The following is a 230,686-nucleotide window of genomic DNA, read 5'->3' on the forward strand; positions in this document are numbered from 1 at the left end:
CGCAGGAAATCACCGTCGTTGAATTTGGTCAGGTTGAACGGATGCGCGTGCTTCGCCTGCCACAGTCGCAGCGGCTGCGCCACGCCGTTACGGTAGCCGAGCACCGGCAGATCCCAGGCTTCGCCGGTGAGGGTGAACGCCGGCTCCCAGAGGCCCTGCTTCGTGACTTTACCGCCAATCCCTACCTGCACGTCCAGCTGCGCGTTGTGGCGGAACCACGGATAGGTATTGCGGTGCCAGTCGTCCGGCGCTTCCATCTGGTGACCGTCGGCAAACGACTGACGGAACAGGCCATACTGATAGTTCAGGCCATAGCCAATGGCGGACTGGCCCACCGTAGCCATGGAGTCCAGGAAACAGGCTGCCAGACGTCCCAGACCACCGTTGCCCAGCGCCGGATCAGTCTCTTCTTCGAGCAGATCGGTCAAATTAATGTCGTGTTCTTTCAGCACATCACCGACGTCCTGATACCAGCCAAGGTTCAGCAGGTTATTGCCCGTCAGGCGACCAATCAGGAACTCCATCGAGATGTAGTTGACGTGGCGCTGGCCTTTAACGGGCTTCGCCACGGGCTGAGCATCCAGCTGCTCTGCGAGCGCCCCGCTCACCGCCTGCCACCACTGGTGCGGCGTCATCTCGCTTGCAGCTTGAAGGCCAAAACGCTGCCACTGACGCGTCAGGGCAGCCTGAAATTGAGCTTTGTTGAAAGTAGGCTGTGACATAGGGAATCGGCATCCTGTAGAGAGAAAACACATTTGGCGCTAGTGTGCCTGGCTCATTGCGCCTCTTCCTCCTCCTGTCGGGGATTAGGCAGGGAGGAGTAGCGGGGATGAGCATAAAAGTGTGATCGAGGCCACTCTGTGAGTGTGCTTTGCGGGAAAAAAGATATCCCGGAAGCGTGTCAAAAAAATGAAATGCGGTTTCGGGGGAAATTAATCCTCCCTGAAATGATTACTTACCTGGAATAATATTTTCGGACGCGGAGGATATTTAAGTACCGCGATGAAGTCCCTGAAACGTTACCCTGACTTTATTAACTTTTCCGTCATTATCTCTTTCTGAAACCAGTTTCAGCGAAGCCTTTCTCCACGCATTCAAACCAGCAGCGGCGCGGCATCCAGCCCTGAATGAGAAAGTTCCAACATTCCGGATAATGTTTTGTGACACAGTGCAAATTCACGGGTACAAAACCCAGACATAACTTGCAATAGTTCCTTTATTGGCCGAACTTATAGGCATTAATTACGAAGCGCAAAAAAAATAATTTCTCTCGTTCCCCACAGTGAAGTGAAAACTATGTTGATTCCGTCCAAATTAAGTCGCCCGGTTCGTCTTGACCATACTGTGGTCCGCGAGCGCCTGCTGGCTAAACTTTCCGGCGCGCATAATTTCCGACTGGCGCTGGTTACGAGTCCTGCAGGTTATGGAAAGACAACGCTCATTTCACAATGGGCGGCAGGCAAGAGCGATCTCGGCTGGTACTCCCTTGACGAAGGGGATAACCAGCAGGAGCGTTTTGCCAGCTATTTAATTGCCGCTATTCAGCAGGCAACCAACGGACACTGCGTCACCAGCGAAGTGATGGTGCAAAAGCGCCAGTACGCCAGCCTGTCCTCCCTTTTCTCGCAGCTGTTTATCGAGCTGGCCGAATGGCACCGTCCGCTGTACGTGGTGATTGATGATTACCATCTGATAACTAACCCGGTTATTCACGAGTCGATGCGTTTCTTCCTGCGCCACCAGCCGGAAAATCTGACGCTGGTCGTGCTGTCGCGTAACCTGCCGCAGCTGGGCATTGCCAACCTGCGCGTGCGCGATCAGCTGCTCGAAATCGGCAGCCAGCAGCTGGCTTTTACCCATCAGGAAGCGAAGCAGTTCTTTGACTGCCGTCTGACCTCTCCGATTGAAGCGTCTGAAAGCAGCCGCCTGTGTGATGATGTTGCTGGCTGGGCCACGGCGCTTCAGCTGATTGCCCTGTCCGCCCGGCAAAACAACAGCCCGACGCACCAGTCCGCGCGTCGCCTGGCGGGAATCAACGCCAGCCACCTGTCGGATTATCTGGTTGACGAGGTACTCGACAGCGTCGATCTCACTACCCGCCACTTCCTCCTGAAAAGCTCCCTGCTGCGCTCCATGAACGATGCGCTGATTGTGCGCGTCACCGGCATTGAAAACGGCCAGCTTCAGCTTGAAGAGATTGAACGTCAGGGTCTGTTCCTGACGCGGATGGACGATCCCGGCGAATGGTTTAGCTACCATCCGCTGTTTGGCAGCTTCCTGCGCCAGCGCTGCCAGTGGGAGCTGGCCGCTGAGCTGCCTGAAATACACCGCGCCGCCGCCGAAAGCTGGATGGCGCAAGGTTTTCCGAGCGAGGCTATCCACCACGCGCTGGCTGCCGGTGATGCCGGTATGCTGCGCGATATTCTGCTCAACCACGCGTGGGGGCTGTTCAACCACAGCGAGCTGACGCTGCTGGAAGAGTCGCTAAAAGCGCTGCCGTGGGAGAGCCTGCTGGAAAACCCGCGCCTGGTGCTGCTCCAGGCCTGGCTGATGCAGAGCCAGCATCGCTACAGCGAAGTGAACACCCTGCTGGCGCGCGCCGAGCAGGAGATGGAAAGCGAGATGGATGCCACCCTGCACGGCGAATTTAACGCCCTGCGTGCGCAGGTGGCGATTAATGACGGCGATCCGGACGAAGCTGAACGGCTCGCCATGGTCGCCCTGGATGAGCTGCCGCTGGCGAATTTCTACAGCCGCATTGTGGCCACCTCGGTGCACGGCGAAGTCCTGCACTGTAAAGGCGACCTCACGCGTTCGCTTTCACTGATGCAGCAAACCGAACAGATGGCGCGCCGCCACGATGTCTGGCACTACGCGCTGTGGAGCCTGATCCAGCAGAGCGAGATTTTGTTTGCTCAGGGGTTCCTGCAGGCCGCCTGGGAAAACCAGGAAAAAGCGTTCCAGCTAATCCGCGACCAGCATCTTGAGCAGCTGCCGATGCATGAGTTCCTGCTGCGCATTCGCGCCCAGCTGCTGTGGGCGTGGTCGCGGCTGGATGAAGCAGAAAGCTGCGCCCGTCAGGGTGTGAACGTGCTTTCCAGCTTCCAGCCGCAGCAGCAATTGCAGTGCCTGGCCCTGCTGGTGCAGTGCTCGCTGGCGCGCGGCGATCTGGATAATGCCCGTAACCATCTTAACCGCCTTGAAAACCTGCTCGGCAACGGTCAGTACCATAGCGACTGGGTATCCAACGCCGATAAGGTCCGGGTGATTTACTGGCAGATGACCGGCGATAAAAAATCCGCCGCAAACTGGCTGCGTCAGACGCCAAAACCGGCGTTTGCCAATAACCACTTCCTGCAAAGCCAGTGGCGCAATATCGCCCGCGTGCAGATCCTGCTTGGCGACTTTGAGCCTGCCGAGATCGTGCTGGAAGAGTTAAATGAAAACGCCCGCAGCCTGCGCCTGATGAGTGATTTGAACCGTAACCTGCTGCTGTTAAACCAGCTTTACTGGCAGGCGGGACGTAAAAGCGACGCCCAGCGCGTGCTGCTGGAAGCGTTGCAGCTGGCGAACCGCACCGGGTTTATCAGCCACTTTGTGATTGAGGGTGAAGTGATGGCGCAGCAGCTGCGCCAGCTGATTCAGCTCAACACGCTGCCGGAACTCGACCAGCATCGCGCCCAGCGCATTCTGCGCGAGATCAACCAGCACCACCGCCACAAGTTTGCGCATTTCGATGAGAACTTTGTTGAACGACTGCTGAACCATCCGGAAGTACCGGAGCTTATCCGCACCAGCCCGCTCACCCAGCGTGAATGGCAGGTGCTGGGGCTAATCTATTCCGGCTACAGCAACGAGCAGATTGCCGGCGAGCTGGCGGTGGCGGCGACCACCATCAAAACGCACATTCGCAATCTGTATCAGAAGCTGGGCGTGGCGCACCGTCAGGACGCCGTGCAGCATGCGCAGCAGCTGCTGAAGATGATGGGGTACGGGGTCTGATGCCCTCACCCCGGCCCTCTCCCTTCGGGAGAGGGAGAATGGCTTCTCAACATAACTCTAACTGCACATTATTATCCTTAATTACCTGCAGTACCCCCGCTGGCGGCATCACGTCGGTGTAAACCGCGTTGACCATGCTGATGCTGCCCATGTTCACCATCGCGTTACGGCCAAACTTGGAATGGTCCACCACCAGCATCACGTGGCGCGAGTTATCTATAATCGCGCGCTTGGTGCGCACCTCGTGATAATCGAACTCCAGCAGCGAGCCGTCGGTGTCGATGCCGCTGATTCCCAGAATGCCAAAATCGAGACGAAACTGAGAAATAAAATCGAGGGTCGCCTCGCCGATAATGCCACCGTCGCGGCTGCGCAGTTCGCCCCCCGCGAGAATGATGCGGAAATCATCTTTCTGCATCAGGGTGTTGGCCACGTTCAGGTTGTTGGTGACCACGCGCAGGTTCTCGTGGTTGAGCAGCGCGTGGGCGACCGCTTCCGGCGTGGTGCCGATATCAATAAACAGCGTTGCGCCGTTCGGGATCTGGCTCGCCACTTTGCGGGCAATACGCTCTTTCTCTGCCGTTTGCGTGGCCTTACGGTCGTGCCACGAGGTATTCACCGAGCTGGACGGCAGCGCGGCGCCGCCGTGGTGTCGCAGGATACGGTTCTGATCGGCAAGGTCGTTCAGGTCACGACGGATGGTTTGCGGGCTGACGGCAAACTGCTCCACCAGCTCTTCGGTGCTGACGTATCCCTGTTTTTTTACCAATTCGATAATGGCGTCATGACGTTGTGTTTGTTTCATGAAATATCCCTGGGAATTATGTTCGTTTTCGCGCATGGAGCGTGTCGGCAAGCGCCATCGCCAGCCCGACCGCCAGCCCGGTAACGTGCGCACCGTTGGCGATAGACATACCAAACAGATCGAACCATCCGGCAATAAGCCATATTAACGCAAAGGTTATTAAGCCGCGTTGTAAATAGATGCCGCTATCCGGGTCGCGCTCGCCTCTGAGCCAGGCGTAACCCATCAGGGCGTACACCACACCGGATAACCCGCCAAACCACGGGCCGCTGAATTTGTGCTGCACGTAGCCGCTCAGCAGGGCGCTAATGATGGTGATTACAATCAGCTTGCCGCTTCCGAGCCGCTTCTCTACCGCGCCGCCGAGATACCACCACCACAGCAGGTTAAAGAGAATATGCATTACCGAGAAGTGCATTAGCGCATGGGAGACGTAGCGCCAGACGTCAAACTCCAGAGAGGGATCGTACGGCCACGCCAGGGCCAGCATCACGCTCTGGTCGCCCACCACGTTCATAATAATGAAAACGAGGATACAGGCCGCCATCAGCAGCAGGGTAAACGGGCCTGCGCGCTCGCGGATCGTGGCAAGGAACGGAAAACGCTGATAATGCAGTCCGCTGCCGGTATGGCCGGATTGCCAGCTTGCCGCCAGATAGCGAGGATCGCCAGGATTTTCCAGGAAGCGCGCCAGCTCGGCGTTAACGCGATCGGCCTGGCTTTCATCCGCCAGCCAGACGTCCGTTTGCGTATGCTGCTGAATAGTCAGGATAATGCCCTGCGTCGCCATATAGTCGACAAACGCCTGGGCGACGCGCGGGTTGCTAAAAGAGGTGATCATCAACATGGGCAGCGGTCGCTTATTTCCACACAAAAGGGGACAGTATAGCGGGATCAGCGCTCGAACGCGTATTCAACTTCTGCCGGGAAATGACGATGCCAGGCGTCGAAGCCGCCGTCGACGCTGTAGACCGCATCGTAGCCCTGCTGGATCAGATACTGGGCCGCGCCTTTACTGCTGTTGCCGTGGTAGCACATGACCATCACCGGGGTTTCGAAGTCGTTATCGCGCATAAACGCCCCCAGCGTGTCGTTGGTCAGATGGAACGCGCCCGGGGTGTGGCCCATCGCAAAGCTCTGCGGATCGCGGATATCCACCAGCACCGCTGTTCCCTGGTGCATCTTCTGGTGGGCTTCTTCTACGTTAATACATTCAAACTGATCCATGGTGTTCTCTTTCTGTTGTTCAGGTTGGGTGCGCTCTGATGCCCTCACCCCAGCCCTCTCCCACGGGGAGAGGGAGAAAAGTTAGTCGCACTATTTTACCCCGTAGTGTACGTCCTGGCGGCGGGTAAACGCCATTATGTTATCCATATCACTCTAAATTGTTTTTTTGATGTTACCAAAAGCGCGTTCCTTTGCTATTATGAGCGATATCGAACATTTCTGAGCTTTAACGAAAGTGCATGAGGGTGTTATGGAAACCAAAGATCTGATTGTGATAGGCGGTGGCATCAACGGTGCCGGTATTGCGGTCGACGCCGCAGGACGCGGATTATCCGTGCTGATGCTGGAAGCTAACGATCTCGCCTGCGCGACGTCGTCCGCCAGCTCCAAGCTGATCCACGGTGGCCTGCGCTACCTGGAACACTACGAATTCCGCCTGGTCAGCGAAGCGCTGGCCGAACGTGAAGTGCTGCTGAAGATGGCGCCGCATCTGGCAATCCCGATGCGCTTCCGCCTGCCCCACCGTCCGCACCTGCGTCCGGCGTGGATGATCCGCATTGGCCTGTTTATGTACGATCATCTCGGCAAACGCACCAGCCTGCCGGGTTCGAACGGTTTGCGTTTTGGCTCAGAATCGGTCCTTAAGCCTGAAATCGTGCGCGGTTTCGAATATTCCGACTGCTGGGTTGACGATGCGCGTCTGGTTCTGGCTAACGCGCAGATGGTGGAGAAGAAAGGCGGCGAGGTGAAAACCCGCACCCGCGCGACCGCCGCGCGTCGTGAAAACGGCCTGTGGATCGTGGAAGCGGAAGACGTGGATACCGGCGAGAAGTTCAGCTGGAAAGCGCGCGGCCTGGTGAACGCCACCGGCCCGTGGGTGAAACAGTTCTTCGACGACGGCATGCACCTGCCTTCACCGTACGGCATCCGCCTGATTAAGGGCAGCCACATCGTGGTGCCGCGCGTGCATACCCAGAAGCAGGCTTATATCCTGCAAAACGAAGACAAGCGCATCGTGTTTGTGATCCCGTGGATGGACGAGTTCTCCATCATCGGCACCACCGACGTGGAGTACAAGGGCGATCCGAAAAACGTGGAGATCGACGAGAGCGAGGTCAGCTACCTGCTGAAGGTGTATAACGCGCACTTTAAAAAGCAGCTTGCGCGCGATGACGTGGTCTGGACTTACTCCGGCGTGCGTCCGCTGTGCGATGACGAGTCTGATTCACCGCAGGCGATCACCCGCGACTACACGCTCGATATCCACGACGAAGGCGGTCAGGCGCCGCTGCTGTCAGTCTTTGGCGGCAAACTGACCACCTACCGCAAGCTGGCCGAGCACGCGCTGGAAAAACTGGCGCCGTACTATAAAGGCATTGGCCCGGCGTGGACCAAAGAGGCGGTGCTGCCTGGCGGTGATATCGGCGGAAACCGCGACGATTACGCCGCGAAGCTGCGCCGTCGCTACCCGTTCATCACCGAAGGTATGGCGCGCCACTATGCCCGCACCTACGGCAGCAATACCGAGCTGTTCCTGGGAGACGCGAAAGCGCTTGCCGATCTGGGCGAGCATTTCGGCCACGAGCTGTACGAAGCGGAGCTGCGCTACCTGGTTGAACACGAGTGGGTTCGTCGCCTGGAAGATGCCATCTGGCGCCGTACTAAAGAAGGGATGTGGCTCAACGCCGAGCAGCAGTCTCGCGTGGCGCAGTGGCTGGCGCAGCATGCGGGAAAGCGTGAGCTGTCGTTGGCGTCTTGATGCGATAGGTGCGGGCTGTCCCCCTCACCCTGACCCTCTCCCACAGGGGAGAGGTAACAAACGCTAAAAGCGGCAACCCGGGTTGCCGCTTTGCTTTTATAACCGCACCGGATCGATATGCCAGATATTCTCGGCATACTCCTTGATGGTTCTGTCCGACGAGAAGTAACCCATGTTGGCGATGTTATGCATCGCGGCGCTGGTCCACTTCTCCTGATGCCGGTACAGCTCGTCCACCCTATCCTGACAATCCACGTAGCTGCGGTAATCCGCCAGCACCTGATAGTGGTCGCCAAAGTTAATCAGCGAATCCACCAGGTCACGGTAGCGGCCGGGCTCCTCAGGATTAAATACCCCGGTAGCGATTTGCGTCAGCACCTGGCGTAACTCCTCATCCTCTTCGTAATACTCGCGCGGCGAGTAGCCCTTCTTGCGAAGCGCCTCCACCTCTTCCGCCGTATTGCCGAAGATAAAGATATTCTCCGCCCCCACGTGGTCCAGCATCTCGACGTTGGCGCCGTCCAGCGTGCCGATGGTCAGCGCGCCGTTCAGGGCAAACTTCATGTTGCTGGTGCCGGACGCTTCCGTTCCCGCCGTGGAAATCTGCTCAGAGAGATCCGCCGCCGGAATAATCAGCTGCGCCAGGCTCACGCTGTAGTTCGGGATAAACACCACCTTCAGCCTGTCGCCAATGTCCGGATCCTGGTTGACCACCTTCGCCACATCGTTGATGAGGTGAATGATGTGCTTCGCCATGTAGTAGGCGGACGCCGCCTTGCCGGCAAAGATTTTCACGCGCGGCACCCACTCCGCCGTCGGATCGGCCTTGATGCGGTTGTAGTGGGTAATAACGTGCAGCACGTTCATCAGCTGACGCTTGTACTCGTGGATACGCTTGATCTGCACGTCAAACAGCGCTTTCGGGTTTGCCACCACGTTGAGGTGCATCGCCAGCCAGACTGCCAGACGCTTTTTGTTCAGCAGCTTGGCTTCGCGCACGGCTTTGTTTACCGTCGGGAAATCAATGTGCTGCTCAAGCTCGCTCAGCTGGCTCAAATCGGTACGCCAGGTGCGGCCAATGTTCTCATCCAGCACGTCGGAGAGCGGCTGGTTCGCCAGCGCCAGCCAGCGGCGCGGCGTAACGCCGTTGGTCACGTTGCAGAAACGCGTCGGGAAGATCTTCGCGAAGTCCGCGAACAGCGACTGCACCATCAGGTTCGAGTGCAGCTCTGAAACCCCGTTCACCTTGTGGCTGATCACCACCGCCAGCCAGGCCATGCGTACGCGACGGCCATTGGATTCATCAATGATCGAGGCGCGGCTCAGCAGGCCGGTATCGTTCGGGTACTGCTCCTGCAGGGTCTTGAGGAAGTAGTCGTTGATCTCGAAGATGATCTGCAGGTGGCGCGGCAGAATTTTGCCGAGCATGTCCACCGGCCACGTCTCCAGCGCTTCGCTCATCAGCGTGTGGTTGGTGTACGAGAACACCTGACAGGTCACTTCAAACGCGTCATCCCAGCTGAACTTATGCTCGTCAATCAGCAGGCGCATCAGCTCGGGGATCGACAGCACCGGATGGGTATCGTTGAGGTGAATAGCGGTTTTCTCTGCCAGATTCGCGTAGGTTTTGTGCAGCTGATAGTGACGGCTAAGGATATCCTGAATCGTTGCCGAGACGAGGAAATACTCCTGACGCAGGCGCAGCTCGCGGCCCGAGTAGGTCGAGTCATCCGGGTAGAGCACGCGGGAGACGTTCTCGGAGTGGTTTTTATCTTCCACCGCCGCGAAGTAGTCGCCCTGGTTAAATTTACCCAGGTTGATCTCGCTACTGGCCTGCGCGTTCCACAGACGCAGCGTATTGGTCGCGTCGGTGTCGTAGCCGGGGATGATCTGGTCATAGGCAACGGCGAGGATCTCTTCGGTTTCCACCCAGCGGGATTTTTTCCCTTCCTGCTGAATGCGCCCGCCAAAGCGCACCTTATAGCGCGTATTGTGGCGCTTGAACTCCCACGGGTTACCGTATTCCAGCCAGTAGTCCGGCGACTCTTTCTGACGGCCATCGACGATGTTCTGCTTGAACATGCCGTAGTCGTAGCGAATACCGTACCCGCGTCCCGGCAGCGCCAGCGTCGCCAGCGAATCAAGGAAGCAGGCGGCAAGACGCCCGAGTCCGCCGTTACCCAGCCCCGGGTCGTTCTCTTCGTCAATCAGCTCTTCTAAGTCCAGCCCCATCTCTTCCAGCGCGTTTTTAACGTCGTCGTAAATACCGAGCGACAGCAGCGCGTTGGAGAGGGTGCGGCCAATCAGAAATTCCATCGACAGGTAGTACACCTGTCGCGTCTCCTGCGAAAGCTGGGCGCGGTTGGAGCGCAGCCAGCGTTCGACCATACGGTCCCGCACCGCAAACAGCGTGGCGTTCAGCCATTCGTGCTTGTTGGCAATAACGGGATCTTTCCCGATGGTAAACATCAGCTTATAGGCGATGGAGTGCTTTAACGCCTCAACGCTGAGCGTGGGTGAAGAGTAGCTAAATGGAGCATTCATATCAGTAACTTCGCCTCGTTACATCAAGCGTTGATAAAGGTCGCGGTAGGACTGCGCCGCAACGTGCCAGCCAAAGTCCATGGACATCGCCTGACGCTGCACGTAACGCCAGAGGGATGGACGGGACCACAAGACGAAAGCGCGCCGAATCGCGCGAAGCAGCGACCAGGCATTACTGTCCTCAAAGACGAACCCGCTGGCGATACCGTCCGCCAGGTTCTCCAGAGAACTATCCGACACCGTATCCGCCAGCCCGCCCGTGCGCCGCACCAGCGGCAGCGTGCCGTATTTCAGGCCATAGAGCTGCGTCAGGCCGCAGGGTTCGAATCGGCTCGGTACCAGAATGACGTCCGCGCCGCCCATGATGCGGTGGGAAAACGCTTCGTGATAGCCAATCTGTACGCCCACCTGCCCCGGATGTTCCGCCGCGGCCGCCAGGAAGCCTTCCTGCAACACCGGGTCGCCCGCGCCGAGCAGCGCCAGCTGGCCGCCCTGCTCCAGTAGCCCCGGCAGCGCCTCCAGCACCAGATCCAGCCCTTTCTGGCTGGTGAGGCGGCTGACCACCGCAAACAGCGGCACCTTGTCGTTGACCTTAAGCCCCATCGCAATCTGCAGCTGACGCTTGTTTTCCGCTTTTTCTTCCACCGAGTCGCGCCCGTAGCGCGCCGCCAGCAGAAGATCGGTTTCCGGGTTCCAGATCTGCTCATCCACGCCGTTCAGGATCCCCGACAGGCGACCTTCACGATGGCGCTGCTGCAGCAGGCCTTCCATGCCGTAGCCAAACTCCGGCTGGGTGATTTCTCGCGCATAGGTGGGGCTAACCGCCGTAATATGGTCGGCGTAGTACAGCCCCGCCTTCAGGAACGAAATCTGCCCGTTAAACTCCAGCCCGTGCATGTTAAAGAACGACCATGGCAGATCGATGTCATTCATATGATGGGCGTAATACATGCCCTGATACGCCAGGTTGTGCACCGTAAACACCGATTTGGCCGGATGGCCTTTCGCCGCCAGATACGCGGGCGCAAGCCCGGCATGCCAGTCGTGCGCGTGTACCACGTCAGGACGCCAGAACGGATCCAGCCCGACCGCCATCTCTGCGCCCACCCAGCCGAGCAGCGCAAAGCGCAGCACGTTGTCGGTATAGGCGAACAGGTTGGTATCGTGATACGGGCTGCCCGGTCGGTTGTATAAATGCGGCGCATCAATCAGGTAAATCCCTACGCCATTGTAGTGTCCAAACAGCAGGGTGATACGTCCCGCGAAGGTTTCACGGCGGCTAACAACCTTTGCATCAGGAATACCGCGTCGGATATCCGGAAAAGCGGGCAACAACACGCGGGTATCTACCCCTCCGGCAATTTGCGCCGCCGGTAGTGCCCCAAGAACATCCGCCAGTCCGCCCGTTTTTAACAACGGGAACATCTCAGAACATACGTGTAAAACCTGCATCATCGCTCCTGTTTGATTTGCAGCTTCCGCAACATTTCCCGTGTTACTAACACGATCCCCTCTTCCGAACGGTAGAAACGACGCGCATCTTCTTCCGCGTTTTCGCCAATCACCATCCCCTCAGGAATGACGCAGGCACGGTCGATTACGCAACGACGCAGACGACACGAGCGTCCTACCCAGACATCCGGCAGCAGAACGGCCGAATCGATATTACAGAATGAGTTTATACGCACGCGCGGGAACAGCACGGACTGCACCACCACCGAACCGGAAATAATGCACCCGCCAGAAACCAGCGAGTTCAGCGTCATGCCGTGGCTGCCGGAACGGTCCTGCACGAACTTCGCGGGCGGCAGCGATTCCATATGGGTGCGAATCGGCCAGTTCTGGTCGTACATGTCCAGCTCGGGCGTTACGGACGCCAGATCGAGGTTGGCTTTCCAGTACGCTTCCAGGGTTCCCACGTCGCGCCAGTAAGGTTCCGCATTAGGATCGGACTGCACGCAGGACAGCGGGAAGGGGTGTGCATACGCCATGCCAGCTTTGGTGATTTTCGGGATAATGTCTTTGCCGAAATCGTGGCTGGAGTTTTCGTCTTTGTCGTCTTCTTCCAGCAGCTCATAAAGATAATCTGCATCAAAGACATAGATCCCCATGCTGGCGAGCGATTTGGTGTCGTCCCCCGGCATGGTTGGCGGGTTCGACGGCTTTTCGACAAAGTCGATAATCTTGTCGTCCGCATCCACGTGCATCACGCCAAAGGCGGTTGCTTCAGCAACGGGCACGGGCAAACACGCTACGGTGCATCGCGCCCCTTTTTCCACATGGTCGATCAGCATGTGGGAGTAATCCTGCTTGTAGATGTGGTCACCCGCGAGGATCACGATGTATTCCGCGTTGTAGCGGCGAATGATGTCGAGGTTTTGGGTTACGGCATCCGCCGTGCCGCGGTACCAGTTTTCCCCGTGAACGCGCTGCTGAGCGGGAAGCAGATCGACAAACTCGTTCATCTCTTCGCTGAAAAATGACCAGCCGCGCTGAATGTGCTGCACCAGCGTGTGCGACTGGTACTGCGTAATGACGCCAATGCGGCGAATGCCTGAGTTCAGGCAGTTGGAGAGTGCAAAATCGATAATACGAAACTTACCACCAAAGTGAACCGCCGGCTTGGCGCGCTTGATGGTCAAATCTTTCAGACGGGTACCGCGCCCGCCCGCGAGTATCAGGGCAACTGTTTTTAATGGTAGCTGGCGTGCCAACATTAACGGATCGTTCTTCTCTAATCTAACCATGACTAACTCCTTTTTTATCATCTTTGGAATACGCACACTCCGTGCGCAGGCCCGTGCCAGACAGCCATAACTACCGGATTATCCGCTCCGGCAAAGGGAGGAACGGCTCGCCATTCCCCGTCAGGTAAAACAATCTCTGCGACGTCATCCGTCGCGTTGAGCGTAACCAGCCAGCGATCCGAAAGCAGGATCTGCAGGCGCGGTACGCCGTGTTGCCACTCTTGCGCGCTTAACGGTTGCGCGTCTTGATTCAGCCAGCGAACGTTGCCGTCGCCCTCTTCCCACCAGCTGTCGGCGGTAAGCGCGGGAATGTGCTGGCGAAGATGGATCAGCGCCGCGGTGAAATGGATCAACCCGCTGTTCGCTTCTCCCCAGTCGAGCCAGGTCAGGGTATTGTCCTGGCAATAGGCGTTATTGTTGCCGTGCTGGCTATGGCCGTGCTCATCGCCCGCCAGCAGCATCGGCGTGCCCTGCGACAGCAAAAGCGTCGTCAGCAGCGCATGAACGCTGGCGCGTCGCCGCTCGATCACGTCCAGACTTCCGCCTAACCCTTCTATACCATGATTGAAGCTATGGTTATTGTTAGTGCCATCGCGATTCTCCTCGCCGTTTGCCTCATTGTGTTTCTGATTGAAACAAACGCAGTCGCGCAGCGTAAAACCGTCGTGCGCCGTCACCAGATTGACGGTGGCCGACGGACGTTTTCCGTCGCGCTTAAAGAGATCGCTGGAGCCGGCAAAGCGGCTGGCGAACTCTCCCAGCGACAGATCGCGCGCCAGCCAGAAGCGGCGGACGGCGTCGCGGAAGTGGTCGTTCCACTCGGCAAACAGCGGCGGGAAGTTCCCCACCTGGTAACCGCCCTCGCCGATATCCCACGGCTCCGCGATGAGCTTCACCTGTGAAAGTACCGGGCAGTTTTTTATCGCCTCAAACAGCGGCGCCTGCTGGCGGAATGCCGGAGTACGCCCCATCACCGGCGCCAGGTCAAAACGAAAGCCGTCCACGTGGAACGTCTCAACCCAGTACTTCAGGCACTCGTACGCGTAATGCGTGACTGCCGGATGGCTAAGGTTGAGGGTGTTACCACAGCCGGTCCAGTTCTCGTAGTCGCCGTCTTCCCTGATCCAATAATAGCTACGGTTATCGATTCCGCGCTGTGAGAGCGTCGGGCCGTCCAGATCGCTTTCCGCGCTGTGGTTTAGCACCACGTCGAGAATGACCTCAATTCCCGCCGCGTGAAGCGCCTTCACCGCGTCGCGAAACTCATCCCGCGCCTTCTCCGGATGCACCGCGTAGCGCGGGTCAAGGGCGAACATCGCCAGCGGGTTGTAGCCCCAGTAGTTGCTTAACCCAAGACGCTGAAGGCGCGGCTCGCTGGCGAAATGCGCCACCGGCAGCAGCTCCAGCGCGGTAATGCCCAGCTGCTTCAGGTAGGCGACCATCGTCGGATGCCCAAGCGCCTTATAGGTGCCGCGCATCTCTTTCGGGATCGACGGGTGCAGATACGTCAGCCCTTTGACGTGAGCTTCATAAATGACGGTATTGCCCCACGGCGTGCGCGGTGAGGCATCGTCTTCCCAGTCGTAGAGATCGTGCACCACCACGCTTTTGGGCGCGACGGACGCACTGTCGCGGTGGTCGGGTTCACCGTAGCCGACGTGGAACAGCGGGTCGTCTTTAAACTCGCCGTCCACGCGGTGGGCACACGGGTCAATCAGCAGCTTCGCCGGGTTAAACCAGTGCCCCTGAGAAGGCGCCCAGGGGCCGTGAACGCGAAAACCGTAGTGCATCCCCGGCCGTCCTCCGGCCAGGTAGCCATGCCAGGTATCTCCCGTGCGCGCCGGTAAATCGTAACGATGCTCGTTACCTTCCCCGTCAAACACGCAGAGTTCCACCCGCTCCGCGTGAGCAGAAAAGAGCGTGAAGTTCACCCCCTTTCCGTCAAAACTCGCCCCGAGCGGTTCGGGTTTACCTGCCGTAAGCTGCGTCATTCTCCCTCCCGCACCAGCCAGATGGTGCTAAGCGGCGGCAGCGTCAGGCTGAGGGAGTTCGGACGACCGTGGCTTTCGATGGCGTCGCTCTGCACCAGGCCACCGTTACCGGCGTTGCTGCCGTGGTAGTGCATGGAGTCGGTATTGAGAATTTCGCGCCATTTGCCCGGCTGGTTAATGCCGAAGCGGTAGTGCTCACGCGGCACCGGCGTGAAGTTGCTGGCAACGACGATCTCGTTACCCGCTTTGTCACGACGCACAAAGACAAACACCGAGCGCGCGTGGTCGTCCACCACCAGCCACTCAAAGCCATACGGATCGAAGTCCAGCTCGTGCAGCGCTTTGTGATGGCGATAGGTCAGGTTCAGATCGCGGACCAGACGCTGCACGCCGTGGTGCCAGTTGTCAGCGCCTTCCAGCAGATGCCAGTCGAGGCTGGAGTCGTGGTTCCACTCGCGCCCCTGGGCAAACTCGTTGCCCATAAACAGCAGCTTTTTGCCCGGGAAGGCAAACATCCAGCCGTAGTAGGCGCGCAGGTTGGCAAACTTCTGCCACGCGTCGCCCGGCATGCGGTCGAGAATGGATTTTTTGCCGTGCACCACTTCATCGTGCGACAGCGGCAGCATGAAGTTTTCGGTGTAGTTGTAGAGCAGCCCGAAGGTGAGCTTGTCGTGATGATACTGACGATAAACCGGGTCGAGCTTCATGTAGTCGAGCGTGTCGTGCATCCAGCCAAGGTTCCACTTGTACCAGAAGCCCAGGCCGCCCGTTGACGGCGGACGCGAAACGCCCGGGAAGTCGGTGGACTCTTCCGCCATGGTCACGGCACCGTCGACCTGCTCGCCGATAATGCGGTTGGTGTTGCGCAGAAACTCAATCGCTTCCAGGTTCTCGCGACCGCCATACTCGTTCGGGATCCACTCGCCCTCTTTGCGGCTATAGTCGCGATAGATCATCGACGCCACCGCATCCACGCGCAGGGCATCAATGCCGAAGCGCTCGATCCAGTAGAGCGCGTTCCCGACCAGGTAGTTCGCTACCTCACGCCGCCCGTAGTTGTAGATCAGCGTATTCCAGTCCTGGTGATAGCCTTCGCGCGGGTCGCTGTGCTCGTACAACTTCGTGCCGTCGAACTCGGCCAGCGCAAAATCATCCGACGGGAAGTGGCCCGGCACCCAGTCGAGAATGACGTTCAGGCCAGCGGCGTGCGCGGCATCAACGAAATAGCGGAAGTCATCGCGCGTGCCGAAGCGGCGGGTAGGCGCGTACATTCCGGTGGGCTGATAGCCCCAGCTTCCGTCGAAGGGGTGTTCGTTGATCGGCAGCAGCTCCAGATGGGTAAAGCCCATCCATTTGGCGTACGGTACCAGCTGGTCAGCCAGCTCGCGATAGCTCAGCCAGAAGTTGTCATCGGTGTGGCGGCGCCAGGAGCCGAGATGCACCTCATAAACGGAGATCGGCGCGTCGAAGCGGTTAGCCTGCTTGCGCTCCTCCGTCTGGACCACCTTCTCCGGCAGGCCGCAAATAAGAGAGGCGGTATTCGGGCGCAGCTCCGCTTCAAAGGCGTACGGGTCAGATTTAATACGCAGCTTGCCGTTGGCATCGATCATCTCGAACTTGTAGAGCTGACCGTTATGCGCCCCGGGGATGAACAGCTCCCAGATGCCGGTTTCCCGGCGCAGGCGCATGGGGTGTCGGCGGCCGTCCCAGTAGTTGAACTGCCCGACAACGGAGACGCGCCGGGCGTTTGGCGCCCATACGGCAAACCGCGTGCCGGTAATACCATCCATGGTATCCGCATGGGCACCCAGCGTTTCGTAAGGCCGCAGATGGGTGCCTTCGGACAGCAGCCAGGCATCCATCTCTTTTAAGAGCGGACCAAAGCTATAGGGGTCGTCAATCAGGTTCTGCTGACCGTGCCAGATGACGGCAAGCTGATAACGAAAGGGATTTTTACGACGGGGCATGACGCCCGAGAAGAAGCCACGCGAGTCGAGGCATTCAAGATTACCCACCTTGCGGCCGGTTTTGGGTTCGATAACCCATACTTCTGTGGCATCCGGTAACAGCGCGCGAACTTCCAGCCCGGCCTCTGTACGGTGCATCCCTAGCACAGAAAAGGGGTCGGCAAAATGACCCGCAATAAGCGCATTAATCACGTCTCTCGAAATACGATCGGACATGGTATTCATCCTGTTTTTTTATGTCGCCCTTTTTACTCGCTCCGGGACGACTTTTAATGTGACCTAAACGGTGCAGCTCATCCTCTCTGCTCCGTCCTACCCTCAGGTGAGAAATAAATCTTCCTTAAAGCATAGCCAACGACGAGGTTCCTCCTGATAAAAAATAAGACATCTGCGTTTTACTCCATGTAGTACGCACAAAAAGGGGGGCGATAATCACCCCCCGTGTTTAACAAAGTATTACGCCAGCTGGCGCAGCATGCGGCGCAGCGGCTCTGCGGCACCCCACAGCAGCTGGTCGCCAACGGTGAACGCGGAGAGGTACTCCGGGCCCATGTTCAGCTTACGCAGACGGCCAACCGGCGTGGTCAGCGTGCCGGTGACGGCTGCCGGAGTCAGCTCGCGCATGGTGATATCACGATCGTTTGGCACCACTTTCGCCCACGGGTTGTGTGCGGCGAGCAGCTCTTCCACGGTCGGAATAGACACATCTTTTTTCAGTTTAATGGTGAAGGCCTGGCTGTGGCAGCGCAGCGCGCCGATACGCACGCACAGGCCGTCAACCGGAATGGTGTTCGCGGTAGCGAGGATTTTGTTGGTCTCAGCCTGGCCCTTCCACTCTTCGCGGGTCTGGCCGTTATCCAGCTGTTTGTCGATCCACGGGATCAGACCGCCGGCCAGCGGTACGCCAAAGTTATCGACCGGCAGCTCGCCGCTGCGGGTCAGCTGGGTGACTTTGCGCTCGATGTCCAGAATCGCGGAAGCCGGGTTTGCCAGCTCGGTCGCGACGCTCTGGTGCAGCTGGCCCATCTGCGTCAGCAGCTCGCGCATATGGCGCGCGCCGCCGCCGGATGCCGCCTGGTAGGTCGCCACGGATACCCACTCCACCAGATCCTGGGCGAACAGGCCGCCGAGGGACATCAGCATCAGGCTGACGGTGCAGTTACCGCCGACAAAGGTTTTCACGCCGTTGTTCAGGCCGTCGGTGATGACGTCCTGGTTAACCGGGTCGAGAATGATGATGGCATCGTCTTTCATGCGAAGCGAAGAGGCCGCGTCAATCCAGTAGCCCTGCCAGCCGCTTTCACGCAGCTTCGGATAAATATCGTTGGTATAATCGCCGCCCTGGCAGGTCACAATAATGTCGAGTGCCTTCAGCGCTTCCAGATCGTAAGCATCCTGCAACGTGCCTGTGGTACCACCAAAGGACGGTGCAGCCTGGCCGAGCTGTGAAGTAGAGAAGAAGACCGGGCGGATGGCGTCGAAATCGCGCTCTTCAACCATGCGTTGCATGAGTACAGAGCCGACCATACCGCGCCAGCCGATAAAACCAACGTTTTTCATAGCATTTTTTTCCTGCAAGGGGTGTGTGCTGATTGTGCAAGCCAGTATTGAACTGGGATATGCTTCACATTACAAAATGCTGCCAAAGTCGCAAGCGAAATTAATCGATGATTGCCCGGCTATCAGAAAAAGTGCTAATCATCGGAATAACACTACTAAGACTCAGGGATAATTTAAAGATGAGTGAAATCATTTCCGCCGCGGTTTTATTGATCCTGATTATGGATCCACTCGGAAACCTGCCGATCTTCATGTCGGTGCTGAAACACACCGAGCCGAAGCGCCGCCGGGCGATCATGATCCGCGAGCTGCTCATCGCCCTGGTGGTGATGTTCATCTTCCTGTTCGCCGGTGAAAAAATCCTCGCGTTCCTGAACCTGCGCGCTGAAACGGTTTCGATTTCCGGCGGGATTATTCTGTTTTTGATTGCCATTAAGATGATTTTCCCGAGCGCGGAAGGCAGCAGCAGCGGCCTGCCTGCGGGTGAAGAGCCGTTTATCGTGCCGCTGGCTATTCCCCTGGTTGCCGGGCCAACGATTCTGGCGACGCTGATGCTGCTGTCGCATCAGTACCCGAACCAGATGAGCCACCTGGTCATTGCCCTGCTGATCGCCTGGGGCGGAACGTTCATTATTCTGCTGCAGTCATCGCTTTTCCTGCGCCTGCTGGGCGAGAAAGGGGTGAACGCGCTGGAGCGTCTGATGGGGCTGATTCTGGTGATGATGGCGACGCAGATGTTCCTGGACGGGATACGGGCGTGGATGAAGGGCTAGGTAAAAGCAAAACGGCAATCTAAGATTGCCGTTTTTAGTGGTTGCTCCCTCTCCCTCAGGGAGAGGGAGAAAGCCAGGGTTAGCTCAGCAGCGTAAACGCAATCATCCCGACAATCGCACCCGTCGTGCCGAGGATGGTTTCCATCAGCGTCCAGGTTTTCAGGGTTTGCGCTTCGGTCGCGCCGGTAAATTTACCGAACAGCCAGAAGCCTGCGTCGTTCACGTGCGATACCACAATCGAACCGCCCGCGATGCAGATAGACAGCGCCGCCATCTGCGCACCGGAGTAGTTCAGCTGTTCAATCACCGGCATCACCAGGCCTACGGCCGTTAAGCAGGCAACGGTTGCGGAGCCCTGAATGATACGTACCGCCGCGGCCAGCACGAAGCAGGTCACCGCAATCGGCAGGCCCATTCCGGTCAGCGCTTCACCCAGAGCAGGACCCACGCCGGAATCAACCAGCACCTGCTTGAACACGCCACCGGCACCGATCACCAGCAGAATGATACCCGCAGGCTGGAGCGCAGCACCGCAGATCTCCATCACGCGGTCTTTCGGCATGCCCTGACGCATCGCCAGGCCGTAAATTGCCACCAGACACGCCACCAGGATCGCGGTAAACGGATGACCGATAAACTCAAACCATTCATAGGCGGTAGAGCCTTCAGGCACAAAGCGGGCGGCAATGGTTTTCAGCCCCACCAGCACCAGCGGGAGCAGAATCAGCGACAGGCTGAAGCCGAAGGACGGCATTTTGCCCTCGCCCAGGTGCGGCTCGGTGATGTCGTCAGGTATGTGCAGCTCGACGTAGCGGCTGATGAAGTTGCCCCACAGCGGACCGGCGATAATCATCCCCGGGATTGCCGCGCACAGGCCAATCAGGATCATCCAGCCAAAGTCGGCGTGCATCTGGGAAGCCAGCAGCATCGGCGCAGGCCCCGGCAGCAGAAACGCCGCGGCTGCCGCCACGCCCGCAAACAGCGGAATGACCAGCTTCACAAGGTTAGTGCCGGTATGGCGCGCCATGGAGAACGCTACGCTAATCAGCAGCACCACGGCCACCTCAAAGAACAGCGGCAGCGCGCAAATCAGGCCAGCGAGGCCAATCGCGTAGTGCGCGCGGCTGTGGCCGAAGGATTTCAGCATCTTGACGGCAATCTGGTCGACCGCGCCCGTCTCGTGCAGGATCTTGCCAAACATCGCGCCCAGCGCGACCACAATGGCCAGGAAGCCCAGCGTGCCGCCCATCCCTTTTTCCATCGTCGCGGCGATCTTGTCGAGCGGCATGCCGGAAAAGAGACCTGCACCAATAGAAACCACCATCAAAGCAACGAAAGCGTGCATACGCGCCTTCATCACTAAAAACAGCAGCAGTAAAACGGAACCCACTGCTGTCAAAACAAGCGTTAATGTACTCAAAACTTATTGCCTTTTATTGATAACCTCGATGGTGCTGGCTACAACACCTTCCAGCGGCTGATCGATATCAACCACCAGGACATCCTGCTCGTCAGCACCCGGCTCCTGCAGCGCTTCGAACTGCGTCACCAGCATCTGGGTTTTGAAGAAGTGGCCCTTACGCGCCTTCAGACGGCTTTCAATTACCTCGAAATTACCCTTCAGATAGATGAAGGAGAGGTTCGGGTTGCCGTCGCGCAGCAGGTCGCGATAGGTTTTTTTCAGCGCGGAGCAGACGATCAGGGAAACTTTGTTGGTACGCTGCATCGCGAACGCGGCGTCATTCAGCGCCTGCAGCCACGGTTTGCGGTCGTCGTCGTTCAGCGGCTCGCCGGCAGCCATTTTGGTGATGTTGCTGCGCGGATGGAGGAAGTCGCCATCAAGAAACGCAGCCTGGAGTTGATGCGCCACTTCGCTCGCCACGGCAGATTTACCGCTACCGGACACGCCCATCAGGACGTAAACGTGGTGATCGTGATTAGTCGTGCTCAAAGGGTGTCCCTCAGTCAATTGTTACGGGTAACAGTTATCGGTAACATTGTCCTGCCGGGGCAAAAGAGAAGCAATATCCAAACGTGCGCGAAGTGAATAAGTGTGAGCTACTTCAAATTTGTCGGATTAAATAGATCCACCCGGTGACAAGGTGAAACCTAAATCTAACATTTTAGGGGTAACTGCCTCACCACGAATGCGCGCCAGCAGGCGTTCTGCACCGATGCGGCCCATGCGTTCACGCGGGGTCAGGACGCTCGCCAGGCGCGGCTCCATCACCTGACCAATGTCGTGGCCGTGGAAGCCGGCAATCGCCATATCGTCAGGGATCTTCAGCCCCAGACGCTGGCACTCAAACGCCGCGCCGACCGCAAGGTCATCGTTGGTACAGAAAATACCGTCCAGTTGCGGATACTCGCGTCGCGCCTGGCGCATCAGCTCAATACCCGAGGTGTAGGATGAGGATTGCTCCACCATCACGCTGTACGGGATCAAACCGGCGTCGAGCATCGCCTGCTCGTATCCTTTCTGTTTGATGATAGTACGTTCATCCAGACGTGCACCCAGATAAGCGATGTGCCGGTGGCCGCGGGCGATAATGGCCGCGGTCATCTGCCGCGCCGCTTCGAAGTTATCGAACCCAACGGCAATGTCGAGGCACGGCGACTGGCTGTCCATCAGCTCCACCACCGGAATGCCCGCCACTTCGATCATTTTCAGCGTGCGGGCAGTGTGGGTACGTTCCGTTAAAATCAGGCCATCGATGTTCCAGGAGAGCATCGATTCAAGACGTTCTTCCTCCAGTTCCGGCTTGTACCCATAGTGCGCGAGCATGGTCTGATAACCAAACGCATCGGTGACGCTTTCGATGCCACGCAGCACTTCGGCGAAAACCTGGTTAGTTAAGGAAGGAAGCAGGACGCCCACCGCACGGCTGGTCGCATTGGAGAGAATATCGGGTGCGCGGTTGGGGATATAACCCAGTTCATCAAGGGCTGCGGCAATCTTGCCACGCAACGCGACGGAAACCTGTTCCGGGTTACGTAAAAAGCGGCTGACCGTCATTTTGGTCACACCGACGCGATCGGCGACATCCTGAAGTACGGGGCGTTTCTTTTTCATCGTCCTGAGAAATCTTGAAGTGAGAGATTTGCTCAGTTTATCACGGACAAAGCTCAACCTTCCCCGTTTAAAGGGAAGGTTGAGAAATTATTTAGACCGGCGGCAGGTCAAACAGCAGGATTTCGCTTTCGCTGTCGGCATGCACGGAGAGCGCCTGCTCGTCCCAGATAGCCAGACCATCTGCGGTTGTGGCTTTGGTGCCGTTAATGGTCACTTCGCCCTTCACCACCTGGATCCACACGCGGCGGTTGGCGGCAATCTGGTGTACGGACTGTTCGTCTTTCGCCAGCGCCCAGCGGTACAACTCCATATCCTGATGCACCTTCAGGGAACCTTCACGCGCATCCGGAGAGAGCACCAGCTGTTTGCCCTGCTTCGCGTCGAAGCGGCGCTGCTCGTAGCGCGGCGTGATGCCGGTTTCTTCCGGAATGATCCAGATCTGATACAGGTGCAGTTTTTCCGTTTTGCTCGGGTTGTACTCGGAGTGACGCACCCCGGTGCCCGCGCTCATAATCTGGAACTCGCCCGCCGGAACCTGCTCTTTATTGCCCATGCTGTCCTGGTGCTCAACCGCCCCTTCCAGCACGTAGGTCAAAATTTCCATATCCTTGTGCGGGTGGGTACCGAAGCCCTGGCCTGCATCAATCACGTCATCGTTAATGACGCGCAGCGCGGAGAAGCCCATGAAGTTCGGGTCATAATAGTCGGCAAACGAGAATGAATGCCATGAGTCCAGCCAGCCATGATTTGCGTGACCACGTTCGTTTGCTTTGCGTAAGTAGATCATTGTTTTCACCCTCAGTTCGTTTCGATGGAGTAAGTGTGGACGCAAACCGTCTGGGATCATAGAGGGTGAAAATTGACTCCTCTGTTCAAAATTTGTGAACAAGTTCAGAGGAGCCGTTATTGCTTACCTGGCAAGGGTTATCGTGGCAGGAGAAGCCTGTTCGAAGGCGCGTTCAAGGATTTCCAGGTTGGTGAGAACGTCAGATTCCTTGACGTAATTCGGCGCGCCGTTGGTGAGGGTTTCATACAGCGCATCATAGACGCGGCCATAGTCACCGGCTTCGGGCTTCAGCTCTTCTCTGACCGTTACGCCCTCATCGTTCACATACTCGAGCACGCCTGCGGAATCGTCCGCGGCAAAACCCGGTTCGCCGGGCATGATATTGGCCTTCAGGCTGGTCTCCTGCTGGTCGATGCCGTACCTGATAAACGAGCCTCTGGTGCCGTGAACAATGAATTTCGGGTAGTCGATTTTCACAAGATGGCTGGTTTTGACGATGGCTTTCAGGTCACCGTAGAACAGCTGCGCCTCGAAGGTGTCGTCCGGGTTGGCTTTATTGCGCAGGCTGCGAATGTCGTACGCCACGTGGTCCGGTCGGCCAAACAGGGAAATGATCTGATCCATGGTGTGCACGCCAAGACCGTAGAAGGAACCGTCCTGCGGCAGGCCGGGTTTGGTTTCCGCCACCGGGCGGTAGTAATCGAAGTGGCTTTCGATTTCCACGATGTCGCCGAGCTTGCCGCTCTCTATCGCCTTTTTTGCCGTCAGGAAGCAGCTGTCAAAGCGGCGGTTCTGATACGGCGTGACGGTCAGCCCCTTGCTCTTCGCCAGCGCGAACAGTTCCTTCGCTTCGGCGATGGTCGGGGTGAACGGTTTTTCCACCAGCACGTTTTTGCCCGCCTCGAGCGCACGTTTCGCATAGTCGAAGTGGCTGTCGGCATGGGTGCAGACGATGACCAGTTTAACCTGCGGGTCGCCCAGTACCTCATCGAGATCGCTGGTGAAATGAATATGGGAATACTGCGGAGACTGCTCTTCCGGCTTCGCGCTGCGGCGGTAGATATGGGCAACGTGCCAGCTGTCTTTACGGTTGAGAACATACGGAAGGTGATAGCGGGTAGTGCTTTTACCAAATCCAATAAATGCGCAATGTAGAGTCATGGCTCAGTCCTTTTGGAAGGTTACTGGGTTTTACCATAGCGCATGTTTTGCCCTCACCCCAGCCCTCTCCCACGGGGAGAGGGAGAAAAAGGGCAAAAAAAAGCCAGCTAGAAGCTGGCTAAAGTAATACTGGAAGCAATGTGAGCAATGTCGTGCTTTCAGGTTACCGCAGAGGTCTTCCTGAACGCAGAGCAATAATAATCATTCTCATTCGCATTTGTCCAACACTTTTTGCAAAAAATAGCGATTGACTCGAAATTTAAAGTCATTGATGTTGGAAGGGACTTTTAACTGACCGAGGATGAAGGAATGAGTGAGATAGTGATACGCCACGCTGAACCGAAAGATTATGACGCCATTCGTCAGATCCACGCCCAGCCGGAGGTGTATCACAACACGCTACAGGTTCCTCATCCCTCAGAGCAGATGTGGCAGGAGCGGCTCGCCGACCAGCCGGGCATTAAACAGCTGGTCGCCTGTATCGACGGCACCGTTGCCGGACACCTGTGCCTTGCGGTTGCACCACGTCCGCGCCGCAGCCACGTTGCCGATTTTGGCATCAGCGTGGGCGCGCAGTGGCAAAACCGTGGCGTCGCCAGCGCCCTGATGCGCACCATGATCGATATGTGCGACAACTGGCTGCGCGTCGATCGCATTGAGCTGACGGTGTTTGTTGATAACGAACCGGCAATCGCGGTGTACAAAAAGCACGGTTTTGAGATTGAGGGGACCGGAAAGCGCTTTGCGCTGCGCAACGGTGAGTATGTGGACGCATATTATATGGCGCGGATGAAGTAACCCCTCTCCCCAAAGGGGCGAGGGAGAAAAGACCGCACCGTGCAATCCCCTCTCCCCTATGGGGAGAGGGTTAGGGTGAGGGGAGCCCTCAATATCCCGCCGTTAAATCATCCACCGAACGCGGGTCCGACGCACCAAACAGCGCCCCGTCCGGCCCGACCATAATGCTCTGGGTGCTGCCCATCGCCTCCTTCACCGCCACCTTCTGTCCGCGCTGCTCCAGCAGCTTCAGGGTATCCGGGCTAAAGCCCTTCTCCACGCGCAGTTCGTCCGGCAGCCACTGGTGGTGGAAGCGCGGCGCATTGGTCGCTTCCGCTACGTTCATGCCAAAATCAATGCTGTTTACCACCATTTGCAGCACGGTGGTGATAATACGGCTGCCGCCAGGACTGCCGGTTACCAGCCAGGTTTTCCTGTCTTTCACCACGATGGTGGGCGACATGGACGACAGCGGACGCTTCTTCGGCCCCACGGCGTTAGCGTCTCCGCCCACCAGTCCGTACACGTTCGGCACGCCCGGCTTGGCGGAGAAGTCATCCATCTCGTTATTCAGCAGAATACCGCTGTTGCCCGCCACAATCCCGGTCCCGAACGTGGTGTTGAGCGTATAGGTCACCGCTACCGCGTTACCGTCTTTATCCACCACCGAGAAGTGCGTGGTCTGGTTGCTTTCATACGGTGCCAGCTTGCCGGGGCGGATCTCGCTCGACGGCTTCGCCTTGTTGATGTCGATCCCATCGGCAATCGATTTGGCATAGGCTTTGTTGGTTAGCGCCTGCCAGGGCACCTTCACGAAGTCCGGGTCACCAAGGTATTCCGAGCGGTCCGCGTAGGCGCGTTTTTCCGCCTCGGCCATCACCTGCATGGCGTCCGCGCTGCCGAAGCCGAACTTGTGCATATCGAAGTTTTCAAGAATGTTGAGGATCTGCACGATGTGAATACCGCCGGACGACGGCGGCGGCATGGAGAACACCTCATACCCGCGATAGGTGCCGCTAATCGGCTCGCGCTCCACCGCCCTGTATTCCGCCAGATCCGCTTTGGTAATCAGCCCGCCGTTCTTTTGCATTTCACTGGCAATCTGGTCGGCTATCGCCCCTTTATAGAAGGCATCCGGGCCGTGCTCCGCAATGCGCTCCAGGCTGGTTGCCAGGTTCTTCTGCACCAGCCTGTCGCCCTTCTTCAGCGGCTCGCCGTCTTTCCAGAAAATAGCTTTGCTGTTTTCATGGTTCGGAATGACTTCGCTGCCGTAGGTTTTGAGATCGTCCGCCAGCGCGTCGTTGACCACGAAGCCGTCGCGCGCCAGCTTAATGGCAGGCTGGACCACCTTGTTCAGCGGCATGGTGCCGTATTTTTCCAGCGCCAGCGAGAAGCCCGCAACGGTGCCCGGCGTGCCGGACGCAAGGTGCGAGGTCAGGGATTTTTTGCTGTCAGGGTTGCCCTGTTCGTCGAGGAACATATCGCGCGTGGCCTGGCCGGGCGCCATTTCGCGGAAGTCGATGGCCGTGGTTTTGCCGTCTTTCGTGCGCAGCAGCATAAACCCGCCGCCGCCCAGATTCCCCGCCTGCGGGTGCGTTACGGCCAGCGCGTACCCTACCGCGACCGCCGCATCCACCGCGTTGCCCCCCTGCTTAAGAATATCAACGCCCACCTGCGTCGCCAGCGCGTCAACCGAGGCCACCATGCCGTGCGTCGCCCGCACGGGGTGGAAAACGTCCTCCTCCACGCCGTACGACACCGGAGGCGCGGCGGGCGGATTGGCCGCCACGGTAAATGTACCCCCTGCCATCAGCGCAGCGATGGCGACCCAGCGCAAAAAGGTTGGTTTCATCATTATTGTTCTCCAGGTGAAGGGGCCCATATTCCCCGCTTAAGCCTGGTTCACAACTCCTAAAAAATCATCGTTATGGTGGAATCGGAGTACACTTAAGAGAAGCCTCAAAGGAGGAGATAACCATGAAACGATTACCGATCCTGATCGCGCTGCTCCCGTTCGCCGCGCTCGCACAGCCGCTCAACACGCTGAACAACCCGAACCAGCCGGGCTACGTGATCCCGAGCCAGCAGCGCATGCAGACGGAGATGATGAGCCAGCAACAGCAGCAGAAAGGAATGCTCAATCAGCAGTTAAAAACGCAGACGCAGGTGCAGCAGCAGCACCTGCAAAGCCAGATGAACGCCAACACCCAGCGCGTCCAGCAGGGTCAGATGCGCGAGCAGCCGCTGCCCAATTCAAACGGCGGGATGTTAGGAGGCGGGATGTCGCAAAGCGGCGGTCAGCAGCATATGCTGCCGACCCAGCAGAACGGCAGCATGCTTAATAAGTAAAGTTCGGCCCGATCCGATCAATCGCATCGGTGCAGATGCTGTCCACGCCCCAGCGCAGCAGTTCGGCCGCGCGCTGGGGTTTGTTGACGGTATACACCAGAATGCGCAGACCGGCCGCCTTCAGCGCCGTCACGCGCGCCTCATCCAGCAGCTTGTGGTTGAGGTGGATCGACACGCAGCCTAAGCGGGTCGTCAGCTCGCGCCAGTCTTCGCGCCACTCGTCCAGCAGCAGCCCGCGGGGCAGCTCCGGCGCCGCTTCCTGTGCCGCTGCCAGCGCGTCAACGTCAAACGATGACAGCAGCGGCGCGGTCATCCCTTCCCACAGCTCGCGCGCGGCCAGCGCGATGACTTTGCCCGTCAGCGGCCCGGTGCCGGTGGTCGGTTTGATTTCGATATTGGCCATCATGCCGTGCTGACGACAGCGGTCCGCCACTTCCGCCAGCAGCGGCAGCGGCTCTCCCTTAAATTCGCTGCTGTACCAGCTTCCGGCGTCCACCTTCAGCAGATCGCGCCACGGCAGTTCACCCGCCACGCCCCACCCGTTGCTGGTGCGTTCAAGGTTGTCGTCATGCAGCAAAAATATTTCGCCGTCTTTCGACAGCTTGGCGTCAAACTCGATCATCGTGTGGCCGAAGCGTGCGCCAGCATCAATTGCCGCCAGGGTGTTTTCCGGCGCCAGCTTACCGCCGCCACGGTGGGCGACGATGCGGGGATAAGGCCAGTTGCTCATACTCGTTGTCCTGTTTCACCATCAAATAAGTGCAGGTGATTTTCCGGCATATGCAGCCACAGCGTGCTGCCTGCTTTCGGGCGCTCCTGATGCGGCAGACGCACCACCAGCTTTTGCTCGCCCCAGCGTCCGTGCGCCAGGTTGTCCGCGCCCAGCATCTCCAGCGTGTCCATCACCAGCGGCACGCCGCCCTCCGCCTGAGAGGTTAAACCAATATGCTCCGGGCGGATACCGAGCGTCATCTTACGCCCGGCGTAGCCACGATAGTACCAGTTGACGGGCAATGCCATCCCGCTTTCCAGTTCAAAGTGGGTTCCCGCACTATTGATTCGCCCGTCCAGCAGGTTCATCGCCGGGCTGCCGATAAAGCTCGCCACGAAGCGGCTGGCCGGCTTTTCGTAAACTTCTACCGGGGTGCCAATCTGTTCGGCAATGCCTTTGTTCATCACCATCACCCGCTGGGCAAGGGTCATGGCTTCAACCTGATCGTGGGTTACGTACAGGGAGGTGGTTTTCAGACGGCGGTGCAGCTGCTGCAGCTCCAGGCGCATCTGCACGCGCAGCTTGGCATCGAGGTTCGAGAGCGGTTCGTCGAACAGGAACACCGCCGGATCGCGCACGATGGCGCGCCCCATCGCCACGCGCTGGCGCTGGCCGCCGGAGAGCTCGCGCGGGCGGCGCTTGAGCAGGCCGTCCAGCTCCAGAATGCGCGCCGCCTCTTTCACCCGTGCCTCAATATGGCCTTTGCCCATCCCGCGAATTTTCAGCCCCCACGCCATGTTCTCCTCCACGCTCATGTGCGGATAGAGAGCGTAGTTCTGGAACACCATCGCGATGCCGCGATCTTTTGGCTCCATCTCGGTGACGCGCTGGCGGTCGATCCAGATATCGCCAGAAGTAACGCGTTCAAGCCCCGCCACCATGCGCAGCAGCGTCGATTTGCCGCAGCCGGACGGGCCGACCATCACGATAAATTCCCCGTCCGCCACGTCGAGGGTGAGCGGCTGAATGACCTGGGTTTTACCATCCCAGCTTTTGGTAACTGCCTGAAGTTTTAAACCTGCCATCTTATTTCTCACTGTCCACTAAACCACGCACAAACGCACGCTGCATGGCTAAAACGATAACGACCGGGGGGATAAGGGTGAGCAGCATCGCCGCCATCACCTGGTTCCAGAGGGTGGTGCCTTCGCCGGTGGCGATCATGCCCTTGATGCCCGCCACGGCGGTGCCGAGGTTGACGTCCTGAATAATCAGCAGCGGCCACAGGTACTGGTTCCAGCCGTAGATAAAGGTGATCACAAACAGCGCCGCGAGGTTGGTTTTCGACAGCGGCAGCACGATGTCGCGGAAAAAGCGCATCGGCGAGGCGCCGTCAATGCGCGCGGCCTCAATCAGCTCGTCCGGCAGGGTCATAAAGAACTGGCGGAACAGGAAGGTGGCGGTCGCGGAGGCCATCAGCGGCAGGGTTAAGCCCGCGTAGCTGTCGAGCATCTTCAGGTTGGCGATTACCTCTACCGTGGGAAAGATACGTACCTCCACCGGCAGCATCAGGGTGATAAAAATCATCCAGAAGAACAGGTTACGCAGCGGAAAGCGGAACCAGACGATGGCGAAGGCCGAGAGCATCGACACGGTAATTTTGCCCACCGTAATGCCGAACGCCATGATGAAGCTGTTGAGCATCATCAGCCAGAACGGCGCGCTGTTGGCGCCCACGCCCTGGGTCCAGATGGTCTTCATGTTCTCGAATAGGTGCGTGCCCGGAATCAGCGTCATCGGCGTGTCGAACACCGCCCTGGTGTCCAGCGTGGCGGCGACAAACGCCACGTACAGCGGGAACAGGATGACGAGAATGCCCAGAATCAGCATGGTATGGCTGAAAATCGTCAGCCCGCGACGGTTCTCAATCATTGGTAGCGCACCTTACTTTCAACATAGCGGAACTGCACCACCGTCAGGATGATGACGAGGAACATCAGCACCACCGACTGGGCGGCAGAAGCGGAGAGGTCAAGTCCGGCAAACCCTTCGCGGTAGATCTTATAGATAAGCGTCGTCGTCGCCTGTACCGGGCCGCCCGCGGTGGCCGCGTCGATCACCGGGAAGGTGTCGAAGAAGGCGTACACGAGGTTGACCACCAGCAGGAAGAAACTCACCGGGGCAATCAGCGGCAGCGACAGCCTGAAGAAGCGGCGGATCGGGCCTGCGCCGTCAATGGCGGCGGCCTCCACCAGCGAGCGCGGGATGGACTGCAGCGCGGCAAAGAAGAACAGGAAGTTATAGCTAATCTGCTTCCACACCGAGGCAAACACCACCAGGAACATCGCCTGACCGCTGTGCTGGGCGTGGTTCCAGTCGTAGCCCAGCTCTGCCAGAAAATGGGTGATCAACCCGCGGCCGGGGTTAAACAGGAAGATCCACAGCACGGCAGCCACGGCGGGGGCGACGGCATAAGGCAGCAGCATCAGCGTCTGGTACAGGCGGCTGCCGCGCACCACGTAATCCACCAGCGCGGCGAAAAACAGCGAGACGACAAGGCCGCTCACGGTGACCAGCGCGCTGAATTCGATCGTCGTCCAGAAGGAGTCAAGGTAGTAGCTGTCATGAAAAAGCGCGGTGAAGTTATCCAGCCCGACAAACTGGCTGGAAAGCCCGAACGGATCGACGCTTTGCACCGAGTACCACAGCGCTTCGCCCGCAGGCCAGATAAAGAAGATAACGGTGATGACCAGCTGCGGCGCGACCAGCAGGTACGGCAGCCAGCGGGAACGGAACACCGGACGGGATGATGACATAGGTTAGCTCAAGTAGGTTTTCGCCCCTCACCCCGGCCCTCTCCCCATAGGGGCGAGGGAGAAAAGACGGCTCCGTGCAGTCCCCTCTCCCCTATGGGGAGAGGGTTAGGGTGAGGGGTAAGGTTTTAATTAAGACTTCGTCGACTGCTCAAAGCGGCGCAGCAGCTGATTCCCGCGCTCTACCGCGGAATCCAGCGCCTGCTGTGGCGTTTTCTTCCCGGTCCACACGCTTTCCAGCTCTTCATCAACGATGGTGCGGATCTGCGGCATGTTGCCCAGACGCAGGCCCTTGGTGAACGGCAGCGGCGGCTTGTTCAGCATCTGGCGCGTCGCAATGTCCGCCCCCGGATTCTTGCTGTAGAAGCCCTGCTCGCGGGTCAGGTCATAGGCGGCTTTGGTGATCGGCAGATAGCCGGTTTTCTGGTGCCATTCGGCGGCGTTTTCCGGCTTCGCCAGGAAGTCGAGGAACTCGGCCACGCCCTTGTAGGTGCCGGCGTCTTTACCCTGCATCACCCACAGGCTTGCCCCGCCGATGATGGCGTTCTGCGGCGCGCCCTTCACGTCGGCGTCGTACGGCATCATGCCCACGCCGTAGTTGAATTTGGCGTAGTGACGGATATCGGCCAGCGAGCCGGAAGACGCGGTAGTAATCGCGCAGTCGCCGTTGTAGAACTTCTCGGTGGATTCATCCTTGCGCCCGAAGTAGCTGAAATCGCCCTTCTTGTTCAGGGCTTCAAGCAGCGCGATGTGCTTCACCTGCTCCGGCTTGTTGAACTCCAGTACCGCGTCGGTACCGTCGAAACCGTTGTTTTTGGTGGCAACCGGCAGGCCGTGCCAGGCGCTGAAGTTTTCAATCTGGATCCAGCCCTGCCAGCCGCTGGCGTAGCCGCACTTCATCCCCGCCGCTTTCAGCTTCGCGGTGTACTCCACCAGATCCTGCCAGGTTTTTGGCGGCTGCTCCGGATCTAAACCGGCTTTTTTAAAGGCGTCTTTGTTGTAGTACAGCACCGGGGTGGAGCTGTTAAACGGCTGCGACAGCAGGTGACCGGTTTTAGAATCGGTGTAATAGCCCGCCACGGTCGGCACGAACTGGGATTCATCAAAGCTGATACCCGCTTCTTTAAACACTTCGTACACCGGCTTGATGGCTTTGGAGGCCATCATGGTCGCGGTACCCACTTCATACACCTGTAACAACGCAGGTGCGTTACCGGTACGGAAGGCGGCAATGCCCGCGCTCAGGCTCTGCTCGTAGTTGCCTTTGTAGACCGGCACAATTTTGTAATCCGGATGGGTGTCGTTGAAACGCTGCGCCAGAGAATCCACCTCTTTACCCAACTCCCCTTCCATGGAATGCCAGAACGGAATGGTGGTCACAGCCATTGCGTTCGTCGCAAAAGCCAGACCGATTGCCAGACCCAAAGCCGTGTGTCGTAACGATGTCATTGTCATCTCTCTTATTGTGCCGGATGCGCGATATCACGCGTTTTGTGCTCGCGAGGTAACATGACATGCTCGAATGACAGAAAAATAACCGTTTGCTTACAGATAAATGACGGCAAAGCGTCAGGGGGATGATGGTTGTGTGAAGGGGGTTGGGGGGGTGGGGTGCGGTCTGGTGCCCTCACCCCGGCCCTCTCCCACGGGGAGAGGGAGAAAACCGATTAGTTCCCTCTCCCTTGAGGGAGAGGGTTAGGGTGAGGGGGAAACGCCATTATCCGCCTAAATACGCGCTACGCACCGCCTCGTTCGCCAGCAGCGCGTCGCCGGTATCGGAGAGCACCACGCGTCCGTTTTCCAGCACGTAGCCGCGGTCCGCGAGCTTCAGCGCCTGGTTGGCGTTCTGCTCGACGAGGAAAATGGTCATTCCCTCTTTGCGCAGCTGCTCGATGGTGTCGAAAATCTGCTGGATGATGATCGGCGCAAGGCCCAGCGACGGCTCGTCCAGCAGCAGCAGGCGCGGCTGGCTCATCAGCGCGCGGCCAATCGCCAGCATCTGCTGCTCGCCGCCGGACATGGTGCCCGCACGCTGAATGCGGCGCTCCCACAGGCGCGGGAAGAGTTCGTACACCCACTTGATGCGGGTCTGGTATTCATCGCGGTGAGCAAAGAAGCCGCCCATCGCCAGGTTCTCTTCCACCGTCATGCGGGAAAACACGCGACGCCCTTCCGGGACAATCGCCACCGCTTCGCGCATGATTTTGGCGGTCTGCCAGTCGGTAATGTCTTTGCCATCAAACACAATCCGCCCGCTGGTGGCGCGCGGGTCGCCGCACAGGGTGCCGAGCAGCGTGGTTTTACCCGCGCCGTTGGCCCCGATTAGCGTAACGATTTCGCCCTGATTGATGTGCAGGCTGACGTCGTGCAGCGCCTGGATCTTGCCGTAGTGCGCGTTGACCTTGTCGAACGTTAACATCGCTTTTTCCATCTTATGCCTCACCAAGGTATGCGCGGATCACGTCCGGGTTGTTGCGGATCTCTTCCGGCGTGCCGTTCGCCAGCGGTGTCCCCTGGTTCACCACGTAGATACGGTCCGAAATGCCCATCACCAGCTTCATGTCGTGCTCAATCAGCAGGATGGTGGTGTCGTGACGATCGCGCAGCTCGGCAATCAGCTCGTCCAGCTCTTTGGTCTCTTTCGGGTTAAGCCCCGCCGCCGGTTCGTCGAGCATCAGGATTTCCGGCTGCGTCACCATGCAGCGCACAATCTCCAGACGACGCTGATCGCCGTAGGCCAGGTTGCTCGCCTGCCGGTTGGCGTGCTGGAGCAGGCCGATGCGGTCAAGCCAGGTGGCGGCGCGATCCAGCGCTTCCTCCTGCGTGCGGCGAAATGCCGGGGTTTTCAGCAGGCCGGAGAAGAGGCCGGTTTTCAGCTGCTGGTGCTGTGCCACCAGCAGGTTCTCAATGACCGTCATCTCGCGGAACAGGCGCACGTGCTGGAAGGTACGCACCACGCCCATGCGGGCAATCTGCTGGCCCGGCAGCCCTTCAAGGTGCTGGTCGCGCAGCATGATGGTGCCGCCCGTCGGCTTGTAGAAGCCGGTAAGGCAGTTAAAGACCGTGGTTTTTCCCGCGCCGTTCGGGCCAATCAGGGAGACGATCTCTTTCTTGTACAGGTCCAGGTTGACGTTGTTGACCGCCAGCAGGCCGCCAAAACGCATCATCAGACCGTTAACGGATAATAATGGCTGACTCATGCCTGCTCTCCTTTCGCTTCCGCACTCTTAAGCTTCAGCTGTGGACGCGTCATCGGCAGCAGACCCTGCGGACGCCAGATCATCATCAGCACCATCAAACCGCCCAGCATCAGCATGCTGTATTCGTTAAAGTCGCGCATCAGCTCGCGCGAGACCACCAGCAGAATGGCCGCGAGGATAACGGCGAACTGCGAGCCCATCCCGCCGAGCACCACGATCGCCAGCACGAAGGCCGATTCGGCAAAGGTGAACGATTCCGGGCTAACGAAGCCCTGGCGCGCGGCAAATAGCGTCCCGGCAAAACCGGCAAACGCGGCGCTGATGGTGAACGCGGTCAGCTTGATACGGGTCGGGTTCAGGCCCAGAGAGCGGCAGGCGATCTCATCTTCGCGCAGCGCTTCCCACGCGCGGCCCAGCGGCATGCGCAGCAGACGGTTGATCACGAACAGGGTAATGACCACCAGCAGCAGCGCGACCAGATAGAGCCAGATCACGCGGTCGGACGGGTCGTACTTGATGCCAAAGAAGTTGCTGAAGGTATCCCAGCCGCCTTCGCGGGCGGTACGGCTGAACTCCAGGCCGAAGAAGGTCGGTTTCGGGATCTGGCTGATGCCGTTCGGGCCGCCGGTCACTTCGGTGTTGTTGAGCAGCAAGATACGGACGATTTCGCCGAAACCTAAGGTCACAATCGCCAGATAGTCACCGCGCAGGCGCAGTACCGGGAAGCCGAGCAGGAAGCCCGCCGCGGCGGAGACCAGCCCCGCCAGCGGCAGGCAGGTCCAGAAGCCGAGGCCGTAATAGTGGTTCAGCAGCGCAAAGGTGTAGGCGCCGATGGCGTAGAAGCCGCCGTAGCCCAGCACCAGCAGGCCAGACAGCCCCACCACGACGTTCAGACCGAGGCCGAGGATCACGTAAATCATGGTCAGCGTGGCGATGTCCACCGTGCCGCGCGACACCATAAACGGCCACGCCACGGCAGCCACCAGCAGCGCCACGAGGAACAGCTTCTGCTTCACGGTCGTACCGTCGATGGCCGGCAGTACGAACTTCGGCCCGGAGACGTTTTTCAGCGACTTCTGGAACGCCGGGCGCAGCAGCTGGAACAGGAACACCACGGCGGTGCCGATGAACACCCACTGCCAGCGGATGTCGGCGGCGGTATCCACCACCAGCTTAGTGCCCTCAAGCCCGAGCTGGACGCCCATAAAGACGCCCGCCAGCACGAAGAACATGGCGGCAGAGAGCAGCGCCATTGCAAAATGCATCGGTTTCATACTTTCTCTACCTCCGGACGGCCCAGAATACCGGTAGGCATTACCAGCAGAACCAGAATCAGCAGGGCAAACGACACCACGTCTTTATATTCGGTGCTCAGGTACGCCGAGGAGAGCGCTTCAGCCACGCCCAGGATCAGGCCGCCGATCATCGCCCCCGGAATGCTGCCGATACCGCCCAGTACCGCCGCGGTGAAGGCTTTCATGCCGGCCATAAAGCCAATGTACGGGTTAATCACGCCGTAGAACTGGCCGAGCAGTACGCCAGCGACTGCCGCCATCGCCGCGCCGATCACGAAGGTCAGGGCAATCACGCGGTCGGTATTGATCCCGAGCAGGCTCGCCATCTTCAGATCTTCCGCGCAGGCGCGGCAGGCGCGGCCCATGCGGGAGTAGCGGATGAAAATAGTCAGAGCCAGCATTGCCAGGAAGGTTACCACCCAGATAACCAGCTGCATGGTGGTGATAGAGGCAGAGAAGTTCTCGCTGGCCCCCACAATCCACTGGCCGTTAAACAGGCTTGGCAGCGCCACGTCGCGTGAGCCTTCGGTCAGGCTGACGTAGTTTTGCAGGAAGATCGACATACCAATCGCGGAGATCAGCGCAATCAGGCGCTTGGAGCTGCGCACCGGCCGGTAGGCCACCCGTTCGATACTCCAGCCGTAGGCGCTGGCGATCACAATCGCGCCGACAAACCCGGCGGCGACCAGCAGCCAGCTGCTGTCGATGCCCATCATCATCAGCGCGGCGATGATCATAAAGGAGACGTAGCTACCGATCATGTACACCTCGCCGTGGGCGAAGTTGATCATGCCGATAATGCCGTAAACCATCGTATAGCCGATGGCGATCAGGGCGTAGGTGCTTCCCAGCGTGACGCCGTTAAACATCTGCTGCATGAAATAGAGAAACTGCTCGGACATATGCAAACCTTTTTATACCCGCCCGGCGGTCCGGGCGGTGGGATAATTATTTGGCGGCCGAGGACGAACCGTCGGCGTGCCACTTAAAGACACCAAATTCAAATCCCTTCAGATCGCCTTTCTCATCCCAGTTCAGCGGCCCAATCACGGTGTTCGCCCCGTGTGCTTTTAAATCTTTCACCAGATCCAGCGGCTCTTTGCTGCCGGTACGATCCATTGCCGTTGCCAGCGACTGCACGGCGGCATAGGTGATCCAGACGTACGGACCGCTCGGATCTTTCTTCTGCGCCTTGAGCGCGTCCACGATAGCCTTATTCGCCGGATCCTGGTCATAGCGTTTTGGCATCGTGACCAGCATGCCTTCGGCAGAATCCCCCGCGATGTTCGACAGGGAGGCGTTGCCCACGCCCTCTGGCCCCATGAACTGGGTTTTCAGGCCGGTAGCGCGCGCCTGGCGCAGCATCTGGCCCATCTCCGGGTAGTAGCCGCCGTAGTAGACGAAGTCGATATTCTCTTTTTGCAGACGGGCGATCAGCGCGGAGAAGTCTTTCTCACCGGCGGTGATACCGTCGAAGAAGACGATGTTCGCGCCGCCTTTTTTCAGGCCGTCCTGCACGGAGCGCGCCAGGCCTTCACCGTACTGCTGTTTGTCGTGAATAATGGCAATACGCGCTGGCTTGACGGTCTCAAGGATATATTTCGCCGCGGTTGGCCCCTGGGAGGAGTCCAGACCGGCGGTACGCATGATGTGCTGATAGCCGCGCTGGGTCAGCTCCGGGTTGGTGGCGCCAGGAGTGATCATCAGGATGCCTTCGTCTTCATAGATGTCAGACGCAGGCTGGGTGGAGGATGAGCACAGGTGGCCGATGACGTACTGGATGCCGTCGTTAACGATTTTGTTGGCAACCGCGACGGCCTGTTTAGGATCGCACGCGTCGTCATACTCAACGCCCACCAGCTTGTCGCCTTTGATGCCGCCTTTGGCGTTGATGTCTTTAATAGCCTGACGCGCGCCGTTGAACTCCATATCACCCCACTGGGCGACAGGGCCGGACATCGCACCGACCACAGCAACTTTAATCTCTTCCGCCATCGCCGCCTGCGAAATCGACAGTGCAACTATCCCCGCGATTAACGTCTTCGCGTTCCTTTTCATCTCAGAATCCCCATTCGTGAAGTGATGTTTATATTTTGTTTTATTATGGTTAAAAAGCATTCTGTACTTTTAATGCACAACGCTATTTTTACCAGTGCCTTTAATGGTTTAGCGCAGGTTTATATCAAAAACCAGACTAATATCTCTATTTTTCAGGCGATTAAGGAAAGATAATATTCTGAAATCAGGCAGAGATAAACAAATAAAAGCGCCTTTTGCAGCATAAAATAACGGTACAATGCACGGAATAAATCACTGCCTTTCAGGTTAAAATCCTGCTTATTTTTCAATCCATGTGTTTTCGAACTACACAATGCATTGTCAAAAAACTAATCGCCTGGCAAACGGGAATAAAAAGAGAAAGCCCCGGGGCAGGTAAATTGAGTACACTGGCCCCACTTTTATTGATTTGGACAAGCAGCTAATGAAACTGACTATCGTTCGTCTGGTGACCTTTAGCGAACAGGATCATATCGACCTGGGCAAGATCTGGCCGGAATATTCCCCTTCGTCGCTGGCCGTCGACGAGAATCACCGCATTTATGCCGCACGCTTCAACGAGCGCCTGCTGGCTGCCGTTCGCGTGACGCTGAGCGGCACGGAAGGGGCGCTGGACTCGCTGCGGGTGCGCGACGTGACCCGCCGTCGCGGCGTCGGGCAGTACCTGGTTGAGGAAATTATCCGCGACAACCCGAGCGTGACCTCCTGGTGGATGGCCGACGTGGGGGTGGAGGACCGCGGCGTAATGGCGGCGTTTATGCAGGCGTTAGGGTTTACGGCGCAGGTAAACGGGTGGGAGAAGCGCTAGATGTGTGCGGCCTGATTCGTGCGGCCTGATCTGTGCGGCCTGATGCCCTCACCCCAGCCCTCTCCCACGGGGAGAGGGGGCAAACATTAAAAAAGGCAACTTACGTTGCCTTTTTGCTTTTATTTGGCGTCAGTAGCAGTACCGTTCGCATGCCAGTCAAACACGCCGAACTCAAAGCCCTTCAGATCGCCCTTATCATCCCAGGAGAGCGGCCCCATCACGGTTTCCACGGAGTTCGCCTTCAGCCAGGCGGCAATCTCAGCCGGATCGGCCGACTGGTTCAGGCCCGCCTGCAAGGACTGTAGCGCGGCGTAGGTCGTCCAGACGAACGCGCCGCTTGGATCCTGTTTCTTCGCTTTGATGGCATCCACAACAGGTTTGTTCGCAGGCACCTGGTCGTAGTTCTTCGGCTTGGTCACCAGCAGCCCTTCAGCAGATTCACCCGCGATGTTAGACAGAGAAACGTTCGCCACGCCTTCCGGCCCCATGAACTGGGTTTTCAGGCCCGCCGCACGCGCCTGGCGCAGGATCTGCCCCATTTCCGGGTGGTAGCCGCCGTAGTAAACGAAATCGATATTCTCTTTCTTCAGACGCGCCACCAGCGTGGAGAAGTCTTTCTCACCGGCGGTAATGCCGTCGAAGAACACCACGTTAGCGTTCGCTTTTTTCAGGTTGTCCTGCACCGCACGCGCCAGACCTTCACCGTACTGCTGTTTGTCGTGAACAATCGCGATGCGCTGCGGCTTCACTTTTTCCACGATGTATTTCGCGGCGGTTGGCCCCTGATCGGAGTCCAGACCGGTGGTACGCAGGATCAGCTTATAGCCGCGCGCGGTCAGCTCCGGCGCCGTCGCAGCCGGGGTGATCATCAGAATGCCTTCGTCTTCGTAGATGTCAGACGCGGGCTGGGTGGACGAGGAGCACAGGTGGCCGATAACGTATTTGATCCCGTCGTTCACCACTTTGTTCGCCACCGCGACCGCCTGTTTCGGGTCACAGGCATCGTCGTATTTTACGATCTGCAGCTTTTCGCCTTTGATGCCGCCCTTAGCATTAATGTCTGCAACCGCCTGCTCCGCGCCCGTAAATTCCTGGTCGCCGTACTGGGCTACCGGACCGGACATCGCGCCCACCACGGCCACTTTAATATCGGCCTGCGCCATGGTGCTGAATGCCAACGCGATACATCCTGCCAGTAACGCTTTACCCTTCATATTCATCCTGAGATTCCCCATTATTATGGTTATTACGATTGTTGTGATGTTGTTGTGTAGCGCTTTATTTCAGTTATAGGCGTGCTGCTCGCGCTTTTTCAGCATACTCTGCTAAAACATACCCCATTTTTATGATTTTGGAATAGCTAATTTGAAATGAAAATATGATAAGCCCGGCCGTCATTTCGCCGGGCTTTTGGCTTTATCGTGTCAGCGAGGCGGAAATAATATCCAGCGCTTTACGGAACTGCGCTTCGGGGATGGTGAGCGGATAGAGGAAGCGGATAACGTTGCCGTAAACGCCGCAGCTCAGGAGCAGCAGCCCTTCGTTCAGCGCGCGCTGCTGCACCTGACGAGTAAATTCCGGCGACGGCTGTCCGGTTTGCGGATCGGTAAATTCTACCGCCACCATCGAGCCCTGCGCGCGAATGTCGGCGATCCAGGGGCAGTTGTCCTTCGCTTTATGCAGCACTTCCACCAGATGATGGCCGAGATGCGCCGCGCGGGTGCAGAGATCTTCTTCGTCAATCACGTCCAGCACCGCATGGGCCGCAGCAACCGCCAGCGGGTTACCCGCGTAGGTGCCGCCCAGCCCGCCCGGCGCGGGGGCATCCATCACCTCCGCCCGGCCAGACACCGCCGAGAGCGGCATCCCGCCCGCCAGGCTTTTCGCCATGGTGATAAGGTCCGGCTTCACGGTGTGGTTTTCCATAGAGAACAGCTTGCCGGTCCGGGCGAAGCCGGTCTGCACTTCATCGGCAATCAGCAAAATCCCGTGCGCGTCGCACAGGGCGCGAAGCGACTGCATAAAATCAGCGGGCGCGACGTTGAAGCCGCCCTCACCCTGAACCGGTTCAATAATGATTGCCGCCACCTGATCGGGCGCAATATCCGCTTTGAAGATGCGCTCCAGGCTTTTTAGCGCTTCGGCGGTGCTGACCCCGTGCAGATCGTTGGGGAATTGCGCGTGGAACACCGAGCCGGGGAACGGGCCGAAGCCCAGCTTATAGGGGGCCACTTTGCCGGTCAGCGCCATGGTCATGAAGGTGCGCCCGTGGAAGGCGCCGCCGAAGGTGATAAGGCCGGGACGTCTGGTGTACGCGCGGGCAATTTTTACCGCGTTTTCGACGGCTTCCGCCCCCGTCGAGAAAAAGGCCGTTTTTGCCGGGCCGTCTATCGGCACGCGCTGGTTGATGCGCTCGGCAAGCGTCACGTAGCCTTCATAGGGGACAATTTGATAAGCGGTGTGGGTAAAGGCGTGGAGCTGTTTTTCGATGGCGGCGATAACGTCAGGATGGCGATGGCCGGTGTTCAGCACGGCGATCCCGGCGGCAAAATCAATGTACTCGTTGCCCTCCACGTCCCACACCGTGGCGTTTTCGGCTTTATCGGCATAGAAGTTACACATCACGCCGATGCCGCGCGGCGTCGCCTGCACGCGCCGGTCGTTCAGTTCGTTATTTTTCACCCTGTCCCCCTGAGAAAGTCGCCTGCTTAGCGCATCAGTAAGTGTTTGCCAGGGGGGAGAAATTCGCCAGAGCGGGCGCTAAAAAAACAAAACCCCCGAATTTGCATTCGAGGGTTCTCGGTGTACTTCGCAGAAATTACGCTTCGATAGCGGCGCGAAGTTTTTTCATGGCGTTCTTTTCAAGCTGACGCACGCGTTCAGCGGAAACGCCGTAGCGGTCGGCCAGCTCCTGTAGCGTGGACTTGTTGTCTTCGTCCAGCCAGCGGGCGCGGATGATATCCTGGCTACGCTCGTCGAGACCTTCCATCGCGAAGGTCAGCTTGTTCGCCGCCTGGTCTTCCCAGTTATCCTCTTCAATGCCGTCGGCAAAGTTAGAGGTTTTATCCTGCAAATACAGGACCGGGGCCATCGGCTGGCTGTCAGAGGCGTCGTCGTCGGCGGACATATCAAACGTCATGTCCTGCGCGGCCATGCGGGATTCCATCTCGCGGACGTCTTTGCTGGAAACGCCCAGCTCGCGTGCCACCATTTCCACTTCATCCTGGTTGAACCAGCCCAGACGCTGCTTGGTTTTACGCAGGTTGAAGAACAGTTTGCGCTGCGCCTTCGTCGTGGCGACTTTCACAATACGCCAGTTACGCAGCACGTATTCGTGAATTTCTGCTTTGATCCAGTGCACGGCGAAGGAGACCAGTCGAACACCCACTTCCGGGTTGAAGCGACGTACGGCCTTCATCAGGCCAATGTTACCTTCCTGAATCAAGTCCGCCTGCGGCAGGCCGTAGCCCGCGTAATTACGAGCAACGTGAACAACAAAGCGCAGGTGAGACAGGATCAGCGTTTTAGCTGCTTCCAGATCGCCCTGGTAATGCAGCTTTTCAGCAAGCTCCTTTTCTTCCTCGGCCGTTAACATCGGCCAGGTGTTCGCAGCCCGGATGTAAGATTCCAGGTTACCAACAGGGGCTAAAGCTAAAGTTTGCATTTCTTTGGTCATTCATTCCTCTCAATGTTTCTTCTGGTCCAGGTCGTCCCCGTCAGGCAACAACCATGCCAAAGCGTTTGAGCAGCGAGATTAGCATTCACTCTTTTATCAGACAGTGATTTTATCCACAAGTTCCAGGTGCAACCGTGAATAAATTACGCACAAAATGTGACATGAAGATGATTACAGGGGAAGAGACAACAGGGACGCTTTCCCTGCAGAGCGAACATCTCGGTGCAGGGAAAGATTATATCACGCTTTTATTAGTCGGGAGTAAAGTGGCGTAAATGTTGAACCGTCGCCAGCCATGCTGCCACCCAGCCGATCATCGAACAGACCAGCAGCAACAGCAGGCACTCATCGAAACCTAAGCCACTGATATCAAACTTCGTTCCGAAAACCTGTGCCACCTCAGTGACGGCGGACGACAGCCGCATGACCAAAATTTCTGACAAAATCAATGAAAGAAATGCACCAGAAAAACCTAATAACGCGCCGCCATAGAGGAACGGGCGGAGGATAAAGCCATCCGTTGCGCCAATCAGCTTCTGCACGTTGATGGTATCGCGACGGGCAAAAATGCTCAGGCGCACGCTGTTACCGATGACGAGGAACACCGCCGCCACCATCAGCACGCCGATCATCGCCGACACGCGCCCCACCAGCCCGGTCAGCGCGGCAAGGCGGGCAAACCAGCTGTCGTCCATGCGCACTTCATCAATCCCGTTAATGCGGGTGATGCGGTCGCGCAGGGTGTTGAGCGAATCAGTGCCCTGGAAATCGAGCTTCGGGATCACCACCGCCACGGCGGGCAGCGGGTTCTCTTCGAGCATATCCAGCGCCCCGCCAAAGCCGGACCAGTTGCGGAATTCGCCCAGCGCTTCGTCGCGGGAAAGATAGTTGACCTTCTCCACGCCCTGCTCGGCCTGAATCTGCCCGACCACCTGCGCCGCCGCGTTATCGTCGAGCGCCTTATCCAGATAAACGGTGATCTGCGGCGACGGATAATACTGGGACGCCGCCTGGTTCACGTTCTTATAAACCATGTAGCAGACGCTCGGCAGCGTCAGGGAGATGGCGATCACCATCACCGTCAGGAACGTCGCCAGCGGCTTGCTTTTCAGATCCTGCAACGCCCCCTGGAAGGCGTAGCGCACCTGTTCGTTGAAGACGTTGGTTTTGCGGGAGTTCGGTTTCGGTGTCGCCCTGGCGCGCTTTGGCGCATTGCGATTGCCGTCGCCGCCGCCCTGCGGCTTGCGGAAACGGTCAAACCGGTTGCTGAACTGCCGAATCTGGTTCATTGCATCACGCTTGTTCACCGTGGCCTCCGTGCAAGTGCCCGTCGCTCAGGGTCAGCATGCGGTACGAACGACGGGAGATAAGCCCCATGTCGTGCGTCGCCATCAGTACCGTGACCCCCACGCGGTTAAATTCCTCAAACAGACGCAGGATCCCTTCGGACAGGGCATCGTCCAGGTTACCGGTCGGTTCATCCGCCAGCAGCACGGCAGGCTTGTTCACCACCGCACGGGCAATGCCCACGCGCTGCTGCTCACCGCCGGACAGCTGGATAGGAAAGTTCTTCGCTTTGTCCAGCAGCCCGACCTTATCCAGCGCCGCAGAGACGCGACGGCGGATATCATCGTAGCTGGCGCCGGCAATAATCAGCGGGATCGCCACGTTGTCGAAAACCGTGCGATCCATCAGCAGGTGGTGATCCTGGAAAATCATGCCAATCTGACGGCGCAGAAACGGCACTTCACGGTTCTTTAGACGGCTAATTTCATGGCCGCTAAACCAGATTTTCCCGGCGCTTGGCCGTTCGATCCCACAGATAAGCTTGAGCAGGGTACTTTTCCCCGCGCCGGAATGGCCGGTCAGAAATGCCATCTCGCCTGGCTGCAGATGGAATGTCACCCCCTGCAGCGCTTGTCTCCCACCGAGATAGGCCTTGCTGACGTGTTCAAAGCGAATCATTGTTAGTCCTCTCGGGCAAATAATGCCTCAATAAAGTCGTCCGCCTTAAACGGACGCAAATCCTCAATACGCTCGCCCACACCGATGTAGCGGATAGGAATGCCGAACTGGTCGGCCACGGAGAAGATCACCCCGCCTTTCGCGGTGCCGTCCAGCTTGGTCAGCGTGATCCCCGTCAGCCCTACCGCTTCATGGAACAGCTTCGCCTGGCTAATGGCGTTCTGTCCGGTGCTGGCGTCGATAGTCAGCATAATTTCATGCGGTGCTTCTTCGTCCAGCTTCTTCATGACGCGGACGATTTTCTTCAGTTCTTCCATCAGGTGCGATTTGTTCTGCAAACGCCCTGCGGTATCGGCAATCAGCACGTCCACGTTACGCGACTTCGCCGCCTGAATGGCATCGAAAATCACGGAGGCAGAGTCCGCCCCGGTGTGCTGGGCAATCACCGGAATGTTGTTGCGCTGGCCCCACACCTGGAGCTGCTCCACCGCTGCCGCACGGAAGGTATCTCCCGCCGCCAGCATGACCGATTTGCCCTGCTGCTCAAACTGACGCGCCAGCTTGCCGATGGTGGTAGTTTTACCCACGCCGTTGACGCCAACCATCAGAATAACAAATGGCATTTTGCCTTCAATATTAAGCGGTTCGTCAACTTTTGCGAGAATTTCGCCCATCTCGTCTTTCAGCAGGCCGTACAGCGCTTCGGCGTCGCGCAGCTGTTTGCGGCTCGCCCCTTCGGTCAGGTTGGTGATGATCTTACGCGTGGTTTCCACACCCACGTCCGCAATCAACAGCTGCTCTTCCAGCTCCTCGAACAGATCGTCGTCGATCTTCTTGCCGCGGAACAGACTGATAAATCCGGAACCTAAGTTTTCTTTGGTTTTTAACAGGCTGCGCTTCAGGCGGGCGAAGAAACCTTCTTTGGTCGGCTTCTCCTGCTCCTGAGCGACGTCCTCTTCGGCCTGTTCTTCGACCTGCTCTTCTACCGGCACGACGATAACCGCTTCTTCAGCCGCCTGCGCCGCCAGCGCCTGCGCTTCCAGCTCTTCGTCGGTCAGCTCCGGCTCAAGCGCGGCTTCTTCTTCCACCGCCTCAACAATTTCAACGGTTTCCGCTTCGGCCTGCCACTCTTCGGCAGTGGCCTCTTCGGCTTTCACCTCTTCCGGCAGCGGCAGCGCTTCGTGTTCGATAGCGGCCTGCGGCGTTTTGACAACAACCGGCTCGGGCTTCTCGCTCTCCTGAACCTGTTCAGTGATCTCAACCACCTCTTCAGCAAAGGTTTCAATCTCTTCTTTGCTGTGCGCCGTTTCTTCCGCCTCGACAACCGCAGCGGTTTCTACAGGCGTTTCAGGCTGTGACTGCTCTTCTGCAACCTGTTGTTCTTCGGTTTTCTGTTCTGTTTCTTGCTCTTTTTCACCGAAACCCAACCAGGAAAAGAAGCCACGTTTTTTTTGTTTTGCCATCTGCGACTACACTCCTCGCGGCGCTATATACAGGGAAGCTAAAAAAATGATGAAATAGTCTAACACTTTACTTAATTGACATCACCGCCCGCAATCGCAGGGCATTGTTAACAGAGCTTTCCTGAGATGAAGAAACCCACCCGCGCCCCGGCCGGTCAAATACGAATTATCGGCGGTCAGTGGCGAGGCCGGAAATTACCGGTGCCGGATAGCCCCGGTTTACGCCCCACCACGGACCGCGTTCGCGAGACGCTGTTCAACTGGCTTGCCCCCTCAATGGTAGACGCCAGTTGCCTGGACTGCTTCGCCGGGAGCGGTGCGTTAGGGCTGGAGGCGCTGTCGCGCTATGCCGCCAGCGCCACGCTGCTGGAGATGGAGCGCGGCGTCGCGCAGACGTTGCAGCAAAATCTGGCTACGCTGAAAGCGAACAACGCGAAGGTGGTGAACACCAACACGCTGAGCTATCTCGCGCAGCCGGGCACGCCGCATAACGTGGTGTTTGTTGACCCGCCGTTCCGCAAGGGGCTGCTGGAAGAGACGCTACTGTTGCTGGAAAAAAATGGCTGGCTGGCAGACGACGCGCTGATTTACGTTGAAAGCGAGGTGGAGAATGGCCTGCCACCCGTTCCCGTTCACTGGGATCTGCACCGCGAAAAGGTCGCAGGCCAGGTGGCTTATCGTCTGTATCATCGTCAGGCACAAGGAGGCTCCGATGCCAGTACTGATTAACCTGGGACGTTTGCTGATGCTGGGCGTCTGGGCATTTTTGATTTTGAATCTGGTGCACCCGTTCCCGCGTCCGCTTAATATCTTCGTTAACGTGGCGCTGATCTTTACCGCCTTCATGCACGCCCTGCAGATGGTGATGCTGAAAAACGGCCTGCCGAAAGATAGCCCACCGATGACCGGCTGGCAGCAGCTGCGGGTGTTTATTTTCGGCGTGTTCGAGCTGCTGGTGTGGATGAAGAAATTTAAGGCGCAGGTGAAGAAGTAACCCCCTCACCCTAACCCTCTCCCCGAAGGGGAGAGGGGACGCTTACACCCTCTCCCCTTCGGGGAGAGGGCCGGGGTGAGGGGAAAATTACTGCTCCGGTTCAAACCCTTCAAACCGCGATCCTTTGTAGCTCAGCGTCCCTTTCTCTCCCACCGTCAACTGATGGTACTGCTGCGCCTCCAGGCGGAAGGTCATCTCCAGCCCGCCGGTTTCCGGCTTAAAGCTCGCGTCATAGCGCATCGCTGTGCCGGCTGGCGTGACCTGCTGCTGGCGTGAACGGCGATCGTTGAGCGGTTTCTCGCGCTTGTTGGTCACCACCACGCGCTTTTGCACCAGCGGCGCGGCATCGTTGTCCGCCTTCTCGCGGCGCTGCTGCACGAAGCGAAACGAGGCGGCAATAACGATAATCGCCACCACGATAATGAAAAAAAGCGGCATCTTGCTCATACAAACGTCCCATCAGATTATGCGGAATTCAGGATACCTCGCCTGCCCCGGCATTGCCAAACGGCCGCTCGCGTCACTACACTGGATCAGAAACTGATTATTCAGCCTCAACAGTTACAGGGAGTTAATATGCTTTGGTCATTTATCGCTGTCTGTTTTTCCGCATGGCTTTACGTCGATGCGTCCTATCGCGGTCCAGCCTGGCAGCGCTGGTTGTTTAAACCCGTCACGCTGCTGTTGCTTCTGCTGCTGGCCTGGCAGGCGCCGATGTTTAACGCCATCAGCTACCTGGTTCTCGCCGGGCTGTGCGCCTCCCTGATTGGCGATGCCTTAACCCTGCTGCCGCGTCAGCGCCTGCTGTACGCCGTTGGGGCATTCTTCCTCTCCCATCTGCTCTATACCATCTACTTTGCCAGCCAGATGACGCTCTCCATCTTCTGGCCGCTGCCGCTGGTGCTGCTGGTGATTGGCGCGCTGCTGATTGCGGTGATCTGGTCGCGCCTGGAAGAGATGCGCCTGCCGGTGTGTACCTTTATCGCCATGACGCTGGTGATGGTGTGGCTGGCCGGTGAGCTGTGGTTCTTCCGCCCGACCTCACAGGCCATGTCCGCCTTCTTCGGCGCGGCGCTGCTGTTGCTCGGTAATATCGTCTGGCTGGGCAGCCACTATCGCCGCCGCTTCCGCGCGGATAACGCTATTTCCGCCGCCTGTTACTTTGCCGGACACTTTCTGATTGTGCGTTCGCTGTACATCTAAATAACGCTTGACTCTGGAGTCGACTCCAGAGTGTATGCTGCGGTTAATGAGAAAATTATCATTACCGGAGACTGCCATGTCGACTCCAGAAGCACCAAAAAAAGTCCCACAATTCTCGGCGCTTAAGCTCAGCCCGGTTCCGCCGAAAGACGACTGCTGCTGCGAGGGAGCATGCGAAACGCAGGCTGACGTCCTGCCGGAAAGCGGTAGCCGCTACAGCTGGCTCGTCAACGGTATGGACTGCGCCGCCTGCGCCCGTAAGGTTGAAAACGCGGTAAGGCAGGTGCCGGGCGTGAACCACGTTCAGGTCCTGTTCGCCACCGAAAAGCTGCTGGTCAGCGCCGATAGCAACGTCAGCAAACAGGTAGAAGCCGCGGTCAGCAAGGCGGGCTATACCCTGCGCAGCGAAACGACGCCTGTTGAAAAGACCTCCTCCCTGAAGGAAAACCTGCCGCTCGTGACCCTCATCATCATGATGGCCCTGAGCTGGGGGCTGGAGCAGGTTAACCATCCGCTCGGCAACCTGGCGTTTATCGCCACCACGCTGGTCGGCCTGTTCCCGATTGCCCGCCAGGCGCTGCGCCTTATGCGAAGCGGCAGCTGGTTTGCCATCGAAACGCTGATGAGCGTGGCGGCCATCGGGGCGCTGTTTATTGGCGCGACGGCGGAAGCGGCCATGGTCCTGCTGCTGTTTCTGATCGGCGAACGGCTTGAAGGCTGGGCGGCGAGCCGGGCGCGTAAGGGGGTAAGCGCGCTGATGGCCCTGAAGCCTGAAACCGCCACGCGGGTTCTGAACGATAAGCGCGAAACGGTGGCCATCAGCACCCTGCGCCCGGGCGACGTGATTGAAGTGCCCGCAGGCGGGCGCCTGCCTGCCGACGGCGCGCTGCTTACCGCCACCGCAGGCTTTGACGAAAGCGCCCTTACCGGCGAATCCATTCCGGTTGAACGCGCGGCAGGAGAGAAAGTGCCCGCCGGCGCCACCAGCGTTGACCGCCTCGTGCAGCTTAGGGTGCTGTCCGAACCGGGAGACAGCGCCATCGACCGCATCCTGAAGCTGATTGAAGAGGCCGAAGAGCGACGCGCGCCGGTCGAACGCTTTATCGATCGCTTCAGCCGGATTTACACCCCCGCCATCATGCTGGTTGCCCTGCTGGTGACCGTCGTTCCTCCGCTGTTTTTCGGCGCGCCGTGGGAGGGCTGGATTTATAAAGGGCTGACGCTGCTGCTGATTGGCTGCCCGTGCGCGCTGGTGATCTCCACGCCGGCGGCCATTACCTCCGGGCTGGCGGCGGCGGCACGTCGCGGAGCGCTGATTAAGGGCGGCGCGGCGCTGGAGCAGCTGAGCCAGATCCGGCACGTCGCCTTCGACAAAACTGGAACGCTCACCGTCGGCAAACCGCAGGTGACCGGCGTGTATCCGCAGGATGTCAGTGAAGACGATCTGCTGACGCTGGCCGCTGCCGTGGAGCAAGGCTCTACCCATCCGCTGGCGCAGGCGATAGTGCGCGAAGCGCAGGCGCGCGGGTTAACGATCCCGGCGGCAACGGCGCAGCGCGCGCTGGTCGGGTCTGGGATTGAAGCGGTGGTCGACGGAAAAAAAGTGCTGATCGCCGCGGCGAGCCACTCCCCTTCCGCCCGGGTTCAGGCGCTGGAGCAGGCCGGGCAAACGGTGGTGACGGTAATGCAGGACGATGTGCCGATGGGCTTGCTGGCGCTGCGCGATACCCTGCGTACTGATGCGAAAGAGGCCGTCGACGCACTGCACAAATCAGGCATACAGGGCGTAATCCTGACCGGCGATAACCCGCGCGCGGCGGCAGCGATCGCCGACGAGCTGGGGCTGGCGTTTAAGGCCGGATTGCTGCCAGCCGATAAGGTCAGCGCCGTCACCGAACTGAACCGCCACGCCCCGCTGGCGATGGTCGGCGACGGCATTAACGATGCCCCGGCAATGAAGGCGGCGACCATTGGCATTGCCATGGGCAGCGGCACCGACGTGGCGCTGGAGACCGCCGACGCGGCGCTAACCCACAACCGCCTGACCGGGCTGGCGCAGATGATTAGCCTCGCGCGGGCCACGCGCGCCAACATCCGTCAGAACATCGGCATTGCGCTGGGCCTGAAGGGAATATTCCTCGTGACCACGCTGCTCGGCATGACCGGGCTGTGGCTGGCGGTGCTGGCCGACACCGGGGCGACGGTGCTGGTGACGGCGAACGCGCTGCGGCTGTTGCGTCAAAGGTAAAAGTGAAACGGCAACCGGGTTGCCGTTTCTCGTGTTTGCCCCCTCTCCCCGCGGGAGAGGGCCGGGGTGAGGGCATCAGGCCGCACGCGTCACTGCATCCCTAACACCCCCGGCAGCCAAAGGGAAATCGCAGGGATGTAGGTCACCATCCCCAGCACCACCAGCAGGATGCCGTAAAACGGCAGCATTGCGCGCACCACGGTTTCGATCTTCTGCTTACTCACCGCGCTCGCCACGAACAGCACCGACCCGACCGGCGGGGTGATGAGCCCGATCCCCAGGTTGACCATCATGATCATGCCAAAATGCACCGGGTCGATCCCCAGGGCGTTGGTCACCGGCAGCAGCACCGGCGTCAGGATCAGGATGATCGGCGCCATGTCCATCAGCGTGCCTATCAGCAGCAGCATGATGTTGAGGTACATGAGGATCACGTACTTGTTATCGGAGAGCGAGGTGAAGAACTCGGTGATGCGCATCGGCAGCTGCATGTAGGTCATTACCGCGCCAAACGCTGCCGCAAAGCCGATCAAAATCATCACGATGGTGACGGTTTTAACCGTGCGGCACATCAGCTTCGGCAGTTCGCTCCACCTGTAGTCGCGGTAGATGAACATGGTGACGAAAAACGCCCATAGGCAGGCCACGGCGGCGGATTCCGTGGCGGTAAAGATTCCGGACAAGATCCCGCCGAGGATAATCACCACCGTCATCAGCCCCCACAGGGCGTCGAGCATAATTTTCAGCGCCTGCCTGAACGGGATTTTATCCCCCTTCGGATAGCCGCGCTTACGGGCGAAGCACAGGCAAAGCACCATCAGGCTTACGCCAAGCAGCAGGCCCGGCAATACCCCTGCGATAAACAGCGTGGCGATAGAGACCGTTCCCCCCGCCGCCAGGGAGTAAATCACCGAGTTGTGGCTGGGCGGGATCAGGATCGCCTGCACCGACCCGCTCGCCGTCACCGCCGCGGCGTATTCGCGCGGATAGCCCTTCTTCTCCATTTCCGGAATCATCACGCTGCCGATGGACGCCGTATCCGCCACCGACGAGCCGGAAATCGCGCCGAAGAACGTCGAGGCGACAATGTTCACCAGCGACAGTCCGCCGCGAATAAAGCCGACAAACACGTAGGCGAAATTCACCAGACGCCGGGCAATGCCGCCTTCCGCCATGATCGCCCCGGCGAGGATGAAGAACGGGATCGCCAGCAGGGTGAATTTATTGACCCCGCTGGTTATCTGGATCATCAGCGCCTCCAGCGGCAGGTCGATCCACAGCGCGCCCGCCACGGCGCTTAGGCCAACGGCGAAGGCCACCGGCATACCCAGCGCCAGCAAAATGGCGAGGGTGAATAACAAAATAAAAGCATCCATCGTTCACCCCTTAACTGTGATTGCCGATCAGCACGACCGGACGGTTTTCCTGTGAGCCAAACAGCAGGCGCTCAAGCACAAACAGGATCAAAATGGCCGACCCGACAGGCAGCGGCAGATAGCTTTCGCCGGAGGTCAGGAGCGGAAACTCTGCCACCGGCTGATCCCATAGCTCGACGCACAGCCAGTAGCTGTACCAGCACATCAGGCCGGCGATCAGCAGCATCAGCAGGTCCACCACCCGCGCGCACAGCCGTTGCAGCGACGCGGGCAGGCGGTCGGTAAGCATGTTGACCGCAATATGCGATCCGGCGCGGTAGCTCACCGCCGCGCCGATGAAGGTAAACGTCACCATGCAGATGATGGCGACAGGCTCGGGCCAGGATTCCCCGCGATTGAGCACGTAGCGTGAGAAGATGCCAATGGGGATCACAATCGTCATCACCAGCAGCGAGACGCCCGCCACCGTCATGGCGAGCAGGTACAGACGGTCCATCCACTTCAGGTAGAGTTCGGACATACGTACTCCGGCTTACTGAACGTCAGCGATGGCTTTCATCAGATCCTGATGCTTGTCGCCATACTGCGCGCGCACCGGCTCCGTCGCCTTGATAAACACCGCTTTATCGATCTCGTGGAACTGCACGCCGCCGGCCTTCATTTTCTTAAGCGCCTGGTCGTTATACGCGTTCCACAGCTTGCGTTGCTCTAACTGCGCCTCACGGGCCAGCGTCAGGATTTTTTGCTGCTCGTCAGCGCTCAGCTTGTCCCATTTCACTTTTGAGTAGAGCAGCATTTCCGGGGTGATAAAGTGGCCGCTCAGGGTGTAGTTTTTTGCAACCGGCATGTAGTTATGGGCGATAAAGGTTGGCGGATTGTTCTCCGCACCGTCGATTACGCCGGTCTGCATGCCGCTGTAAACCTCACTGACGCCCATCGCGATCGAGTTGGCTCCCATCGCTTTCAGCGTGGCCAGCGCCACCGGGCTCCCCTGCACGCGGATTTTCTTCCCTTTCAGATCGTCCGGCTTCACGATCGGCGCTTTGGTGATCAGGTTGCGGGTGCCGGAGTCCATCCAGCCGAGGAAGACCAGCCGCGATTTCGGGTTGCCGGTGAGCTTGTCGCCGATCTGCTTGCCGATGTCCCCGTCGATCACCTTGTGCATGTGGTCTTCATCGCGGAACACGTAGGGCAGCGTAAACACTTCAATATCCGGCAGGATCGCGGCAACCGGCGCCATAGAGACGCGGATCATATCAATCGCTCCCATCTGCGCCTGCTCAATCATCTGCTTTTCATCGCCCAGCACGCCGCCCGGGAAGACCTTAATCTCCAGCTTGCCGTCGGTTTGTTGTTTGAGTTTTTCACCCATCTGCTGAACGGCCACCACGTTCGGATAGCCTTCCGGGTGCACGTCGGCGGCTTTAATGGTTTGGGCGGAGACGGTGCAGGCAAAAGCAGACAGGCACAGAGCGGCCAGTAACGGCTTGAGGGTCGTTTTCATTAAGTAGCTCCAGGGTAGTGAGATAAGCGTTAAAACGGTGTTTTAGTTTTAGACGTTTAAAAATTAGACTACGGCTGGAAAAGGGAGGGTGAAGCGCCTCACAAAAGCGCTAAATTTTGAAACGATGGTTTAGAAAGATGTTCTCCCTCTCCCCGCGGGAGAGGGTCGGGTGAGGACATCAGGCCGCACTCAGCCCTTACGAATCATATACCGGTACGGCAAGGCTTCCGTTTCCTGCGCCACCAGCTCGTGTTCCATGAAGGTACAAAAACCGGGAATATCGCGGGTGGTGGCCGGGTCATCAGCGATAATCAGCAGCGTTTCGCCGCTCTGCATGTTGCGCACGGTTTTGCGCACCATCATTACCGGCTCCGGGCAGCGGAGGCCCAGGGCATCAAGCGTGTGGTCAGGGCTGGAAAAGAGGTCGGTCATTTTCTTCTCGTTCAGGTAAAAACGGCTGTAGTTTACGCCCCGCCGCCGTCAATGCAAACCAGGTTAACGATTGCGTGAAAATTAGCCATTGCAAAGCGTCGTCAAAGCAGTATCATGCGGCGGCTTTATTGGGTTCCCTCACCCCAAATATTAATCAAAAAGGTACAATATGAACTCCTTTACACAATCGCAGCGCGTTAAGGCGTTGTTCTGGCTTTCGCTATTTCATCTGCTGGTGATCATCTCCAGCAACTACCTGGTGCAGCTCCCGATCTCCATTTTTGGTTTCCATACCACCTGGGGCGCGTTCAGTTTTCCGTTTATTTTCCTCGCAACCGATTTGACCGTACGCATTTTCGGCGCACCGCTGGCGCGGCGGATTATTTTTGCGGTGATGATCCCGGCGCTGTTTGTCTCCTACGCCATCTCCTCCCTGTTTTATATGGGAAGCTGGCAGGGCTTCGAGGCGCTGACGCATTTCAACCTGTTCGTTGCGCGTATTGCCGCCGCCAGCTTTATGGCCTATGCCCTGGGGCAGATCCTCGATGTTCACGTCTTTAACCGCCTGCGTCAGAACCATCGCTGGTGGATGGCGCCAACGGCCTCCACGCTGTTCGGAAACGTGAGCGATACGCTGGCCTTCTTCTTCATCGCCTTCTGGCGCAGCCCGGACGCCTTCATGGCAGAGCACTGGATGGAAATCGCCCTGGTAGACTACGCCTTCAAGGTGCTTATCAGCCTGGTATTCTTCCTGCCGATGTACGGCGTGCTGTTGAATATGCTGCTGAAAAGGCTGGCAGATAAATCTGAAATCTCCGCATTGCAGGCAGGTTAAGGGTTCGCTTTATCAGTTGTGATAAGATGAACGAATGAGCCGCTATGGCCGTTTATCGAAAGGAAGAAGTCAATGCGCAATCTGGTTAAATATGTCGGGATTGGCCTGCTGGTAGTTGGCCTTGCAGCCTGTGATAACAGCGACACCAAAACGCCTGCTCAGGGCGCGTCAGCAGAAAGCAACGCCACCGGTCAGCCGGTGAGCCTGATGGATGGCAAACTCAGTTTCTCTCTGCCCGCAGACATGACCGACCAGAGCGGTAAGCTGGGCACCCAGGCAAACAACATGCACGTCTATTCCGATGCCACCGGCCAAAAAGCGGTGATCGTGATTGTCGGTGACGATACCAGCGAAGATCTGGGCGTGCTGTCCAAACGTCTTGAAGATCAGCAGCGCAGCCGCGACCCGCAGCTCCAGGTGGTAACCAACAAGTCCGTTGAACTGAAAGGCCACACGCTGCAGCAGCTGGACAGCATTATCTCTGCCAAAGGCCAGACCGCGTACTCCTCCGTCGTGCTTGGCAAGGTCGATAATAAACTGCTGACCATGCAGATCACCCTGCCGGCAGACGATCAGCAGAAAGCGCAGACCACCGCTGAAAACATCATTAACACCCTCGTGATCCAGTAACGCTTCACCAGGATGACGTGGCCTCCGTCGCTTGCGCCGGGGGCCATTTTTTTGCCGCGACTTTCAGACTAACGCTCCAGACGAAGCAACTCCGGCGCACTACAATTAGCAGGCCCCCCCGGAAAAAGGAATTCTTATGACTGCCAGCCCGCCCGATAAAGCCGGACTCCATATTTTATTAAAACTCGCCTGCCTGGTGGTTATCCTTGCGGGTATCCACGCGGCGGCGGATATCATTGTCCAGCTGCTGCTGGCGCTGTTTTTCGCTATCGTCCTCAACCCGCTGGTGACATGGTTTTTACGCCGCGGCATCAGCCGCCCGGTCGCTATCACCATCGTGGTGATGGTGATGCTGGTTGTCCTGACGGCGCTGTTCGGCGTGCTCGCCGCCTCGCTGAGCGAATTTTCCACCATGCTGCCGCAATACAATAAAGAGCTGACGCGCAAGCTGGTCGATCTCCAGCGAATGTTGCCGTTCGTAAACCTGCATATTTCACCGGAACGGATGCTGCGCCGGATGGATTCCGAGAAGGTGATGACCTACGCCACGACCCTGATGACGGGGCTTTCCGGGGCGATGGCCAGCATTCTGCTGCTGGTGATGACGGTGGTGTTTATGCTGTTCGAAGTGCGCCACGTGCCGTATAAGCTGCGTTTTGCCCTGAACAATCCGCAGATCCATATTGCCGGTTTACACCGCGCGCTGAAGGGCGTCTCTAAATATCTGGCGCTGAAAACCCTGCTTAGCCTGTGGACCGGCGTAATTGTCTGGCTGGGGCTGGTATTGCTGGACGTGCAGTTCGCGCTGATGTGGGGCGTACTGGCGTTTTTACTGAACTACGTGCCCAATATCGGCGCGGTGCTCTCCGCCGTCCCGCCGATGATCCAGGCGTTCCTGTTTAACGGATTTTATGAGTGCATGCTGGTGGGGGCGCTGTTCCTCGTCGTGCATATGGTGCTGGGCAACATTCTCGAACCGCGCATGATGGGCCACCGCCTGGGCATGTCAACGATGGTGGTGTTCTTATCGTTGCTGATCTGGGGATGGCTGCTGGGGCCGGTGGGCATGCTGCTCTCCGTGCCGCTTACCAGCGTCTGTAAAATCTGGATGGAAACCACCAAAGGAGGCAGTAAACTCGCCATTCTGCTGGGGCCGGGTCGGCCAAAAAGCCGTTTGCCGGGATAACCGGGTGCAAAGGGTTAAAAGTGACGTTTATTCGCCAGCGCGCCGACAACATTGTAGGATGTGCGCAGCAAATCGCGCTGGCGAACAAAAAGACAACGAAACAGGTTTATCGCGGACGCGCGCAGATGAAATTTACACTCACCATTATCGACTGGCAGGCACGAGCGCCGGGACTCAGCGATGCCGACGCATGGCAGGCGTGGTCACGCCGGTCTGACGCCATCGATCCCGCTGCGCCGCTGGCGAAACTGACCGATCTGCCGATGATGACCGCCCGCCGCCTTAACCCGGGCAGCAGGCAGGCCGTCGATCTTGGCCTGGCCATGCTTCGCAAACACCGCATCGACGCCGTCGTCTACGCCAGCCGTCATGGCGAACTGGAACGCAATTACCGCATTCTGGAAGCGCTGGCGGCAGAGGAGCCCGTTTCACCTACCGATTTTGCGATGTCGGTCCACAACTCGGCGGTTGGCAATTTGACCATCGCTGCCCGCCAGCCGATCGTCTCGTCGTCGGTGTCCGCCGGTATGGATACTTTTCAGCAGAGCTTATACGAGGTGCTGAGCCTGCTGCATGCGGGCTACTCCCGCGTGCTGCTGGTGGATTTCGACGGCCTGCTGCCCGCGTTTTACCACGCCGGGCTGCCGCCCCAGATGCCCGTCTGGCCCTACGCGCTGGCGCTGGTGATTGAAGCCGGAGAGGCGCTCAGCTGTGAAACGCACGGTAAAAGCGCAGGTGAAGAGCCCGCGCTGCCGCAAAGCCTTCAGTTCCTGCGCCATTATCTGAGCGACGACCAACGCTTCACGCTGCCCGGCGAGCGCCTTGAGTGGCAATGGACGCGCCGGTGAGCGGGCTGCTTACTCGCCTCGAACGGCTATGGCGCGTGCTGATGACCGGATTCTGCTTCGCGCTGTTCGGCTTCGGCGGGCTGATGCTGTCGCTGGTGTGGTTTAACCTGCTGCTGATTTTCCAGCGCGACCGCACGAGGCGCCGCCGTCTGGCACGCCGCAGCATCTCCGCCAGCTTTCGCCTGTTCCTCGCGGTGGTACGCGGGGTGGGGGTGCTGGATTACCGCTTCACGAACCTGGACGCGCTGCGCGCCGAGCGCGGCTGCCTGGTGATTGCGAATCACCCTTCGCTGCTGGACTACGTCCTGCTGGCTTCGGTGATGAACGAAACCGACTGTCTGGTGAAAAGCGCATTGCGGCGTAACCCGTTCGTCAGCGGCGCGATCCGCGCGGCCGATTATCTGATTAACAGCGAAGCAGACGCGCTGCTTTCCGCCAGCCAGCAGCGTCTGGCCCAGGGCGACACGCTGCTCATCTTCCCGGAAGGCACCCGCACCCGGGTGGGAGAAGGGATTACCCTGCAACGCGGGGCGGCGAATATCGCCGTTCGCTGCAACAGCGCCGTGCGCGTGGTTATTATCCACTGTAGCGAACGAATGCTGGATAAACAGAGCAGCTGGTATAACGTTCCGCCCAACAAACCTGTTTTCACCGTGGATGTTCGCGAACGCATCAACATTCATGATTTTTATGATGCGAGCCAGCACGAGCCCGCGCTGGCGGCAAGGCAGTTAAACCGGCATATGCAGCATCAGTTAACAACCGGTCTTCAATCTTTGTCAGGAACGAAAGATGCAAGCGCTCTATCTTGAAATTAAGAATCTCATTATCTCTACGCTGAATCTGGAAGAACTTACCCCAGAGGATATTGATACAGACGCCGCGCTGTTTGGCGACGGGCTGGGTCTGGACTCAATCGACGCCCTTGAGCTGGGGCTGGCGGTGAAAAATCAGTACGGCGTAGTGCTTTCTGCCGAAAGCGACGAGATGCGTCAGCACTTCTATTCCGTTGCCACGCTCGCTGCTTTTATCCATCAACAACGCGCCTGAGAATGACCCGCTATGACAGAACAAAAAACGATTTATCAGGAAGTCTCTGCGCTTCTTATTACGCTGTTTGAAGTCGCGCCGGAGGATATTACGCCAGAGGCACGGCTTTACGAAGATCTGGATCTCGACAGCATCGATGCCGTTGATATGGTGGTGCACCTGCAAAAGAAAACGGGCCATAAAATCAAGCCTGAAACCTTCAAAGCGGTGCGCACGGTGCAGGACGTCGTGGACGTTGTGGAACAGCTTCAGCGCGACGCGTAACGTGCGTTCGATTCCGGTACTTCCCGTCCTGACGGGGCTGATGCTGCTGGCATGGCCGTTTTTGATCGGCTTCGGTCTGGCGAATAATAGTCTGCACGGCATCCTGCCCGTGATGGCGCTGGTGCTGCTGTTGCGCGTCTGCCAGGCCCGCCGGCAGGACGGTCCCCTGCGCTATACCCTCGTGAGCGTAGCGCTCGTGGGCATCGTGCTTTGCGCCGCGAGCTATGTCCTGCACGCGCATCGGTGGGTACTGTATTATCCGGTGGCGGTGAATCTGGTCATGCTGGCGGCGTTTGGCGGCTCGCTGTGGACGTCAATGCCTGTCGTCGAACGGCTGGCGCGCCTGCGTGAACCGGATCTCTCCCCCGCCGGGGTACGTTACACGCGCCGGGTGACTCAGGTTTGGTGCGGCTTTTTTATTATCAACGGGGCGATTGCGCTGTTTACCGTGCTGCACGGCGATATCCGCCTGTGGACGCTGTGGAACGGGATGATTGCGTATCTCCTGATGGGCACGCTGGCGATCTGCGAGTGGCTGGTGCGGCAACGGGTGATGAAAAACGATGATTAATCCTCTTCCGCTGGGCCAGTGGCTCAACGCGCCTCGTCCTGACGATACGCCCGTTGCCTGGCGCGGGGAGCGCCGCTGGACGCTCGGCGACCTGCGCCACGACGTCACGCACCTGGTCGACGCGCTGCGTCATGAAGGCGGCGATCGCTGGGCGCTGTGCGTTGAGGACGGCTATCTGTTTATTGTCGCGCTGCTGGCGACGCTGCACGCGGGCAAAACGCCCGTTCTTCCCGGCCACGCCCGCGGCGCGCAGCTTGATGAGCAGCGGGCGCTGTTCAGCGGCATCCTGAGCGATACCGCGCTTGACGTTCAGGGGCGACAGCTGCGGGTGACTTGGGCAACGCGGACGGACCGCGCCTTTTCACCGCTGCCCGATATCGACGAAACGCGCGTGATTGAGCTTTACACCTCCGGCTCGACCGGCACGCCGCAGCGGGTGAGTAAGCCGGTGGTCAGCCTGGATCGCGAAGCCCGCCTGCTGGCGAACCATTTTGGCGATCGCCTGGCGGGCCGTCACGTCGTGGCTTCCGTGGTTCTGCACCACCTCTACGGCCTGACGTTTCGGGTCGTCCTGCCGATGGCGCTCGGCCTGCCGCTGCACGCCAGCCTGCTCAGCTATGCCGAACAGCTCTCTGCCCTGCCCGACGATAAACGCTATCTTTTCATCAGCAGCCCGGCGTTCCTCAGGCGGCTTGACCCGTCGCTGACGCCGCCGCCCGTCGACCTGCTTCTCTCCGCCGGCGGCGTGCTGCCCTGGCGGGATATTGCCGCGGTTCACGGCTGGCTCAGCGTCTGGCCGGACGAGATTTACGGCAGCACGGAAACGGGGGTTATGGCCTGGCGCTACCGTCAGGAGGAAAGCACGCTCTGGGAGCCTTTCCCCGGCGTGACGTTTCACGGCGACCGCGTTTTGTCGCCGCTGATCCACGAGCCGGAGGGGATCGCGCTGGATGATATCCTGCAGTTCACGGCTTACGGGCGGTTCAGCCTCGCCGGGCGTCGGGGGCGGGTGGTGAAAATTGAAGATAAGCGTATTTCGCTCGAGGAAGTCGAGCGCCGCCTGCTGGCGCTGGACGGCATCCGCGAGGCCGCCGCGCTGGCGGTCACGCGCGGCGGGCGTCAGGGCATTGGCGCGCTGCTGGTGCTCAGCGACGAGGCGCGTCTGCACAGAGAAAGAGTGGGTAAAAATGTTCAGGAATCTGCCTGGCGTCGCGCCCTTCGTCCCTGGCTTGAACCGGTTGCCGTACCGCGCTGCTGGCGCATCGTTGATGAAATTCCGGTCAACAGCATGAACAAGCGCGTGACCGCGCAGCTACAGGAGCTATTTCATGAAGATACATGAGATCGAACGCCGCCAGCCCGAGCCCGGGCATCTGGAGATAACGCTCTATCTCGACCCCGGCCTGGTCTGGTTCAGGGGGCATTTCGCCGTACAGCCGCTGCTTCCCGGCGTGGCGCAGCTCGACTGGGTGATGCACTACGCCGCCGCGCTGGCGCCGGGCTATCGCTTTCACAGTATTCAGAACGTGAAGTTCGCGGCCCCGCTGCTGCCTGAGAATACGGTGTCGCTGCTCCTGGCCTGGCAGCCCGAACGCCAGATGCTCACCTTCAGCTATCAGCGCCATGCGGGCGGCGAGCGCCTTACCGCCAGCAGCGGGAAAATTCGCTTATGCCAGTAGCCTTCCGCCCCTGCGTGCTGATCCCGTGCTACAACCACGGCGCGACGATGCCCTCGGTGCTGGCGCGCCTCGCGCCGTTCGATCTGCCCTGCCTGGTGGTGGACGACGGCAGCGATGACTCCACCCGCCGCACGCTTGAAGCGCTGGCGGCGGAGCGACCTCAGGTGACGCTGCTGCGTCTGCCAGAAAACCGCGGTAAGGGCGCGGCGGTGATGCAGGGTCTGGAAGCCTGCGCAGCGCGCGGCTTCACCCACGCCGTTCAGGTGGACGCTGACGGCCAGCACGCTATCGAAGACATCCCCAAACTGCTGGCGCTGGCCGAACGCCACCCGGAGGCGTTAATTTCCGGGCAGCCCGTTTACGATGATTCGATTCCCCGCTCGCGCCTGTACGGACGCTGGATCACGCACGTCTGGGTCTGGATCGAGACCCTCTCCCTGCAGCTGAAAGACAGCATGTGCGGTTTTCGCGTTTACCCTGTCGCACCGGTACTGCGCCTTGCGGCAGAGGTGCCGCTCGGTAAGCGGATGGATTTTGACACCGAGGTGATGGTGCGACTCTACTGGCAGGGCAACGCCAGCTATTTTCTGCCTACCCGCGTGACCTACCCGCCGGACGGGATATCCCATTTCGATGCCCTGAGAGACAACGCGCGCATCTCGCTGATGCATACCCGCCTGTTCCTCGGCATGCTGCCGCGCATGCCCGCGCTGCTGATGCGTCGCCGCGCGCAGCACTGGGCGCGGCAGCAGGAGGTGAAAGGGTTGTGGGGCATGCGCCTGATGCTGCGCGTCTGGCAGCTGCTGGGGCGAAAGGCGTTTACCGTCCTGCTGTGGCCGGTGACCGCCGTCTACTGGCTCACCGCCCGCTCTGCGCGTCAGGCGTCCCGGCAGTGGCTGGCGCGCGTCAGGCGGGTGATGGCGCAGCGGCAAATGCCGCAACCCGCGCGGCTTAACAGCTTTTCCCACTTCCTGCGCTTCGGTCATGCCATGCTCAACAAGGTGGCCAGCTGGCGCGGCGAAATGAAGCTGCATCGCGATCTGGTCTTTGCGCCGGGAACGCAGGAGGCGCTTGGTCTCGACGATCCTCAGGGTAAACTGCTGCTGGCATCGCACCTTGGCGACGTGGAAGCCTGCCGGGCGCTGGCGCAGCGTGAAGGCGCAAAAACCATCAACGCGCTGGTCTTTAGCGATAACGCCAGACGGTTTAAGCAGGTGATGGAGGAGATGGCCCCGCAGGCGGGCATTCACCTGATGCCGGTCACCGACATTGGCCCGGATACCGCCATCCTCATTAAAGAGAAGCTCGATCGCGGCGAATGGGTGGCGATCGTGGGCGATCGCATCGCCGTTACCCCGCAGCGCGGCGGCAGCTGGCGGGTGATCTGGAGCGAGTTCCTGGGCCAGCCCGCGCCGTTCCCGCAGGGGCCGTTTATCCTGGCGTCCATCTTACGCTGCCCGGTGGTGCTCATTTTTGCCCTCTGCCAGCAGGGAAAACTGACCCTGCACTGCGAGCGCTTCGCCGACCCGCTGCTGCTGCCGCGCGGCGAACGCCAGCAGGCGCTACAGCAGACCGTCGACCGCTATGCGCAGCGGCTGGAGCACTACGCGCTCATGTCGCCGCTCGACTGGTTTAATTTTTTCGATTTCTGGCGGCTGCCAGAGGTCAACGAGAAGGAGTAAAGGGTGCTGACCGATCCCCGCTTTACGGCTGAAGTTGAAATCACCGTCCCCTTCCACGACGTCGATATGATGGGCGTGGTGTGGCACGGCAACTACTTCCGTTACTTTGAGATTGCCCGCGAAGCGCTGCTCAACCAGTTTGACTACGGCTATCGCCAGATGAAAGCCTCGGGCTACGTCTGGCCCGTGGTGGATACCCGCGTGAAGTACCGCGACGCGGTGACCTTCGAGCAGCGCATCCGCGTTCGCGCCCGGATTGAAGAGTATGAAAACCGCCTGCGCATCGCCTATCAAATCGTTGACGCGCAAACCGGGAAGCGCACCACCACCGGCTACACCATTCAGGTGGCGGTGGATGAAGCAAGCCGGGAGATGTGCTTTGTCAGCCCGCCCATTCTGTTCGAACGCATGGGGATCGCGCCATGAAATGGATACCTCTTATCGCCCTGCTGCTTAGCCCGCTGGTCAGCGCGGTGACGCTGGATGAACTGCAGCAGCGGTTTGCGGAGCAGCCGGTCGTGCGCGCGCACTTTGAACAGACCCGCACCATCAAGGGCATGCCCCAGCCGCTGCGCTCGCGGGGGGAGATGCTGATCGCCCGTGACGACGGCCTGCTGTGGGATCAACAGGCGCCGTTCCCGATGACGCTGCTGCTGGATGACAAACGGATGGTGCAGGCGATCGGCGGCCAGCCGCCGCAGACCATCACCGCCGACAATAACCCGCAGATGTTCCAGTTCAACCATCTGCTGCGGGCGCTGTTCCAGGCCGACCGTAAGGTACTGGAAGAGAACTTCCGCATCGATTTTCAGGATCGGGGGGAAGGCCGCTGGTCGCTGGTGCTGACGCCAGTCACCACACCGCTGGACAAGATTTTCGCCACCCTTGATTTGCAGGGTGCCCTCTATCTGGAGTCTATTCGCCTGAACGACAGGCAGGGCGACACGACGGATATCGCCCTTTCCCGCCACCAGCTTACGCCCGCTCGCCTGACCGATGCAGAACGCCAACGCTTTGCCGCACCGTAACCCTCTGCGCCCGGCGCTGCTGTGGGCTGGGTTATGCCTGATCCTGCTCGTCGTGCTGCTGTCGCTGCTGCCCGGCGCGCGGCTGAACAGCAGCGTGCTCGCCATGCTGCCGAAACAGACGCTCGGGGCCGTTCCTCCGGCCCTCAACGACGGGTTTATGCAGCGCCTGGACCGCCAGCTCGTCTGGCTGGTCAGCCCCGGCAAACGGCCGGACCCGCGCGTGGCGCAGCAGTGGTTAACTCTGCTGCAACGCAGCCAGGCGCTCAGCGAGGTAAAAGGCCCGCTGGACGCCGCCGGGCAACGGGCGTGGGGGGATTTTTTCTGGCAGCACCGCAATGGTCTGATCGATCCGGCCACCCGCGCCCGCCTGCAAAACGGCGGAGAGGCGCAGGCCCGGTGGATCCTGTCGCAGCTTTACTCCGCCTTTTCCGGCGTGAGCGGCAGGGAGCTGCAAAACGATCCGCTGATGCTGACGCGCGGCGCGCAGCTCGCGCTGGCGAAGAACAGCCAGAAGATGCAGCTGATGGACGGCTGGCTGGTGACGAAAGATGAGGCCGGAAACTACTGGTATCTGCTGCACGGCGAGCTGGCGGGCTCCTCGTTTGATATGCAGCAAACCCACCGGCTGGTGACCACCCTTAACGCGTTGCAGCAGACGCTGAAAGCCCGGTATCCACAGGCGCAGCTGCTTTCGCGCGGAACGGTGTTCTACAGCGATTACGCCAGCCAGCAGGCCAAACGGGATATTTCCACGCTCGGCGTCGCCACGGTGCTCGGCGCGATCCTGCTGATTGTGTCGGTGTTCCGCTCCGTGCGCCCGCTGCTGCTGAGCCTGCTCTCAATTGCCATCGGCGCGCTGGCGGGCACGGTCGCGACGCTCCTGCTGTTCGGCGAGCTGCATCTGATGACGCTGGTGATGAGCATGAGCATCATCGGTATCTCGGCGGACTATACGATTTACTACCTCACGGAGCGGATGGTGCACGGCGCGATACAGACGCCCTGGCAGAGCCTGGAGAAAGTGCGTAACGCGCTGCTGCTGGCGCTGCTGACCACCGTCGTGGCGTATCTTTTCATGATGCTGGCCCCCTTCCCAGGCATTCGGCAGATGGCGGTGTTCGCCGCCGCAGGGCTGAGCGCCTCGTGCCTGACGGTGATTTTCTGGCATCCGTGGCTGTGCCGGGGAATGCCGGTTCGCCCGGTTCCCCTGAGCGGGGTGATGCAGCGCTGGCTGAACGCCTGGCGCAACGGTAAAGCCCTCTCCGTCGGGCTGCCGGTGGCGCTGGCGCTGCTCTCCGCCATCGGGATCGCCAGCCTGCAGGTTGATGACGATATCGCCCAGCTTCAGGCGCTGCCGCAGGACATACTGGCCCAGGAAAAAGCCATCACCGTCCTGACCGGGCAGAACGTCGATCAGAAGTGGTTTGTGGTGTACGGCGCGTCGGCTCAGCAAACGCTGGAGCGGCTGGAGGCGTTTACCCCGGCGCTGGCGCAGGCGCAAAAAGCCGGCGAGTTTTCCCGCTGGCGCACCCTGCCGCTGAACTCGCTGACGCGCCAGGAGAGCGATCTGCATCTGCTGCGCGGCGCCGCGCCGACGGTAACGAACATGCTGCAAAGCGCGGGGATGAACGCCGTGAAACCGAATCTGAACGCCATGCCCGTCAGCGTGGAGGCGTGGCTCGCGAGCCCCGCCAGCGAGGGCTGGCGACTGCTGTGGCTGACGCTGCCGGACGGTAAAAGCGGCGTGCTGGTTCCGGTCGACGGCGTCAGAGACAGCGCCGCACTCGGCGAGCTGGCCGCCCGCCATGCAGGGGTCGTCTGGGTCGACCGTAAGGCCAGCTTCGACAGCCTGTTTGCGCTCTACCGCGCGCTGCTGACGGGGCTGCTGTGCGTGGCGCTGGCGGTGATTGCCTGCGGCGCGGTGGTGCGTCTCGGCTGGCGAAAAGGGCTGGTGGCCCTGGTGCCGTCCGTGCTGTCGCTGGGCGGCGGGCTGGCGGCGCTGGCCGTGGCTGGCCACCCGGTGAACCTGTTTTCCCTGCTGGCGCTGGTGCTGGTTCTGGGCATTGGCATCAACTACACGCTGTTTTTCAGCAACCCGCGCGGTACGCCGCTGACCTCCATGCTGGCAATTACCCTTGCCATGATGACTACCCTGCTGACGCTGGGGATGCTGGTGTTCAGCACCACCCAGGCCATCAGCAGTTTTGGCATTGTGCTGGTGAGCGGTATCTTTACCGCGTTCCTGCTCGCTCCGCTGGCGATGCCCGCTAACAAAGAGAACACACCATGACCCGTTTTATTCGCCTGGCGACGGTCGTGATGGCCCTGCTGCTGGCGGGATGTAGCCATACGACGAACCGCGATGACGCGCGCCCTCAGGCCTGGCTACAGCCGGGCACCCGCGTCACGCTACCGCCGCCGGGCATCACCCCGGCGATTCGTTCGCAGCAGCTTCTGACCGGCAGCTTTAAGGGTCAAACCCAGTCGCTGCTGGTAATGCTGAACGCAGACGAACATAAAGTAACGCTTGCCGGCCTCTCCTCCGTCGGGATCCGCCTGTTCCTCGCCACCTACGACGAGACCGGGATCCACACCGAGCAGTCGGTTGTGATGCCGCAGCTGCCGCCAGCCAGCCAGGTACTGGCCGATGTGATGCTTAGCCACTGGCCGCTCCGCGCCTGGCAGCCGCAGTTGCCGAAAGGCTGGACGCTGAACGATACTGACGCCAGACGCGAACTGCGCAACCCCGACGGCAAACTGGTTACGGAGATTGTTTACCTGAACCGCAGCGGCAAACGCGAGCCGGTCAGCATTGTGCAGCACGTTTTTAACTACCACATCACCATTCAATATCTGGGTGACTGAGATGATTTACCTTTCTGCGGTTGGCATGGTCAACGCCCTGGGCAACTCGGCTGATGAAATAGCGGCAAACCTGAACGCAGGCGTGGCGCCCGGGATGCGTCCGCGCGCGGGCTGGCTACAGGGCTTACCGGAGGCCGTGCTGGGAGGCGTTGAGGGTGAACTTCCGCTGATACCCGAGCGTTTTTCCGCCCATCGCAGCCGCAACAACCAGCTGCTGCTGGCGGCGCTGGCGCAAATCCGGCCCGCGGTTGAGGCGGCCATTAACCGCGCAGGACGCGACCGCGTGGCGGTGGTGCTGGGCACCAGCACCTCCGGGCTGGACGAGGGCGATGAAAACGTGCGCCTCTCCCGGAGCGGCGAGCGCAGCCCGCAGTGGCAATATCCGCAGCAGGAGCTCGGCGATCCGTCGCGCTTTCTCGCCAGCTGGCTTGAGCTGGACGGCCCGGCGTATACCATCTCGACGGCCTGCTCCTCCAGCGCGCGGGCGATTATCAGCGGGCGTCGCCTGATCGACGCCGGGCTGGTGGACGTCGCCATCGTCGGCGGGGCAGACAGCCTGAGCCGCATGCCGGTTAACGGCTTCAACAGCCTGGAGTCACTTTCGCCGACCCTGTGCGAGCCGTTTGGCCGCGACCGTCGGGGGATCACCATTGGTGAAGCGGCGGCGCTCATGGTGCTGACCCGCGAGCCGGGAGAAATTGCGCTTCTGGGCGCGGGAGAATCCAGCGATGCGTACCATATTTCCGCCCCGCATCCGCAGGGTGAAGGGGCGATCCGCGCCATCAACCAGGCGCTGAACGAGGCGGGCATCACGGCGGAGGACGTAGGCTATATCAACCTGCACGGCACCGCCACGCCGCTGAACGATCGGATCGAGGCGCAGGCGATCCACGACCTCTTTGGCGAACGCGTGCCGTGCAGCTCGACGAAACACCTAACCGGCCACACGCTGGGCGCCGCCGGGGTCACGGAGGCCGCCCTGAGCTGGCTGATCCTGACCCGCGGCCTGCCGCTGCCGCCGCAGGATTTTTCCCGCTACGCGCCGGACGACACGCTCCCCGCCTGCGGCTTGCTGCACCACAGCGCGCCGCTGAAAAAGCCGACGATCCTGTCGAACTCGTTCGCGTTTGGCGGCAATAACGCCAGCCTTCTGCTGGGGAGAGTGTGATGCGCTATTTACCGCCAGGCGATTATCTTCCTCACGACGCGCCGATGATGCTGCTCGAAACCGTTGAAAGCGTCACCGACGACAGCGCCGTCTGCCGCGTGACGGTAAACGGGCAGGGCGTCCTTGCGCCCTTTCTGAACGCTAATGGCGACCTGCCCGGCTGGTTTGCGCTGGAGCTGATGGCCCAGACCGTGGGCGTCTGGTCTGAGTGGCACCGGATGCAAAAAGGGCTGCCGCACTGTGCGCTGGGTATGGTGCTGGGCGCGCGCGAGCTGGCGTGCGGCGCGGGGCATTTTGCCGCAGGCAGCACGCTGAACGTCACCATCGAACGCCTGATGCAGGATGAACGCTTCGGCAGCTTCGAGTGCGCCGTTCAGTGCGACGGCGTGCCCCTCGCCACGGGCCGCGTGAATACCTTCCAGCCGAGCGAGGATGAATTAACCACACTTTTCAACCAGGGAACACCATCATGAGTCTGAGTCGATCCGTACTGGTCACCGGGGCCAGCAAAGGCATTGGCCGCGCCATCGCCCTTCAGCTTGCGGCGGACGGTTTTACCGTCGGCGTGCACTACCATCGTGATGAGGCGGGCGCGCAGGAGACGCTGGATGCGATTGTCCGGGCGGGCGGCGCGGGCCGTTTACTCACGTTCGACGTGGGCAACCGCGAGCAGTGCCGCACGGTGCTGGAGCAGGAGATCGCCGATCGCGGCGCGTTTTATGGCGTGGTAAGTAACGCCGGCATTACCCGCGACGGCGCGTTTCCGACGCTCAGCGAGGATGACTGGGACCGCGTGATCCACACCAATCTCGACAGTTTTTATAACGTCATCCACCCCTGCATTATGCCGATGATTGGCACTCGCAGGGGCGGGCGGATCGTCACCCTGTCGTCGGTGTCAGGCATTATGGGCAACCGTGGGCAGGTGAACTACAGCGCGGCCAAAGCCGGGATTATCGGGGCCACCAAAGCGCTCGCCACCGAGCTGGCGAAACGCAAAATCACCGTCAACTGCATCGCGCCGGGGCTGATTGATACCGGCATGATCGAGATGGACGAGGCCGCGCTGAACGCGGCGATGTCGATGATACCCATGCAGCGCATGGGCCAGGCCGAGGAGGTGGCCGGGCTGGCGAGCTACCTGATGTCGGATAAGGCAGGCTACGTGACGCGCCAGGTGATTTCGATTAACGGAGGCATGCTATGACCCGCCGGGTAGTGATTACGGGCACGGGCGGCGTTACCGCGTTTGGCGAGGACTGGCCGACCATTTCGCGCCGCCTGCGCGGGTATGAAAATGCGGTGCGCACCATGACGGAGTGGCAGGCGTATGACGGCCTGCAAACCCTGCTCGCCGCGCCGATTGAAGGCTTCACCCTCCCCGCTCACTACACCCGCAAGCGCATTCGCGCCATGGGCCGCGTGTCGCTGCTTTCAACCCGCGCCACCGAACTGGCGCTGGAGCAGGCGGGCCTGATCGACGACGCGGTGCTCACCAACGGTCAGACCGGGATCGCCTACGGCTCGTCGACGGGCAGCACCGGGCCGGTCAGCGAGTTTGCCTCCATGCTCACGGAAAAGCACACCCATAACATCACCGGCACCACCTACGTGCAGATGATGCCGCACACCACTGCGGTCAACACCGGGCTGTTCTTTGGCCTGCGCGGACGGGTGATCCCAACGTCGAGCGCCTGCACCTCCGGCAGCCAGGCGATTGGCTACGCCTGGGAAGCGATTCGTCACGGATACCAGACGGTGATGGTGGCGGGCGGCGCGGAAGAGCTGTGCCCCTCGGAAGCGGCGGTTTTCGATACCCTGTTTGCCACCAGCCAGCGTAACGACGCGCCGAAAACCACGCCGTCGCCGTTTGACGTTCAGCGCGACGGCCTGGTGATTGGCGAAGGGGCTGGCACCTTAATTCTGGAAGAGCTGGAGCACGCCACCGCGCGCGGGGCGACAATTTATGGCGAGATCGTGGGCTTTGCCACCAACTGCGATGCGGCGCACATCACTCAGCCCCAGCGTGAAACCATGCAGGTGTGTATGGAGCAGTCGCTGGCGATGGCCGGTCTACAGCCTCAGGACATCGGCTACATTTCTGCCCACGGCACGGCGACCGACCGCGGGGATATCGCCGAGAGCCAGGCGACCGCCGCCATTTTCGGCGACGGGGTGCCCATTTCATCCTTAAAGAGCTACTTCGGCCATACTCTGGGCGCCTGCGGAGCGCTGGAAGCCCTGCTGAGCCTGCACATGATGCGGGAGGGCTGGTTCACGCCGACGCTCAATTTAAGACAACCGGATGAGCAATGTGGCGCTTTAGATTATATTATGGGGGAAGCCCGCCCGATTGACTGCGAATTTATACAGAGCAATAACTTTGCCTTTGGCGGCATCAATACCTCGATAATCATCAAACGCTGGGCGTAACTATGTACCAGTTTGTACTGGGAAAGATCTCCACCCTTAGCGCGGACCCGCTGGCGTCAACGCTCGCAGACAGGGCACCTCAGGGTGCACGACGCGCTTCCTGGCTTGCAGGCCGGACGCTGCTCGCCAGAACCTTATCCCCCTCGCCTCTCCCCGAGATAATCTACGGCGAGCAGGGAAAACCGGCCTTCGCTAGCGGCCATCCGCTGTGGTTTAACCTGAGCCACAGCGGGGACGACATTGCCCTGCTGCTGAGCGACGAAGGCGAAGTTGGCTGCGATATTGAAGCGATCCGCCCGCGCGAGAACTGGCAGGCGCTGGCGAATGCCGTCTTCAGCCTTACCGAACATGCCGAGCTGGAGCGTGAAGCGCCGGAAGAGCAGCTTTCCGCCTTCTGGCGCATCTGGACGCGCAAAGAGGCCATCGTCAAACAGCGCGGCGGCAGCGCGTGGCAGATTGTCAGCATTGACAGCACCGCGCAGCCGCTGCCGGTCAGCCAGCTACGCGTCGGCTCGCTGAGCCTTGCGGTCTGCACGCCCACGCCCTTCACCCTGACGGCGGAATTAATCGCTTATTCCGGTACCTCTGCGGCATAAAAAAACGGCCATTCCGGTAAAACCGCAATGGCCGATGTGCATTTAACGCGTTGCGAAGCTTATTTTAAATTTTCAGGGAAGTTTGCCGGCAGCTCGCTGGCGGCACACGCAATAACGCTGTCATCGTTGGCGCCGCAGTCGCGTACAAAGGTAATCGTCGCAAATTCATCAATCACCTCCGTCGGATAGGCCGGACCGGCATCACGGTAGCTGTTCATCAGCGGAATGTGATCGTTCTGGAAGCAGACGGTTTTTTCCGGATTGTTCATGACCCAGCGCGGGAAGAAGATGGTGCCGTGAAACAGGCTGTCGCCCAGGTTCACAATCAGGCTTACGTCGGTACCGGTTGGCTCCGTCCAGGAAATTTTATAGATGCTCTCCCCGACGCGAACGATGTACGCCTGCTGATCTTTCACCCAACGGTTGCCCACCAGACCGCTGTGAATACGGTAGTCGAGGGTATTCTCGTTTTTGACGTAAATTTCGTAGTTCCAGCCATTATCGTAGGTATAAACCAGATGTTTGCCGACGAAGCCGCTTAAGTCATGTTTGTCGAAGGTGCTCATAAGATGTCTCCTTTGTTTTGATGAGGCTATCGTACCCCTTCAAAAAATGAATGAATAACGCTATGTTTGAATCAAATTCATCCAAAATTTAGATTGATCATGCATAAGACGACGCTGGAACAATGGGCCCTGCTGGAGAGAGTAGTTGAGGCTGGCAGCTTTGCCAGAGCTGCGGAGGAGACGCACCGCAGCCAGTCCTCGGTCAGCTATAACCTGTCGCTTTTGCAGGAGCGGCTTGGCGTGGCGCTGTTAATGACTGAAGGCAGGCGGGCGGTGCTGACCCCGGCGGGAGAACTGTTGCTGAATCAGGTGAAGCCGCTGCTGAAAGCCTTCGCCTACGTTGAGACGCGCGCCGCCACCCTGCGCAGCGGTATGCGAACCCGTATCGATCTGATGGTAGACAGTATTTTTCCGCGCGGCCGGCTGTTTGCGATTTTGCGCCAGTTCCAGCAGCGGTATCCGCAAACGCAGGTGCGGCTCACCGAGGTGCTGGAAAACAGCCGGGAGGATGCGCTCAATGATGAAGCCGACGTGATGGTCTTAACCCGCCGCCAGGACATTACCGGGCTGGGTGAATGGCTAATGAACATTGATTTTATCGCCGTCGCGCATCATGCGCACCCGCTTTTTGCGCTGGACACGCCGCTAAATGACGAGACGCTGCGGCCGTGGCCACGCATTCAGATCGCAGACAGCCAGCCCGCCGTTCGCCCGGGCGGCGAGTCGTGGACCTTTTCCACCATAGATGCCGCGATCGAGGCGGTGATGTATCAGGTTGGGTACGGCTGGCTACCGGAAGAACGCATTCAGCCCCAGCTTCAGCAAGGCATACTCAAAACCCTGCCCCTCAGCCACGGCGTTCGACGCGCCACGCCGCTTCACCTCATCGTTAAGCGCTCCCTTAGCCCGCTGGACGAGCAGGTTGAGACGTTGTTGCGCCTTTTTAAGCAGGAGCCGTCATCGTCAACTGCTACGCTTTAAGGTCTGAAGGTTAAGACAACAAGGAGCGAACGATGAAAATCGATTTAACGGGGAAAGCGGCGCTGGTGACCGCATCAACCGGCGGGATTGGCTTCGCCATCGCCCGCGGGCTGGCGGAAAGCGGTGCGGAAGTGATTGTGAACGGGCGCAGCATCGACTCGGTAAATAAGGGCATTCAGGCGCTGCAGCAGGTGGTGCCAGGCGTACAGGTTCGTGCCGCCGTCGCCGATCTCAGCTCGCCGGAAGGCGTAGACGAATTGCTCAGGGTCGCCTCGCAGGTCGATATTCTGGTCAATAACGCCGGGATTTATGGTCAGCAGGATTTTTACTCCACCGACGACGATACCTGGGAACGCTACTGGCAAACCAACGTGATGTCCGGCGTGCGGCTCTCCCGCGCCCTGCTGCCGGGCATGGTGCAAAAAGGCTGGGGCCGCGTGGTGTTCATCTCGTCAGAATCGGCCTGCAATATTCCTGCGGACATGATCCATTATGGCGTAACGAAGACCGCGCAGCTCTCCCTGGCGCGCGGGCTGGCGAAGTTCGTGGCCGGCAGCGGCGTTACCGTGAACAGCGTGCTGCCCGGGCCGACAATGTCGGACGGCTTCGCCGCGATGATGAAAGACGAGATGGAGAGAACCGGTAAATCGCTGGAACAGCTGGCGAACGCGTTTGTGATGGCGAACCGCCCCAGCTCGGTTATTCAGCGCGCCGCGACGGTTGAAGAAGTGGCCAATATGGTGGTGTATGTCTGTTCAGTGCAGGCCTCCGCTACCTCCGGCGCGGCGCTGCGCGTCGACGGTGGCGTAGTGGATGACATAGTTTGACCCGTCAGTCACAGGTTAGAGAAAAAATGAGGACTGATATAAGGACTGTGAAGATAAAGCAGGTAAACTAGTGAACAGAATGTGTATTTAAGCTAAGACGTATTTATGACCAATATGATTGCCGACGAAGCCGTGGCCAGATCCAGCGTGCTCTCTGTCTTTGACTTTGATGGTACGTTGACGCACCACGACAGCTTTATTCCCTTCCTGCGCTTTGCCTTTGGCAAGCGCTACTTTGCGGGCCGCCTGGTGCGGATGGCCCTGCCCACGCTGCACTGCGTGCGCCGCAAGCTGACGCGTGATGAGCTGAAAGAGGTGCTGATTAAAACCTTCCTGACGGGGGTGGATGAGCACTGGTTACGCCAGCAGGCAGAGGCCTTTTGTGAAAAATACTGGAGCAAGCTGATGCGCCCGGAAGGCGTTATGGCCGTGGCTAACGAAGTCAACTCCGGTGCGGAAGTGACGATTTGCTCCGCCTCCCCGGCGCTGGTATTACAGCCGTGGGCCGACAGGCTCGGCATTAAGCTGATTGGCACGCAGCTGGAGGTGAAAGACGGCAAGCTGACCGGGCGGATCACCGGCAACAACTGCCGCTGCGCGCAGAAAGTGGCGAGGCTGGAGAAGGTGTATGGCGACCTGAACGCGTATCACCTGCGCGCCTGGGGCGACACGCGAGGCGACCACGAGTTGCTGGCGGCGGCGCAGGATCCGCACTGGCGGCACTTCCATCATCCGCGCAAGCGCCGGAACTCACCGATTAAGGGGTAAGCGCGGTCTTTTACCCTCACCCCGGCCCTCTCCCACAGGGAGAGGGAGAAAACCAAATCGTAGGCCCGGTAAGCGAAGCGCCACCGGGCGGTACATCAGGCTTCACGTTTCGCCGGGAACATCACGCTCGCAATAATCCCCAGCGCCAGCACGCCTAATACCACGAACAGGCTGGCCGTTGCGCCAATGCTGTAACCGTGATGCCAGAAGTGGTCGGTGGCATTTAGCCCCAGCTTGAACGCCACGAAGAACAGCAGCAGCACTACCGCTTTCTCCAGATGCACCAGATACTGCTTAAGCGCCTCCAGCACGAAGTAGAGGGTACGCAGGCCGAGGATCGCGAACATCATTGCGCTGTAGATAATCAGCGGCTCGCGGCTGACGGCAATGATCGCGGGGACGGAGTCAAACGCGAACATGACGTCGGACAGCTCCACCACCGCGACGCAGAGCAGCAGCGGCGTCGCGTAGCGCTTCGCCTTCTTCACGCGGCCTACCATCACATCCTTGTTTTCAGGCTTCTCCAGTTCGGCATCCACCTCTTTCTGGGTCAGGATAAACGCATGGCTGCTGATTTTTGGCCAGACCGGATAGAAGCGTTTTACCAGGCGGTACGCCAGGTGACCGGAGTAATCTTCCACCTCGTCGCTCTCTTCATTGCGCCTCAGCATCATCACCGCCGTCCAGCCAACGACCAGCGCAAAAATGACCTCAACGTATGGCCCCAGGCTCAGCAGGCTGGTGCCGATAGCAACAAAAATACCGCGGAACACGATCGCCCCCAGCACGCCCCAGTAGAGCACGCGGTGGCGATACTTATCCGGCACGCCGAACCAGGCGAAGATCGCCATCATCACGAACAGGTTGTCGACGGAGAGAACCTCTTCCAGCGCATAGCCGGTGAGGAACAGGCTCGCCATCTCCGCGCCGTGGTGCACGTATAAGAAGCCGGCAAACGCCATGGCCATCATGACCCAGAAGATGGACCACATGGCCGCGCTTTTCAGCGAGATCGGTTTATCGTGACGGTGCATGAAGAGGTCGATAAACATCGCCCCAACGGCCATCACCACAAAGACAACAACGGTTTCCGTCGGGAAACCGAGATGAGCAGCAGACATAGACAACCCTTTTTTAGATACAAACACCATGCAGACAATAAAAAAAGCGTGGAACCGCCAGCAACGCGGCACGCTAAAAATAAATATTAACCTTTCTTTTCAGCGAGTGCCTGCGCGCATGCCCAGGCACTGGCCCACGCCCACTGGAAGTTATACCCGCCGAGCCAGCCGGTTACGTCCATCACTTCGCCAATAAAATAGAGGCCCGGCACGTTGCGGGCTTCCATCGTGCGCGAGGAAAGCTCATTCGTGTCAACGCCGCCCAGCGTTACTTCCGCCGTGCGGTAGCCCTCGGTGCCGTTTGGCTGCACGCGCCAGTTCGTCAGCGTTTCCACCAGCGTTTCCTGCTCGCGGCTGTTCAGCTGCTTAAGCGACACGTCCGGGATCTGCCCTAACGCCTGCAGACACTCCACAAGACGCTTCGGCAGCTGCATCGCCAGGGTATTTTTCAGGCTCTGATTCGGGTGCGCGGCGCGCTGTTCGTTAAAGAACGCGTCCAGATCGCAATCCGGTATCAGGTTCACGGTGACGAACTCTCCCGGCTGCCAGTAGCTGGAGATCTGCAACACCGCCGGCCCCGAGAGGCCGCGATGGGTAAAGAGCAGGTTTTCGCGGAATACCGTACCGTCTTCGGCAGTGATGACCGACGGAACCGACACGCCGGAAAGCGTCTGAAGCTGCTCAAGCAGCGGCTTATGCAGCGTGAACGGCACTAGCCCGGCGCGGGTTGGCAGCACCTTCAGGCCAAACTGCTCGGCGATTTTGTAGCCAAACGGCGAGGCGCCGAGCCCCGGCATCGAGAGGCCGCCGCTGGCGATCACCAGATTATCGGCGCTGACGGTTTCGCCGTTGAGCTGCAGCGTGTACCCCTGCTCGTCGCGCGCGACCCCGAGCACTTCCGTGCGCAGGCGCATGACCACCCCGCCTTTCTCGCACTCGGCCACCAGCATATCGACAATCTGCTGGGCGGAGTCATCGCAGAACAGCTGTCCCAGCGTCTTCTCATGCCAGGCGATGCCGTGTTTACCCACCAGTTCAATGAAATCCCACTGGGTGTATCGCGCCAGCGCAGATTTACAAAAATGGCGGTTCTGGCTCAGATAGGCCGCCGGCTCGACATAAAGGTTGGTGAAGTTACACCGCCCGCCGCCGGACATGACGATCTTACGGCCAGGCTTTTTTCCGTTATCCAGCAGCAGCACGCGACGACCCGCCTGTCCGGCCATTGCCGCACAAAACATACCCGCCGCACCGGCGCCAATTACTACGGCATCAAACCTTTCCACGTCAAAATCCTCTTCGTTAACTGCCGCGGATTGTAAAGTTTCCTCAGTGGTCGCACCAGCGTAAAAAGATATTACAAAGCCATTCCATTGATATTTAAAGATTATCCTTTCAGGCACATTTCTCAAATCAGGTGGTATGTCAAAAAAAGTCTATATTTCACTTTGCCCGTTGCGCATTTGTCCTGGATAATGCGCCGCGTTCATGTCCTCAAAATGGCGTAACGTCCTATGCTACATTTGTTTGCCGGCCTGGATTTACATACCGGGCTTTTATTATTGCTTGCTCTGGTTTTTGTGTTGTTTTACGAAGCGATCAACGGCTTCCACGACACCGCAAACGCAGTCGCAACGGTTATCTACACTCGCGCAATGCGATCGCAGCTTGCGGTTGTTATGGCGGCGGTATTTAACTTTTTTGGTGTCCTCCTGGGCGGACTGAGCGTTGCGTATGCGATCGTGCATATGCTGCCAACGGATCTGCTGCTTAACGTTAGTTCTGGTCATGGCCTTGCCATGGTGTTCTCAATGCTGCTTGCCGCCATTATCTGGAACCTCGGTACCTGGTATTTCGGCCTGCCTGCATCCAGTTCTCACACCCTTATCGGCGCGATTATCGGTATCGGGTTAACCAACGCCCTGATGACCGGCACATCGGTTGTTGATGCGCTGAACCTGCCTAAAGTGCTGGGCATTTTTGGCTCTCTCATCATCTCCCCTATCGTGGGTCTGGTCGTTGCGGGTGGATTAATTTTCATTCTGCGCCGCTACTGGAGCAACACGAAGAAACGCGCGCGCATCCACCTCACGCCAGCAGAGCGTGAAAAGAAAGACGGCAAGAAAAAGCCGCCGTTCTGGACGCGTATCGCTCTGATCGTTTCCGCCATCGGCGTTGCCTTCTCTCACGGTGCTAACGACGGTCAGAAAGGGATTGGTCTGGTGATGCTGGTTCTGATTGGCGTCGCACCGGCGGGATTCGTGGTTAACATGAATGCCTCTGGCTACGAGATCACCCGTACCCGTGATGCGGTGAACAACGTTGAAACGTACTTCCAGCAGCACCCGGATCTGCTGAAGAAAGCAACCGGCGTAGACCAGCTTATCCCTTCTCCTGACTCTGGCGCACTGACTGCACCGGGCGAGTTCCATTGCCACCCGGCAAACGCGATTAACGCGCTGGAACGTGCGAAGGGCATGCTGGCCGATATCGAAAGCTACGACAAACTGGCTGTTGAACAGCGCGGACAGCTGCGTCGCATCATGCTCTGCATCTCCGACGTGACCGATAAAGTCGCGAAGCTGCCAGAGGTGACTGCTGACGACAAACGTCTGCTGAAGAAACTGAAAGGCGATATGCTCAACACCATTGAGTACGCGCCAATCTGGATCATCATGGCCGTCGCGCTGGCGCTGGGTATCGGTACGATGATTGGCTGGCGTCGTGTGGCGACCACCATCGGCGAGAAGATCGGTAAGAAAGGCATGACCTATGCGCAGGGTATGTCCGCGCAGATGACGGCGGCGGTTTCTATCGGTCTGGCAAGCTACACCGGTATGCCGGTATCAACAACCCACGTACTCTCCTCTTCCGTGGCAGGTACCATGATTGTTGACGGCGGCGGTTTGCAGCGTAAAACCGTGACCAACATTCTGATGGCCTGGGTGTTTACCCTCCCGGCGTCCATCCTGCTGTCTGGCGGTCTGTACTGGATTTCGCTGAAGCTGATTTAATCGGTTGAAGGCGACAAAAAAGCGGGTCAGGAAACTGACCCGCTTTTTTTATGCTCAGTGCCAAATCATCAGTGCAATCATACTCACCAGCACCAGGCCACAGAGGGCGCTGGTCAAAATGAACTGACGACGCAGGCGCTCGCAGCGACGGATAAACTCTTCATCGTGGTGATCGCGGTAGCGCTGGTAGTAGATATACCCCACCAGACGCATCTGCTTGCTGGGCTGCCCGTGCGAGGTGAAGAACCCTCCACCGTCCACATACTGATAAAGCAACGGATCGCAACCACGAAGTACCACTAACAGCGCACGTAACGATGAGAAGTAGCGCGCCATATTCACTATGCAAACCACGCATAACGCCCAAAACAATGCGACGGTGCTAATCATACATCCTCCCCGGCGTCCGCCCACGAAGCGAGGCTCCTGAGCTACCGCACACCAATGCCCTGACAGACAGTTCAGTGAAAGAATGACTAAAAGTCGATCCGGTTCGCGTTTTGATATCCGAACGGCTCATTGAATAGTGTAGGAGATCCGTTAATTTTTTTGCCACAAGGTTAATCGTTATCAACACCAAAGCTTGAAAAATATGTTTAACTGGGCCGTAATGAAAGCATCAGACGACGCTTTCCCATTTAGTCATCGATAACTTAAGGAAGGAGTAACACTATGGCTTACAAACACATTCTTATCGCGGTAGACCTCTCCCCGGAGAGCAAAGTGCTGGTTGATAAAGCAGTCTCTATGGCACGTCCCTACAACGCGAAAGTTTCGCTGATTCACGTTGATGTGAATTACTCCGACCTTTACACCGGTCTGATCGACGTGAATCTTGGCGATATGCAGAAGCGCATCTCCGAAGAGACTCACCACGCGCTGAGCGAGCTTTCCACCAACGCGGGCTATCCGATCACCGAAACCTTAAGCGGTAGCGGCGACCTGGGCCAGGTGCTGGTTGATGCGATTAAAAAATACGATATGGACCTGGTGGTATGCGGTCATCATCAGGACTTCTGGAGCAAGCTGATGTCTTCAGCGCGCCAGCTGATTAACACCGTGCATGTGGATATGCTGATTGTTCCTCTGCGCGACGAAGAAGACGAGTAAGTGCATTAAATTCCCCTCACCCTAACCCTCTCCCACAGGGAGAGGGAACGATCGAGCCCCTCGCCCCTATGGGGAGAGGGGTTGGGGTGAGGGGATATAAATATCAAACCGGTGTCCTTTGGTGGTCACCGCATTGGTCGTGGCAACGTCCGCCAGCGGCGGCGCGTAGTCAGGCCGTTTCACCACCACCCGCTTCGTTGCAAGCTGGCGGGCAGGCTCCAGCAGGCCGTCCGCATCTAAATCCGGCCCCACCAGCGACTGAAACACCCGCATCTCTTTCTTCACCAGCGCGCTTTTTTGCTTGTGCGGGAACATGGGGTCGAGGTAAACCACCTGCGGGCGCGGCGCAATGTCCGTCAGGGCCGTCAGGCTTGACGCGTGGATCAGCTGCAAACGCTCCTGCAACCACGGGCCGATTTCCGGGTCCGCGTAACCTCGCGCCAGCCCGTCGTCGAGCAACGCGGCGACAACCGGGTTACGCTCCAGCATCCGCACGCGGCAGCCCACCGAGGCCAGCACAAACGCGTCGCGCCCTAGCCCCGCCGTGGCGTCAACCACGTCCGGCAGATAGCTCCCTTTAATGCCGACCGCTTTGGCCACCGCTTCGCCCCGGCCGCCGCCGAACTTGCGCCGGTGCGCCATCGCTCCGCCGACAAAATCGACAAAAATCCCGCCGAGCTTCGGTTCGTCGCGCTTGCGCAGCTCGAGATGTTCCGGCGTCATCACCAGCGCCATCAGGTTGTCTTCATCGTGCTCCAGCCCCCAGCGGGCCGCCAGAACAGATAAGGCGCCGTCTCCGGCGCCCGTTTCATCTACTAAGCAGATCTTCACGTAGCAATCAGCCTTTGATCCCGTAATGCTCCAGCATCGCATCCAGCTGCGGCTCGCGGCCACGGAAGCGTTTGAACAGCTCCATCGGCTCTTCTGAACCACCGCGGGTCAGAATGTTGTCGAGGAACGACTGCCCGGTTTCGCGGTTGAAGATCCCCTCCTCTTCGAAGCGAGAGAAGGCATCTGCCGCCAGCACGTCGGCCCACAGGTAGCTGTAGTAGCCCGCCGCGTAGCCGCCTGCAAAGATATGGCTGAACGCGTGCGGGAAGCGTCCCCAGGCAGGCCCTGGAATAACCGCGACCTGCTTTTTAATCTCGGCCAGGGTCTCGAGGATTTTTGCACCCTGCTCCGGGCTGAACTCGGCGTGCAGGCGGAAGTCGAACAGGCCGAACTCCAGCTGGCGCAGGATAAACATCGCCGCCTGGTAGTTTTTCGCCGCCAGCATTTTATCCAGCAGCGCTTTCGGCAGCGGTTCGCCGGTCTCGTAGTGGCCGGAAATAAACGCCAGCGCGTCCGGCTCCCAGCACCAGTTTTCCATAAACTGGCTTGGCAGCTCGACCGCATCCCACGGCACGCCGCTGATACCGGCGACGCCTGCGGTTTCGATGCGGGTCAGCATGTGGTGCAAACCGTGACCAAACTCGTGGAACAGGGTGATCACTTCATCGTGGGTGAACAGCGCCGGCTTGCCGCTGACCGGACGGTTGAAGTTACAGGTCAGGTAGGCGACCGGTTTTTGCAGGGTTCCGTCCGCTTTACGCATCTGGCCCACGCAGTCGTCCATCCACGCCCCGCCGCGCTTGTTCTCACGCGCGTAGAGATCGAGGTAGAAGCTGCCGCGCAGCTCGTTTTTCTCGTCATACAGCTCGAAGAAACGCACGTCCGGATGCCAGACGTCGATATCGGTACGCTCTTTGGCGGTGATGCCGTAGATGCGTTTTACCACTTCGAACAGGCCGTTTACGGCTTTGTTTTCCGGGAAGTACGGGCGCAGCTGCTCGTCGCTGATGCTGTAGAGGTGCTGCTTCTGCTTTTCGCTGTAGTACGCGATATCCCACGGCTGAAGTTCATCCACGCCAAACTCCGCTTTGGCGAAGGCGCGCAGCTGAGCCAGTTCTTTTTCACCCTGCGGACGGGCGCGTTTCGCCAGATCGGTGAGGAAGTCGAGCACCTGCTGCGGGTTCTCGGCCATTTTGGTGGCGAGAGATTTATCCGCGTAGCTGTCGAAGCCCAGCAGCTGTGCCAGCTCGTGACGCAGGGCGAGGATTTCCGCCATCACCGGGCTGTTGTCCCATTTGCCCGCGTTCGGCCCCTGATCGGAGGCGCGGGTGCTGTAGGCGCGGTACATCTCTTCACGCAGCGCCTGGTTGTCGCAGTAGGTCATCACCGGCAGGTAGCTCGGGATATCCAGCGTTAACAGGAAGCCCTCCTGCTCTTTCGCTTCCGCCTGGGCTTTCGCCGCCGCCAGCGCGCTTTCCGGCATACCCGCCAGCTCGGCTTCGTCGGTAATCAGCTTCGTCCAGCCCATGGTGGCGTCGAGGACGTTGTTACTGTACTGGTTGCCAAGCTCGGACAGGCGCGCCGCGATTTCGCCGTAGCGAACCTGCTTCTCTTTTGGCAGGCCAATCCCGGACAGTTCGAAATCGCGCAGGGCGTTATCGACCGATTTTTTCTGCGCGGTGTTGAGCCCTGCATAGTGGTCGCCGTCGCGCAGGTCGCGGTAGGCTTTGTACAGCCCTTCGTGCTGGCCGACCCAGGTGCTGTACTCGGAGAGCAGTGGCAGGGTCTGTTCGTAGGCTTCACGCAGCTCCGGGCTGTTTTTCACCGAGTTTAGGTGGCTCACCGGGGAGAAAATGCGCCCCAGCACGTCGTCCACTTCGGCCAGCGGCTGACACAGATTTTCCCAGGTGTACGGCGCGCCCTGCGCGACCACGTTTTCTACCGCCGCGCGGCAGTTTTCCAGCGACTGCGTAACGGCTGGAACCACATGCTCGGGGAGGATTTTAGAAAACGGTGGCAACGAAAAAGGCGTCAGTAATGGATTGGTCATAAACGCTGTCCTGTTGAAATAGGTGAATGTAGCGCGCATCCGGCGCTGTGCATATGGTTCAGTAATGGGGTTAAGTGTAGAGGATTTCAATAGCCGCGCTTACCGCGCCTGCGGGTAATCTGAACCGTTCTGCTGTAAACTGTGGCAAATCGTCATTTCAGCGGAATTTCATTACCCATGCTTAGTTATCGCCACAGCTTCCACGCTGGCAACCACGCCGACGTTCTCAAACATACCGTTCAGAGCCTCATTATCGAATCGCTTAAAGAGAAGGATAAACCGTTTCTCTATCTGGACACCCACGCGGGCGCGGGCCGTTATCAGCTGAGCGGTGAGCATGCCGAGCGTACCGGTGAATATCTCGAAGGGATTGCCCGTATCTGGCAGCAGGACGATCTGCCTGCCGAACTGGAGCCGTACATAGGCGTGGTGAATCATTTCAACCGCAACGGCCAGCTGCGCTATTACCCTGGCTCTCCGCTGATTGCCCGCCAGCTGCTGCGCGAGCAGGACAGCCTCCAGCTGACCGAGCTGCACCCGAGCGACTTTCCGCTGCTGCGCTCTGAGTTTCAGAAAGATAACCGCGCCCGCGTGGATAAAGGCGATGGCTACCAGCAGCTGAAAGCCAAACTGCCGCCGGTTTCCCGCCGCGGCCTGGTGCTAATCGACCCGCCGTACGAAATCAAAACCGACTATCAGGCGGTGGTAACCGGCATCAATGAAGGCTACAAGCGCTTTGCGACCGGGACGTACGCCCTGTGGTATCCGGTGGTGCTGCGCGCGCAGATCAAGCGCATGATTAAAGACCTTGAAGCCACCGGCATCCGTAAAATCCTGCAAATTGAGCTGGCGGTACGCCCGGACAGCGACCAGCGCGGCATGACCGCTTCCGGCATGATCGTTATCAACCCGCCGTGGAAGCTGGAAGCGCAAATGAACAACGTGCTGCCGTGGCTGCACAAAACGCTGGTGCCTGCCGGAACGGGGCACGCCACGGTCAGCTGGATCGTGCCGGAGTAATCGCAGCCATCGGTGGAAACTATTGATTTCAGGTATACAATCGCGGCAATTCACGATTAAGGACAAAAGCTATGACTAAGCATTATGACTACATCGCAATCGGCGGCGGCAGCGGCGGCATCGCCTCCATCAACCGTGCGGCCATGTACGGCCAGAAGTGTGCGCTGATTGAAGCCAAAGCGCTGGGCGGCACCTGCGTGAACGTGGGTTGTGTACCGAAGAAAGTGATGTGGCATGCCGCGCAAATCCGTGAAGCTATTCATATGTATGGCCCGGACTACGGCTTTGACACCACCATCAATCATTTCGACTGGGACAAGCTGATCGCCAGCCGTACCGCCTACATCGACCGCATTCACACCTCGTACGATAACGTGCTGGGCAAAAATAACGTCGACGTGATCCGCGGCTTCGCCCGCTTCGTGGACGCGAAAACGATCGAAGTGAACGGCGAGACGATCACCGCCGATCACATCCTGATCGCCACCGGCGGCCGTCCGAGCCACCCGAACATTCCGGGCGCGGAATACGGTATCGACTCCGACGGTTTCTTCGAGCTGCCAGCCCTGCCAGAGCGCGTTGCCATCGTGGGCGCAGGCTACATCGCGGTTGAGCTGGCCGGCGTGATTAACGGCCTGGGTGCGGAAGCGCACCTGTTCGTGCGTAAGCACGCGCCGCTGCGCAGCTTCGATCCGCTGATCGTCGAGACCCTGGTCGAGGTAATGAACGCTGAAGGCCCAACCCTGCACACCAACGCCGTGCCAAAAGCGGTAGTGAAAAATGCAGACGGCAGCCTGACGCTTGAGCTGGAGGATGGCCGCAGCCAGACCGTCGACTGCCTGATCTGGGCGATTGGTCGTGAACCGGCAACCGACAACTTCAACCTGGCCGCGACGGGCGTGAAAACCAATGAAAAAGGTTATATCGTCGTCGATAAGTTCCAGAACACCAGCGTACCGGGCATTTACGCCGTTGGCGATAACACCGGTGCGGTAGAACTGACCCCGGTAGCCGTTGCGGCGGGCCGTCGTCTCTCCGAGCGCCTGTTCAACAACAAGCCGGACGAGCATCTGGACTACAGCAATATCCCGACCGTGGTGTTCAGCCATCCGCCAATCGGCACCGTCGGCTTAACCGAGCCGCAGGCCCGCGAGCAGTACGGCGACGACCAGGTGAAAGTGTATAAATCGGCGTTCACGGCGATGTATACCGCCGTCACCTCGCACCGTCAGCCGTGCCGCATGAAGCTGGTTTGCGTCGGGCCTGACGAGAAGATTGTCGGCATCCACGGCATTGGCTTCGGCATGGACGAGATCCTGCAAGGCTTCGCGGTGGCGCTGAAGATGGGCGCAACGAAGAAAGACTTCGATAACACCGTGGCGATCCACCCGACGGCGGCGGAAGAGTTTGTGACCATGCGTTAAGCCTGATGCCCCTCCCCGGAGGGGCATTTTTCATTAACATTCATAAATCGTTGCAAAACGAATGCTCCGAAAATAGTGATCTACCGCACATATCCCCCCACATCTACCGAAGCGAATGTCTACGCTTATAGGACGCCCGGAAAAACCAGTCTTTGAGAACACACAACCGGAGGTCTTTATCACCATGTTCAACCAGAAACTACAGACTGCCGAGGAGATCGAGTTCGAGATTGCAGAGGAGCTGCGCTACGAAACCGATCCTTGCGAGTTAAAACTGGATGAGATGATCGAGGCGGAGCCGGAACCGGAAATGATTGAAGGGCTGCCGGCGTCCGATGCCCTGACGCCCGCAGACCGCTACCTTGAACTGTTTGAACACGTGCAGTCGTCGCGGCTGTTTGCGGACAGCAAAACCTTCCCCGACTGTGCGCCCAAAATGGATCCGCTGGATATTTTGATTCGCTACCGCAAGGTGCGTCGCCATCGCGATTTCGACCTGGCGCGCTTCGTGGAGAATCACTTCTGGCTGCCGGAGGATTACAGCAAAGAGTATATTTCTGACCCCGGTCTGTCCCTGAAGGAACACATTGATAATCTGTGGCCGGTGCTGACGCGCGAGCCGCAGGACCATATTCCCTGGTCGTCGCTGCTGGCGCTGCCGCAGGCCTATATCGTCCCCGGCGGGCGATTCAGCGAGACTTACTACTGGGATTCCTACTTCTCCATGCTGGGGCTGGCGGAAAGCGGCCGCAACGATCTGCTGAAGTGCATGGCCGATAACTTCGCCTGGCTTATCGAGCGCTACGGCCATATCCCTAACGGTAACCGTACCTACTACCTCAGCCGCTCTCAGCCGCCGGTCTTTGCCCTGATGGTAGAGCTGTTTGAAGAGGACGGCGTGCGCGGCGCGAAGCGCTACCTTGAGCATCTTAAAATGGAGTACGCCTTCTGGATGGACGGGGCGGAATCGCTGCTGCTTAACCAGGCCTACCGCAGCGCGGTGCGCATGCCGGACGGTTCCCTGCTCAACCGCTACTGGGACGACCGCGATACCCCGCGCGACGAGTCCTGGATTGAGGACGTTGAAACCGCCCGCCACTCCGGCCGTCCGCCGAATGAGGTGTACCGCGACCTGCGCGCCGGGGCAGCCTCCGGGTGGGACTATTCGTCCCGCTGGCTGCGCGATCCGGCGCGGCTGGCCAGCATCCGCACGACGCAGTTTATCCCCATCGATTTGAACGCCTTCCTGTTCAAGCTGGAGAGCGCTATCGCCAACATTTCGGCGTCGAAGGGGGATAAAGAGACCGCCGACCTGTTCCGCCAGAAGGCCAGCGATCGCCGCGCGGCGGTGAACCGCTACCTGTGGGATGACGAGAACGGCTGTTATCGCGATTATGACTGGCGACGCGAAGCCCAGGCGCTGTTCTCCGCGGCCAGCATCGTGCCGCTGTACGTGGGCATGGCGACGCACGAGCAGGCGGAGCGGCTGTCCGACGCCGTGAAATCACGCCTGCTTACGCCGGGCGGCATTCTCGCCACCGAATATGAAACCGGCGAGCAGTGGGATAAGCCTAACGGCTGGGCGCCGCTGCAGTGGATGGCAATTCAGGGGTTCAAGCAGTACGGCAACGACTCGCTGGGTGATGAGATCGCCTGGAGCTGGCTGCATACGGTGAACCATTACTATAAAACCCATCACAAGCTGATCGAGAAGTACCACATCGCCAGCAGCACGCCGCGCGAGGGCGGCGGGGGTGAGTATCCGTTACAGGATGGCTTCGGCTGGACGAATGGCGTGGTGCGCAGGCTGATTGGGCTGTATGGAGAGCCTTGACCTTATCCCCTCACCCTAACCCTTTCCCACTGAGGGGAGAGGGCCGGGGTGAGGGGGAGAAATCATCAGCGAATCACCTCATAAATGGCGGTCTGGATGGACTGCCATTTTTTCGTGCCTGCATCCGGCTGCGTCTTCGCGCGGCGCGCGGCCATCTCTGCGTCATGCTGCTGGCGCTTCACCACCGCGGGTACGGTACAGAACGCTTTCAGGTATTGCTTGCGCATAGACGTCAGCGATTCACCGTTCGCCATCGCGTGGCTAAGCGTATTGATAAAGCGACGGCAGGGCTTTTGCTCTGACATTTGCAGGCGGTAGCGCAGCATCAGCTCCAGCACGTCGTCATAGCCTGCCGACAGCGCCTCTTCGGTCCATGAAACTTTCCAGTCCATCCCGCCCTGCAGGAACAGAAGCGCCACGCGGGTATCATTGCGGCTGATGGCTGAGCGGAAGTTGTTTTCATCCCAGGTTACGCCCATACGCGTCAGCGTTTCGCGCGAGGAAGGGGTTTCCCGCATCTCCTGCACCGGCGCGGGTGGCGCCGTGCTGGCAACGGCCGGCTGTGGATTACTGCCGGTCACCAGCCAGACGCCCCCCACGATAATCGCGATAGCCATCACCCCCACGGCGCCCCACAGCGCGCCGGAAATCAGCTGTTCGCGCTGCTCAGGCGTGCGCGGGGCGCGCTGGGTCGGTTTTTCGATGCTGTCGCGCACTTCAAAGAGATCGCCGCCGGTGGTGCGGTCCATCTTCTGCGCCTTTTCCCAGAACGCGTGCAGCTCACCGTCATCCACCGCCATCAGCGCCGCCGGGTTAACGCGCGTCCGCCCTTCCTCAAACGCGCGCTGAACGGGGCGAGCGATCTGCGCGTAATAGCTGTCGAGCAGCTGAATTTGCGCCCTGCTCAACGGCTGCTGAACGGTAATGCTGTTGCGGATTTGACGGATATCTTCGAGGAAGGTTTGCAGGGTTTTACGCGGCTCCACCAGCAGCGTCAACATGTCAGGCGCGTTAAACAGCGACGAGTAGTAGCGGCTGAACTCCTTTTTATCCACCAGCATCTGGGCCAGCTCGCTGAACAGCATCCCGCTCAGAACGTCGTTAATCTCGCCGTTTTTCAGCCAGCGACGCACGCGATCGGCGTTAAACAGGGTCTTAAGATGATTATTTAGCCGCACCGGATCGGGCCACGCCTGCTGAATCAGCCCTTTGATCGTCAGCTCAATGGCCCGCACCTGTTTCTGCGCCTGGCGCTGGCTCTCGCTCTCCGGCACCGTTCCGGTATCGTACGTCAGGAGGGGCTGTTGCAGACGCAGATATTCAAGCGCCGTCACGAAGCGCATCGCCGCAATCAGCTGGTTTTCGCTAACGTCCTGCCCGCTTTCATACTGGGGTACGCGCTGCTGAAGCAAGCGCAGCTGGAGCGTAAATGCCGTCATTTCCGCATCATTGAGGTTCAGCTTTCTGGCAACGGCTCCCCAGCCGCCCAGCCCCAGGCGGGCGCTGTCCAGCTGTTCCAGAAACCAGCGTGGATCTTTTCCTTCGGAAACCTGTACATTCAGCAGAAGTAAGATTTCAACAGATGCCTGACGGATCGCCGCCAGACAGTGTTCAAACTGCTCGCGGGTATGATGCGATGAGCTAACCATCATTGTTTTCCTTGAGAGACAACGAATACTGCTAAAGTGGCGCTAAAGGCCGTTTTTCTTTTTATTTATACGAGGTTAAACATACCTGACTTTCTGTTGAAATAAAGTGACAACCCTTTAATCGTGTGAAATCTCTCAGGAGAATCTTAATGCCTGTTTTTACCACCGCGCGCCTCACCTGCTCGCCCCTGCAAGAGCAGGACTGGCCCTTTTTTCTGGCGCTTCAGCAAAATGCCGAGGTAATGCGTTTTGTCGCGGAGGATCGCAGCGAGGAAGACGTTCGGGAAGCCTTTGAGGCGCGCCTGACGCCCTGGACGCCGGGCTGCTTACGCTGGCTGTGCCTTGTCGTGCGCGATACGGCCAGCCAGACGCCGCTGGGCGTTACCGGCTACGTTCACCGGGAAGCGGATTGTGCCGAAGTCGGCTTTCTCTTTGCGCCCGCGGCCCAGGGAAAAGGTTACGGCTATGAATCTCTTAAGGCTCTGTGCGATTTCGCGTTTACGTCGGGCAAAATTCGTCGCCTCACCGCGACCGTGACGGCGGGAAATATCGCCTCAAGGCGGCTGCTGGAAAAAACGGGCTTTCTGCTGGAAGGCGAACTTCGCGAGAGTTATTTCCTTTCGGGGCAATGGCATAACGACTGGCTATTCGGTTTGTTAAAAAAGGAATATCCGTTAAATAAAGCCTGATCAACGGCCATTTGGCGGATATATCCCGGTCTGCTTTTCCTCTATAGTCGCGCCATTAAGAGGAAACGCGTATGACAGGTTATGCACTGCAAATATCTTCTGCGGCAATCGCATTAATAAAGAAACAGCAGGGTCTTTCCCTGGAAAAATATCGTGATGAAAACGGGATGTGGGTTATTGGCTACGGTCACGTGATACGCCAGTGGGAAAAGTTTAACGGCCCCATCACTCCGGCAGAGGCGGAGTATTTGCTTCTCGACGATATCCAGCTTTGTGAAACGCTGCTGCGGGAAACGATTGGACGCCCTTTACCCCAACAGCAGCATGATGCTCTGGTATTAACGCTCTTCAGCTTTGGGAACGAATCCCTTGTGCCAGAGACGATCCTTCAGGCCGTCGCCCGGGTGTAGTACATCGCGGCCTGCGTCCGGTTCTTGACATCAAGGCGGCGGAAAAGCGTTTCCAGATGCGCTTTTACCGTTGCCGCGCTGATGTTGAGGTTACGGCCAATCTCCTTATTTGACTCCCCGGCAGCCAGCAGCTTCAGCACCTCACGCTGGCGCTCGCTTAACGACGCCAGCTCATCCTGCGATGGCTGTTGCTCAAGCCACTCGCCGGGAAAGCAAACCATTCCTCGCGATACGGAATCCAGCACCGCGGAAAAGCGTTCAGGATTCGCATGGCGGGGAACGATCGCCACCACGTTGCGCTGAAGCATCTGCTCAACCCAGCGCGGCTCTTTTTTCGCTAGTACCAGCACGATACGCGCCGCTGGAAAGCGATCCACGATCGCTTCCAGTAAAGTCACGCCAGTATCGCGAATTAAATATCCGTCAATCATCACGATAGCGGAGGGGGACGCCGATAAAAGCGTCCATAATTCATCAGCCTGACGGGTCCCTGTCATATCTATTTCCGGAATTAATTTTTGCAGACTGCACATCGCTCCATGAATAAATATTGACTGCCTGTCAAACATGATTACTCGCATCGTTTTACTCCCTCTGAGAATAGCGAAGGGGGATTCTACAGAGGCGTTATTTAAGAAAAAACTCAATGAATGGAGCGGTTACAAAACCCCCGGCTATCTTTATATCTTCCAGCATTTAGACACACCCGGATTAAGGATTTCCTTAAAAGGGTTCCCTCCCCCTTAAGAGTGAACGTTACAGGAACATACCGCCTGAAACTTCAATACGTTGCGCATTCATCCAGCCCAGCTTATCGCTGAGCAGGGCCGCAATGGCGTCACCAATATCATCGGGCAGGCCCACGCGCCCCAGCGCGGTTTGCGAGGCCAGCAGCTGGTTAAGCCCGGCGTCATCCCGCACGCGGCCGCCGCCGAAGTCGGTTTCAATGGCGCCCGGCGCGATAATATTGACCGAAATGCCACGCGCTCCCAGCTCCTTCGCCTGATAGCGGGTCAGCACCTCCATCGCCCCCTTCATTGCCGCATAGGTGCCTGAGCCCGGCTGAGTGAAACGGGCCAGCCCGCTGGAGACGTTCAGGATCCGCCCGCCGTCTTTTATTAACGGCAGCAGCCGCTGCGTCAGGAAAAACGGCCCTTTGAAATGGACGTTCACTGCGTTATCAAACTGCGCTTCCGTCGTCTCGGTATAGGGGGCGTATAAGCCCGTACCTGCGTTGTTCACTAAATAGTCGAAGGTGTCGCGTTGCCACACGCGCTTAAGGGTGTCCTGAACCTGTTGAGCAAAACGCTCAAAGCCTGCAGTATCGCCGACGTTAAGCTTTAATGCAGCCGCCTTAACGCCTTTTCGCTCGATTTCCTGCACAACGTCCTGCGCCTCCTGCTGGCTGTTGTTCCACGTCAGGATGATGCCGGTCCCTTCCGCGGCCAGCTTCAAAACGGCATTTTTACCCAATCCGCGGCTGCCGCCCGTCACTAATGCAATGCGTTCAGTCATGATTCACCTCGTTTCGGTTGTGATGGAGATTGAGAATGAGCTTATTAGATGGTAGAAAATCAATAAATACTGCCGCTAACGCTTCACTGTTTCATTCATAACAACAATGACTAACATCTATGGATAAAATTCACGCAATGCAGCTTTTCCTCCGCGTCGCGGAACTGGAGAGTTTTTCCCGCGCGGCGGAAACGTTAAGCCTGCCGAAAGGGAGCGTATCGCGGCAGATCCAGGCGCTGGAGAACGCGCTCGGCACCCGGCTTCTGCACCGCACCACCCGCCGCGTCAGCCTGACGCAGGACGGCATGGTCTATTACGAACGTGCTAAAGATCTGCTGATGAACCTGGACGAACTGGACGGCATGTTCCTGCACGACCCCTCCACCATCAGCGGACGGCTGCGTGTGGATATGCCCGTTGCCATTGCGCGAAATGTAGTCATCCCTAAGCTGCCTGCATTTTTACAGCAGTACCCCGGTATTGAGCTGGAGCTGAGCAGCAGCGATCGTCTGGTGGACGTCATCCGCGAAGGGTTTGACTGCGTGGTTCGCGTAGGCACGTTAAAGGATTCCGGGCTTATCGCCCGACCGCTCGGTAAGCTCTCCGCGATCAACTGCGCCAGCCCGGATTATCTGACGCGTTTTGGCTATCCGGAAACGCTGGAAGATTTAGCCTCACATGCCATCATTCACTACTCCACTACGCTGGGCACGCGCCCGCAGGGGTTTGAGTATTACATCGGCAGCGAGACCCGGTGGGTGAAAACGGGAGGCGTACTGACGGTCAACAGTACGGAGACCTACCAGGCCGCCTGTATCGCAGGGCTGGGCATTATTCAGGTGCCGCGCGTCGGGGTACGTGATGCGCTGCGCACGAAAAAACTCGTTGAGATCCTGCCGCAATACCGGGCTGAACCGATGCCCGTCTCCCTCATTTATCCCCACCGCCGTAACCTCTCCCGACGGGTGCATGTGTTTATGGAGTGGCTTACCGAACTCACAAAAGCTTACGTAGACTAGACGCAAGCTATAATTCAGTAACATCCAGCTCAACGAAAAGGAAAATGCGCGTGACGCCGGAAAATAACCCGCAACGACCGACTCAACATTTAGATTATGAACCCATCCAAAAGATGGATAACGAGCCTGAAGCGCCGAAAGAGCCCGGAACGGCCAGCAAAGCGCTGGGCACCGTGACCGGCATAGCTGAAAAAATTCAGCAGATACCTGCTATTGCGCACCTGATACGCGCCGCGGAGCGCTTCAACGACCGCATGGGAAACCAGTTCGGTGCGGCGATCACCTACTTCTCTTTCCTGTCGATGATTCCCATCCTGATGGTGTCGTTTGCCGCCGCCGGTTTTGTGCTGGCCTCTCACCCGACGCTGCTGCAGGACATCTTCAATAAGATCCTGGCCAACGTCAGCGACCAGACGCTCGCCACGACGCTCAAAAGCACCATCAACACCGCCGTTCAGCAGCGTACCACCGTGGGTATCGTCGGTTTGCTGATTGCCCTCTACTCCGGGGTTAACTGGATGGGCAACCTGCGTGAGGCCATTCGCGCCCAGTCGCGTGACGTCTGGGAGCGAACGCCGCAGGATCAGGAGAAGATATGGGTGAAGTATTTGCGCGACTTTATCTCGCTGATTGGTCTGCTGGTGGCGCTGGTCATTACGCTCTCCATCACCTCGGTCGCCGGTTCCGCGCAGCAGATGATTATCTCCGCGCTCTACCTGGACTACATTGAGTGGCTGAAGCCGGCCTGGCGCGGCATTGGGCTGGCCATCTCCATCTTTGCTAACTATCTGCTGTTCTTCTGGATCTTCTGGCGCTTGCCGCGCCATCGTCCGCGCAAAAAGGCGCTGATCCGCGGGACGCTGATTGCCGCCATTGGCTTTGAGGCGATCAAAATCGTGATGACCTATACGCTGCCGTCGCTGGTGAAGTCCCCCTCCGGTGCGGCTTTTGGTTCGGTGCTGGGGCTGATGGCCTTCTTCTATTTCTTCGCCCGCCTGACGCTGTTCTGCGCCGCGTGGATCGCCACGGCCGAGTATAAAGATGACCCGCGCATGCCGGGAAAAACCCATCACTGATCTGCTTCCGGGCTGATATTTCAGCCCGATTCATCATTTCAGCATATAAATCCAGACCGTAACTTTTATTTAACTCAAAACCAGTTTTAATGACTGATATTTAAAAAGTGTGAAGCATTTCATGGAAGTGTTTTGGCTGGTCTGAAAATTATCCGCTTTTTGTTGCTTTTGTAACCATCCTGCGCCTTTGTTACAGATTGAAATGTCGCTTTTGCTGTGCCTAATATGGCCCTTCGTTCGTCCAAAAATAAGAAAATATTATGCAAGCAACAGCCACCACACTTAACGAAGGGGCGGAAAACGTTCCGGTCAATTCGCGCAATAAAGTCGTCGTCGCATCGCTGATTGGCACCGCCATTGAGTTCTTCGACTTTTACATTTATGCCACCGCTGCGGTTATTGTCTTTCCGCATATTTTCTTTCCACAGGGCGACCCGACGGCCGCTACGCTACAGTCTTTAGCCACCTTTGCTATCGCCTTCGTTGCGCGTCCGATTGGTTCAGCGGTCTTTGGCCACTTTGGGGATCGCGTCGGGCGTAAGGTGACGCTGGTTGCCTCGCTGCTGACCATGGGGATCTCCACGGTCGCCATCGGCCTGCTGCCGACCTATGAAACCATCGGCATTCTGGCGCCGGTGCTGCTGGCGCTGGCGCGCTTTGGTCAGGGTCTGGGCCTGGGCGGTGAATGGGGCGGCGCGGCGCTGCTGGCCACCGAGAACGCCCCGGCGCGCAAGCGTGCCCTGTACGGCTCATTCCCACAGCTGGGCGCACCGATTGGCTTCTTCTTCGCTAACGGCACGTTCCTGCTGCTCTCCTGGCTGCTGACGGATGAACAGTTCATGAGCTGGGGCTGGCGTATTCCGTTCGTCTTCTCTGCTGTCCTTGTTCTGATTGGCCTGTACGTGCGCGTATCGCTGCACGAGACGCCGGTCTTTGCAAAAGTTGCCGCGGCGAAAAAGCAGGTCAAGGTCCCGCTGGGTACGCTGCTGACCAAACACGTCCGCGTGACCGTGCTGGGCACGTTTATCATGCTCGCGACCTACACGCTGTTCTACATCATGACCGTTTACTCCATGACCTACAGTACCGCCGCGGCGCCGGTTGGGCTGGGCCTGCCGCGTAACGAGGTGCTGTGGATGCTGATGATGGCGGTCATCGGGTTTGGCGTGATGGTGCCCATCGCGGGCCTGCTGGCGGATAAGTTTGGCCGTCGTTCGAGCATGATCGTCATCACCACGCTGATTATCCTGTTCGCGCTGTTTGTCTTCCCGCCGCTGCTGGGTTCAGGTAGCCCTGCGCTGGTGATGGCATATCTGCTGATTGGCCTGAGCCTGATGGGGCTGACCTTCGGCCCGATGGGTGCGCTGCTCCCGGAGCTGTTCCCGACCGAAGTGCGTTATACCGGCGCGTCGTTCTCGTATAACGTTTCGTCAATACTGGGCGCCTCTGTGGCACCGTATATCGCCACCTGGCTCCAGGCGAACTATGGCCTGTTCTATGTGGGTGTCTATCTGGCAGCCATGGCAGCGCTGACGCTGATTGCGCTGCTGCTGACGCACGAAACGAAGCATCAGGCGCTGTAATTCACTGCGGCCTGATGCCCTCACCCCGGCCCTCTCCCACAGAGAGAGGGCGAAACGGGTCTACTTCTTCATCTGAGACAAAATCGTCCGACACTGATTCGCTTCGCCTTCTGACGGTGAAATCAGCGCCAGCAGCGCCGCCGCTGGCGTCACCAGCGTGGCGAGCGCTGCGGCAACCGCGCCCCGGGCAATCAGCGGCCCGGCCTTCACGCCCGCCTGCGGATCGCTGAAGCTTCCGCGCACGTACAGCGGCGAGCGCAGGGTGATAATGCGAATGCCCTTGCTTTCAGGATCGATGGTTAAATCCAGTTGCTCGGACGCCATGCTGGCCGTGCCGGTGACGTTTATGACCGCATTTTCCGTGTCGAAGGCGAATATCTGCGGACGCGCCACGCCGTTTACCAGATCCACGTTTGCCGCCGCACAGTTGACCCGCACCTCGTCGTCACCGAAGATTTGCCCGACGATAAAGTTCCCGACGTTAAGCCCCAGGATCTCCATCAGGTTACGGCTCACCAGCCCGTCGTTCATAAGCAGCTTCAGGTTGCCATTGCCGTTACCCAGCAGCGCCGCCACGGAGTTACCCGTACCGCGAATGTCCGCGTCGCCGTTCATCTCGCCGAGGGTTTTCTGCATCAGCTCCACGTCCGGCATCAGCTCCTTCAGCTTCAGACGACGCGCCTGGATCTCCGCCCGTCCCTGCATCGGCTTTTTATCGCCCTCCAGGTGGATGTTCGATGAGATGGTGCCGCCCGCCATGCCAAACTTCAGCGGCTGCAGGCGCAGGTCGGCGTTTTTCAGGATGATATGGGTCGAGAGGTTGCTCAGCGGCAGCGTGCTGCCGTGCTCAATTTTACGCCCCTTGAAGCGCACGTCCGCATCCATCACGTCCCACTTGTCGGTTTCGAAGCGGTCATTCGGCAGCACTTTACCCGCGGGCTGTACGTCCTTTTTGACCTCTTTTGACCGGGTCCCTTTACCCGAATCCACGCCAATCAGCGGGCCAAGGTCGGCCAGACGCAGCTGACGGGATTCAACGTCACCTTCCAGCTTTGGTCGCGGTTTTCCGGTGGTATAGGTCAGCGTGCCGTGAATATCACTGTCGCCAATGCGTCCGTTAAAATCCCGATAGTCAAAGACGGACGATTTTTCGGTGTCGATTTTGGCAACCAGATGCCCGTCCGTTTCAAACGGCGGGGTGTCCGGCAGCAGTACGCCGGTAAGTTCATACAGTTCACCCAGCGAGTCACCGGCAAACTTGAGCTGGAGATCGACGCCCCCCATGTTCATCGGGTCGTTTACCGTGCCCACGAACGCCACGCGGGTATTACCGGAGCGGAAGTCGGCCTGCACCGGGAACGGCGTGCCCTCGCTCCGAAGCGCCAGCATGCCGCCAATTTTGCCCTTACCGGTCAGCGGCTGGCCGTTGTAACGCCCTTTCGCCGTCAGGCCGAAAACGTAATCCCCCGCTTTGCCGCTATCGCCTTTAGCTTTGCTGCCCGTCACCTCGCTGAACGGCAGCGGTTTACCCAGCGGATCGACGAGGATCTCCACGTCAGCCTTGCTCACCTTGTCATCAATGGCGATCCGCCCCCGATCGAACAGGATATTGTCGAGGCGGAAAGACCACGAAGATGGCTGCGCGTTCGGATCTTTATCGCCGCTGCTGGCGAGATCGAACGTCCAGTTGTTATTTTTCTCTGAAAGGCGAATCAGCCGCGCGTCGGGCTGCTGGAGTTTGATCCACGGCAGATAGACCGTTTTGGTTAACAGCGCCAGCGGCGCCAGCGTAGCTTCCACGCGCGGCAGGTGGATCATGGTGACTTCAGGGATATCCGGCGGGTTGCCAAGAATAATGTCGTCGGCGTGAACGTGCGGCCAGGGCACCCAGCTTCGCCAGCCGGTTTCCTCTTTCTGGCGCTCCCACACGACGCCCAAATCGCCACGTATTGCAAAGGGGCGGTTCAGCTCGGTTGAGACTTTCTGGTTGATGGTCGGTTTGAGACGGTTCCAGTCAAACGTGGCGATAATGATGATTGCGACCACAATCAGCAACAAGAAAATCCCTGCGGTCCAGGAAATCACCCTGGTTGTTTTTGTCATTGTTGTCCCCTTTCCTGATGAACTTGCCTCTAAAACTATAGTTCAGACAAAGGGAAGCGGGCAGATCAGAGCGTGGTTATTACCTTTTCCAGGGTATCCATAGGCATCGGGCGAGAGAGGAAATAGCCCTGGGCCGCCGCCGCCGGAGAATTTTGCACGTCGCGCCACTCTTCCAGCGTTTCAACGCCTTCCACAATGACGCCCTGGCAATAGCGGTTCATCAGCTGCAGGAGCAGCGTAAACAGGTTTCGTCCCTCCGGCGTCTGGCGCAGCATAATGAACAGATCGCGGGCCACTTTGATGTAGTCATAACGCACTTCGCTCAGGGCCGAGAAGTTCGCCATACCGGTACCGAAGTCATCCAGCCACAGCGGGCCAAATTCACACATTGAGGCAAACGAGGAGTCCTGCGGCAGGCGAACATGCTCCACCAGCTCGAACCGCATCCACGGCAGGGTGGCAATCAGGGCCTGCAACGCCGCGTTCTGACGTAACGCCATCAGGGTTGGGCCATCCACGTTCACCGATGCCAGAATACCGTGCTGCTCAAAGAAGGCCCGCTTCGTCGCCAGCATTCTCAGCTGCTCTTCCAGCACGTCGATGCGCTGACGCACGGCTACCTCCGCAAAATAGCGGTCCGGCGCGATTCGCTGTGACGGATTCGAGGGGTGCGTGACGACCGTTAATACCTCAATCGCCATTAACCGACCGTCGGTACGGTAGATGGGCTGATAGGTATACGCTCGCTCACATTGCAGCCAGTAGCGATGCTCCTGCAAGTTCTCAATACTTGCCTCAGGCGTAGTGCTCAGCCGCTGGATAACCTGCTCTGACTTCATTTCGGATGTCCTGTTGTGTGGGGATAGCCTTTCTGGACTCGTCACTGAGTTATCGGCCCACCAGGTGAGAACTTTATGTTCAATTCACCGGGAAAATGAAATTAAGATGACAGAAATGTACCGGAACACGCGCTGGCTCAAAAAAAATAATGGAACGTCGTTTTAATATGGTTGACCGTAAAAAACACACAGCGCACACTACCTTTAATTACTCTGTTCAGGTTCACGACTATGTCTAAAAAAATTGCCGTGATTGGCGAATGCATGATTGAGCTGTCCCAGAAAGGCGCGGAAGTCAGCCGCGGTTTTGGTGGCGATACATTGAACACCTCCGTTTATATTGCCCGTCAGGTTGCTCCCGACGCGCTAAGCGTGAACTACGTTACCGCGCTGGGAACGGACAGCTTCAGCCAGCAGATGCTGGAAGCCTGGCAGGGTGAAAACGTTAATACCTCGCTGATCCAGCGCATGGAAAACCGTCTGCCGGGCCTGTACTACATCGAAACCGACAGCACCGGCGAGCGGACCTTCTACTACTGGCGCAACGAGGCGGCCGCCAAATTCTGGCTGGAAAGCGATGCCGCCGCGGCGATTTGCGAAGAACTGGCCACCTTTGACTACCTCTATCTGAGCGGGATCAGCCTCGCGATCCTGAGCAAGGAGAGCCGTGAGAAGCTGCTGTCACTGCTGCGCGAATGTCGCGCCAATGGCGGTAAGGTGATTTTCGACAACAACTACCGTCCGCGCCTGTGGGCCAGCCGCGAAGAGACGCAGCAGGTCTACCAGCAGATGCTGGAATGCACCGATATCGCCTTCCTGACGCTGGACGACGAAGACGCGCTGTGGGGCGAAAAACCGGTTGATGAGGTGATTGCCCGGACGCAGGCCGCCGGGGTCAGCGAAGTGGTGATCAAGCGCGGAGCAGACTCTTGCCTCGTGGCGGTTGCGGGTGAAGCCGTGACAGAGGTCCCGGCGGTGAAGCTGGCGAAAGAGAAGGTGATAGATACCACCGCGGCGGGAGATTCTTTCAGCGCGGGCTACCTGGCGGTACGTCTGACGGGCGGAACGCCGGAAGCGGCGGCGCAGCGTGGCCATTTAACGGCCAGCACGGTGATTCAGTATCGCGGAGCGATTATTCCACGCGAGGCGATGCCTGCTTAAGCACTCCCTAACCCTCTCCCACAGGGAGAGGGAATAAAGAACCTCGGGCCTTACTGACCCTGCGGAATATCGCTCGCGTCCTGGTGCAAATCATCCGCCGCCTGTGCTGGCTGCGGCGCGGTTGCCATAATGGCGCTCCAGGTCGCCTTCAGCTCCTTCATGTCATACTCAGGCTCACCTTTCGGCTGTAGCAGAATCAACGCCATATCCTGCGAGAGCTGCTGACGCAGATCCTGATTCAGCATTTCAACGGTCAGCCCGCTGAGGAAGTCCTGACGCAGCTTCTGATACTGTTCCGGCGCGATATCCACAACCTGATTCTGCAGGGAACGAATGCGCTGGCTGATTAAGATATCGGTATCGGCGCGGGCATAGGTGGCGAACAGCTTCTGCAATTCGAGGGATTTCTGCGCGACCAGGGCGTTAAACTCCTCTTCAGACAGCCCTTCTTTCCGCACTTTTGCCAGCTCTTTCGCCACCACGGCGAGATTCGCGTTCAGCTTATCGCCCGGCGACTCCACGTTAATGGCGCACTGCGCGCGCTGGAACAGCACGCGGCAGTCAAAGCCGAGGCCAATATCTTTCACGTTGTTCTTGCTGAGCGTCTGCTGAACGTGCCAGAACAGCGCTTCACGCGCCAGATCCGCGCGCCAGTAACGCAGCAGCGCCGAGGACTCGCGGATCGGCTGCCAGGCGGTATCCCACATCATCGAAAGACGATCCTGACGCACCGTATCGGTCATGATACTGACCGCTTCAGGGCGCAGCGGAGAGAGCGTTGGAACAGGAGCCGGGGTTTCACGCTTCCCTTTCAGGTCGCCAAACGCTTTGTTGATTTGCTCGATTACCGCACGGCTGTCCACGTTGCCGACCACAATCAGGGTCATGGCGTCCGGGGTATACCACTGCTGGTAGAACGATTTTACCTGCCCGGCATCAACCGGCTGCTTCAGCGGCTCTGCCGGGTCATGCCCAAGCAGCGTTGAGCCTTTCAGGCGGTAGCGCCACCAGCCTTCTTTGGTATCCACGGGCCAGGTTGCCACCATGTCGCTGTTGCTCAGCGCATAGTTAACGGTCTCGGGCGTGATTGCCAGTTTGCCGGTTGCATCGGAAAGGTAGGTGAGCGCTTCTTTAAGAAGATCGTTACGGTTGTTAGGCAGGCTCAGGTTAAACATGGTGTAGTCGTAGGAGACAACAGCCGGCGGCAGCGGGCGTTTAGGATCGATGGCCTGTTGCCATAGCGAACGCACCTGAACCGCCTGCAAACTGCCGCTCTGGGTGAGCGCCAGTCGAGGAATAAAATGGCTTAAGCCGGTCTGCTGGGTGCTTTCAGTGAGGGAGCCGGTATTCACAGAAAGACGAATTTCGATGCGATCGCTCGGACGTTGCGGAGTGGCTAATACCTGCCACTGGAACCCGTTCGCCAGTGTTCCCTGTTGCCAGGCCGGGTCTGGCTGGAGCGCATCTGCCTGCACATAACTGGCTGCTGCCATCATCAGCAAACCGCCGGTTAAGAGTCGAATTTTTGTGCCCTGCATGTGAACCCCTGATCAACATTCCTGGTTAAAGAGAGTGTCTCGCGACGTGAGCACTCAAATATGACGATGAAAACATCCGATTAGACAGCGTGTTCGGCTAAACGTCACGGACGGAAGCGAAATATACCCAAAAAAAATCTTGTCGAATTATGACAGGTATGAGCGGTTATTATGCGCAGGTGCCCGCATCCCCACAAGGGAATACGGGCATTTATGAGGGATTAAGAGGATAAACCGGGGGTTTTGTCCTCAGAAGGACGATTATTTAACGTATCGTTGAGCTTCTTGTGATCCAGCTCCTTCACCCATTTCGCTACCACCACCGTCGCCACGCCGTTGCCGATCAGATTGGTTAACGCGCGGGCTTCAGACATAAAGCGGTCAATACCCAGAATCAGGGCCAGGCCCGCCACCGGCAGATGGCCAACCGCAGAGATGGTCGCCGCCAGCACGATAAATCCGCTTCCCGTCACCCCCGCAGCCCCTTTCGAGGAGAGCAGGAGCACCACCAGCAGCGTAATCTGATGGAAGATGTCCATGTGGCTGTTGGTGGCCTGGGCGATAAAGACCGCCGCCATGGTCAGGTATATGGAGGTACCGTCCAGGTTAAACGAGTAGCCCGTAGGAATAACCAGCCCCACCACCGACTTACGGCAGCCCAGCTTTTCCATTTTATCGAGCATGCGCGGCAGCGCGGACTCAGAGGAGGACGTGCCGAGAACAATCAGCAGCTCCTCGCGAATGTAGCGGATAAATTTGAAGATGCTGAAGCCGGTCGCGCGGGCGATGGAGCCGAGAACCACGACCACAAACAGAATACAGGTGATGTAGAAGCAGATAATCAGCTGGCCCAGCTGTACCAGCGTGCCGACGCCGTATTTACCGATGGTGAAGGCCATTGCGCCGAATGCGCCAATCGGGGCCAGACGCATGATCATATTGATGATGCCGAAGATAACCTGCGAGAAGCTTTCAATGACGTTAAAAATCAGCTGGCCTTTGCTGCCCAGGCGATGCAGGGCAAAGCCAAACAGCACGGCAAACAGCAGCACCTGAAGGATGTTTCCGCTGGCGAACGCGCCGATGACGCTGCTCGGAATAACGTCCAGCAGGAAGGCGACAATCCCCTGATCTTTCGCCTGTTCAGCGTAAACCGCCACCGCCTTCGCATCCAGCGTGGCCGGGTCAACGTTCATGCCCGCGCCAGGCTGCACCACGTTAACGATAATCAGGCCGATAATCAGCGCGATGGTGCTGACAATCTCGAAGTACAGCAGGGCGACTGCCCCCGTACGACCGACCGCCTTCATGCTTTCCATGCCGGCGATACCGGTCACCACGGTACAGAAAATTACCGGCGCGATAATCATTTTAATCAGCTTAACGAACGCGTCGCCGAGCGGCTTCATCTGCGCGCCCAGTTCCGGGTAGTAGTGACCGAGCAAAATACCGATTGCGATGGCTGTCAGGACCTGGAAGTAAAGACTTTTAAAGAGTGAGGTTTTCATAGGGTGTCCTTGAAAAGAAAAACCACAGGTTTTGTAAGGCTATGGTTAACCTGCGGCTTTAAAATAACACCCACATAACAGGACAGAAATAAACGAGGTTCAAATTTGAAACACAAATGTTAAGAACTTTGAGCTGGCTCGCACAAGCCAGCAACAAAATTACACTTTTGCGTTATTGCCGGCATCGGCGAGATAGCGTTGTTCGAAGATATCCGACGGCACGGCGCGGGCAAACAGGAAGCCCTGACCGCTCTTAACGCCTGCCGCAGCCAGCCACTCGCGCTGGGCTTCGGTTTCAATACCTTCGGCAATCACGTGCAGATTCAGGCTGTGCGCCATCTGGATAATGGCCTGCACCAGGCTGCTGTCTTCCGGTAATCCCTCAACGAAGGTTTTGTCGATTTTCAGGACGTCCACCGGCAGGGCCTTCATGTGCTGAAGCTGGCGCAGGCCTGAATAGCCCATACCAAAATCGTCCAGCGCAATGCGGATGCCGGCGTTGCGCAGCGGTTTCAGAATGGCGACGGCGTCGTCAGGATCGTCGATACAACGGCTCTCGGTGACTTCCAGAATCAGCGTGTCTGGCTGAATGCGGTAGCGCTGGATCAGCTCCAGCATCTCCGACACCATGGTCGGATGCATCAGCTGTAGCGCAGAAAGATTCACCGACAGCGGCAGAGTGATGCCCCGCTGCTGCCAGGCCGCGAGCTGGCGGCACGACTCTTCCAGCACCCAGTACCCCACCGTCACCATCAGACCGCAGGACTCGATACGCTCGATCATGCCTTCAGGCAGTTCCCACGCGCCATCCGGCTGCTGCATACGCAGCAACGCTTCGGCGCTGGTTACTTCGCCCGTGCTCAAATTCACCTGCGGCTGTAGCCAGAGCGCAAACTGGCGATTGTCCATCGCCGTCAGAATGTCGCTCTCTTCCGTCAGGCGCTGCTGGGCTTTTTCCATCTGCTCCGGGTCAAAGAACTGGATCTGATTTTTCCCTTTACGGCGCGCGGTAAACGCCGCCGAGAAAGCGCGACGGTACAGCTGCTCGGCGGTCAGGCCACCGTAGTACATCGCAATGCCGATGCTGGCGCTCGGGCGAAGCTGGATACCCTGCACGGGCAGCCGCTCATTAATGACAGTGAGTACTTGCTGACCTAGCGTGATGGCGTGCCACGGCTCTTTTACACCGTGAGCAATAACCACCAGGTCATAGCCGCTCACCTGGGTGAGCACCATCCGCGGCGACAGCACTGATTTCACCTTTTCCACCAGCGTCAGCAGCAGCATCTCGCGCTGGCTCTCTTTCAGCACGCCTGCCGTGTCCTGCAAGGTTTCGCAGGCTATCACCATCAGCGCGGTGGTCTGCTGGCGGGCCACGATCTGCTCCAGCAAGGCCATCAAAAACGCTTTGTTTGGCAGGTCTGAAACCGGGAAGCGGGTGGCGTTGTTGCTCAGCTCTTCCTGCTGGCGCAGAACGCGCTGCTGGTTGATATTGTAACTCCGGACCAGCATGCCGATTTCATCGTCGTGGTGAAGGCGCGGCAGGGCAAGCTGATGCCCGACGTGCTCCTGCGGGGAGAGATCGTTCAGCTCACGGGCGATGCGGCGCAGGGGATGCACAATCAGCCGGTTGATACACCACGTCAGCGCCACGCTTAGCATTAACGTCAGAAGTAAGTAAGTAGTTACTAACGTCGCAACCCAGCTCATGACGAATTTATACATGCGGTACGAGTCCGCCTGTAACACCAGATACGCCAGCGGCTGCGGGTTGGCAGGCCTTTCCAGTGAATAGAGGGGCAGCGAAATCTGCACCGGCAGCTCAAACATGCGCATCACCATCATCGGGACGGGGCGCTCAGGAATAAAACTCATCCGCAGCGCCTGGAACTGGTTAGGCAGCACGACGTCTGCGCGGCTTACGATACCGGCGGGCTGGATGCGTTTCAGAATAGATTCCGCCTCGGGAATATCCCCCTTCAGGATCGAGGCTGACAGCGGTTCCCGCACCGAGCGGGCGATACTTTCCAGTTGCGAGGCCGTGTTATAGCGATTCTGCTGTACGGAATGAAACAGCAAAATAACGCAGAAGATGAAGACAAACAGCATTGTGACGGCAGACACCATCGCCATCTGTTTGATCGTTAAGGAACGGCTGACACGCAAAATGACTCTCCACAAAACTCGAAGCGCAGGGCGCACCAGGGTGTAAACCTGGTGCGCCCGAGTATACCCGATAGCTGGACTTTTAAGAGAGACTTACAATTAGATTAAGAGAAAATCCGATTACCAGTCTGCATAAGGCACCAGCGGTTCCGGCGGTAAGTCCATATCACCCTGCCAGCCCGCGGCAGAATAGCGCACATAGAGCAGCGCGTGGCTCGGCGTATAATCTTTCGCTTCCTGAATATCGACGCCCAGACCCACAAACCAGTTGGACGTCACGCGGCGCTCAACAATCGCCCTCGCGGTATAACCGGTGCCCGACGAGCTGCTGCCGGTTTCCATCACCCCTTTATCGGTATAACGGCCTGGCTCATTGTCGGGGATCAGCCCCTGCAGCGGATAACGCATCACATCTTTTGTTTTTGAATGGGACCAGGAGACGGAGCCACCCAGCTCCCATGACCAGTTCTCCGTGCGTTTTCGCCAGTTCACCGGTAAGGCGAAGGATACATACTCCTGAGGACTGTAGTAGCCGCCCTGACCCAGCGAATAGCCGCTTAAGTCTTTATCATAGTGCCACAGCATGTTAGACACGCCGACCGTCAGGCGCTCATTGTTTTTGTTGATGAGCTTGTAGTAGTAGCCGGTCATCCAGCGGACGCGCCAGTTATCTTCCACATGCTTCCCGGTCAGGCTGTCGGCGCTCAGGCTTGACCAGATACCGTTAGCTTCGCCTTTATCATAGCTCACGCTCACGCCGCCGCCGGTAGCGCGCACGCCGCCCCAGGTGGTATCGGTATTGGGATCTTTTTGCCCGGCAAACGCCAGCACGGAGCTGGAAACCGGACGACGATGGGCGTTCAGGGTGTAGCCAATCGGCCCTAGATCGTTGCTGTAGCTCAGGCTACCCACCACGTCCACAACGTTAAAGCCCATCGGCGTGGTACCGATATCCCACGCCCAGGTGTTATTCTGCCAGCCGACGGCCACGCTGGCGCCGTTGGCCGACTGATTCGTGCTGCCGCGACATGGCGTTTCGGCGCAGGTACCCCACGTTGGATCGTAGGTGCCGTTGTCCGTATCAAAGGAGCCGGCGTTCATATTGACCAGATCGCTACGGAAGAACATTCGACCGTCCGACAGCGGCGCGTCAACCTGAAGCATTGTGGTGTGCGCTTTAAGGTCGGAATACCCTCCCGTACCGCTGGATCCCCAGTAATCGTGTTGCAGCGTGACGTTAAGATCCTGCTGACGGTACAGATCGCCCGCATCGCTGCGCACGCCGCGCTTCAGCCAGTCATCTTTTTCATCGTTACGCGTCAGGCGCGTAAAGCTGTCGTTATCGGACGGGCGGGCCGTGGTAATGCCCGAGGAGACCATCGCGTCTTTATATGTGTCCAGCGCCTGCTGAGGCCGACCGCTTTGTGCCTGGAAACGGGCGGCATCACGCACCACCAGCGCGCTCTCCATAGAAGGCGGCTGCGACTTTGCCTGAGGAAGAATGGCGTTGAAGGTCTTTTCTGCTGCGGCCGAATCGCCCAGGCCTGCCTGCGCCATGGCAAGCCGGCGCTGCATATTGATGGAGAGCGGTTCGCCGTTTTGCTCCGCCGGCAGCGTCGCCAGCGTCGCGCGCGCCGCGTCCTTGTTGCCCTGCGCAATATATACTTCGGTCAGGCCGAGAATAGCGTCTTCATTCTGCGGTTCGCGTTGCAGGACGGTGCTGTAGGCGTTTTTCGCGGCGTCGCGGTCGCCACGCTGTTCCGCCCAGTCCGCCAGCGTCAGGTCGATACGGGTGGACGCAGGCTGCTGGCGAAGCAGCGCTTCCGCCTCCTGCTCTTTACCGCTGTCGCGCAGGCGGTTAGCGGTTTCCAGCACCTGATTGCTTTGCAGACGTTCCGCCAGCTCCTGGATATTACCGTTCCACCTGTCGCGCGGCAGCGTATTGAGATGTGCCAGCGCGGCACGATCCCGATCGTTACCGGACAGGTAAAGGCCGCTGGCGTACACCTGCTCCGGATCGCCCGGCTTCTGGCTTGCCAGCTGGCGCATAAGGTTATCCGCCTGGCTGCGCTGGCCCGCGCTGTAGAGATCGCGCGACAGACGGTAGGTGATCCACACGTCGCCCGGCGAAAGCGCAAGGCGGCGGCGCTGAATTTCTGCGGCCTGGGCATATTTCCCCTGGCTTTCCAGCCGTTCAGCCTGGGCCGAAAGCTGCTCGTTCGTCAGGCTGCGTTCAATATCATCAATGCTGCGGCGCTGGCTGGCAGAGAGCGACTGAATAAACTGTGTCGCTTTCTCCGGGGACTGCGCGCGATAAATATTGGCAAGGCCGCGCACCGCGTTGCTGTTGCCGCTGTCCATGCGCAACGCCTGGCGGTAATAGCGTTCGGCCGCGTCGTTATCTTTACGCGCCGCCGCCGCGTCACCCAGCCCCAGCACCGCGTAGCTGTCCGCGTTATCGACGCTGCGCGCCTGCTGGTAATAGCGTTCCGCCTGAGCCGGGTTGTTGGCCTTCAGGGCGTTATCACCCTGCTGGATCAGCAGCCAGTACCGGTTGACCTTCAGCAGGCTGTCCCATTTCCCGCGATTTTCGCTCTGGGGATCGAGAGCGATCGCCTTTTCAAACTGCGCCACCGCGCGGGCGCGATCGCCTTTTTGTGAATAGGCCTGCCCCAGCGCGCCGACGGCTTCACTGTCGGCGTGGTTGGCGCTGACCGCTTTTTGCAGCTCGGCCACCGCTTTGCTGCCCTGCCCGGCATCCACCGCGGCTAACCCTTCGGCTTTCGCGCGGAACGCCGGATCGGCGAGCTGTTTTTGCTGCGCTTCAAGCTGGGCGCGCGCTGCCGTCACGTTTTCGCCATCGCTGAACACGCTCAGGTATTTTTGCAGTGCAGTCACGCTGGCGCTGCTGGCCGGCAGATCCTTGATCTGCTGGTACCACATATCCGACGCCTGGCTGCGGCCATTGTTTGATTTAGCCATCTGCTGCAACACCGCAAACCCTTCATCGCGGCGTCCGTCCTCGAACAGAAGCTGCGCCAGCGAAGCCTGTAGCTGGGCGTTGCCCGGGCTGCTGGCGTTAATGTTTTTAAGCTGGCCTATGGCCGAATTACGGCGGGCAGGCTCTTTCGCCACTACGTTCCAGTACTCTGTCGCGATCTCGCCGGTAGGCGGATTACCGTCAAACAGTTTGTCGTACGCGGCAATGGCTTCCTGCGTATGGCCGGTAGTGGCAAGCAGGCGGGCCTGCTGTAAGGCCTGACGCCCCTCCGGCGTGGAGAGCAGCATGGTATTACGGGAGGACTGGTACACGCCCGAGTCTGGCGCCATCCCTTTCAGGCGATCCAGCTCTTTTTGCGCGCCCGCCGTATCGCCCTGCCGTAACAGGTAGCGGAAGCGCGCGGCAATAACATCCGGGTTGTTGGGGTCGATAAGCTCGAGGCGATAAAGCGACTGACGCACCAGATCTTCGCGCTGCGTGGATTCGCCCAGACGGACCTGTTCCAGCAGCTGTCTCTGCTGCGGGGAGTTGGCGGCCTGGGCCAGGGGCATCAGCGCCAGGCCAAGCGATAAGGTGAGTAGATTTATTGTGAACGTGCGCATTCCTGACCCCAGTCCGGTATTAATTCACCTTGCGCGGTGAAGCGAAAACGATGCTCATCCCACCCTTGTCCGAACAGGGTCAGAACGTAACTGTAATAGGCATTGTTATCGGGAAAACGATCGGCGACGCGCTGACGCTGCACCGCCTGCGCGTCCCGGTTTTGTAAGAACGGAAGCAGCGAGGCAGAGAACCCTACCGGCCCGTCGCCGGTGCGTTTCCCCGTTGCCACATCCACTTTCTCCGGCGGCAAGCCTTGCCTGATTGTCGTGGTCGCCATGGGCTTGAAACGCGCCAGAAGCCGGGCTTTTTGCGGATCGTTATCGTTCATCATCCCCACCCAGAGATAGACGCGAATCGCATCGTAGCTGCCGATCAGGGTCGGATCCTGCTTCAGCTGCCAGCCGCCCTTTTTCTGGTATTTCACCCAGTTAGGGGAAAACCCTTTCGGCGCGGTCTCCAGCAGCAGGCGCAGGTTGGTTTCCCGTAGCGTCGTCCACGGGGCGCCAAAACGGGTAAAATAGCCCGCAAGCTGCGGCGGCAGGTAGCTGGGGTTGAAGCGCCAGACGTTCTCGTCGGCAAAACCGACCTTACCCGGTAAAAGCATAGAGCCCAGCCCAGGCACCTTCACCACCTCCTCGCGGGCAATGCGCGTTAACAGCGCCTTACCCGTGCGGGTGTAATCGGGATTGTTCCACAGCCGCCCGGCTTCCAGCAGCGACCAGGCAATCCAGATATCCGCATCAGACGCAGAGTTATCGTCGATAACCGCCCAGGTTTCTTCATCCTTTTTCCCCCACAGCCAGGCAGGGAGTTGTTGCGCTAAATCCCCTCCGGCGAGGTTATCGCGCGTCCATGCCAGCAGCAGATCGAACGCGTTGCGGTCGTTTGCGGCAAGGGCAAAGAACAGACCGTAGCTTTGCCCTTCGGAGGTGGTGATTTTGCGCGCGTCGCTGGGGTCGATCACGCGCCCGCTTTCGCTCATGTAATCCTTTTTAAACGTCTCCCATGCAGGCCAGTTACAGGCGGCGTGAAGCGTCGTCGTCGCCAGCATCAATGCTGCCAGTACACATCCGCGAAAGACTTTCATCACAGCTTACTCATGGTCCGGGTTAAGTCGACGGCGGCTGATGATCCGCAGCAGACGCCACAGCACCCAGGCCAGCAGTACCACGCTGAGCGCAGCCAGCACGGCCAGCAGCACCGGATGGTTAGAGAGGGCGTACCACAGACGCTCGAACCACGGCAGATGGCCCACATAGTAAACATCCCCCACGCGCAGGCTGTTGACGCCCGACTCACGAATAACCGAGACGGAACCGAACATTGCCGCTCGTTTACCGCTGTCGTTCATGGCCTCGTTGAGCAGTTCATACCCGCGCGGGCTGTCCGCCAGCAGGGCGATAACGCTGCGCTGGTCGTTGTACGGGGACTGGAAGCCAACAATCGCGGCCATCGGGCCCGTTGAGCTTACGGTCGTCTTGATATTGGCCTGACGATCGCCGCTGTCCGGCATGATGCTCGGGAACTCGGTCTGGCGCAGCGGGGTGTTGACCCAGGACCGGGCCGCCTGCACCAGCAGATCGACGCGCTTCTCGTCTTTCAGCTTGTCCGGGATGTTGCCGATGACCATGATATCGGCGTCTTTGTCCTGGATCTGACTACCGTCATCCGTCACCGTCACGTTAATGGCCGGCAGGCCGGTTTGCGCCCCGACGGTGCCCATGGTGTCGAGCAGGGTGGCAACCTGACCTTCGTTGGCCGCTTTTGGCATTACAACAATCGATTCAGAGAGATCCGCCATGCGGCTGAACGGGAAGCTGGCGTTAGCAAACGCACGCAGATCCGGCATCGCAATAAAGTGGTAGTACTTCGAGAAGTCGATGGTGGAATCATCGCCAATCACCACGTGATTTTGCACCGGCTGGAAGGTAATACAGTTTTCCACCGAACCGCCCGGCATCGGGTTCATATACTGGAAGTTAAACCGCAGCTGGTTTATCGCCCCCAGCTTCAGCGCCGGGATAGAGACATCGGTTTTACCGTCCAGCAGCCCCTGCAGAACCGGCAGACGCAGCATCAACCGGTTTGTCTCCTGGTTACTGGCCAGGCTGAACGATTGCAGGAACTGGTTGTTAAGGCTGATATCCATGCGCGAGCTGTCTTTGGTTGGCGGCGCGGTGTATCGGTAGTTCAGGTTGATATCGATACCGTTGGTGCGCAGCAGATACAGATCCGGCGGCAGGTTCAGGGACAGGCTCACCGGAGAAGGTTCCAGCCCGGTTGACTGCAGCTGCTCTTCATAGGTTTTCAGCTCGCCGAAGGTGATCGCGCGGTCGGTGCGCACCCAGTTCGGCGCATCGTAAGGCTTACGCGCCAGCAGCGGTTTCACCTCATCCACCACGACGCTGTTGCCGCGGAACAGGATATTTCCCTGGGCAATGCCCTTCGCGGCCTGCACCAGATCTTTTTCGTCACGCCCGAAGACCACCAGCAGCTTCACGTACGGGTTGTCCGGGTGGCTCATCATCTCGATGGTCGGCGCTTTCACATCCGGATGGTCGCGCAGGAACGCCGGACGCCTGGCGTTGGTTGCAAACACAATGGCGTTTTTGTCGGGCATTTTGTCGTACATCACCGGGAAGCTCTGTCCGCGCCAGCCGGAGCGGGAGCCAAACCACGATGCCACGATGGTCGCCGCCAGCTGTTCGGTTACGTCCGGCGCGCCGGCAAAGACCATCGGCAGATTCAGCGGGCGATTATCGCGCGGGTCGAAGAACGGCACCGGGAAGGCGGAGAGATCGTTTTTCAGCGCCAGCGGCTGATAGGTCATCTGCAACGAGGAGTTACGACCAACGTCCAGCCACAGCGTGCTGCTGGACGGATTTTCGCAGACGTCGCGATAGTGGCCGACAAACTCCAGACGCACGCGGTTAAAGTCGGTGATAAACAGCGGGTTAATCGGAACCTGCGCCAGGGTTTTCTTACCCAGCTGCTCTTTGGTGACCGGCAGAACCTCCATCAGCTCGTCGTTCAGGTAAACCTTAAGCTGGGACTGCACCGGCAGCAGCGACGGTGATGGCGTGTATTCCAGGTTCAGCATTGCTTTCGACACCAGCTCATCGCTGCGCATGCCAAATTCAATGCCGCCGTTCGGGTTAGTACCGCGCAGCACCATGCTGCCGGGCGGCGGCGCAATCTGGGCAAAGGTCAGCTTCACATCACGCGACGGCGTATTTTCCGCCACTACCGGCGCGCTGGCCCCGGGCACGCCGGGCATCACCTGACCGACAACCGGGCTGTCGGCGGGCAGCGTATTCCCCGCTGTCGGCTGATTCGGGGTGACGTTTTCCGTCTGCCCCGGCGCCGCAGTCACAACCGGATCGGTCGCCTGCGCGACGACAGGCACCGTTGGCGCAGGCGTGGTCGCCGCGTTGTCAGGCGCTGCGTTAGCCACTGTTGCAGGGAGCGCACTCATCCCCATTGCCACTGCACATAACCAGGAAAGTTTTGTTTTCATCGCGTTATCATCATTGTTGAGCCATAACCGGGTCCGCCTGCTTCGCTTCATCTCGCTCGGGCCGGCGCGGAATGAACGACACGACCCAGGAAACCAGCGAAGTAAGTGACCGGAAAATTAATTTCACCGACGACGGGGCAAATTCTGCAAGGTGACGATAGCCACGGAACCCCAGCTTGAGAATATCCAGCAGGCTTTCCAGAGGCTTATCCTCAGGGAAGCTGTCCTGCCAGAGAGCCCACGTATCCGCGCGGGCAAACGTACACTGCACAAAATCAATGTGTTGCTTTTTGGTCAACGGCATCAGCTGCAGGCCAACTTCACTGCCCCTCACGCGCACAACCTGAGTCGGGAAGACATACTCCTGCTGGCCGCGCTTGAGCAGCAAGTTGACCTTCTGCCCCTCCAGCACCTTCGCCTGGCCGTTGATCTTGATGCCCAGACCGCCATCAGAGAAGTCGTGTACGGTGCAGGAAAAGAGATGGCCATCCTCGCGGGCAATGGCCGCCGGCATGCTGATTTCGACGCGATGCGCGCGACGAACCTGTTTACTTTCCACCGATACCGCCACCGCGCCACCGAGGATGATCAGGTTATAGAACACCCACGCCATGCTCACAAATACCGTCAGAATTTCGTTTTCCGGGCCGTAGAAGTAGCGCCAGATCCCGGCAATTACCCCCACGATGTTCAGGAGCACCAGGAAGATATACGGCCGGGAGATCACCCAGTCGACGTACTCCTCTTCCACCAGCCCGCCCTTCGCGGTGACGTTGAATTTCCCTTTATGCGGGTTGATTAGCGCCACCATGGTTGGCGGCGCGATGTACCAGGCCAGCACCGTTTCGTAGATTTCGCTCCAGAACGAGTGGCGGTATTTCCCCTGAATCTTTGAGTTCGTCAGGCTGGCGTGAACCATGTGCGGCAGAACGAACAGGGCGATCATCAGCGCGGGAGCGTAGATGATGTAAGCGTGAAGCAGCAGGAACGCCAGCGGCGCGGTGAGGAAGATAAGCCGTGGAATGCCCGACAGGAAGTGGAACATGGCGTTGACGTAGCAGAGGCGCTGCGCCAGCTTCAGCCCTTTGCCCATCAGCGGGTTATCGAGACGGAAGATTTGTACCATGCCGCGCGCCCAGCGAATACGCTGGCCGATATGAGCGGAAAGCGATTCCGTAGCCAGCCCCGCCGCCTGCGGAATACGCATGTAGGCAGAGGTGTAGCCAAGGCGGTGCAGACGCAGGGAGGTGTGAGCATCTTCCGTGACCGTCTCAACGGCGATACCGCCGATTTCATCAAGTGGCTTACGGCGGATAACCGCGCAGGAGCCGCAGAAGAACGTCGCGTCCCACATGTCGTTTCCGTCCTGCACCAAGCCATAGAACAGCGTGCCTTCGTTCGGGGTTTTACGGAAGCGGCCCAGGTTACGTTCAAACGGATCCGGCGAGAAGAAGTGGTGCGGCGTCTGCATCATCGCCAGTTCTTTCTCCTTCAGGAACCAGCCCATGGTCATTTGCAGGAACGAGCGCGTAGGCACATGGTCGCAGTCAAAGATGGAGACGAACTCCCCTTTGGCATATTTGAGCGCGTTGTTGATGTTGCCGGCTTTCGCGTGTTCGTGGGTGGTACGGGCGATGTACTCAACCCCCACTTCGTCCGCGAACTGGCGGAACTCGGCGCGGCCACCGTCGTCCAGGATCCAGATTTTGATTTTATCCTTCGGCCAGTCGATGCCCAGCGCGGCGTAAATGGTGTTTTTCACCACCGACAGATCTTCGTTGTAGGTCGGCACGAAGAGATCGACCGACGGCCACTGGGTCGTATCTTTTGGCAGCGGTACCGGCTGTCGGTTCAGCGGCCAGATAACCTGGAAGTAACCCAGCACCAGCACGATCCACGCGTAGGTCTCCGCAAACAGCAGAACTAACCCACACACCAGGCTGACCGGATCGTCCCAGTTCAGGGTAGAGGTGTATCGCCACCAGATGTAGCGGCAGGAGACGGTCAGCGACAGCACAATCAGCATCAGGGCTGAGAAACGCCCCGGAATGCGCCGTACCAGCAGCGCCACGCCCCACAGCAGGATCAGGAAGGTGAACTGCGCCAGCGGGTTGAACGGCTGGGTAATGCAGACCAGCGCCAGAATGAGCGAGAACACCACAACCACGCCGAGAATAAAACGGCGCAAGCCCGGGTGGAGGTGCCCGAGCTCTTTATGGTGATCCAGATGACCCGTTCGGTCGCCGACGCGGTCGGGCAGCCGATCCAGCCACTGGTGATAGCGCTCGCGCAAGTGCTGCACGCGATCGAAGCTGCGCCAGCGGGACGTTTTTTTCTCCGCGCCCATTGAGGTCGTCAGTAGCCAGATGGACTGGATAAGGTAGCGCGCCGGATCCAGCGGCCGCGGCCTGTCCGGATTGATATGCGGATAGAGCTCGTCGTGGCGCGCACGAATACGCTGCCAGCGAGGATGTTCGAGGGGAAGAAACATCCACGCCAGAACCATCCAGAAGCAGCCTGACGCAGCGCTCAGCGAGGAGGCGCCGTGATGGCGGTAATGGCGGTAGCGTTCACTTAAGCGCGAACTGACCGGCGGGATGAGCAACCAGTTGGCAACGCGACTCATGCTGTACTCCCGGCAGACTCCGGTCGTTTTGCAAAGTGCAGCAGGCACCAGTTGGCCAGCGTCAGGATCTCTTCTGCCGCCAGCGAATCGCTACGGTATTCCCCAAGCGGTTGTTTCGAAGCGAGGCACTCCGCCATCGCTTCGTCACGATGAATAACCATCGGCAACAGGCGGCGCTGGCTCTGAAGCCAAACCTGGTACAGATCGTCCTGGATCTGGCTGCCAATGCGCAGATCGTTAATCAAAATATGGGCATTCGCGGGCATCGCCTGCTGGTGCAGACGGATATGGCAGTTCGCATCCACGTTCGCGATGGAGAGCACATGGTCACACTGCGCCAGGAGCTGGCGGGTCAGCGAGGCCGCGCCGTGCGGCAGGTCCAGCAGGATCCACTGATAGTGCCCCTTCTCTTTCAGGCTCTGCAATGCGGTGGTGAAGCGAGAGAACAGACGCTGAAACGCGGCTTCATTGCCGCGCTCGGTTTCGGTTAGTTGCCCAAAGGGAAGCAAATCGAGCTGGGAGGTATAGCGTAAACCCGCATCCCGCCAGTCTTTATCGTCCAGAAGCGCGCGCCCCCAGCCGTTTGAATGCGTAAAGTCGACATTGAATGACATGCGCAACAAATTATCGGAACAGGCATCAATGACCAGTACCGATTCACCTAATACCTGCAATGACCACGCCAGCGCCGCGGTAACGGAAGTTGTACCTACCCCACCACGGACGCCTTGTAATCCTAGTACGGCCATCAATGGCTTCCTTATTGTTGTTGGGCAAATTCAGCTAATAACGGCCAGCGTTTAATAGCCGCGGCCAACTGTTCCCGCTGGGAAATATCGGTGTAGTCTATTTCTGGCAAAGAAAAGGCCTGCGTGAGCGCCAGAAAATCGTTTTGGAATGTGTAACCCAGGCTTGAATCGACCGGCGTTGCGGGTTCGTTATTTTGCATTCTTATTTCATCCCTTTGGGTAAAATCATAAGATTCAGATGCAGCGAGGCGTCCTGCCCACGAAATTTCATTTACATGCTAAATCTGATGTTCTTTAATTTCAATGTTAGGTTTATTTCTACGCTTTCGCTAGTAAACTGAGAGGCATAGAAATTCGACGAAAGAGGGACACCGTGGACTCCATATTTTCTATTGGCATCCAGTCATTATGGGACGAATTGCGCCACATGCCAGTCGGAGGAGTCTGGTGGGTTAATACGGATCGTAATGCTGATGCCATTAGTCTGGTAAACCAGACGATAGCGGCGCAGGGTAAGGATTCCCGCGTTGCCGTCATTACGATGGGCGAAGAGCCAAAGTCTGTCATCAGGCTCGAAACTGACCGTGGACCCCAGACAGTACGATTATTTTCCATGCCTGAGGATACCAACAGTCTATACTATTTACCCCGCGATATTCAGTGTTCTATTGTTCCCGAACGCTATTTGCTGATTCTTAAATGTTCTAATAATGGCCTGCAAAATATTCAAACTGAAAAACTGCAAAAATGGCTGGGAAGAATCAACCGCTGGGCTAAAAATCAAAACTGCACCGTATTGGTTGTTAACCCAGGCAGTAATAATGACAAGCTTTTTTCACTTTTAATGAGTGAATACCGTTCTCTGTATGGCCTGGCCAGTATCCGCGCTCAGGCAGACAGCTATCTTTACGATATTGCTTTCTGGTGCAATGAAAAAGGGGTGAGTGCCCGACAGCAGCTTACCCTCAACCATGTCGGGGACGAGTGGCATCTCGCGCAGCAGGAAGAGACGGTGGTTCAGCCACGCAGTGATGAAAAACGCATTCTGAGCCATATTGCGGTACTGGAAGGTGCGCCTGCGCTTTCTGAAAACTGGTCACTGTTCGATACCAATGAAGCCTTATTTGAGGAAGCCCGCACAACGCAGGCGGCGACCATTATTTTCTCGCTGATTCAGAATAACCAAATCGAAACGCTGGCGAGGCACATTCACACGCTACGCCGTCAGCGCGGAAGCGCGTTAAAAATCGTGGTGCGTGAAAATACAACCAGCCTGCGTGCCACCGATGAGCGTTTACTGCTGGGCTGCGGCGCCAATATGGTCATCCCCTGGAATGCTCCCCTGTCGCGCTGCCTGACGCTGATCGAAAGCATTCAGGGCCAGCAGTTTAGCCGACATGTTCCGGAAGATATCAGCACCCTGCTCTCAATGACGCAGCCGATGAAACTGCGTGGCTACCAGAAGTGGGACACCTTCTGCGATGCGGTCAGCAATATGATGAGCAATACGCTGCTGCCGGCTGACGGTAAAGGCGTGATGGTTGCCCTGCGTCCCGTGCCGGGGATTCGCGTTGAGCAGGCGCTCACGCTGTGCCGCCCTAACCGCGTCGGGGATATCATGACCATTGGCGATAACCGCCTGGTACTGTTCCTCTCCTTCTGCCGGGTGAACGATCTCGATACTGCGCTGAACCACATCTTCCCGCTGCCTACCGGGGATATTTTCTCCAACCGCATGATCTGGTTCGAAGATAACCTGATCGCTGCTGAAATCGTCCAGATGCGTACTCTGGCACCAGAACAGTGGGCAAAACCTTTGCCTGTAACAAGCGGCGCTACACCGGTGCTCAATGCGAAACATGACGGCCAAATCTGGCGTCGAATTCCCGAGCCGCAGCGCTTATTAGACGAGAACGAGGAGAGCGCCCCATTATGAACATCAGCGATATCATCCAACTGGTCGTTCTGTGTGCGCTGATTTTTTTGCCGCTTGGTTACTATGCGCGCCATTCCCTGCGCCGTATTCGCGATACGGTCAGATTACTGTTTGTTAAACCTCGCTATATCAAACCCGCCGGAACACTGACTCGCGCTCCGAACGTCAAGGCAAACCGAAAACATGACTAACTCTACCTATACCTCGTCGGCGCCGTCGCCACTGTGGCAATACTGGCGCGGCCTGTCCGGCTGGAATTTCTATTTCCTGGTGAAGTTTGGCCTGCTCTGGGCAGGCTACCTGAATTTCCACCCGCTGCTTAACCTGGTGTTTATGGCATTCCTGCTGATGCCTATCCCGAACCTCAGGCTGCACCGTATTCGCCACTGGATCGCCATTCCCATCGGTTTCGGCCTGTTCTGGCATGATACCTGGCTTCCTGGCCCCGAAAGCATCATGAGCCAGGGCTCCCAGGTCGCGGGCTTCAGTTCGGACTATTTGCTCGATCTGGTTGAGCGCTTTATTAACTGGCAAATGATTGGTGCCGTCTTCGTCCTGCTGGTGGCGTGGCTGTTCCTGTCCCAGTGGATCCGCGTGACGGTGTTTGTCGTTGCGATTATGGTCTGGCTTAACGTCCTGACGCTGACGGGCCCGAGCTTCTCTCTGTGGCCAGCCGGTCAGCCGACCTCAACCGTGGCCACCACAGGCGGCTCCGCCGCTGCTACCGTCGCAACAGCAGGGGATACGCCCGTTGTGGGAGATATTCCGGCGCAGACTGCGCCGCCGACGTCCACCAACCTGAACGCGTGGCTGGCCAGTTTTTACGCTGCGGAAGATAAGCGTCAGACGAAATTCCCGGACGCGCTGCCTGCCGATGCTCAGCCGTTTGAGCTGCTGGTCATTAACATCTGCTCTCTGTCCTGGGCTGACGTTGATGCGGCTGGCTTAATGTCGCATCCGCTGTGGTCGCATTTCGATATTCAGTTTAAAGACTTCAATTCCGCCACCTCGTACAGCGGCCCGGCGGCTATCCGCCTGCTGCGCGCGAGCTGCGGTCAGCCTTCACATAAGAACCTCTATCAGCCAGCCGCAAACCAGTGTTACCTGTTCGATAACCTGGCAAAACTGGGCTTTACGCAACACCTGATGATGGGCCATAACGGCCTGTTCGGGAACTTCCTGAAAGAAGTGCGTGAACAAGGTGGAATGCAGGCCCCGCTGATGGATCAGAAAGGGTTGCCGGTAACGCTGCTGGGCTTCGATGGCTCGCCGGTGTATGACGACACCGCGGTGCTTCAGCGCTGGTTAGATACCGTCGGTAAGGAAGAAGGAACACGCAGCGCGACGTTCTATAACACGCTGCCGCTTCACGACGGGAACCATTACCCGGGCGTGAGCAAAACGGCCGATTATAAGGCCCGCGCGCAGAAGTTCTTTGACGAGCTGAATGCGTTTTTTAACGAGCTGGAAAAATCAGGTCGTAAAGTGATGGTGGTGGTGGTACCAGAACATGGCGGAGCGCTGAAGGGCGACAGGATGCAGGTGTCCGGTCTGCGCGATATTCCAAGCCCGTCCATCACTAACGTTCCGGCCGGGATTAAGTTCTTCGGCATGAAAACGCCGCATCAGGGTGCGCCAGTTGAGATCACTCAGCCAAGCAGCTATCTGGCGATCTCCGAGCTGGTCGCGCGTGCGGTAGACGGTAAGCTGTTCGTGGAAGATAGTGTGAACTGGGATCAGCTCACCAGCGGCTTGCCGCAGACGGCAGAAGTATCGGAAAACGCCAATGCGGTTGTGATCAAGTACCAGAACAAACCTTATGTCCGACTGAATGCCGGGGATTGGGTGCCGTATCCGCAGTGATAGCCTGCTACACCCTCTCCCCTGTGGGGAGAGGGTTACTCCGCACTTCGCAACGAAATTTCACCACCTACCCAGGGCTTAATCACGCCATCCTGCTCAAGAAGCAACGCCCCCTGCGCATCAATACCTCGTGACGTACCGTAAATCTCTTTATCGCCAATCAGCAGCTTAACCGGTCGGTTAATAAAGTTATCCAGCTTCTCCCAGCGGGACAGGAACGGGGCTAAACCCTCTTGCTCAAAGAGCGTCAGCGAACTTCGCAACTCGTTGATCATGCGAACGGCAAGCGTGTTGCGATCGATGGCGATCCCCGCTTCCTGAAGGTTGGTCCAGGCCTGGTTCACCACATCGTTTTGCACGTTTCGCATCACCATGTTCAGCCCGGCGCCAATAACGATCTGCGCGGCATCGCCCGTTTTTCCCGTCAGTTCAACCAGGATACCCGCCAGTTTACGATCGTTGAGATAGAGATCGTTCGGCCATTTCACCCGGACTTTGTCCGCGCCCAGATTGTGCAGGACCTCAGCCATCACGATACCGATGACCAGGCTCAGCCCGATAGCCGCAGCCGGCCCCTGCTCAAGCCGCCAGTACATGGAGAGGTAAAGGTTGGCACCAAATGGCGAAAACCACTTGCGACCGCGGCGGCCTCGCCCGGCCTGTTGATACTCAGCAACGCAGGCATCGCCGGATGTCAGCTCGCTCAGGCGATCCAGCAGATACTGATTCGTCGAATCAATGACCGGCAATACCGCGACATTACCGTGCCCAATCTGGCTGCGGATAGTCTCTTCATTGAGCAACTGGATCGGTTCCGGCAGGCTGTAGCCTTTTCCTGGTACCGTAAACACATCCACACCCCAGTCGCGGAGCGTCTGAATATGCTTATTGATTGCAGCGCGGCTCATGCCCAGCTGTTCGCCCAGCTGCTCGCCAGAGTGGAATTCTCCATCTGCAAGAATGCCGATCAGCGTTAACGGGATTGTATTGTCCTTCACGAAATGGTCTCCACGGCATTCACTTCGCCCGTTCGGCCTATAAAGCGAACTTCAGGCTCCAGCCAGACGTTAAATTTTTCACCCACGCGCTGACGAACAAGGTGCGCCAGGCTGACGACGTCATCGCTTGTTGCGCTGCATTGATTGATCAGTACCAGTGCCTGCTGACGATGAACCGCCGCGCCGCCGACCGTGGTACCTTTTAATTCACATTGATCGATAAGCCAGCCCGCGGCCAGCTTCACGCTGCCATCCGGCTGGGGATAATGCGGAGCCGTTGGCCAGCCAGCAAGAAGCGCTTTAGCGTTTTCGCTGCTGATAACCGGGTTTTTGAAGAAACTGCCCGCATTTCCGTTCACTTTTGGATCGGGGAGCTTTGTCATTCGCATATGGCAAACGGAATCGAACACGTCCCGAGGCGTGGCGGTCGCCGGATCGAGGCGAGTCAGATCGCCATAGGTCAGAACGGGTTTCCAGTCCTTCGCCAGGCGTAGCCCAACGGCCACAATGACGAAACGATCCTGATAATCGTGCTTAAAAATACTGTCGCGATAGCCAAAGCGGCACTGCTCTGCGGTTAAGCGTTGAGCTTTTCCCGTGACCAGCTCAATACAGTCGACATATTCACAGACGTGTTTCAGTTCGATGCCGTAGGCGCCGATGTTTTGAATCGGGGACGATCCTGCACAGCCCGGAATAAGGGCCAGGTTTTCCAGTCCGGGCATCCCTTTTTCAAGGGTATATTGCACCAGCTGATGCCAGTTTTCGCCGGCACCTACGTGTAAATGCCAGCTGTCAGCACTCTCTTTACTCTCGATCCCCATGATGCGGTTGACGATTACCGTCCCCGCAAAATCATCAAGAAACAGGACATTACTTCCTTCGCCCAGAATCAGTACGGGTTCACCGTTTTCTGTTGCGCTCTGCCACGCTTTCAGCAGCTGCTGAGCATTATCGGCACGTAAAATTTGAGTAGCATTTCGTTGAATACCAAAGGTATTCCAGGGCTTAAGAGAGTGGTTCATAGACGCTATCCTGATGCAAAAACCGGGATAGTTTACCGTATATACGGGGGGATAGGTGATTTGTTTATGGAAACGAGGAAAGTCCCAAAACGCAAAAAGGCCATCCTTCCGGATGGCCTCTTTACTTAATTGATGCCTGGCAGTTCCCTACTCTCACATGGGGAGACCCCACACTACCATCGGCGCTACGGCGTTTCACTTCTGAGTTCGGCATGGGGTCAGGTGGGACCACCGCGCTACAGCCGCCAGGCAAATTCCTGTGCTCTGTCCTGTGTCTTTTGGGCTGATACTGCGTTGGCTGCTCTCGTAAAGTCAGTCACATACCTCAGTATGCTCCTTCCTTTCCTTCGCTTGCCGCCTTGTCTCAGCGCAAAATCCTTCGGACTCTGAATCAAAGCTGAAAATTCTGTCTCTTCGCCAAAACATCTTCGGCGTTGTAAGGTTAAGCCTCACGGTTCATTAGTATCGGTTAGCTCAACGCATCGCTGCGCTTACACACCCGACCTATCAACGTCGTCGTCTTCAACGTTCCTTCAGGACTCTCAAGGAGTCAGGGAGAACTCATCTCGGGGCAAGTTTCGTGCTTAGATGCTTTCAGCACTTATCTCTTCCGCATTTAGCTACCGGGCAGTGCCATTGGCATGACAACCCGAACACCAGTGATGCGTCCACTCCGGTCCTCTCGTACTAGGAGCAGCCCCCCTCAATTCTCCAGCGCCCACGGCAGATAGGGACCGAACTGTCTCACGACGTTCTAAACCCAGCTCGCGTACCACTTTAAATGGCGAACAGCCATACCCTTGGGACCTACTTCAGCCCCAGGATGTGATGAGCCGACATCGAGGTGCCAAACACCGCCGTCGATATGAACTCTTGGGCGGTATCAGCCTGTTATCCCCGGAGTACCTTTTATCCGTTGAGCGATGGCCCTTCCATTCAGAACCACCGGATCACTATGACCTGCTTTCGCACCTGCTCGCGCCGTCACGCTCGCAGTCAAGCTGGCTTATGCCATTGCACTAACCTCCTGATGTCCGACCAGGATTAGCCAACCTTCGTGCTCCTCCGTTACTCTTTGGGAGGAGACCGCCCCAGTCAAACTACCCACCAGACACTGTCCGCAACCCGGATTACGGGTCTACGTTAGAACACCAGCCATTAAAGGGTGGTATTTCAAGGGCGGCTCCACGCAGACTGGCGTCCACGCTTCAAAGCCTCCCACCTATCCTACACATCAAGGACCAGTGTTCAGTGTCAAGCTATAGTAAAGGTTCACGGGGTCTTTCCGTCTTGCCGCGGGTACACTGCATCTTCACAGCGAGTTCAATTTCACTGAGTCTCGGGTGGAGACAGCCTGGCCATCATTACGCCATTCGTGCAGGTCGGAACTTACCCGACAAGGAATTTCGCTACCTTAGGACCGTTATAGTTACGGCCGCCGTTTACCGGGGCTTCGATCAAGAGCTTCGCGTTGCCGCTAACCCCATCAATTAACCTTCCGGCACCGGGCAGGCGTCACACCGTATACGTCCACTTTCGTGTTTGCACAGTGCTGTGTTTTTAATAAACAGTTGCAGCCAGCTGGTATCTTCGACTGATTTCAGCTCCACCCGCAGGGGCTTCACCTACATATCAGCGTGCCTTCTCCCGAAGTTACGGCACCATTTTGCCTAGTTCCTTCACCCGAGTTCTCTCAAGCGCCTTGGTATTCTCTACCTGACCACCTGTGTCGGTTTGGGGTACGATTTCGTGTTACCTGATGCTTAGAGGCTTTTCCTGGAAGCAGGGCATTTGTTACTTCAGCACCGTAGTGCCTCGTCATCACACCTCAGCGTTAAAAAGGTACCGGATTTACCTGGAACCTCCGCCTACATGCTTAAACCGGGACAACCGTCGCCCGGCTAACATAGCCTTCTCCGTCCCCCCTTCGCAGTAACACCAAGTACAGGAATATTAACCTGTTTCCCATCGACTACGCCTTTCGGCCTCGCCTTAGGGGTCGACTCACCCTGCCCCGATTAACGTTGGACAGGAACCCTTGGTCTTCCGGCGAGCGGGCTTTTCACCCGCTTTATCGTTACTTATGTCAGCATTCGCACTTCTGATACCTCCAGCACCCCTCACAGGACACCTTCAACGGCTTACAGAACGCTCCCCTACCCAACAACGCCTAAGCGTCGCTGCCGCAGCTTCGGTGCATGGTTTAGCCCCGTTACATCTTCCGCGCAGGCCGACTCGACCAGTGAGCTATTACGCTTTCTTTAAATGATGGCTGCTTCTAAGCCAACATCCTGGCTGTCTGTGCCTTCCCACATCGTTTCCCACTTAACCATGACTTTGGGACCTTAGCTGGCGGTCTGGGTTGTTTCCCTCTTCACGACGGACGTTAGCACCCGCCGTGTGTCTCCCGTGATAACATTCTTCGGTATTCGTAGTTTGCATCGGGTTGGTAAGCCGGGATGGCCCCCTAGCCGAAACAGTGCTCTACCCCCGAAGATGAGTTCACGAGGCGCTACCTAAATAGCTTTCGGGGAGAACCAGCTATCTCCCGGTTTGATTGGCCTTTCACCCCCAGCCACAGGTCATCCGCTAATTTTTCAACATTAGTCGGTTCGGTCCTCCAGTTAGTGTTACCCAACCTTCAACCTGCCCATGGCTAGATCACCGGGTTTCGGGTCTATACCCTGCAACTTAACGCCCAGTTAAGACTCGGTTTCCCTTCGGCTCCCCTATACGGTTAACCTTGCTACAGAATATAAGTCGCTGACCCATTATACAAAAGGTACGCAGTCACCCCATAAAGAGGCTCCCACTGCTTGTACGTACACGGTTTCAGGTTCTTTTTCACTCCCCTCGCCGGGGTTCTTTTCGCCTTTCCCTCACGGTACTGGTTCACTATCGGTCAGTCAGGAGTATTTAGCCTTGGAGGATGGTCCCCCCATATTCAGACAGGATACCACGTGTCCCGCCCTACTCTTCGAGTTCACAGCATGTGTGCTTTCGTGTACGGGACTATCACCCTGTACCGTCGGACTTTCCAGACCGTTCCACTAACACACAAGCTGATTCAGACTCCGGGCTGCTCCCCGTTCGCTCGCCGCTACTGGGGGAATCTCGGTTGATTTCTTTTCCTCGGGGTACTTAGATGTTTCAGTTCCCCCGGTTCGCCTCGTTAGCCTATGTATTCAGCTAACGATAGTGCAACGAATTGCACTGGGTTTCCCCATTCGGACATCGCCGGGTCAAGGGTTCATATCACCTCGCCGGCGCTTTTCGCAGATTAGCACGTCCTTCATCGCCTCTGACTGCCAGGGCATCCACCGTGTACGCTTAGTCGCTTAACCTCACAACCCGAAGATGTTTCACTTCATGATTGCGAAAATTTGAGAGACTCGAACACACATGAGCTGTGTGTCGTTTCAATTTTCAGCTTGATCCAGATTTTTAAAGAGCAAAACTTCGCAGTGCACCTTTTCAGGTTCACTCTGAAGTTTTCTTGTTTTGCAGTAAAGGATGGTGGAGCTATGCGGGATCGAACCGCAGACCTCCTGCGTGCAAGGCAGGCGCTCTCCCAGCTGAGCTATAGCCCCATCGTAGTGATCTCTCTACCGGTATTTTTGTTGAGGCAAGGCGTGGTGACACGAAGCATACCTGAGTATGTGAGTGTCGCCGCAACGCAGCATCAGCAAAAATTTGGTAGGCCTGAGTGGACTTGAACCACCGACCTCACCCTTATCAGGGGTGCGCTCTAACCACCTGAGCTACAAGCCTGCAGAGATTTTTACTGCTGTTTTTCATCAGACAATCTGTGTGAGCACTGCAAAGGCAGGTTCTTTAAGGTAAGGAGGTGATCCAACCGCAGGTTCCCCTACGGTTACCTTGTTACGACTTCACCCCAGTCATGAATCACAAAGTGGTAAGCGCCCTCCCGAAGGTTAAGCTACCTACTTCTTTTGCAACCCACTCCCATGGTGTGACGGGCGGTGTGTACAAGGCCCGGGAACGTATTCACCGTAGCATTCTGATCTACGATTACTAGCGATTCCGACTTCATGGAGTCGAGTTGCAGACTCCAATCCGGACTACGACGCACTTTATGAGGTCCGCTTGCTCTCGCGAGGTCGCTTCTCTTTGTATGCGCCATTGTAGCACGTGTGTAGCCCTACTCGTAAGGGCCATGATGACTTGACGTCATCCCCACCTTCCTCCAGTTTATCACTGGCAGTCTCCTTTGAGTTCCCGGCCTAACCGCTGGCAACAAAGGATAAGGGTTGCGCTCGTTGCGGGACTTAACCCAACATTTCACAACACGAGCTGACGACAGCCATGCAGCACCTGTCTCAGAGTTCCCGAAGGCACCAAAGCATCTCTGCTAAGTTCTCTGGATGTCAAGAGTAGGTAAGGTTCTTCGCGTTGCATCGAATTAAACCACATGCTCCACCGCTTGTGCGGGCCCCCGTCAATTCATTTGAGTTTTAACCTTGCGGCCGTACTCCCCAGGCGGTCGACTTAACGCGTTAGCTCCGGAAGCCACGCCTCAAGGGCACAACCTCCAAGTCGACATCGTTTACGGCGTGGACTACCAGGGTATCTAATCCTGTTTGCTCCCCACGCTTTCGCACCTGAGCGTCAGTCTTTGTCCAGGGGGCCGCCTTCGCCACCGGTATTCCTCCAGATCTCTACGCATTTCACCGCTACACCTGGAATTCTACCCCCCTCTACAAGACTCTAGCCTGCCAGTTTCGAATGCAGTTCCCAGGTTGAGCCCGGGGATTTCACATCCGACTTGACAGACCGCCTGCGTGCGCTTTACGCCCAGTAATTCCGATTAACGCTTGCACCCTCCGTATTACCGCGGCTGCTGGCACGGAGTTAGCCGGTGCTTCTTCTGCGGGTAACGTCAATCGGCAAGGTTATTAACCTTACCGCCTTCCTCCCCGCTGAAAGTGCTTTACAACCCGAAGGCCTTCTTCACACACGCGGCATGGCTGCATCAGGCTTGCGCCCATTGTGCAATATTCCCCACTGCTGCCTCCCGTAGGAGTCTGGACCGTGTCTCAGTTCCAGTGTGGCTGGTCATCCTCTCAGACCAGCTAGGGATCGTCGCCTAGGTGAGCCGTTACCCCACCTACTAGCTAATCCCATCTGGGCACATCCGATGGCAAGAGGCCCGAAGGTCCCCCTCTTTGGTCTTGCGACGTTATGCGGTATTAGCTACCGTTTCCAGTAGTTATCCCCCTCCATCAGGCAGTTTCCCAGACATTACTCACCCGTCCGCCACTCGTCAGCGAAGCAGCAAGCTGCTTCCTGTTACCGTTCGACTTGCATGTGTTAGGCCTGCCGCCAGCGTTCAATCTGAGCCATGATCAAACTCTTCAATTTAAGTTTGATGCTCGTGAATTAAACTTCGTAATGAATTACGTATGTTCACTCAGAGACTTGGTATTCATTTATTGTCCGAAGACATTAAGAATCCATGTCACTTTGAGTGCCCACACAGATTGTCTGATAAATTGTTAAAGAGCAGTGCCGCTTCGTTTTTCGCTGCGGCGCGGGGTGTGCATATTACGCTTTCCCGCTTCAGAGTCAAGCGATTATTTCGCTTTTCTCTGCTGACCCGGCGGCTTGCGTGCCGTTGTTCCGTGTCAGTGGAGGCGCATTATAGGGAGTTCTTCCGAAGTGACAAGCACAAAATTCAAAAAACTTTTCGTTCGCTCACTTTTCAAACTCAACGCTTATTTAACCCGCGAATCGTCCGTTAAACGCGCAATTTCACGGGCAAAACTGGCAACCTGAGCCCAGTCGGTATAAACCACCTCTTTACGCGTATCGGTTTCGCCGCCCGTCATCTTCATGATCAGGCGGATCATAAAGCGGTCGTACCAGCGATAGCGCGGGTAGCGCAGCGCGCCAGCAAAGACAGAGCAGATATCGGGCTGCCAGGGTGAACTCAGCAAAAACTTGCGCGTATAGCTGTTGGTCTGCGGCGTGCGCTTCTCGGCTTTACGGGCGACCAGGTTGACCGAGTAAAATGCGCCGGGCAGCTTATCAAGCTCCGCCGTATGCTTTTTCACAAAGCGATCCAGCGCCGGATGGAAATGGCCGTAACGAATTGAAGCACCAATCACCACACGGTCGTAATCCTGCCAGGAAATTTGCTCCGTGCGATTCAGGTTCACCACATCAGAGTAAATGCCCAGCTCTTTGAGTTCAGAAGCCAGATATGAAGCAATCTCACGCGTTTGCCCGTCACGCGTTGAGAAAAGAATTAACGTTTTCACTAATGTCTCCTTACTCACGCCAGAATGTTGGGGTGAACAACACCAGCAGCGTAAAGACCTCAAGACGACCAAACAGCATATTGGCGATTAAGATCCACTTCGCCACGGGGTTCATACTGGCAAAGTTATCCGCCACTACGCCCAGCCCTGGCCCCAGGTTGTTTAACGTTGCCACCACAGAGGCGAAGGCGGAAAAATCATCCACGCCCGTGGCGATAATGGCCAGCATACTGACAATAAAGACCAGTGCATACGCAGAGAAGAACCCCCACACCGCTTCGAGGATACGCTCCGGCAGCGCGCGGTTCCCCAGCTTGATGCTGTAAACCGCGTTCGGGTGAACCAGACGCTTCAGCTCACGGTTCCCCTGCTTAAACAGCAGCAGAATACGGATCACCTTCAGGCCGCCGCCCGTCGACCCGGCACAGCCGCCGATAAACGCAGAACACAACAGCAGTACCGGCAGGAACAGCGGCCAACGCGCGATACTGTCCGTGGTGAAACCAGCGGTAGTCGCCATTGATACCACCTGGAAGAACGCCTGGTTCAGGGTCGTAACCGCCGAGTTATAGACATCGTGGAACCACAGCACCAGGGTACAGATGACAACCAGCGTCAGCTGGACGCCAATAAACATCCGGAATTCCGGGTCGCGCCAGTACACCTTCAGGCTGCGTCCGCTCAGCAAGGAGAAGTGTAGACCGTAGTTACAGCCTGAGATCAGCAGAAAGATAGCAATGATGGTATTGATCGTCGGGCTGTCGAAGTAGCCTACGCTGGCATCGTGCGTAGAGAACCCGCCGATAGCGATAGTCGCAAAGCTGTGCCCGATAGCATCAAAAGCAGGCATCCCGGCAAACCACAGCGCCAGCGCACAGGCCACCGTCAGCAGGACATAAATAAGCCACAGGGTCTTCGCCGTCTCCGCAATGCGTGGGCGCATTTTGTTATCTTTTAGCGGGCCGGGCATTTCGGCCCGGTAAAGCTGCATCCCGCCGACGCCCAGAATCGGCAGAATAGCCACCGCCAGGACGATGATCCCCATACCGCCGAACCACTGCAGCATCTGCCGGTAAAAGAGGATCGCATGAGGGAGCGAGTCCAGCCCTACAAGCGTGGTAGCCCCGGTGGTCGTTAAGCCGGAGAACGACTCAAAAAACGCATCCGTGATGGTGAGATTCGGTTGTTCAGAGAAGATAAACGGCAGCGCACCGACGCTTCCCAGCACCGTCCAGAACAGGACGACAATCAGAAAACCTTCCCGGGCTTTCAGCTCGCCTTTCTCACGACGGTTTGGCCACCACAGCAGCGAACCAATGGTCAGCGCCACAAAAAAGGTTTGCGTAAATGCACGCCCCGCGCCGTCCCGGTAGATAAGCGCCACCAGACCGGGAATGATCATCGTTCCGGAAAAAAGTATGACCAGTAATCCAACGATTCGGGTAATGGCACGAAAATGCATCTCTGCCGCTTCCTTAGGTATTCAAAATTGTGAGGTGGGGATTATTCTTCAATCGGCAGTAATTGCAATGAACCGCGACTAAAATCAGCGAGTTTTGCTGAAAGAGCAGCCAGTTCCGCCTGAGGAAGCGCCACGCGTAATTGCACCATTGCCTGATAATCACTGTGCGCGATGACGCCGTTAAACTGTCTAAGCAGTGTTTCTACACCCGAAAGCTGGGCGTAATCGCATAACAAAGTATATTCGGTTAGCGGCGTTTTGCGGGTCGTTGTCAGAAGATTAAGCGCCTGCTGGACTCCGCCACCGTAGGCTTTAACCAGGCCACCGGTGCCTAACAAAATGCCGCCGTAGTAGCGAACCACGACGGCGGTTATCTCGCCCACGCCGCTGCCCATTAGCTGGGAGAGCATCGGTTTTCCGGCCGTGCCCGCCGGTTCACCGTCGTCAGAAAACCCGAGCTGCTGTGAATCGTTCGGCGGCCCGGCTACCCACGCCACGCAGTGGTGGCGGGCATCGGGGTGCTGCGCGCGAACGGACTCGACGAACGCCTTTGCCGCCTCCACGCCGCTGGTATGCGCAAGCAGCGTGATAAAGCGGCTTTTCTTGATTTCCTCAACAAAAGTGACCGGCTCAGCCGGTATCAGCCAGCTTTCCATCAGGCCAGCTTCAGGTCTCGCGTCATGTTCTCGATGCTGTTCTCATGGATAACCACGTTATCTTCGATACGAATGCCGCCAAACGGCTTCAGCGCTTCAATTTTTTCCCAGTTGAAGTGCTTGCTGAACTGCCCTTCACGCCACGGCGCCAGCAGAGATTCAATAAAGTAGATGCCCGGCTCGATGGTCAATACCATGCGCGGTGCCAGAACGCGGGTGCAGCGCAGGTAAGGATATTTCGACGGCGCCGCCAGGTGCGTACCGGTATCGTCCTGCATAAAGCCCGCGACGTCGTGCACCTGCAAACCCAGCGGGTGGCCGATACCGTGCGGCATAAACGGCCCGGTCAGATCGTTCTCAACCATCGCCTCTTCGCTCATGTCTTTGACAATCTGATGCTTGCGCAGCAGTTTAGCGATGCGCTGATGGAACTGGATATGGTAATCCACATAGCTGGTACCCGCTTTCATGGTGCCGATAAGCGCCAGCTGTTCATCGTTCACGTCTTTAATCAGGTGCGCAAAATCGGTATCCGCATTCGCCGCCCACGTACGGGTGAGGTCTGCCGCGTAGCCGTTGTACTCGGCACCCGCGTCAAGCAGGAAGCTGCGCATCTCAGACGGAACCTGGTGATCCAGTTTGGTATAGTGCAGAACCGAGGCATGCTCGTTGAGCGCCACGATGTTGCTGTAAGGCACGTCGGTATCGCGGTGACCGGTCGCGGTCAGGTACGCCAGGTTGATATCGAACTCGCTCATGCCTGACTGGAACGCCTCATGCGCCGCGCGGTGGCCATTCACCGCCGTTTTTTGCGCTTCACGCATGCAGTAAAGTTCGTAGTCGGTCTTATAAGCGCGATAGTAATGCAGATAATCCAGCACCCCTTTCGGGTTGAGCTTATCGGCCGGGATATCCAGGCCAAGCGCGCGTTCAGGCACAGGGCCAATGTAGCCGATGTTGCCGCGCGCCGCTGGCAGCTGGCTGCCAATGCCGTCCGCTTTCGGCAGCGCAATCACGTCAATTTCTTCAGTCCAGAAAGAGGTCGGCAGCGGTTCCACGTTGTGCCAGTAATCCACCGGCAGGTAGAACCACAGTTTCGGCTTGTTCACGCCATCCACCAGCAGCCAGCAATTTGGAACCTGCGTGACGGGCACCCAGGCTTTAAACTGCGGGTTAACCTTGAAGGGATAAGCGTGGTCATCAAGAAACGTATTCATCAGCTCGCCGGAGTGGATCAGCAGGGCATCCAGCTTGAAGCGGGCCAGTACATCGCGGGTACGTTCCTGTAGGGTAACGATATGATTTTTATAGAGCGAAGCCAGTGAGTCCATCATTCTTCCTTTCGTTTTTTTGACCTCAAGTCATCGCATCTTAGCACACCTCACTCCGGCTGCGTGATTTCCGCCGACCGTGATCAGCGCAGCATTTTCTTAATGAGTAATTTGCATTTTATTAACATAAATTCCACACTCCGTCTCATCTGGTATGACCAGATCCAATTGCTGGATTCAGGAGACCGACATGCTCTACAAAGGCGACACCCTGTACGTAGACTGGCTGGAAGATGGCATTGCCGAACTGGTGTTCGATGCCCCCGGCTCAGTGAACAAGCTTGATACCGCGACGGTGGCCAGTCTTGGCCAGGCGCTGGATGTACTTGAAAAGCAATCAGATTTGAAAGGGCTGCTGCTGCGCTCAAACAAAGCGGCCTTTATCGTTGGTGCAGATATCACCGAGTTTCTGTCGCTGTTTATGGTGCCGGAAGAACAGCTGAGCCAGTGGCTGCATTTCGCCAACAGCGTCTTTAATCGTCTGGAAGACCTGCCTGTCCCGACCATTTCCGCCGTTAACGGCTACGCGCTGGGCGGCGGCTGCGAATGTGTGTTAGCCACTGATTACCGTCTGGCCACCCCTGACCTGCGCATCGGCCTGCCGGAGACCAAACTGGGCATTATGCCGGGCTTTGGCGGCTCCGTGCGTATGCCGCGCATGCTGGGCGCAGACAGCGCGCTGGAAATCATTGCCGCAGGTAAAGACGTTGGCGCGGAGCAGGCGCAGAAAATCGGCCTGGTGGACGGCGTCGTCAAACCTGAGAAACTGGTCGACGGTGCCGTCGCCATTCTGCGTCAGGCGATTAACGGCGACCTCGACTGGAAAGCCAAACGCCAGCCGAAGCTCGAGCCACTGAAGCTCAGCAAAATTGAAGCCACCATGAGCTTTACCATCGCCAAAGGCATGGTGATGCAGACGGCGGGTAAACACTACCCGGCGCCCATCACGGCGGTAAAAACCATCGAAGCCGCAGCCCGTCTGGGTCGCGATGAAGCCCTGAAGCTTGAAAATCAGAGCTTTGTCCCGCTGGCGCACACCAGTGAAGCCCGCGCGCTGGTCGGCATCTTCCTTAACGATCAGTTCGTGAAGGGAAAGGCTAAACAGCTGACCAAAAACGTTGAGACGCCAAAACGCGCGGCGGTGCTCGGCGCCGGCATTATGGGTGGCGGCATCGCTTACCAGTCCGCCTGGAAAGGCGTGCCGGTTGTGATGAAAGACATCAGCGAGAAATCCCTGACGCTGGGCATGACCGAAGCGGCCAAGCTGCTGAATAAACAGCTTGAGCGCGGCAAAATTGACGGACTGAAGCTCTCCGGCGTGATCTCCACCATTCAGCCCGTGCTGGAATACAGCGGTTTCGATCGCGTTGACGTGGTGGTTGAAGCGGTCGTCGAGAACCCGAACGTTAAAAAAGCGGTGCTGGCCGAAACCGAAGAGAAGGTTCGTCCGGGTACCGTGCTGGCCTCCAACACCTCCACCATTCCAATCAGCGAACTGGCGAGCGTGCTGAAGCGTCCGGAAAACTTCTGCGGGATGCACTTCTTTAACCCGGTGCACCGTATGCCGCTGGTCGAAGTGATCCGTGGGGAAAAAACCTCTGACGACACCATCGCCAAAGTGGTGGCGTGGGCCAGCAAAATGGGCAAAACGCCAATCGTCGTTAACGACTGCCCGGGCTTCTTCGTCAACCGCGTGCTGTTCCCGTACTTCGCCGGGTTCAGCCAGCTCCTGCGCGACGGCGCGGACTTCCGCAACATCGACAAAGTGATGGAAAAACGGTTCGGCTGGCCGATGGGCCCGGCCTACCTGCTGGACGTGGTCGGGATCGACACCGCGCATCACGCCCAGGCGGTCATGGCTGCCGGCTTCCCGCAGCGTATGCAGAAAGACTATCGCGACGCGATTGACGCCCTGTTCGATGCCAGCCGCTTTGGTCAGAAAAACGGCCTGGGCTTCTGGCGTTATAAGGAAGACAGCAAAGGCAAACCGAAGAAAGAAGAAGATCCGGCGGTGGATGGCCTGCTGGCCGACGTCAGTCAGCCAAAACGCGACTTCACCGACGATGAAATCATCGCCCGCATGATGATCCCGATGATTAACGAAGTGGTGCGCTGTCTGGAAGAAGGCATTATCGCCAGCCCGGCAGAAGCGGATATGGCGCTGGTGTACGGCCTGGGCTTCCCGCCGTTCCACGGCGGCGCGTTCCGCTGGCTGGATACGCTCGGCAGCGCCCGCTACCTCGATATGGCTCAGCAGTATCAGCACCTCGGCCCGCTTTATGACGTGCCGGAAGGTCTGCGTAACAAAGCGCGCCATAACGAACCCTACTATCCAGCAGTCGAGCCAGCCCGTCCGGTTGGCGCGCTGAAAACGGCTTAAGGAGTCACAATGGAAAAGGTTGTCATTGTTGATGCGATTCGCACCCCGATGGGCCGTTCAAAAGGCGGCGCGTTCCGTAACGTGCGTGCGGAAGATCTCTCCGCGCACCTGATGCGTAGCCTGCTGGCGCGTAACCCGGCGCTGGACCCAACAGCGCTGGACGATATCTACTGGGGCTGCGTCCAGCAGACGCTGGAGCAGGGCTTTAACATCGCCCGTAATGCGTCCCTGCTGGCAGAAATCCCGCATTCGGTTCCGGCGGTTACCGTTAACCGCCTGTGCGGTTCGTCAATGCAGGCCCTGCACGACGCGGCGCGCATGATCATGACCGGCGACGCGCAGGCCTGCCTGGTGGGCGGCGTGGAGCATATGGGCCACGTGCCGATGAGCCACGGGGTCGATTTCCATCCGGGCATGAGCCGCAACGTGGCGAAAGCCGCCGGTATGATGGGCCTGACCGCCGAGATGCTCTCCCGCCTGCACGGCATCAGCCGTGAAATGCAGGATGCGTTTGCCGCGCGCTCTCACGCCCGCGCCTGGGCCGCCACGCAGTCCGGCGCGTTTAAGAATGAGATTATCCCAACCGGCGGCCACGACGCAGACGGCGTACTGAAGCAGTTCAGCTACGACGAAGTGATCCGTCCTGAAACCACGGTCGAAGCGCTTTCTGCCCTGCGTCCGGCATTTGATCCGGTCACCGGCACGGTAACGGCGGGCACCTCGTCTGCCCTGTCCGACGGCGCCGCCGCAATGCTGGTGATGAGCGAAAGCCGCGCCCGCGAGCTAGGCCTGACCCCGCGTGCCCGCGTGCGTTCGATGGCGGTCGTGGGCTGCGATCCTTCCATCATGGGTTACGGTCCGGTTCCGGCGTCAAAACTGGCGTTGAAAAAAGCGGGGCTGAGCGCAAGTGATATCGATCTGTTTGAGATGAACGAAGCCTTCGCCGCGCAGATCCTGCCGTGCATTAAGGATCTGGGCCTGATGGATCAGGTAGACGAGAAGATTAACCTCAACGGCGGCGCGATTGCCCTCGGCCACCCGCTGGGCTGCTCCGGGGCGCGCATCAGCACCACGCTGATTAACCTGATGGAACGCAAAGATGCCCAGTTTGGTCTGGCAACAATGTGTATCGGATTGGGTCAGGGTATCGCAACGGTATTTGAGAGAGTGTAATAAAAAAGCCGGGCAGTTTTTGCCGCCCGGCATGAGTTTAGTTGCCGTTCTTCCCGCCTGTCAGGGGCGGGTTTTTTGCATTATTGCAGCAGCGAAATATCCGCCACGCGCAGGAACAGCTCACGCAGCTTCTCAAGCATAGAGAGACGGTTAATACGCAGCTCTTTATCTTCCACGTTCACCATCACTTTCTCGAAGAAGGCGTCGATCACGTCACGCAGCTCCGCCAGCTCCACCAGCGCTTCCTGGTAGCGGCCTTCCGCGAAGTACGGTTCCAGCTTGTCACGCAGCACGACAACCTGCATCGCCAGAGCGATCTCTTCCGGCTCTTTCAGCGTCGCGGCGTTTACGCGCTCGTTCAGCGTCTCGTCGGATTTCGCGAGGATGTTCGAGACGCGCTTGTTGGCCGCGGCCAGGGCTGATGCCGCTTCCAGCGTACGGAAGTGCGATACCGCCTTCATTCGCGCATCGAAATCTGCCGGACGGGTTGGACGACGCGCCAGCACCGCCTGAATGGTATCGACGCTGTAGCCTTCGTCCTGATACCACGCGCGGAAACGACCGAGCATAAAGTCGATAACATCATCCACAACCTTCGCATTGGTCAGCTTGTCGCCGTACAGACGCACCGCTTCTTCGGTCAGCGTTTGCAGATCGAGGTTCAGGTTCTTCTCAACGATGATACGCAGCACGCCCAGCGCGGCACGACGCAGCGCGAACGGGTCTTTGTCGCCTTTTGGATGCTGACCGATACCGAAGATACCCGCCAGGGTGTCCATCTTATCGGCAATCGCCACGGCGCAGGCAACCGGGTTAGACGGCAGATCGTCACCGGCAAAGCGCGGCTGATACTGCTCGTTCAGGGCTACCGCTACATCTTCCGCTTCGCCATCGTGACGCGCGTAGTGCATGCCCATGACGCCCTGGGTGTCGGTAAATTCGAACACCATGTTGGTCATCAGGTCACACTTGGAGAGCAGGCCCGCGCGGGTGGCGTGGTTAACGTCCGCGCCAATTTCACGGGCAATCCAGCCGGACAGCTCCGCGATACGGTCGGTCTTGTCGCGCAGCGTACCCAGCTGCTGCTGGAACAGTACGGTTTGCAGACGCGGCAGGTTATCTTCCAGACGTTTTTTACGGTCGGTATTGAAGAAGAACTCGGCATCCGCCAGACGCGGACGCACCACTTTCTCGTTACCGGAGATAATCTGGCTCGGATCTTTGGATTCGATGTTCGCGACGAAGATGAAGTTTGGCAGCAGCTTGCCGTCGTTGGCGTATACCGGGAAGTACTTCTGGTCACCCTTCATGGTGTACACCAGCGCTTCTGCCGGAACGGCGAGGAATTTCTCTTCGAACTTCGCGGTCAGCACAACGGGCCATTCAACCAGAGAGGTGACTTCTTCCAGCAGGCTGTCGCTCAGATCGGCGTTTCCGCCAATCTTGCGCGCCGCTTCTTCTGCGTCCGCTTTAATTTTGGCTTTACGCTGTTCGTAGTCAGCAATGACCTTACCGCGCTCCAGCAGGATCTGCGGATACTGGTCGGCATTGTCGATGGTGAACTCTGGCTCGCCCATAAAGCGGTGGCCGCGAATTACGCGATCGGACGCCACGCCCAGAATGGTTGCCGGAATAACGGTGTCGCCCAGCAGCAGGGTCACGGTGTGAACCGGACGCACGAAGTGTACGTCGGACGCGCCCCAGCGCATCAGCTTAGGAATCGGCAGCTTAGCCAGCGAGGTCGCGATCATGTTCGGCAGCAGCGCTTCTGCGCTTTCGCCTTTCACATGGGCACGATACAGCAGCCATTCACCTTTATCGGTTGTCAGACGCTCGGCCTGGTCAACGGTGATGCCGCAGCCGCGCGCCCAGCCTTCAGCCGCCTTGCTTGGCTTGCCTTCCGCGTCGAACGCCTGGGCAATCGCCGGGCCACGTTTTTCGACTTCACGATCCGGCTGGGATGCCGCCAGATTTGCCACCTTCAGCGCCAGACGACGCGGAGCAGCAAACCACTCAATTTTACCGTGCGCCAGGCCGGCGTTATCCAGCTCAGCAGTGACGTTCGCAGCGAAAGACTCAGCCAGGCTGCGCAGGGCTTTCGGTGGCAGCTCTTCGGTGCCGATTTCCACCAGGAAAGTTTTCTCAGACATGGCCGCCTCTTATTTGTTTCGGTTGCACATCGGGAAGCCAAGGGCTTCACGGGACGCGTAGTAAGCTTCTGCAACGGCTTTGGTCAGGGTACGAATACGCAGAATGTAGCGCTGACGTTCAGTCACGGAGATCGCTTTGCGGGCGTCCAGCAGGTTGAAGCTGTGGGCGGCCTTCAGAATACGCTCGTAGGCAGGCAGCGGCAGCGGAGTCTCCAGCGCCAGCAGCTGCTGCGCTTCTTTCTCGTACTGCTCGAAGCAGGTGAACAGGAAGTCCACGTCCGCGTATTCGAAGTTATAGGTGGATTGCTCCACTTCGTTCTGATGGAACACGTCGCCGTAGGTGGTTTTACCCAGCGGGCCGTCGCTCCAGACCAGGTCGTAAACGCTGTCTACGCCCTGAATGTACATTGCCAGACGTTCCAGACCATAGGTGATTTCACCGGTGATCGGCTTACATTCCAGACCGCCAACCTGCTGGAAGTAGGTAAACTGGGTCACTTCCATGCCGTTCAGCCACACTTCCCAACCCAGACCCCAGGCACCCAGCGTTGGGTTCTCCCAGTTGTCTTCCACGAAACGAATGTCGTGAATGGTCGGATCCATACCCAGCTCTTTCAGTGACCCGAGGTACAGTTCCTGAATATTGTCTGGTGATGGCTTAATCACCACCTGGAACTGATAGTAGTGCTGCAAACGGTTCGGGTTTTCGCCGTAACGGCCATCGGTCGGACGACGGGATGGCTGCACGTAGGCGGTCGCCATTGGCTCTGGCCCTAACGCGCGCAGGCTGGTCATCGGGTGTGAGGTGCCTGCGCCAACTTCCATGTCCAAAGGTTGAACAATGGTGCAGCCCTGACGAGCCCAGTAATCCTGTAAGGTCAGGATCAGGCCCTGGAAGGTCTTGGTATCAAACTTTTGCATAGTATTTCGTGCTGGATACGTGTGGTTTTAAATGGAAGGGATCAGTATACCCGCTGGCTGCAAGATATACAGTACGAAACGGGGTTGTTTAAGATAAATTGGGGAATAAGGCGCGTAGCCAGAACCTGTAAGGGCTCTGGCTGTTGATTATGCGAGCAGTTTAGCGCATTGAGAGATGTAAAAACTGGCCGTCTGCATCAAAAGAGCAGACAAAGCCCTCTTTACGTGCAGTATAGCCTTTAAGCTCATAGCTGCCCTGAAAGCGCTCAAAGCCGGTCACGTTTATTTTCTGTGCATCAGCGTTATAGCGGTGAGCCGCCCGATCTTTACACAGCTGCTCCATGTTCAGGGAGCGCTCCGGGCTGATTTTTCCCTGCTGCGCTTTTTGTGCAGGTGCCTCCTCAGAAGCACTGCATCCCGCTAATAAAAGCAGCAGAAAGAGTGACGCCCCACGCTTCATCATCATTTTTATTACCGCCCTGGCCAGTGGCTGTTATTTTTAGTAGCAATACGTTTATAGAGTAAAGTCCTTCATTCTGCGAATCTCGCCTGCTCCCTACAAGATAGCCTGGCTAAACTCAGAATTTTCCAAGGGAAAAGATTTACCCAAACGCAGTCACACTTTCTTTATCAGGAATACAGAGGAACTGATGCAGTCAAAAATTAACTGGATTGATAACCTGCGGGGAATAGCCTGTCTGATGGTGGTGATGATCCACACGACGACCTGGTATGTCACTAACGCGCACAGTATCAGCCCCGTTAACTGGGATGTCGCCAATATTCTGAACTCGGCCTCCCGCGTGAGCGTCCCGCTGTTCTTTATGATTTCCGGCTTTCTCTTTTTTGGCGAGCGGAGCGCGCAGCCGAGACATTTCATCCGTATCGCCTCGTGTCTGCTTTTCTACAGCGCCATTTCTCTGGTCTACATTACCCTGTTCACCTCAATTAACGCCGGCCTTTCCCTGACCAACCTGCTGCAAAAACCCGTGTTCTATCATCTGTGGTTTTTCTTCGCGATTATCGTCATTTATCTGGTTTCACCGTTAATTCAGGTAAAAAACGTCAGCGGTAAAATGCTGCTGGCGCTGATGGTGGTCATCGGGATTGTGGCGAACCCGAATACCGTCTCGCAAAAAATAGCGGGCTTTGAGTGGCTGCCCGTCAATCTCTATATCAACGGCGACACGTTCTACTACGTGCTGTACGGCATGCTGGGGCGCGCCATTGGCATGATGACCACGCAAAAGCGGGGAATGAACTGGCTTTGCGCGGCAGCGTTTATCGCCAGCGTGTTTATTATCTCTCGCGGGACGCTGCACGAGCTGCAATGGCGCGGCAACTTTGCCGATACCTGGTATCTGTACTGCGGTCCGATGGTCTTTATCTGCGCGGTTTCCCTGCTGACCCTGGTGAAAAACACCCTGAACGAACGTCCGCTTCCGGTGCTGGGTTTTATCTCACGCCACTCGCTGGGCATTTACGGTTTTCACGCGCTGGCGATCCACGCCCTGCGTACGCGCGGCGTTGAGCTTAAAAGCTGGCCGGTGCTGGATATTGTCTGGATCTTTACCGCCACGCTGGCCATCAGCCTGTTGCTCTCGATGCTGCTGCAACGCATCGATACGCGCAGGTTTGTGAGCTAACCCGGTTGAAGGCTGGCAGGCCGGGTAAGCGTTAGCGCCCCCCGGCTCCTGTTTATGACATTAGCGGCAAAAGCTGCTGATAGATTTTGCGGAACACGTCCCGTCTTTCGGCATAGCGGGCGTGGTTTTTCGCATCGGGAAGATGCTGCTGTTCAAGCGGCAGCTGCGGCAAAAGCTGGTTCAGTGGCTTATCCGGGTTAAGCGCAATTTGCGCCAGTCGCGCCGCACCGAGCGCAGGGCCGACGTCTCCCCCGGTGCGGTAGTCCAGCGTGAGTCCGCTGATATCGCAAAGCATTTGCCGCCAGTAGCTGCTGCGCGCACCGCCCCCAATGAGCGTAATGCTGGATGGCTTCAGGCCACAGTCATGAACCACATCCATTCCGTCCGCCAGCGCATAACCGACACCTTCAAGCACCGCGCGCGCCAGCTCCGCCGGGCCGTGCTGATGGGTAAGACCAAAGAATACCCCTTTCGCTTCCGGATTGTTGTGCGGTGTCCGCTCGCCGGAAAGATAGGGTAAAAACCAGACCGCACCGGCATTTTCATCCGCCTGCTGTGCCGCTGCGATAAGCGCAGGGACGTCCGCCATTCCGGTGAGCTTCGCCGCCCAGTCCAGGCAGGACGCCGCGCTCAGCATCACCGACATCAGATGCCATTTTCCCGGCAGCGCGTGGCAGAAGCTGTGTACGGCACTTTCAGGGTTACTTCGATAGCCGTCACTCACGGCAAAATAGACGCCAGAAGTGCCGAGCGAGAGCATGGCCTGCCCTGCGTCCACCATCCCTACGCCCACGGCACCCGCCGCGTTATCGCCACCGCCGGCAACAACCGGCACGGCCGGCATATTCCAGCGTTCCGCAATGGATGGCTGCAAAGCGCCCGTTATTTCACTGCCTTCGAACAGCGCAGGCATGTGCTCGCGCGTCAGATGGCAGGCATCGAGCATCGCCTCGCTCCAGTCCCGTTTCGCCACGTCGAGCCACAGGGTGCCGGCGGCGTCAGACATATCGCTGGCAAAATCCCCCGTCATGCGAAAACGCAGGTAGTCTTTTGGCAACAGAACCTTCGCCACCTGGCGGAAAACGTCGGGTTCATGGCGCTGCACCCACAGTAATTTGGGGGCTGTGAAGCCGGGCATCATCAGGTTGCCGGTGATGTCGCGGGACGTTGGCACGCGCTCTTCAAGCAGCGCGCACTCTTCTGCACAGCGCCCGTCATTCCAGAGAATCGCCGGGCGCAGGACGCGGTGCTGGCTATCCAGCAGCGTGGCGCCATGCATTTGCCCGGCAATGCCCAGCGCTTTCACGTCGCGCAGGCTGTGCTGCTCGCCCAACGCTTTCATTGCGCGATCCGTCGCCTGCCACCACTGCTCCGGATTCTGCTCAGACCACAGCGGATGCGGGCGTGAAACCTGTAGCTTTTCAGTCTGCGTTGCGACTACCTCGCCCTGCTCGCTTAACAGGATGGCTTTCACACCCGACGTGCCAAGATCGATCCCGATATACATTGCGGTGACTCCTTTGACAGAAATGCCCGGCAGCGCGCGGCGAGCCGGGCCTGTGTTTTTACTTATCGAACAGATAGTGGTTAACCAGGTTTTCCAGCAGCTCCTGGTGTCCGCTCTGATGCTGCGGCGCCAGCTGATGCTGTTCAGCGTACTTCGCGATCTCCGCAAGCGATAACTGACCTTTCAGTATTTGCTGGCCCAGCTCACTGTTCCATCCGCTGTAACGCTTCGCCACGCGCTTATCCAGCTCTCCGTCTTCAATCATACGGGCCGCCACTTTCAGCGCCAGCGCCATCGTGTCCATCGCCCCAATATGGCCGTAGAACAGATCGTATTTGTCGGTGCTCTGGCGACGCACTTTGGCGTCGAAGTTCAGGCCGCCGGTGGTGAAACCGCCCGCTTTGACGATTTCGTACATCACCAGCGCATTCTCTTCCACGCTGTTCGGGAACTGGTCGGTGTCCCAGCCCAGCTGCGGGTCGCCACGGTTCGCATCCACCGAGCCGAAGATACCCAGCGCAATCGCAGAGGCAATTTCGTGATGGAAGGAGTGCCCCGCCAGGGTGGCGTGGTTAGCCTCAATGTTCACTTTGATCTCTTTTTCCAGACCAAACTGCTTCAGGAAGCCATACACGGTGGCGACATCGTAGTCATACTGATGCTTGGTCGGCTCCTGCGGTTTTGGCTCAATCAGCAGCGTGCCGCGGAAGCCAATTTTGTGTTTGTGATCCACCACCATCTGCATGAAGCGGCCAATCTGCTCGCGCTCCTGACGCAGGTCGGTATTGAGCAGCGTTTCATAGCCTTCGCGACCGCCCCAGAGAACGTAGTTCTCGCCACCCAGCTGATGCGTGGCGTTCATTGCGGTCACGACCTGAGTAGCCGCCCAGCTAAAGACTTCCGGGTCCGGGTTGGTTGCCGCGCCCGCGCCGTAGCGGGGGTTAGTAAAGCAGTTAGCGGTACCCCAGAGCAGCTTCACGCCGCTTTGTTGCTGTTTTTCAGCCAGCACGTCGACCATCTGCGCAAAATTGTTCAGATACTCCTTCAGCGACGCCCCTTCCGGCGACACGTCCACGTCGTGGAAACAGTAGTACGGCACGTTCAGCTTATGGAAGAACTCGAACGCGACGTCGGCTTTACGCTTTGCCAGCTCGATGGCCTCGCCCGGCTGCTGCCAGGGGCGGTCAAAAGCGCCCACACCGAACATATCGGCACCGTTCCAGCAGAAGGTGTGCCAGTAACAGGCGGCAAAGCGCAAGTGATCTTCCATGCGCTTACCCAGCACCAGCTCATCCGGGTTGTAATGACGAAATGCTAAAGGATTGGTCGTTTTCGTGCCTTCGAAACGAACGCGATCGAGTTGGTCGAAATAAGCTTGCATATTGAGCTCCATAATCAGGGTATGCGGCGTGGTATTGCTTCTGGAGTAATAGTGAATAGACATTTTGGGTTGCTCAATTACGTTATTTCACACTGCTATTGAGAGAATGCACAACTGTGCGCTGGCTCGCAAAATAATGTGCAGACAAACTATTTTTCGGCGCATATTCCAGAATCAAATGTAATTAGTAGGTTACGCTTTTTAAAATCCGATCGCGGTCATAAATTCAGAAATAAACCAAATATCGTAATGAGAAGATAAAAATCTGTAATTGCCAGCAAGCCTTTCCACGTTAAAAATTTGCTGCGTCTCAGCAGTAAACGTTTCTTTTATCTCAGCTACACATACCCTACAAAAAGGCCTAATAATTATGAAGATAAAGAACCTGACCCTAACGCTCTGCACTACTCTCCTGCTTGCAAGCTTTGCCGGGCACGCCAAAGAGGTCAAAATCGGCATGGCGATTGACGACTTACGCCTGGAGCGCTGGCAAAAAGATCGCGATATCTTTGTTAAAAAAGCGGAATCTCTCGGTGCGGAGGTGTTCGTTCAGTCCGCTAACGGCAACGAAGAGACGCAAATGTCGCAAATCGAGAATATGATCAACCGGGGCGTCGATGTGTTGGTCATTATCCCGTATAACGGCCAGGTATTAAGCAACGTGGTGAAAGAAGCTAAACAGGAAGGCATAAAAGTTCTGGCCTATGACCGCATGATTAATAATGCGGATATTGATTATTATATTTCGTTCGACAATGAGAAAGTCGGTGAATTACAGGCTAAAAGCCTGGTGGCTAAAGTGCCGCAGGGAAATTATTTCCTGATGGGCGGCTCGCCGGTGGATAACAACGCCAAGCTGTTCCGCCAGGGACAAATGAAAGTGCTTAAGCCATATATCGACGAGGGCAAAATTAAGGTCGTCGGCGACCAGTGGGTTGACGGCTGGTTACCGGAAAACGCGCTGAAAATCATGGAAAACGCGCTAACCGCAAACAATAACAAAATCGACGCGGTGGTAGCCTCTAACGATGCCACGGCGGGGGGTGCCATTCAGGCGCTGAGCGCGCAGGGGCTTGCCGGAAAAGTCGCTATCTCCGGCCAGGATGCAGACCTTGCGGGTGTGAAACGCATTATCGCGGGCACCCAGACCATGACGGTTTATAAACCCATCACCGAGCTTGCCAATACGGCCGCTGAAATTGCCGTTGAGCTGGGCAATGGCCAACAGCCTAAAGCAGATGCAACGTTAAATAACGGCCTGAAAGACGTGCCTGCTCGCCTGTTAACCCCTATTGAAGTCAACAAAGAGAATATTGACGCCACGGTGGTAAAAGACGGTTTCCATAAGAAGAGTGAACTGTAATCCAGCGCAGCCCCTGCCCGGCAGGGGCGCATCGTTCTGCCCTGTTCATCTGTCGGGCTATGTGGAGCAGTTATGTCTTATTTACTTGAAATGAAAAGCATCACCAAAGCCTTCGGGGCGGTGAAAGCCGTCGACAATGTAAGCCTGCGCCTGAACGCTGGCGAGGTACTCTCCCTGTGCGGCGAAAATGGCTCGGGGAAATCCACCCTGATGAAAGTGTTGTGTGGGATCTACCCGCACGGCAGCTACGAGGGCGAAATCGTTTTTGCCGGTGAGGTGCTCCAGGCCACGCACATTCGCGATACCGAGCGTAAGGGCATCGCCATCATTCACCAGGAGCTGGCGCTGGTGAAGCACCTTACCGTGCTGGAAAATATCTTCCTCGGGGCCGAGCTCTCGCGCCATGGCGTGCTGGATTACGACACCATGACGCTGCGCTGCGAAAAGCTGCTGGCGCAGGTGAGCCTTACCATTTCACCGGATACCCGCGTAGGCGACCTGGGTCTGGGCCAGCAGCAGCTGGTGGAGATTGCCAAGGCGCTCAATAAACAGGTACGCCTGCTGATCCTCGATGAGCCGACCGCCTCGCTCACCGAACAGGAAACCGCCGTACTGCTCAACATCATCCGCGACCTGCAACATCACGGCATCGCCTGCATCTATATTTCGCACAAGCTCAACGAGGTCAAGGCCATTTCAGACACCATCTGCGTGATCCGCGACGGGCAGCACATCGGCACCCGTGAAGCGGAAGGCATGAGTGAGGATGACATCATCACCATGATGGTAGGCCGCGAACTGACCGCGCTGTACCCCAACGAACCGCACGCCATCGGCGAAGAGATCCTGCGCGTGGAAAACCTGACGGCGTGGCACCCCGTCAACCGCCACATCAGACGCGTAAACAATATCTCCTTCTCGCTGCACCGCGGCGAAATCCTCGGCATTGCGGGTTTAGTGGGTGCCGGACGGACCGAGGCCGTGCAGTGTCTGTTTGGCGTCTGGCCCGGACGCTGGGAAGGCACAATCTATATCGACGGCCAGCCGGTGAAAATCGACAGCTGCCAGCAGGCCATTGCCAAAGGCATTGCCATGGTGCCTGAAGACCGCAAAAAAGACGGCATCGTGCCGGTGATGGCGGTGGGAAAAAATATCACGCTGGCGGCACTCGACCAGTTTACCGGCGCGCTGAGCAGCCTGGATGATGCCGCAGAACAGCAGTGTATTCTCCAGTCGCTCGCCAGGCTTAAGGTGAAAACGTCCTCACCGGAGCTGGCGATAGGGCGCCTGAGCGGCGGCAACCAGCAGAAGGCCATTCTGGCGCGCTGCCTGCTGCTTAATCCGCGCATTTTAATCCTGGATGAACCCACCCGCGGGATCGATATCGGCGCGAAGTATGAAATCTACAAGCTGATCAACCAGCTCGTGCAGCAAGGGATTGCCGTCATTGTCATCTCGTCTGAATTGCCGGAAGTGCTGGGGCTGAGCGACCGCGTGCTGGTCATGCACGAAGGGAAACTCAAAGCCAACCTGAACAACCAGAACCTGACGCAGGAGCAGGTGATGGAAGCTGCCTTAAGGAGCGAACGCCATGTCGAAAAGCAACCCGTCTGATATCAAAGTCGCTGTTCCGACGCCCGGTGCGTTCGCAGGACTTAAATCGCTGAATCTGCAAGTTTTTGTGATGATTGCAGCCATTATCGTCATCATGTTGTTCTTTACCTGGATGACCGATGGCTCCTATTTGAGCGCGCGTAACATCTCAAACCTGCTGCGTCAGACCGCTATCACCGGCATCCTGGCGGTGGGGATGGTATTCGTCATTATCTCCGCGGAAATTGACCTGTCGGTAGGATCGATGATGGGCCTGCTCGGCGGCGTGGCGGCCATCTTTGACGTCTGGCTCGGCTGGCCGCTGCCGCTGACGATTGCGGTGACGCTGGTGCTGGGCCTGCTGCTTGGGGCATGGAATGGCTGGTGGGTGGCCTACCGTAAAGTCCCGTCGTTTATCGTCACCTTAGCGGGGATGCTGGCCTTCCGCGGCATTTTGATTGGTATTACCAACGGCACCACCGTCTCCCCCACCAGCGCCTCCATGTCCCAGATCGGCCAAAGCTACCTCTCAGACGGGGTCGGCTTTACGATCGGCGTGGTTGGGATGATGGCGTTTATCGCGTGGCAATGGCGTGGACGCATGCGTCGTCAGGCGCTGGGACTGGCCTCCCCTGCTTCAACCTCGGTTGTTGGCCGTCAGGCGCTTACCGCCGTAATTGTGCTGGGGGCCATCTGGCTGCTGAACGATTATCGCGGTGTCCCGACGCCCGTTCTGCTGCTGGCGCTGTTGCTGTTAGGTGGGATGTTTATGGCCACACGTACCGCCTTCGGTCGCCGTATTTATGCCATCGGCGGCAATCTTGAAGCCGCGCGTCTGTCGGGCATCAACGTGGAGCGCACCAAACTCGCCGTCTTTGCCATTAACGGGCTGATGGTGGCCATCGCCGGGCTAATCCTTAGCTCGCGTCTGGGCGCGGGTTCCCCCTCCGCCGGTAATATTGCCGAGCTGGATGCCATCGCCGCCTGCGTGATTGGCGGAACCAGCCTTGCCGGGGGTATTGGCAGCGTGGCGGGGGCGGTAATGGGCGCATTTATTATGGCTTCGCTGGATAACGGGATGAGTATGATGGACGTGCCGACGTTTTGGCAGTATATCGTCAAGGGTGCCATTCTTTTGCTGGCAGTCTGGATGGACTCTGCCACCAAGCGGCGCGCCTGATAACAGTATCGTGACTAATTTGGGAAAGTGAACCATGTTTGAAAAGCGTCACCGCATTACGTTGTTATTCAATGCCAATAAAGCCTATGACCGCCAGGTGGTTGAAGGGGTTGGTGAATATTTGCAGGCGTCGCAATCTGAATGGGATATTTTCATCGAAGAAGATTTCCGCACCCGTCTGGAGAACATTAAAGACTGGCTGGGAGATGGGGTCATCGCTGACTTTGACGATCCCGTGATTGAGCAGCTGCTCAACGGCGTCGACGTCCCTATCGTGGGCGTTGGCGGCTCCTACCATTCGCCGGAACATTATCCCCCCGTCCATTACATCGCCACGGACAACCACGCCCTGGTCGAGGCCGCCTTTCTCCATCTAAAAGAGAAAGGCGTACATCGTTTTGCGTTTTACGGGCTGCCCGCCACCAGCGGAAAGCGCTGGGCGATGGAGCGTGAATATGCCTTCTGCCAGCTGGTGGCTCAGGAGAAGTACCGCGGCGTGGTGTATCAGGGGCTGGAAACCGCACCAGAAAACTGGCAGCACGCGCAAAACCGGCTGGCTGACTGGCTGCAAACGCTGCCGCCGCAGACCGGAATTATCGCCGTGACGGACGCCCGCGCCCGCCACGTACTGCAGGTATGCGAACATTTGCACATTCCGGTGCCTGAAAAGCTGTGCGTGATTGGTATCGATAACGAGGAGCTTACGCGCTATCTGTCTCGCGTGGCGCTCTCATCGGTGGCGCAGGGTACCCGTCAGATGGGCTATCAGGCCGCGAAGCTGCTGCACAGGCTGTTAGACAACGAGTCCCTGCCGCTTCAGCGGCAGCTGGTTCCGCCCGTTCGGGTCGTGGAGCGTCGTTCAACCGACTACCGTTCGTTAAACGATCCGGCCGTGATTCAGGCGATGCACTACATTCGTAACCACGCCTGCAAAGGGATTAAGGTCGATCAGGTGCTGGATTCGGTCGGCATTTCACGTTCGAATCTCGAGAAGCGGTTCAAGGAGGAAGTGGGCGAGACGATCCACGCCGTTATTCATGCGGAAAAGCTGGAGAAAGCTCGCAGTCTGCTGATCTCCACCTCACTGTCGATTAACGAGATTTCACAGATGTGCGGCTACCCGTCGTTACAGTATTTCTATTCGGTGTTCAGGAAAGAGTATGACACCACGCCGAAAGAGTACCGTGAACGGTACAGCGAAGTCCTGCTTTAGAAATAAGAACGCCTTCCGATGGAAGGCGTTTTTCATTACATATGCGCGGCAATCAGACGCTGGTTATCCTGGTACATTGAGAACAGGTAGTTGTTGTAACGCTGTCCCTGGGTGGAATAACCTTTCAGCTTGTGGATCATCGCCGTAGCCGTCACTTCCTGATCCGCCTTACGCAGCTGCGCGCGCGACTTACGGAACGAAGAGTAGGCCGGGTGGGTGTTCAGATTCACCACATAGGCATGTACGGAATCTTTAACCGATTCAAACTGTGAATAGCCCTTCACCTTGCCTGGCGCATTGGTGCAACGACCTTTTGCGCATTTCATACCAAACAGGTTGTTGTTGCTGCGGGCCAGCTTCGAGGTGCCCCAGCCGCTTTCAGCGGCGGCCATCGTCGCGACCATACTGCCCGGAATGATGTCCACGCGCTCTAACAGCGAGTTCCACGGCACGCGACGCGTGTTCCCGTTCCACTTCACCTTATAGCGTTTGGCAATGTCTTTCAGGCGCGTGCGCTCGGACGGCGACCAGCGGCTATCGTACTGTTTGGAGATCAGCCAGTTACGATCCGCCGTAATCGCGGCATTTTGACTTTTAATGTAAGGCATTACCGTCCGGAGAAACGCTTTTTTTCGTGGTGTCCCGGAAGGGTATTTTCGCAAATCAGGAAGTGAACTACTCTTTGCACTATTGCGAGAATACTCTTGTTTACTGCTAACCTTACTGCTTGTCGTCTTTATTACGTGGGCTTTCTTACTCGTTGTATCCGTGTGCGTCTTTGCAAGCACCTCACCTGAAAACGCCATGGTGAGTAACATGAGTATCGCGGCCCCATATCGTCGAATGGGAGTCGATATCATTAGGTCTCCTGGTCGGATATAAACATTCCAACACCTTATTTTGTTTAAAAATTTGAGAGCGGAATCTCAAATCATACCAAAAATAGTCCTCAAGAGCACGTATACAAATAGTCCAATTCCGAAACTATGTCATCCCGGACGTGCTCAATTAACCATCAATACTGAAAAAATGTGTGCGATATCGCAGATAACTGCCTAAATTTGCGCGGGATCACTCATCCCTTCGCGTCCTCCCGGCAGAAAGCACCGCAGGAGGAGTTTTTCCCCCGAGCCGAATGGCACACTGGTTAAAAATGCCGCGACAGGAAAATGGAATGAAACGCACTGCATTAGCTTTTCTGATATTACCCGCACTCGCCCATGCCGGCTGGTCATCGCCGGGGTTTGACGCGTTTAGCGCTGAAGGTACCGGGGTCTTTACCGGTCAGGCAACGCTTGCGAAGGGTACCCGTCCGCTGACGCTGAGTCTTGACAACGCGTGCTGGCAGCCGACGGGCGCCATTAAGCTCAATGAAATGCTGTCGCTCAAACCGTGCGAAGGCACGCCTCCTCAGTGGCGGGTATTCCGTGACGGTGATTACCAGATGCGCATCGATACGCGTTCGGGAACGCCAACTCTGATGCTGACGGTGCAAAGTGCGGCCCGGCAGCCCGTCGCAAACGTCATTCGCCAGTGTCCGAAGTGGGACGGGAAACCGCTCACCCTCGACGTGGCTGACACCTTCCCGGAAGGAACGGTGGTGCGTGATTTCTACAGCAAGCAGACCGCAACCGTCCTGAATGGCAAAGTCACCCTCCAGCCAGCCGCGAACAGCAACGGCCTGCTGCTGCTTGAGCGCGCCGAAACCGACAAACCCGCGCCGTTCAGCTGGCAAAACGCCACCGTCTATTTCGTGCTGACCGATCGCTTTGTGAATGGCGATCCCGCCAACGACAACAGCTACGGCCGCCATAAGGACGGGATGCAGGAGATTGGCACCTTCCACGGCGGCGATCTGAAGGGGCTGACCAGCAAGCTGGATTACCTCCAGCAGTTGGGCGTGAACGCGCTCTGGATAAGTTCTCCGCTGGAGCAGATCCACGGCTGGGTTGGCGGCGGAACCAAAGGAGATTTCCCCCACTACGCTTACCACGGCTATTACACCCAGGACTGGACGAAACTCGATGCCAACATGGGCAGCGAAGATGATTTACGCCAGCTTGTTGATGAAGCGCACAGGCGCGGTATCCGCATCCTGTTTGACATCGTCATGAACCACGCGGGCTATGCGACGCTTGCGGATATGCAGGAGTATCAGTTTGGCGCGCTGTATGTGCAGGGCGATGAGCTGAAAAAAACGCTCGGCGAACGCTGGACCGACTGGAAGCCAGGCGCGGGACAAAGCTGGCACAGCTTCAACGACTATATCAACTTCAGTGATAAGGCCGCGTGGGAAAAATGGTGGGGTAAAAAATGGATCCGCACCGATATCGGCGATTACGACAACCCCGGCTTTGACGATTTAACCATGTCCCTGGCGTTTCTTCCGGACCTGAAAACGGAATCGACCACGCCATCCGGCTTGCCCAACTTTTATCAACACAAGCCCGACACCCGCGCAAAAGCGGTAGCCGGGTTTACGCCGCGCGATTACCTGACCCACTGGCTCAGCCAGTGGGTGCGTGATTACGGCATCGACGGTTTCCGGGTCGACACGGCAAAACACGTTGAGCATGGATCCTGGCAGCAGCTTAAAGACCAGGCAAGCCAGGCGCTGGCCGCGTGGAAAGCCGCCAATCCCGACAAAAAACTCGATAATGCGCCGTTCTGGATGACCGGTGAATCCTGGGGCCACGGCGTAATGCAGAGCGATTATTATCGCCACGGCTTCGATGCGATGATCAACTTTGACTATCAGGAGCAGGCCGCGAAGGCGGTGGAGTGCCTGGCGGATATGGATTTAACCTGGCAGCAGATGGCCGAAAAGCTGCAAAGCTTTAACGTGCTGAGCTATCTCTCCTCGCACGATACGCGCCTGTTCCGGGAAGGCGGCCAGCGCGCCGCTGAGCTGCTGCTGCTGGCTCCGGGAAGCGTGCAGATCTTTTACGGCGATGAATCAGAGCGGCCATTCGGTCCGACGGGCTCCGACCCGCTACAGGGTACCCGCTCGGATATGAACTGGCAGGACGTAACGGGTAAACAGGACCTGACCGTCGCCCACTGGCAGCTTCTGGGGCAGTTCCGCGCCCGCCATCCGGCGATGGGTGAAGGCAAGCAAACCACGCTTTCGCTGAAAGACGGGTATGGCTTTGTGCGCGAACATAAGGGCGATAAGGTGATGGTGGTGTGGGCGGGGAATCAGTAGGTCGCCTCCCCTCACCCTAACCCTCTCCCCAAAGGGAGAGGGGACTGCACGGCGCGGCCTTTCACCAGAATGATTCACTACACAAATCCAAACCCACAAGATAAAACAACAAATCCGACCACACCTCCCGATTTGCACCAGGACGGTGCTGGCGTTATGGTGACTGCCTTTCATCATAAGCCCGACAGATCACCTGCTATGACGTTTTCACTTTTCGGCGACAAATTTACCCGCCATTCAGGCATTACCCGCCTGATGGAGGACCTCAACGACGGGCTGCGCACGCCAGGCGCCATCATGCTCGGCGGCGGAAACCCGGCTCAGATTCCTGAGATGAATACTTACTTCCAGACGCTGCTGGCAGACATGCTGGAAAACGGTAAAGCGACCGAAGCGCTGTGCAACTACGACGGCCCGCAGGGCAAAACAGAACTGCTGACGGTGCTGGCGGCGATGCTGCGGGAAGAGCTGGGTTGGGATATTGAACCACAGAATATTGCGCTAACAAACGGCAGCCAGAGCGCGTTTTTCTACTTGTTTAATCTGTTCGCCGGACGCCGCGCCGACGGCACCACGAAAAAAGTGCTGTTCCCGCTGGCGCCGGAGTATATCGGCTACGCCGATTCCGGCCTCGAAGAAGACCTGTTTGTCTCCGCGCGCCCGAACATTGAGCTGTTACCGGAAGGCCAGTTCAAATACCACGTCGATTTTGAACATCTGCATATCGGCGAAGAGACGGGCATGATCTGCGTGTCGCGTCCTACCAACCCGACGGGCAACGTGATCACCGACGAGGAGCTGATGAAGCTGGATGCGCTGGCGAATCAGCACGGTATTCCGCTGGTCATCGACAACGCCTATGGCGTCCCGTTCCCGGGAATTATCTTCAGCGACGCGCGCCCGCTGTGGAACCCGAACATCATCCTCTGCATGAGCCTTTCCAAACTGGGCCTGCCGGGCAGCCGCTGCGGCATTATTATCGCGAACGAAAAGATCATCACCGCCATTACCAACATGAACGGCATTATCAGCCTGTCTCCTGGCGGGATCGGCCCGGCGATGATGTGCGAAATGATCAAGCGTAACGACCTGCTGCGCCTGTCGAATGAGGTGATTAAGCCGTTTTACTCTCAGCGCGTTCAGGAAACCATCGCTATCCTGCGCCGCTATTTACCGGAAGAGCGCTGCCTGATCCACAAACCGGAAGGGGCGATTTTCCTGTGGCTGTGGTTTAAAGATCTGCCGATTACGACGGAACTGCTCTATCAGCGCCTGAAAAAGCGTGGCGTGCTGATGGTGCCGGGGGATTACTTCTTCCCCGGGCTGGATAAGCCGTGGCCGCACACGCATCAGTGCATGCGCATGAACTACGTCCCGGACCCGGAAAAAATTGAAGCGGGCGTGAAAATTCTCGCCGAAGAGATTGAAAACGCCTGGCGCGAGGCCGGTTAATCAGACCTCAGGCCAGATTACGCAGCCGTTCAGCGCGTAATCTGGCAGGGTCGACGCAGCTCAACGCGCGGGTAGGACAGGCTTCAACGCAGGCGGGCCCGCCCTCGCGATGCGCGCATAAATCACATTTCAGCGCCCGAGCGCGTTCCGCCACGTACCGAACCTGCATCGCTCCGAACGGGCACGCCACCATACAGCTTTTACAGCCGATACAGCGCGCCTGATCCACCAGCCAGGCTCCCGCGGTGCGGCGAATTGCCCCCGTCGGGCAGACATTTGCACAGGGCGCATCCTCGCACTGATGGCAGCCCACGGCCGTAGTGAAAGTGCCACCCTTAACTACCCTGATGCGGGACGTCAATGCATCCGGCGCAGCGGCATCCTGGTGCGACATCATGCAAGCCACTTCACAGGTGCGGCACCCGATGCATTTTTCAGGATCCGCCAGGATAAATCGGTTCATCAGTTACGCCTCGCGTGCAGTAAAACCCGGTTCTGCGCACATCTTACAAAAGGTCTGAGGCAGCGAAGGTGTTATGGGTCAAAGAGGAGGCGCTCAGCCGGAATTAATATGTTCCTTACAGTACCGTCGTTTCCAGACGGCGGGGGTTAAGCCGGTATGCTTCGAGAAGATTTGCCGAAAATAGCCCACGTCATTAAAGCCGCAGCGGGCTGCCACCTCGGTTAACGAGGCCGCATCGTTCAGCAACAGCTTTTCCGCCGCCCTGACGCGCTGGCGATGGATGGCCTCCGTCAGCGTTAAATGGAATGTCCGGCGAAATACGCGCCCCAGATAATCCGCATTGCAGTGCAGCGCTTTTGCCAGCTGCGAGGTAGACATAGGCAAATGAAATTGCGTGCGGATAAGCTGCCTGGCCTTCCACGCTATTGCCGCTCCCGCGTCATCCGCGTTGTCTTCATATCCCGGCGAGAGCGATATTTGCTGCAAAATTAACAGCAACATCATCTCCAGCGCCTGACTGCGATGTAATTTTTCCTGCTCGCTTAAAAACTGACGAAATAACGCTATGACATAATCGGGATCGCGCACGTTACAGTGTTGTTCTATCGCCAGCGGCGCCGCGTTCGGCAATGCGGGAAATCGTTCATCCACCTCAAAGTGCAGCCAGTAAAATTTCAGTTCCTCGGGAAAATCCTCCACGCCCACGTGCCGTCGCTGCGGCCAGAGCAATAAACTCTCTCCGGCGTTAACCTGAAACTGCGTATTCTCCTCCTGGATCGTTAATGTCCCTTTTTCGACAAAAATAATCTCCCAGGAGGTTAATTTCCGGGCAGGATGACGCCCCACGCCCCGGGATATAAATAACCCGCCATTTTGTACCTTAATCGGAAGCGCTATGGATAAATTAAGCATGGATATTCATTTTTCCGCTTTTATGAGGGTGAATATTGCCTTTATTCCTTGATTATTAATAAATATCAGCTTAACGGCTCGATCAAACTCACACTTTTATCACAAGGTCGGAATCGTCACCTTTTTATACTTTTCCCTTCCCTTGTTGGTCTGCCCGTTGGATGCAGAATAAATGGGGTACCTACAAATACGATAAAAATCGTTAACGAGGAGTTACCCCATGACTTCCACACCGATTACAGACGCAGAAGTTGCCAAACAGACGGTCGATGACCGGCTGTCAGTCCGCGAAAAAATTGGCTACGGCCTGGGCGACGCGGGCGGAACGGTAATTACCTGCCTGATCATGAATTTTCTGACCTTTTTCTATACCGATGTTTTCGGCCTGACTCCCGCGCTCGTCGGCACGCTGTTCATTGCCCTGCGGGTATTCGACGCTATTTCCGATCCGGTGATGGGCGTGATTGCTGACCGCACCCAGAGCCGCTGGGGACGTTTTCGCCCCTGGCAGCTGTGGGTTGCGTTGCCCATCGGGATCGTCGGCGTACTGACCTTCACCGTTCCGGAAGCCAGCATGGGGGTGAAAATCGCCTGGGCGTTCGGCACCTATTTACTGCTGTCTGTAGGCTATACCGCCATCAACGTGCCGTACTGCGCCCTGATCAACACCATGACCACTCGCCATAACGAGGTGATCTCCTGCCAGTCATGGCGTTTTGTGCTGTGCGGCGTGGCGGGGTTTCTGGTCTCCGTTGGTCTGCCGTGGCTGGTGGCGGAGCTTGGTCAGGGCAATGCCGCTCGGGGCTATCAGCTGGGTGTTGGCGTGCTGTGCGCCATCGCCGTGGTGATGTTCCTGTGCTGCTTCTGCTGGGTGCGCGAGCGCGTCCCGCTGGCGCTGATGGGTAAATTCACGCTGCGCGAGCACCTGGCGGGCCTGCGTAAGAACGATCAGCTGCTGCTGATGCTGGTAATGTCGTTCCTGCTGATTAACGTCTTCAATATTCGAGGCGGCGGGTATATGTACTTCATTACCTACGTTCTCCAGGGCAGTACGGCGTATACCTCGCTGTTTTTCACCATGGTGACGTTTGCCGCCATTCTGGGCGCGGTGATCGTTAACCCGCTGTCGCGCCGTATTGATACCGTCAAACTCTACTACCGCACCAACCTTGTGCTCGCCGCACTTGCGGCAGGTATGTGGTTCCTGCCGGGTGGTCCGGCGCACCAGACGCTCTGGCTGATCGTCATCTTAAGCAACGGCGTGATCCTGGGCTTCACCCTGCCGCTGCACTTCTCGCTAATGGCCTTTGCGGACGACTACGGCGAATGGAAAACCGGCGTGCGCTCATCGGGAATGAACTTCGCCTTCAACCTGTTTTTCATCAAGCTCGCGTGGGCATCCAGCGCCGGGATCATCAGCCTGGTTTTCATCGCCGTGGCCTACCAGCCAGGCACCGGCAACCAGACGCCAGCCTCACTGCAGGGCATAACCGCCATGGAGACGCTGCTCCCTGCCCTTTTCCACCTGCTGCTGGCGTTCGCTATCCGTCGGTGCAGGCTTAACAATCCCATGATGTCGCGCATTGCTACCGACCTGCGCCAGCGTCATGTACCGTCCTGAGGAGAACGATATGTCCATAATGGAAGCCGACCTGCACAAGCTGAAAATCAACGACCCGTTTCTTGGTCAGTATCAACGCCTGGTTCGCGATGTGGTGATCCCCTACCAGTGGGATGCGCTGAACGACCAGGTGGCGGAGGCCGAGCCCAGCCACGCCATCACCAACTTCCGCATAGCGGCCGGTCTGGAACAGGGAGAGTTCTACGGAATGGTATTTCAGGACAGCGACGTGGCGAAATGGCTGGAAGCCGTGGCGTGGTCGCTGTGCCAGAAGCCCGACGCAGAGCTGGAAAAAACCGCCGACGAGGTAATTAAACTGGTCGCGGCGGCACAGTGTGAAGATGGCTACCTCAACACCTACTTTACGGTGAAAGCCCCCGAAGCGCGCTGGACCAATCTGGCCGAATGCCATGAACTGTATTGCGCCGGACATATGATTGAGGCGGGCGTGGCCTGGTTTCAGGGAACCGGTAAGCGCGACCTGCTGGACGTGGCGTGCAGGCTGGCGGACCATATCGACAGCGTGTTTGGCCCTGGTGACAGCCAGCTGCACGGCTATCCGGGCCATCCGGAAATCGAGCTGGCGCTGATGCGGCTGTACGACGTCACGCAGGAATCTCGTTACCTCAGTCTGGTGAAATATTTTATTGAGGAACGCGGCGCGCAGCCTCACTTCTACGATATCGAATACGAGAAGCGCGGCAGAACGTCGTACTGGAACACCTATGGACCGGCGTGGATGGTTAACGACAAAGCCTATAGCCAGGCGCATCAGCCGCTTGCGGAACAACAAACGGCCATCGGCCACGCCGTGCGTTTTGTCTATCTGATGGCGGGCATGGCGCACCTGGCGCGCCTGAGCAACGACGAGGATAAACGCCAGGACTGCCTGCGGCTGTGGAACAATATGGCCCAGCGCCAGCTGTACATTACCGGCGGCATCGGCTCGCAAAGCAGCGGCGAGGCGTTCAGCAGCGATTACGATCTGCCCAACGATACGGTGTACGCGGAAAGCTGCGCCTCCATTGGCCTGATGATGTTTGCCCGGCGGATGCTGGAAATGGAGGCAGACAGCCGGTACGCCGACGTCATGGAGCGCGCGCTATACAATACGGTGCTGGGTGGAATGGCGCTGGACGGGAAGCATTTCTTTTACGTGAATCCGCTGGAAGTGCACCCGAAGACGCTGGCGTTTAACCATATCTATGACCACATAAAACCGGTGCGCCAGCGCTGGTTCGGCTGCGCCTGCTGTCCGCCAAATATCGCCCGCGTGCTGACCTCGCTGGGACACTATATCTATACCGTTCGCCCGGATGCGCTGTTGATCAACCTGTACGTGGGGAACGACGTCGCCATACCGGTTGGGGATAAGACCCTGCAGCTGCGAATTAGCGGTAACTATCCGTGGCAGGAACAGGTCAAAATCGAGATAACGTCGCCTGTTCCGGTCACCCACACGCTGGCCCTGAGGCTCCCGGACTGGTGCGCGCAACCGGCCGTTTCGCTGAACGGAGAAGCCCTTTCAGGCGAGGTATCCCGCGGTTACGTTTACCTCAACCGACGCTGGCAGGAAGGCGACACGCTGACCCTGACGTTACCCATGCCGGTTCGCCGCGTGTATGGCAACCCGCATGTGCGCCAGCAGGCGGGGAAGGTCGCCATTCAGCGCGGGCCGCTGGTGTACTGCCTTGAGGAAGCCGATAACGGCGCCGGTCTGCACCATCTTTCTCTGCCTTCGGACAGCGAGTTCCGGGTGTTTGAAGGGAAAGGCATTTTCGCGCACAAGATACTGATACAGGCAGAAGGGAGCGGTTACCACGCGAAGGACACCGACGCGCTATGGCAATACGACCGCTCACCGGTACAACGTCAGCCCCAGACGTTGACCTTTATACCCTGGTTTAGCTGGGCAAACCGGGGAGAAGGAGAAATGCGCATATGGGTTAATGAAGGCTGAACAGCTGCGGCCTGTTGCCCTCACCCCTCGGGAGAAGGAGTACGCCAGCCCAGGCCGTTCGCGGACGGCCTGAGCCGGAAGTTTAAAACAGCCCCAGCGGTTTATCGGAGTAGCTCACCAGCAGGCATTTGGTCTGCTGGTAATGTTCCAGCATCATCTTATGGGTTTCTCGTCCGATGCCCGACTGCTTGTACCCGCCAAACGCCGCGTGAGCCGGATAGGCGTGGTAGCAGTTGGTCCATACGCGTCCGGCCTGAATGCCGCGCCCCATCTTATAGGCCAGATTACCGTTACGGCTCCAGACGCCCGCCCCCAGGCCGTACTGCGTGTCGTTGGCGATCTCCAGCGCCTCCTCCATCGTTTTGAAGGTGGTTACGGCCAGCACCGGCCCAAAAATTTCCTCCTGGAAAACACGCATGTTGTTTTTACCGAACAGGATGGTCGGCTCAAGGTAGTAGCCTTCCTGTAAATCGCCGCCCAGCATCTTGCGGCGGCCGCCGGTCAGAACGTCGGCGCCCTCATTCTTACCAATATCGATGTAGTTGAGGATGGTTTCCAGCTGGCCATGCGATACCTGCGCCCCCATCTGGGTGACGTTATCGAGCGGGTTACCGCTGCGAATCGACTCCACGCGCCTGATTGCCCGCTCCATAAAGCGCTCATAAATGGACTCCTGCACCAGCGCGCGGCTCGGGCAGGTACAGACTTCGCCCTGGTTAAAGGCAAACAGCGCAAACCCTTCCAGCGCCTTGTCGAAGAAGGCATCTTCTTCATCCATCACGTCGGCAAAGAAGATGTTTGGCGATTTGCCGCCCAGCTCCAGCGTGACCGGAATGATGTTTTGCGTCGCGTACTGCATGATCTGCTGGCCCACTTCCGTTGAGCCGGTGAACGCCACTTTGGCGATACGTTTTGAGGTTGCCAGATACTCGCCAATCTCTCCCCCGGCCCCGTTGACCACGTTGATGACCCCCGGCGGCAACAGGTCGCCAATCACCTCCATCAGCAGCAGCACCGAAAGCGGCGTTAAGCGTGCGGGCTTCAGCACAACGCAGTTCCCCGCCGCCAGCGCCGGGGCCATCTTCCAGCTCGCCATCAGCAGCGGGAAATTCCAGGGAATGATTTGCCCCACCACGCCGAGCGGCTCGTGGAAGTGATACGCCACGGTGTCGCTGTCCACCTCGCTGATCCCGCCCTCCTGGGCGCGAATGCAGGAGGCAAAATAGCGGAAATGGTCAATCGCCAGCGGGACGTCCGCCGCCATGGTTTCCCGGATCGGCTTACCGTTGTCCCACGTTTCCGCGGTCGCCAGCAGCTCCAGATTCTGCTCCATGCGATCGGCGATTTTGAACAATATGGCCGCCCTGTCCTGAACGGAGGTGTGCGCCCATTTATCTTTCACCTTATGCGCCGCGTCCAGCGCCAGATCGATATCCCGCTTGCCCGAGCTGGCAATTTCACACAGCGGCTGGCCGGTGACGGGCGTCAGGTTGGAATAGTATTCACCGTCGACGGGTGCCACCCAGTCGCCGCCGATAAAGTTGTCATAGCGGGGCTTGAGCTTAAGGGGAAAACCATACTCGCCAGGCTGGATGCGCGATGAGGGAGGATTGTTTGTCATGTCCGTCTCCTTGCTGTTGGTGTACAACAAGGGTAGTTCCGGCAGGTGATTTTCTCGCCAGTCGGTAACGGGTTTACGAGCCGTATCACGGATTACCGTACTTTACGTTCCGTTTCTGCCACCGGAGCCATACTTAATAGCTCAAGGGCTCATGAGGAACGATGCAATGCAGCTATTTATCGGCTTTGACGTGGGTGGAACCCATATCAAACACGGCGTAATTAACGAAAACGGCGAAGAACTGACATCCGATGAATATGATACGCCTGACGATGAAAGCACCTTCAAACAGAAGTGGAAGGCCGTGGTGGATGAGTACAGCCGGGAACATGACATCGTCGGAATCGGCGTAAGCTTTCCAGGGCATATCAATCACCACACCGGCGAAGCGGCTAAGGCCGGGGCGCTGGATTACCTTGACGGGGAAAACCTGTGCGAACTGTTCGCGGAGCTGACCGATCTCCCTGTGACAATCGAAAACGACGCCAACTGCGCGGCGCTGGGCGAGCGCTGGCAGGGCGCGGGTAAAGACTATGAGCATTTCGTCTGCATCACCATCGGTACCGGCATCGGCGGCGGTATCGTCATGGAGGGCGATCTCTACCGCGGGTCGCACTACCGGGCGGGTGAATTTGGCGTGCTGCCCGTGGGCAATGAGGGCGAGCCGATGCATGAAGTGGCGTCTGCCAGCGGCCTGATGAAAGCCTGCCGCCGCGCGCTGGCCGTGTCGGAGGACGAAATGCCTGACGGTGAGGAGCTGTTTAAGCGCATGGACAGCGACGTGCACCTGCGCGAGGCCATTGAAGAGTGGGCGCACTGTCTTTCGCGCGGCGTTTACAGCGTGATCTCCATGTTCGATCCGCAGGCGGTGCTGATTGGCGGCGGCATTAGCGAGCAGGAGAAAATCTATCTCCTGCTGGACAAATATCTACAGCGATTCGAGGAGTGGGAAGCGCTCCGGGTGCCCATCCTCCCCTGCGAGCTGGGTAACCAGGCGGGAAGGCTGGGCGCGGTCTGGCTGGCTAAACAGAAGCAGGCGCGCAGCGCTTAGCGCTTACGGGAACAGCTGCGCGTCGCGTAACACATGGTCATTGCCCCGGCGACGCGTAAACCCGATGCGGTTGAAGTACTCCAGGATTTGAATCGCCAGCTTGCGCCCCACGTTCAGCCGATCGCGGAAATCGGCGGCGCAGGTTGATCCGCGCTCCCGATCCAGCTCCCGGATCAGGTTCGCGAACGCCACGATCCGATCGTTGCGGTAATAACGATCTTTCACGATCGCCACAATCATGCCCTGCTGCGCCGCATGGCGCAGCACCTGACGCATCAGCTGCTCATCGGTACCGGTTTCACGCGCCAGATCGCGCACCCACCAGGGTTCATCGCCAAACAGCGCCGCCACTTTCTGCCAGACCACTTCCTGGTCGGCGGTAAAACCGGCCTTGTGATCGGGCAGGTGCAGCCAGCCGTGGTGGCTTGCGATCGCCCCGCTGGCGCGCATGTTTTCAATCAGCAGCAGCACCAGCGCGTCGTCTTCCATCGGCAACGCCATGCGCCGCAGACGTTCACGGCCCGGGCCTGGCTCATCCTGATGCTGTTCGTGGTAGGTCGCCAGCGTGCTCAGCACTTTGCGCTGCCAGCCTGCCGCCACCGGCGCATTCAGCAGGCTGTTACCGGCCTGAATAAAGCCGGGCTCCTGCGTCAGGAGGCGCAGCCCTTCGCCGCTGAGCTGGCGCGCCCAGGCGAACGCGGTCAGATCCACCGCACCGCGCTCAAGATGGGCATCTAACGCGGATTTATCATCATGGGCCCTGGCCAGCGCGGCCAGCCACTGTAAATACTCGGGCTTACGCTTGCCGCGACGGGGCGGATTCAGCATCACCACGCGGGCGCCCGCCAGGGTTTCGCGCGCGGAGATGTCGCGCAGAACCAGGCGGTCGTTATCCGCAAGCCAGAGCGGGGAATCGAACACCAGCTCGGCGAGATCGTTTTCCAGCAGCGACACGCGGCCGGTGATATGGCTGGCCGCGTGGTGGATGTGCAGCGGCTGCCACTGGGCCAGCGGCGTGTGGGTCTGAAGAGAGACGATTACCCGCTCAGACGGCTCTGGCGGGGCGTCAGACATCAGCCAGTCGCCGCGGCTGAGCTGCTCTTTCTCCGCATCACCCGCAATGTTCAGGGCGATACGCTGCCCGGCGTGGGCCCGCTCTACCGGCTGGTTTTGCGCATGAAGCCCGCGCACGCGCATGGGTTTGCTAACGCCCGTCAGCCACAGGGTATCGCCCACGTTAACTTCCCCGCTCAGCGCGGTGCCGGTTACCACCAGCCCCGCCCCCTTAACGGTAAACGCCCTGTCGATCGCCAGGCGGAAGCGGTGATGGCCGGCATGCTTACGAGACGGAATCTGCTGCAAATGGTCGCGAAGGGCGTCGATACCGCGCCCTTCTGTCGCCACGGTGACGAAAAGCGCAGCATCCATAAAACCATATTCGCGTAGCGTCGCCTGCACCTCAGCGCGTACCTCGTCGATACGCGCGTCGTCCACGCGGTCCGCTTTGGTGAGGGCTACGGTTAACTGCGGGTTTCCCGTCAGCTGGAGGATCGCCAGATGCTCGCGCGTTTGCGCCATCACGCCGTCGTCGCACGCGACCACCAGCAGAGCGTGATCGATACCGCCCACGCCCGCGAGCATATTGGAAAGAAACTTTTCGTGGCCGGGCACGTCAATAAAGCCCAGCACGCGGCCATCGGGCTGCGGCCAGTAGGCATAGCCCAGGTCAATGGTCATGCCGCGCTTTTTCTCTTCCGGCAGACGGTCGGCATTTACGCCCGTAATCGCCTGCAGTAACGTGGTTTTGCCGTGGTCAACGTGACCGGCGGTGGCAATAATCATTTCAACATCATCTCCAGAAACCGCACTTCATCTTCAAGACAGCGTAAATCCAGCCACAGGCGGCCTTCACCGATACGGCCAATGACCGGCGTCGGTAAGGCGCGCCAGCGCGCCGACAGCGCCTCAAGCTGGCTTCCGCGCCCGTCGCGCGGGGTGAACGTCAGCGCTTCGCTCGGCAGCCGGTCCACGGGCAGCGAGCCGCTGCCAATTTGCGAAAGGCAGGGTTCACTCCGCACCTCAAACTCAGGGTAATGCGGGGCAACCTGCGGCAGCAGCCTTTGCGCCTGCGCGCGAATGGAAGCCGCATCACGGCTTAACAACCGCAGCGTGGGCAGGCGGTCAGCCAGTTTTTCCGGATGCAGATAGAGCCGCAGCGTCGCTTCCAGCGCGGCCAGCGTCATTTTATCGGCACGCAGGGCGCGCTTCAGCGGGTGCTGCTGTAGCTGCGCGATCAGCTCGCGCTTGCCGACAATAATTCCCGCCTGCGGCCCGCCCAGCAGCTTGTCGCCGGAGAAACTGACCAGGCTCACGCCGGCGGCGATCGCCTCCTGCACCATTGGCTCTTTCGGCAAACCGTACTGGCGCATATCCACCAGCGAACCGCTGCCCAGATCGGCTATGACCGGCACGCCGAGCTCGCGCCCGATGGCGGCCAGCCCGGCTTCTTCCACCGTTTTGGTAAACCCTTCGATGTGGTAATTACTGGTATGCACCTTCATCAGCAGCGCGGTGTTCTCATTTACCGCGGCGCGATAATCTTTTGCATGGGTGCGGTTGGTCGTGCCCACCTCATGCAGCGTGCATCCCGCCTGGCGCATCACATCCGGAATACGAAACGCCCCGCCAATTTCGACCAGCTCGCCGCGGGATACTACAACCTCTTTCCCGCTCGCGGTGGCCGCCAGCATCAGCAGCACCGCCGCCGCGTTGTTATTCACAATGCAGGCATCTTCCGCGCCAGTAATCTGGCAGAGAAGATCCGCCAGCGCGCGATCGCGATGCCCGCGCCCGGCGCCGTCCAGATCGTACTCCAGCGTCACCGGCGAGCGCATGGCCTGGGCCACTGCCTCAATGGCGTCTTCCGCCTGCTGTGCCCGGCCGAGATTGGTGTGCAGTACCGTGCCCGTCAGGTTAATAACGGGGCGCAAGGCGCTTTGGGCGTGCTCGCTCAGCCTGCGTTCGACCTCCTGCACCCACCCCGCGCACCAGCCGGGAAGCGCGTTTTCAGCCTGAATATGGCGACGCGCGTCGTCCTGAAGCTGGCGTAGCATGTCGACCGTCGCAGCGTGGCCGAACCGCGCCAGCACCGCGGCAATGTTCGGATCTCGAAGCAGACGATCGGTAGCGGGGATCTGGCTGTAGAGGGAATGATGAGTAGTCATGAATGCGCCTGGCGAGTAAATATCTTCCCCCCTCCCAACGGGAGAGGGAGTTAACATGTGGGGGGATTGTACCGCCTCCCGCCAGGAAGTGTTATAACCCGCGTCAAGCCTTTGGTGGTTCAGTACGGGCAAAACTTTCGCGCTGGAAGAGCGTCTCCGCGAGTTTGACCAGCAGGGGACGATCCACGCACCAGCCGGGGGAGACGCGGCGGAAATTGAGGTAGCCAATGGCGCAGGAGATGGCAATCGTCGCCAGATTCAGGCTATCGCTTTGAATTTTGCCGTCGCGGATCAGCTGTTCGCACATATCGAGGCTGCGGCTGATTTTTTCACGCTGGCGGAGCAGTTCGTTCTCTGACTGCTGTGCGGCGGGCCTTGCCTGCTCGCGCACGGAGGCTAGCGCCGCATCCATAATGCCATCCGCCAGGGCCTCGATTTGCTTCATCGCCAGCGCCGCTTTGGGATCCGCTGGCAGCATGGCTGGCGCAACGCCGAGCAGCTCGACGTACTCCGCAATAATTGGGGAGTCAAACCAGTAGTCGCCCTCGTCCGTTACCAGCGCCGGAACTTTCCCCAGCGGGTTGTACTGCGCAACGCCGTTCTCAGCGCTGTACGGCTGTTCATTCACAAATTCAAATTCGATCCCCTTCTCCAGCAGGAGAATCGAAATTTTACGCACGAAAGGACTGGTATAACTGCCGATGAGTTTCATTGCTTATCCTTAATGCCCACAAAGAGGTCAGTATGGATCAAGCCGGGCAAAAAGGCAGGCAGGCGTATCGCATTCCTGTCCTTAGGTGATACGGGAGAAATCTGCATAAAAATATTTTGTGAATTCAGTCACAACTCGAAAACAAAGCGCCAACCTGACAATGTGATAATCATCACAAAAAAGCGCCTGTTCTGGCGAAATTTCGTGCGATGTATTTTTTTTACACACCTGATATGTGATCCCGATCACTTCATTAATATCCTCACCCCCTACATTTACGTGACGACGATCACACAAAATTTCGCTGTCTGGACAGTTGAACGATTCAGTGCCAGATTTCACAACATCAGAACAGGGCCCGGCTACCTCTGCCGCCGCACATTAACGATAAACCTCGGGCCGCAAGCCTAAGCGTAAACATAAGAAGGGGTGTTTTATGTCATCCGATTTCAAGATCAAAGTTCAAAGCTTTGGTCGTTTCCTCAGCAACATGGTGATGCCAAATATCGGCGCGTTTATCGCGTGGGGTATTATCACCGCATTGTTTATTCCGACAGGGTGGTTGCCTAACGAAACGCTGGCGAAGCTTGTTGGCCCAATGATTACTTACCTGCTGCCGCTGCTCATCGGTTATACCGGTGGTCGTCTGGTAGGCGGTGACCGTGGCGGCGTAGTGGGTGCCATCACAACCATGGGTGTTATCGTCGGTGCGGATATGCCGATGTTCCTCGGCGCGATGATTGCCGGTCCTCTGGGCGGCTGGGCCATTAAGAAATTCGACGTCTGGGTTGATGGCAAAATCAAGTCCGGCTTCGAAATGCTGGTGAACAACTTCTCCGCGGGCATCATCGGGATGATCCTCGCGATTCTGGCATTCCTCGGCATTGGTCCGGCCGTTGAAGTGCTGTCTAAGCTGCTGGCGGCGGGCGTTAACTTCATGGTGGCGCACGACATGCTGCCGCTGGCGTCTATCTTTGTTGAACCGGCGAAAATCCTGTTCCTGAACAACGCCATCAACCACGGTATCTTCTCGCCGCTGGGTATTCAGCAGTCTCACGATCTCGGCAAGTCCATCTTCTTCCTGATTGAAGCCAACCCAGGTCCGGGCATGGGCGTTCTGCTGGCATATATGTTCTTCGGTCGCGGCAGCGCGAAGCAGTCTGCTGGCGGCGCGGCAATCATCCACTTCCTGGGCGGTATTCACGAAATTTACTTCCCGTACGTGCTGATGAACCCACGCCTGATCCTGGCCGTTATCCTCGGCGGTATGACCGGCGTGTTCACCCTGAGCGTGCTGGGCGGCGGTCTGGTCTCTCCGGCTTCCCCAGGCTCTATCCTGGCGGTGCTGGCGATGACCCCGAAAGGCGCCTACTTCGCCAATATCGCGGCGATCTGTGCGGCCATGGCGGTCTCCTTCGTTGTCTCTGCCATCCTGCTGAAAACCAGCAAAGTGAAAGAAGACGACGATATCGAAGCGGCAACCCGTCGTATGCATGACATGAAGGCGGAATCCAAAGGCGCGACCCCGCTGGCGGCCGGTGATGTCTCTAACGACCTGAGCCACGTGCGTAAAATCATCGTTGCCTGCGATGCCGGTATGGGTTCCAGCGCAATGGGTGCGGGCGTGCTGCGTAAGAAAGTGCAGGATGCGGGTCTGACCAACATCTCCGTTACCAACAGCGCGATTAACAGCCTGCCGCCGGACGTTGACCTGGTCATCACGCACCGCGATCTGACCGAACGCGCCATGCGTCAGGTGCCGCAGGCACAGCACATTTCCCTGACCAACTTCCTGGACAGCAGCCTGTACTCCAGCCTGACCGAACGTCTGGTGGCGGCGCAGCGCCATGAAGATAACGAAGTGAAAGTGCGTACCAGCCTTCAGGACAGCTTCGACGAGAGCAACGCGCACCTGTTCAGGCTGGGCGCAGAAAACATCTTCCTTGGCCGCACCGCGACCAATAAAGAAGAGGCCATTCGCTTTGCCGGCGAGCAGCTGGTGAAAGGCGGCTACGTTCAGCCTGAATACGTTGACGCCATGCTGGAACGCGAAAAACTGACCCCAACCTACCTGGGTGAATCCATCGCGGTGCCGCACGGTACGGTTGAAGCGAAAGACCGCGTGCTGAAAACCGGCGTGGTGTTCTGCCAGTATCCGGACGGCGTGCGCTTCGGTGAAGAAGAGGACGACATCGCCCGTCTGGTGATTGGTATCGCCGCTCGCAACAACGAGCACATTCAGGTGATTACCAGCCTGACCAACGCCCTGGACGACGAAACCGTCATTGAGCGTCTGGCCAATACCACCAGCGTGGAAGAAGTACTGGCACTGCTTAACAAATAACAGCGTCTCCTCCCTCTCCCCTCCGGGGAGAGGGCTAGGGTGAGGGGATAACGTTTCTCACCCCAGCCCTCTCGGGTAAAAACATTGATGAAGGTTAACACTATGAAAGCATTACATTTTGGCGCAGGTAATATTGGTCGTGGCTTTATCGGTAAATTGCTGGCAGATGCGGGCATTACCCTGACGTTCGCCGATGTGAATCAGGTGGTTCTGGATGCCCTGAATGCCCGTCATAGCTATCAGGTTCACGTGGTGGGTGAAAACGAACAGGTTGAAACGGTCTCCGGCGTGAACGCGGTCAGCAGCATTGGCGACGACGTGATTGACCTCATCGCGAGCGTCGATCTCGTCACCACGGCCGTGGGTCCGGTGGTGCTTGAGCGTATCGCCCCGGCGATCGCAAAAGGCCTGGCGAAGCGTAAGGCGCAGGGTATCGACTCCCCGCTGAACATCATCGCCTGCGAAAACATGGTGCGCGGCACTACGCAGCTGAAAGGCCATGTACTTGCGGCTGTCGCAGACGAAGACAAAGCCTGGGTTGAAGCGCACGTCGGGTTTGTGGATTCCGCCGTAGACCGCATCGTCCCGCCGTCCGAATCCGCCACTCACGATCCGCTGGAAGTCACCGTGGAAACCTTCAGCGAGTGGATCGTCGATAAAACCCAGTTTAAAGGCGCGCTGCCGAGCATTCCGGGAATGGAATTAACCGATAACCTGATGGCATTTGTCGAACGTAAACTCTTCACGCTGAACACCGGGCATGCTATAACCGCGTACCTCGGGAAATTGGCCGGTCACCAGACTATTCGCGACGCGATCCTCGATGAGAACATCCGTGCGGTGGTCAAAGGGGCAATGGAAGAGAGCGGCGCGGTGCTGATCAAACGCTACGGTTTTGATGCTGACAAACATGCAGCATACATCCAGAAAATCCTCGGTCGTTTTGAAAACCCGTATCTGAAAGATGACGTTGAGCGCGTTGGGCGTCAGCCGCTGCGTAAACTGAGCGCGGGCGATCGCCTGATTAAACCGCTGCTGGGCACGCTGGAGTACGGCCTGCCGCACGCTAACCTGGTGAAGGGCATTGCTGCGGCGATGCACTACCGCAGCGAGCAGGATCCGCAGGCGATTGAGCTGGCCCAGCTGATTGACAGCAAAGGCGCGCAGGCTGCGCTGGCGCAGATCTCCGGTCTGGAAGCCAGCAGCGACGTGGTTGCGGAGGCGGTAAGCGCATATAACGCAACCAAATGATGCAGAGTCCGGCGCAGGCTAGCCTGCGCCCGAATAACAGATTGTCAGATATGCAGGCAATAATGGAACAAACCCAGGCCTTTGAAAATCGTGTGCTTGAGCGTCTGAATGCTGGCAAAACCGTACGAAGTTTCCTGATTGCCGCCGTCGAGCTGTTAACCGAGGCGGTGAACATTCTGGTGCTTCAGGTGTTTCGCAAAGACGACTACGCGGTAAAGTATGCTGTAGAACCGTTACTGGACGGAGACGGACCGCTGGGCGATTTGTCGGTACGGCTGAAGCTGATCTATGGTCTTGGCGTGCTGAACCGACAAGAGTATGAAGACGCCGAGCTGCTGATGGCGCTGCGCGAAGAGCTGAATCATGACGGTAATGAATACACCTTTAACGATGACGAGATTCTGGGGCCCTTCGGCGAACTGCACTGTGTATCCGCGCTTCCCCCCGCACCTCAGTTTGATAACAGCGACCCTGAGCTGTACGCGATGCAAAAGCAGCGTTATCAGCAGGTTGTCCGCTCCACCATGGTGCTTTCCCTGACCGAGCTGATTTCTAAAATCAGCTTAAAAAAAGCGTTTCAGAAGTAAGCCCGCACACATTGGTGTATCCTTCCCTGTAAATCCCCCGTTTTCAGAGTTATTTGTCATGAAAGAAGTCGAAAAGAACGAAATTAAACGCCTGAGCGACCGCCTGGATCTGATCCGCCACCAGATGGCCGACCTCTCTCTGGTCGATGCCGCCGAGAAGTATGCCGAGCTGGAAAAAGAGTCCGTGAAGCTGGAAGCGGAAATCGAGCGCCTGCGCGAAGTGAAAGGCCAGAAGCTGAGCAAAGAAGCGCAGAAGCTGATGAACATGCCGCACCGCCGCGCGATCACCAAAAAAGAGCAGGCCGACATGGGCAAGCTGAAGAAAAGCGTCCGTGGCCTGGTGGTGGTGCACCCGATGACCGAGCTTGGCCGCGAAATGGGCCTGAAAGAGATGACGGGTTTTAGTAAAACCGCATTCTGATCCCGCTTCCCCTGCCGCTGCGGCAGGGGAAAACTCAGTTGTAAATCAGGTTAAACGTGGCCATCGCATCCGCTTTTCCCGCCGTCACGTTCTCTTCGGTCTGAATATAATGCGCATCAAACCAGAAGGTCTGCGTCTGGTTATCGCCCACCTGTCCAAGCGCCGATACCTGCGGGGTGTTCCACGGCACCACCTGCCCCTGAACCGCACCGGTATTGTCGCCATAAAGCAGTTCGATTCCGACGCCGCTGGCGCTGTCCTGCTGCTTCGTTAACGCCAGCGCCCGATCGTTGCCCGGCGCGGTATCGCCGAAGAAGCCCATCTTCACCGTCGTGTTATTTTCACAGGTCACCGGAATGCTGAAGCGTCCGCCCCCGGCGCGGGAGCCTGTGCCGTGAAATTCACGCTGGCTTACGGTTCCCATCGGTACCAGAATGCTGCGGGATCCAACGGAACAGCTGGTATGCCTGACCGTGAAGCTGGCGAGACGGATCTGCACCGGCGTCGCGACGTTAGTCGCGCTGGCTTTGTTTTCTCCCGCCTGCAAAACCAGCGATCCGACGTTTTGCTCCTGGGAGTTGGCGTTATCGTCAGGCATGGGGCTGGTCGTCGGGATTTTGTAAAACACCACCCAGAACTGCAATTTATACGTTGGGGCGCTGGCAAAGGCAGGGTTCTGTGAGGCGTCGCAGATACGCCGGGACTCGTTGCCGTCTACCGGGCTGGTGCCGTCAATATACCGCACGGCATCCGCACCACAGTACTGCTGCTCGCGGAACCCGAGCGCGTAGCCGATGCCGTCAATCTGGGTTTTGTAGACGTGACGCGGCGCACCGTCTTCCCCCATCACGGTGCCGACGGGTTTATACAGCCCGACAAATCCGATACTACGCCAGGGGTCACTACCGCCATCGCAGCTGTAGAAATCCGCCCCGGTAGACTGTATCGGCGCGGAAACCGGCGTCCAGTCCGCGGTGCCGGGAGCATATCCAATGGCGTAGGGTACCTGGACAACCCACTGATCGCGCGTGGTGCGGCAGGGTGAGGCCTGAGCGTGCGCATGAAAACTCAGCATGCCAAAAAGAGAAAGCAGACTGAGATAGAAAACCCATTGAATAAAGTGACGCATGATATTCCTCTAGTGGCACTCAAGAGACAGCGTAGCGATGCCGGGGGCCATATGAGCCGACCCCAGCCTGAACGGCGTCTGGCACTGACGCGGCTCCCCGTCTTCATACCAGGTTACGCGCAGCGTGCCGCGCTCCGGTACTCCACTCAGGTAAGCCTGGCCGCCGTCAGCCACCATGCTTCGGTTGGCTGAACGGCGGTTTTGCTCCACCACCTCTGCCTGCGCGCCAAACGGCAATGGCTCGCCGTGGTATCGCAGGGAGAACAGCACGCGATAGCCAATGTGCGTTGCGTAATTGGCCAGCACCACCGCGCCGCTGGTGGGAACGAGCGTCAGCCCGCTCTGCTCAACGTCGACGTTTTCGCCAAGCGTCGCCGTATCAAGATTGACGGTATTCTTACGATAGGCCGAAAGCGCGGGCATGACCGCGTAGCCGCGGCTGTCGGTATGGATGCCGCTGTAGCCCTCCGGCTCAACGTTCGCCGCGCCCGGCACGCGCAGGAGGGCGACGCTATCGCCCAGCGGCTGGCTGAGCGTGACGCCATACCGGGTGGCGATAACGCCCCCGGCGAGGCCGAGACTGGCATTATCGCCGTTTCGGCTGCGGTCGTACCCGAGGCTTACGTTGCCGTAGCCGCCGTTGTATTGCAGCGCCAGGCTGGTGCTGTCGGCTTGTCCCCCGCTGGCTTTACTCTGCTGAACGCTGTAGTTGAGGTTGCGGTTCGCCAGCGCGCTGCCGTTGAGTGATACCTGCTGCGTGGACATCCCACGGTTATTTTTATTGATGAAGTAGCTGACCGAACTGCCTGGCAGCCAGTTACCGAGCGGGACGTTGATGTTAAACGACACGGTGCGATCGGGATGTTGCTCACGCGCTGAGTCGGTGTAGTCATACCCCGCTCCCCATGAAATGCCCCGCCAGCTGGTGTACCAGCCAAGGTGAATGGTTTTGTCCTGCCCGGAGGTGTGCCAGTAATCCTGCATCCACGCCGAAACGCTAAGGCTGCCGAACTGCCCCAGCGTCTGTGAGAAGGTTATTTGCGAGCGGCTACGGCGGTTATTGAGCCGTAGCTGCTGGCTGTCAGACTGATTCAGCTCGCTAAACTCATAAAAGTTGCGTGAGGCATAGCGATAGCTCGCCAGGTTGAAGGCGGTGCCGGTGGTATTAAAATCCTTCTGATACTGAATGCGCCACGCCTGCCCCATTACGCTTTTGCCGTCAGGTAAACGGCTTTTTGCCAGCGTATCGTCAACGCCCAGCGAGCCGAACGCGCCAAACCCTCTGCCCACGCCAATGGCGCCGGCCTGGTAGTTATTCGCGGTACGAAAGCCGCCGTACACCGTCATACTGGAGAACAGGCCGTAGAAAAAAGCGCCTTCAACAAAGTCCGGCGACCGGGCATCGCTGGCGCCGGAGTGAAAGCGTCCGGCATTGAGGCTGTATTTCAGGCTGCCCTGGCGCCGCATAAACGGCACCGCAGAATAAGGCTGGGTAAATACGCGTTTCGAGCCGTCGCTTTCGGTGATGGTCACCTGCAAATCGCCGCTTTGCGCGCCGGGGAACAGATCGTTAATAACAAACGGCCCGGCGGCAACCCAGGTTTCATAAATCACATAGCCATTCTGCGAAACGGAAACCCTGGCATAGCTGTGCGCGACGCCGCGGATTGTCGGCGCGAAGCCGCGCTGGCTGTCGGGTAACATGCTCTCGCTGGACGAGAGCTGAACCCCGCGAAACGCCACGCTATCGAACAGATCGCCTGCGGTCCAGGCATCGCCGATCCGCAGCTGGCTGTTCAGGCTGCGAATATCCCTGCCCAGCCAGCTGCTTTGTGACTGAAAACGATCGCCGCCCGCGTTGCTGTAGCTCCAGGCCGACGTATTACGCAACCGCCACGGTCCCAGGTTTACGCCGTTACGCAGGCTGAGGTAGCTTGACGTCGTGTCGCCGTTTTGATGATGGGCCTGCCCGCCCGTGAGGCTGTAATCAACAAATGCCGCCGGAATACCGTCATCCCACTGCGAGGGGGGCACATAGCCACGGCTGCGGTGCGTCATCGCCGCCTGCGGCAGGCTGATAAACAGGCGCTGCTGGTTAAAATCATAGGAGGTTCGCGCCGCCGGGATAAAATCGGCGATATGCGTGAAGGTCTTTCCCTCGTGCAACCGGGAAAGCGCCGGGATCGCCCCCACATTCACCCCGAGCGCCTCCAGCAGCGGCACGCTAAGCACGGGCTGCAGGCTGCCTTTCTCATTAACGAAGGTAAGCTCCTGATGCCGTTCCTCGCGTCCGTTAACCTCAATCGTTACGAGCCACGTGCCGGGCATCTGCCCGCCCTTTTCGGAGAAATAGTGCAGATCCGCCGTTTTCTGTTCGGCAGAGGAGAGCTCCAGCGCGGCGGGATCGAAATAATCCTCGGCCCATCCTGTGCGGCTGAAGCTGAGCAGCAGCACCGACAGTGGCGCATAACGAAACAGGCGAGAAGGCATGGTTTAAAGAGGCTGCGACCGGGTAGCGGTAATCGCGCCAAAATCATTAATAGCCGACCAGGTAACGCTGCCGGAGGCTGTCACAGGCCATTCGCGGGTTTCGCCTGGGCCGATCATGCCCGGTTGCTCAATTTTATGCCCAGAAACGCTGAGGCGATAAAAAGAGACGTAGTACGGCGTCGGGTTGGTGGCCTTAAGCCCTTTTGGCGTATGTGAAAACCTCACCTTTTGCCAGGCCGTTGCGGCATCGCCTTTCAGATTTTCAGGGCGGTAGAATATTTTAAATTTCGATTTAACGTTAATTTGTAATTCGTTGCTGCTCTCTTTTGGCTTTGGCGCAATGGCTTTAATATCGAGCCAAAATACGGATTCGCGATCTGCGGGCAGCGGCGCGCCGGTATATTGAATACGCAGCGTATTGGTCTGATCCGGATCAAGCCTGAACAGCGGCGGAGTGACGATAAATGGCGCGGCGTGATTTTTCCCTTCGGCGTCATTCTCAACCCACGACTGAATCAGATAGGGAACTGCACTTTCCATATTAGAAACAGAAAATGCCACCTCCTTGCTGTTTTGCGGGTATACGATCCGTGTCCCGCCCATTACTACGCCTGCGGAAACTGACGCAGAGCTAACCATTAATGCAGTGAGCATAATATACGATAAACGTTTCATCTCTATTATCTCTGGAGGTGGCTGAAAAAAATCAGTTATAAACCATCAGGAAGTTGGACACGGCGTTGACATCACCCGCCTGGATTTGCGCTCCATCTTTGTCCAGTGCGGCATAGAACGTTAATTCTGCATTGCCTTTTTCATCTGGTGCGGCGGTTTTTGAAACCGTGCCCGGCTTAATAGCCGTGCTGCGGTCGCTGTTATAAAGCTTCACCCCGACACCCGTCGCCATGCCCGTGCCAGGCGTAACCTGCAACAGCGAGTCATCTTCCGCATCTTTATTCCCGTCAAACAGCACCGCAACGGATTCAACCGTTTCCGGGCATTTTTCGACGTTGATTTTGAACTCACGCGGCGTTGTTTCGACGTGCTCATCGAAGTAGCTCTTCGCCCACGCCCCAAGGTCTACGGTTTTGTTTTTTGACGCTGGAGTAATATCACAGGAAATAAGGGTTATCTTACCGGTGAAGTTGATTACCCCGCCTGTGCCCTGCGTACCAGCGCCTGTATCCAGATTAGCAGTAACATCTGAACCACTGCTTGCCAGCACCGCCTGAGAAGATAACAGAAACCCCGCCGCGGCAAATGCCAGCGCCACATTTTTGATTTTCATTTGAAAGTAAAACCCTCTGTAAATAAAACAGATATAGATTTGTCGTACCTGATCGAATAATCGCTATAAGAACTTAGAAACGTCACCAAAGGGTACTAATAGAGTTGGTGATGCGACCTCTTAGTAAAGCATGGGGTCCATCCCGATGTGATAATCCATATATTTTCCTTAAGCCATAAATGTATATCCCACAGGAGAGAAATACCCTAGGCAGAAAATAACAATGAATACTTTAAGGTTAAAAAGGAATTTATTTTCTTCCGTAACGCAGCATCGACATAAATAGTAAATCAAATACCTAATAACGTCTACGTATCGAAAAGGGTGCAGCATGTTTTATAAACATTTTGGAATTAACAGCAATGTAACAATTTTTACCTGTTTTGCTTACCCACAAAACTATTCCCTCCCTTCTAGTTCCGTTATGAAATTAAAAAAACAGTTGACTGATCAATGTTTGATCAATTTTTTTCAGATCATTATTAGGATGAAAAGTTAAAGCAGGAGAGACATCTTTGCGATTATTCTGCAAAAACGCTTAAACGCAGAATTTTTCATTATTGATCAGCAATTGATCGTTTGTAATACGCTGTTAAAATCTATATGTGAAATTTATCTTAATTAAAATTTTTTGCTACATATTATATTTCGCATTTTTACCTAAAAAAAATTTATATTTCTCTTAAATAAATCATGCAGTTTACAAATTGTCCCTTTATCGTAAACTAAAATAAAACAAATCCATCTTAGGCGCTTAACGTAAATAGCGCAAACAGGCATTTTTATCATCATATTTTACCCGCCGTGCCCGCCCACGGTGGCGGAACGCTGCTCAACCCGCAGCCTACGTCTGCGTCATAAATGAACGATCTGCGCAGGCCTTTTGGTCCTACCAATCGACTCCAAAGCGAACCATCCTTCACAGTTTTACTGCTTCACTTCACAAAAGCATTGCTGAATAGCAACACTTGATTAACCATTCATTGTCATTACCCCTACATCACAATATTGGATGGACCACTTTTACACAGCGTGTGACGCAGAGATGAGCGGAGACTCACCCGCAGCGCAAGCCGTGTGGTCCTCAGGAGACCTGCATGAGCCTCTGGCAACAAAACTACGATCCGGCCGGGAATATCTGGCTTTCCAGCCTGATCGCATCGCTTCCGATCCTGTTCTTCTTCTTTGCGCTGATTAAGCTCAAGCTGAAGGGCTACCTCGCCGCGACGTATACCGTTGCCATCGCCCTGCTGGTGGCGCTGTTTTTCTACAAAATGCCGGTCGATCGCGCGCTGGCCTCCGTGGTGTATGGCTTCTTCTACGGCCTGTGGCCGATTGCGTGGATCATCATCGCCGCGGTCTTTGTCTACAAAATTTCGGTGAAAACGGGGCAGTTCGACATCATTCGCTCGTCGATTCTCTCCATTACGCCGGACCAGCGTTTACAGATGCTGATAGTCGGCTTCTCCTTCGGGGCGTTCCTTGAAGGGGCGGCAGGGTTTGGCGCGCCGGTGGCGATCACCGCCGCGCTGCTGGTCGGGCTGGGCTTTAATCCGCTGTATGCCGCTGGCCTGTGCCTGATCGTGAACACCGCGCCGGTGGCGTTTGGCGCGATGGGTATTCCGATTCTGGTGGCCGGACAGGTGACCGGGCTGGACAGCTTTGAGATTGGCCAGATGGTTGGCCGCCAGCTGCCGTTCCTGACCATTATCGTGCTGTTCTGGATCATGGCGATTATGGACGGCTGGCGCGGCGTGAAGGAGACCTGGCCTGCGGTAATGGTGGCGGGCGGTTCGTTCGCGATTGCCCAGTATCTCAGCTCCAACTTCCTTGGGCCTGAGCTGCCGGACATCATCTCTTCCCTGGTGTCGCTGGTCTGTCTGACGCTGTTCCTGAAACGCTGGCAGCCGGTGCGCATCTTCCGCTTTGCCGATATGGGCGCGTCGCACGTGGATCAGACGCTCGCCCGCACGGGTTATACCGCCGGGCAGATCGTCCGCGCGTGGTCACCGTTCCTGTTCCTGACCGCCACCGTAACGCTGTGGAGCATCCCGCCGTTTAAGGCCCTGTTCGCCCCGGGCGGCGCGCTGTACGACATGGTGATTAACATCTCCGTGCCGTTCCTCGACAAAATGGTCGCCCGCATGCCGCCGGTGGTGCACGACGCCACGCCGTATGCGGCGGTGTTTAAGTTTGACTGGTTCTCGGCAACCGGTACGGCCATTCTGTTTGCGGCTATCCTTTCCGTGGTGTGGCTGCGCATGAAGCCGGCCGCCGCCGTGCAGACCTTTGCGGCGACGATTAAAGAGCTGATGCTGCCGATTTACTCCATCGGCATGGTGCTGGCGTTCGCGTTTATCTCGAACTACTCCGGCCTGTCGTCGACGCTGGCGCTGGCATTAGCCCATACCGGCCACGCCTTTACCTTCTTCTCGCCGTTCCTCGGCTGGCTGGGGGTGTTCCTGACCGGTTCAGATACGTCCTCAAACGCCCTGTTTGCCGCCCTGCAGGCAACGGCCGCGCAGCAGATTGGCGTCTCGGATGTGCTGCTGGTCGCGGCGAACACCACCGGCGGCGTGACCGGCAAAATGATCTCCCCGCAGTCCATCGCCATTGCCTGTGCCGCGGTGGGACTGGTGGGTAAAGAGTCGGATCTGTTCCGCTTTACCGTGAAGCACAGCCTGATATTTACCTGCATGGTGGGCGTTATTACCACCCTGCAGGCCTATGTCTTAACCTGGATGATCCCATGATAGTGATGCCCAGACGCCTGTCCGACGAGATTGCCACTCGCGTGCGGGCGCTGATTGAAGAACAACAGCTGGAGGCGGGCATGAGATTGCCCGCCGAGCGCCAGCTTGCCGCCCAGCTTGGCGTATCGCGTAATTCGCTGCGCGAAGCGCTGGCGACGCTGGTCAGCGAAGGGGTGCTGCTGAGCCGTCGCGGCGGCGGCACCTTCGTGCGCTGGCAGCATGATGACTGGTCCGAGCAAAACATCGTTCAGCCGCTGAAAACGCTGATGGAAAACGATCCGGACTACAGCTTCGATATCCTCGAAGCGCGCCACGCCATCGAAACCAGTACCGCCTGGCATGCGGCGATGCGGGCAACCGAGGCCGACAAAGAGAAGCTCAAAGCCTGCTTTGAGGCCACGCAAAGCAGCGACCCCGATATCGCCTCCCAGGCCGACGTGCGTTTTCATCTGGCGATTGCCGAGGCGTCGCACAACGTGGTGCTGCTGCAAACCATGCGAGGTTTCTTCGACCTGCTGCAATCCTCCGTGAAGCAGAGCCGCCAGCGCATGTATCTGGTTCCGCCCGTGTTTGCTCAGCTGACCGAACAGCACGAGGCGGTACTCAACGCCATTCTGGCAGGCGATGCCGAAGCCGCGCGTAAGGCAATGATGGCGCACCTGGGCTTCGTGCACACCACCATTAAACGATTCGATGAAGATCAGGCCCGACAGGCGCGTATTACCCGTCTGCCCGGCGACAGTGATATTTCCAGGGAGAACAAAGCATGATTATTTCAGCAGCTAGTGACTACCGCGCCGCGGCGCAGCGCATTTTGCCGCCGTTCCTCTTCCACTACATCGACGGCGGGGCGTATGCCGAATATACCCTGCGCCGCAACGTGGAAGATCTCTCGGAAGTGGCCCTGCGCCAGCGCGTGCTGAAGAATATGTCTGACCTGAGCCTTGAGACAAAACTATTTAACGAGACGCTCTCCATGCCGGTGGCCCTTGCGCCCGTTGGCCTGTGCGGTATGTATGCCCGCCGGGGCGAGGTGCAGGCCGCCGCCGCGGCGGATGCCAAAGGCATTCCGTTTACCCTTTCCACCGTGTCCGTCTGCCCGATTGAAGAGGTCGCACCGACCATCAAGCGCCCTATGTGGTTCCAGCTGTACGTCCTGCGCGATCGCGGCTTTATGCGTAACGCGCTCGAGCGCGCCAAAGCGGCGGGCTGCTCAACGCTGGTCTTTACCGTCGATATGCCAACGCCCGGCGCGCGATACCGCGACGCGCACTCCGGCATGAGCGGCCCGAACGCCGCCCTGCGCCGCTACTGGCAGGCGGTTACGCATCCGCAGTGGGCGTGGGACGTAGGCCTGAACGGTCGTCCGCACGATCTGGGCAATATTTCGGCCTACCTCGGTAAACCGACCGGGCTTGAGGATTACATCGGCTGGCTGGCAAACAACTTCGATCCGTCGATCTCGTGGAAGGACCTGGAGTGGATCCGCGAATTCTGGGACGGCCCGATGGTGATCAAAGGGATCCTCGATCCGGAAGATGCGCGCGACGCGGTGCGCTTCGGCGCGGACGGGATCGTGGTTTCTAACCACGGCGGACGCCAGCTCGACGGCGTGCTCTCTTCCGCCCGCGCGCTGCCCGCCATTGCCGATGCGGTGAAGGGCGATATCGCGATCCTGGCCGACAGCGGCATCCGCAACGGGCTGGACGTGGTGCGCATGATTGCCCTCGGCGCCGACAGCGTGCTGCTGGGCCGGGCCTACCTGTACGCGCTGGCCACCAGCGGCCAGGCGGGCGTGGCGAACCTGCTGAACCTCATTGAGAAAGAGATGAAGGTGGCGATGACCCTGACCGGCGCGAAGACGATAAAAGAAATCAGCAAGGATTCGCTGGTGCAGGAACTCAGCAAGCTGCCGGCGGCGCTGGCTCCCCTTTCCCAGGGGAACGCGGCCTGATCGTTTTTAGTTGATATACGTTTCTCAGGCGCCCGACTCCCCCTCGGGCGCTTTTTTTTGTCGAAAATAACACCTGCGTAACATTCTGGATAAGAAAATTTGACACGCCACGCCTCTCCGCAATTGTATAGACAAGCAAATACAAGAACACAAAAACAACATTACATCGGAGGGGAGCGTATGACGTATTCAGGTCGGGTGGATATTCAGCAGGTGATCGATGAAAGTCGCTTTTCAGGGTTTCACTGGCTTCTTATTGTGCTGGGCTTCCTGGTTCTGGCGATCGATGGCTTCGATACCGCCGCGATGGGTTACATCGCGCCGACGCTGTCGGCGGAGTGGGGTATACAAAAACAGGATCTGGGGCCGGTGCTGAGCGCGGCGCTGCTGGGGCTGTCGCTCGGGGCGCTTATAGCAGGTCCGGTATCGGACCGGATGGGGCGCAAGCGCGTGCTGATCTTTTCGTGCCTGTTCTTTGGCCTTGCGAGCCTGGGCACGGCCTGGGCGCAAAGCCTGAATACCCTGACGCTGTGGCGGTTCCTGACGGGCCTGGGGCTCGGCGCCGCGATGCCTAACGCCATCACGCTGATCTCAGAGTTTGCCCCCAGGCGCTGCCGCGCCATGGCGATTAATACCATGTACTGCGGCTTCCCTCTGGGTGCGGCAGGCGGCGGCGCGATCTCTTCCTGCCTTATCCCTCACCACGGCTGGCGAAGCGTGCTGCTGACCGGCGCGATTGCTCCGCTGGTTTTAACGCTGCTGCTGGCGCTGCTGTTGCCGGAGTCGGTGAAGTTTCTGGTGCAGCGCGGGAAAGACGTCGCGCAGGTTCGCCGCATCGCCGGCCGGTTTGCCCGCAGCACGCTTGACGGCGTCACGGGCTTTTTCCTGGCGGAGGAAAAGGTTGCCGCTAAAAAGGGGAGCGTGGCACAGCTTTTTTCCATGCCCTGGCTTCCCGGCACGCTGATGCTGTGGGTCACCTACTTTATGGGGCTGGTCATTTACTACGTCCTGCTTAGCTGGATGCCGACGCTGATGCAGGGGATGGGCTATGCGCTGGCGGAATCCGCCTGGCTCACCTCGCTGTTCACCTTCGGCGGTACCGCAGGCATTCTGCTCGCGGGCTGGATGATGGACCGCTGGGAAGCGCACAAGGTGGTCGCGGGAGGATTCATGCTGACGATGGGCCTCATTCTTTTGCTTGGCCTTGAGCATAACCATATCGCCCTGTTTGGCGGCCTGATTTTCCTGATGGGGATCGCGATGAACGGCGCACAGTCGGGAATGCAAACCCTGGCCGCCACCTTTTACCCTACCGAATGCCGCGCCACGGGCATCGCCTGGATGCAGGGGATCGGCCGCTTTGGCGGCGTGGCGGGAACCATGACCAGCGCCCAGCTGCTTTCCATGCAGTGGCAGGCGGACAGTATTTTAATGATCCTCAGCGTGCCCGCCCTGGTGGCCGCGGCGGCCACCTGCTACAAAATGCTGCGCTGCCGCGCGCATGAACCCGGCGTCGCCTAGTCGCTCTCTTTTCTGCTATTCTGCCCCCGCAATTAAGGGGGCAGCATGCTTAACATCGTTTTATTCGAACCAGAAATTCCACCCAACACCGGCAATATCATCCGCCTGTGCGCCAACACCGGTTTTCGTCTGCACATTATTGAGCCGATGGGCTTTACGTGGGACGACAAACGCCTGCGCCGCGCGGGGCTGGATTATCATGAATTTACCGCCGTGGTTCGCCATCACGATTACGCCGCGTTTCTGGAAGCAGAGAAGCCGCAGCGCATGTTTGCCCTGACCACAAAAGGCACGCCTGCGCACAGCGCGGTAAGCTATCAGGATGGGGATTATCTGATGTTTGGCCCGGAAACCCGCGGCCTGCCGGCCACTATTCTGGATGCTTTACCGGCTGAACAAAAAATTCGTATTCCGATGATGCCGGACAGCCGCAGCATGAACCTGTCGAATGCGGTGTCGGTGGTGGTGTATGAGGCGTGGCGCCAGTTGGGATATCCCGGCGCGATACTGCGTAGCTGAAGCAAGTCGGGTGGCTTGCGCCACCCGATTCGTCGTTGTTAGCCCGCTACCGCGATACGCTTCATGTCGGTCATGTAGCCGCGCAGTTTCTGGCCCACTTTCTCGATTTCGTGGCTGCGAATGGCTTCGTTTACGTCACGCAGCTGCGCGTTGTCTACCGCACCTTCCGCAATAGCCTTGCCCAGATCGCCTGCCTGCAGGGTGGTCATGAACTCTTTCAGCAGCGGTACGCAGGCGTAAGAGAACAGGTAGTTGCCGTATTCTGCGGTATCAGAGATAACCACGTTCATTTCGTACAGACGCTTACGGGCGATGGTGTTCGCGATCAGCGGCAGCTCGTGCAGTGATTCGTAGTACGCAGACTCCTCGATGATGCCGGAATCCACCATGGTTTCGAACGCCAGCTCAACGCCCGCTTTCACCATCGCGATCATCAGTACGCCTTTATCGAAGTACTCCTGCTCGCTGATTTTACCGTCGAACTGTGGCGCCGTTTCGAACGCGGTTTTACCGGTTTCTTCACGCCAGGTCAGCAGTTTCTTATCGTCGTTCGCCCAGTCCGCCATCATGCCGGAGGAGAACTCGCCGGAGATGATGTCGTCCATGTGTTTCTGGAACAGCGGCGCCATGATGGTTTTCAGCTGTTCAGAGAGTGCGAACGCGCGCAGTTTTGCCGGGTTGGACAGGCGGTCCATCATCAGCGTAATGCCGCCCTGCTTCAGCGCTTCGGTGATGGTTTCCCAGCCGAACTGAATCAGTTTTTCCGCGTATGCCGGGTCGGTGCCCTCTTCCACCAGCTTGTCGAAGCACAGCAGGGAGCCGGCCTGCAGCATGCCGCACAGAATGGTCTGCTCGCCCATCAGGTCAGACTTCACTTCAGCAACGAAGGAGGATTCCAGCACGCCCGCACGGTGACCGCCGGTAGCCGCTGCCCATGCTTTGGCAATGGCCATGCCTTCGCCTTTCGGATCGTTTTCCGGGTGAACCGCGATCAGCGTCGGCACGCCGAAGCCGCGCTTGTACTCTTCGCGTACTTCCGTACCCGGGCATTTTGGTGCCACCATCACCACGGTGATGTCCTTACGGATCTGCTCGCCCACTTCAACGATGTTGAAGCCGTGGGAGTAACCCAGCGCGGCGCCGTCTTTCATCAGCGGCTGTACGGAACGCACAACGTCAGAGTGCTGCTTGTCTGGAGTCAGGTTTACCACCAGATCCGCCTGCGGGATCAGTTCTTCGTAGGTACCCACTTTAAAGCCGTTTTCGGTCGCTTTACGCCAGGAAGCGCGCTTCCCAGCAATCGCTTCTTTGCGCAGGGCGTAGGCGATATCCAGCCCGGAGTCACGCATGTTCAGGCCCTGGTTCAGACCCTGCGCGCCACAGCCGACGATGACCACTTTTTTACCCTGAAGGTAGCTCGCGCCATCGGCAAATTCATCGCGCGCCATGAAGCGGCATTTGCCCAGCTGCGCCAGCTGCTGGCGCAGGTTCAGTGTATTAAAGTAGTTAGCCATGGGTGATACCTCGTGATGTTGTGTGTCTTATTGTTCGGTTCGCGTTTCAGCGAGAATGTACCCACATTACAACAGGAAATTTATTGCGGAAATTGATATATTCACAACGTCATGTTGCAATTTTTGCAATATAAAAAGAGGGAGTGGAATCGGTGGATTTACGCGATTTGAAAATGTTCCTGCATCTGGCGGAAAGCCGTCACTTTGGCCGCAGCGCCCGGGCGATGCACGTTAGTCCCTCCACGCTTTCGCGCCAGATCCAGCGCCTTGAAGAAGACCTTGGCCAACCGCTGTTCGTGCGCGATAACCGCACCGTCACGCTCACGGAGGCCGGTGAGGAGCTGCGCATCTTTGCCCAGCAGACGTTGCTGCAGTATCAGCAGCTGCGGCACACCATCGACCAGCAGGGACCGTCACTCTCCGGCGAGCTGCATATTTTCTGCTCCGTGACCGCCGCCTACAGCCATCTTCCCCCCATCCTTGACCGCTTCCGCGCGGCGCATCCGTCGGTTGAAATCAAGCTCACCACCGGCGACGCCGCCGACGCGATGGAAAAAGTGGTGACGGGCGAAGCGGATCTCGCCATCGCCGGGAAGCCCGAAACGCTGCCGGGCGCGGTGGCATTCTCGATGCTGGAGAATCTGGCGGTGGTGCTGATTGCCCCGGCGCTGCCCTGCCCGGTGCGTAATCAGGTCTCGGTGGAGAAACCGGACTGGTCGACGGTGCCGTTTATCATGGCCGATCAGGGCCCGGTGCGCCGCCGCATTGAGCTGTGGTTCCGCCGTCAGAAGATCAGCAACCCGTCGATTTACGCCACGGTCAGCGGCCATGAGGCGATGGTGTCAATGGTGGCGCTCGGCTGCGGCGTGGCGCTGCTGCCGGAAGTGGTGCTGGAAAACAGCCCGGAGCCGGTGCGCAACCGCGTGATGATTCTGGAGCGCAGCGACGAGAAGACGCCGTTCGAGCTTGGCGTGTGCGCACAAAAAAAGCGGCTGCATGAGCCGCTTATCGATGCGTTCTGGAACATTCTGCCGAACCACTAGCCCGCCAGGAAAAAGCGGAACGCCGGGTTGTGGGTTTCGTCGTGACACTCATAGCCCAGCTCGTTCAGGCGCGTTTCGAAATCCGGCTCGTGATCGCCCAGCTCGAACGCCGCCAGCACGCGGCCGTAGTCGGTGCCGTGGCTGCGGTAGTGGAACAGCGAGATGTTCCAGTGCGTGCCCAGCGTGTGCAGGAACCTGAGCAGCGCGCCCGGCGATTCCGGGAACTCGAAGCTGAACAGGCGCTCCTTTAGCGGCTTCGACGGACGACCGCCGACCATATAACGCACATGCAGCTTCGCCATTTCATCGTCAGAAAGATCGACCACGCTGTAGCCGCCTTCATGCAGCAGGCTGAGGATCTCTTTGCGCTCCTCCACGCCGCGGCTCAGACGCACGCCGACAAAAATACAGGCGTCTTTGGCATCGGCGAAGCGGTAGTTAAACTCCGTCACCGAGCGGCCGCCCAGCAGCTGGCAGAACTTCAGGAAGCTGCCCTTCTCTTCCGGGATGGTCACCGCCAGCAGCGCTTCACGCTGTTCACCCAGTTCGCAGCGCTCGGAAACGTAGCGCAGGCCGTGGAAGTTCACGTTGGCACCAGACAGCACGTGCGCCAGGCGTTCGCCGCGAATGTTGTGCCGGGCAACGTACTTTTTCATGCCCGCCAGCGCCAGCGCGCCGGACGGTTCCGCCACCGCACGCACGTCCTCGAAGAGATCTTTCATCGCCGCACAGATTGCGTCGCTGTCGACGGTGACGATATCGTCGAGATACTCCTGGCACAGACGGAACGTTTCATCGCCAATGCGTTTCACCGCCACGCCCTCGGCAAACAGCCCGACGCGCGGCAGATCCACCGGATGTCCGGCATCCAGCGCCGCCTTCAGGCAGGCAGAATCTTCCGCTTCAACGGCGATGACCTTGATCTGCGGCATCAGCTGTTTGATCAGCACCGCCACGCCCGCGGCTAAGCCGCCCCCGCCTACCGGGACGAAGACGCGGTCGAGATGGGCGTCCTGCTGCAGCAGCTCAAGCGCCAGCGTGCCCTGCCCGGCAATCACCATCGGGTGGTCGAACGGCGGCACCCAGGTAAAGCCCTGCTGCTGCGCCAGCTCGATCGCTTTGGCTTTCGCTTCGTCGAAGTTGGCGCCGTGGAGCAGCACTTCGCCGCCGAACCCGCGCACCGCGTCAACCTTGATATCCGCGGTAGCGACCGGCATCACGATCAGCGCCTTCAGCCCTAAACGGGCAGAGGAGAACGCCACGCCCTGCGCGTGGTTGCCCGCCGAGGCGGTAATCACGCCGCGCGCTTTTTGCTCGTCCGTCAGCCCGGCCATCATCGCGTAGGCGCCGCGCAGCTTGAAGCTGTGCACCGGCTGGCGGTCTTCGCGCTTCACCAGGATCACGTTGTCGAGGCGCGAGGAGAGTTTTTCCATTTTTTGCAGGGGCGTGACCTGCACGGCTTCATAGACCGGCGCGCGCAGCACCGCTCTTAAATATTCCGCCCCCTCGGGGGTGGCGGATAAGGGTTGTGACTCGGCCATCATTAGCCCCCAAGTTTAGATTTATCGCGCACCGCGCCTTTATCTGCACTGGTGGCAAGGCTCGCGTAAGCGCGCAGGGCGAAGGAGACCTCACGCTGGCGATCTTTCGGCGTCCAGGCTTTGTCGCCGCGCGCTTCCTGCGCTTCACGACGGGCCGCGATTTCCTGGTCGCTCAGCTTGAGCTGAATGCCGCGATTCGGAATGTCGATTTCAATGAGGTCGCCATCTTCGATGATCGCGATGTTGCCGCCGCTTGCCGCTTCCGGGGAAACGTGGCCAATGGAGAGGCCAGACGTGCCGCCGGAGAAACGACCGTCGGTGATCAGCGCACACGCTTTACCGAGTCCCATGGATTTCAGGAAGGTGGTTGGGTAGAGCATCTCCTGCATGCCAGGACCGCCTTTCGGCCCTTCATAGCGGATGACCACCACGTCGCCCTCCACCACTTTGCCGCCGAGGATGGCCTCTACCGCCTCGTCCTGGCTTTCGTACACTTTTGCCGGGCCGGTGAACTTCAGGATGCTGTCGTCCACGCCTGCGGTTTTCACGATGCAGCCGTTTTCCGCGAAGTTGCCGTACAGCACGGCCAGACCGCCGTCTTTGCTGTAGGCGTGTTCCAGCGAGCGGATGCAGCCTTCGGCGCGATCGTTATCCAGCGTGTCCCAGCGGCAATCCTGCGAGAACGCCTGCGTGGTGCGAATACCGGCCGGGCCGGCGCGGAACATGTTTTTAACCGCGTCGTCTTTGGTCAGCATCACGTCGTACTGGTTCAGCGACTCCGGAAGCGTCAGACCAAGCACGTTTTTCACCTCGCGGTTCAGCAGCCCGGCGCGATCCAGCTCGCCGAGAATGCCGATGACGCCGCCCGCGCGGTGCACATCTTCCATGTGGTACTTCTGGGTACTCGGCGCGACTTTACACAGCTGTGGCACTTTGCGGGAGAGCTTGTCGATATCGCTCATGGTGAAGTCGATTTCGGCTTCCTGCGCGGCGGCCAGCAGGTGCAGCACGGTGTTGGTGGAACCGCCCATGGCGATATCCAGCGTCATGGCGTTCTCAAACGCGGCTTTGCTGGCGATGTTGCGCGGCAGCGCGCTGGCGTCGTCCTGCTCGTAGTAGCGCTTGGTCAATTCAACGATGCGCTTACCGGCGTTAAGGAACAGCTGCTTGCGGTCGGCGTGGGTTGCCAGCAGCGAACCGTTGCCCGGCTGAGAGAGGCCCAGCGCTTCGGTCAGGCAGTTCATGGAGTTAGCCGTGAACATCCCGGAACAGGAGCCGCAGGTCGGACACGCGGAGCGTTCCACCTGGTCGCTCTGCTCGTCAGACACTTTCGGGTCCGCGCCCTGAATCATCGCGTCGACCAGGTCGAGCTTGATGATTTTGTCGGAAAGCTTGGTTTTCCCCGCTTCCATCGGGCCGCCGGAGACGAAGATCACCGGAATGTTCAGGCGCAGGGAGGCCATCAGCATCCCCGGGGTGATTTTGTCGCAGTTGGAGATACAGACCATCGCATCGGCGCAGTGGGCGTTGACCATGTACTCCACCGAGTCGGCAATCAGCTCGCGCGACGGCAGTGAATAGAGCATGCCCCCGTGCCCCATCGCGATACCGTCATCCACCGCAATGGTGTTGAACTCTTTTGCCACGCCGCCGGAGGCTTCGATTTGTTCGGCTACCAGTTTACCGAGGTCGCGCAGGTGTACGTGGCCGGGTACAAACTGGGTGAAGGAGTTCACCACGGCGATAATTGGCTTGCCGAAATCGGCGTCGGTCATTCCGGTGGCGCGCCAGAGCGCGCGGGCACCCGCCATGTTACGACCGTGGGTGGTGGTGGCTGAACGATACTTAGGCATGCTTTATTTACTCCCGTCTGACTATGCAGTGGGACGGTGCGTGCCGTCCCAAATTTATATTTAGTGATTAACCTGATCCAACCAGCCGTATTTGTCTTCTGTTTCGCCGGTGAAGAGGCCGAAGAACGCCTGCTGAATGCGTTTGGTAACCGGACCACAGCGGCCTTCACCCACCTGAATACCGTCTACGCTGCGCACCGGCGTGATTTCAGCCGCGGTACCGGACATAAAGACTTCATCGGCCAGATACAGGGATTCGCGGGACAGCACCTGCTCGCGCACTTCGATACCGAGGTCTTTCGCCAGCCTGATGATCGCGTCACGGGTGATGCCCGGCAGCGCGGAGGAGGTAAACGGCGGGGTAAACAGAATGCCGTCTTTCACTTCGAACAGGTTTTCGCCCGCGCCTTCGGAGATGTAGCCATTGACGTCGAGTGCGATACCTTCCTGATAGCCGTGGCGGCGCGCTTCGCTGCCAACCAGCAGTGAGGAGAGGTAGTTACCGCCCGCTTTAGCGGCGGTTGGAATGGTGTTAGGCGCAACGCGGTTCCAGGAAGACACCATGGCGTCGATCCCCTGATCCAGCGCTTCCGCACCCAGATAGGCGCCCCACGGGAACGCGGCAATGATCACATCGGTGCTGTAACCGGCTGGCGGGTTTACGCCCATGCCGACGTCGCCCACGAAGACCAGCGGACGAATATAGGCGCTGGTGAGGTTGTTCTTGCGAATCACCTCGCGACAGGCTTCCATCAGCTCATCCACGCTTTGAGAGACCGGGAAACGATAAATTTTGGCTGAGTCATGCAGACGCTGCATGTGTTCGCGATGGCGGAACACCACTGGCCCTTTGTGAGAATCGTAGCAACGGATGCCTTCAAAAACGGAAGTACCGTAGTGCAGCGCGTGGGACATCACGTGGACCTTCGCGTCCTCCCAGCGAACCATCTCACCATTGAACCAAATGTAATCAGCTTTTTTTGTCGTCATTTTTTCGTCCTGTCACGCTTAAGCGCGGATTTGTTGTGATGTGGTTGTGCTCTGGCAGATGGCAACATGGGCAACGTCTACCAGCTTTGATAACTGACTAAACAGTAAGTCGACCGGCCGCGGGCTGGCAACGGTTAATTCGATACTGATGTTTTGCGCGTCGGTGGCCGTTTCCATATTCATTGCGCAAATTTGAAAACCGCGATGACGGACCACGCGCAAAACGCGTTCTAAGGTTTCCGGGTTGAAGCGAGCCTGCACGGCGACCTGATGTTGCATCATGATAATTTCTCCAGCATTTGTGAGTTACTGGCACCGGGCGGTACCAACGGCCAGACGTTCTCAAGCTCGTCGATTGAGACATGAAGCAGGTAAGGCCCTTCGCTTGACAGCATGGTGTCGAGTGCCGCTTCAACCTGGTCTTTACGGGTGATGTGCTGGCCAGGGATACCGAAGGCGCTGGCCAGAGTGAGGAAATCGGGGTTATCGGTGAGGGTCGTTTCGCTGTAACGCTCCTGGAAGAACAGCTGCTGCCACTGACGCACCATCCCCAGACGCTGGTTATCGAGCAATACGATCTTCAGCGGCAACTGCTTGCGCTTAACGGTGCCGAGCTCCTGGACGTTCATCATGAAGGAGCCGTCACCGGAGATACAGATAACGGTATCGTTCGGGCGGGCAACCTGTGCACCCACGGCAGCAGGCAGGCCGAAGCCCATCGTGCCCAGGCCGCTGGAGGTGATGAAGTTTTCCGGGCGGGTGTAGGTCATGTGCTGGGCTGACCACATCTGGTGCTGGCCCACGTCCGTTGTCACCACGCTGTCTGCCGGTTTACGGTCGGACAACTGCTTCAACAGCAGCGGCGCGTAGATGGCCTCGCCGGGATGGTCGTAACGCCAGGCATGTTCAGCGCGCATGTCTGCGGTGTGCTGGCGCCATGCGCCGATCTCCAGCGGCTGTGCCAGCGCCGGTAACAGCGCGTTGAGATCGCCCTGCAGCGCGACGTGCGCCTGGCGCAGCTTGTTCATTTCCGCCGGATCGATATCCATATGGATGACTTTGGCATTCGGCGCGAAGGTATTCAGCTTGCCGGTGACGCGGTCGTCAAAACGCGCTCCGACAGCGATAAGCACGTCGCATTCCTGCACCGCCAGGTTAGCCGCTTTGGTGCCGTGCATTCCCAGCATGCCGAGGTAGTACGGGTAATCCGCCTCTACCGCACCCAGACCTTTCAGCGTGCAGGTGGCGGGAATTTGCGTGGTGGAGATAAACGCGCGAAGCGCCGGAACGGCCTGGGCCATGCCCACACCGCCGCCTACGTACAGCATCGGCTGCTTAGCCTGCGCCATCATCTGACGCGCCTCTTCAACGTCTGCGTGCGGAAACGCATCGTCGCTTTCCACGGTGGAGAAGTGCGGCTCCAGATCGCCGAGCGCGACCTGGATATCTTTCGGGATATCAACCAGAACCGGGCCCGGGCGGCCAGAGCTGGCAACCTCGAACGCTTCGGCCATCACCCGCGGCAGCTCTTCGAGGGACTGAACGAGGAAGCTGTGTTTGGTGCAGGCCAGGGATAAGCCAAGCACGTCAACTTCCTGGAAGGCATCGGTACCGATGAATGGAGAGGCCACCTGGCCGGTGATCGCCACCACGGGAACGGAATCGAGCAGTGCGTCAGCAAGGCCGGTAATCAGGTTAGTTGCACCCGGACCGGAGGTCGCCATGCACACGCCGGTTTTCCCGGTCGCGCGGGCATAGCCGATAGCTGCCATTGCTGCGCCCTGCTCATGTCGGCACAAGAGGTGCTCCACGCCGCCGTCATACAGTGCATCGTAAATCGGCATAATTGCGCCACCCGGATAACCGAATACGGTTTCGACTCCCTGCGCGCGCAACGCATGTACTACCCATTGTGCCCCATTCATAGTTAGTTCCCCGTCATAAATCTGGAGAAACAGAATTTTGTGCTAGTGGTCATTCTCTGCTCCTCATTTAAGTTTTTTAGTCATAAAAAAACCCCCGGACCTTTCGGTGCGGGGGTCTTAGTTCGTTAAGGCTTGATTCTTAAGCCTTTCCTCGTCCAAGTGCAGCCCCGCACGGTGGGATAATAATCACCACCACGCTAATCACGACCAGGCTAATCACTAGTAGAAGGGCTGTCATTTTCAGTTCTTTTTGCATCTTGTTCGAAGGAATACCTAAAGAGTTACCACAGATATTTCATATGACACAAGATTTTTTTATGGCGAATTTCTGTAGCAGGCAAACTATTTCCATTAAAACCTTTGTTTTATATAGGGAAAAAATGGAAATGAAGTTTCTTCATTTTTTCGCCTGGTTCCCGCAGGCAAAGCGCGCGTCATTTCTTTTCTGCGAGGCCGGTTCCGCCAGCGTGTATTGATTGCAGTTTGTCGCGAAAAAGCAGGAACGCGCGTCGTAATTCGGCCATTCAACGCTAAACAGCGTGCAACCTTACTGGCATAGTCATCGCCAGGGAGGTGCTTATGTCACTGTCTGTTGTTTATACACGCGCGGCTATCGGAGTGAAGGCACCGCTTATTTCTGTGGAGGTCCATTTAAGTAATGGACTGCCCGGACTGACGCTTGTCGGCTTACCCGAAACGACCGTCAAAGAGGCGAGGGATCGCGTACGCAGTGCAATCATCAATAGCGGTTATGCTTTTCCCGCGAAGAAGATCACCATTAATCTCGCGCCTGCTGATTTACCAAAGGAGGGCGGGCGATATGATTTACCTATTGCTATAGCGCTTCTCGCGGCTTCTGAACAGCTCAACACCCCGACGTTAAGCTCCTGCGAGTTCGTAGGTGAATTAGCGCTTACAGGCGCGTTAAGAGGCGTTCCCGGCGCTATCTCGGGTGCGCTTGAAGCCATACGCGCAGGGAGACAAATCATTGTAGCCAATGAAAATGCCTCTGAAGTCAGCCTTATCGCCGAAAAGGGGTGTCTGGTAGCGGGTCATTTACAGGAGGTTTGCGCCTGGCTGGAAGGCCGACACGAGCTTGCCGAACCGCAGGAGAGTGACGAGGCGGTGCCAGATTCGCCCGATGACCTCAGCGATATTATGGGTCAGGATCAGGGTAAGCGGGCGTTAGAGATAACCGCCGCGGGTGGGCATAATCTGCTGCTTATCGGTCCGCCAGGCACGGGTAAAACGATGCTGGCGAGCAGGTTAAGCGGCCTGCTGCCGCCCCTTAATAATCACGAAGCGCTCGAAAGCGCCGCGATTTTCAGCCTGGTCAGCGCAACGTCGCTGCATAAGCAGTGGCGCCGCCGCCCTTTTCGCTCTCCCCATCACAGCGCGTCTCTCACCGCCATGGTGGGCGGAGGGTCAATTCCAGGACCGGGTGAAATCTCACTGGCGCACAACGGTATCCTGTTTCTGGATGAATTACCCGAGTTTGAACGCCGCGTGCTGGATGCGCTGCGGGAACCGATTGAATCTGGCGAGATCCATCTTTCTCGTACACGAACCAAAATAAGCTATCCAGCGCGGTTTCAGCTGGTGGCCGCGATGAACCCCAGCCCAACGGGCCATTATCAGGGTAACCATAACCGCTGCACGCCGGAGCAGACGCTGCGTTACCTGAGTAAGCTGTCCGGGCCCTTTCTTGACCGTTTTGATTTATCGCTGGAGATCCCTCTGCCTCCTCCCGGCCTGCTGAGGCAAACCGGTTTGAAAGGCGAAAGTTCGGCAGTCGTGCGGGAACGCGTCATTACGGCGCAGGCGCGGCAGTATGCTCGTCAGAACACGCTGAATGCCCGGCTGGATAACGCCGGGATCCGACAATTCTGTTCTCTCACCGCGGAGGATGCAGGCTGGCTGGAAGAAACGCTGACGCGTTTTGGGCTATCCATTCGCGCATGGCAGCGTTTGTTGAAAGTAGCGCGTACCATCGCCGACGTGGAGGGTTGCACAGGAATTGAGAGGCGACATTTGCAGGAGGCACTTAGCTATCGGGCGATCGATCGGTTGCTGCTGCATCTGCAAAAAATGCTGGCATAAAAAAAGGGGCCGTAGCCCCTTCTCTTCTTAGTCGTCAGACTCGGTGTAGTCTTCAGCACCTTCCATCTGCGGCTTACCGCCGGACAGCGTATGGAAACGCTTAGGACGCTTGATGCGAGCCATATACTTGATCCATACACGTTCTGCATCAGACTGCGGCTCACGCTCACCACGGCAAACAGAGACAAACTGTTTTTCGTCTTCGGTTGCTGGTTCACGTTTACCCAGATCCAGCTCGTTAAAGGCATAACCATGGCGCTCAAGAAGTTGAGCTTCTTTGATAGTGAAATCGCCGTGACGAGAGAACCCGCGCGGATAATGTTTATTGTCGAAAAAACGATTAGTCGTCGTAAAGCTTTCCGCCATCCTACACGCTCCTAATTCTTTGGCCGAGCTATTTATGGCGCGGAGTATTAGTTACGCTTGACAGAGTGTAAAACAAAACATTTAAATCATAACGACAAATAATTTTGTGGAGAAAGATGTGGATACGGAATTGCTAAAAACTTTCCTCGAAGTGAGCAGAACGCGACACTTTGGGCGAGCCGCTGAAGCCCTTTACCTGACGCAGTCAGCAGTCAGTTTTCGTATTCGACAGCTGGAAAACCAACTGGGTGTGAATCTTTTCACCCGTCATCGCAACAATATCCGCTTAACGCCGGCCGGGGAAAAACTGCTGCCGTATGCAGAAACCTTGATGAATACCTGGCAGGCGGCGCGAAAGGAGGTTGCGCACACTTCCCGGCATAATGAATTCTCCATAGGAGCTAGCGCGTCTCTGTGGGAATGCATGCTCAGCCAGTGGCTTACGCGACTGTATCGCTCGCATAATCATTTACAGTTCGAGGCCCGAATTGCGCAACGTCAGTCGCTGGTAAAGCAACTCCACGAGCGCCAGCTGGATCTTCTGATCACTACCGAAGCGCCCAAGATGGACGAATTTAGCAGCCAGATTGTGGGGCAGTTTAGCCTGGCGCTGTATGCAACAGAGCCTTCAATGATGAAGGCAGACCTCAATTATTTACGCCTGGAATGGGGCCCGGACTTTCAGCAGCATGAGGCTGGGTTAATTGCCAGTGATGATATCCCGCAGCTCACGACAAGCTCTGCGGAGATCGCCTGCCAGCAGCTTCCCTCGCTGAAAGGGTGTACCTGGCTACCCGTTCGCTGGGCAGATAATAAACCTGAGCTCCATGTTGTCACCGATTCGACGACGCTCTCCAGACCGCTGTATGCCATTTGGCTGCAAAACAGCGATAAGCAGTCGCAGATTAAAGATCTTTTGAAAATCAGCATACTGGATTAACGCAAAAGCCTGCGGAGACGCAGGCTGCACAAATTTCAGGAAGGTTTTCGCCTGTTTTACAGGCAAAAAAAAAATCCTTTGCCGAAGCAAAGGATTCTATATGGCAGGGGCGGAGAGACTCGAACTCGCGACACCCGGTTTTGGAGACCGGTGCTCTACCAACTGAGCTACGCCCCTAAAGTTTTTTGCCATTAAGCCTGCCGATAAGGCAGGCTTAATGTCTTAATAAGTGGCGGAACGGACGGGACTCGAACCCGCGACCCCCTGCGTGACAGGCAGGTATTCTAACCGACTGAACTACCGCTCCACCGAATACTTCTGTAACCACCGGATTAATGCACCGGCTCACTACTTAATTTGATGCCTGGCAGTTCCCTACTCTCACATGGGGAGACCCCACACTACCATCGGCGCTACGGCGTTTCACTTCTGAGTTCGGCATGGGGTCAGGTGGGACCACCGCGCTACAGCCGCCAGGCAAATTCCTGTGCTCTGTCCTGTGTCTTTTGGGCTGATACTGCGTTGGCTGCTCTCGTAAAGTCAGTCACATACCTCAGTATGCTCCTTCCTTTCCTTCGCTTGCCGCCTTGTCTCAGCGCAAAATCCTTCGGACTCTGAATCAAAGCTGAAAATTCTGTCTCTTCGCCAAAACATCTTCGGCGTTGTAAGGTTAAGCCTCACGGTTCATTAGTATCGGTTAGCTCAACGCATCGCTGCGCTTACACACCCGACCTATCAACGTCGTCGTCTTCAACGTTCCTTCAGGAGACTTAAAGTCTCAGGGAGAACTCATCTCGGGGCAAGTTTCGTGCTTAGATGCTTTCAGCACTTATCTCTTCCGCATTTAGCTACCGGGCAGTGCCATTGGCATGACAACCCGAACACCAGTGATGCGTCCACTCCGGTCCTCTCGTACTAGGAGCAGCCCCCCTCAATTCTCCAGCGCCCACGGCAGATAGGGACCGAACTGTCTCACGACGTTCTAAACCCAGCTCGCGTACCACTTTAAATGGCGAACAGCCATACCCTTGGGACCTACTTCAGCCCCAGGATGTGATGAGCCGACATCGAGGTGCCAAACACCGCCGTCGATATGAACTCTTGGGCGGTATCAGCCTGTTATCCCCGGAGTACCTTTTATCCGTTGAGCGATGGCCCTTCCATTCAGAACCACCGGATCACTATGACCTGCTTTCGCACCTGCTCGCGCCGTCACGCTCGCAGTCAAGCTGGCTTATGCCATTGCACTAACCTCCTGATGTCCGACCAGGATTAGCCAACCTTCGTGCTCCTCCGTTACTCTTTGGGAGGAGACCGCCCCAGTCAAACTACCCACCAGACACTGTCCGCAACCCGGATTACGGGTCTACGTTAGAACACCAGCCATTAAAGGGTGGTATTTCAAGGGCGGCTCCACGCAGACTGGCGTCCACGCTTCAAAGCCTCCCACCTATCCTACACATCAAGGACCAGTGTTCAGTGTCAAGCTATAGTAAAGGTTCACGGGGTCTTTCCGTCTTGCCGCGGGTACACTGCATCTTCACAGCGAGTTCAATTTCACTGAGTCTCGGGTGGAGACAGCCTGGCCATCATTACGCCATTCGTGCAGGTCGGAACTTACCCGACAAGGAATTTCGCTACCTTAGGACCGTTATAGTTACGGCCGCCGTTTACCGGGGCTTCGATCAAGAGCTTCGCGTTGCCGCTAACCCCATCAATTAACCTTCCGGCACCGGGCAGGCGTCACACCGTATACGTCCACTTTCGTGTTTGCACAGTGCTGTGTTTTTAATAAACAGTTGCAGCCAGCTGGTATCTTCGACTGATTTCAGCTCCACCCGCAGGGGCTTCACCTACATATCAGCGTGCCTTCTCCCGAAGTTACGGCACCATTTTGCCTAGTTCCTTCACCCGAGTTCTCTCAAGCGCCTTGGTATTCTCTACCTGACCACCTGTGTCGGTTTGGGGTACGATTTCGTGTTACCTGATGCTTAGAGGCTTTTCCTGGAAGCAGGGCATTTGTTACTTCAGCACCGTAGTGCCTCGTCATCACACCTCAGCGTTAAAAGGTACCGGATTTACCTGGAACCTCCGCCTACATGCTTAAACCGGGACAACCGTCGCCCGGCTAACATAGCCTTCTCCGTCCCCCCTTCGCAGTAACACCAAGTACAGGAATATTAACCTGTTTCCCATCGACTACGCCTTTCGGCCTCGCCTTAGGGGTCGACTCACCCTGCCCCGATTAACGTTGGACAGGAACCCTTGGTCTTCCGGCGAGCGGGCTTTTCACCCGCTTTATCGTTACTTATGTCAGCATTCGCACTTCTGATACCTCCAGCATGCCTCACAGCACACCTTCAACGGCTTACAGAACGCTCCCCTACCCAACAACGCATACGCGTCGCTGCCGCAGCTTCGGTGCATGGTTTAGCCCCGTTACATCTTCCGCGCAGGCCGACTCGACCAGTGAGCTATTACGCTTTCTTTAAATGATGGCTGCTTCTAAGCCAACATCCTGGCTGTCTGTGCCTTCCCACATCGTTTCCCACTTAACCATGACTTTGGGACCTTAGCTGGCGGTCTGGGTTGTTTCCCTCTTCACGACGGACGTTAGCACCCGCCGTGTGTCTCCCGTGATAACATTCTTCGGTATTCGTAGTTTGCATCGGGTTGGTAAGCCGGGATGGCCCCCTAGCCGAAACAGTGCTCTACCCCCGAAGATGAGTTCACGAGGCGCTACCTAAATAGCTTTCGGGGAGAACCAGCTATCTCCCGGTTTGATTGGCCTTTCACCCCCAGCCACAGGTCATCCGCTAATTTTTCAACATTAGTCGGTTCGGTCCTCCAGTTAGTGTTACCCAACCTTCAACCTGCCCATGGCTAGATCACCGGGTTTCGGGTCTATACCCTGCAACTTAACGCCCAGTTAAGACTCGGTTTCCCTTCGGCTCCCCTATACGGTTAACCTTGCTACAGAATATAAGTCGCTGACCCATTATACAAAAGGTACGCAGTCACCCCATAAAGAGGCTCCCACTGCTTGTACGTACACGGTTTCAGGTTCTTTTTCACTCCCCTCGCCGGGGTTCTTTTCGCCTTTCCCTCACGGTACTGGTTCACTATCGGTCAGTCAGGAGTATTTAGCCTTGGAGGATGGTCCCCCCATATTCAGACAGGATACCACGTGTCCCGCCCTACTCTTCGAGTTCACAGCATGTGCATTTTCGTGTACGGGACTATCACCCTGTACCGTCGGACTTTCCAGACCGTTCCACTAACACACAAGCTGATTCAGACTCCGGGCTGCTCCCCGTTCGCTCGCCGCTACTGGGGGAATCTCGGTTGATTTCTTTTCCTCGGGGTACTTAGATGTTTCAGTTCCCCCGGTTCGCCTCGTTAGCCTATGTATTCAGCTAACGATAGTGCAACGGATTGCACTGGGTTTCCCCATTCGGACATCGCCGGGTCAAGGGTTCATATCACCTCGCCGGCGCTTTTCGCAGATTAGCACGTCCTTCATCGCCTCTGACTGCCAGGGCATCCACCGTGTACGCTTAGTCGCTTAACCTCACAACCCGAAGATGTTTCACTTCATGATTGCGAAAATTTGAGAGACTCGAACACACATGAGCTGTGTGTCGTTTCAATTTTCAGCTTGATCCAGATTTTTAAAGAGCAAAACTTCGCAGTGCACCTTTTCAGGTTCACTCTGAAGTTTTCTTGTTTTGCAGTAAAGGATGGTGGAGCTATGCGGGATCGAACCGCAGACCTCCTGCGTGCAAGGCAGGCGCTCTCCCAGCTGAGCTATAGCCCCATCGTAGTGATCTCTCTACCGGTATTTTTGTTGAGGCAAGGCGTGGTGACACGAAGCATACCTGAGTATGTGAGTGTCGCCGCAACGCAGCATCAGCAAAAATTTGGTAGGCCTGAGTGGACTTGAACCACCGACCTCACCCTTATCAGGGGTGCGCTCTAACCACCTGAGCTACAAGCCTGCAGAGATTTTTACTGCTGTTTTTCATCAGACAATCTGTGTGAGCACTGCAAAGGCAGGTTCTTTAAGGTAAGGAGGTGATCCAACCGCAGGTTCCCCTACGGTTACCTTGTTACGACTTCACCCCAGTCATGAATCACAAAGTGGTAAGCGCCCTCCCGAAGGTTAAGCTACCTACTTCTTTTGCAACCCACTCCCATGGTGTGACGGGCGGTGTGTACAAGGCCCGGGAACGTATTCACCGTAGCATTCTGATCTACGATTACTAGCGATTCCGACTTCATGGAGTCGAGTTGCAGACTCCAATCCGGACTACGACGCACTTTATGAGGTCCGCTTGCTCTCGCGAGGTCGCTTCTCTTTGTATGCGCCATTGTAGCACGTGTGTAGCCCTACTCGTAAGGGCCATGATGACTTGACGTCATCCCCACCTTCCTCCAGTTTATCACTGGCAGTCTCCTTTGAGTTCCCGGCCTAACCGCTGGCAACAAAGGATAAGGGTTGCGCTCGTTGCGGGACTTAACCCAACATTTCACAACACGAGCTGACGACAGCCATGCAGCACCTGTCTCAGAGTTCCCGAAGGCACCAAAGCATCTCTGCTAAGTTCTCTGGATGTCAAGAGTAGGTAAGGTTCTTCGCGTTGCATCGAATTAAACCACATGCTCCACCGCTTGTGCGGGCCCCCGTCAATTCATTTGAGTTTTAACCTTGCGGCCGTACTCCCCAGGCGGTCGACTTAACGCGTTAGCTCCGGAAGCCACGCCTCAAGGGCACAACCTCCAAGTCGACATCGTTTACGGCGTGGACTACCAGGGTATCTAATCCTGTTTGCTCCCCACGCTTTCGCACCTGAGCGTCAGTCTTTGTCCAGGGGGCCGCCTTCGCCACCGGTATTCCTCCAGATCTCTACGCATTTCACCGCTACACCTGGAATTCTACCCCCCTCTACAAGACTCTAGCCTGCCAGTTTCGAATGCAGTTCCCAGGTTGAGCCCGGGGATTTCACATCCGACTTGACAGACCGCCTGCGTGCGCTTTACGCCCAGTAATTCCGATTAACGCTTGCACCCTCCGTATTACCGCGGCTGCTGGCACGGAGTTAGCCGGTGCTTCTTCTGCGGGTAACGTCAATCGGCAAGGTTATTAACCTTACCGCCTTCCTCCCCGCTGAAAGTGCTTTACAACCCGAAGGCCTTCTTCACACACGCGGCATGGCTGCATCAGGCTTGCGCCCATTGTGCAATATTCCCCACTGCTGCCTCCCGTAGGAGTCTGGACCGTGTCTCAGTTCCAGTGTGGCTGGTCATCCTCTCAGACCAGCTAGGGATCGTCGCCTAGGTGAGCCGTTACCCCACCTACTAGCTAATCCCATCTGGGCACATCCGATGGCAAGAGGCCCGAAGGTCCCCCTCTTTGGTCTTGCGACGTTATGCGGTATTAGCTACCGTTTCCAGTAGTTATCCCCCTCCATCAGGCAGTTTCCCAGACATTACTCACCCGTCCGCCACTCGTCAGCGAAACAGCAAGCTGCTTCCTGTTACCGTTCGACTTGCATGTGTTAGGCCTGCCGCCAGCGTTCAATCTGAGCCATGATCAAACTCTTCAATTTAAGTTTGATGCTCGTGAATTAAACTTCGTAATGAATTACGTATGTTCACTCAGAGACTTGGTATTCATTTATTGTCCGAAGACATTAAGAATCCATGTCACTTTGAGTGCCCACACAGATTGTCTGATAAATTGTTAAAGAGCAGTTGCAACGCGGCTTTCAGCTCACCGTTGCGAGGTCCCGTATATTACGTTTTCCTCATTCAGAGTCAAGCAAATATTTTCACTTTTCTCTGTTGGCGTTCATCTCTGAACCCCGCTGTCCCGGCGGCCTGTAAGCCGTTGTTCCGTGTCAGTGGAGGCGCATTATAGGGAGTTCTCAGACGTTGACAACCCCTCTTTTAAAAAAAACGTTCAACCGTCTCTTTTTTGCTCAAAACCGTGCTACAGCGCCAGTTTTTCGAGCGTTTCGAAGCCATAACGATGTAAAACGGGTAAAAGCTGTTCAGTTTCTTTTGTAACTGCCATACAGAAAGCGATATTTGCATCCGCTGATTTCGCATCCGGCGCTTCATGTTCCAGCAGCCAGGCCGTCCGACGCGCAATGGCAGCACCGGAATCCACCAGCCGGGTACCTTCTGGCAGAACCTTTAACAGCTCTTCCTGCAATAGCGGGAAATGAGTGCAGCCAAGGACAACCGTATCCGGTGGTTCCTGCATCCGCAGCCATGGACGCAGAATGCGACGCAGCTCTTCAAGCGATACCGTCTCGCCGTGCAGTTTCGCTTCCGCCATCTCCACCAGCTCTGCAGAGCCGAGCATCGCGATCTGGCATTCATTGGCAAAGCGATCGATAAGCTCGCGCGTATAAGGACGTTTCACCGTACCGCGCGTCGCCAGCAGCCCCACGATGCCGTTTGCCGTCAGGCGTGCTGCCGGTTTGATTGCCGGGACCACGCCCACAACCGGGAACGGAAATTTTTCGCGCAAGGCAGGAAGAGAAACCGTGCTTGCTGTATTACAGGCAATGACCGCCAGCGCCAGGGGATAGCGCTTTTGTACCGCGGTGACAATTTCAACCACGCGCTCAACAATAAAGTCTTCGCTCTTTTCCCCGTACGGGAAGGCGACGTTATCGAAGGCGTAGATGTAATGGAGATCCGGCAGGAGCTGCCGAATCTCGTCATAGACCGAAAGCCCACCGACGCCGGAATCAAACACCAGCACGGTAGGACGCGGATCAGAAGGTGTAGCTGCCAGACAAGGTGTATTCCCGTCCTGCAGTTTGGTAGCCATAAACTGTCTCGTAATCTTTATCGAACAGGTTGGCTATTTTACCACGAACTGTGAGGTGAGAGGTGACAGGATATGAAACCGCCACATCCCACAGGCTGACGCCGCCCATTTTCACCTTCTCTGACGGATATGTGCCGAAGTCAGTATCGTAGCGCGTACCGAGATAGTGATATGTCAGGCTCCAGTCAAAATCATAGATCCGGGTATCGAGCTGATACTTCACCTGCTGCTTAGCGCGACGATCCAGCAGTTGGTTGGTTGCCGCATTACGGGCATCAACATAGTCGTAACCGAGAGTATGCATGACCGGGCCAGTATCAAACGAGGCAGTCGCTTCAACCCCTTTAATACGTGCTTTACCGACGTTGTAATACTCCTGAAGGTTATTGTTGAAGTCGATCAGGTTATCAACATCGTTACGGTAAGCCGACACGCGCCAGTTTACACCAGCGGTAAGACCTTCGAACGCGCCTTCCCACTGCTTGCTCTCTTCGGGATCGAGGTGTTCGTTGCCGTAGAAGCCATAGAGCTGTCCAAGGTTTGGCGCTTTATAGGCTGTGCCATACGAAGCGATAACGCGATAACCTTCAATGAACTCCCAGGCCGCACTACTTTGCCAGGTACCGTGACGACCAAACTGAGAGTTATCATCGCTACGCACCGCCCCTTCCAGGGTGACATCACCAAACTGCTGCAATCCGGTGAGGTAGACGCCGGTGTTACGCAAATCATAGCCATTCGTCACATAATTAGTGCCCGGTTCAGTGCTCTGCTTTTGCCAGTCTACGCCCGCGCCAACGTTGCCATGGCCCACATCCACGGAGTTAACCCACTGAACATTGTACTGTTTAATTTCATCCAGTGTGGCAGACGAATCATATCGTCCTGAATGTGGGTCGTAGTTATAGTCTTTACTGTGGCTATAGCTGGTGAGCAGCTGTGAATGGAAGATGTCATCGTTGAAGCGCAGCCCTGCGTCCCAGGTCTGGCTGTACAGCTGACGCGTGTCGACCAGTACATCAGGCGTAAACGAGCTGTAATAACCGTCATAGGCGGTACGGTTGCTGTAGCCAAAGCCGCGAACGAACCCGCTCCACTGGTCTGAGAATGCATGCTCCAGTGCGCCGTAGAGCGTTTTATTCATAAAGCCATCGCGGTCGGTCTGAGCAAGGCCGCCATTGTTGCCGTCCGCGACCACATCAAAACCTTTGGTATAGGTGTAATCACCCGCAAGCGTTACGCGCGTGCTGTCGCCAAGCGTTTGCTGAGTGCTGCCGCCATAATTTTGATAGCCATGCGATCCTGCGCCCGCGGTCAGCGTCGTACCGTCCTTCGCACGGGTAGTAATAATGTTCACGACGCCGCCAATCGCGTCTGAGCCGTAAATCGCCGAACGCGGCCCACGAACATATTCGATACGCTGCACAAGGGAGATGGGGAACTGGCTGAGATCTGATGAACCTGTGACACCTGCCTGGTTAAGGCGCATACCGTCAACGAGGATCAGAACGTGGCTGGAGTTGGTACCGCGAATAAAAAGAGAAGACATTTGCCCCATACCACCGTTTTGCGCCGTATCAACGCCTGGCAGTCTGCGCATGACATCCAGTACCGTCGTGGATTGCCAGCGTTCAATATCTTCACGGGTCACGACGGATGTCGGAGCCAGAACGGTTTTTACAGGCTGTTCAAAACGGTTTGCTGTCACCACCAACGAGTCAGCGCTTTCCTGCGCCCAGCCCGAAAATGCCGTGACGGATAACGCCGTCAACAGCGATACTTTTTTAATCATTGTTAAAGCATCCACAATATAAGAAGGATGCCGCAGGCCTCATCCATAGCACGCGATGATGAAACCAAATGCGACGTGATCCCGGCAGGTCTTCGGGCTGGGTGGCGTTATACGGATGAAGACTTCCCATTTTCACAGTGTCTCTACTTCTCATCCCGCCAGTCTTTACCGCTGCGCGTCAGCTCCAGATTTACACTGGATTCCCTTTTCACTCTCAGGAGACCGGAAACAGAATGCTACAATTAGACACGTATAGATGTCCAGACAGCTATTAGCCATTAAATCTGGACATCCACTGCACAATCCCTACAATCCCCGCGTAATTCTTTATCATTCAGGACGCATCATGACCCCCGAACACCTCCCTACAGAACAGTACGACGCACAGCTGGCAGAAAAAGTTGTCCGCCTGCAAAGTATGATGACGCCGTTCAACGCGCCCGTTCCCGAGGTGTTCCGTTCTCCGGTCTGCCACTATCGTATGCGCGCCGAGTTCCGCATCTGGCACGATGGCGACGACCTGTATCACATCATTTTCGATCAGCAGACGAAATCCCGCATTCGCGTGGATAGCTTCCCGGCGGCGAGTGAACTGATTAACCAGCTGATGACGCTGATGATTGACGGCGTGCGCGACAATCCGGTACTGCGAAACAAGCTGTTCCAGATTGACTACCTGACCACCCAAAGCAATCAGGCGATTGTTTCCCTGCTCTATCACAAAGCGCTGACCGACGAATGGCGCGAGCAGGCAGAAGCCCTGCGCGATGCGCTGCGCGCGCAGAACATCAACGTGCACCTGATTGGCCGCGCGACCAAAACCAAAATCATGCTCGACCAGGATTATATTGACGAGCGTCTGCCGGTGGCCGGTAAAGAGATGGTTTACCGTCAGGTAGAGAACAGCTTCACCCAGCCGAATGCGGCAATGAACGTGCAGATGCTGGAGTGGGCGCTGAACGCGACGGAAGGATCGCAGGGCGATCTGCTTGAGCTGTACTGCGGTAACGGTAACTTCTCGCTGGCGCTGGCGCGTAACTTCGAGCGCGTGCTGGCGACGGAAATCGCCAAGCCGTCGGTTGCTGCCGCGCAGTACAACATCGCCGCTAACCACATCGACAACGTACAAATCATTCGTATGGCGGCAGAAGAGTTTACCCAGGCGATGAATGGCGTGCGTGAGTTTAATCGCCTGCAGGGGATTGATCTGAAGAGCTACCGGTGTGAGACGATTTTTGTCGATCCGCCGCGCAGTGGCCTGGACAGCGAAACCGAGAAGATGGTGCAGGCGTACCCGCGTATCCTGTACATCTCCTGTAACCCGGAGACGCTGTGCAAGAACCTGGAAACGTTAAGCCAGACGCACAAGGTTGAACGTCTGGCGCTGTTCGATCAGTTCCCGTATACGCACCATATGGAGTGCGGCGTACTGCTCACTGCACGATAATCTGCATGCCGGACACGCTTAGCGCCATCCGGCATTTTTTGGCAGGTGGCGCTTTGCTTACCTGCCCGCAAAACCTTCATTACTCCGGCAGCTGGCTCTTGCGGCTACGCATGCGCGAGCCGATCCAGAACACCAGCGCAACGGACAGTACCGCAGGCAGGAAGTTAGAGCCGATATCCGGGTATTCTGCACGCACCACGGTGCTGTACAACAGCACGCCCAGGATAAAGCTGGCTGCGGCCAGCCCCGGTAACCCGACAGGCATAGTGCGGTTCTGATAACGCTGATGCAGGCAGTACACCGTCAGCACCAGCGCGATAATCGGGAAAATCGAAAACGGAACGATTGAGCTAAAAATAGCGGCAAACGTACCGTTAATGGATAAGCCAGCGATCAATGCCAGCAACAGCGTTCCTTTATCCTGACCTGACTGTTTCATTACTCACCTTCACTCATCGGTTTGATGTGCCAACTTTTCTTGTTCACGGCGATACCAGTAATACGCACCCTTGGAGATCATCCGCAGCTGCAATACCAGCCGCTCTTCGAGCTGCTTGCGTTGTTCGATGCTGACGTCCAGCGCTTCGGCACCCGCGCTGAAAACAATGGTCACCATCGCCTCAGCCTGAGCTTCAGTAAACGCACGCGGCATATGGTTTTCGATTTCGAGATAGTCGGCAAGTTCCGCGATAAAATGCTGAATTTCACGCGCGACCGCGGCGCGAAACGCCGCCGACGTGCCGGAGCGCTCGCGCAGCAAAAGGCGAAACGCGTTAGGGTTATTGCCGATAAACTCCATAAATGTCGACACGGAGGTGCGGATCACGCTGCCCCCTTTGGCAATACGCTGGCGCGCCTGGCGCATAAGCTGGCGCAGCATCAGACCGCTCTCATCGACCATGGTCAGGCCCAGTTCATCCACATCACGGAAATGACGGTAGAAGGACGTTGGCGCAATCCCGGCCTCGCGTGCGACTTCTCGCAGGCTTAAACTGGCAAAACTCCGCTCAGCACTCAGTTGACTGAATGCGGCTTCCACCAGCGAACGCCGGGTTTTCTCTTTTTGTTGTGCTCTTACGCCCATCACGATAGTTGAATCCTTCCAAAGGCCCGTTGGCACTATACCAGAGAATAAAATTAATCTGTTTGCTCAGCTTTGTGAATGATTGTTTACGCGCGGTTTGTGCTCCACTGCCCGAAAAAAGCACAACGATAATTGGGTTACCCTGGCAATGATGTTATGATTCTGTTGCTTTTATGTATAAGAACAGGTAAGCCTTGCCATGCCACATTCCTACGATTACGACGCAATAGTTATTGGTTCCGGCCCCGGCGGCGAAGGTGCTGCTATGGGTCTGGTAAAACAGGGAGCCAGAGTAGCGGTAATAGAGCGCTACCATAACGTCGGCGGCGGTTGCACCCACTGGGGCACCATCCCTTCAAAAGCCCTCCGCCACGCCGTTAGCCGCATTATTGAATTTAACCAGAACCCTCTTTACAGCGACCACTCCCGACTTCTTCGTTCCTCTTTTGCCGACATCCTGAACCACGCAGACACGGTCATTAACCAGCAGACGCGCATGCGTCAGGGTTTCTATGAGCGTAACCACTGTGAAATTCTGCAAGGAAACGCGCATTTTGTGGACGAACACACCCTGGCCCTGGAGTGTCATGACGGTTCGGTTGAGACACTCACCGCTGAAAAGTTTGTGATCGCCTGCGGTTCACGCCCGTATCATCCGGCAGACGTGGATTTCTCGCACCCGCGCATTTACGACAGCGACTCCATCCTGAGCCTGCACCATGAACCTCGCCATGTGATTATCTATGGCGCAGGCGTTATTGGCTGTGAATATGCGTCTATCTTCCGGGGAATGGAGGTCAAAGTTGACCTGATCAACACCCGCGACCGCCTGCTGGCGTTCCTCGATCAGGAGATGTCAGACTCCCTCTCCTACCACTTCTGGAACAGCGGCGTGGTGATCCGTCACAACGAGGAGTACGAGAAGATCGAGGGCTGCGACGACGGTGTGATTATGCACCTGAAATCCGGTAAAAAGCTGAAAGCGGACTGCCTGCTGTATGCCAACGGCCGCACCGGCAACACCGATTCCCTGCAGCTGGCAAACATCGGGCTCGAAACCGACAGCCGCGGCCAGCTGAAGGTCAACAGCATGTACCAGACCGCGCTGCCGCACGTTTACGCGGTAGGCGACGTGATTGGTTACCCAAGCCTGGCATCAGCCGCTTACGATCAGGGGCGCATTGCCGCACAGGCGCTGGTAAAAGGTGAAGCGACCGCGCATCTGATTGAAGATATTCCGACGGGTATCTACACCATTCCGGAAATCAGCTCCGTAGGGAAAACCGAGCAGCAGCTGACGGCCATGAAGGTGCCTTACGAGGTGGGCCGTGCTCAGTTTAAACATCTGGCGCGGGCGCAAATCGTGGGAATGAGCGTGGGTACGCTGAAGATCCTGTTCCATCGCGAGACGAAAGAGATCCTCGGCATTCACTGCTTTGGTGAACGCGCGGCGGAAATCATTCACATCGGCCAGGCGATCATGGAGCAGAAAGGTGGCGGTAACACCATTGAGTACTTCGTTAACACCACCTTTAACTACCCGACAATGGCGGAAGCCTATCGGGTAGCCGCGCTGAACGGCTTAAACCGCCTGTTTTAACGCGCTGTCGAAATGGCCATCCATCGCACCGCGGATGGCCTCTGCCAGCTGCTCATAGCGGCTGCGCAGCGGTGACCCCGGACGATAAACCAGGCCAATCGTGCGGCGCGGCTCCGGCTTAATGCACGGCAGATAGACCACGCCATCACGCTTACGCTCGCGCGGCACGGCCAGTGCAGGCAGCAGCGTAATTCCGCTTCCCGCCGCGACCATATTACGCAGCGTTTCCAGGCTGGTTGCGCGGAAATGGGTATCTTCGTCAGCGCCCGCCTCGAAGCAGAAGCCCATCGCCTGATCGCGCAGGCAGTGGCCATCTTCCAGCATCAGCAGCTTTTCACCGGCCAGATCGGCCATCGGCACGCGATCGCGGTTCGCCCACGGGTGATCTTCATAGATCGCCAGCATCATCGGCTCATCGAACAGCGGCACTTCAATAAAGGCTTCACTCTCTTTTACCAGCGCCAGAATGGCGCAGTCGAGCTTGCCGCTGTCCAGCTGCGCCAGCAGCTGATGGGTTTGCGCTTCATGCAGATACATTTCGAGTTTCGGGAACGTCTGGTGCAGCATGGGAATGATGTGCGGCAGCAGATACGGGCCAACGGTTGGGATCAGGCCGATGTGCAGCGGGCCGGACATCGCCTCCCCCTGCTGGCTTGCCATTTCCTTGAGCACTTTGACCTCGCGCAGCACGGTGCGCGCCTGATCCACCAGCAGCAGACCTGCCTGTGTGAACAGAACCTTACGACTGGTGCGCTCCAGCAGCATCACGCCCAGCTCGTCTTCCAGCTTGCGGATCTGGCCGCTCAGCGTGGGCTGGCTGACGTGGCAGGAGTCTGCCGCGCGGCGAAAATGGCGGTGCTCGGCTAACGCTACCAGGTATTCAAGATCACGAATATTCATTATTCATCCTCCGTCGCCACGATAGTTCATGGCGATAGATAGCATAGCAACGAACGATTATCCCTATCAAGCATTCTGTTGAATAATACATCACACAGACGAGGCGGAACGTGTTTGACCCTTGACGACCCGTCACCGTCATCGAGTTTCTCTCAAAACTCGAACAACTAAAGCCAACGTGAACTTTTGCGGACCCCGTGGTCCGCTTTTTTTTTGCGTAAAAAAGCCCGGGGATAAAAGCAAAATGGCAACCGAAGTTGCCATTTTTAGGGTTTGCTCCCTCTCCCTGTGGGAGAGGGCCGGGGTGAGGGCACCAGCCCGCACAAATCAAACCAGCCGGTTTTTCGCGTCCGCTATCGCCTGCGCCACCTGCTTAGGCGACACGCCGCCTTTCGCCGCACGCTTGTCCAGGCAGGATTGCAGCGCCAGAATCGGATACACATCATCCCCGATAACCGCGCTGAATTTTTGCAGATCGGCAAGCGGCAGATCTTCCAGCGGTTTACCCTGACGAATGGCTTCCACCACCGCTTCGCCCACGATGTGGTGCGCTTCGCGGAACGGTACGCCTTTCGCCACCAGGTAGTCCGCCAGTTCGGTAGAATTGGCATAGCCCTGCTGCGCCGCTTCCTGACAACGCGGACGTTTCACCTGAATGCCGTCCAGCACCAGCGCGCCCATGTGCAGGCAGTCCAGCCAGGTGTCGAGCGCGTCGAACAGCCCCTCTTTGTCTTCCTGCATGTCTTTGTTGTACGCCAGCGGCAGCCCTTTCAGGGTCATCATCATGCCGGTCAGCGCACCCTGAACGCGGCCACACTTCCCGCGGATCAGCTCCAGCGCGTCCGGGTTTTTCTTCTGCGGCATCAGGGAAGAGCCTGACGTCACGCGGTCGGACAGCTCGACGAAACCGGCTTCGCCCGAGTTAAAGAAGATCAGGTCTTCAGCAAAGCGCGACAGGTGCACCATGCCGATAGACGCGCTTGAGAGCAGCTCCAGCACGTGGTCGCGGTCAGACACGCTGTCCAGGCTGTTGCGGGTAGCAGAGGCAAAGCCCAGCCAGCCTGCCAGCTGTTCACGGTCGATTTCATACGCTGTTCCCGCCAGCGCACCGCTGCCCAGCGGGCTCACGTCCAGGCGCTTGAGCGTATCCTGCAGGCGGCTTTCGTCACGCGCCAGCATCTCAACGTAGGCCAGACACCAGTGCGCAAAGGTCACCGGCTGCGCGCGCTGCAGGTGGGTATAACCCGGCATGACCGCGTCCTGGTTGTTCTGCGCCGTTTCCACCAGCGCGCTCTGCAGCTGACGGGTAGCCGCCAGCAGTTCGCCAACGGTCTCTTTACACCACAGCTTCAGATCGGTCGCGACCTGGTCGTTACGGCTACGGCCGGTGTGCAGCTTTTTACCCAGCTGGCCCACTTTGTCGATCAGTTTGCCTTCCACCCAGCTGTGAATGTCTTCCGCATCGCTTTGCAGGATTTGCTGCGGATCCAGCCGCACCTCTTCCAGCAGGTTATTCAGCGCCTCTTCAAGCTGCTGCTGTTCATCTGCGGTCAACACGCCCACGGTCACCAGCGCTTTGGACCAGGCCACAGAGCCGACAATATCCTGTTCGGCCAGGCGGTAGTCGAAGCGCAAAGAGTCATTGAACTGTTTGAACCGCTGATCCGCTGCCTGTGTAAAACGCCCACCCCAAAGTGCCATAACATGCTTCCTTAATATCTTTGAATGTCATTGCCCGGCGGTGCTGCGCTTGCCGGGCCTGCAAAACAGAAAATCGATTACGCCAGAATACGCGTGCCAATCGGCGTGCCGTTAAACAGCGCCGGAAGCTGCTCCGCGTGACGCCAGGAGGCGATATCCACCGGGCGACCCAGCGTGCGAGCCGCATCCAGCGCGGCGTTGACTTTGACGATCATGCCGTCGGTAATAATGCCCTGCTCAATCAGCTGTTCGGCTTTCGCGGCGGTCATTTCCGCAATGCGCTGGCCTTTGCCGTCCAGAATACCGCTTACGTCAGAGAGCAGGATCAGGTCTGCGCCCAGCGTTGCCGCCAGCGCGGTTGCCGCCTGGTCCGCATTCACGTTCATCAGCTCGCCCTCTTCGGTCACGCCGATAGAGCTCACCACCGGCAGGAAACCGCCTTCCAGCAGCGTGTTAATCAGCTCAGGCGAACCCGGCTGCGCCAGCCCAACGTGGCCGAGCGCTTCGTCGAGCTGGGTCACTTTTACGCTGTCGCCATCGCCGAGGTAGAGCCCAACGGACGCAATACGGTGTTTCTTCGCCCACGCCAGCAGCGTTTTGTTCGCCGTACCCGCCAGCGCACCGGTAATGATGTCAATCTGGTCGGCAGGCGTGACGCGCAGGCCGTTTTTCTTTATCACCGGCAGGTTGAGCCCTTTCATCAGCTCGTCCACCACGCAGCCGCCGCCGTGCACAATCACCAGCGGACGCTGGTGCGATTCGCGATAGTTAACCAGCGCGGTAAACAGACGCTCCAGCGCTTCTTCGCTGTCCAGCAGCACACCACCGAGTTTGATAATTAATGGGTTCATCATCACACCTTAAATAAGAGCCTGCGTTTCAGGGAAGCCGAAACGAATATTTGCACACTGCATTGCCTGTGCGGCAGCGCCTTTGAGTAAGTTATCTTCTGCGGCGACCACAATCAGGTGCTCGCCCTGAACGGCAAAGCCAATATCGCAGAACGGCAGGCCGACCACGTTTTTCAGCGCCGGCACGCCTTTGTCGTACAGACGCACCAGCGGTTTATCCGCATACGCCTGCGTGAAGGCTTCACTTACCTGTTCTTTGGTCACGCCCGGCTTCAGGCGGCAGGTAATGGTTTCGAGGATCCCGCGCGGGAAGCTGCCCAGATGCGGCGTGAAAATCACGTCCGCGCCCAGATGGGTGGTGATTTCAGGATGATGGCGATGGTTGAACACGCCATACGGCTGAAGGCTCACTTCGCAGAAGCTATTGGAGATCGCCGCCTTGCGCCCGGCACCGCTCACGCCGCTGGTGGCGTTGATCACCGGCCACTGGTTGAGATCCAGCAGACCCGCGTCGATCAGCGGCTTAAGGGAGAGCTGCGCCGCCGTCGGGTAGCAGCCCGGCACGGCAATCAGATTCGCTTCTTTTAGTTTATCCGCGCTCCACTCCGCCAGGCCGTATACCGCTTTTTCGAGCAGATCCGGGTGCTGATGGGTAAAGCCGTAATATTTTTCGTAGAACGCGCCGTCGTTGACGCGGAACGCGCCGGAAAGATCGAATACCACGCAGCCGGCCGCCAGAAACTGCGGCGCCAGGTCGTGGCTGACCTCGTGCGCGGTGGCTAAAAACACCACGTCGACGCCGTCGGTAAACTCGCTGATGTCAGACATTGGCTGCAGCGGCAGATCGACAATGCCCTTAAGCCACGGATGCAAATCGGAAATTAACTTTCCGGCATCATTGCTTTGCGCTGACACGGTCAAAGCGGTTATGGTCATATGAGGGTGGCGATTCACGTAGCTTACAAGCTCTGCGCCCGCATAACCGCTAGCGCCTACAATCAGCGTATTCAACATCGGGTTCCTTTATGCTCAACGTTAATGTATTTTTATTCACATTTATTGCATTAATATTGATACTATCACGACCTAAGGTGTGTCAACAATGAAAATGAACTTACCGCCATTTATCGAGATTTACCGCGCCCTGATTGCCACACCCTCCATCAGCGCGACCGAAGAAGCACTGGATCAGAGCAATGAGTCTTTAATCAATCTGCTGGCGGGTTGGTTTAGCGATCTTGGGTTTAACGTTGAGGTTCAGCCCGTCCCCGGAACACGCCATAAATTCAACCTGCTCGCCAGCACCGGTACCGGTGCGGGCGGCCTGCTGCTGGCCGGTCACACCGACACCGTGCCGTTTGACGATGGCCGCTGGACCCGCGACCCGTTCACCCTGACCGAGCACGACAACAAGCTCTACGGCCTGGGCACGGCGGACATGAAAGGCTTTTTCGCCTTTATTCTCGACGCGCTGCGTGACGTGGACGTGATGAAGCTGAAAAAACCGCTCTACATTCTGGCGACCGCCGATGAAGAGACCAGCATGGCGGGCGCACGCTATTTTTCTGAAAACACGTCGATTCGCCCGGACTGCGCGATCATCGGCGAGCCAACCTCTTTGCAACCGATCCGTGCGCACAAGGGCCATATTTCCACGGCGGTGCGCGTGCTCGGCCAGTCCGGTCACTCCAGCGATCCGGCGCGCGGCGTGAACGCCATTGAGCTGATGCATGACGCCATCGGCCGCATCATGACCCTGCGCGATGACCTGAAAGAGCGGTATCACTACGACGCGTTCACCGTGCCGTATCCGACCCTGAACCTCGGCAGCCTGCACGGCGGCGATGCCTCCAACCGTATCTGCGCCTGCTGCGAGCTGCACATGGACATCCGCCCGCTGCCGGGCATGACGCTGAGCGATCTCGACGGCTTGCTGAACGAAGCGCTTGCCCCGGTAAGCGAGCGCTGGCCGGGCCGCCTGACGGTTTCCGAGCTGCATCCGCCGATCCCGGGCTACGAATGCCCGCCGGATCACCAGCTGGTCGAAGTGGTGGAAAAGCTGCTCGGTGAGAAAACCGACGTGGTGAACTACTGCACCGAAGCCCCGTTTATTCAGACCCTGTGCCCGACGCTGGTCCTTGGCCCCGGTTCGATCAACCAGGCGCACCAGCCGGATGAATATCTGGAAACCCGCTTCATCAAGCCAACCCGCGAACTGATCACCCAGGTCGTGCATCACTTCTGCTGGCATTAAGACGACCCCTCACCCTAACCCTCTCCCCAAAGGGGAGAGGGAATTTGAACACCCTCTCCCCTTTGGGGAGAGGGCTGGGTGAGGGGAACAAATCCCGCGATCTCCGTCACATTCCCATAAGCATCTCTTATCTGACGCAAAGCGAATTAAATTTCGTAAATTACCCACATTTATTCATCTGCTGAACCGTTTTCGCAGCAATTGACGACGGGGGTTTTACGTGGCTTTATAAAGGGAGATGACAAAATATTGTCCAGAAAATTTTCGCCTGGGCATAAACAAAAATGATGGGGTGACTGGGTTTTTATGAACGAACAATATTCCGCGTTGCGTAGTAATGTCAGTATGCTCGGCAAGGTGCTTGGAGATACCATCAAAGACGCGTTGGGGGAAAATATCCTCGACCGCGTTGAAACCATCCGCAAGCTGTCCAAATCTTCCCGTGCCGGTAACGAGGCGAACCGTCAGGAGCTGCTCACCACCTTGCAGAACCTCTCTAACGATGAGCTGCTGCCCGTTGCCCGCGCGTTCAGCCAGTTCCTTAACCTGGCAAACACCGCTGAGCAATATCACAGCATTTCGCCAAAAGGCGAAGCGGCCAGCAACCCGGAAGTCATTGCCCGCACCCTTCGTAAACTCAAAGATCGTCCCGACCTCAACGAAGACACCATCAAAAAAGCGGTGGAATCCCTTTCGCTGGAGCTGGTTCTGACCGCGCACCCAACCGAAATCACCCGTCGTACGCTGATCCACAAAATGGTGGAAGTGAACAACTGTCTGAAGCAGCTGGATAACAAAGACATTGCCGACTATGAACGTAACCAGCTCATGCGTCGCCTGCGTCAGCTGATTGCCCAGTCCTGGCACACCGACGAAATTCGTAAGCATCGCCCAAGCCCGGTTGACGAAGCCAAATGGGGCTTTGCGGTGGTGGAAAACAGCCTGTGGGAAGGGGTGCCGAACTACCTGCGCGAGCTGAACGAACAGCTGGAAGAGAACCTCGGCTACCGCCTGCCGGTCGACTTTGTGCCGGTACGCTTCACCTCCTGGATGGGCGGCGACCGCGACGGCAACCCGAACGTGACGGCGGACATTACCCGACACGTTCTCCTGCTGAGCCGCTGGAAAGCAACCGACCTGTTCCTGAAAGATATTCAGGTGCTGATCTCCGAGCTGTCGATGGTGGAAGCCACGCCGGAACTGCGCGCGCTGGCCGGTGAAGAAGGCGCCAGCGAGCCGTACCGTTTCCTGATGAAAAAACTGCGCGGCCAGCTGATGGCCACTCAGGCCTGGCTGGAAGCGCGCCTCAAGGGCCAGCGCCTGCCGAAGCCGGAAGGACTGCTGAGCCAGAACGAACAGCTCTGGGAACCGCTGTACGCCTGCTATAAATCGCTCCAGGCCTGCGGGATGGGCATCATCGCCAACGGTGAACTGCTCGACACCCTGCGCCGCGTGAAGTGTTTCGGCGTGCCGCTGGTGCGTATCGACGTACGTCAGGAAAGTACCCGTCATACCGAAGCGCTGGGCGAGCTGACCCGCTATCTCGGCATCGGCGACTATGAAAGCTGGTCCGAAGCCGACAAACAGGCGTTCCTGATCCGCGAGCTGAACTCCAAGCGCCCTCTGCTGCCGCGCAACTGGGAGCCAAGCAACGACACTCGCGAGGTGCTCAACACCTGTAAAGCGATCGTGGATGCGCCGAAAGGATCGGTGGCCGCCTATGTGATCTCCATGGCGAAAACCCCGTCCGACGTGCTGGGCGTTCACCTGCTGCTGAAAGAAGCGGGCATCGACTATGCCCTGCCGGTTGCACCGCTGTTTGAAACCCTCGACGATCTGAACAACGCCAACGACGTAATGACCCAGCTGCTGAACATCGACTGGTATCGCGGCTTTATTCAGGGCAAGCAGATGGTCATGATTGGCTATTCCGACTCCGCAAAAGATGCGGGCGTGATGGCGGCATCCTGGGCGCAGTATCAGGCGCAGGACGCGCTGATTAAAACCTGCGAGAAAGCCGGCATTGAGCTGACCCTGTTCCACGGACGCGGTGGCTCAATTGGCCGTGGCGGTGCGCCAGCACACGCAGCGCTGCTCTCTCAGCCGCCGGGAAGCCTGAAAGGCGGCCTGCGCGTGACCGAGCAGGGCGAGATGATCCGCTTCAAGTACGGCCTGCCGGAAGTGACCATCAGCAGCCTGTCGCTCTATACCAGCGCGATCCTGGAAGCAAACCTGCTGCCGCCGCCGGAGCCAAAAGAATCCTGGTGCCGCATTATGGATGAGCTGTCTGACATCTCCTGCGACCTGTACCGCGGCTACGTGCGTGAAAACAAAGACTTCGTACCTTACTTCCGTTCAGCAACGCCTGAGCAGGAGCTGGGTAAACTGCCCCTGGGCTCGCGTCCGGCCAAGCGTCGCCCGACCGGCGGCGTTGAATCCCTGCGCGCCATTCCGTGGATCTTTGCCTGGACGCAAAACCGCCTGATGCTGCCCGCCTGGCTGGGTGCCGGTGCGGCGCTGCAAAAAGTGGTGGAAGACGGTAAGCAGAGCGAGCTGGAAACCATGTGCCGCGACTGGCCGTTCTTCTCCACCCGTCTGGGCATGCTGGAGATGGTCTTCTCGAAAGCCGACCTGTGGCTGGCGGAATACTACGATCAGCGCCTGGTGAAACCAGAGCTGTGGGCGCTGGGTAAAGAGCTGCGCGAGCTGCTGGAAGGCGACATCAAGGTGGTTCTGGATATCGCCAACGACTCCCACCTGATGGAAGACCTGCCGTGGATCGCCGAGTCAATTCAGCTGCGCAACATCTACACCGACCCGCTGAACGTTTTGCAGGCTGAACTGCTGCACCGTTCGCGTCTGGCGGAAGAGGAAGGTAAAGATCCCGATCCACGCGTTGAACAGGCGCTGATGGTGACGATTGCGGGCGTTGCGGCGGGCATGCGTAACACCGGTTAATGCTCAGTCCCCGGGGCGCTACGCCTGCCCCGGCCTGCGACAGGCAGGCCGGGTAAGCGTTAGCGCCGCCCGGTAATACCTCGGTATTTACACCATGCAGCACGATATTACCCACATCCTGACTGACCTGATCGGCGGCACGACGCCGCTGCGTCAGGTGCATTTCGCCAACCCCGCCCTCTGCGCACCCGAGCTCGCCCTGCAGGTCGATTTCCCCCGTCTGGAGATCGTGCTCGAAGGCTCGGTGAAAGACCCGGCGGCTTGCGTATTACAGCAGGGTGATGTTTTATACGTCCCGGCTGGCGGCTGGAACGATCCGCAATGGCACATGCCCGCGACAACGCTGAGCATCCTGTTTGGCAAACAGCAGCTTGGATTTAGCCTTTTGCACTGGGACGGCGTAGACGTTCGTAACCTTGCAAAACAGCACGTTGCCCGTCGTGGCCCCCGCATCGGCTCCTTCCTGCTACAGACGCTTCATGAAATGCAGATGCAGCCGCACGAGCAGCAGACGGCGCGGCTGGTTGTCGCCAGCCTGCTTAGCCACTGCGTCGACTTGCTGGGTAGTCAGATCCAGACCGCCTCCCGCAGCCAGGCGCTGTTTGAAGCCATTCGCGTTTATATCGATGAACATTATGCGACCCCGCTTACCCGGGAATCCGTAGCGCAGGCGTTTTACATCTCTCCGAACTATTTATCGCATCTTTTCCAGAAAACCGGCGCGGTCGGTTTTAATGAATACCTCACCCACACGCGGCTGGAGCACGCGCGTCAGCTGCTGAAAGGGTATGACTTAAAGGTAAAAGAAGTGGCGCATGCCTGCGGTTTTGTCGACAGTAACTATTTCTGCCGCTTATTCCGTAAAAATACGGAGCGCTCGCCGTCGGAGTACCGTCGCCAGTATCACAGCCAGCTGACCGGGAAAGCGGCTAGTCCAGAATGACCTGCGTATGCTGCGGTGCGGATACCATTTTTCGTACCGCTGCCATGACCTTTTGCGGATCCCGCAGGAAAGCATTAATCCCGCATTTCACATAGCGGGCGGATTCGAAGCGTTCGTTACCCGCCAGCTCAATATCCGTGATAAGCAATACGACATCGGCGCGGCGGATATCGTCCTCCGTCAGTTCACTTTCAATGCCTAACGCCCCCTGCGTCTCAATGCGCACTGACCATTTCTCCTGCTGGCAAATCCGCTCCAGCCGTTCTGCGGCCATGTAAGTATGCGCCACGCCGCTCACGCATGCGGTTACCGCCACCAGATGACGCCCTGCTATTACTGTCATTTTTAACCTCCAGTGGTGACATGAAACCCTTTATCTTCGGCCATACGGCGCATTGCCGCGACCTCGTCAGCTGTCGGAGGATTGACCTCCCGCATCGACCATTGTTGCCCAAGCAGACGGTATTTTGGTTCACCATAGGAGTGAAACGGTAATAAATGCAGCTGCCGTATCCCTGAAGGTAACAAAAATGCCAGCACGCGCGCCATGTTGGCGTCGGTTAGCGTATAGCCGGGAATAAGCGGCACGCGGGGGATGACGTTGATGCCTTCGGCCACCAGCTGCGTAAGGTTTTCCAGCACTCTGGGAAGATTTACTGCCGTCACCGCGCGCGCCTGCTCAGGATCCATAATCTTCAGATCAAACAGCACTTCGTCACACTGGCGTGCCAGCGGCAGCAGTCGGGACAGGGGCGCATCTCCCGCCGTCTCAATAGCGGTGCGAATACCGTAGCGGCGCAAACGCTTAAGCAGCTGCGTCGCAAAGGGTGACTGCATTAATACTTCCCCGCCTGACAGCGTCACCCCGCCTCCCGATGAGCGAAAGAAGACATCATCCTTCATCACCTCGCGTTCAAGCTCGTCCAGCGTCACGTCGCGCCCGATGCGCTCAAACGCCCCGGACGGGCACTCGTCCGCATCGCGCAGGCAGGGTGCGCAGTGCAGACATTTGCTCTCCCGGCGAACCGTCTCAATTTTTGGCGAGATCGACTCCGGGTTGGCGCACCACGGGCAACGGTGAGGGCAGCCTTTGAAAAAGACTACCGTGCGAATACCTGCCCCATCGTTCAACGAATAGCGCTGAATATTGAAAATACGCGCTACGTCGGGGCGTGCTTCAACCACTTCACAGCTGATGCGCGGTCCGACGGATAATGTCATCCTGGATCTCCTTCGACAGCTCAACAAAGAAGGCGCTGTAGCCGGCAACGCGCACCACCAGCCCGGCAAAATCCTGCGGACGCCGTTGCGCCTCACGCAGGGTTTCCGCGTTGACCACGTTGAACTGGATATGCTGCAGCTTAAGCTGCGTAAACGCGCGGAGGAAGTCCGCCAGCTTCTGCAGCCCGGCATCGCCTTCCAGCGTGGCGGGGGTGAACTTAACGTTTAGCAGCGTACCGTTAGATAACAAGTAGTTATCCAGCTTGCTTACCGATTTCAGCACGGCCGTCGGCCCCTGCATATCCTGGCCGAGCATCGGAGAGAGCCCTCCATCCGCCAGCTGTTCGCCCGCCAGGCGGCCATCAGGCGTAGCGCCCACGACCGCGCCAAGCGGCACGTGCGCAGAGACGGTATACGAGCCAGGCGTGAAGATCCCACCGCGCGGGTTGCGGTATTTTTCGACCTCTTTACAGTAATGGCGCAGCAGCTCCGCGCTGATATTGTCGACATCGTCGATATCATTACCGTATTTCTCAAAGCGATTGATCAGCCGCGCGCGCACCTTTTCGCCCTCCGGAGTGGCAAAATTCGCTTTTAGCACCGCCAGCAGCTCGTCAAAACTTAAGCGCTGCTGTTCAAACACCAGCCCTTTCAGGGCGTGAAGCGAGTCGCTCAGATTGGCAATGCCAATCCCCTGCACGCCGGAGAAATTATAGCGCGCGCCACCGTCAGTAATGTCTTTCCCCGTTTCCAGACAATCGCTGATAAAGGAGGAGAGCAACGGCACGGGCGCCCAGTCGCGATGGCCGATATCGCAAATGTTGCTCCCTTCCACCATCAGCGCAATGTAGTGATTAATCCTGCCGCGTATATGTTCAATTAACCCCTCGTACGTCAGCTCGCTATTGCCTTCGTTCTCCTGCATAGCGATTTCCATTACCTTCAGCAGGTTAAACATGGCGATATCGTGCAGGCCGTAAGTTTTACCTGGAATCGACAGTTCAACGCAGCCGACAACCGCGTAGTCACGCGCGTCTTCCAGCGACACGCCGCGATTTAAAAACGCAGGTACTATCACTTCATCGTTGAAAATCTGAGGTATGCCGGTGCCCAGGCGAATAGTCTCCGCTGTTTTCAGCAGGAATGGTCGGTCGATCAGTTCGTTTACCCGTACGCCGAGGTTAGGCTGGGGAAGCTGAACGTTCTGGTAGGCGTCCAGGCACAGGAACGAAAGCACGTTCACCGCGCTACGCCCGCTTTCCGTCAGGCCGCCCAGCAGCGCGGTATACCCGGTCGGGAACCCGGCAAAATAACGGGCGCTGCTGGTCGAGCGCAAGAGCACCACGTCGTTACACTTCACCCACAGCGATTCCAGCAGCTCTTTCAGAAACGCCGGATCGTCTCCCTGCGTTAATGAGGCCTGATAAAACGGCAGCATATACTGGTCAAAACGCCCGATGGAGAGCGAACTGGCGTTGGATTCGTACTGCAAAATGACGTTCATGTACCAGAACAGCTGACACGCCTGCCAGAAGGTTTGCGGCTTATGCTGCGCGTTATGCCGCGAGATGTCGGCCATTGCCAGCAATTCTTCGCGACGTGCCGCAGCGCTGCTCTGAGCCAGTTCTTCAGCGAGCGTTGCATAACGCAGAATATGGCGCTGGGACGCTTCGAGCAGTATCAGCGCCGCCGCATAGAACGTGTTTTGCGCATCGCGAGCGCAGCGTTCACGCATTTCCGCCACCAGCGCTCCCAGCCCGTTATTGAGCAGGCGCGGATAATCAATAATGATATGCCCCTGCCCTTTATCCGTCTGGTTGACGCTAAAAATCTGCGTCCCGACCGCGGCTTTCACCTCATCCGTCATCTGGCCGTTGATGAAATCTTTCATCGACCGGTTTTCCCAGTAGGGATACAGCACCTCACGGTAGGTCTGCTTATCCTCATCGCTGATTTCAAAGCGGTCCTGTGGACGGGTGGCGAACTGGTCCAGCTCCTTGAGCAGCCAGTAGGGATCCATCTCCGGGGACATAATGCCTGCACGCGGCTTAACGGTGCGGTTTCCGGCAATCAGTTCTTCATCACGAATCGCGATTTCCACATGGTCGAGAATGTGTGCCGTTGCTTTCGCGCGCCGGAGAATAACCGGCTCGCCTTCCGTCTGCCGATGGCTGGCGGTATAGAGCAGCGCACGCTCAAGCGAGATTTCGCGAGGGTTGGCAAAGAGCGCATCTTTCAGGCGCGGTATACGATTCGTCATGAGGGAACTCCTGTAACGGAAAAAACCAGCCCGCCCCGAAGGGCGGGAGAGCATCAGGCGGTTTGCGCCAGGTGGGCATCGATTTTGTTCATGATGGCGTCGGCACGCTTTACCGCGTCGCTGATATTGACGCGCACGATGGTTTTCCCGGCAAAACGCTCCTCGAATTTAATGCCGATGTCTTTAGTCAGGATCGCGATATCTGCTGCGGCGATATCCTCCGCCGTCAGTTCGTTCTCAAGACCAATCGACCCCTGCGTTTCTACCTTCACTTCCCAGCCTTTGGCTTTTGCGGCGCTTTCCAGCGCTTCGGCAGCCATATAGGTATGGGCTACGCCAGACGGACATGCGGTTACTGCGATAATTCGGGCCATGTTCTCTTCCTCACTCAGTTAATTTCAAAATCCAGATCCAGGTCATCCTCTTTTTCCTCGACCTGCTTTGTGTTCTTACGGGCAATACGCTTCAGCACGTTGACGCTGACTGCCGTCACCACTGCACCCACGGCAACCGCTGCGATATAGCCGAGCTTGCCGTCCACCACGGGAAGCACAATTAACCCGCCCCATCCGGCATAGCATTGCGCGCCCATAACCGCAGCCGTGACCGCGCCGCAGGCGGAGCCCAGCATGATGGACGGAATCACGCGCAGCGGATCGGCTGCGGCAAACGGAATCGCTCCCTCGGTGACGCCCACGCAGCCCATCACCAGCGCCGCTTTACCTGCTTCACGTTCTTCACCGGTAAAATTTTTGCGGCCAATCAGCGTCGCCAGGCCTAACCCCAGCGGCGGTATGCAAATAGCCACGGCGGCAATCGCAACGACGGTGTAGACGCCCTGCGCGACGCAAATCAGCATGAAGGCGTACGCCACTTTGTTAACCGGACCGCCCATATCGAACGCCAGCATGAGGCCGATAATGATGGCGAGTACCACGATGCTGCCCTGCTGCATTCCTTGCAGCCACTGGGTGAGACCGGTGGTAAGTGCGCCTACAGGTTCGCCAAGCCCCCACATCATGATGCCTGCCGTGATAAACGTGCCGATAATCGGGATGATGAAGATAGGCATGACGGAGCGCAGCACTTTCGGCACGGGCAGCTTTTTCAGATACCAGACGACAATGCCGCCGAAAATCCCGGCGATAATCGCGCCAAAGAACCCCGCACCGAAGCTGTTGCCCACCCAGGCGGCAATAGCACAGGGGGCCAGCGCGGCGCGTTCTGCAATGGAGTAGCCAATATAGGCAGCGAGAAACGGCACCATCAGCGTCAGACCCGCCACGCCGATATCAAAGAGCTTTTTCAGATTGGGATCGGTTGCTGCGTCGGGTACCGCACCTTTGCCGTAAAGCATGACCGAAACCGCCAGTAGAATGCCGCCCGAGACCACAAACGGGATCATGTGCGACACCCCTGTCATCAGATGCTGCCGCGTGTTCTTGAGAATATGCACCAACGCTTTCATATGCCGCTCCAGGCCTTTATCCACAAAGATGTTGTGGCAAACAATAGGCAATCAGGAAGACGGCGGACAGGAGACAAAAAGGCCATTTACTGGATTTTTGTAATGTCGGAATGAAAATGCGATCCGCCTCGACATTTCGCACTGACCTCACATTAAGCAAACCGTCACAACCTGTGAGTGAAATCTCACTTTTAAGGTGACATTACATTTGTCCAGCTTTTGGCAGTTTTGTCACATGGCGCGCCTCATCATCACGCTCGTATGCTGTTTCGCATAATTGACGATTGGTTTCAGGAGTGTGTATGGCTCTGGTAGTGGAATTTACCTGTGAACTGCCCAACGGCGTTCACGCGCGTCCGGCAAGTCATGTGGAAACGCTGTGCAATACGTTTCTCTCGCAAATTGAGTGGCATAACCTGCGTACGGATCGTAAAGGCAATGCCAAAAGCGCGCTGGCGCTGATTGGTACCGATACGCTGGCGGGCGATGCCTGCCGCCTGCTGATCGATGGTGAAGACGAGCAGCATGCCCGGCAGCGGCTGGAACGGTGGCTAAAAGAGGAGTTTCCGCATTGCGACGCGCCGCTTGAAGGGGTAATCAGCACGGAGCTGGATCCGTTGCCGGAATCGCTGACACGCCTGAACCCGACGCTGTTTCGCGCCACTCCGGTATGCAGCGGCAGCGCACGCGGCATCCTGACGTTACTGTCCTCGCTGGACCTCAACGCCCTGACCGATTTACCCGACGCGCAAAGCGTTGAAGCCGAGCAGTCGGCGCTGGATAACGGGCTGACGCTGCTGGTCAAACACATTGAGCTGCGCGCGCTGGACAGCGACAGCACCGCCAGCGCTATTCTTGAAGCCCACCGCTCGCTGGCTACAGATACCTCGCTGCGTCAGCACCTCCTGTCAGGAGTCAGCCAGGGCCTAAGCTGCGCCCAGGCCATCGTCGCCACGGCAAACCATTTCTGCGACACGTTCTCCCGTTCCAGCAGCGCCTATTTGCAGGAGCGCGTGCTGGACGTGCGCGACGTCTGCTACCAGCTTTTACAACATATCTACGGTGAAGCGCGTTTCCCGGCTCCCGGCCAGCTGACGCAGCCGGGCGTCTGCCTCGCGGACGATCTTACCCCCGGGCAGTTCCTTGAACTTGATAAAACGCTGCTTAAAGGGCTGCTGCTCAGAAGTGGCGGCACCACCTCGCATACCGTGATCCTCGCGCGCTCCTTCAATATTCCGACGCTGGTGGGCGTCGACAGCGAAAGCCTGCTGCAATGGCGCAATCAGCCTGTATTTGTGGACGGCAATGCCGGTGCGGTGGTCGTCAATGGCAGCGATGCCGTGGCGCGTTATTATCGGCAGGAAGCGCGCGTCCAGCAGGCGATACGCGAGCAACAGCGCGTCTGGCTTGACCGTGAAGCCAGAACCGCCGACGGCCTGCGCATTGAAATTGCCGCCAACATTGCCCACGCGGTGGAGGCCCAGGCAGCGTTTGGTAATGGTGCCGAAGGCGTGGGCCTGTTCCGCACTGAAATGCTCTATATGGATCGTGCCAGCGCACCTGGCGAAAACGAGTTGTACAACATTTTCTGTCAGGCGCTGGAAAGTGCAAATGACCGCAGCATTATTGTGCGCACCATGGATATCGGCGGCGATAAGCCGGTGGAGTACCTTAATATCCCGGCCGAGAACAACCCGTTCCTCGGCTACCGCGCCGTGCGCATATATGAAGAGTATTCATCGCTTTTCACGACCCAGCTTCGGGCGATCCTTCGCGCCTCTGCCCACGGAAACCTTAAGATCATGATCCCGATGATCTCCTCCATGGAAGAGATCCTGTGGGTGAAGGAGAAGCTCGCCGAAGCGAAGCAGCAGCTCCGTGCTGAACATATTCCGTTTGATGAGAAAATCCCGCTCGGCATTATGCTGGAAGTCCCTTCGGTAATGTTCATCATCGATCAGTGCTGCGAAGAGATTGATTTCTTTAGCATCGGCAGCAATGACCTGACGCAGTATCTGCTGGCCGTGGACCGCGACAACGCCAAAGTCACGCGCCACTACAACAGCCTGAACCCCGCCTTCCTGCGGGCGCTGGACTACGCGGTGCAGGCCGTTCACCGCCAGGGTAAGTGGATTGGCCTCTGCGGGGAGTTAGGCGCGAAAGGATCGGTACTGCCGCTGCTGGTGGGTCTGGGGCTGGACGAACTGAGCATGGGCTCCCCTGCCATTCCTGCCACCAAAGCACGCCTGGCGCAGCTTGATAGCCGCGCCTGTCGCCAGCTGCTGAACCAGGCCATGGCGTGTCGCACCTCGCTTGAAGTAGAGCACCTGCTCGCCCAGTTCCGCATGAACCAGCAGGATACGCCGCTGGTCACGCCACGCTGTATTTCGCTGGATAACGACTGGAACAGTAAAGAAGAGGTCATGAAAGGCATGACCGATAACCTGCTGCTCGCCGGGCGATGCCGCTATCCGCGCAAGCTGGAGGCCGACCTGTGGGCGCGCGAAGCCGTATTTTCAACCGGGCTGGGTTTTGGTTTCGCCATTCCACACAGCAAATCCGAGCATATTGAACAATCCACCATCAGCGTCGCCCGCCTGAAAGCGCCTGTGATGTGGGGGGACGAGGAGGCGCAATTCATCATCATGCTGACGCTGAACAAACACGCCGCCGGCGACCAGCATATGCGCATTTTCTCCCGCCTGGCCCGCCGCATCATGCATGAGGATTTTCGCAGTGCGCTGGTTAATGCCAGCTCTCAGGAGGCTATCGCTTCCCTGCTGCAACACGAATTAGAACTCTAAAACGAGGAAGAGTGATGGAACTGTATCTGGATACCGCCAACGTGGCGGAAGTTGAACGCCTTGCACGTATTTTTCCGATTGCGGGCGTGACCACCAACCCAAGCATCGTGGCCGCCAGCGGCGAATCTGTCTGGGAGGTGCTGCCGCGCCTGCAGCAGGCTATCGGCCCGGAAGGCAGGCTGTTTGCCCAGACCATGAGCCGCGACGCAGAAGGAATGGTGGCGGAAGCAAAACGGCTGAGCAATGCCCTGCCGGACATCGTGGTAAAAATTCCCGTCACCGCGCAGGGGCTCATCGCGATTAAGGCGCTGAAAAAAGAGGGAATTACCACGCTGGGTACCGCCGTTTACAGCGCCGCTCAGGGGTTACTGGCCGCGCTGGCTGGAGCAAAGTATGTCGCACCGTATGTAAACCGCGTCGACGCGCAGGGCGGTGACGGCATTCGCACGGTACAGGAGCTGCAATCCCTGCTGGAACTGCATGCGCCAGAGAGCATGGTGCTGGCTGCCAGCTTTAAAACGCCGCGCCAGGCGCTGGACTGCCTGCTGGCCGGCTGCGAGGCAATCACGCTTCCCTTAGACGTAGCGCAACAAATGCTCGGCACGCCGGCGGTAGAGTCAGCTATAGAGAAGTTCGAGCAGGACTGGAAAAACGCGTTTGGTAACCTCAACCTCTAAGGGAGAAATGTTATGGACCGTATTATTCAATCGCCGGGGAAGTACATCCAGGGCGCTGATGTTCTCACTCGTCTCGGCGACTACCTGAAGCCGCTGGCGGCTCGCTGGCTGGTGGTGGGCGATAAGTTTGTGCTGGGTTTTGCCGAAGAAACCCTGCGTCAGAGCTTTAAAAAAGCTGAACTTCATGCTGAAATCGCGCCGTTTGGCGGCGAATGTTCGCAAAACGAAATCGATCGTTTGAAGAAACTGGCCGACAGCGCCGACTGTCTGGCAGTGCTGGGCATCGGCGGCGGTAAAACGCTGGATACCGCCAAGGCGCTGGCGCACTTTATGGACGTGCCGGTGGCCATTGCGCCGACCATCGCCTCCACCGATGCGCCGTGCAGCGCCCTTTCCGTCATTTACACCGACAGCGGCGAGTTCGACCGTTACCTGATGCTGCCGCACAACCCGAACATGGTGATTGTCGATACCAAAGTGGTTGCCGGCGCGCCCGCGCGCCTGCTGGCCGCCGGGATTGGCGATGCCCTCGCAACCTGGTTTGAAGCACGCGCCTGCTCGCGCAGCGGCGCCACGACCATGGCGGGAGGCAAGTGCACCCAGGCAGCGTTAGCGCTGGCCGAGCTGTGCTACAACACGCTGGTTGAAGAGGGCGAGAAAGCGATGCTCGCGGCGGAGCAGCACGTCGTCACCCCCGCGCTGGAACGCATTATCGAAGCGAACACCTATCTGAGCGGCGTGGGATTCGAAAGCGGCGGGCTGGCGGCGGCGCACGCCATTCACAACGGCATGACGGCGGTGCCGGATGCACATCATTTCTACCACGGTGAAAAAGTGGCGTTCGGCACGCTGACGCAGCTGGTGCTGGAGAACGCGCCGGTTGAAGAAATTGAGACCGTCGCCGCGCTTTGCCACAGCGTTGGGCTGCCGATCACGCTGGCGCAGCTGAACATTAAAGAGGATATTCCGGCCAAAATGCGTCTGATTGCGGAGGCATCTTGCGCGGAAGGAGAAACCATCCACAACATGCCGGGCGGCGTGTCGCCGGATCAGGTGTACGCGGCGCTGCTGGTAGCCGACCAGTACGGGCAGCGGTTCCTGGAAGAGTGGGAGTAAACCGCGTTAATAAAAATCCCCGCACCGGCGGGGATTTTTTTGCCTGCGGCCTGGCCAGCGCTAGCGCTGACCGGCGAATGGCTATTTCAGGTCAAAGCGATCCAGATCCATGATCTTCGCCCATGCGGCAACGAAGTCGCGCACGAACTTCTCGTGTGCATCGCTGCTGGCGTAAACTTCGGCCAGCGCGCGCAGAACGGCGTTAGAACCGAATACCAGGTCGGCGCGGGTCGCGGTGTATTTTACCTCACCGCTGGCGCGATCGCTGCCGGTAAACAGCTCGTTTGTGTCGTCGGCTGCTTTCCACTGGGTGTTCATATCCAGCAGGTTCACGAAGAAGTCGTTGCTCAGCACGCCCTCGCGGTTGGTGAACACACCATTCTTGCTGCCATCGAAGTTTGCGCCCAACACGCGCAGACCGCCGATCAGCACCGTCATCTCCGGCGCGGTCAGCGTCAGCTGCTGGGCTTTATCAATCAGCAGTGACTCGGTTGTGGACACATCCACCTCGGCACGGTAGTTGCGGAAGCCGTCGGCAATCGGTTTGAGCAGGTTGAACATCTCAATATCCGTCTGGTCCTGACGCGCATCCACGCGGCCCGGGTTAAACGGTACGTTGACGTAAACGCCTGCCTCTTTTGCCGCCAGCTCAACGCCCACGACGCCCGCCAGCACGATAATATCGGCCAGTGACGCTTTGTTGGTGGTGCGCTGGATAGCTTCCAGAGCCGGTAACGCGCGCACGGCAGCGGCGTTAACGTCCCAGTCGCGCTGAGGCGCAAGCGCCAGACGCGCACCGTTGGCGCCGCCACGCTTGTCGCCGCCGCGGAAGGTCGATGCAGACGCCCAGGCGACCGAGACCAGCTCGCTTACGGAGAGACCAGAGGCTGCGATTTCCGCCTTCAGGCTTTCGATATCCTCTTTCGACGGGCTGAACACCGGCTGCGGCAGCGGATCCTGCCAGATCAGATCTTCTTTCGGCACTTCCGGACCGATGTAGCGCGCTTTTGGCCCCATATCGCGGTGGGTCAGTTTGAACCACGCGCGCGCAAAGGCTTCGTTGAAGGCCTGCGGATCGTTCAGGAAGCGACGGGAAATCTTCTCGAATTCCGGGTCAAAACGCAGCGTCAGGTCGGTGACCAGCATGGTTGGCTTGCGTTTTTTCGACGGGTCGAACGGGTCCGGCATGATCTCAGGCGCGTCTACGGCTTCAAACTGAATCGCACCTGCCGGGCTGCGGGTCTGCACCCATTCATATTTGAACAGGTTCTCGAAGAAGTAGTTGCTCCACTGGGTTGGGGTTTGTGACCAGATAACCTCCAGCCCGGAGGTAATGGCGTCAGCGCCAATACCGGTACCGTGCGTGCTGGTCCAGCCTAAGCCCTGCGCTTCAATCGGTGACGCTTCCGGGTCGGTGCCGACGTGCGTCGCTTCACCTGCGCCGTGGGTTTTGCCGAGCGTGTGGCCGCCCGCAATCAGCGCAACGGTCTCTTCGTCATTCATGCCCATGTTGCCGAAGGTGGCGCGGATCGCGGCTGCTGCAGACAGCGGTTCACCGCTGGCGTTTGGCCCTTCCGGGTTTACGTAAATCAGACCCATTTCAGTGGCCGCCAGCGGGCGCTTCGCCAGCGCTTCGGGGTCACGGTGGGTCAGCCAGGCTTTTTCATCGCCCCAGTTCACGTCCAGATCCGGTTCCCAGACGTCTTCACGCCCGGCGCCAAAACCAAAGGTACGGAAACCTGAGTTCTCCAGCGCCACGTTACCCGCGAGGATAAACAGGTCAGCCCAGGAGATTTTTTGTCCGTATTTTTGCTTGATTGGCCACAGCAGGCGACGAGCCTTATCCAGGCTGACGTTATCAGGCCAGGAGTTCAGAGGCGCAAAGCGTTGTTGACCGCGTCCGGCACCGCCGCGCCCGTCAACGGAGCGGTAAGTCCCCGCGCCGTGCCAGGCCATACGGATGAACAGGCCCGCATAGCTGCCCCAGTCGGCAGGCCACCACGGCTGTGAGTCGGTTAACAGCGCCTTGAGATCGCCCTTAAGCGCGGAATAATCGAGCTTGCTGAATTCTTTGCGGTAGTCGAAGTCTTCACCCAGAGGGTTAGAACGACTGGAATGTTGGTTTAAAAGATCGATGCGGAGTTGTTTAGGCCACCACTCTTTGCTGCTGGTACCTGCACCCGCGCTGTGATCGACGCCGCCCTGGTGGAACGGGCATTTGCCGGCGGATGCCGCGTTATTGGTCTCGTCTGACGTGCTCATCGCTATGCTCCCTTTACAGTGTTACCGTTACGATATACACCACTAGCGATAAGAGATAGTTGAATTAATCCACAGATTCGATAGTTAATACCTTTTAACTATCGGTTCGATTAAAAAACCCTCACACTTGTGAGGGTTTTTGCCTTACAGGGCAGGACGAACGCCGAGCGTATGGCAAATGGCGTAGCTCATTTCCGCGCGGTTCAGGGTATAGAAGTGGAAATCTTTCACCCCTTCTCGGCTCAGGATCTTAACCATGTCCATGGCGATATTGGCCCCCACCAGCTTGCGGGTTTCCGGATCGTCGTCCAGCCCTTCATACATTTTGGACATCCACAGCGGAATGCGCACGTTGGTCATATCAGCGAATTTCTTCGCCTGCTTAAAGTTTGAGACCGGCAGAATGCCCGGGATAATTTCGACGTCAATACCCGCTGAGACGCAGCGGTCACGAAAGCGCAGGTAGCTTTCCACATCAAAGAAGAACTGAGTAATGGCGCGGTTGGCACCGGCCTCCACTTTACGCTTCAGGTTAAGCAGGTCTGCCTGGGCGCTTTTCGCTTCCGGATGCACTTCAGGGTACGCCGCAACGGAGATGTCGAAGTCGGCAACCTCTTTCAGCAGCCCGACCAGATCGGCGGCAAACATCTCTGGCTTGCCGCTGCCCGGCGGGAGGTCGCCGCGCAGGGCCACAATGTGGCGAATACCGTTGTTCCAGTAGTCCTGGGCAATGGCGCGCAGTTCGTCTCGGGTGGCGTCGATACAGGTCAGGTGCGGTGCCGCTTCCAGACCGGTTCTGTCTTTAATGCCCTTGATGATGCTGTGCGTGCGGTCACGTTCACCGGAGTTCGCGCCGTACGTCACGGAGACAAACTTTGGCTTCAGGCTGCTCAGGCGATCGATAGAGCTCCACAGGGTTTGCTCCATTTCACTGGTGCGCGGCGGGAAAAATTCAAAAGAGACGTTAATCTGGCCGTTAACTTCGGCCAGGCTCTGATTCAGTGCTTCCCGCTGGTTGGCGTGAAAAAAGCTCATACCTTACCTCTATCTTTCGCGTGTCGTTGTTTGTTGTGTTGTGAACTTCTATACGTTTAGACGTCCAGATGTAAAAATGACGGAAAAGCGGAGTGACGTCAACAGAAATAATCAACAATAACGGTGAGGATTGTTCAGGGAAGATGAAGGGCGTTCATGATGGGGGTGAAAAGGCCCCTCACCCCGGCCCTCTCCCCAAAGGGGCGAGGGGGAAAAGACCGCACCGAGCAGTCCCCTCTCCCCTTTGGGGAGAGGGTTAGGGTGAGGGGTGGATTACAGCAGCTTAGCCAGACGGTTGATGTCCGACTGGATCGCGCCGGCGGTTACATCGCGTCCCGCGCCCGGGCCACGGATCACCAGCGGGTTATCGCGGTACCAGCGGCTTTCGATGGCGAAGACGTTATCGCACGGCAGCAGTGCCGCCAGCGGATGCTCAGGGCGCACCGCCTCCACGCCCACGCGCGCTTTACCGTTAGCCTCGAAGCGCGCCACGTAGCGCAGCACCAGCCCCATCTCGTTAGCCGCTTCCAGACGTTGCACCATCTGCTCGTTCAGCTCGTCACCGTTCTCGAAGAAGTGATCGACAGACCCCTCCTCGCAGCCCGCAGGCACCAGCGACTCAACGCGAACCTGGCCCGGCTCAATGTCGTAGCCCGCTTCACGCGCCAGGATCACCAGCTTACGCATCACGTCTTTACCGGCAAGGTCAACGCGCGGATCCGGCTCGGTTAAGCCCTGCTGCCACGCCTGATCCACCAGGTCGGTGAACGGTACGGTGCCGTCAAATTGCAGGAACAGCCAGGAGAGCGTGCCGGAGAAGATGCCGCTCAGCGCCAGAATGCTGTCGCCGCTTTCGATCAGGTCGCGCACGGTATGGTTGACCGGCAGTCCCGCGCCAACGGTGGCGTTATAGAGCCAGTGACGACCGGTTTTTTCGAACGCGTCGTGGATCTGGCGGTATTTATCGGTGCTGCTCGCCCCCGCCAGCTTGTTGGCGCTGATGACGTGGAAACCATGGCTGGCGAAATCCAGATACTGATCGGCAAGCTGTTCGCTGGCGGTGACGTCCAGCACCACCAGATCGTCGTACGGGTGCGCGCGCATCCACAGGAACAGCGACTCTTCGTCCTGCTCAACCGCTTCATCGTTAAAGAAGGCCAGCGCCCGGCTGGCGTCCAGCCCTTCGTATTTCAGCAGGCTGCGGCGGCTGTCCACCACGCCAGCAAGAATAAATTCAAACCCGGTACGCGCCGAAAGGGTAACCTGCTCGCGGGCGAACAGCTCCAGCCAGCGGGAACCGATATTTCCTTTCCCAAACAGCACCAGGCCGATGCGTTTCTCCGCGCGGAACAGCGAGGTATGCAGACCCTGAATCAGGCTTTCGGTTGGCCCTTTACGCAGCACGGCCACCAGGCTAATGCCCTCTTCCGACTGCCAGGTAAACTCAACCGGCTGGCCTTTCAGCTGCTGCCAGAAACGGTGGCAGTGCAGCGGGTTACGGGTGACGCCCGCCCCCACCATCGCCACCAGCGCCAGCCCCTGACGCAGACGAAGCTCGCCCGGCAGGCCCGCTTCATCAAGAATTTTCAGGGCGCTGTCCACCACTTCAGCGGTGTAGCAGAACTGCAGCAGCTGGCGATCGTTATGCACGCCCACGGCCAGCGGACGCACCTGGGCACGTTTCAGGATCGTGTCGATATCTTTATGCGCCAGCCTGAAGTCCTGGCCCGCGGGCACCTGGAACTCAATCAGGCAGATGTCATCGTGGCTGGTAACAATACGCGCCCCGGTACCGGATGCCAGCACGCGTTCGATGCGCGTGGAACCCTGATCTGGCGTGTAGCTACAGCGCAGCTGTAGATCGATGTCGCTGCCGGAAACCGGCTGCAGCGTGCGGGCGTGCAGCACCGGTGCCGCCAGACGGGCCAGCTCGCTGGCTTCGTCGAGACGCAGCAGCGGCAGCAGGCAGGCGTCTTTCACCTTGCGCGGGTCAGCGCTGTACACACCGGCCACGTCGCTCCAGATGGTGACGCGGGACACCCCCGCCAGCGCGCCGATCTGCGTTGCCGAATAGTCAGACCCGTTACGCCCCAGCAGCACGGTTTCGCCCGCGTTGCTGCGGCTGATAAAGCCGGTGACGACGATACGTTTACCCGGATGCTGCACCAGCAGCTGTTGCAGCAGCGGGTAGGACAACCCTTCATCCACCTGCGGCTGTGCGGCACGTTCGGCGCGCAGGAAATCACGCGCGTCGAGCCAGGCCGCGTCCACACCCAGGTGTTGCAGCACGGCAGCCATCAGGCGCGCGGACCACACTTCACCGTGGCCGACCACTTCGGCGTACACGGCATCGGTGATCCCGCTGTCCAGCAGGGCAGCCAGGCGCTCAAGGTCATGCGTGAAGGCGCTAATCAGCCCGTCCGCCACGTCCGCAGGCAGCAGGCCGGCAATCAGCTCGCTCTGGTAACGACGTAAAGACTGTTGCACCTGATGCGCAGAGAGGCGATCGGTCTGGCTGAGCTTCAGCCAGCTAATCAACTGGTTGGTGGTGCTGCCCGCCGCGGAGACAACCATCATGTCCCCCGGCTGTGAATACTCTGTCATGATCCCTGCTACGCGCAGGTAACATTTCACATCAGCAAGACTACTACCACCAAACTTGTGCAGCTGACGACCCTTCGCCCCTGCCTGCGCTATCACACTCATGATTACCCCTTGGCTGCGACCCGGAAGCCATTTTCCAGATCGGCAATTAAATCTTCAGAATCTTCAATACCGGTCGAGATACGCAATAGCGTCTCGGAAATCCCGGCGGCGGCACGTGCTTCTGGTGCCATACCCGCGTGCGTCATCGTCGCGGCGTGGGAGATCAAGCTTTCAACCCCACCTAAGGATTCCGCCAGCGTAAACAATGACAGCCCGCTCAGGAAGCGACGCAGCGTTTGCTCGTCGCCGTCCAGTTCAAAACTTAACATCGCGCCAAATCCCTTCTGCTGGCGCGCGGCAATCTCGTGCCCCTGGTTTTCCGGCAGCGACGGGTGATAGAGCTTCTTCACCAGCGGCTGGGTTTTCAGGAAATCGACAATCGCCTGGGCATTGCGCTGCGCCACGTCCATACGCGGTGAAAGCGTACGGATGCCGCGCAGCAGCAGGTAGCTGTCGAACGCACCCGCGGTGACGCCAATGTTATTGGCCCACCATGCCAGTTCCGTGACAACGTCGGGATCTTTGGCAATTACCACGCCCGCTACCACGTCAGAATGGCCGTTCAGATATTTAGTGCATGAATGCAACACCAGATCGGCACCCAGTGCGAGTGGGTTCTGAAGGGCCGGACTGAGGAACGTATTATCCACTACACTTATCACTCCCGCATCCCTTGCGAGCTGACAAATTTTCGCAATATCGACGACGCGCAGCAGTGGATTGCTTGGACTTTCCACCAGAACCAGCTTCGGCCGCTCGGCCAGCGCCTGTTTTAGCGCCTGTTCGTCGTTTTGATCGACAAACAGCACGCGGTAGCAGCCGCGTTTCGCCAGGCTATCAAAAAGACGATAGCTGCCGCCGTAGCAGTCGTGCGGCGCAACCAGCAGGTCGCCCGGCTTCAGGAAAACCGTTGTCACCAGGTGAATAGCGGACATGCCGGTATTGGTTAATACTGCACCTGCGCCACCTTCCAGCTCCGCCAGCGCGCGCTGGGTCACGTCACGCGTAGGGTTGCCACGACGCGAGTAATCATGCGCGCGGGGTTCATTAAATCCGGTGAAGTTATAGGTACTGGAAAGATGAATGGGCGGGACTACGCAGCCGTACTGCTCGTCATCATTTAATCCGCTACGCACTGCGATAGTGGCCTGTTTACGCGTCATGGTGAGGGCTTCCTGGCGAATGAGGTGAAAAGTCAGTCACCAGAGTAAACACTGAAAGTATGGACGTCAACACATCTGGACATCTAAACTTCTTTGCGTATAGATTGAGCAATGCGCAAATAGCCGTTAAAATTATATGCTTTAGGACACGCTGCAGCGGCAATATCCGTGCCTCGGTATCGTCTCTACGGTAAACTACGCAAGATTACGGTTCAAAACCGTCAGTTACCGGTTTTGCACCTTTAGATTAATGACTGAGAGGATTAAAGGTATCTCATGGCTGAATGGAGCGGCGAATATATCAGCCCATACGCTGAGCACGGTAAGAAGAGTGAGCAAGTAAAGAAAATTACGGTTTCCATTCCTCTGAAGGTGTTGAAGATCCTCACCGATGAACGTACGCGTCGTCAGGTGAACAACCTGCGTCACGCAACCAACAGCGAACTGCTTTGCGAAGCGTTCCTGCATGCGTTTACCGGCCAACCGTTGCCGAACGATGACGATCTGCGCAAAGAGCGTAGTGACGAAATCCCGGAAGAGGCGAAGGTGATCATGCGTGAACTGGGTATCGACCCGGAGACGTGGGAATACTGATAAGCGGATACAAAAAAGGCACCTCGCGGTGCCTTTTTTTCGGGAAACTTATTTAGCGCCCGGGATGCTGAAACGCTTGTTGAAGCGGTCAACACGGCCACCGGTTGCAACATCACGCTGCTTACCAGTGTAGAACGGGTGGCATTTGCCGCACACGTCCAGGTTCAGATCGTGACCCACGGTAGAGCGGATCTGGATAGAGTTACCGCAAGAGCAGTTTGCAGTAATCATTTCGTATTTCGGGTGAATATCTTTTTTCATGGGAGAACCTCAGTTAAGGCCGCGTCGCTCTTCCAGCCCTAACGCCAGACACCACGCGATGTTGAATGTAAGTTCTTTGGCGTAAACTACACCAAAGGCGGCGAATCATACAGAATTTGACCAACGTATGCAAACTGATCCGCACGCCGCTTTCACTAATGTGTATACTAACGCGCCACTTTTCAAGTCAGGAAGATTCGATGCCCGTCGCTCACGTTGCCCTGCCCGTTCCGCTTCCCCGCACCTTTGACTACCTGCTGCCCGACAGCATGAGCGCCAAAGCGGGCTGTCGCGTGACCGTGCCGTTTGGCAAACAGCAGCGCGTAGGGGTCGTGGTTTCCGTCAGCGAACAGAGCGAACTGCCGCTTAACGAGCTGAAATCGGTTGTTGAGGTCCTGGACAGCGAGCCCGTTTATTCTTCCAGCGTCTGGCGACTCCTGCTGTGGGCGGCAGACTATTATCACCATCCGGTTGGCGACGTCCTGTTCCACGCGCTGCCGATTATGCTGCGCCAGGGCAAGCGCGCCAGCCATG

Annotated in this window: 186 protein-coding genes, 6 tRNA genes, 6 rRNA genes, 1 pseudogene and 1 riboswitch (2 of these 200 cut by a window edge); of the genes and pseudogenes, 81 read left to right on the forward strand and 118 right to left on the reverse strand. The window is 57.8% G+C overall.

What is annotated here, in order from left to right:
* Positions 1-722, reverse strand: partial view of a maltodextrin phosphorylase gene (malP, locus tag MOQ06_RS16505; RefSeq protein ID WP_242173988.1) — the beginning only. The gene continues 1,672 nt to the left of window position 1, outside the view; 722 of the gene's 2,394 nt are visible here — the first part of the coding sequence; the start codon lies at positions 720-722; its stop codon lies beyond the left edge, outside the window.
* Between the two features lie 574 nt (positions 723-1,296).
* Between malP and malT the strand changes: the two genes are divergently transcribed.
* The gene (gene malT / locus MOQ06_RS16510) at positions 1,297-4,002 is read left to right on the forward strand and encodes an HTH-type transcriptional regulator MalT (RefSeq protein WP_148420575.1); all 2,706 of its coding nucleotides are present in this window, start codon (positions 1,297-1,299) and stop codon (positions 4,000-4,002) included.
* A gap of 46 nt (positions 4,003-4,048) precedes the next feature.
* Here malT and MOQ06_RS16515 read toward each other — a convergent pair whose 3' ends face one another.
* Genes MOQ06_RS16515 through glpE form a run of 3 tightly spaced genes read right to left on the reverse strand, consistent with a single transcriptional unit; the run spans position 4,049 to position 6,034 of the window.
* Entirely contained in the window at positions 4,049-4,807 is a 759-nt protein-coding gene (locus tag MOQ06_RS16515; protein WP_242173991.1) for a DeoR/GlpR family transcriptional regulator, read from the reverse strand.
* A gap of 16 nt (positions 4,808-4,823) precedes the next feature.
* Positions 4,824-5,654 (reverse strand): rhomboid family intramembrane serine protease GlpG, encoded by an 831-nt coding sequence (glpG, locus tag MOQ06_RS16520; protein WP_148420573.1) that lies wholly within the window; start codon positions 5,652-5,654, stop codon positions 4,824-4,826.
* A 47-nt stretch (positions 5,655-5,701) separates the two neighbouring features.
* The gene (gene glpE / locus MOQ06_RS16525; RefSeq protein WP_114979336.1) at positions 5,702-6,034 is read right to left on the reverse strand and encodes a thiosulfate sulfurtransferase GlpE; all 333 of its coding nucleotides are present in this window, start codon (positions 6,032-6,034) and stop codon (positions 5,702-5,704) included.
* A 250-nt stretch (positions 6,035-6,284) separates the two neighbouring features.
* Here glpE and glpD point away from each other — a divergent pair, with 250 nt between their 5' ends.
* Positions 6,285-7,793, forward strand: a complete 1,509-nt coding sequence (glpD, locus tag MOQ06_RS16530) for a glycerol-3-phosphate dehydrogenase (RefSeq protein WP_148420572.1) — start codon at positions 6,285-6,287, stop codon at positions 7,791-7,793.
* 96 nt (positions 7,794-7,889) lie between these two features.
* On the opposite strand, the gene glgP is transcribed toward glpD, so the two are convergent.
* From glgP to asd, 6 genes are all read right to left on the reverse strand, one after another.
* Positions 7,890-10,337, reverse strand: coding sequence for a glycogen phosphorylase (gene glgP, locus MOQ06_RS16535; protein ID WP_242173993.1), 2,448 nt, complete (start codon positions 10,335-10,337; stop codon positions 7,890-7,892).
* Between the two features lie 18 nt (positions 10,338-10,355).
* Positions 10,356-11,789 (reverse strand): glycogen synthase GlgA, encoded by a 1,434-nt coding sequence (gene glgA / locus MOQ06_RS16540; protein ID WP_242174445.1) that lies wholly within the window; start codon positions 11,787-11,789, stop codon positions 10,356-10,358.
* A complete protein-coding gene (glgC, locus tag MOQ06_RS16545) occupies positions 11,789-13,084 on the reverse strand; it encodes a glucose-1-phosphate adenylyltransferase (RefSeq protein WP_148420570.1) in 1,296 nt (431 codons plus the stop codon). Before glgC ends, glgA begins: the two co-directional genes overlap by 1 nt.
* 17 nt (positions 13,085-13,101) lie before the next feature.
* Positions 13,102-15,075 (reverse strand): glycogen debranching protein GlgX, encoded by a 1,974-nt coding sequence (gene glgX, locus MOQ06_RS16550; RefSeq protein WP_242173995.1) that lies wholly within the window; start codon positions 15,073-15,075, stop codon positions 13,102-13,104.
* Positions 15,072-17,258, reverse strand: a complete 2,187-nt coding sequence (glgB, locus tag MOQ06_RS16555) for a 1,4-alpha-glucan branching enzyme (protein WP_148420568.1) — start codon at positions 17,256-17,258, stop codon at positions 15,072-15,074. Before glgB ends, glgX begins: the two co-directional genes overlap by 4 nt.
* Before the next feature lie 240 nt (positions 17,259-17,498).
* Complete coding sequence (gene asd, locus MOQ06_RS16560) at positions 17,499-18,602, reverse strand: aspartate-semialdehyde dehydrogenase (RefSeq protein WP_242173997.1); 1,104 nt, start codon at positions 18,600-18,602, stop codon at positions 17,499-17,501.
* Between the two features lie 179 nt (positions 18,603-18,781).
* On the opposite strand from asd, the gene MOQ06_RS16565 reads away from it, so the two are divergent.
* On the forward strand, positions 18,782-19,375 hold the full coding sequence (locus MOQ06_RS16565) for a YhgN family NAAT transporter (protein ID WP_119937578.1): 594 nt from the start codon (positions 18,782-18,784) through the stop codon (positions 19,373-19,375).
* A 79-nt stretch (positions 19,376-19,454) separates the two neighbouring features.
* On the opposite strand, the gene gntU is transcribed toward MOQ06_RS16565, so the two are convergent.
* The 5 genes from gntU to MOQ06_RS16590 all read right to left on the reverse strand — a co-directional run bounded on the left by gntU (position 19,455) and on the right by MOQ06_RS16590 (position 24,396).
* Positions 19,455-20,795 (reverse strand): gluconate transporter, encoded by a 1,341-nt coding sequence (gene gntU / locus MOQ06_RS16570; protein WP_148420566.1) that lies wholly within the window; start codon positions 20,793-20,795, stop codon positions 19,455-19,457.
* A 3-nt stretch (positions 20,796-20,798) separates the two neighbouring features.
* Positions 20,799-21,326 (reverse strand): gluconokinase, encoded by a 528-nt coding sequence (gntK, locus tag MOQ06_RS16575; protein ID WP_242173999.1) that lies wholly within the window; start codon positions 21,324-21,326, stop codon positions 20,799-20,801.
* Positions 21,327-21,452: 126 nt separating this feature from the next.
* Positions 21,453-22,448: a gluconate operon transcriptional repressor GntR gene (gntR, locus tag MOQ06_RS16580; protein WP_148420564.1), complete on the reverse strand. Its 996-nt coding sequence runs from the start codon at positions 22,446-22,448 to the stop codon at positions 21,453-21,455.
* A gap of 91 nt (positions 22,449-22,539) precedes the next feature.
* Positions 22,540-23,235, reverse strand: coding sequence for a pirin family protein (locus MOQ06_RS16585; protein WP_242174001.1), 696 nt, complete (start codon positions 23,233-23,235; stop codon positions 22,540-22,542).
* A gap of 123 nt (positions 23,236-23,358) precedes the next feature.
* A complete protein-coding gene (locus MOQ06_RS16590; RefSeq protein ID WP_242174003.1) occupies positions 23,359-24,396 on the reverse strand; it encodes an oxidoreductase in 1,038 nt (345 codons plus the stop codon).
* A gap of 309 nt (positions 24,397-24,705) precedes the next feature.
* Here MOQ06_RS16590 and yhhY point away from each other — a divergent pair, with 309 nt between their 5' ends.
* Entirely contained in the window at positions 24,706-25,194 is a 489-nt protein-coding gene (gene yhhY / locus MOQ06_RS16595; RefSeq protein ID WP_176609296.1) for an N-acetyltransferase, read from the forward strand.
* Positions 25,195-25,282: 88 nt separating this feature from the next.
* Here yhhY and ggt read toward each other — a convergent pair whose 3' ends face one another.
* Positions 25,283-27,028: a gamma-glutamyltransferase gene (ggt, locus tag MOQ06_RS16600; protein ID WP_242174005.1), complete on the reverse strand. Its 1,746-nt coding sequence runs from the start codon at positions 27,026-27,028 to the stop codon at positions 25,283-25,285.
* 122 nt (positions 27,029-27,150) lie between these two features.
* Here ggt and MOQ06_RS16605 point away from each other — a divergent pair, with 122 nt between their 5' ends.
* Positions 27,151-27,522 carry a DUF2756 family protein gene (locus MOQ06_RS16605; RefSeq protein ID WP_148420560.1) on the forward strand — a complete coding sequence of 124 codons (372 nt, stop codon included), beginning with the start codon at positions 27,151-27,153 and terminating at the stop codon, positions 27,520-27,522.
* Here MOQ06_RS16605 and ugpQ read toward each other — a convergent pair.
* The 10 genes from ugpQ to livK form a co-directional block, all read right to left on the reverse strand.
* On the reverse strand, positions 27,512-28,252 hold the full coding sequence (gene ugpQ, locus MOQ06_RS16610; RefSeq protein ID WP_242174007.1) for a glycerophosphodiester phosphodiesterase: 741 nt from the start codon (positions 28,250-28,252) through the stop codon (positions 27,512-27,514). The two genes, MOQ06_RS16605 and ugpQ, sit on opposite strands and share 11 nt — an antisense overlap.
* Positions 28,249-29,319, reverse strand: a complete 1,071-nt coding sequence (locus MOQ06_RS16615) for a sn-glycerol-3-phosphate import ATP-binding protein UgpC (protein WP_242174009.1) — start codon at positions 29,317-29,319, stop codon at positions 28,249-28,251. The genes ugpQ and MOQ06_RS16615 overlap by 4 nt, the downstream gene beginning before the upstream one ends.
* Position 29,320: 1 nt before the next feature.
* Complete coding sequence (gene ugpE / locus MOQ06_RS16620) at positions 29,321-30,166, reverse strand: sn-glycerol-3-phosphate ABC transporter permease UgpE (protein ID WP_176609291.1); 846 nt, start codon at positions 30,164-30,166, stop codon at positions 29,321-29,323.
* On the reverse strand, positions 30,163-31,050 hold the full coding sequence (ugpA, locus tag MOQ06_RS16625) for a sn-glycerol-3-phosphate ABC transporter permease UgpA (protein ID WP_148420556.1): 888 nt from the start codon (positions 31,048-31,050) through the stop codon (positions 30,163-30,165). The genes ugpE and ugpA overlap by 4 nt, the downstream gene beginning before the upstream one ends.
* A gap of 129 nt (positions 31,051-31,179) precedes the next feature.
* Positions 31,180-32,496 carry a sn-glycerol-3-phosphate ABC transporter substrate-binding protein UgpB gene (gene ugpB, locus MOQ06_RS16630; protein ID WP_242174011.1) on the reverse strand — a complete coding sequence of 439 codons (1,317 nt, stop codon included), beginning with the start codon at positions 32,494-32,496 and terminating at the stop codon, positions 31,180-31,182.
* A 268-nt stretch (positions 32,497-32,764) separates the two neighbouring features.
* Complete coding sequence (livF, locus tag MOQ06_RS16635) at positions 32,765-33,478, reverse strand: high-affinity branched-chain amino acid ABC transporter ATP-binding protein LivF (protein WP_023298801.1); 714 nt, start codon at positions 33,476-33,478, stop codon at positions 32,765-32,767.
* Between the two features lies 1 nt (position 33,479).
* Entirely contained in the window at positions 33,480-34,247 is a 768-nt protein-coding gene (gene livG / locus MOQ06_RS16640) for a high-affinity branched-chain amino acid ABC transporter ATP-binding protein LivG (protein WP_148420554.1), read from the reverse strand.
* Positions 34,244-35,521 (reverse strand): high-affinity branched-chain amino acid ABC transporter permease LivM, encoded by a 1,278-nt coding sequence (locus MOQ06_RS16645; protein ID WP_242174014.1) that lies wholly within the window; start codon positions 35,519-35,521, stop codon positions 34,244-34,246. The genes livG and MOQ06_RS16645 overlap by 4 nt, the downstream gene beginning before the upstream one ends.
* Entirely contained in the window at positions 35,518-36,444 is a 927-nt protein-coding gene (gene livH, locus MOQ06_RS16650) for a high-affinity branched-chain amino acid ABC transporter permease LivH (protein WP_242174016.1), read from the reverse strand. Before livH ends, MOQ06_RS16645 begins: the two co-directional genes overlap by 4 nt.
* A 46-nt stretch (positions 36,445-36,490) precedes the next feature.
* Complete coding sequence (gene livK, locus MOQ06_RS16655) at positions 36,491-37,600, reverse strand: high-affinity branched-chain amino acid ABC transporter substrate-binding protein LivK (RefSeq protein ID WP_148420551.1); 1,110 nt, start codon at positions 37,598-37,600, stop codon at positions 36,491-36,493.
* Positions 37,601-38,024: 424 nt separating this feature from the next.
* On the opposite strand from livK, the gene panM reads away from it, so the two are divergent.
* Positions 38,025-38,408: an aspartate 1-decarboxylase autocleavage activator PanM gene (gene panM / locus MOQ06_RS16660; RefSeq protein ID WP_148420550.1), complete on the forward strand. Its 384-nt coding sequence runs from the start codon at positions 38,025-38,027 to the stop codon at positions 38,406-38,408.
* A 119-nt stretch (positions 38,409-38,527) separates the two neighbouring features.
* On the opposite strand, the gene livJ is transcribed toward panM, so the two are convergent.
* From livJ to ftsY, 6 genes are all read right to left on the reverse strand, one after another.
* Positions 38,528-39,628 carry a branched chain amino acid ABC transporter substrate-binding protein LivJ gene (gene livJ, locus MOQ06_RS16665; RefSeq protein WP_242174019.1) on the reverse strand — a complete coding sequence of 367 codons (1,101 nt, stop codon included), beginning with the start codon at positions 39,626-39,628 and terminating at the stop codon, positions 38,528-38,530.
* A gap of 196 nt (positions 39,629-39,824) precedes the next feature.
* Positions 39,825-41,090 (reverse strand): 4-aminobutyrate--2-oxoglutarate transaminase, encoded by a 1,266-nt coding sequence (locus tag MOQ06_RS16670; protein WP_242174021.1) that lies wholly within the window; start codon positions 41,088-41,090, stop codon positions 39,825-39,827.
* Positions 41,091-41,226: 136 nt separating this feature from the next.
* Entirely contained in the window at positions 41,227-42,084 is an 858-nt protein-coding gene (gene rpoH, locus MOQ06_RS16675; RefSeq protein WP_000159624.1) for an RNA polymerase sigma factor RpoH, read from the reverse strand.
* 251 nt (positions 42,085-42,335) lie between these two features.
* Positions 42,336-43,391, reverse strand: coding sequence for a permease-like cell division protein FtsX (gene ftsX / locus MOQ06_RS16680; protein ID WP_242174023.1), 1,056 nt, complete (start codon positions 43,389-43,391; stop codon positions 42,336-42,338).
* Positions 43,378-44,049: a cell division ATP-binding protein FtsE gene (gene ftsE, locus MOQ06_RS16685; RefSeq protein WP_003861525.1), complete on the reverse strand. Its 672-nt coding sequence runs from the start codon at positions 44,047-44,049 to the stop codon at positions 43,378-43,380. The genes ftsX and ftsE overlap by 14 nt, the downstream gene beginning before the upstream one ends.
* Positions 44,050-44,051: 2 nt before the next feature.
* A complete protein-coding gene (gene ftsY / locus MOQ06_RS16690; RefSeq protein WP_242174025.1) occupies positions 44,052-45,512 on the reverse strand; it encodes a signal recognition particle-docking protein FtsY in 1,461 nt (486 codons plus the stop codon).
* Positions 45,513-45,638: 126 nt separating this feature from the next.
* On the opposite strand from ftsY, the gene rsmD reads away from it, so the two are divergent.
* Positions 45,639-46,241: a 16S rRNA (guanine(966)-N(2))-methyltransferase gene (rsmD, locus tag MOQ06_RS16695; protein WP_148420545.1), complete on the forward strand. Its 603-nt coding sequence runs from the start codon at positions 45,639-45,641 to the stop codon at positions 46,239-46,241.
* On the forward strand, positions 46,225-46,506 hold the full coding sequence (locus MOQ06_RS16700; protein WP_148420544.1) for a DUF1145 family protein: 282 nt from the start codon (positions 46,225-46,227) through the stop codon (positions 46,504-46,506). Before rsmD ends, MOQ06_RS16700 begins: the two co-directional genes overlap by 17 nt.
* A gap of 87 nt (positions 46,507-46,593) precedes the next feature.
* Here the strand turns inward: MOQ06_RS16700 and MOQ06_RS16705 are convergent, their stop codons facing one another.
* Positions 46,594-46,953, reverse strand: a complete 360-nt coding sequence (locus tag MOQ06_RS16705) for a DUF2500 domain-containing protein (protein ID WP_242174027.1) — start codon at positions 46,951-46,953, stop codon at positions 46,594-46,596.
* 129 nt (positions 46,954-47,082) lie between these two features.
* Between MOQ06_RS16705 and MOQ06_RS16710 the strand changes: the two genes are divergently transcribed.
* Both MOQ06_RS16710 and zntA read left to right on the forward strand, forming a co-directional pair.
* Positions 47,083-47,709 carry a lysoplasmalogenase gene (locus tag MOQ06_RS16710; protein ID WP_063865366.1) on the forward strand — a complete coding sequence of 209 codons (627 nt, stop codon included), beginning with the start codon at positions 47,083-47,085 and terminating at the stop codon, positions 47,707-47,709.
* Between the two features lie 76 nt (positions 47,710-47,785).
* Positions 47,786-49,957 carry a Zn(II)/Cd(II)/Pb(II) translocating P-type ATPase ZntA gene (gene zntA, locus MOQ06_RS16715; protein ID WP_242174029.1) on the forward strand — a complete coding sequence of 724 codons (2,172 nt, stop codon included), beginning with the start codon at positions 47,786-47,788 and terminating at the stop codon, positions 49,955-49,957.
* 89 nt (positions 49,958-50,046) lie between these two features.
* Here zntA and MOQ06_RS16720 read toward each other — a convergent pair whose 3' ends face one another.
* The 4 genes from MOQ06_RS16720 to tusA all read right to left on the reverse strand — a co-directional run bounded on the left by MOQ06_RS16720 (position 50,047) and on the right by tusA (position 53,269).
* A complete protein-coding gene (locus tag MOQ06_RS16720) occupies positions 50,047-51,333 on the reverse strand; it encodes a TRAP transporter large permease (protein WP_148420541.1) in 1,287 nt (428 codons plus the stop codon).
* Between the two features lie 10 nt (positions 51,334-51,343).
* The gene (locus MOQ06_RS16725; protein WP_148420540.1) at positions 51,344-51,853 is read right to left on the reverse strand and encodes a TRAP transporter small permease; all 510 of its coding nucleotides are present in this window, start codon (positions 51,851-51,853) and stop codon (positions 51,344-51,346) included.
* Positions 51,854-51,865: 12 nt separating this feature from the next.
* Complete coding sequence (locus MOQ06_RS16730; RefSeq protein ID WP_242174032.1) at positions 51,866-52,837, reverse strand: TRAP transporter substrate-binding protein; 972 nt, start codon at positions 52,835-52,837, stop codon at positions 51,866-51,868.
* A 189-nt stretch (positions 52,838-53,026) separates the two neighbouring features.
* Positions 53,027-53,269: a sulfurtransferase TusA gene (gene tusA / locus MOQ06_RS16735; RefSeq protein WP_148420538.1), complete on the reverse strand. Its 243-nt coding sequence runs from the start codon at positions 53,267-53,269 to the stop codon at positions 53,027-53,029.
* A gap of 169 nt (positions 53,270-53,438) precedes the next feature.
* Between tusA and MOQ06_RS16740 the strand changes: the two genes are divergently transcribed.
* From MOQ06_RS16740 to acpT, 20 genes are all read left to right on the forward strand, one after another.
* The gene (locus MOQ06_RS16740) at positions 53,439-54,104 is read left to right on the forward strand and encodes a 7-cyano-7-deazaguanine/7-aminomethyl-7-deazaguanine transporter (protein WP_022649676.1); all 666 of its coding nucleotides are present in this window, start codon (positions 53,439-53,441) and stop codon (positions 54,102-54,104) included.
* Positions 54,105-54,176: 72 nt separating this feature from the next.
* Positions 54,177-54,734: a DcrB family lipoprotein gene (locus MOQ06_RS16745; RefSeq protein WP_148420537.1), complete on the forward strand. Its 558-nt coding sequence runs from the start codon at positions 54,177-54,179 to the stop codon at positions 54,732-54,734.
* Between the two features lie 136 nt (positions 54,735-54,870).
* Positions 54,871-55,920 (forward strand): AI-2E family transporter, encoded by a 1,050-nt coding sequence (locus tag MOQ06_RS16750; protein WP_003861270.1) that lies wholly within the window; start codon positions 54,871-54,873, stop codon positions 55,918-55,920.
* Positions 55,921-56,045: 125 nt separating this feature from the next.
* Positions 56,046-56,768 (forward strand): beta-ketoacyl synthase chain length factor, encoded by a 723-nt coding sequence (locus tag MOQ06_RS16755; RefSeq protein WP_242174446.1) that lies wholly within the window; start codon positions 56,046-56,048, stop codon positions 56,766-56,768.
* On the forward strand, positions 56,753-57,580 hold the full coding sequence (locus MOQ06_RS16760) for a lysophospholipid acyltransferase family protein (RefSeq protein WP_242174447.1): 828 nt from the start codon (positions 56,753-56,755) through the stop codon (positions 57,578-57,580). Before MOQ06_RS16755 ends, MOQ06_RS16760 begins: the two co-directional genes overlap by 16 nt.
* Positions 57,561-57,818, forward strand: coding sequence for a phosphopantetheine-binding protein (locus tag MOQ06_RS16765; protein ID WP_003861263.1), 258 nt, complete (start codon positions 57,561-57,563; stop codon positions 57,816-57,818). The genes MOQ06_RS16760 and MOQ06_RS16765 overlap by 20 nt, the downstream gene beginning before the upstream one ends.
* A gap of 12 nt (positions 57,819-57,830) precedes the next feature.
* On the forward strand, positions 57,831-58,082 hold the full coding sequence (locus tag MOQ06_RS16770) for an acyl carrier protein (RefSeq protein WP_176609276.1): 252 nt from the start codon (positions 57,831-57,833) through the stop codon (positions 58,080-58,082).
* Positions 58,054-58,653 (forward strand): hypothetical protein, encoded by a 600-nt coding sequence (locus MOQ06_RS16775; RefSeq protein WP_242174035.1) that lies wholly within the window; start codon positions 58,054-58,056, stop codon positions 58,651-58,653. The genes MOQ06_RS16770 and MOQ06_RS16775 overlap by 29 nt, the downstream gene beginning before the upstream one ends.
* The gene (locus MOQ06_RS16780; protein ID WP_242174038.1) at positions 58,646-59,995 is read left to right on the forward strand and encodes an AMP-binding protein; all 1,350 of its coding nucleotides are present in this window, start codon (positions 58,646-58,648) and stop codon (positions 59,993-59,995) included. Before MOQ06_RS16775 ends, MOQ06_RS16780 begins: the two co-directional genes overlap by 8 nt.
* Positions 59,982-60,332, forward strand: coding sequence for a hydroxymyristoyl-ACP dehydratase (locus tag MOQ06_RS16785; protein ID WP_242174040.1), 351 nt, complete (start codon positions 59,982-59,984; stop codon positions 60,330-60,332). The genes MOQ06_RS16780 and MOQ06_RS16785 overlap by 14 nt, the downstream gene beginning before the upstream one ends.
* On the forward strand, positions 60,323-62,014 hold the full coding sequence (locus MOQ06_RS16790) for a glycosyltransferase family 2 protein (RefSeq protein WP_242174042.1): 1,692 nt from the start codon (positions 60,323-60,325) through the stop codon (positions 62,012-62,014). The genes MOQ06_RS16785 and MOQ06_RS16790 overlap by 10 nt, the downstream gene beginning before the upstream one ends.
* Before the next feature lie 3 nt (positions 62,015-62,017).
* Positions 62,018-62,440 (forward strand): thioesterase family protein, encoded by a 423-nt coding sequence (locus tag MOQ06_RS16795; protein WP_242174044.1) that lies wholly within the window; start codon positions 62,018-62,020, stop codon positions 62,438-62,440.
* The gene (locus MOQ06_RS16800; protein ID WP_148420528.1) at positions 62,437-63,042 is read left to right on the forward strand and encodes an outer membrane lipoprotein carrier protein LolA; all 606 of its coding nucleotides are present in this window, start codon (positions 62,437-62,439) and stop codon (positions 63,040-63,042) included. Before MOQ06_RS16795 ends, MOQ06_RS16800 begins: the two co-directional genes overlap by 4 nt.
* Positions 63,011-65,332: an MMPL family transporter gene (locus MOQ06_RS16805; RefSeq protein ID WP_242174046.1), complete on the forward strand. Its 2,322-nt coding sequence runs from the start codon at positions 63,011-63,013 to the stop codon at positions 65,330-65,332. Before MOQ06_RS16800 ends, MOQ06_RS16805 begins: the two co-directional genes overlap by 32 nt.
* Complete coding sequence (locus tag MOQ06_RS16810) at positions 65,329-65,907, forward strand: DUF3261 domain-containing protein (protein ID WP_193355794.1); 579 nt, start codon at positions 65,329-65,331, stop codon at positions 65,905-65,907. Before MOQ06_RS16805 ends, MOQ06_RS16810 begins: the two co-directional genes overlap by 4 nt.
* Before the next feature lies 1 nt (position 65,908).
* Positions 65,909-67,075 carry a beta-ketoacyl-[acyl-carrier-protein] synthase family protein gene (locus MOQ06_RS16815; RefSeq protein ID WP_242174047.1) on the forward strand — a complete coding sequence of 389 codons (1,167 nt, stop codon included), beginning with the start codon at positions 65,909-65,911 and terminating at the stop codon, positions 67,073-67,075.
* Positions 67,075-67,548, forward strand: coding sequence for a 3-hydroxy-fatty acyl-ACP dehydratase (locus MOQ06_RS16820; protein ID WP_242174049.1), 474 nt, complete (start codon positions 67,075-67,077; stop codon positions 67,546-67,548). Before MOQ06_RS16815 ends, MOQ06_RS16820 begins: the two co-directional genes overlap by 1 nt.
* Before the next feature lie 2 nt (positions 67,549-67,550).
* On the forward strand, positions 67,551-68,282 hold the full coding sequence (locus tag MOQ06_RS16825; RefSeq protein ID WP_242174449.1) for a 3-ketoacyl-ACP reductase FabG2: 732 nt from the start codon (positions 67,551-67,553) through the stop codon (positions 68,280-68,282).
* Entirely contained in the window at positions 68,279-69,508 is a 1,230-nt protein-coding gene (locus MOQ06_RS16830) for a beta-ketoacyl-ACP synthase (protein WP_176609267.1), read from the forward strand. Before MOQ06_RS16825 ends, MOQ06_RS16830 begins: the two co-directional genes overlap by 4 nt.
* A gap of 2 nt (positions 69,509-69,510) precedes the next feature.
* Positions 69,511-70,104, forward strand: coding sequence for a 4'-phosphopantetheinyl transferase AcpT (acpT, locus tag MOQ06_RS16835; protein WP_148420522.1), 594 nt, complete (start codon positions 69,511-69,513; stop codon positions 70,102-70,104).
* 59 nt (positions 70,105-70,163) lie between these two features.
* Here acpT and MOQ06_RS16840 read toward each other — a convergent pair whose 3' ends face one another.
* On the reverse strand, positions 70,164-70,670 hold the full coding sequence (locus MOQ06_RS16840) for a phenolic acid decarboxylase (protein WP_148387039.1): 507 nt from the start codon (positions 70,668-70,670) through the stop codon (positions 70,164-70,166).
* Positions 70,671-70,769: 99 nt separating this feature from the next.
* On the opposite strand from MOQ06_RS16840, the gene MOQ06_RS16845 reads away from it, so the two are divergent.
* The 3 genes from MOQ06_RS16845 to MOQ06_RS16855 all read left to right on the forward strand — a co-directional run bounded on the left by MOQ06_RS16845 (position 70,770) and on the right by MOQ06_RS16855 (position 73,246).
* Positions 70,770-71,651, forward strand: coding sequence for a LysR family transcriptional regulator (locus tag MOQ06_RS16845; protein ID WP_242174051.1), 882 nt, complete (start codon positions 70,770-70,772; stop codon positions 71,649-71,651).
* A gap of 32 nt (positions 71,652-71,683) precedes the next feature.
* Positions 71,684-72,478 carry an SDR family NAD(P)-dependent oxidoreductase gene (locus MOQ06_RS16850; RefSeq protein WP_193355790.1) on the forward strand — a complete coding sequence of 265 codons (795 nt, stop codon included), beginning with the start codon at positions 71,684-71,686 and terminating at the stop codon, positions 72,476-72,478.
* Positions 72,479-72,583: 105 nt separating this feature from the next.
* Positions 72,584-73,246, forward strand: a complete 663-nt coding sequence (locus tag MOQ06_RS16855) for an HAD family hydrolase (protein ID WP_242174054.1) — start codon at positions 72,584-72,586, stop codon at positions 73,244-73,246.
* 95 nt (positions 73,247-73,341) lie between these two features.
* Here MOQ06_RS16855 and MOQ06_RS16860 read toward each other — a convergent pair whose 3' ends face one another.
* Positions 73,342-74,367, reverse strand: coding sequence for a TerC/Alx family metal homeostasis membrane protein (locus MOQ06_RS16860; RefSeq protein ID WP_242174057.1), 1,026 nt, complete (start codon positions 74,365-74,367; stop codon positions 73,342-73,344).
* A gap of 86 nt (positions 74,368-74,453) precedes the next feature.
* The gene (locus tag MOQ06_RS16865) at positions 74,454-75,653 is read right to left on the reverse strand and encodes an NAD(P)/FAD-dependent oxidoreductase (protein ID WP_242174059.1); all 1,200 of its coding nucleotides are present in this window, start codon (positions 75,651-75,653) and stop codon (positions 74,454-74,456) included.
* Positions 75,654-75,881: 228 nt separating this feature from the next.
* Here MOQ06_RS16865 and pitA point away from each other — a divergent pair, with 228 nt between their 5' ends.
* The gene (pitA, locus tag MOQ06_RS16870; protein ID WP_148420513.1) at positions 75,882-77,381 is read left to right on the forward strand and encodes an inorganic phosphate transporter PitA; all 1,500 of its coding nucleotides are present in this window, start codon (positions 75,882-75,884) and stop codon (positions 77,379-77,381) included.
* Between the two features lie 54 nt (positions 77,382-77,435).
* Here pitA and uspB read toward each other — a convergent pair whose 3' ends face one another.
* A complete protein-coding gene (gene uspB / locus MOQ06_RS16875) occupies positions 77,436-77,771 on the reverse strand; it encodes a universal stress protein UspB (RefSeq protein ID WP_059294351.1) in 336 nt (111 codons plus the stop codon).
* A gap of 282 nt (positions 77,772-78,053) precedes the next feature.
* On the opposite strand from uspB, the gene uspA reads away from it, so the two are divergent.
* Entirely contained in the window at positions 78,054-78,491 is a 438-nt protein-coding gene (uspA, locus tag MOQ06_RS16880; RefSeq protein ID WP_003861223.1) for a universal stress protein UspA, read from the forward strand.
* Between the two features lie 66 nt (positions 78,492-78,557).
* Here uspA and rsmJ read toward each other — a convergent pair whose 3' ends face one another.
* Together rsmJ and prlC are read right to left on the reverse strand one after the other, a co-directional pair.
* A complete protein-coding gene (rsmJ, locus tag MOQ06_RS16885) occupies positions 78,558-79,322 on the reverse strand; it encodes a 16S rRNA (guanine(1516)-N(2))-methyltransferase RsmJ (RefSeq protein ID WP_242174062.1) in 765 nt (254 codons plus the stop codon).
* 7 nt (positions 79,323-79,329) lie between these two features.
* On the reverse strand, positions 79,330-81,372 hold the full coding sequence (prlC, locus tag MOQ06_RS16890) for an oligopeptidase A (RefSeq protein ID WP_176609255.1): 2,043 nt from the start codon (positions 81,370-81,372) through the stop codon (positions 79,330-79,332).
* A 177-nt stretch (positions 81,373-81,549) separates the two neighbouring features.
* Here prlC and MOQ06_RS16895 point away from each other — a divergent pair, with 177 nt between their 5' ends.
* From MOQ06_RS16895 to MOQ06_RS16905, 3 genes are all read left to right on the forward strand, one after another.
* Positions 81,550-82,392: a 23S rRNA (adenine(2030)-N(6))-methyltransferase RlmJ gene (locus tag MOQ06_RS16895; RefSeq protein WP_148420510.1), complete on the forward strand. Its 843-nt coding sequence runs from the start codon at positions 81,550-81,552 to the stop codon at positions 82,390-82,392.
* A gap of 71 nt (positions 82,393-82,463) precedes the next feature.
* Positions 82,464-83,816, forward strand: a complete 1,353-nt coding sequence (gorA, locus tag MOQ06_RS16900; protein WP_148420509.1) for a glutathione-disulfide reductase — start codon at positions 82,464-82,466, stop codon at positions 83,814-83,816.
* Between the two features lie 184 nt (positions 83,817-84,000).
* On the forward strand, positions 84,001-85,650 hold the full coding sequence (locus tag MOQ06_RS16905; RefSeq protein ID WP_176611161.1) for an alpha,alpha-trehalase: 1,650 nt from the start codon (positions 84,001-84,003) through the stop codon (positions 85,648-85,650).
* Between the two features lie 65 nt (positions 85,651-85,715).
* Here the strand turns inward: MOQ06_RS16905 and MOQ06_RS16910 are convergent, their stop codons facing one another.
* Positions 85,716-87,302, reverse strand: coding sequence for an STY4199 family HEPN domain-containing protein (locus MOQ06_RS16910; RefSeq protein WP_242174064.1), 1,587 nt, complete (start codon positions 87,300-87,302; stop codon positions 85,716-85,718).
* Positions 87,303-87,448: 146 nt separating this feature from the next.
* Here MOQ06_RS16910 and MOQ06_RS16915 point away from each other — a divergent pair, with 146 nt between their 5' ends.
* The gene (locus tag MOQ06_RS16915) at positions 87,449-87,988 is read left to right on the forward strand and encodes a GNAT family protein (RefSeq protein ID WP_242174067.1); all 540 of its coding nucleotides are present in this window, start codon (positions 87,449-87,451) and stop codon (positions 87,986-87,988) included.
* A 71-nt stretch (positions 87,989-88,059) separates the two neighbouring features.
* Complete coding sequence (locus MOQ06_RS16920) at positions 88,060-88,398, forward strand: lysozyme (protein ID WP_193354553.1); 339 nt, start codon at positions 88,060-88,062, stop codon at positions 88,396-88,398.
* On the opposite strand, the gene MOQ06_RS16925 is transcribed toward MOQ06_RS16920, so the two are convergent.
* Both MOQ06_RS16925 and MOQ06_RS16930 read right to left on the reverse strand, forming a co-directional pair.
* Complete coding sequence (locus MOQ06_RS16925) at positions 88,377-88,979, reverse strand: response regulator transcription factor (RefSeq protein ID WP_148420505.1); 603 nt, start codon at positions 88,977-88,979, stop codon at positions 88,377-88,379. The two genes, MOQ06_RS16920 and MOQ06_RS16925, sit on opposite strands and share 22 nt — an antisense overlap.
* A gap of 175 nt (positions 88,980-89,154) precedes the next feature.
* On the reverse strand, positions 89,155-89,913 hold the full coding sequence (locus MOQ06_RS16930; RefSeq protein WP_242174068.1) for an SDR family oxidoreductase: 759 nt from the start codon (positions 89,911-89,913) through the stop codon (positions 89,155-89,157).
* 119 nt (positions 89,914-90,032) lie between these two features.
* On the opposite strand from MOQ06_RS16930, the gene MOQ06_RS16935 reads away from it, so the two are divergent.
* The 3 genes from MOQ06_RS16935 to MOQ06_RS16945 all read left to right on the forward strand — a co-directional run bounded on the left by MOQ06_RS16935 (position 90,033) and on the right by MOQ06_RS16945 (position 93,591).
* The gene (locus tag MOQ06_RS16935) at positions 90,033-90,932 is read left to right on the forward strand and encodes a LysR family transcriptional regulator (RefSeq protein WP_148420503.1); all 900 of its coding nucleotides are present in this window, start codon (positions 90,033-90,035) and stop codon (positions 90,930-90,932) included.
* A gap of 50 nt (positions 90,933-90,982) precedes the next feature.
* On the forward strand, positions 90,983-92,008 hold the full coding sequence (yhjD, locus tag MOQ06_RS16940) for an inner membrane protein YhjD (RefSeq protein ID WP_148420502.1): 1,026 nt from the start codon (positions 90,983-90,985) through the stop codon (positions 92,006-92,008).
* A 260-nt stretch (positions 92,009-92,268) separates the two neighbouring features.
* Positions 92,269-93,591, forward strand: coding sequence for an MFS transporter (locus MOQ06_RS16945; RefSeq protein ID WP_242174071.1), 1,323 nt, complete (start codon positions 92,269-92,271; stop codon positions 93,589-93,591).
* A gap of 60 nt (positions 93,592-93,651) precedes the next feature.
* On the opposite strand, the gene MOQ06_RS16950 is transcribed toward MOQ06_RS16945, so the two are convergent.
* Entirely contained in the window at positions 93,652-95,694 is a 2,043-nt protein-coding gene (locus MOQ06_RS16950) for an AsmA family protein (protein WP_193354557.1), read from the reverse strand.
* Positions 95,695-95,759: 65 nt separating this feature from the next.
* Entirely contained in the window at positions 95,760-96,533 is a 774-nt protein-coding gene (gene pdeH, locus MOQ06_RS16955; protein WP_148420499.1) for a cyclic-guanylate-specific phosphodiesterase, read from the reverse strand.
* A gap of 231 nt (positions 96,534-96,764) precedes the next feature.
* On the opposite strand from pdeH, the gene MOQ06_RS16960 reads away from it, so the two are divergent.
* Complete coding sequence (locus MOQ06_RS16960; RefSeq protein WP_242174073.1) at positions 96,765-97,694, forward strand: sugar kinase; 930 nt, start codon at positions 96,765-96,767, stop codon at positions 97,692-97,694.
* A gap of 50 nt (positions 97,695-97,744) precedes the next feature.
* Here the strand turns inward: MOQ06_RS16960 and MOQ06_RS16965 are convergent, their stop codons facing one another.
* The 9 genes and pseudogenes from MOQ06_RS16965 to bcsR form a co-directional block, all read right to left on the reverse strand.
* Positions 97,745-99,232 (reverse strand): pitrilysin family protein, encoded by a 1,488-nt coding sequence (locus MOQ06_RS16965; protein WP_148420497.1) that lies wholly within the window; start codon positions 99,230-99,232, stop codon positions 97,745-97,747.
* A 221-nt stretch (positions 99,233-99,453) separates the two neighbouring features.
* Positions 99,454-100,740, reverse strand: a complete 1,287-nt coding sequence (dctA, locus tag MOQ06_RS16970) for a C4-dicarboxylate transporter DctC (protein ID WP_063450025.1) — start codon at positions 100,738-100,740, stop codon at positions 99,454-99,456.
* Between the two features lie 159 nt (positions 100,741-100,899).
* Positions 100,900-102,906, reverse strand: a complete 2,007-nt coding sequence (gene hmsP / locus MOQ06_RS16975; RefSeq protein ID WP_148420496.1) for a biofilm formation regulator HmsP — start codon at positions 102,904-102,906, stop codon at positions 100,900-100,902.
* Between the two features lie 120 nt (positions 102,907-103,026).
* Positions 103,027-106,509: a cellulose synthase complex outer membrane protein BcsC gene (bcsC, locus tag MOQ06_RS16980; protein WP_242174076.1), complete on the reverse strand. Its 3,483-nt coding sequence runs from the start codon at positions 106,507-106,509 to the stop codon at positions 103,027-103,029.
* Positions 106,491-107,597, reverse strand: a complete 1,107-nt coding sequence (gene bcsZ, locus MOQ06_RS16985) for a cellulose synthase complex periplasmic endoglucanase BcsZ (RefSeq protein ID WP_193354566.1) — start codon at positions 107,595-107,597, stop codon at positions 106,491-106,493. The genes bcsC and bcsZ overlap by 19 nt, the downstream gene beginning before the upstream one ends.
* A 6-nt stretch (positions 107,598-107,603) precedes the next feature.
* Entirely contained in the window at positions 107,604-110,027 is a 2,424-nt protein-coding gene (bcsB, locus tag MOQ06_RS16990) for a cellulose biosynthesis cyclic di-GMP-binding regulatory protein BcsB (protein WP_193354560.1), read from the reverse strand.
* A gap of 10 nt (positions 110,028-110,037) precedes the next feature.
* Complete coding sequence (gene bcsA, locus MOQ06_RS16995) at positions 110,038-112,653, reverse strand: UDP-forming cellulose synthase catalytic subunit (protein ID WP_242174078.1); 2,616 nt, start codon at positions 112,651-112,653, stop codon at positions 110,038-110,040.
* Positions 112,650-113,402 carry a cellulose biosynthesis protein BcsQ gene (gene bcsQ / locus MOQ06_RS17000; protein WP_148420492.1) on the reverse strand — a complete coding sequence of 251 codons (753 nt, stop codon included), beginning with the start codon at positions 113,400-113,402 and terminating at the stop codon, positions 112,650-112,652. Before bcsQ ends, bcsA begins: the two co-directional genes overlap by 4 nt.
* 3 nt (positions 113,403-113,405) lie before the next feature.
* Positions 113,406-113,602: pseudogene (bcsR, locus tag MOQ06_RS17005) on the reverse strand (cellulose biosynthesis protein BcsR); the annotation flags it as partial.
* A gap of 173 nt (positions 113,603-113,775) precedes the next feature.
* Here bcsR and bcsE point away from each other — a divergent pair.
* Genes bcsE through bcsG form a run of 3 tightly spaced genes read left to right on the forward strand, consistent with a single transcriptional unit; the run spans position 113,776 to position 117,201 of the window.
* Positions 113,776-115,338 (forward strand): cellulose biosynthesis c-di-GMP-binding protein BcsE, encoded by a 1,563-nt coding sequence (gene bcsE / locus MOQ06_RS17010; RefSeq protein WP_242174080.1) that lies wholly within the window; start codon positions 113,776-113,778, stop codon positions 115,336-115,338.
* Positions 115,335-115,529: a cellulose biosynthesis protein BcsF gene (gene bcsF / locus MOQ06_RS17015; protein ID WP_006808586.1), complete on the forward strand. Its 195-nt coding sequence runs from the start codon at positions 115,335-115,337 to the stop codon at positions 115,527-115,529. The genes bcsE and bcsF overlap by 4 nt, the downstream gene beginning before the upstream one ends.
* Positions 115,522-117,201: a cellulose biosynthesis protein BcsG gene (gene bcsG, locus MOQ06_RS17020; RefSeq protein ID WP_148420490.1), complete on the forward strand. Its 1,680-nt coding sequence runs from the start codon at positions 115,522-115,524 to the stop codon at positions 117,199-117,201. Before bcsF ends, bcsG begins: the two co-directional genes overlap by 8 nt.
* A 35-nt stretch (positions 117,202-117,236) precedes the next feature.
* On the opposite strand, the gene birA is transcribed toward bcsG, so the two are convergent.
* The 11 genes from birA to pepQ all read right to left on the reverse strand — a co-directional run bounded on the left by birA (position 117,237) and on the right by pepQ (position 128,954).
* Positions 117,237-118,199, reverse strand: a complete 963-nt coding sequence (gene birA, locus MOQ06_RS17025; RefSeq protein ID WP_242174082.1) for a bifunctional biotin--[acetyl-CoA-carboxylase] ligase/biotin operon repressor BirA — start codon at positions 118,197-118,199, stop codon at positions 117,237-117,239.
* Entirely contained in the window at positions 118,196-119,224 is a 1,029-nt protein-coding gene (murB, locus tag MOQ06_RS17030) for a UDP-N-acetylmuramate dehydrogenase (RefSeq protein ID WP_242174084.1), read from the reverse strand. Before murB ends, birA begins: the two co-directional genes overlap by 4 nt.
* 134 nt (positions 119,225-119,358) lie before the next feature.
* Positions 119,359-119,474 (reverse strand): 5S ribosomal RNA (gene rrf, locus MOQ06_RS17035).
* A gap of 188 nt (positions 119,475-119,662) precedes the next feature.
* Positions 119,663-122,568: ribosomal RNA gene (locus tag MOQ06_RS17040) — 23S ribosomal RNA — on the reverse strand.
* Positions 122,569-122,738: 170 nt separating this feature from the next.
* Positions 122,739-122,814: transfer RNA gene (locus MOQ06_RS17045), tRNA-Ala, on the reverse strand.
* 104 nt (positions 122,815-122,918) lie between these two features.
* A tRNA-Ile gene (locus MOQ06_RS17050) sits at positions 122,919-122,995 on the reverse strand.
* Positions 122,996-123,064: 69 nt separating this feature from the next.
* A 16S ribosomal RNA gene (locus MOQ06_RS17055) occupies positions 123,065-124,606 on the reverse strand.
* The 16S, 23S and 5S rRNA genes sit together here with 2 tRNA genes alongside, the layout of an rRNA operon.
* Before the next feature lie 353 nt (positions 124,607-124,959).
* Positions 124,960-125,505, reverse strand: coding sequence for a menaquinone-dependent protoporphyrinogen IX dehydrogenase (gene hemG, locus MOQ06_RS17060; RefSeq protein WP_193355516.1), 546 nt, complete (start codon positions 125,503-125,505; stop codon positions 124,960-124,962).
* A 10-nt stretch (positions 125,506-125,515) separates the two neighbouring features.
* On the reverse strand, positions 125,516-126,967 hold the full coding sequence (gene trkH, locus MOQ06_RS17065; protein WP_193355517.1) for a Trk system potassium transporter TrkH: 1,452 nt from the start codon (positions 126,965-126,967) through the stop codon (positions 125,516-125,518).
* A 41-nt stretch (positions 126,968-127,008) separates the two neighbouring features.
* Complete coding sequence (locus MOQ06_RS17070; protein ID WP_242174086.1) at positions 127,009-127,623, reverse strand: IMPACT family protein; 615 nt, start codon at positions 127,621-127,623, stop codon at positions 127,009-127,011.
* Positions 127,623-128,954, reverse strand: a complete 1,332-nt coding sequence (pepQ, locus tag MOQ06_RS17075) for a Xaa-Pro dipeptidase (protein WP_148422506.1) — start codon at positions 128,952-128,954, stop codon at positions 127,623-127,625. Before pepQ ends, MOQ06_RS17070 begins: the two co-directional genes overlap by 1 nt.
* Positions 128,955-129,144: 190 nt before the next feature.
* Between pepQ and fadB the strand changes: the two genes are divergently transcribed.
* Together fadB and fadA are read left to right on the forward strand one after the other, a co-directional pair.
* Positions 129,145-131,334: a fatty acid oxidation complex subunit alpha FadB gene (fadB, locus tag MOQ06_RS17080; RefSeq protein ID WP_242174088.1), complete on the forward strand. Its 2,190-nt coding sequence runs from the start codon at positions 129,145-129,147 to the stop codon at positions 131,332-131,334.
* Positions 131,335-131,343: 9 nt separating this feature from the next.
* On the forward strand, positions 131,344-132,507 hold the full coding sequence (gene fadA / locus MOQ06_RS17085) for an acetyl-CoA C-acyltransferase FadA (protein WP_148422498.1): 1,164 nt from the start codon (positions 131,344-131,346) through the stop codon (positions 132,505-132,507).
* 80 nt (positions 132,508-132,587) lie between these two features.
* Here fadA and glyS read toward each other — a convergent pair whose 3' ends face one another.
* The 3 genes from glyS to MOQ06_RS17100 form a co-directional block, all read right to left on the reverse strand.
* Positions 132,588-134,657 (reverse strand): glycine--tRNA ligase subunit beta, encoded by a 2,070-nt coding sequence (gene glyS, locus MOQ06_RS17090; RefSeq protein ID WP_148422497.1) that lies wholly within the window; start codon positions 134,655-134,657, stop codon positions 132,588-132,590.
* 9 nt (positions 134,658-134,666) lie between these two features.
* Entirely contained in the window at positions 134,667-135,578 is a 912-nt protein-coding gene (gene glyQ, locus MOQ06_RS17095) for a glycine--tRNA ligase subunit alpha (protein WP_003860141.1), read from the reverse strand.
* A 160-nt stretch (positions 135,579-135,738) separates the two neighbouring features.
* On the reverse strand, positions 135,739-136,044 hold the full coding sequence (locus MOQ06_RS17100) for a YsaB family lipoprotein (RefSeq protein ID WP_148422496.1): 306 nt from the start codon (positions 136,042-136,044) through the stop codon (positions 135,739-135,741).
* Positions 136,045-136,228: 184 nt separating this feature from the next.
* Between MOQ06_RS17100 and MOQ06_RS17105 the strand changes: the two genes are divergently transcribed.
* Positions 136,229-137,224 (forward strand): acyltransferase, encoded by a 996-nt coding sequence (locus tag MOQ06_RS17105; protein ID WP_242174091.1) that lies wholly within the window; start codon positions 136,229-136,231, stop codon positions 137,222-137,224.
* 52 nt (positions 137,225-137,276) lie between these two features.
* Here MOQ06_RS17105 and xylB read toward each other — a convergent pair whose 3' ends face one another.
* A complete protein-coding gene (gene xylB, locus MOQ06_RS17110; RefSeq protein ID WP_242174094.1) occupies positions 137,277-138,731 on the reverse strand; it encodes a xylulokinase in 1,455 nt (484 codons plus the stop codon).
* Positions 138,732-138,789: 58 nt separating this feature from the next.
* On the reverse strand, positions 138,790-140,112 hold the full coding sequence (xylA, locus tag MOQ06_RS17115) for a xylose isomerase (protein WP_148422505.1): 1,323 nt from the start codon (positions 140,110-140,112) through the stop codon (positions 138,790-138,792).
* A 370-nt stretch (positions 140,113-140,482) separates the two neighbouring features.
* Between xylA and xylF the strand changes: the two genes are divergently transcribed.
* The 4 genes from xylF to xylR all read left to right on the forward strand — a co-directional run bounded on the left by xylF (position 140,483) and on the right by xylR (position 145,461).
* Positions 140,483-141,475 carry a D-xylose ABC transporter substrate-binding protein gene (gene xylF / locus MOQ06_RS17120; RefSeq protein WP_176609227.1) on the forward strand — a complete coding sequence of 331 codons (993 nt, stop codon included), beginning with the start codon at positions 140,483-140,485 and terminating at the stop codon, positions 141,473-141,475.
* A gap of 72 nt (positions 141,476-141,547) precedes the next feature.
* Positions 141,548-143,089 carry a xylose ABC transporter ATP-binding protein gene (locus MOQ06_RS17125; protein ID WP_242174097.1) on the forward strand — a complete coding sequence of 514 codons (1,542 nt, stop codon included), beginning with the start codon at positions 141,548-141,550 and terminating at the stop codon, positions 143,087-143,089.
* Entirely contained in the window at positions 143,067-144,248 is a 1,182-nt protein-coding gene (gene xylH / locus MOQ06_RS17130) for a xylose ABC transporter permease XylH (RefSeq protein ID WP_148422491.1), read from the forward strand. The genes MOQ06_RS17125 and xylH overlap by 23 nt, the downstream gene beginning before the upstream one ends.
* Before the next feature lie 34 nt (positions 144,249-144,282).
* Entirely contained in the window at positions 144,283-145,461 is a 1,179-nt protein-coding gene (gene xylR, locus MOQ06_RS17135) for a D-xylose utilization transcriptional activator XylR (RefSeq protein ID WP_148422490.1), read from the forward strand.
* A gap of 35 nt (positions 145,462-145,496) precedes the next feature.
* Here the strand turns inward: xylR and MOQ06_RS17140 are convergent, their stop codons facing one another.
* On the reverse strand, positions 145,497-146,321 hold the full coding sequence (locus MOQ06_RS17140; RefSeq protein WP_148422489.1) for a protein bax: 825 nt from the start codon (positions 146,319-146,321) through the stop codon (positions 145,497-145,499).
* 314 nt (positions 146,322-146,635) lie between these two features.
* Here MOQ06_RS17140 and MOQ06_RS17145 point away from each other — a divergent pair, with 314 nt between their 5' ends.
* Both MOQ06_RS17145 and avtA read left to right on the forward strand, forming a co-directional pair.
* The gene (locus MOQ06_RS17145) at positions 146,636-148,666 is read left to right on the forward strand and encodes an alpha-amylase (protein ID WP_242174099.1); all 2,031 of its coding nucleotides are present in this window, start codon (positions 146,636-146,638) and stop codon (positions 148,664-148,666) included.
* Between the two features lie 198 nt (positions 148,667-148,864).
* Entirely contained in the window at positions 148,865-150,118 is a 1,254-nt protein-coding gene (gene avtA / locus MOQ06_RS17150) for a valine--pyruvate transaminase (RefSeq protein WP_242174101.1), read from the forward strand.
* Between the two features lie 7 nt (positions 150,119-150,125).
* Here the strand turns inward: avtA and MOQ06_RS17155 are convergent, their stop codons facing one another.
* Positions 150,126-150,581 carry a 4Fe-4S dicluster domain-containing protein gene (locus MOQ06_RS17155; RefSeq protein WP_148422486.1) on the reverse strand — a complete coding sequence of 152 codons (456 nt, stop codon included), beginning with the start codon at positions 150,579-150,581 and terminating at the stop codon, positions 150,126-150,128.
* A gap of 93 nt (positions 150,582-150,674) precedes the next feature.
* Positions 150,675-151,493: a helix-turn-helix domain-containing protein gene (locus tag MOQ06_RS17160; protein ID WP_176609223.1), complete on the reverse strand. Its 819-nt coding sequence runs from the start codon at positions 151,491-151,493 to the stop codon at positions 150,675-150,677.
* Between the two features lie 220 nt (positions 151,494-151,713).
* Here MOQ06_RS17160 and MOQ06_RS17165 point away from each other — a divergent pair, with 220 nt between their 5' ends.
* On the forward strand, positions 151,714-153,114 hold the full coding sequence (locus MOQ06_RS17165; RefSeq protein ID WP_176609222.1) for an MFS transporter: 1,401 nt from the start codon (positions 151,714-151,716) through the stop codon (positions 153,112-153,114).
* A gap of 10 nt (positions 153,115-153,124) precedes the next feature.
* Positions 153,125-155,074 (forward strand): glycoside hydrolase family 127 protein, encoded by a 1,950-nt coding sequence (locus MOQ06_RS17170; RefSeq protein WP_242174103.1) that lies wholly within the window; start codon positions 153,125-153,127, stop codon positions 155,072-155,074.
* An 82-nt stretch (positions 155,075-155,156) separates the two neighbouring features.
* Here the strand turns inward: MOQ06_RS17170 and aldB are convergent, their stop codons facing one another.
* The gene (aldB, locus tag MOQ06_RS17175) at positions 155,157-156,695 is read right to left on the reverse strand and encodes an aldehyde dehydrogenase AldB (RefSeq protein WP_242174105.1); all 1,539 of its coding nucleotides are present in this window, start codon (positions 156,693-156,695) and stop codon (positions 155,157-155,159) included.
* Positions 156,696-156,861: 166 nt separating this feature from the next.
* Between aldB and MOQ06_RS17180 the strand changes: the two genes are divergently transcribed.
* Positions 156,862-157,746, forward strand: a complete 885-nt coding sequence (locus MOQ06_RS17180; protein WP_176609219.1) for an ROK family protein — start codon at positions 156,862-156,864, stop codon at positions 157,744-157,746.
* A 3-nt stretch (positions 157,747-157,749) separates the two neighbouring features.
* On the opposite strand, the gene selB is transcribed toward MOQ06_RS17180, so the two are convergent.
* From selB to MOQ06_RS17195, 3 genes are all read right to left on the reverse strand, one after another.
* The gene (gene selB / locus MOQ06_RS17185) at positions 157,750-159,588 is read right to left on the reverse strand and encodes a selenocysteine-specific translation elongation factor (protein ID WP_242174107.1); all 1,839 of its coding nucleotides are present in this window, start codon (positions 159,586-159,588) and stop codon (positions 157,750-157,752) included.
* Entirely contained in the window at positions 159,585-160,970 is a 1,386-nt protein-coding gene (gene selA / locus MOQ06_RS17190; RefSeq protein WP_242174109.1) for an L-seryl-tRNA(Sec) selenium transferase, read from the reverse strand. The genes selB and selA overlap by 4 nt, the downstream gene beginning before the upstream one ends.
* A 103-nt stretch (positions 160,971-161,073) precedes the next feature.
* A complete protein-coding gene (locus MOQ06_RS17195; protein WP_242174111.1) occupies positions 161,074-161,682 on the reverse strand; it encodes a glutathione S-transferase in 609 nt (202 codons plus the stop codon).
* A 436-nt stretch (positions 161,683-162,118) separates the two neighbouring features.
* Between MOQ06_RS17195 and MOQ06_RS17200 the strand changes: the two genes are divergently transcribed.
* The 4 genes from MOQ06_RS17200 (at position 162,119) to MOQ06_RS17215 (ending at position 166,285) form a co-directional block, all read left to right on the forward strand.
* Positions 162,119-164,026 carry a PTS mannitol transporter subunit IICBA gene (locus tag MOQ06_RS17200; protein WP_242174112.1) on the forward strand — a complete coding sequence of 636 codons (1,908 nt, stop codon included), beginning with the start codon at positions 162,119-162,121 and terminating at the stop codon, positions 164,024-164,026.
* A 102-nt stretch (positions 164,027-164,128) separates the two neighbouring features.
* A complete protein-coding gene (gene mtlD, locus MOQ06_RS17205) occupies positions 164,129-165,277 on the forward strand; it encodes a mannitol-1-phosphate 5-dehydrogenase (protein WP_242174115.1) in 1,149 nt (382 codons plus the stop codon).
* Positions 165,274-165,864, forward strand: a complete 591-nt coding sequence (gene mtlR, locus MOQ06_RS17210) for a mannitol operon repressor MtlR (protein WP_242174118.1) — start codon at positions 165,274-165,276, stop codon at positions 165,862-165,864. Before mtlD ends, mtlR begins: the two co-directional genes overlap by 4 nt.
* Positions 165,865-165,922: 58 nt before the next feature.
* On the forward strand, positions 165,923-166,285 hold the full coding sequence (locus MOQ06_RS17215; protein WP_148422476.1) for a YibL family ribosome-associated protein: 363 nt from the start codon (positions 165,923-165,925) through the stop codon (positions 166,283-166,285).
* A 34-nt stretch (positions 166,286-166,319) separates the two neighbouring features.
* Here the strand turns inward: MOQ06_RS17215 and MOQ06_RS17220 are convergent, their stop codons facing one another.
* Genes MOQ06_RS17220 through MOQ06_RS17235 form a run of 4 tightly spaced genes read right to left on the reverse strand, consistent with a single transcriptional unit; the run spans position 166,320 to position 171,192 of the window.
* Positions 166,320-167,414, reverse strand: a complete 1,095-nt coding sequence (locus MOQ06_RS17220) for a fimbrial protein (RefSeq protein WP_242174121.1) — start codon at positions 167,412-167,414, stop codon at positions 166,320-166,322.
* Between the two features lie 9 nt (positions 167,415-167,423).
* The gene (locus MOQ06_RS17225; RefSeq protein WP_242174124.1) at positions 167,424-169,904 is read right to left on the reverse strand and encodes a fimbria/pilus outer membrane usher protein; all 2,481 of its coding nucleotides are present in this window, start codon (positions 169,902-169,904) and stop codon (positions 167,424-167,426) included.
* A 3-nt stretch (positions 169,905-169,907) separates the two neighbouring features.
* Positions 169,908-170,579: a molecular chaperone gene (locus MOQ06_RS17230; protein WP_176609214.1), complete on the reverse strand. Its 672-nt coding sequence runs from the start codon at positions 170,577-170,579 to the stop codon at positions 169,908-169,910.
* A 31-nt stretch (positions 170,580-170,610) separates the two neighbouring features.
* Complete coding sequence (locus MOQ06_RS17235; protein WP_176609213.1) at positions 170,611-171,192, reverse strand: fimbrial protein; 582 nt, start codon at positions 171,190-171,192, stop codon at positions 170,611-170,613.
* A gap of 1,097 nt (positions 171,193-172,289) precedes the next feature.
* Here MOQ06_RS17235 and lldP point away from each other — a divergent pair.
* The 5 genes from lldP to trmL all read left to right on the forward strand — a co-directional run bounded on the left by lldP (position 172,290) and on the right by trmL (position 177,939).
* Positions 172,290-173,945 carry an L-lactate permease gene (lldP, locus tag MOQ06_RS17240; RefSeq protein WP_003860175.1) on the forward strand — a complete coding sequence of 552 codons (1,656 nt, stop codon included), beginning with the start codon at positions 172,290-172,292 and terminating at the stop codon, positions 173,943-173,945.
* Positions 173,942-174,715: a transcriptional regulator LldR gene (gene lldR / locus MOQ06_RS17245; protein ID WP_148422470.1), complete on the forward strand. Its 774-nt coding sequence runs from the start codon at positions 173,942-173,944 to the stop codon at positions 174,713-174,715. The genes lldP and lldR overlap by 4 nt, the downstream gene beginning before the upstream one ends.
* Positions 174,712-175,899, forward strand: coding sequence for an FMN-dependent L-lactate dehydrogenase LldD (gene lldD, locus MOQ06_RS17250; RefSeq protein ID WP_242174126.1), 1,188 nt, complete (start codon positions 174,712-174,714; stop codon positions 175,897-175,899). Before lldR ends, lldD begins: the two co-directional genes overlap by 4 nt.
* A 180-nt stretch (positions 175,900-176,079) precedes the next feature.
* Positions 176,080-177,420: an aromatic acid/H+ symport family MFS transporter gene (locus MOQ06_RS17255; protein WP_242174127.1), complete on the forward strand. Its 1,341-nt coding sequence runs from the start codon at positions 176,080-176,082 to the stop codon at positions 177,418-177,420.
* Positions 177,421-177,465: 45 nt separating this feature from the next.
* On the forward strand, positions 177,466-177,939 hold the full coding sequence (gene trmL / locus MOQ06_RS17260) for a tRNA (uridine(34)/cytosine(34)/5-carboxymethylaminomethyluridine(34)-2'-O)-methyltransferase TrmL (RefSeq protein WP_006808633.1): 474 nt from the start codon (positions 177,466-177,468) through the stop codon (positions 177,937-177,939).
* A 38-nt stretch (positions 177,940-177,977) separates the two neighbouring features.
* Here the strand turns inward: trmL and ilvC are convergent, their stop codons facing one another.
* Positions 177,978-179,453 (reverse strand): ketol-acid reductoisomerase, encoded by a 1,476-nt coding sequence (gene ilvC, locus MOQ06_RS17265; protein WP_242174129.1) that lies wholly within the window; start codon positions 179,451-179,453, stop codon positions 177,978-177,980.
* 152 nt (positions 179,454-179,605) lie between these two features.
* Between ilvC and ilvY the strand changes: the two genes are divergently transcribed.
* A complete protein-coding gene (gene ilvY / locus MOQ06_RS17270; RefSeq protein ID WP_148422466.1) occupies positions 179,606-180,496 on the forward strand; it encodes an HTH-type transcriptional activator IlvY in 891 nt (296 codons plus the stop codon).
* Here the strand turns inward: ilvY and ilvA are convergent.
* From ilvA to ilvL, 7 genes are all read right to left on the reverse strand, one after another.
* The gene (gene ilvA / locus MOQ06_RS17275; RefSeq protein ID WP_242174450.1) at positions 180,493-182,037 is read right to left on the reverse strand and encodes a threonine ammonia-lyase, biosynthetic; all 1,545 of its coding nucleotides are present in this window, start codon (positions 182,035-182,037) and stop codon (positions 180,493-180,495) included. The two genes, ilvY and ilvA, sit on opposite strands and share 4 nt — an antisense overlap.
* A 2-nt stretch (positions 182,038-182,039) precedes the next feature.
* Positions 182,040-183,890, reverse strand: a complete 1,851-nt coding sequence (gene ilvD, locus MOQ06_RS17280; protein WP_242174131.1) for a dihydroxy-acid dehydratase — start codon at positions 183,888-183,890, stop codon at positions 182,040-182,042.
* Positions 183,891-183,950: 60 nt separating this feature from the next.
* A complete protein-coding gene (gene ilvE / locus MOQ06_RS17285; RefSeq protein WP_176609211.1) occupies positions 183,951-184,880 on the reverse strand; it encodes a branched-chain-amino-acid transaminase in 930 nt (309 codons plus the stop codon).
* A gap of 18 nt (positions 184,881-184,898) precedes the next feature.
* Positions 184,899-185,162: an acetolactate synthase 2 small subunit gene (ilvM, locus tag MOQ06_RS17290; RefSeq protein ID WP_148422463.1), complete on the reverse strand. Its 264-nt coding sequence runs from the start codon at positions 185,160-185,162 to the stop codon at positions 184,899-184,901.
* A complete protein-coding gene (ilvG, locus tag MOQ06_RS17295) occupies positions 185,159-186,805 on the reverse strand; it encodes an acetolactate synthase 2 catalytic subunit (protein WP_242174133.1) in 1,647 nt (548 codons plus the stop codon). Before ilvG ends, ilvM begins: the two co-directional genes overlap by 4 nt.
* Positions 186,806-186,807: 2 nt before the next feature.
* Positions 186,808-186,858: a peptide IlvX gene (gene ilvX, locus MOQ06_RS17300; RefSeq protein ID WP_166792073.1), complete on the reverse strand. Its 51-nt coding sequence runs from the start codon at positions 186,856-186,858 to the stop codon at positions 186,808-186,810.
* Positions 186,859-186,944: 86 nt separating this feature from the next.
* Positions 186,945-187,043 (reverse strand): ilv operon leader peptide, encoded by a 99-nt coding sequence (ilvL, locus tag MOQ06_RS17305; protein ID WP_023620831.1) that lies wholly within the window; start codon positions 187,041-187,043, stop codon positions 186,945-186,947.
* Positions 187,044-187,384: 341 nt separating this feature from the next.
* Between ilvL and MOQ06_RS17310 the strand changes: the two genes are divergently transcribed.
* Positions 187,385-188,905, forward strand: a complete 1,521-nt coding sequence (locus MOQ06_RS17310; protein ID WP_242174135.1) for a YifB family Mg chelatase-like AAA ATPase — start codon at positions 187,385-187,387, stop codon at positions 188,903-188,905.
* A 27-nt stretch (positions 188,906-188,932) separates the two neighbouring features.
* On the opposite strand, the gene MOQ06_RS17315 is transcribed toward MOQ06_RS17310, so the two are convergent.
* Entirely contained in the window at positions 188,933-189,271 is a 339-nt protein-coding gene (locus MOQ06_RS17315; protein ID WP_006808641.1) for a DUF413 domain-containing protein, read from the reverse strand.
* A 118-nt stretch (positions 189,272-189,389) separates the two neighbouring features.
* Between MOQ06_RS17315 and hdfR the strand changes: the two genes are divergently transcribed.
* Positions 189,390-190,211: an HTH-type transcriptional regulator HdfR gene (hdfR, locus tag MOQ06_RS17320; RefSeq protein WP_148422503.1), complete on the forward strand. Its 822-nt coding sequence runs from the start codon at positions 189,390-189,392 to the stop codon at positions 190,209-190,211.
* A 101-nt stretch (positions 190,212-190,312) separates the two neighbouring features.
* Here the strand turns inward: hdfR and MOQ06_RS17325 are convergent.
* The 9 genes from MOQ06_RS17325 to btuB form a co-directional block, all read right to left on the reverse strand.
* Positions 190,313-190,388 (reverse strand) — tRNA-Trp (locus MOQ06_RS17325).
* A 53-nt stretch (positions 190,389-190,441) separates the two neighbouring features.
* Positions 190,442-190,518: transfer RNA gene (locus MOQ06_RS17330), tRNA-Asp, on the reverse strand.
* A gap of 55 nt (positions 190,519-190,573) precedes the next feature.
* Positions 190,574-190,689: ribosomal RNA gene (rrf, locus tag MOQ06_RS17335) — 5S ribosomal RNA — on the reverse strand.
* A gap of 188 nt (positions 190,690-190,877) precedes the next feature.
* A 23S ribosomal RNA gene (locus tag MOQ06_RS17340) occupies positions 190,878-193,782 on the reverse strand.
* A gap of 170 nt (positions 193,783-193,952) precedes the next feature.
* Positions 193,953-194,028 (reverse strand) — tRNA-Ala (locus tag MOQ06_RS17345).
* Positions 194,029-194,132: 104 nt separating this feature from the next.
* Positions 194,133-194,209, reverse strand: a tRNA-Ile gene (locus MOQ06_RS17350).
* 69 nt (positions 194,210-194,278) lie between these two features.
* Positions 194,279-195,820: ribosomal RNA gene (locus MOQ06_RS17355) — 16S ribosomal RNA — on the reverse strand.
* 383 nt (positions 195,821-196,203) lie between these two features.
* Positions 196,204-197,055, reverse strand: coding sequence for a glutamate racemase (gene murI / locus MOQ06_RS17360; protein WP_148422583.1), 852 nt, complete (start codon positions 197,053-197,055; stop codon positions 196,204-196,206).
* Complete coding sequence (gene btuB / locus MOQ06_RS17365) at positions 197,000-198,847, reverse strand: TonB-dependent vitamin B12 receptor BtuB (protein WP_242174137.1); 1,848 nt, start codon at positions 198,845-198,847, stop codon at positions 197,000-197,002. Before btuB ends, murI begins: the two co-directional genes overlap by 56 nt.
* Before the next feature lie 65 nt (positions 198,848-198,912).
* A riboswitch (cobalamin riboswitch) is annotated at positions 198,913-199,089 on the reverse strand.
* A gap of 104 nt (positions 199,090-199,193) precedes the next feature.
* Between btuB and trmA the strand changes: the two genes are divergently transcribed.
* A complete protein-coding gene (trmA, locus tag MOQ06_RS17370) occupies positions 199,194-200,294 on the forward strand; it encodes a tRNA (uridine(54)-C5)-methyltransferase TrmA (RefSeq protein ID WP_242174139.1) in 1,101 nt (366 codons plus the stop codon).
* Positions 200,295-200,373: 79 nt separating this feature from the next.
* Here the strand turns inward: trmA and MOQ06_RS17375 are convergent, their stop codons facing one another.
* A complete protein-coding gene (locus tag MOQ06_RS17375; RefSeq protein WP_148422580.1) occupies positions 200,374-200,733 on the reverse strand; it encodes a YijD family membrane protein in 360 nt (119 codons plus the stop codon).
* Positions 200,734-200,742: 9 nt separating this feature from the next.
* Positions 200,743-201,381 carry an HTH-type transcriptional repressor FabR gene (gene fabR, locus MOQ06_RS17380; protein WP_125915679.1) on the reverse strand — a complete coding sequence of 213 codons (639 nt, stop codon included), beginning with the start codon at positions 201,379-201,381 and terminating at the stop codon, positions 200,743-200,745.
* A gap of 196 nt (positions 201,382-201,577) precedes the next feature.
* On the opposite strand from fabR, the gene sthA reads away from it, so the two are divergent.
* On the forward strand, positions 201,578-202,978 hold the full coding sequence (sthA, locus tag MOQ06_RS17385; RefSeq protein WP_242174142.1) for a Si-specific NAD(P)(+) transhydrogenase: 1,401 nt from the start codon (positions 201,578-201,580) through the stop codon (positions 202,976-202,978).
* Here the strand turns inward: sthA and oxyR are convergent.
* The 4 genes from oxyR to argC form a co-directional block, all read right to left on the reverse strand.
* The gene (gene oxyR, locus MOQ06_RS17390) at positions 202,961-203,878 is read right to left on the reverse strand and encodes a DNA-binding transcriptional regulator OxyR (protein ID WP_025758848.1); all 918 of its coding nucleotides are present in this window, start codon (positions 203,876-203,878) and stop codon (positions 202,961-202,963) included. The genes sthA and oxyR overlap by 18 nt on opposite strands.
* A 327-nt stretch (positions 203,879-204,205) precedes the next feature.
* Complete coding sequence (gene argH, locus MOQ06_RS17395; protein ID WP_242174145.1) at positions 204,206-205,579, reverse strand: argininosuccinate lyase; 1,374 nt, start codon at positions 205,577-205,579, stop codon at positions 204,206-204,208.
* Between the two features lie 77 nt (positions 205,580-205,656).
* A complete protein-coding gene (gene argB / locus MOQ06_RS17400) occupies positions 205,657-206,433 on the reverse strand; it encodes an acetylglutamate kinase (RefSeq protein WP_148422577.1) in 777 nt (258 codons plus the stop codon).
* 6 nt (positions 206,434-206,439) lie between these two features.
* On the reverse strand, positions 206,440-207,444 hold the full coding sequence (argC, locus tag MOQ06_RS17405; RefSeq protein WP_242174149.1) for an N-acetyl-gamma-glutamyl-phosphate reductase: 1,005 nt from the start codon (positions 207,442-207,444) through the stop codon (positions 206,440-206,442).
* 88 nt (positions 207,445-207,532) lie between these two features.
* On the opposite strand from argC, the gene argE reads away from it, so the two are divergent.
* From argE to MOQ06_RS17420, 3 genes are all read left to right on the forward strand, one after another.
* Positions 207,533-208,684: an acetylornithine deacetylase gene (gene argE, locus MOQ06_RS17410; RefSeq protein WP_242174151.1), complete on the forward strand. Its 1,152-nt coding sequence runs from the start codon at positions 207,533-207,535 to the stop codon at positions 208,682-208,684.
* Between the two features lie 306 nt (positions 208,685-208,990).
* Positions 208,991-211,642: a phosphoenolpyruvate carboxylase gene (gene ppc, locus MOQ06_RS17415; protein WP_242174153.1), complete on the forward strand. Its 2,652-nt coding sequence runs from the start codon at positions 208,991-208,993 to the stop codon at positions 211,640-211,642.
* Positions 211,643-211,736: 94 nt separating this feature from the next.
* Complete coding sequence (locus MOQ06_RS17420) at positions 211,737-212,585, forward strand: AraC family transcriptional regulator (protein ID WP_242174155.1); 849 nt, start codon at positions 211,737-211,739, stop codon at positions 212,583-212,585.
* Here MOQ06_RS17420 and MOQ06_RS17425 read toward each other — a convergent pair.
* Genes MOQ06_RS17425 through MOQ06_RS17445 form a run of 5 tightly spaced genes read right to left on the reverse strand, consistent with a single transcriptional unit; the run spans position 212,572 to position 217,534 of the window.
* A complete protein-coding gene (locus MOQ06_RS17425) occupies positions 212,572-212,928 on the reverse strand; it encodes a PTS fructose-like transporter subunit IIB (protein ID WP_029882885.1) in 357 nt (118 codons plus the stop codon). The genes MOQ06_RS17420 and MOQ06_RS17425 overlap by 14 nt on opposite strands.
* A gap of 2 nt (positions 212,929-212,930) precedes the next feature.
* A complete protein-coding gene (locus MOQ06_RS17430) occupies positions 212,931-213,806 on the reverse strand; it encodes a [formate-C-acetyltransferase]-activating enzyme (protein WP_242174157.1) in 876 nt (291 codons plus the stop codon).
* Positions 213,772-216,066, reverse strand: coding sequence for a formate C-acetyltransferase (locus tag MOQ06_RS17435; RefSeq protein ID WP_242174159.1), 2,295 nt, complete (start codon positions 216,064-216,066; stop codon positions 213,772-213,774). The genes MOQ06_RS17430 and MOQ06_RS17435 overlap by 35 nt, the downstream gene beginning before the upstream one ends.
* 53 nt (positions 216,067-216,119) lie before the next feature.
* Entirely contained in the window at positions 216,120-216,440 is a 321-nt protein-coding gene (locus MOQ06_RS17440; RefSeq protein ID WP_148422570.1) for a PTS fructose-like transporter subunit IIB, read from the reverse strand.
* Positions 216,441-216,454: 14 nt separating this feature from the next.
* Positions 216,455-217,534 carry a PTS fructose transporter subunit EIIC gene (locus MOQ06_RS17445; RefSeq protein ID WP_020686915.1) on the reverse strand — a complete coding sequence of 360 codons (1,080 nt, stop codon included), beginning with the start codon at positions 217,532-217,534 and terminating at the stop codon, positions 216,455-216,457.
* A gap of 302 nt (positions 217,535-217,836) precedes the next feature.
* On the opposite strand from MOQ06_RS17445, the gene ptsP reads away from it, so the two are divergent.
* Genes ptsP through MOQ06_RS17460 form a run of 3 tightly spaced genes read left to right on the forward strand, consistent with a single transcriptional unit; the run spans position 217,837 to position 222,131 of the window.
* Positions 217,837-220,338, forward strand: coding sequence for a phosphoenolpyruvate--protein phosphotransferase (gene ptsP, locus MOQ06_RS17450; RefSeq protein ID WP_242174161.1), 2,502 nt, complete (start codon positions 217,837-217,839; stop codon positions 220,336-220,338).
* Positions 220,339-220,352: 14 nt separating this feature from the next.
* The gene (gene fsa / locus MOQ06_RS17455) at positions 220,353-221,015 is read left to right on the forward strand and encodes a fructose-6-phosphate aldolase (protein WP_242174163.1); all 663 of its coding nucleotides are present in this window, start codon (positions 220,353-220,355) and stop codon (positions 221,013-221,015) included.
* 12 nt (positions 221,016-221,027) lie between these two features.
* A complete protein-coding gene (locus tag MOQ06_RS17460; RefSeq protein WP_176609197.1) occupies positions 221,028-222,131 on the forward strand; it encodes a glycerol dehydrogenase in 1,104 nt (367 codons plus the stop codon).
* Between the two features lie 81 nt (positions 222,132-222,212).
* On the opposite strand, the gene katG is transcribed toward MOQ06_RS17460, so the two are convergent.
* The 4 genes from katG to metB all read right to left on the reverse strand — a co-directional run bounded on the left by katG (position 222,213) and on the right by metB (position 229,297).
* Entirely contained in the window at positions 222,213-224,393 is a 2,181-nt protein-coding gene (katG, locus tag MOQ06_RS17465) for a catalase/peroxidase HPI (protein WP_242174165.1), read from the reverse strand.
* Between the two features lie 144 nt (positions 224,394-224,537).
* Entirely contained in the window at positions 224,538-225,428 is an 891-nt protein-coding gene (gene metF, locus MOQ06_RS17470; RefSeq protein ID WP_063449726.1) for a methylenetetrahydrofolate reductase, read from the reverse strand.
* A 273-nt stretch (positions 225,429-225,701) separates the two neighbouring features.
* Positions 225,702-228,134 carry a bifunctional aspartate kinase/homoserine dehydrogenase II gene (locus tag MOQ06_RS17475; protein WP_148422565.1) on the reverse strand — a complete coding sequence of 811 codons (2,433 nt, stop codon included), beginning with the start codon at positions 228,132-228,134 and terminating at the stop codon, positions 225,702-225,704.
* 2 nt (positions 228,135-228,136) lie between these two features.
* Positions 228,137-229,297 carry a cystathionine gamma-synthase gene (gene metB, locus MOQ06_RS17480; RefSeq protein ID WP_242174168.1) on the reverse strand — a complete coding sequence of 387 codons (1,161 nt, stop codon included), beginning with the start codon at positions 229,295-229,297 and terminating at the stop codon, positions 228,137-228,139.
* A gap of 276 nt (positions 229,298-229,573) precedes the next feature.
* On the opposite strand from metB, the gene metJ reads away from it, so the two are divergent.
* On the forward strand, positions 229,574-229,891 hold the full coding sequence (gene metJ / locus MOQ06_RS17485; protein ID WP_003862042.1) for a met regulon transcriptional regulator MetJ: 318 nt from the start codon (positions 229,574-229,576) through the stop codon (positions 229,889-229,891).
* A gap of 48 nt (positions 229,892-229,939) precedes the next feature.
* On the opposite strand, the gene rpmE is transcribed toward metJ, so the two are convergent.
* Positions 229,940-230,152 (reverse strand): 50S ribosomal protein L31, encoded by a 213-nt coding sequence (gene rpmE / locus MOQ06_RS17490; protein WP_003862040.1) that lies wholly within the window; start codon positions 230,150-230,152, stop codon positions 229,940-229,942.
* A 200-nt stretch (positions 230,153-230,352) separates the two neighbouring features.
* Between rpmE and priA the strand changes: the two genes are divergently transcribed.
* Positions 230,353-230,686: the start of a primosomal protein N' gene (gene priA, locus MOQ06_RS17495; RefSeq protein ID WP_242174171.1), read on the forward strand. It continues 1,862 nt past the right edge of the window; only the first 334 of its 2,196 coding nucleotides appear in the window; it begins with the start codon at positions 230,353-230,355; its stop codon lies off the right edge, out of view.

The organism is Enterobacter sp. I4 (assembly GCF_022669095.1).
In the GTDB taxonomy this organism is placed as follows: domain Bacteria; phylum Pseudomonadota; class Gammaproteobacteria; order Enterobacterales; family Enterobacteriaceae; genus Enterobacter; species Enterobacter pasteurii.

Coding starts and splice junctions, on each gene's coding strand:
- ilvM (WP_148422463.1), bottom strand. CDS start 185,162: ATGATGCAACATCAGGTCGCCGTGCAGGCTCGCTTCAACCCGGAAACC.
- MOQ06_RS16805 (WP_242174046.1), top strand. CDS start 63,011: ATGCAGAACGCCAACGCTTTGCCGCACCGTAACCCTCTGCGCCCGGCG.
- MOQ06_RS17140 (WP_148422489.1), bottom strand. CDS start 146,321: ATGATATCGACTCCCATTCGACGATATGGGGCCGCGATACTCATGTTA.
- MOQ06_RS17425 (WP_029882885.1), bottom strand. CDS start 212,928: ATGACAGTAATAGCAGGGCGTCATCTGGTGGCGGTAACCGCATGCGTG.
- MOQ06_RS17235 (WP_176609213.1), bottom strand. CDS start 171,192: ATGAAAATCAAAAATGTGGCGCTGGCATTTGCCGCGGCGGGGTTTCTG.
- panM (WP_148420550.1), top strand. CDS start 38,025: ATGAAACTGACTATCGTTCGTCTGGTGACCTTTAGCGAACAGGATCAT.
- MOQ06_RS16845 (WP_242174051.1), top strand. CDS start 70,770: ATGCATAAGACGACGCTGGAACAATGGGCCCTGCTGGAGAGAGTAGTT.
- MOQ06_RS16705 (WP_242174027.1), bottom strand. CDS start 46,953: ATGAGCAAGATGCCGCTTTTTTTCATTATCGTGGTGGCGATTATCGTT.
- MOQ06_RS16770 (WP_176609276.1), top strand. CDS start 57,831: ATGACAGAACAAAAAACGATTTATCAGGAAGTCTCTGCGCTTCTTATT.
- MOQ06_RS17310 (WP_242174135.1), top strand. CDS start 187,385: ATGTCACTGTCTGTTGTTTATACACGCGCGGCTATCGGAGTGAAGGCA.
- rsmD (WP_148420545.1), top strand. CDS start 45,639: ATGAAGAAACCCACCCGCGCCCCGGCCGGTCAAATACGAATTATCGGC.
- MOQ06_RS16950 (WP_193354557.1), bottom strand. CDS start 95,694: ATGACAAAAACAACCAGGGTGATTTCCTGGACCGCAGGGATTTTCTTG.
- MOQ06_RS16860 (WP_242174057.1), bottom strand. CDS start 74,367: ATGTCTGCTGCTCATCTCGGTTTCCCGACGGAAACCGTTGTTGTCTTT.
- ilvD (WP_242174131.1), bottom strand. CDS start 183,890: ATGCCTAAGTATCGTTCAGCCACCACCACCCACGGTCGTAACATGGCG.
- katG (WP_242174165.1), bottom strand. CDS start 224,393: ATGAGCACGTCAGACGAGACCAATAACGCGGCATCCGCCGGCAAATGC.
- ilvE (WP_176609211.1), bottom strand. CDS start 184,880: ATGACGACAAAAAAAGCTGATTACATTTGGTTCAATGGTGAGATGGTT.
- fadB (WP_242174088.1), top strand. CDS start 129,145: ATGCTCTACAAAGGCGACACCCTGTACGTAGACTGGCTGGAAGATGGC.
- livF (WP_023298801.1), bottom strand. CDS start 33,478: ATGGAAAAAGCGATGTTAACGTTCGACAAGGTCAACGCGCACTACGGC.
- MOQ06_RS16930 (WP_242174068.1), bottom strand. CDS start 89,913: ATGACTGAACGCATTGCATTAGTGACGGGCGGCAGCCGCGGATTGGGT.
- MOQ06_RS17160 (WP_176609223.1), bottom strand. CDS start 151,493: ATGCTTAATTTATCCATAGCGCTTCCGATTAAGGTACAAAATGGCGGG.
- MOQ06_RS16915 (WP_242174067.1), top strand. CDS start 87,449: ATGCCTGTTTTTACCACCGCGCGCCTCACCTGCTCGCCCCTGCAAGAG.
- uspB (WP_059294351.1), bottom strand. CDS start 77,771: ATGATTAGCACCGTCGCATTGTTTTGGGCGTTATGCGTGGTTTGCATA.
- xylR (WP_148422490.1), top strand. CDS start 144,283: ATGTTTGAAAAGCGTCACCGCATTACGTTGTTATTCAATGCCAATAAA.
- malT (WP_148420575.1), top strand. CDS start 1,297: ATGTTGATTCCGTCCAAATTAAGTCGCCCGGTTCGTCTTGACCATACT.
- MOQ06_RS17420 (WP_242174155.1), top strand. CDS start 211,737: ATGCAGCACGATATTACCCACATCCTGACTGACCTGATCGGCGGCACG.
- MOQ06_RS16830 (WP_176609267.1), top strand. CDS start 68,279: ATGACCCGCCGGGTAGTGATTACGGGCACGGGCGGCGTTACCGCGTTT.
- MOQ06_RS17125 (WP_242174097.1), top strand. CDS start 141,548: ATGTCTTATTTACTTGAAATGAAAAGCATCACCAAAGCCTTCGGGGCG.
- ftsY (WP_242174025.1), bottom strand. CDS start 45,512: ATGGCAAAACAAAAAAAACGTGGCTTCTTTTCCTGGTTGGGTTTCGGT.
- MOQ06_RS17180 (WP_176609219.1), top strand. CDS start 156,862: ATGCAGCTATTTATCGGCTTTGACGTGGGTGGAACCCATATCAAACAC.
- MOQ06_RS16755 (WP_242174446.1), top strand. CDS start 56,046: ATGAAATTTACACTCACCATTATCGACTGGCAGGCACGAGCGCCGGGA.
- MOQ06_RS16895 (WP_148420510.1), top strand. CDS start 81,550: ATGCTTAGTTATCGCCACAGCTTCCACGCTGGCAACCACGCCGACGTT.
- MOQ06_RS16855 (WP_242174054.1), top strand. CDS start 72,584: ATGACCAATATGATTGCCGACGAAGCCGTGGCCAGATCCAGCGTGCTC.
- MOQ06_RS16810 (WP_193355794.1), top strand. CDS start 65,329: ATGACCCGTTTTATTCGCCTGGCGACGGTCGTGATGGCCCTGCTGCTG.
- MOQ06_RS17230 (WP_176609214.1), bottom strand. CDS start 170,579: ATGAAACGTTTATCGTATATTATGCTCACTGCATTAATGGTTAGCTCT.
- livJ (WP_242174019.1), bottom strand. CDS start 39,628: ATGAATATGAAGGGTAAAGCGTTACTGGCAGGATGTATCGCGTTGGCA.
- avtA (WP_242174101.1), top strand. CDS start 148,865: ATGACGTTTTCACTTTTCGGCGACAAATTTACCCGCCATTCAGGCATT.
- bcsQ (WP_148420492.1), bottom strand. CDS start 113,402: ATGGCCGTACTAGGATTACAAGGCGTCCGTGGTGGGGTAGGTACAACT.
- selA (WP_242174109.1), bottom strand. CDS start 160,970: ATGACTACTCATCATTCCCTCTACAGCCAGATCCCCGCTACCGATCGT.
- MOQ06_RS16725 (WP_148420540.1), bottom strand. CDS start 51,853: ATGTCCGAACTCTACCTGAAGTGGATGGACCGTCTGTACCTGCTCGCC.
- MOQ06_RS16585 (WP_242174001.1), bottom strand. CDS start 23,235: ATGATCTACTTACGCAAAGCAAACGAACGTGGTCACGCAAATCATGGC.
- fadA (WP_148422498.1), top strand. CDS start 131,344: ATGGAAAAGGTTGTCATTGTTGATGCGATTCGCACCCCGATGGGCCGT.
- murI (WP_148422583.1), bottom strand. CDS start 197,055: ATGGCTACCAAACTGCAGGACGGGAATACACCTTGTCTGGCAGCTACA.
- ilvA (WP_242174450.1), bottom strand. CDS start 182,037: ATGGCCGAGTCACAACCCTTATCCGCCACCCCCGAGGGGGCGGAATAT.
- trkH (WP_193355517.1), bottom strand. CDS start 126,967: ATGCATTTTCGTGCCATTACCCGAATCGTTGGATTACTGGTCATACTT.
- tusA (WP_148420538.1), bottom strand. CDS start 53,269: ATGACCGACCTCTTTTCCAGCCCTGACCACACGCTTGATGCCCTGGGC.
- ptsP (WP_242174161.1), top strand. CDS start 217,837: ATGGCTCTGGTAGTGGAATTTACCTGTGAACTGCCCAACGGCGTTCAC.
- bcsC (WP_242174076.1), bottom strand. CDS start 106,509: ATGCGCACGTTCACAATAAATCTACTCACCTTATCGCTTGGCCTGGCG.
- MOQ06_RS17145 (WP_242174099.1), top strand. CDS start 146,636: ATGAAACGCACTGCATTAGCTTTTCTGATATTACCCGCACTCGCCCAT.
- MOQ06_RS16945 (WP_242174071.1), top strand. CDS start 92,269: ATGCAAGCAACAGCCACCACACTTAACGAAGGGGCGGAAAACGTTCCG.
- ugpE (WP_176609291.1), bottom strand. CDS start 30,166: ATGATTGAGAACCGTCGCGGGCTGACGATTTTCAGCCATACCATGCTG.
- ilvL (WP_023620831.1), bottom strand. CDS start 187,043: ATGACAGCCCTTCTACTAGTGATTAGCCTGGTCGTGATTAGCGTGGTG.
- glpE (WP_114979336.1), bottom strand. CDS start 6,034: ATGGATCAGTTTGAATGTATTAACGTAGAAGAAGCCCACCAGAAGATG.
- MOQ06_RS17105 (WP_242174091.1), top strand. CDS start 136,229: ATGCAGTCAAAAATTAACTGGATTGATAACCTGCGGGGAATAGCCTGT.
- pitA (WP_148420513.1), top strand. CDS start 75,882: ATGCTACATTTGTTTGCCGGCCTGGATTTACATACCGGGCTTTTATTA.
- glgP (WP_242173993.1), bottom strand. CDS start 10,337: ATGAATGCTCCATTTAGCTACTCTTCACCCACGCTCAGCGTTGAGGCG.
- ppc (WP_242174153.1), top strand. CDS start 208,991: ATGAACGAACAATATTCCGCGTTGCGTAGTAATGTCAGTATGCTCGGC.
- MOQ06_RS16785 (WP_242174040.1), top strand. CDS start 59,982: ATGAAGATACATGAGATCGAACGCCGCCAGCCCGAGCCCGGGCATCTG.
- metF (WP_063449726.1), bottom strand. CDS start 225,428: ATGAGCTTTTTTCACGCCAACCAGCGGGAAGCACTGAATCAGAGCCTG.
- ilvC (WP_242174129.1), bottom strand. CDS start 179,453: ATGGCTAACTACTTTAATACACTGAACCTGCGCCAGCAGCTGGCGCAG.
- MOQ06_RS16730 (WP_242174032.1), bottom strand. CDS start 52,837: ATGAAAACGACCCTCAAGCCGTTACTGGCCGCTCTGTGCCTGTCTGCT.
- xylA (WP_148422505.1), bottom strand. CDS start 140,112: ATGCAAGCTTATTTCGACCAACTCGATCGCGTTCGTTTCGAAGGCACG.
- MOQ06_RS17070 (WP_242174086.1), bottom strand. CDS start 127,623: ATGGAAAGCTGGCTGATACCGGCTGAGCCGGTCACTTTTGTTGAGGAA.
- MOQ06_RS17170 (WP_242174103.1), top strand. CDS start 153,125: ATGTCCATAATGGAAGCCGACCTGCACAAGCTGAAAATCAACGACCCG.
- MOQ06_RS16840 (WP_148387039.1), bottom strand. CDS start 70,670: ATGAGCACCTTCGACAAACATGACTTAAGCGGCTTCGTCGGCAAACAT.
- MOQ06_RS16740 (WP_022649676.1), top strand. CDS start 53,439: ATGAACTCCTTTACACAATCGCAGCGCGTTAAGGCGTTGTTCTGGCTT.
- MOQ06_RS17165 (WP_176609222.1), top strand. CDS start 151,714: ATGACTTCCACACCGATTACAGACGCAGAAGTTGCCAAACAGACGGTC.
- pdeH (WP_148420499.1), bottom strand. CDS start 96,533: ATGAAGTCAGAGCAGGTTATCCAGCGGCTGAGCACTACGCCTGAGGCA.
- MOQ06_RS16800 (WP_148420528.1), top strand. CDS start 62,437: ATGAAATGGATACCTCTTATCGCCCTGCTGCTTAGCCCGCTGGTCAGC.
- xylB (WP_242174094.1), bottom strand. CDS start 138,731: ATGTATATCGGGATCGATCTTGGCACGTCGGGTGTGAAAGCCATCCTG.
- rpmE (WP_003862040.1), bottom strand. CDS start 230,152: ATGAAAAAAGATATTCACCCGAAATACGAAATGATTACTGCAAACTGC.
- MOQ06_RS16720 (WP_148420541.1), bottom strand. CDS start 51,333: ATGGATGCTTTTATTTTGTTATTCACCCTCGCCATTTTGCTGGCGCTG.
- MOQ06_RS16790 (WP_242174042.1), top strand. CDS start 60,323: ATGCCAGTAGCCTTCCGCCCCTGCGTGCTGATCCCGTGCTACAACCAC.
- ugpA (WP_148420556.1), bottom strand. CDS start 31,050: ATGTCATCATCCCGTCCGGTGTTCCGTTCCCGCTGGCTGCCGTACCTG.
- sthA (WP_242174142.1), top strand. CDS start 201,578: ATGCCACATTCCTACGATTACGACGCAATAGTTATTGGTTCCGGCCCC.
- bcsG (WP_148420490.1), top strand. CDS start 115,522: ATGACTAACTCTACCTATACCTCGTCGGCGCCGTCGCCACTGTGGCAA.
- MOQ06_RS16820 (WP_242174049.1), top strand. CDS start 67,075: ATGCGCTATTTACCGCCAGGCGATTATCTTCCTCACGACGCGCCGATG.
- MOQ06_RS16850 (WP_193355790.1), top strand. CDS start 71,684: ATGAAAATCGATTTAACGGGGAAAGCGGCGCTGGTGACCGCATCAACC.
- MOQ06_RS17100 (WP_148422496.1), bottom strand. CDS start 136,044: ATGATGATGAAGCGTGGGGCGTCACTCTTTCTGCTGCTTTTATTAGCG.
- livG (WP_148420554.1), bottom strand. CDS start 34,247: ATGAGTCAGCCATTATTATCCGTTAACGGTCTGATGATGCGTTTTGGC.
- rpoH (WP_000159624.1), bottom strand. CDS start 42,084: ATGACCAAAGAAATGCAAACTTTAGCTTTAGCCCCTGTTGGTAACCTG.
- ftsE (WP_003861525.1), bottom strand. CDS start 44,049: ATGATTCGCTTTGAACACGTCAGCAAGGCCTATCTCGGTGGGAGACAA.
- mtlD (WP_242174115.1), top strand. CDS start 164,129: ATGAAAGCATTACATTTTGGCGCAGGTAATATTGGTCGTGGCTTTATC.
- dctA (WP_063450025.1), bottom strand. CDS start 100,740: ATGAAAACCTCACTCTTTAAAAGTCTTTACTTCCAGGTCCTGACAGCC.
- MOQ06_RS16515 (WP_242173991.1), bottom strand. CDS start 4,807: ATGAAACAAACACAACGTCATGACGCCATTATCGAATTGGTAAAAAAA.
- MOQ06_RS16935 (WP_148420503.1), top strand. CDS start 90,033: ATGGATAAAATTCACGCAATGCAGCTTTTCCTCCGCGTCGCGGAACTG.
- MOQ06_RS16760 (WP_242174447.1), top strand. CDS start 56,753: ATGGACGCGCCGGTGAGCGGGCTGCTTACTCGCCTCGAACGGCTATGG.
- ilvG (WP_242174133.1), bottom strand. CDS start 186,805: ATGAATGGGGCACAATGGGTAGTACATGCGTTGCGCGCGCAGGGAGTC.
- glgC (WP_148420570.1), bottom strand. CDS start 13,084: ATGGTTAGATTAGAGAAGAACGATCCGTTAATGTTGGCACGCCAGCTA.
- murB (WP_242174084.1), bottom strand. CDS start 119,224: ATGAACCACTCTCTTAAGCCCTGGAATACCTTTGGTATTCAACGAAAT.
- MOQ06_RS17200 (WP_242174112.1), top strand. CDS start 162,119: ATGTCATCCGATTTCAAGATCAAAGTTCAAAGCTTTGGTCGTTTCCTC.
- lldP (WP_003860175.1), top strand. CDS start 172,290: ATGAGCCTCTGGCAACAAAACTACGATCCGGCCGGGAATATCTGGCTT.
- prlC (WP_176609255.1), bottom strand. CDS start 81,372: ATGACCAATCCATTACTGACGCCTTTTTCGTTGCCACCGTTTTCTAAA.
- glgX (WP_242173995.1), bottom strand. CDS start 15,075: ATGACGCAGCTTACGGCAGGTAAACCCGAACCGCTCGGGGCGAGTTTT.
- gorA (WP_148420509.1), top strand. CDS start 82,464: ATGACTAAGCATTATGACTACATCGCAATCGGCGGCGGCAGCGGCGGC.
- btuB (WP_242174137.1), bottom strand. CDS start 198,847: ATGATTAAAAAAGTATCGCTGTTGACGGCGTTATCCGTCACGGCATTT.
- MOQ06_RS17155 (WP_148422486.1), bottom strand. CDS start 150,581: ATGAACCGATTTATCCTGGCGGATCCTGAAAAATGCATCGGGTGCCGC.
- uspA (WP_003861223.1), top strand. CDS start 78,054: ATGGCTTACAAACACATTCTTATCGCGGTAGACCTCTCCCCGGAGAGC.
- MOQ06_RS17375 (WP_148422580.1), bottom strand. CDS start 200,733: ATGAAACAGTCAGGTCAGGATAAAGGAACGCTGTTGCTGGCATTGATC.
- MOQ06_RS16920 (WP_193354553.1), top strand. CDS start 88,060: ATGACAGGTTATGCACTGCAAATATCTTCTGCGGCAATCGCATTAATA.
- livK (WP_148420551.1), bottom strand. CDS start 37,600: ATGAAAAGGAACGCGAAGACGTTAATCGCGGGGATAGTTGCACTGTCG.
- oxyR (WP_025758848.1), bottom strand. CDS start 203,878: ATGAATATTCGTGATCTTGAATACCTGGTAGCGTTAGCCGAGCACCGC.
- MOQ06_RS16700 (WP_148420544.1), top strand. CDS start 46,225: ATGCCAGTACTGATTAACCTGGGACGTTTGCTGATGCTGGGCGTCTGG.
- argB (WP_148422577.1), bottom strand. CDS start 206,433: ATGATGAACCCATTAATTATCAAACTCGGTGGTGTGCTGCTGGACAGC.
- lldD (WP_242174126.1), top strand. CDS start 174,712: ATGATTATTTCAGCAGCTAGTGACTACCGCGCCGCGGCGCAGCGCATT.
- MOQ06_RS17445 (WP_020686915.1), bottom strand. CDS start 217,534: ATGAAAGCGTTGGTGCATATTCTCAAGAACACGCGGCAGCATCTGATG.
- fsa (WP_242174163.1), top strand. CDS start 220,353: ATGGAACTGTATCTGGATACCGCCAACGTGGCGGAAGTTGAACGCCTT.
- MOQ06_RS16565 (WP_119937578.1), top strand. CDS start 18,782: ATGAGTGAAATCATTTCCGCCGCGGTTTTATTGATCCTGATTATGGAT.
- glgB (WP_148420568.1), bottom strand. CDS start 17,258: ATGTCCGATCGTATTTCGAGAGACGTGATTAATGCGCTTATTGCGGGT.
- MOQ06_RS17315 (WP_006808641.1), bottom strand. CDS start 189,271: ATGGCGGAAAGCTTTACGACGACTAATCGTTTTTTCGACAATAAACAT.
- argH (WP_242174145.1), bottom strand. CDS start 205,579: ATGGCACTTTGGGGTGGGCGTTTTACACAGGCAGCGGATCAGCGGTTC.
- MOQ06_RS16710 (WP_063865366.1), top strand. CDS start 47,083: ATGCTTTGGTCATTTATCGCTGTCTGTTTTTCCGCATGGCTTTACGTC.
- glgA (WP_242174445.1), bottom strand. CDS start 11,789: ATGCAGGTTTTACACGTATGTTCTGAGATGTTCCCGTTGTTAAAAACG.
- MOQ06_RS17255 (WP_242174127.1), top strand. CDS start 176,080: ATGACGTATTCAGGTCGGGTGGATATTCAGCAGGTGATCGATGAAAGT.
- bcsB (WP_193354560.1), bottom strand. CDS start 110,027: ATGAAAACAAAACTTTCCTGGTTATGTGCAGTGGCAATGGGGATGAGT.
- MOQ06_RS16750 (WP_003861270.1), top strand. CDS start 54,871: ATGACTGCCAGCCCGCCCGATAAAGCCGGACTCCATATTTTATTAAAA.
- ugpB (WP_242174011.1), bottom strand. CDS start 32,496: ATGACATCGTTACGACACACGGCTTTGGGTCTGGCAATCGGTCTGGCT.
- gntR (WP_148420564.1), bottom strand. CDS start 22,448: ATGAAAAAGAAACGCCCCGTACTTCAGGATGTCGCCGATCGCGTCGGT.
- MOQ06_RS17195 (WP_242174111.1), bottom strand. CDS start 161,682: ATGAAACTCATCGGCAGTTATACCAGTCCTTTCGTGCGTAAAATTTCG.
- MOQ06_RS17435 (WP_242174159.1), bottom strand. CDS start 216,066: ATGACGAATCGTATACCGCGCCTGAAAGATGCGCTCTTTGCCAACCCT.
- acpT (WP_148420522.1), top strand. CDS start 69,511: ATGTACCAGTTTGTACTGGGAAAGATCTCCACCCTTAGCGCGGACCCG.
- MOQ06_RS17460 (WP_176609197.1), top strand. CDS start 221,028: ATGGACCGTATTATTCAATCGCCGGGGAAGTACATCCAGGGCGCTGAT.
- bcsF (WP_006808586.1), top strand. CDS start 115,335: ATGAACATCAGCGATATCATCCAACTGGTCGTTCTGTGTGCGCTGATT.
- MOQ06_RS16765 (WP_003861263.1), top strand. CDS start 57,561: ATGCAAGCGCTCTATCTTGAAATTAAGAATCTCATTATCTCTACGCTG.
- MOQ06_RS16815 (WP_242174047.1), top strand. CDS start 65,909: ATGATTTACCTTTCTGCGGTTGGCATGGTCAACGCCCTGGGCAACTCG.
- ugpQ (WP_242174007.1), bottom strand. CDS start 28,252: ATGAGCAACTGGCCTTATCCCCGCATCGTCGCCCACCGTGGCGGCGGT.
- zntA (WP_242174029.1), top strand. CDS start 47,786: ATGTCGACTCCAGAAGCACCAAAAAAAGTCCCACAATTCTCGGCGCTT.
- yhhY (WP_176609296.1), top strand. CDS start 24,706: ATGAGTGAGATAGTGATACGCCACGCTGAACCGAAAGATTATGACGCC.
- MOQ06_RS17430 (WP_242174157.1), bottom strand. CDS start 213,806: ATGACATTATCCGTCGGACCGCGCATCAGCTGTGAAGTGGTTGAAGCA.
- MOQ06_RS16910 (WP_242174064.1), bottom strand. CDS start 87,302: ATGATGGTTAGCTCATCGCATCATACCCGCGAGCAGTTTGAACACTGT.
- MOQ06_RS17475 (WP_148422565.1), bottom strand. CDS start 228,134: ATGAGTGTGATAGCGCAGGCAGGGGCGAAGGGTCGTCAGCTGCACAAG.
- trmL (WP_006808633.1), top strand. CDS start 177,466: ATGCTTAACATCGTTTTATTCGAACCAGAAATTCCACCCAACACCGGC.
- MOQ06_RS16925 (WP_148420505.1), bottom strand. CDS start 88,979: ATGCGAGTAATCATGTTTGACAGGCAGTCAATATTTATTCATGGAGCG.
- bcsZ (WP_193354566.1), bottom strand. CDS start 107,597: ATGAAAGTCTTTCGCGGATGTGTACTGGCAGCATTGATGCTGGCGACG.
- lldR (WP_148422470.1), top strand. CDS start 173,942: ATGATAGTGATGCCCAGACGCCTGTCCGACGAGATTGCCACTCGCGTG.
- MOQ06_RS16905 (WP_176611161.1), top strand. CDS start 84,001: ATGTTCAACCAGAAACTACAGACTGCCGAGGAGATCGAGTTCGAGATT.
- MOQ06_RS16745 (WP_148420537.1), top strand. CDS start 54,177: ATGCGCAATCTGGTTAAATATGTCGGGATTGGCCTGCTGGTAGTTGGC.
- MOQ06_RS16615 (WP_242174009.1), bottom strand. CDS start 29,319: ATGGCAGGTTTAAAACTTCAGGCAGTTACCAAAAGCTGGGATGGTAAA.
- MOQ06_RS16590 (WP_242174003.1), bottom strand. CDS start 24,396: ATGACTCTACATTGCGCATTTATTGGATTTGGTAAAAGCACTACCCGC.
- xylH (WP_148422491.1), top strand. CDS start 143,067: ATGTCGAAAAGCAACCCGTCTGATATCAAAGTCGCTGTTCCGACGCCC.
- MOQ06_RS17225 (WP_242174124.1), bottom strand. CDS start 169,904: ATGCCTTCTCGCCTGTTTCGTTATGCGCCACTGTCGGTGCTGCTGCTC.
- MOQ06_RS17440 (WP_148422570.1), bottom strand. CDS start 216,440: ATGGCCCGAATTATCGCAGTAACCGCATGTCCGTCTGGCGTAGCCCAT.
- trmA (WP_242174139.1), top strand. CDS start 199,194: ATGACCCCCGAACACCTCCCTACAGAACAGTACGACGCACAGCTGGCA.
- livH (WP_242174016.1), bottom strand. CDS start 36,444: ATGTCCGAGCAGTTTCTCTATTTCATGCAGCAGATGTTTAACGGCGTC.
- MOQ06_RS16645 (WP_242174014.1), bottom strand. CDS start 35,521: ATGAAACCGATGCATTTTGCAATGGCGCTGCTCTCTGCCGCCATGTTC.
- MOQ06_RS16965 (WP_148420497.1), bottom strand. CDS start 99,232: ATGCAGGGCACAAAAATTCGACTCTTAACCGGCGGTTTGCTGATGATG.
- selB (WP_242174107.1), bottom strand. CDS start 159,588: ATGATTATTGCCACCGCCGGTCACGTTGACCACGGCAAAACCACGTTA.
- glyS (WP_148422497.1), bottom strand. CDS start 134,657: ATGTCTGAGAAAACTTTCCTGGTGGAAATCGGCACCGAAGAGCTGCCA.
- glpD (WP_148420572.1), top strand. CDS start 6,285: ATGGAAACCAAAGATCTGATTGTGATAGGCGGTGGCATCAACGGTGCC.
- MOQ06_RS17220 (WP_242174121.1), bottom strand. CDS start 167,414: ATGCGTCACTTTATTCAATGGGTTTTCTATCTCAGTCTGCTTTCTCTT.
- MOQ06_RS16605 (WP_148420560.1), top strand. CDS start 27,151: ATGAAACGATTACCGATCCTGATCGCGCTGCTCCCGTTCGCCGCGCTC.
- metJ (WP_003862042.1), top strand. CDS start 229,574: ATGGCTGAATGGAGCGGCGAATATATCAGCCCATACGCTGAGCACGGT.
- ggt (WP_242174005.1), bottom strand. CDS start 27,028: ATGATGAAACCAACCTTTTTGCGCTGGGTCGCCATCGCTGCGCTGATG.
- argC (WP_242174149.1), bottom strand. CDS start 207,444: ATGTTGAATACGCTGATTGTAGGCGCTAGCGGTTATGCGGGCGCAGAG.
- bcsA (WP_242174078.1), bottom strand. CDS start 112,653: ATGAGTCGCGTTGCCAACTGGTTGCTCATCCCGCCGGTCAGTTCGCGC.
- aldB (WP_242174105.1), bottom strand. CDS start 156,695: ATGACAAACAATCCTCCCTCATCGCGCATCCAGCCTGGCGAGTATGGT.
- mtlR (WP_242174118.1), top strand. CDS start 165,274: ATGATGCAGAGTCCGGCGCAGGCTAGCCTGCGCCCGAATAACAGATTG.
- pepQ (WP_148422506.1), bottom strand. CDS start 128,954: ATGGACTCACTGGCTTCGCTCTATAAAAATCATATCGTTACCCTACAG.
- asd (WP_242173997.1), bottom strand. CDS start 18,602: ATGAAAAACGTTGGTTTTATCGGCTGGCGCGGTATGGTCGGCTCTGTA.
- metB (WP_242174168.1), bottom strand. CDS start 229,297: ATGACGCGTAAACAGGCCACTATCGCAGTGCGTAGCGGATTAAATGAT.
- MOQ06_RS17215 (WP_148422476.1), top strand. CDS start 165,923: ATGAAAGAAGTCGAAAAGAACGAAATTAAACGCCTGAGCGACCGCCTG.
- MOQ06_RS16780 (WP_242174038.1), top strand. CDS start 58,646: ATGATTAATCCTCTTCCGCTGGGCCAGTGGCTCAACGCGCCTCGTCCT.
- xylF (WP_176609227.1), top strand. CDS start 140,483: ATGAAGATAAAGAACCTGACCCTAACGCTCTGCACTACTCTCCTGCTT.
- MOQ06_RS16960 (WP_242174073.1), top strand. CDS start 96,765: ATGTCTAAAAAAATTGCCGTGATTGGCGAATGCATGATTGAGCTGTCC.
- argE (WP_242174151.1), top strand. CDS start 207,533: ATGAAAATGAACTTACCGCCATTTATCGAGATTTACCGCGCCCTGATT.
- glpG (WP_148420573.1), bottom strand. CDS start 5,654: ATGTTGATGATCACCTCTTTTAGCAACCCGCGCGTCGCCCAGGCGTTT.
- glyQ (WP_003860141.1), bottom strand. CDS start 135,578: ATGCAAAAGTTTGATACCAAGACCTTCCAGGGCCTGATCCTGACCTTA.